Source organism: Trichocoleus sp. DQ-A3, from assembly GCF_039961975.1.
Classification (GTDB): Bacteria; Cyanobacteriota; Cyanobacteriia; order Cyanobacteriales; family FACHB-T130; genus FACHB-T130.
This window is the reverse complement of the sequence record NZ_JAMPKC010000006.1, coordinates 62,672-293,357: the sequence shown is the minus strand read 5'-3', so window position 1 is coordinate 293,357 and position 230,686 is coordinate 62,672. Positions and strand designations below refer to the sequence as shown.

Below are 230,686 nucleotides of genomic sequence, written 5' to 3'. Positions count from 1 at the left end.
TTGTTTTAGAACTTTAACTATTTTAATCAGCAATATTTTCTTTTAATAAACTCAAGTTCTTCCTTTAGACCCGTAGTATGAAGCCATCCAACATATCCCCCAAAATTACAAACATCTTGATTATCAAAAACATAAACATGATGAACCTGAAGAGGGTTTATAAATACGCGGAGCGTACCACTACCATCTTTAAACTTTAAATATACTATAGCGACCTTAGAATTATTTTCTTGATCGTTAGTCATCCCTGGCACTTTGTATAAACGAGTAGTCACCTCTTGGAGCATACTGTCATTCAAGCTTGAGGCTTTCTTTTCTCCTAAAATATTATCTGCAATCAAACTCGCCGTTCTTTGGCACTGCCAGTACCAGGCATGACCATCAGCTGCCCCTAAAGCCATTGCTGCCTCAAGTTGACCAATACTACGTGCGGCTTTTTCCAGAGGGTTAGCATTCGTTGAAACATACTCATCTCGGAAAAACAGATTATCAACTGAGTTTATATTTAAGCTTGACCCCAGGGGGTAAGCGATAACATCAGAAGAATGAATCATGTTAATCCATCTAAGAGGAGCTTTTTCATAGTTATCTGCAAATTTTTTTACTGTCTCAGGACTGACTTGCAGCATCGTATTTAAAAATAATATAGGTGAACCCATTGTAGTAAGACTTTTTAAAGTAACCTTTTTTACGTTACTAGATGAATTAAAACCATGAATCATTGCCCGAATGTCAGTGGCTGGATCTTGAGGACTAAATCTTTCTGAAAATAAAACGTCCCATAGGATAACGCTTCCTAAAGAGTGTGCAACAATATGGAGTTCAGTTTCTTCAGAATTGTTTTTAAGAAAATCATATAATTGTTGTGCGATAAGTTTTCTAATTGCTTCTCCACGTTCTGGATTAAAGTAAGTTAAAAAATCTCCGCCGAACTGAGAAAGAAATCCTTGCCTAAGTTCTTTATAACGAAATATATCGTCAATACTAGTTTGAGAATGTTCTTTTTTAAGCTTTTGTAAATCTTGATGAATAAAATTCCATATTTTGTCTACATCAGTTAATATATTGCCCCAAAAACTGGAGTATAAGTGGGGTAAAGATTCACCTCTTTGGTCGAACTCATTTTTAATGAGAAGTTTCAAATTATCTGCATATTGAACAGTCCGTGTGGCAACGCCATGAATAAAAAAAACTAGCATCGTTAAATTTAACCCTCTGACTGAGTGAAAATTTTCCAAAGAATTACCTCTATATAGGGTTCCCTAGAATTCACCCAAGCTAACAGTCTTTGTATCCAATGGCACAGTTTATCCAGAACGCTGATTAAACAGAAGTTTGAGGAATTATCCCGGTTAAGTAGGTTTGAACCCTATAATTTTTCAATACTGTAACACTCTTACAATGAGCGATCGCTACAAAAAAGCAGCTTGCCGTTTGAGACAAGCTGCTTTTCTTTCAGTCCACAAAGGTGGGCTTTGTTTTTATCGCTTCAGGTTTCAACCTGTGGGCGCTGGGGACGCGAACAATGGACTACATCATGCCCATGCCGCCCATGCCGCCCATGCCGCCCATGCCGCCCATGCCGCCCATGCCGCCCATGCCGCCCATGCCGCCCATATCGGGGGCACCAGCCGCTTTCTTCTCAGGCTTCTCGACAACCAGGGCTTCAGTGGTCAACACCATCCCGGCAATCGAACCGGCATTTTGCAACGCCGAACGTACAACTTTCGCAGGGTCGATAATCCCAGCGGCGATCAGGTCTTCAAATGTGTCGGTAGCCGCGTTGTAACCGATATTCAAATCAGTCTCGCGCACCTTCTCGACAATGACAGAGCCTTCGACACCGGCATTATCTGCCATCTGACGCAGGGGAGCTTCTAGAGATCTGCCCACAATGTCAGCACCGACTTTTTCTTCGGCGTCCAGACTATTTTTAATGTCAGCAACTTTCTTGCTCAGGTAAATCAGCGTCGCGCCACCGCCAGGAACGATACCTTCTTCCACAGCAGCTTTGGTCGCGTTGAGGGCGTCTTCAATCCGCAGCTTGCGGTCTTTGAGTTCGGTTTCGGTCGCCGCACCCACTTTGATGACGGCGACACCACCGGCAAGCTTAGCAATTCGCTCTTGCAGCTTTTCTTTGTCGTAGTCAGAATCCGTTTCTTCTAGCTGCTTGCGAATTTGGGCAATCCGCTTTTGCACATCTGCCGTCTTGGCATCACCAGCGACGATGGTGGTGTTTTCTTTATCAATGGTGATTTTCTGAGCAGTTCCCAGCATCTCCAGAGAGACGGTATCTAGGCTCAAACCAACTTCTTCTGAGATTAGCTGACCGCCAGTGAGAACGGCGATATCTTGCAGCATCGCTTTGCGGCGTTCGCCAAATCCAGGCGCTTTGATGGCGGCTACATTCAGTACGCCCCGCGCTTTATTTACCACCAAAGTTGCCAAAGCTTCTCCTTCGATGTCTTCGGCAATAATCAGCAAAGCTTGACCGGAACGGGCAACTTTTTCCAAGACGGGAATCAAATCCTGGATAGAGTTGATTTTTTTATCCGTCATCAAAATCCGGACGTTTTCATATTCCACCACCATCCGTTCGGAATCGGTGATGAAGTAGGGAGAAATGTAGCCGCGATCCAGCTGCATCCCCTCGACGACATCCAGTTCCGTTGCCATCGATTTGGATTCTTCAACGGTGATCACGCCGTCTTTGGTGACTTTATCCATCGCTTCGGCAATCATTTTGCCGACTTCTTCATCGTTACCAGCGGAGACGGTTGCCACTTGCGCGATCGCGCTACCTTCCACTGGTTTCGCGATCGCTACAATCTCCTCCACTAAGAAGGCGATCGTTTTTTCGATTCCCCGCCGCAAACTCACTGGATTTGCCCCAGCCGCTACGTTCTTCAAGCCCTCACGAATCATCGCTTGAGCCAGAACCGTCGCTGTCGTCGTGCCATCACCCGCAATATCTTTCGTCTTGGATGCCACTTCCTGAATCAGTCGAGCGCCTGTATTTTCCAGGGGGTCTTCTAATTCAATTTCCTTGGCAACGGTGATACCATCGTTCACAATTTGGGGTGCGCCAAACTTCTTCTCTAGAAGGACATTCCGCCCTTTCGGCCCCAGCGTAATGCGAACGGCGTCTGCCAGGACGTTCACGCCCCGCTCTAGTGCCCGCCGCGATTCGTCATTAAATGCAACGATTTTTGCCATGTTTTAGGTTTTCAGAGCGCTTCCATTAGTCAATTTAGCACTCACTGGCACAGAGTGCTAATCCGAGAGGATGAGAGTCCTCACCTCGACTGATATCGGGGAGGCACATAATAAACAGCTAGAGCGATCGCACGCACTTTTGAGTTACTTTTTGTAACGAAATTGCCGAATTCTCGATAACTAGAGCGGATTGGATTGAATGCGTTTATCATCCACTTTTTGATGCTCTGTCCTTGACAAAGGAAATAATTTATGCGTTCACCAAAAAAAAGAGCGGTAGGGCTGCAACCTTGCTGCGATAGACTTCATCCCATTTGTTGTATCGTTCCTCCTCATATGCTGAAGGAGGTTCTCCAGAATGGCAACCCTGAGCAGCGGGCATGGGCTTTTCAAACCTTAACCGTGTCAGAACAGTTTCGCGGACGGCGCTTGACAGTGGGAAATATCTCGTTCGCAGCATCACCGGGAGAGAAGCGTCGTACCATCTTTGATGCTAAAAATGGCAACGATCTACCAGGCACCTTGGTGCGGAGTGAAGGCGATCCTCCCAGCGAAGATGCCGCGATCAACGAAGCCTACGACGGATCGGGTGCAACTTATGACTTGTACGAGCAGGTGTTCGAGCGGAATTCCATCGACAATCGAGGGCTGCGTTTGGACTCGACGGTTCATTTTGGCGTGAAGTATGACAACGCTTTTTGGAACGGCGACCAAATGGTCTACGGTGATGGGGATGGAGAGATTTTTGAACGCTTCACCAAGGCGATTGATGTGATTGGGCATGAGCTAACCCACGGCGTCACCCAATATGAAGCCAATCTAATCTATTACGGCGAATCTGGCGCACTGAATGAATCTTTTTCCGATGTCTTTGGTTCTCTGGTGAAACAGCGGGTTCTCAATCAGACCGCCGAGGAAGCTGACTGGATTATCGGGGAAGGTTTGTTTACCGCCAATGTTAAGGGCGTTGGGATTCGCTCAATGAAGGCACCGGGGACAGCATACGACGACCCAGTGCTAGGCAAAGACCCCCAGCCTGCGACTTATAAAGACCGCTACAAAGGGCTGGAAGATAACGGAGGCGTGCATATTAACTCAGGGATTGCCAACCGTGCCTTTTATTTAGCAGCAGTGGAAATTGGCGGCTACGCTTGGGAAAAGGCAGGGAAAATCTGGTATATCGCTTTACGCGATCGCCTGCGCTCTAGAGCGAATTTTAAACGGGCTGCGAATACTCTCATTACAGTCGCTGGAGAACTCTACGGCGAAGGCTCCAAGGAGCAGAATGCAGTCCGCAAAGGTTGGCAACAAGTGGGAGTGATTTAAATTAAAAATGCGTGCATTAAAAATGGAAGAGGCAATTCTTCATTTTTAATTTCTGCGTGCAGCTGCCATCAGCCATTCCAGCAGCGGTCTTAAGTTTCCAGGTACGGCGGATTCACTCACTAAAACAGTATGTTGCTGAGTGTTTTCTTCCACCGTTAGCTTGTACTGAAAGCGGTCGGGTTGGGGAGTGTTGGAAGCGATCGCGGCAGGCAAATCAAAGAAATCAGCTGCGTCAATCAGGAGGCGCAGCTGATTTGCTTCATTTGCAGGCAGAGTCGTAGTGTCAAAAACTTTTGTCAGGCGCATCCCAGCAAAGCCGCCAGTCCGTTCAAAAGAAATTCGCATAGTTTCCCTCGCAGGGAGCAAGACTAACTCCATAGTAAGCAGTGATGGATGTTATTCTTTGTCGGCCTCTCTCTTTCCCACTCCGACCGCGAGGAGAGCGTCACTACGCTCACAGTCCTCTGCCGCTATGGTCGCTATGCCATCACCATACCGCCGTCCACATTGAGCGTTTGACCCGTGATATAGGCGGCAGCCGGATCGGCGGCTAGGAATCGAACTAAACCAGCAACCTCCTCTGGTTGACCGTAACGACCGAGGGGGATGAATTTTAAGATTTCCTCTGATTTGATATTGCTCGTCATATCGGTGGCGATAAATCCAGGGGCAACAGCATTGACTGTAATGCCGCGAGTGGCGAGTTCTTTGGCGACGGTTTTTGTAAATCCAATCACTCCCGCTTTGGCAGCGCTGTAGTTTGCCTGACCGGGGTTGCCCATCTGACCGGCAACGGATGAAATATTAATAATGCGCCCGGAGCGTTGCTTCAGCATCACCTTACTGATAGCTCGCGTACACAAAAAGACGCCAGTGAGGTTAAGGTCAATCACGGCTTGCCAATCTTCCGGCTTCATCCGCAACAACAGGGTATCGCGGGTAATTCCAGCATTATTCACCAAGACATCAACGCGCTTCCACTTCTCCATCACGGTGTTCAGGAGGGCGTCTACTTGATCGGCTTTGGATACGTCTGCTTGGAGGGCGATCGCACTACCGCCTGCTGCGGTAATTTCACTCACGACTTCTTCGGCTGCTCCACTAGAACTGGCATAGTTAATTGCTACACTGGCTCCCTCAGATGCCAATTCTAGGGCGATCGCTCGACCAATTCCTCGTGAAGCGCCGGTAACGATGGCAACCTGTCCGCGCAATCTTTGCTGGCTCTCTGGCAATGCTTCCATCAATAAATTCCTCTCGATCCGTTATGAACGCGGTTATTTAACTGCGCTAACGATCTTAGGTCGATTCGTACCTCGGACTGAACGAATCAATACGCCAAAAGATTACGATTGTCGTGAAAGAGCAGAAAACACTTTGATCGCATGGCAACTAAAAAGCAGTTCAACAATTTCCAAGAGTTACTGTCTGGGTCTGAAAAGCCAGTGTTGGTGGATTTTTACGCGACTTGGTGCGGTCCTTGTCAGATGATGGTCCCGATTCTGGAGCAGGTAAGCGCCCAGATGAACGAACGGTTACAGGTTGTAAAAATTGATACGGATAAATATCCAAACTTGGCGAGCCAATATCAAATTCACGCCCTACCAACGTTGGTTTTATTTAAAAATAGTCAGGTAGTTGAGCGCATTGAAGGTGTGCTGACAGCCCCACAACTTATCCAGCGCCTAGAAGCGTTGGTTTAAGGCTATATCGGCAGTATCTGGGTGTAACCAATAGCTCTCTTTGGCGAAAGCATCCACAGATGCTGACGATCGCAGACGCGGATATGTACGGGAACTCCTATCTTACCGCCTTCTGAGTCAGCTGCCAAACCAGCCCGGAACTTGACTTCCGGGCTAATCTTTCAACTTGGTGCATATCTCGGAAAGCTGGGAGAAGTGCTGCGAAGGGAGGCTGCATTTTTACCGCCGAGATGCCAAACCGAAATTCATTTCTGGAGAGTAATTGGTAATCTACAAAGCTAAAGAAAGCGAACCCTTAAATCATTTGCCAAGAGTCATTAGTTTGTTGCTAATGACTCTTGGCAAATGACTAAAGACCTATTACCACTTACGGATGTTTAGCCCATCAAAAGGAAATCGGATGAGCGATCGCTATCATACGGAAGGCTTTCTCAGCTTCAACACAAGTTGCCTAGTCTTGAGAAGTGCCTGGAGCAACGCTTGATTCTGGAGAACTATTGGGAGGAGCCACCACAACCCCTTTATCCCCACGTTGCTCGCGTTTTTTTCGATCTGCTTTTAGCATATCTTCCATAGCCAGCTGCATTTGAGCCATTTTCTCCAAATTGCTGCGATACAGCTCTAGGTCTTTGAGTAATTTATCTTCTGGCAGGTTTAAGGCATTACAGATTTGCTTGAGCGCCTCAATCCGCTGCTTTTCGTCTTTTACCAAATCGGAATCTGCTACTTCCAGCAGCGTAAATAAACCAATCGCAAACAAACGGCTGTACTTAAACGGAGAATGGTTTGCGATCGCCTGCACAGCAGCGTGCAAGTCATCAGCGCCGTGACTAGGAGCCGTTGGGTTTAACCAGGCAACGATATCCTTCCCACCCAGACGCATGGCTAATTCTTCCAGCCTCTGGGCATCCTGCTTGTACTGTTGCGGCTCGTTCTCGACTGCTCGACAGAGGGCTTCAAAAATCGGTTCTTTATCTCGTTCTGGTCGATAGCCTTGCATGAAGCGGTTAAAGGATGTCACCACGCCCAATGCATAAATGGGGTCGTAGCGAAAGTCCACATTGACCGAAAGCAAGTGCATTTCCACCATCAACTCTTCTACCACCCGCCGGTAGATGGAGTTAATGGGGCGGGTGTGTAGGGTATAGAAAGTTCTTTTGGTGTCTGATACAGTGCGGACGTTATTCACCGGAAAATTTTAAGTTTGAGGGCGATGTAAACTCATTGTCACAGCTTTTGGACACCTTTGCCAAGGCAATGTCTTGTAGAGACTCCCGGCGATACAATGCCGGGGATCGCAGAAATTATTCATTGGTAATTGGGAAAAGGGTCTTAGAAGTTAGAGATACGCCTTCCTTATCCTAAATTCCGATTGCTGATTACCCATTATCGATTAGCCATTCCCAATGACTTTTTCTCCTGAACTAACGCTCCTGGCTCAATATATAGCTGGAGAATTTGAGAATTCAGAACAAGCGACAAGAGAACCCGCTTGGTACGTAAACCTCCGCCTTTGGCTGCGACCCGTACCGCTGTTTGCAGAAGATAGCCTCACCCTGTTTGCAGAGCAAGCGAACATCCTGCAACTGGATCGTCCCTATCGTCCTCGGATTCTGCGCCTGCGCCACAGCGACACCTCTCAAGCCTCGCTGATGGTGCAATACTATATGCTGAAAGATCCCGATCGGGTCAGAGGTGCCGGTCAAAATCCAGCCTTGCTGAAGACGCTTACACCAGAACAGATGGAACTTCTCCCCGGCTGTACCCTCGCCGTCATTCAGCAACCCTTAGCTCAAAATACCTATAACTTTTCTACCGCACCCGCGACTGATGCCCCCTGCTGTTTTACCTATCAAGAAGAAACTTACCAGGTTTCTTTAGGGTTTGAGGCGCGGCATCAAGAATTTAGAAGCTATGACAAGGGAATTGACCCCCAAACAGGCAGAGCCATCTGGGGGGCACTGCTTGGCCCCTATATTTTCACTAAGCGCGAAGATTTTTCCGCTGAGCTAGCAATTTGAAATCTTTTGTCCTTAGTTAAGGACGATTGACTGCATAACTCATGAATAATTTAGCTGACCATGCTGCGAGGCACTCCTTCAAGAGCCTCTTCCTCGGTTTCAAAAATTTCAAACACCGAATCCATCATGGTGACTTCAAAAACGAGTTTTGCCTCTGGATGGACGTTACATATGCGGAAACTGCCTTTTACTTTGTCAGCATCTCGCATTCCTGCCACCAAGGATGTTAGACCAGAGCTGTCAATAAAATTAACTTGACCGAGATTCACAACTACGTGGCGACTGAGTTTGGAAATACATTCCTGCAACTTCAGACGAAACTGCCATGCGGTTGTAATATCCAGGCGTCCAGTGGGGGCTAAGACGATGACTGTCGTCCCGTCTTGAGTCGTATGTGTTCTCTGATCGATATGAATCACCAAGACCTCCTTGCTCCGGAAGCTCCGTCTATATTTAATATCTAGATAGGAGCCGCATTTTACTACGATTGCTCCCATGATTTGAGCTTTCAGTAGTCTAACTCTAACTTAGAGATTAGAGCTACCAAAAATTCAGCTCGCCTAATCTTAAAGCAAAGCTTGAAAAAAATTACATTAAATTCGGCTTCTAGCAGACTGGATTGGCGCGATCGCCCACTAAGATAGCACTCAGAATCATACAGGTAGAAGATTCCAGTGTTACTCACAACTCTGCTTCAATATCCGGAAAAAAGGGATCGCCTCCTCTTTTAGGGGAGAAGATGGTTCCAGGGGCATCCGGGGGGTTGAAGCAGTCGTTACAGTTCTCGTAGATTTCCAATACCGAATCCATCATGGTGATTTCCAGCACCACCTTGGCGGCTGGAAGCAGATTGCAAAGGCGGAAACTCCCGTTTACCTTGTCCGCATCTCGCATCCCTGCCACCAATGAGGTGAGACCAGAACTATCAATGAAATTCACTCTCCCAAGATTTACGACCACATGACGACTGAGTGTATAAAGACTCTCTTGTAATTTCACGCGAAATTGCAAAGCTGTGGTGATATCCAGCCGTCCTGTTGGTGTCAAAACGATAATCTTCGTGCCGTTTTGGGTCGTGTATGTTTTCTGGTCGATGTGAAGCACGGACACTCACCTCTAAAGATGGGCAAGTATATCAACCGGGTGCGATGAGAGCGGGATTTTTCCCGTAGTCTAACTCAGACCGGCGATTCCGAGAGAGGTGTCCAGTTTGCCCAATCTTGTGGCTTTAAGAAAGTTTCATATAGCTCGGCTTCTGGGGTGTTCGGTTCGGGTTGATAGCCATATTCCCAGCGAACTAGAGGCGGTAAAGACATCAAAATTGACTCAGTGCGCCCGTTCGTCTGAAGACCAAAAATGGTGCCTCGGTCGTAGACGAGGTTAAATTCCACATAGCGACCGCGACGATAAAGCTGGAAATTCCGCTGGCGATCGCTATATTCCATTTTTTGCCGCCGCTCGGCAATGGGAACGTAAGCCGGTAAAAATGTCTGACCGCAATGCTGCACAAAAGCGAACAAATCTTCCCAGTTGCGAGGTTCTGGCGTACCCACTTGGTTGCTGTAAACAGCTGCTGGTCCATCGGCGTGCGGGCCGCGATACAAAGCTCCTTGACCATCTTGATAGTCAAAGAAGAGTCCTCCAACGCCCCGCGTTTCTTGGCGGTGCTTCAGATAAAAATATTCATCGCACCAAAGTTTAAACGTGGGGTAGTACTCTGGGTGGTGGGCATCACAGGCTTGCTTTAAAGTGCGGTGAAATTGGGCGACATCTTCCGCAAATGGGTAGTAAGGGGTTAAATCGATCCCACCGCCAAACCACCAAACTGGCCCTGCCTCAAAGTAGCGATAATTGAGGTGAACCGTCGGGACGTAGGGATTGCGCGGATGCAAGACCATTGAGGTGCCAGTCGCATAAAAGCCGTGCCCAGCCGCCTCCGGGCGTTGCGCCAGAATCGACGGAGGTAACTGTTGACCCCAGACTTCAGAAAAATTAACGCCACCCTGTTCAAAAACTGCGCCCTCGCGGAGGACGCGGGAACGACCGCCGCCGCCTTCTTCTCGTTCCCAGGCATCTTGTTGAAATTTCCCAACTCCATCCAGTTGTTCCAAACCTTCGCAGATTTGGTCTTGCAGCTGCTGCATAAACTGGCTGACCCTAGCTTTCGAGTCATCTGGGGGCAAAACCTTAGCAGAAGTAGTTACGTCCGTCTGAAAAGCTGTCATAATCTCAAGTCAATATTGTTCACAAAAGCGGTTGGGAAAGAAAAAAGGTATTGAATTGAATAAATCGGGATGGAAGTTCGCCTGAGTTCACCCAGGATACCGGCTTGTACGGGCGCGATCGCTTGTACCACGTCAGCTTGCTTTTCGGGGTGAGGGTGAGCCGCTTTGATCGGGTCAAAGCACTCAACTCTATGCGATCGCAGGGGAACTTACAGCCTATCTTAAATCGGGTCTGCTGAACCCAAGCAGCAAGTTGAATAAAGCGTCTACAGGCTATCGAAATATCCTACAGGGGGATGCTACCTAATGATCCCAGGGATTAAAGTAATAAGTTCCCTTGAAGACTTGGTGCGAGGAGGAGTGTTGTGATTCTCAATTTTTCCTTAAAGTTTATCGCTGGTCGAGAGGGTTTTTCCTTTAAGTTTTCCCTGGTTCGGACTTACCGCGCCGTTAGTTCTGCTTCGGTGGATGTCCTCTGGCAAAAATTAATCAATATTGGCGATGTATCCTGGCATCCTCTACTTGCCAGCACCAATGTCCCCAGCGGGTTGATTGCCAAACCGGGATTGATTTACAAGGTAGTCACGCGCTGGCTACCTATTCCCATCCGGGTTTTTGTTGAGCGTGTCCGTCCCTGTGAGTTACTCAGTGTGAGAATGCTGGCAATCCCAGGAGTTGAGAAACGGGTGACGTACCAGGTAGAATCGACGGTCTGCGGCACGTATGTATCTTATTCAGTGACGTTGCGCGGTTGGTTGTCACCTTTAATTTGGTGGATGATTGGGTCTTACTCAGCTCGTGTTGCCACTGAATTAGCCCAAGCTGCCGAACAGGTGGGTTTACAAGCTCAAGGCTAGAAACTAGAGAGGACTGAGGACTGAGGACTGAGGACTGAGGGCTGAGGGCTGAGGGCTGAGGGCTGAGGGACTGAGGAGTGAGGAGCGAGAATACAGGTTTCAGGAGAGGGGGAGAGGCAAACAGAGGGAGTTATTAATTAGTAATTACCAATTAACAATCTAAATTTAGACCCTGAACTGCATAGCGCGATCGCGTCAAACAAACCGTTAAGATACTTGAAGAGAGAGAACCCCGATCGTTTTGTCCCAGGTGCAATATCTGGGATAAGGAATGCAAGTAACCTAGTTATGCTCGATGCCAGCTCAGTTTTAGAAGTATTGCGACCCGTGCAAGATCCCGAACTCCGCAAGAGTTTGGTCGAGTTGAACATGATTCGCAATGTGCAAATTGACTCCGGAAAAGTCAGCTTCACTCTGGTGCTGACGACACCTGCCTGTCCACTACGCCAGTTCATCGTGGAAGAGTGCGAACAGGCACTCAAGAAAAATTTGCCAGAAGTGACAGATGTCGTGGTAGATGTCACCGCTGAGACACCCCAACAAAAGTCGCTTCCGGATCGCGCCGGAATTGCTGGTGTAAAGAATATCATCGCGATTTCTAGTGGCAAGGGCGGTGTGGGCAAAAGTACTGTAGCGGTGAATGTGGCAGTGGCTTTAGCACATTTAGGAGCTAAAGTCGGTCTGATTGATGCGGATATTTATGGGCCTAATGACCCGACAATGCTGGGATTGCCAGACGCCAAGGTAAGCGTGCGGCAAGGTGCCAATGGTGAAGAGTTGGAACCGCCTTTTAACTACGGCGTCAAATTAGTTTCAATGGGGTTTTTGATTGATAAGGATCAGCCGGTGATCTGGCGGGGACCCATGCTGAATGGAATTATTCGCCAGTTTCTCTACCAAGTACAGTGGGGGGAACTGGATTATTTGATTGTAGATATGCCCCCCGGCACTGGAGATGCCCAGTTAACGCTAGCGCAAGCGGTGCCAATGGCTGGGGTAGTCATTGTAACGACGCCGCAGACGGTGGCTTTGTTGGATTCGCGTAAGGGCTTGAAGATGTTCCAGCAGTTGGGAGTATCCGTGTTGGGAATGGTGGAAAATATGAGTTATTTTATTCCGCCGGATATGCCCGACAAGCAGTATGACATTTTTGGCTCTGGAGGCGGTGAAAAGATGGCGCAAGAACTCGGCGTACCGTTGCTGGGCTGCGTACCGCTAGAAATGCCCGTGCGAGAGGGGGGCGATGCAGGCGTGCCGATTGTGGTTGCCGATCCAGAGTCGGCTTCTGCGAAAGCGCTGATGGCGATCGCTCAAGCGATCGCGGGCAAAGTTTCTGTCGCTGCCTTAACTTAAGAAAAATTAAAAAGGTAAAGTAAAAAATTTGCCTTTTTAATTTTTAACTTTTAATTTTTAATTGTTTAGCAATGTTGCATAAGTCACTAACTGGTTTTCGCTGGCGATCGCTGCTCTCCCCTTGGCAAGAGGTAGATTGGCTGCTATTGGGACTGATTGTTGGACTCACCATTTTTGGAGGTGTGATGATCCGCAGTGCCGAACTTAACCAGGGATTGACCGACTGGTGGTGGCACTGGCTGGTGGGCCTCATTGGGCTGATATTGGCGATGTTTATCGCGCGATCGCGTTACGAGAACCTGCTCCAGTGGCACTGGATTCTTTATGGCATTACCAACTTGTCCCTGATCGCGGTGATGATTATTGGTACCAGCGCCAAAGGTGCCCAAAGATGGATTACTATCGGCGACTTTAACATTCAACCCTCTGAATTTGCCAAATTAGGCGTAATTATCACCCTAGCTGCTATTCTCCATGCTCGGCCCGCCTCCACGATTCCCGCTGTTTTGAGAGCTTTGGGCGTGACTGCGGTTCCCTGGATTTTAGTATTTGTGCAGCCCGACCTAGGAACCTCCTTGGTGTTTGGAGCGATTGTGTTAGGTATGCTCTACTGGGGGAATGCCAATCCCGGCTGGCTAATCCTGCTAGCTTCTCCGGTGATTTCGGCTATCTTGTTTAACGTATTTATGCCCGGATGGTTCATCTGGACGGCAATCATGGGCATTATTGGTTGGCGCACCTTACCGTGGCCGTTGTCGGGTGCCATTGGAGCGATCGTCGTCAACTTGGTGGGAGGCGAGTTAGGGCAAATCTTCTGGGGAGTTTTGAAAGACTATCAAAAAGACAGATTGATTTTGTTCCTTAACCCGGATCTAGATCCCCTCGGCGGCGGATACCACCTGATCCAATCTCGTATTGCCATTGGTGCAGGCGAACTGTGGGGACGAGGGCTTCACAAGGGAACCCAAACCCAACTTAACTTTATTCCGGAACAGCACACTGACTTCATTTTCTCTGCCATTGGTGAAGAATTCGGACTTGCAGGCAGTTTCTTTCTGCTATTTATCTTTTGGTTGATCTGCCTGCGCTTGGTGATTATTGCCCAAAATGCCAAAGACAACTTTGGATCTTTATTAGCAATTGGCGTCTTATCGATGATTGTGTTTCAGGTGGTCGTTAACCTAGGCATGACGATGGGACTTGCACCCGTAACCGGCATTCCCCTTCCCTGGGTTAGTTATGGTCGTTCGGCGATGTTGAAGAATTTTTTGGCGCTGGGGATTGTAGAGTCTGTGGCAAATTATCGACACCGATTGAAGTTTTAGCTTTTTGTCATTCGTTATAGGTCGCTGGTTTGACCTATGACGAATGACAGCTAACTGCTATTAAGCTAATAAATGAAAACTTAACCGAGAAAAAATCATGATTCTGCCTGGAGCGGTCGTTCAAGTAAAGAACACTAACGATATCTACTACGGCTATAAAGGGCTAGTCCAACGGGTTGGCGAGGGAAAGGCAGCAGTCCTATTTGAAGGGGGAAATTGGGATAAACTCGTCACCTTCCAACTATCAGAATTAGAACTTGCAGAGACAACAGCAGGTCGCAAAAAAGCAAAATAAGATTGGAAAAAAGTAATTGGTAATTAGTCATGCTTCAAAGTTCATGGTTTTTACCTAAAGAAACATGAACGACTAATTACCGATTACCCATTACCGATTATCCATTACCAAAAATATGCGACTTCCCCTGCCACAGTTTGCCACAGGCGATCGCCCCGCCAACCATATTGCTGAGGTGATTGAGACGGCAACGACTGAATTCCTGGCACAGTGTCTCGATCCAGAAGACTTGAGCTTCCCTGTCATGCCAGCCTTTGGCAGTTGGGTCAAAGCTACGGATGAAGAGTCGGGAAATCTCGTCTTTGCTGTTGTTTATCATGCGGCGACCAGTCCCATTGATTCCATTCACCGCGCAAGAGCCTTGGGGCTATCATTGCAGGAACTGCGAGAGCAGCAACCCCAAATATTTGCCATGCTGAAAACCGAGTTCCGCGCCGCTATTGTTGGTTTTGAAGCTACCCATCAAGGGGTCAATGGTTCTAAGCGCCTGGGTGGAACGATTTATCAGTACCTGCCGCCTCGTCCGCCGCAAATTCATCAAGCGGTTTACCAGTGCGAACCGGAGGAAATTGTTCACTTCAGCGAACAGATGGATTTCTTAAGAACCTTATTGCAGGTCATGGGTGCGCCGGTGGAGGCGCTGATTGCAGCAGCGATTCGAGAAATTTATCAACTACGCAAGGCTGACCGTGACTGGTTGGTGCAGGCAGGACGGACCCTCAGCGTCCTTCTCAAGGACGACTACGACCGCTTGAGGTATATTTTGAGCCAAATCCGTTTATAGGCAGCCGATGCCCTAGAAACTTAACGCCTAAAAATTAAAGGTGTCTTGTCCTCAAAATATCCGTCCTTCGCGCTTAGGGCGCAAAAACTTCTGTAACTCTACTTCCATTGGGGCACCCCGTAGATCCAAAATATATTCATCTACTGCACCCAGCACCCCTATTTCTTTAGGGTAGGGCGCAAAAAACGGTTTTTCTGTAGGATGTCTCCAGTGATACCACCATGTTTTCAAAAGTCAGCATCGCTGACTTTTGCAAGCATCGCTTCAAACTCATCTCCAAGCCGCTGTTTATGGAACCGATTTTGCATGTGTTCCGAGAGGAACCAATTGTTCCCTTCGCTCTTTTGCTAGTAGTCATCTTGACCGTGCCCATCCTTTTTGAGCGGCTGCGACTGCCAGGACTGGTTGGTTTGCTGGTAGCGGGAGTGGTTCTTGGGCCTAATGGGTTGCAGCTGCTTCAGAAAGAATCAGAGACGATGAAGCTGCTATCAGATATCGGGTTAGTTTACCTGATGTTTGTGGCAGGGCTAGAAGTTGACATTGAGCAGTTCCGCAAAACGAAGCATCGCTCTGCCGGTTTTGGCACGTTTACCTTTTTAGTGCCCCTAATTATGGGAACAATCGTGGGGCGTGTATTCAACTTTGACTGGAACGCTTCAATTTTGATTGGCTCTCTGTTTGCCTCCCATACCCTCTTGGCTTACCCGATTGTGAGCCGTCTTGGCGTAGTAGGGAACGAAGCCGTCACGGTGACAATTGGAGCGACCATCTTCACTGACGTTGGCGCTCTACTGGTATTGGCTGTTTGTGTGGGAATTCATGGGGGTGACTTCACGGTTGTGAAGCTACTCACCCTTTTTGGTTCTTTGATTGTCTACTCTGCCGTCATTTTGTTTGGCTTTGACTGGGCGGGTCGAGAGTTTTTCCGGCGCACTGGGCAAGAAGAAGGCAATCAATTTTTATTTGTACTCTTGGCACTATTTCTCGCATCGTTGGGTGCCCAGCTAATCGGTGTGGAAAAAATTGTCGGAGCTTTCCTTGCCGGTCTGGCGGTGAATGATGTTGTGGGGGAAGGGCAAGTAAAAGAAAAGGTGGTTTTTGTCGGAAGCGTCCTGTTTATCCCCATTTTCTTTGTGGATATGGGGCTACTGATTGATATCCCAGCATTTATTAAAACGCTCAGTTCTATCTGGCTGACGCTAGCGATTGTAGTGGGTTTGATTGGTAGTAAGTTTTTAGCGGCTCTGTTGGCTAAATTTGTCTACCGCTACAACTGGCGCGAGATGCTCGTGATGTGGTCGCTGTCGCTGCCCCAGGTTGCGGCAACGCTGGCTGCTACTCTCGTCGGCTACCGGGTTGGACTACTAACGGAAGAGGTTTTAAACAGCGTTATTGTCTTAATGCTGGTGACGGCAACGCTAGGACCGTTGATTACCAGTCAGTTCGCACCCGGATTAATCGTAACGGAAGCTGAGCCACTAGAGAGCGATAAAACTCGGCTGGATGGGGAAAAGGCATCGGCAAGCCATCCTTTTACAGTAGTTGTACCCGTCTACAATCCGCAAACTGAGAAGTATTTGATGGAAATGGCAGCGCTATTGGCGCGGCATGAAGCTGGACGAATTGTGCCTTTAGCGATTACGACAACCAATGCTCAGATGGACGCACCGCAGATGGAAGCTGCGTTCCAACGCAGTGAGATGCTACTTGAGCGAGCCACGGAACTGGCTGGGGAACTGGGTGTGAAAACAGAGCCGTTGCTGCGCCTAGATGACGACATTGCTCGCGGAATTAGCCGCGCTAGCCGCGAACAAAAAGCGAGTTTAATTGTGATGGGCTGGGGCAAACGGACGGGCTTCAGGGCGCGTTTGTTTGGCAATGTGATTGATAGCGTGCTGTGGGCGTCCCATTGTCCAGTTGTGGTGACACGCCTCTTGGATTCACCTATGAATTTTCACCGCATTTTGGTGCCGGTGGAAAACTTGACGGGGCAAGGGACGCAACCGTTACGGTTTGCGAAAATTCTAGCCGATTCCAATCAAGCTCAGGTAACGTTGTTACACGTCTGCAATGCTAGAACTTCGGCTGCTAAGGTAGCGTGGACGCGATCGCAACTGTCTCTTTTAGCCTCAAAGTGGGCACCGGAGACGAACTTTGAGATTGAAGTGATTAAGCATGAGAATGTGGCGCAAGCGATTCTCAATACAGCTCGTTCGTTTGATTTGATTGTATTGCGATCGCTACGATACCGCACTGCGGGCGGTCTGGAAGTTAGCGATATCACGACCCAGCTGGTTCAACATCTCGCTTGCTCTGTGGTGCTGTTAGGGGAGCCGCAACGAACCACCACCGGCGTGCTTCTCCCCAAGCCGTCGCCAAGAGTTGCCAACGATAATGTCTTAACGTGAGTAATTCGTTTCTCACCTCTGCCCCACCCTTTCCTTGTAAGGGGTGGGGTTTGGGGTTTAGGGTTCTTATCTCAGATCCCAGAAGTGTTGCCAAGGGTTGCAAACGTCCCCTGATGCGGCGTTCCCTCTAGTTACTGCCTCTCTTTTTTAGGTCTGCTTCTAAGGCTTCTAGTTGCTTCTTCTTCTGTTCGAGTTCTTGTTCTAAAGTTTGAATTTGTTCGCGACGCGCTTCCATTTCCAAATTTTTGCGAGCTAATTCCTGACTTTGTAAAGTAAGGTCTTGCCGCCAGTGTTCAGCACGTTCGGCTTCCTGCTGCAAAAAAGCGGGAGTAATACTACTTGTCAGGTACTGCTGCACTAAATCCAAAACCCAGTTTTTGGCTTCGTGAATACTTAGAATCTGCTGATTCTCGCCAAGGTCTGCCAGAACCAACAAACCTTCGCTTAAGGATGGAATCTCAGCGGCGGGAACGACAGATTCCTTCTCCACCACTGCCCAGATATTGTCAGAGGTTTGCTCAGCTAGGATTCGCAATTCCAGACTGCCCGATGATTCATTTTTTTGCACTTCGGCAAAATATCGCATTGGTATTTTGTCTTTAAATTAATAAAACTGGGCACCCTAACTTTACGGGCGTATTCTACTTTAAACAACCCTTTTCTTCTTCCCTCCCAAGAAGGAGTGTGTAACCCAGAGTGGGATTCGTAGGGGCGAGATATCTTTGCCCCTACGCGATCGCTTCTACAGTCTCTTCTACAGTTGCGCGAGTCGTTCGCGCAGCATTTCTGCCTGTGTCTCGGCTTCGGCAAGGGCATCCCGCGCTCCCTTGACGACATCAGCGGGTGCTTTATCAACAAATTTGGCATTGCTCAAACGTCCCGAAAGGGCTTTTGCTTCTGCTTCAACTTTGTTCAAATTTTTCTCTAACTTGGCACGCAGAGCATCCACATCTACGACACCAGCCAGGGGAATCGACACTTGCACCGTACCCACGACACCAGCGATCGCTTGTGGCGTATCCGCTTGTGCGGTACTCGCCGGTTCTGGGGGAGAAACGGTGGATGGAGGATTCGTCGCACCAACTTGTTTGGCTTCTGAGACACGGGTTCCGAGAATTTGTTTTGCCACTGTTGCCACCGCAATTACACCAGTGCCCACTAAAAAGAGCAAGGGCAGCAACAGTAAAAATGGCAAGAAAATTGGGCTAATTTTAAAGTTGCCTTTTTCGTTGGCAGATACCGCCTGATTGGGTGTTTCGGCAGATGAAGGCGGCTGTTGTGTTTCGGCTGTCCCTGGGATGGTTAATTCTTCCACCTTCGCCAAGTCTTGAATATAAGACTGCCCAGCCAAGAGGATATGCCGTTCGCGATCGCTTTCAGTTTGCAAGATTGCTGACACCTTCACCCCAGGCTTAATATCTGCTTCTGCCCGTAAGTTGCGAATCGTCCGAATTGTGCCAATCAGCAGCTCAAATTGTTGCTCTAAATCCGGGTTAATGAGTGCTGGATCGGATTTGGGATAAGATTCCAACGCTAAGCTTTTGCCTTCATTCGCTTGAGTCAGCGTATGCCAAATTTCCTCGGTAATGTGCGGCATGAAAGGATGGAGTAATTTTAGAATTCCTTCCAGCACATAAGCGAGAGTTTGCTGAGCAACCAACCGCGAGGAAGCGGGGGCGTCTGGGCGCAGGCGAGGTTTGACCAGTTCAATGTACCAGTCGCAGAAATCGCCCCAAAAGAATTCATACAGTCCCTTAGCGGCTTCACCAAGACCATAGTTGTTGATGTAGTCGCCGGTTTGCTGCACTACTTGATGGTAGCGGGAGAGAATCCAGCGATCGCATAGTTCTAAATCTCCTCCGTTAGTTTTTGTTTCGCCCTCCCCGTTAACGGGGAGGGTTGGGGTGGGGTTCCCCAATTGTTGCGGTGTCTTGCCATCCAGATTCATCATCACAAACCGGGCAGCATTCCACAATTTGTTCGTGAAATTGCGGCTAGCTTCAACCGAAGCCGATTCATCGGTCTTGCGGTTGTACTCCATCCGGATATCTTGACCCGCCCCAGCCACTTCTTTAATTAAGGTGTAGCGCAGGGCATCAGTGCCGTATTTGTCAATCAGCAACAGCGGATCGATACCATTGTTGGCAGATTTAGACATTTTCTTGCCGTTCTCATCCAGCACTAAGCCGTGGATGTAAACGTCCTGGAAAGGCATTTGTCCCGTAAAATGCCCCGCCATCATCGTCATTCTGGCAACCCAGAAGAAGATGATGTCAAAGCCTGTCACGAGGGTTGTGGTGGGATAGTAGGTTGTTAAATCCGGCGTCTGTTCGGGCCAACCCAGAGTCGAAAAAGGCCACAAACCAGAAGAGAACCAGGTATCGAGAACATCTGGATCTTGTTCTAGCTTGACATTTTCTCCAAATTGTGAAATTGCCTTCTCTCGTGCTTCTGCCTCAGTACGGGCGACAACAAACGGCGTTTCGTCGGTAATTGCGTCGCCTGTTTCACTCACCGCATACCAAGCCGGGATTTGATGTCCCCACCACAGTTGGCGAGAAATACACCAATCTTTTAGTTTTACTAGCCAGTCGCGATAAACCTTCGTCCAGCGTTCTGGGACAAACTCCGGTGAATTCCGATCGTCCAGAAACCCTAGCGCCCGGTCAGCGAGAGGGCGAATTTTGACAAACCACTGAGTTGAGAGGAGGGGTTCGACCGGGACTTTCCCGCGATCGCTATAAGGAACCTTATGCTTATACTCCTCTACTTTCACCAGAACGCCGTCTGCTTCCAGTCGCTGCACCACATTTTTCCGGGCAACAAAGCGGTCTTGCCCCTGAAATTCTCCGGCATTTTCGTTTAAAGAGCCGTCCTTATTCATGATGTTGATAAACGGCAAAGAGTGACGCTGACCCATTTCAAAGTCATTGGGGTCATGGGCGGGTGTCACCTTCACGCAACCCGTCCCGAAAGCCGGATCGACCAATTCATCGCCAATAATCGGAATTTCTCGCCCCATAATTGGCAGCGTCAGCATCTTCCCAATCAAATGCTTGTAGCGGTCATCGTTGGGATTCACCGCCACCGCTGTATCGCCCAGCATGGTTTCGGGGCGAGTTGTGGCTACTTCAACATAGCCGTTGCCATCGGTGAGGGGATAGCGGAAGTGCCACAGATGCCCGTTGACTTCTTGATTATCCACCTCCAAGTCAGACACGGCAGATTGACTTGCGGGACACCAGTTCACCAGGTAATTGCCGCGATAAATGAGTCCTTCCTCATACATTTGGATAAAAGCTTCCAACACTGCTTTGGATAAGCCTTCATCCATCGTGAAGCGTTCCCGCGTCCAATCTACTGAGACACCCAAACGCCGCAGCTGATTAACAATGGTTCCCTCTGATTCCGATTTCCACTGCCAAGCCCGTTCTAAAAACTTCTCGCGTCCCACCTCATGGCGAGTTTTTCCTTCTGCCTTCAGTTGTTTTTCCAGTACGGCGTTCACTGCGATACTGGCGTGGTCGGTTCCCGGTACCCACAGAGTGTTGCGTCCTTTCATCCGGTGGTAGCGCACGAGGGTGTCAATTAGGGAACTCTCAAAGGCGTGTCCCATGTGCAAGCTACCCGTGACGTTGGGTGGCGGAATCACGATGCAGTAAGGTTCGCCTGGATGATTCGGGTCGGCTTTGAAGACTTGGTTTTCTTCCCAGAACTTCTGCCACTTGGTTTCTGTCGTAGTGGGGTCGTATTGGCTGGCGAGGGCGGGGATTGTTGCGGTCATGCTGGGAAGAATAAATGAAGACGGCTTTACATAAATTTTGCCATACGGTAGGGAAGGGTATATGAGAACGAACCGCCAAGACGCCAAGGACGCCAAGAGAAGAGAGCCAAGTGAGGAGGTGGATAAACTTGCGTATGCTGTGATAGGTGCGGCGATGGAGGTGCATCGAGTGCTGGGGCCGGGATTTTTGGAGTCTGTGTATCAGGAGGCGTTAGAGGTAGAGTTTCGGTTGCGGGGAATATTTTCTAAACCTCAGAAAACGCTAGCTGTGACCTATAAAGGTCATCAAGTGGGTGAAGGCAGATTAGATTTTCTGGTTGGTGATGTCCTAATTGTTGAATTGAAAGCTGTTCAAAACCTAGATCCTATTCACCAAGCCCAAGTCCTCTCCTACCTTAAAATGACCAACTATCCCCTTGCCCTGCTCATCAACTTTAACGTCTCCCTCCTCAAAGACGGCATCCGCCGCATCGTTCTCTCTTCCTAACTCTCTCTGCGTCCTCTGCGTCCTTGGCGGTTCGTTAATCCCATGCCCCTTCAAAAAGCAGATGCAATCATTGGCTGTATACTTGGAACTGCTGTAGGTGACGCCATCGGACTCCCTTACGAAGGCTTATCTAAACAACGACAACATCGCCTTTATCCTCAAATAAACAGGCACCATTTCTTCTTTGGTAAAGGCATGGTCTCCGATGATACGGAACACACCTGCATGGTTGCCCAAGCTTTAATCGTTGCGGGTGGGGATGTCCAGATATTTGCGAAACAACTGGCTTGGAAATTGCGCTTCTGGTTACTGGGTCTGCCAGCAGGTATCGGATATGCTACCTTAAAAGCGATTTTGAGGCTATGGCTGGGATTTTCCCCCAATCGCGCTGGTGTTTTCTCTGCTGGAAATGGCCCCGCGATGAGAAGCGCCATTATTGGTGTCTGTTATGGGGACGACATCCAAAAATTACGCGAGTTCGTCAGAATATCCACCCACATCACCCATACCGATCCTAAAGCAGAATATGGGGCTTTGGCGGTAGCGATCGCATCCTATCTTTCCAGCCACCAATCCTCTGTTTTGCCCCAAGATTACTATCGCACTCTTGAAAAAATCCTAGGGGCAGAGGCTGGTGAATTCTTGCAGCTAATTAAAAAAGCTTGCGACAGTGCAGATGCCCAAGAAAGTACAGAATCCTTTACCGCTCACATGGGGGTGGGCACAGGCGTCACTGGCTATATTTATCACACTGTGCCAGTGGTAATTTATGCCTGGTTGAGATCTCAGCAAGATTATCGAACCGCCATCCTAGAAATCATTCATTGCGGCGGGGACACAGACACCACAGCAGCAATTTTAGGCGGAATTATCGGGGCTTCTGTAGGCAAAATCGGCATTCCCTCCGTGTGGCTTGATGGTCTCTGGGAAATGCCGAGAAATATTACTTGGATGGAAAGATTGGGAAGCAGATTAACTGAGGTTTCTGAGCGAGGTGTAGGGCAACGACCCTTGTTTCTGCCTTTGTCTGGTCTTTTCCTGAGGAATCTGTTTTTCATGCTTGTGGTGATCTTGCATGGATTCCGTAGGTTATTACCACCCTATTGAGTAGGATTCACTTATTCCCCTAGTTTTAGCAAACCATGCCGGACACCATAAAATAGCCGATTGAGCATGGTTTGTTCTTCTTCATCCAGCCAATCTTTAGTGAGCAGGACAGTTTGCAGCTGGTACTGGTTCACAGGAGTAATCCGGCGGGAGACGAATATCTGAGCAACTAGATCCTCGATAGTCACTTGGGTCGGAAAAAACTCAGCTGTCATGGTCAGATCAAGAATTTGATATCTCTACTCTCAGCTTTTTCCGAACCATCCCCAGTGATGCAAGCTAGAAAAAATTGTGACAACACCTTAATAACTAAGTGATCCCGGTCATTTCTGGAGTCATGAGGAAGTGCTGTCTCAGATTTTCAAAAACCACTTTTGGCGATACATTGCGTACAGAATCGCCCACCAGAACAGCAATGTCACGATGGCGAACAATAAAGAGGCGTTCATCGCTCCCGCCCAAGACACAAAGGCATTCTCATAGATCCAGTTATAAGTAGTTGGGGCGGTTTCGCCGGTTCCAACGTGGGTTTTAGCCAGGATTTTAATCAGCACAACTGAGGCGACGAACGCGAAGATAGCGTTTAACCCCATAACTTCAAACGGCTTTCCCCATCGACGGAACTTCCGCACTTCCATCAATTCATAACAAGCTGCCAGCAACAGCAACGCCCAACCAGTTGTGAAAAGCACAAAAGAACTCGTCCACAGTTTCTTGTTGATGGGAAACGTTAACCCCCACGCCCATCCAGCGACTAGGCAAGCAATGCCAAACAAAACCAAGCCGATACTGGTGCGTGACTGTACTGGTTGGGTGCGTATCCAGTCAACCGTAAAGTAGCCGGTGAGGACGGTGACAACTGCTGGAAGAGTGCTGAAAAGACCTTCAGGATCTCCCATTGAGTTGAAATTATCTCCCTTATACAGATGCGCTGTGCCAATAATCAGGCGGTCAATATAAGCGCCAAAATTCCCTTCCCTCGTTAAGACACCAGCTCCATAATCGGGAACCGGGATCAAAGACATCGCCATCCAGTACCCAATGAGTAGCAGTGCTGCGAGTACCCACTGTCCTTTGCGTGGCACGTTAAGAACTATCAGAGCAGCCACCAGGTAGGCAAGGCTAATCCGCTGCAAGACGCCCATGATGCGGATGGAGCTGAAGTCATAATTCCAGAAGCCGTTCAGCAGCAAACCAAGAATAAAAAGAATCGCCGCTCGGCGTAAAATTTGTCTATAAACATCGGCACTAGGGGGGTTCCCTTCCGCGTATTTGGAAAGGGAAAAGGTCATTGCCCCGCCGACAATAAATAGAAAGAAGGGAAATACCAAGTCTGCCAAGGTGCAGCCGTGCCATTCTGCGTGTTCCAGGAAAGGATATACTTGGTCGGCAACTCCCGCCTGATTAACTAAAATCATTCCCGCAATGGCAATACCTCGAAATACATCGAGCGAAGTCAAGCGCATAGTAGAGTTTCCAGAAGCAAGACATTAATAAATAACAGAGTGATAGGCATCACTCTATCGAACGAAGACGTTCATCTTGTCGCTTAGAGTAACATCACAGGGAAGGAAATCAAAATAATTCCCGATTAATTAAAGAGTTGTAGGAGCTTGATGCTAGCTCTAGCCGTTCAAGCTTATACTAGGGTTACGAAACTGCTCGATAAAATTTTGGTATCGCGAATTACTCGTACTAACCTGCAACAACTAAGCGCGGCGGTGTTGCAGGCTTTCTTGAAGGAAGTCGAACATATTCTGATGGACGGAATACTTTCCTGTGGTTGATATAGATTGCTAATGTTCAAAAATTAAGCAATTGTTTTTTAGCATTTTATTCAGTTGATTTAAGGATGATAATTTATAGCCTTACCTTAAAATAGGATAAGATAAGTCTTATCCAGAAATATTTTTTTGTCGCAGGAGGTGGATGAAAATAGAAAAATTTATGAAGATAGCCCTGGAAGAAGCAAAGCTAGGAGATGCTCCTTACGGTGCAGTAATTGTTAAAGACAATCAAGTAATTATTAAAGCGCACAATACTGTCGAAACGGATAATGACCCAACTGCCCATGCAGAACTTAACGCAATTCGGTGTTTAACAAAAGAAATAAAAAATCCTTCTTTAGAAGGTTATACCTTGTACACAACTTGCGAACCGTGCCCAATGTGTACAACAGCTTGTATATGGGCAGGGATATCTGAAATTATATTTGGAGCTTCCATTCAAGACTTAATTGAGGCTGGTGTTCCCCAGCTTGACTTATCTAGTGAAGAAATTATTAAAAAAGGGTCTAAGAGAATAAAAGTGACCAAAGGAATTCTCAAAGAAGAAGCTCTACAATTATTCAATCATTCATGCGGCTAGGTTTATTGGGTAAAGGCAGCTTAGCCGAGGTGGGAAAATTCTTGTGACACGCTTACCCACTGATGATACCCCTTAAAAAGGGGACTTTGAGTGGTTCGGTTCCTTCCTCTTTAAGCTTCCCTAAGGCAGGGTGGTTTCATGTATTAAAAGAAAATTATGTAGCGTTGATTTTGGTTGGCGGTAGGGGCTTTTTGATTGCCATGCCCCTACAAAATGTCGCAATGCCTCAATATTTTCTAAGGGTTGTATGAAACCACCCTGCTTTTTAAACTTCCTTAGGGGGAGCGGATACTCTCGGATATTAGGAGGGACATCCTCTTCCGCAGGATTTCGTTAACGTGCCACTTCAGCAGCAATTAAAGGTAAAATTTACAGTTTTCTAAATAAACCTTAATTCAGCTCATTTAGAAAGCATATCAATTGGCAAACCCTCTTCTGTCCTTGCGAAGGTAACAGAAGAGGGTTCGCTGTGGAAAATCAAGAAAAATTAAATGGGGTGATTCCGTCTAGGAGGAAGCGTTTCCGAAGAACCGATATTTCTTTTAAAGTCAATTCGTATTTTCCCTGAAATAAAGATGTAAAAATTATTAAATTCACAATTTTATTAATTTGACTTTATTATAACTTTATTTAAATAAACGTATTCTGGTTTTAGTGAGCAAAGCATCTACAAAATAACAAGTTATGAAAAAGCTTTTGATGTTGGTAGCGATCGCGCTGTTTGTTCCATTCTTTGCCCAGCGCTCCGAAGCCACCACGATGCTTAAGGTGTCGCAAGAATCTAAACCGGGTTTGGGTGACTTTGATAGTAATATTTTGGGGTTTGTTGAAGCTTTTAGCACAAATAAAACAGCAGCCAATTACTACCAGTATAGCAAAGGTTATAATTCATCCTTTAGTAACCCAGTCCTGAGTTTAACCGCTAAGCAATCTCACCTTTTTTTTGTAGATGCTATTGATGGTCTATCACTGTTCATCGTTCATTCTAAGCCGGGTAATCCAACAGGTGGAGCGGCTAAAATGAGCTTTAACTTGTTGGGAGATACGGCAGAATTAAAAATTGTAGACGATTTAGGTGAGGCAACTGCAAATTCCACTGGCACTGTCTTTACTTCAAATCAGAGCTGGGGGGTTTGTTGCACTGATGGTTTAGCCATTGGTTCGCTTGACAGCAATTGGGAAATGTTGGTGCAATTCACTACGCCGCCTAAAGAGTTGAACAGCTGGCAAGTGTATTCTTCATCAACCTCGTCAAAAATTTCTCTCTCGCTGCAAACAGGGCGTCGAGTAAAGTTAAACGTTGCACCCGTATCTACACCTGAGCCTTCAAGCATGAATTCCTTAGTTTTTGCCGGGTTAGCACTGGCTGTACGTCGTCGCACTCAGGGCGGTATTTTGTAATGGATAATTTGTATTTTTTATCAGACTTCTAGGTATGGGGTTATCTTTATCTTTATACAGTCAGCAATGGTTTGGATTGATAAGGTTCTATAAGCTACAAAAAACGGGAGCATCCCGCTTTTGTAAAAAAGCCACAAACGGTCAATCAATTCTAGAGTTGCTCGATCGATCGCCAAACTTGCGAATGATACTCGATAAAGTGGGGAAAATTTTCCTTCAGTTTTGATGGGGCATCAAAAACTGGCATCTGGAGAGTCTTGGGAATACCCCCTCCCCCTGGATTTTGAGCTGCGACCGGATCGGCTAAGATATCAAGGCACACGTAAAGGGTAACAACGTGGGGAAACGCCGGTGCAAATCCGGGGCTGTGCGGCAGCTGTAAACGAGGTGACTCTCGGAAGCCAGAATGCCTACTTAGTACTACCTTCATACAGTCTAACTTCCTGCCTTGCACGGGAAAGGAGCAATCAAATTGATGCCTAGTATAAATTCAACCGATCTGATGGGACTGCAATCCCCTACTCCCCAGTCGATTCAATTGCCGCCGCTACCTTTGCGTCGTCCGTTGTTGATGGTTGGTCATGGCACCAAAGATGAGGATGGACGGCAGAGTCTTCTAGATTTTGCCGATGCGTATCAAGCGTTAGACCCGTCGCGTCCTGTTTTACCTTGTTTTCTAGAACTCACTACCCCCACGATACAGGAGGGGGTGGATCGCTGTGTAGAAGAGGGTTACACGGAACTCTCTGTATTGCCGATTTTGCTATTTGCAGCTCGACACAATAAGTTTGATGTTACGAATGAGTTAGACCGGGCAAGGGTTAGACATCCCCAGGTGAAGTTTTACTATGGGCGTCATTTTGGGATTACGCCAGGGATTTTGGATTTGTGGCGATCGCGTCTTTCGGAATTAGACCAACCCCAGTACAATCGCTCAGAAACGGTTCTGCTCTTTGTCGGTCGGGGTTCCAGCGATCCTGATGCGAACAGCGATGTTTATAAGCTTGCCCGGATTCTGTGGGAAGGTAGCGGCTACGCCACCGTTGAAACTTGCTTTATCGGCATTACCCATCCTCGCCTAGAAGAAGGGTTCCGCCGTGCTAGACTCTACGAGCCAAAACGCATTATCGTCCTGCCGTACTTCCTATTTACCGGAGTCTTAGTTAAAAAGATTTTCGACATCACGGCGCAACAACAGGAGCAATACCCGGATATTTCCATGACTTGCCTACCAGAAATGGGCATTCACCCTCAGTTGTTGTCTGTATTAAGAGAACGAGAAATTGAGACGCAGTTGGGGCAAGTGCAAATGAATTGCGAAATGTGCAAATTCAGGATAGCAGCCAATAGCAGTAGTAACGGGCACACTCCCGCCCACGATCATTCTCATCATGGGCATGGACATGGGCATGGGCATGGGCATGGGCATGGGCATGGTCACGATCATGGTCACCCTGCTGAAGATCCATACAGAAATGTAGAGCAATATCACCAAAAGATTTGGCAAGCGCCTTGAATATTTGATAAGTAGTCATTAGTCAGTTGTTATTAGTCATTGGTGTCACTCGCAAAGAACTTAGAACTAATGACTACTGACACCCAACTACTTCATTACCTAAAAACTGATGTCTAAAGAATTTGTAATTGGTGAGCGAGTCCGTGTGGTAACGTTGCCGCCTTACGTTAAAACAGCGGAACCGATGCCGATGCTGCGTCCTCCTGATGTGATTCAGCTTGGGGAAGAGGGGGTTGTTGTTGACCGGCGTCCAGGGGGATATTGGAGCGTCCGCTTTGCCAGAGGAGTTTTTTTGCTGGATAGCCAGTTTATAGAGTCTGTGCAGGCGATCGCTGATACCGAATCAGAGACAGAGGCAACTGATGTGCGATCGCACAACGTATCGCTGGAGCAAAAATATATCGTTGATCCCAGCTGAGTCAGAGGCGATCGCGTGTCTTCAAAACGAGGCGTTCGCCTAGCGCTGACCTGTCAGTTCGCACCTCAACAATCGCTAACCCCGATTAAATTACTTCCGCTTTTTCTGGTTTTTCTTGCGTGACTCCTTGGACATCTTTTTTTTAGACTTGGCTTTGGGATCGCTCTTGCCAGGGCGAAAGCCTTTTGCTTCCTGAGAAATTGATGAACCCGTGAAGCCAGAATCGCTGACCCCCTTTCTTTGAAAGCTCTGGTTAAATTCTTTCTTCGGTAATTCTTCAGGCGACTTCAAGCCCAATCCCACCTGCACATCATCCCAGTCTCCTACCAAGAAACGATCCACGGTATCAGCAGCAAAGACACGCTCTATCAGCGGCGCGGACTCTACCGCCTTCAGATCGACCAGGGAACCTATGAGAAAGCTATTCAATTCTGAGCCGTTTTCTGCAAACGATTCCAGTTGATGGGTGAGAATCGCAACACACTCAGGACGAGCCTCAGGATGATCGATTGCAATGTCTTCCAGACAGTTAAGAGCCGTTGTGCGGGGGAATATCGCCTGAGAGGTATCCGCTAGATAAGCCGCCAGAGCCGGAATCGCGGCTTGCCCGATCATGCTATAGACTAATGGCAGTTCTTCGGCAATCCATTCCCAATAGTTGCTTTCCTCTTTCTCAAACAAGCCCATGAGCGGCTCAATGCCAGCCTCAGCGCGGAGTTGGCCCAATGCTCTCCAGGCATGAATGGGTGCCCAGGATTCGAGCGTGTCTTCATCATCCCGGTATAACTCGTTGTCTGTTGCCATGCGGATCAAGTTAGGAATGTCCGTGGGGGCAATACCGAGTTCCAGATAGTCAGGCCAATTGTCAAAGTCCATCTCGGCGCAATTGCCATAGGTGAGCAGCTGGTTTACTGGTGGTGGATAACTCTCTATGCTCATCTCAACCCCTTTGTTTTCATCTCGATTGCTTCTCCCTAGATTCACTTGAGCTTTGGCACCCTCAAGTCCTCATCTCTATCACGATACCGAGGATGAATCAATATAGATAATTAGTCGCGGGATAGCGAAGCAACGTTACTCTCAAGCGTGCTTCGCCTTCATTAATTCACCGCTACTAGGTGAAAAAGTGAGTTGGGAGGGGAAGATCCCCGGTGCGATCGCCCTCTTGTATTCTTTTCTCTGGCTTCTTCGCAGTTGGTTTAGTTCCTGTGCCTTTTTAGGGTGCGGATGATTGCCTCGCGCTAACTTCTCGAACTAAACGGTCTAGTGCAAGTTGCATCTGGGTACAAACTTTTTCATAGCAAGCATTCACATAAGCGCGATCGCTCGCTGCTGCACGACCATAGCGTTCAAACACAATTGGGGCTAGGACGCGGGTATGAATTTGCACTGGTAGCGGAAAATTCGGGATCGGGCCAATTGCCACTCCCCAAGGCAACCCTAAATAAAGTGGAAATACACCCGTCTCAGCATCTAACTTCCAGGGAAAGCCCCATTCATGCAGTTGTCGCACTTGCTGGTAGAAATCGGCTAGAACAATCAGCGTCTCGTGGGCACCATGAGAAATAATCGGTACAATTGGCGCTTCTTCCCGCAGTGCCAGTTTGATAAATCCCTTACGCCCTGCTAGATGAATTTGATAACGCTGGTTGTAAGGACGAAACATATCTTCAGCCCCGCCAGGATAGACGAGTACGGCAGCACCCTTCTGGAGGGCAGCGATCGCTACTTTCGGATGCGCGATCAGCGCCCCTACCTGGGCAGCTGGCACCGCGAAGATAGGAGTTTTCCAAGCAGACGGATGCATGAGTCCATAAGCTAAGCGTTCGTAGCCAAACCGGCGGAACCAGTCATACAAAAACATCGAAGTATCGGGCGAAGCCAAACCTCCATTATGGGAACCGACAACCAGCACCTTCCCTTCGGGGGGCATATGATGCCAGCCATCCGTTTGAACCCGAAAATAGTGGCGGTAGAACCATTCCCATACCGGCATCCAAGCTTTAATCACATCGGGATTTCGCTCTTCTAGCGACCAACCATCAAACTGATGACCGGCGGTTTTGCCGTCACTGCCTCTGCTACCCGTAGAAACATTAATATTGTCAAACAATGGTTCTTAACCACCCGAAACTCATAAATTGCGTTCTTTAGGATAATCTGCTGCCGAGTCTATTGGCAAACATTTTCCCTTTTTCTAGCGATCGTTTCCCAATCTTTTTCGGTTAAGGCTCGATCCCCAAACCCTGATTAACAAAAGGGGCAAATTTCCTCCCTTTTAAGGGGCTAGGGAAGGGATTTCTAAGGAGCGAACACCACTAAGGGGACGTATTGCATTACTTGCGCTCTCAGTTTACCTATCTTGCCCTCATTTCTACCTTTTGTGTTGTTTGCGCCTGGAGTGGTTCATTTCTTTTCTGGAATTACCAAGTCTGCAATTAAAGGTCGGTGGTCTGAACCAACATTCGGCCCAGTGCGAATATTCTTGACTTTAATTTCTGGACTGATTAAACAATGATCGATAGGAATGGATAACGCAAAAGAGAAAGGTGGGAGAGTTTGAGAATAAGAAGCTTTCATAGGCCAACTCGGTAGAATCCCAAATCCTTTCTGGGCATTATGCAGCCCAGTTTTATTGATAAATCTTTTGTAATAAGGAGACCACATAGTTATATTTAAATCCCCAACCATTACAACTGGGGTTTTCAATTCTTGTATATATTGGCTGATTTTGTCTAGCTGCTGATTCCGAGAATGAAAGAAGGTAGGTTTGACGGGCGGTAGCGGATGAGTGGCAATCAGGGAAATCAATTGTCCGTTCATCGTAAAGTTGCCAACAATACTATTATTTTTATCTGTCCCAAAAAGATTGATAGAAGCGTTGGTGAGAGGCTGCTTGCTATAAACGGCGATACCTAGATTATAAGGATTAGGTTTTTTAATGGAGTAGGGAAGAATATCAAGAACAGAATCTAATTGTTTTATCCAAGCGTCGTTAACTTCTAAAAAGACAGCAATTTCTGGTTTTTCTTTTCTAACGACAGACAATATTTTTGAATAGCTTTTATTTTGCGTATTCAGATTTGAGCTTAAAATTCGGATAGATTCAATATTATTCCCCGGTTTTGGCGATAGAGAAATATACCAAGGGAGTATCTCTGCCAAAAGTAGAGAAATACAAAATAGGCTAATCAAGATTAAGAGTTTTTTGCGAGTCAGTAAGAGTAAGGCAAATAACACTAACCCTACAATGAGATATTGCAGTTTAAAGTGAGAAAGCTGTTCTAAAAAGATATTCCAGCCAACTAAGCTAAGCAAAGAAAGCAGCGTTATCCCCAAAATCCCCAAGAATAATAAATAGGGAATTACCTTGATGAAGAGATGGTTGTGGGAATTTTTATTCAGCGATCGCATACACAGTGTTACCAGCGCCTCCCTTGAGCGTACCAGGTTGAACGCGGGTGGGGCTAGAGCTGTCTCATCTACATAGACAACTCTATTTTTGCGGAAGATGGGGCCAAATGAGCGCGATCGCTAGCCGTAACGACTCCCCCACCATCGAAAAACGCGCCGTTTCATCCGCCGTCTTCTCCCACTGCAACAACTGCTTTTGGAACGTCTGGTCTTGCTTTGCTCGCTTTACCAGCGCCTGACTAATCATTGTCTTTTGGATTTCTTCGGTCGAGATCCCCTCGTTCTTCAGGAAATTCAACAACCGCTGCACGCTTTCGACCAACTGCTCTGGCGCTTGGGAGAGGATAATCAGTTGGATCTGTTTCACCACCTCTTGATAAATCCGCAGCCGATAATCGGGTGGAGGCGACGGAAGTAACGGTGGCGGTGGCGGTGGCGGTACCTTCAGCGTTACAGGTGGATTTTCTGGGCGAACCTTGATTTCCAGCAGATCCAAGATCGCTTGTCGCTTAGACTCCACCAACTGGAGCATCTCCGGGTAGATCTGCAAAACTCGTTGAGACAGAGTTTTCGCATTCACAAAATGACTCGACGCCAGTTTTAGCAGATACTGCTCCTCCTGGGGTTGGTAAGACTTAATACTGAGTTGCAAGTCAGGAGAATCGAGTTGCACCTGAGCCAAAGTAAACACTAGCGCTTCCCAATTCGGAGCTTCTTTCAAAAAAACTTCTATGGTAGTGGCACCCTCCGCACCCTCCGCGTCCCCGGTGCTATCGTCCTTGCCAAATTCCCCCGGCTCAAAATCCCGACCGATTGGAAAGCGCTCAGTCGGTTTTTTAGTCGCGTAATTAAACCGGGTAAAAACATAACGGCACTCCACCTTAGAAAGATCGACATCCTCAAGATGCCAGTTGCTGATGCAACAGCCGGTCAGTTGCGCTTGGTCCAGATTGGTGCGAATCAGATGACTTTCTAGAAGATAGGCGTCGCCCAAATTTGCCTCGGACATCGTGCAGTCGCCCAGGTATGCCCCGCTCAAATCAGCTTTCCGCAGATCCGCCCCGCGTAAATTTGCCTCGCTCAGGTCGGCACGTAACAAATACACATCCTGCAAGATCGCTCGCAGTAAATAAGCTTTTCGCAAACTGGCTTTGAGTAAATACGCTCCCGTTAAATTTACCCGACTCAAGTCAGCACTATTGAGAATCGCCTCGCTCAAATCGGCACCGATGAGAATTGACCGATGCAAGTCTGCCTCAGTCAAATTTGCCGCCCGCAAGTAGGCGGAACTGAGGTCGGCTTCCGTCAAGTTGGTGCCGACTAAAATTGCATCTCGTAAATTCGCAGCTTCTAGATGCGCTTCCCGAAGATTTGCACTGCTGAGGTTTGCGCCAACCAAGCTAGCGCGACGGAGATTTGCCTCCATCAACTCGGCTTCGATTAACTGAGTGCCGTTGAGTTTGGCATTTTCGAGATTGATTTGATCCAGCTTCGCCCTACGCAAGTCAGCACCGCTCAAGTCGGCTTCTTGAAGCACCGCCCAGTTGAGGTCGGCGTCTTGGAGAGTGGCTAAACGCAAGTCCACTTTCACCATCCGAGCGCGACTCAAAATTGCCTGGTTAAGATTGGCACCTGTGAGGTTGACACTCCGCATATCGGCTTGGCGCAGACAAGCACCAATCAGCTTGGATTGGTTCAGAGAAGCCCAACTGAGGTTGGCACCGCTCAAGTTCGCTCCGGTTAAGTTTATATCGCGGAGATTGACCCCGCCGAGGCTGGCTCCACTGAGGTCTACATAGGAAAAATCGCGTTCTCCTTGTCGGTACCGATCGAGGAAGTTATGTATTTGCACACCCTTGAAGGATAAAAATTATTAAATTTTAAAAATAAAAAATTTAAAAGGCAAAATTTTTAGGGATTTCCTTCTTTATTTTGCCTTTTAAATGAGTAAAACTTGGCTCTTTTATGGTACCCAGCGCGGATGAAATCCAGCGAAAGGCAGCGCCTCTGGTTGGAGCTGGGCTTGGGGTTGTGCAGCTTCTGGCTGGCTCAGGGGAAGCAGCCAAAGGCCACTGGTCGCGATCGCTTGTCCTTCACTGGTTCTCAAACTGTCTGCCGCGGTTGCCGTCTCGTTGGTCACAACTTGGTCGAACAGCAGCGCTAACCCATCCGGTGCCAGACTCATCTGAATATCCCGCTGGGTGGGCAGGAGCAACAGCGGCTCGATCGCCTTTGCATCCAGAGTCCCTTTCTCTGTCTGGAGGTCAATTTCCGCAATGTAAGGCTGTTCTTGGTACTCTTCTCCTGGCAGTAACTGAGTCAGCAGGCAGTAGAGCGTTTCCTTATAGGGAGCAAACTGACAGTTGAGTATTGAGCCATTTGTTCGCAGCAGTTCTTTCTGTGCGCCTTGGTTGGTGACTAAAAAGAGCGATCGCGTGTAATCTGTATTAAATTTCACCATCGCTGCTGCCGAGCCATCTCTGGCAAAATCCAGCGCCATCCCAAACTTGGGCAGAAAATCTAGCGGTTTGGCTCCTGGTGTCAGCGGCAGAATCGCGATGCCCTCTCCCTGAGCGCTTGCCACCGAGGCACTATCCGGCGCAATCAAAAAATCCCCGCCCGGTTGGTTATTCAGCGGTTGCGGCGGTGCATTCGGTCGGACTACCCACAAGCCAAATTCGGCTGGATTTTGGCTGTTCACCCGCTGAACAACAATCGTTTGCCCATCCGCCGCTAAGTCAAATTTGAGATTCTGGTAATTTTTATTATCTAAAACCAGATTCATTCTGCCTGGGGGATCGAGATCCTTTTCAGATTTTCCTTTGGTTTTGTAATGGAGTCCGGTACTGACGGTGTACAGTTGTTGTGCCAATACACCGGGTTGGTTATTCGTTGCGTCGGTGGCAGAAAACAAAACCTTGTCGCCATCTGGATACACCTTAAAGTCCATCACCACGAGGTCTTTAGGCGTCAGAACAGTTTTTTTGTTTTGGGTGAGGTTGTAGAGGATTAACTGTCCCTGTTCTTCTTTCTCAACGCCCAGGTAGATAAAAGCGCGATCGCGGGTGCGAAACTGACTCGTAAACGGCTGAATTGCCCTTCCTGTTTTTCCTTGAGTCCCCAAGCGCTCTCGCGCCCCCTGTAATTCCACTTTATAGTCAGTGTCATAGGATGCTGGGGAAGTGAGGGTATAAGACATCTTCCGCCCCGCCCAACTGAATTTACCCCCCAAAGGTGGAGCGATTCGCAGATTTGCTTCCACGCTGCTGTGTTCCATCGGGCGGCTAAAGGTGAGGATAAAGGAAGTATCCTCAACACCTATTTTTTCTCCCTGCCAGTTGAAATCCCGCACGCGAGGCCCGGTGACTAAAAAACAGTTCGTGCCGCAGGCATCGCCACCCCACACGACTAGCCCAATCACCACGCTTAGCACCAGCATTAGCGCTAGCGCTAGACGGTCAACAGGTTGCCCCCATTTTCGATTTTCGATTTTTGATTTTCGATTTATCACTGCCTTCGTCCTCGCCAATCTAAAATCTAAAATCGTCTAATAATCATACGGGTTCTTCGGTGCTTCTATTTTTTTGAGGGAGTTTGCCTTGATGGTGAGTTGGCGTTTGTTTTCTAGAGTTTCAGTGATCATCTCACCTTCAACTTCTAACCAAGTATCAGGGGCATAAGCTGTCCGGTTTTCAGTGAGTTTCACTGGCAGTCCCACGGGATAAGCATCTGCGGCACAGCAGGTAATCACAAATTGCGAAATTAACAGATATTGCTCAGAGAGTTTTGGTGGATGGACAACAAATCCCTTTACTTTAACTTTTTGACCCGTGTAGGTATCGGGTTCTGGATTGAAGTTGAGCGTCCGCACCCAGTCCATGAGCGATCGCTCTTCCGGTCTTGTTGAAGAGCGAAATGATTGGGGTTGCACTCGTGTCAAGGTCAAAGAATCGGTAATTCCCCGATCGAGCGCTGTGCTTGAGTTAAAGGCGCGGGGGGCAACCAATAAACCAGCGATTGCCGTCAACAGTAACAATACACTGCTCCAACCAGGAGGAAATAGGGTGATGTGCTGAAGAACTGCCACCGACCGCTTTTCCTTCCGGTTATTTAATATTTTCCCAATCAGTTGCATGGCGCTCAATGCCGCCATAATTAACAAGCAGATGGCAGTGACAACAACATATTTAAAGTAATCTTTGTGAATCAGCAGGTATAACTGACCCGTGAACCAATATTTCAGGAGCAAGGCTCCCCAAGCCGTTAGTGCTAGGACATCCAAGCCGGGAATTATAAATTTTTGAGAAATAATTTTTGGTTGATTGGTCATTGGTAAGGGTACGAATCGCTAATTTAAGACGGGTTGATTGTGAATCGTTCTAGGAATCTGTTTTCCCTGAGCCAATTGCAACTCACCACTCATCTTAGAAAAAGTACGTATACAGGAGAGTCATTATAAAAGTCAGCTGAGCTGCAAGACCAAATAGGTAAAACACAGCTCTGGGTTTGAAAATGGATAACATCAAACCGATGCCTTTGAGGTCAATCATGGGGCCAAATACCAGAAAGGCTAACAAGGAGCCGCTGGTAAATGTTGTGGCAAAGGAAAGGGCAAAAAAGGAATCGACCGTTGAACAAATGGACACGAGAGCCGCTAATCCCATCATCGCAAGGATGGAGGTGATTGGTCCCTGACCCAAGCTGAGGATCAGTTCGCGGGGAGCGAGTACCTGAATCGCCGCTGCGATCGCGCTTCCCAAAATTAACACGCCTCCCAATTCCCGCAGCTCTTGCACTGTATTATCAAGGAACATCCGCAGCTTGAAGGGCAGGGGTTTTGACGTAATCGATTGACCCATCATCCCACCGCCGGAGACGCCAACGGCGCTCATTATCGGTTGCGGTTGTCCCAGCCAAAACGTGCCGGATTTTAACAAGGTGGGAGTATCGTCTTCCCGTGCCCCTTGAGTTTGCATCTGAGGTATGGCGCAAGCGATCGCGGGTTGCAGTAACGGCTTCAGATTAGATTGAACGCTGAAAACCGAGGCAATAATTGTCGCGATCGATAAAGAAAATACCACCCGCAAAACGACAATTTCTGGCTGATCTCGAAACGCTACCCAGGTTGACCAGATGACGATCGGATTAATGGTCGGTGCCGCGAGCAAAAACCCAACTGCCACAGGTGCAGGCACTCCCTGCATTAGCAACCGTCGCGCCACGGGCACGTTGCCGCACTCACACACCGGAAACAAAAAGCCCGCACAACTGCCTACAAATGCCCCCAAAATGGGGTTTTTCGGCATGGCAGAAATCAGCTTGCCCTCATCAATCCACAACAGGAGCAAACCGGAGAGCAATACCCCCAGTAGTAAGAAAGGCATTGCCTCTACCAGCAAACTCAAAAACAAGGTGAAAGCGTTGTGCAGTTGATTCATGCTTTGGATCGTGAGAAGCCTTTTTTAGCTTTATGAGGTTGCCAAGACATTTTAGCGGTTATTACTACTCATCACTAGGGCTGATGAATGTGCTAGTGGACGAACCCGATTACCAAAAGTTGCTCGCTTTCTCCCTTATCTATCGGTTGCTTTACCGTAAATTTACGGAGTTTACCGAACCTTTGTAGTTTGTAACACGGACGATTGCTAGTGAAAATGCTATCCTAAGCTTGAAGTATACTCAAGCTTCCATTGCTGCGTTTTCATGCAGCGGGGTACCCTGTGCTGAACGCATTTTTATCACTTCCTTTGTCATCCAATCGAAGCCAGCAAGACTTGTGTTTAGAGTCCACGCTGCGATCGCTATCGCTTCACGATTGTCAGATTGAATATCATCAACTTGGTTGGGAAGTAACTCAGACTCTTAAAGCCAATCCCCTACTCCCAGGCGTCATCTTGATGAAGCAGGGTCAATTCGCTGGGATGATTTCGCGGCGGCGATTTTTGGAATACATGAGCCGTCCCTACGGATTGGAACTCTTTTCCAAACGTCCCATTGAATGTTTATATCGTTCTGCCGAAACGGAAACTTTGATTCTGAACGGCGATACGTTAATTGTGGCGGCGGCGCGTCACTCTTTGCAACGAGCGGCTGAGTTACTTTATGAACCGATTGTGGTGGAGGTCGCGCCGCAAGTTTATCGATTATTAGATGTACATGAATTACTGATTGCTCAGTCGCAAATTCACGAATTAGCAACTGAACTGCTCACTCAACTTTATACTCATCTGGAAGCAGCAAACCAACAATTGCTGCGCCTTGCCACTTCTGATGGTTTGACTGGGGTTGCTAACCGACACCGTTTTGATAGCTATCTCGATTCCTGTTGGCACCAGATGCAGGCGAGTAATTCAGCATTATCGCTGATCTTGTGCGATGTTGATTTCTTCAAAAAGTACAACGATACCTACGGTCATCAAGCGGGTGATGACACTTTGCGACAGGTAGCGGGTGCCATCCAGCAAGCAGTGCAGCGACCGGAAGATTTAGTGGCACGCTATGGGGGCGAAGAATTTGCCGTGATTTTGCCGCACACATCGCTAGAGGGTGCCCTTCAGGTCGCAGAACGCATCAGACTGACCGTGAAAGCCTTGAAGATAGCCCATGCTTGCTCAGAAAGCGATTACATCACCTTAAGTTTAGGTGTTGCTACGATTTTTCCTAGCTCAACGTTTATGCCTGCAATGCTGATTGCAGCAGCGGACAAAAAGCTTTATCAGGCAAAACAGACAGGACGAGATAAGGCTGAAGGCCATCTGCTTTGCGTACCGCGCGATCGCTCATCCGTTTTTGAGCCATCTGCAACTTCTTGAATACAAATTATTCCGCTTTAGATAAATATATAGAGTTGTTTTAGTTTAGTAAAAAGTGTAAATTATTGTATTTTTATAACAATTAAAAAACCTCTTGAGTCGTCATTTTTTAACCAAAGGTTAATCAAATCTTTAAATCATATTTAAAGTTAAACTAAGGTTTTAGCTGTAAAATTTATAACTTAAATCAGTAGAATGTGGGGATAAAGTAAATTTTGCATCTCCCTATACAGCGAATAAGAACTGATTGAGGTAATTTATGATGGCTTGGCAAGAATCTCCGTCGGAATTATCAGTTCTCCCTCTGTCCCAGATAAAGAACCTCAATTTAGAGTCAACCCTTCAAGAGCTTCCCCTATACGATTTTCAGATAGAAGCCTCTGGTCTGGGGCAAGAAGTTAACAAAGAATTTGAAGGAAATGCGCTGCTACCAGGAGTCATTTTAACGATAGAAAATCAGTTTGCAGGAATGATTTCGCGGCGACGATTTTTAGAACAAATGAGCCGTCCTTATGGACTAGAGTTATTTTTAAAACGACCCTTACAATCTTTATATCAATTCGCCAGTACCCATGTTTTGAAACTTTCTGGCGATACGTTAATTGTAGCGGCGGCAAAGCAGTCTTTGCAACGGCCTCCTGAGTTACTCTATGAACCGATTGTGGTAGAGTTAGCGCCAGGAATTTACCGATTACTAGATGTACATCAATTATTGGTGGCGCAGTCAAAAATTCATGAACTCACAACCGAGTTGCTCAACGAGCAAACGAAAGCTCAGATGTTGCAAACCGAAAAAATGGCGAGTTTGGGACGGACGGTTGCTGAGGTTGCCCATGAGATTAGAAATCCGATTAACTGCATTAATGGTAATTTTGGTTTTGTAGAAACTTATTACAAAAATTTAATCGGTTTATTGGCAGCTTATGAAAAAGCTGAAACTTTGAATACAATCGAAGAATTGAAAGAGGAAATTGAATATGATTTTCTTCTAGAAGATTTGCCTAAGTTGATAGGAAGTATGAAGCTGAGTGCGGAACGATTAACAAAAATCGTTGGCAGTCTGCGAAACTTTTCTCATATGGATGAAACCAAGAGACAGCCTGCTGACTTACACGAATGTATTGAAAGTACCTTATTAATTTTAAATAATCCGATCAAGCAGGGGATTCAAGTAATTAAAAATTATGGTGATTTACCACCGGTGAATTGCTACTCAGGTCAACTGAGTCAAGTATTTATGAATATCATTAGTAATGCGATTGATGCACTCAAAGATCAAGTCGCTGATGGGTCGGATTGGCAACCCCAGATAGAGATTACGACGGAAGTTTTAGAAATCCAAGATTCTGAATGGGTTGTAATCCGGATTGCGGATAATGGGCCGGGAATTCCACCAGAAATTCAGGATCGGATTTTTGAGACGTTCTTTACTACAAAGTCGGTGGGCAAGGGAACGGGATTGGGATTGGCAATTAGTTATCAAATTGTTACTGAGAAACACGGGGGTCATTTATCGGTGCGATCGCGTAGTGTATGTCCAGAGGATTGCTCGCCTTTGGCGTATCCTCCTCCTAGCACCGCCTCCCATAATGGTTCCGTAGTTGAAGCGTTGTCGGTGCCCGTAGCTTCCGCCGTAGGAATAGGAATCGCAGATTCCTATCCCCGGCAAGACAGAATCTATAGTGCGGCTAGCGGATGCGAGGCACCAGCAGCGGCACAGTTGCTAGCTAATTCCAGGGAGATAGAAGATTCACAACCAAGGATGGGCACAGAATTCGAGATCCGATTGCCACTCGGTTAAGGCGCTTGTTCACAATTTTTCTGGAAAATAGTAGCAGAAATTAACCTCAAGGGCAGGTGGAAAACTGCTGAAAATGGTAGTCTATGGTCATAGCTGATTCCAGCTTCACTGCTGCATTTGTGGGCGTTGTGTGTCGGTACCAAACGGATTTATATCACTTCCGTCCTTGTCCCAAGGGAGCGATCGCGACCTCTCTATAGAGTCAACTCTTGGGGAATTGCCGCTGTACAACTTTCTGGTAAAACCCATCTGTCTGGGTGTGGATATTGCCCGGATTTTTGAGAAGCATCCTCTACTGCCAGGAGCCATCTTAGTCGAACAGGGTCAGTTTGCCGGGATGATTTCGCGGCGGCGGCTTTTGGAGTACCTGATCCGTCCTCATCGACTAGAGCTGTTTTTGCACAAACCGCTGCACATCCTCTACAAGTACGCCCACTCTGAGGTTTTAATCCTTCCCGATAGTACGCCGATTTTGATAGCAACCCAGCAGGCGCTGCGGCGATCGCCTGAATTTTTGGCAGAACCTGTCGTAGTGCAAGTGGGAGAATCTGATTATCGGCTGTTAGATGTTCAGGATTTGAATGTTGTTTCTTGGCAAATCCGGGGAATCGAAGCTCAGGTGCGATATGAACGCACCCAAGCTCAGATGATTCAAAGTGAGAAAATGGCAAGCTTAGGGCGCTTAGTAGATGGAGTTGCTCACGAAATTTTAGACCCGGTTGGCTTTATTTGGGGGAACTTAACGTATGTCTCAACTTATACTGAAAACTTGATAGAATTGCTGTCTGCTTATGAGACACATCTGCCGCAGATTCCTGAAGAAATTGCGGCTCTGAAAGAAGACATAGAATTTGATTTTGTACAACAGGACTTACCCCGCTCAATTGCCAGCATCCGAGCCGGAGCAGAACGATTGAAAAAGCTCGTGATGAGTCTGCAAAACTTCTGCCATATTGATGATGTTTATCCTAAGCCTGCCGATTTACACGCTTGTTTAGATAGTATTGTTTTGCTTTTAAAAAGTCGTGTAAACAACGAAATTGAAATTATCAGAAATTATGGTCATTTGCCGCCGGTACAATGCTACGCGGGTCAATTGAATCAGGTTTTCATGAATATCCTGACGAATGCGATTGATGCATTGATTAATCAAGCAGTCGTTCAGCAGTTTACTCAAGATTTTCAAGGAACATCGCCCCCGAATATTCAAGAGAAACCTCGGATCGAAATCACGACTGAGGTTTGTTCGCACAAGGCAAGTCAGACAGGAATTTCTGATTCGCGCTGGGTTTCCATTCGCATTGCCGATAATGGCCCTGGGATGTCTCCTGAAGTACAGCAGCAAATTCTTGAGTCTTTTTCTGTAGAGAAACGCTCTGCTAAAGAAACGAGTTTATCGGTAAGTTATCAGATTGTGACGGCGAAGCACGGTGGAAAATTAAGAATGCGATCGCGTAGTGTATGCCGTTTGGGCGACTCGCTTAGTGTATGTCCTGAGGATTACTCGCGCAGTGGATGCCCAGAGAGCGGATCTCCTCAGGGGTATGCCACTCCTAGCAATTCCAGCGGAGAACCTAAACCAGGCATTGGCACCGAATTTGAGATTTTGTTGCCTTTGGTTTAATTAAAAATTAACAAGCCGCTGTATTTTTAATTGGGCAACTTTCAGGACTCTAAGGCTCTACTTTTACAGGAGTTCCGATGTTGACCTGTGCATACAAAGCCAAAATATCCTGATTACGCATCCGGACGCAGCCGTGAGAAACTGCCTGTCCCACCAGTTTTTCCTGGGGGGTGCCATGAAACCCGATAAAATTGCGTCCGTCTGTCCAAAAAGCAATCCACCTGGCTCCTAAAGGATTATCTGCACCTGGAGGAACGACTTTTCCATTCCAAGGATGCTGCCAAGCTGGATTGCGTAGCATTTGCGTCACCTTAAACGTGCCTGTAGGCGTCTCCCAGCCCTTTTTCCCGACTGCGATAGGATAACTTGCTTTCACCTGATTGTCTCGGTAGACATAGACGCGGCGATCGCTTAATTTAATCACCAAATGAGTATCGGGCGTGGTACTCGCCGGGGAGAGTTCCTCCAAAGGTAGATAGAGAGAGGGTGCCCCCAGCGGAGGCAATTGGGGTTCCGAAGGCAATTCAATCGTTGTTGCCTGTCTGGTAGTTGCCATTTCTGTTGGCACTGAAGCACCAGATGGCTGCCGAACGCCCAGCAATAGAATGGCTGCGAAGTACAGCACCTTGAAGCTTCCAGACGGTAATTTACCCCTGAGCATTCCTGTCCTCTCTTTTCCCTGGTCAACGACTCTTATCGAATTATTATCTGAGATCAAAACAATAAATCGCACAGAGCTGACTGACTTATTTAAAATTGACTTTTCTTAGTCTTGTCAAGTCTCACAAAGTCAGATTTTATTCCCAGCTCTCCTCCTAAGGGCTTATATAGTCCGGTAGATTGAATCTTCAGTAGAGCTAGATAGGATTTGGGCAATAATCCAGGCATTTTCATCCGTTGCTAAGTACAACTGTTGCCGATAGTCAAGTTTATTACCCAAATATTTTAAAAGTGAGGGTGTAATGCGTTTACAAAAAACCAAAGTATTGACAGGTACGATGCTAACACTGTTACTCTCGGCAGTATCAGTGTTGCCAGCGATCGCTCGCCCAGTATCTGAAGGTGAATCAAGGCAGCTCATTAGCCAAACAAACACCGACACACCTACTGCCAATCCAACCAACACCAACACAACTACTCCTAACTCAACCGATACGAATCAAGTAGTTAGAGGCACCGTCAGCAGCGTTAGAGGCAATGTAGTCACGCTAAGACTGCCAGACGGTACAACCAGAAGTATGATGCTCTCACCAGAGGATCTAACTCGGTTGAACCTCATGCCAGGAATGGAGATTAGCGCCACATTGGATGACCAGAATATGGCTAGCAATGTGAGTATGGTTGAAGCAGCCGATGCGACAGATACTACTCGCCTCAACAGAACCCGTCGAGTGGAAGAGACAACGATTCAGCGAAGAACGGTGCAGACAACACCGTCTCCTGGTCCGACAACAACCACTGGAGAGACCACAAGCACTCCAGATACAGCTCAAACCGAACCGCAGACGACTGAGGCAGCGCCAGTGCCAGCGCTTTGGTAATGACTTCACCAGCATTCTTGAGCAATTAACAAAGAATCGTTAATGTAGCCATGCCGTCCCCAAAAGGACGGCATGGTTATTTTAGGAAATAATTTTCCGAGATAGATTCCGAGATAGATGCTTGGTTGCGATCGCGCTGGGATTCTGAAAAAATTCAAGCTTCCTGATTCATTTCTAGCAATCCAGGCGGCGGCGTAATTTCAATTCGTCGATTCTCCAGGTCTACCACAGGCGCGATCGCTTTGACAAAAGGAATCAAAATTGTAGACGGCTTCGGTGGCTTGGGTCTAAGAACTTTCCGTTTTTTACTGGTTCGATTGACTTCCCCTTTCTGGGGTTGTTCCGGCTCATCCTCAGGCGCTACAGCTACAGGTTGCTGGTGCAACTGCACTTCCAGTAAATCGTTGCCAGCCGGAATTACATTCACCACCACGCCCAAGTTTTCTCCCGATTCTTGAACGAAAACTTCCATCCCAATCAAGTCTAGAACGTGGTATTCATCTTCTGCCAAGATAGGGCGATCGGAAGCTTTTACCATTAACTTGGTTCCCGCTAGCGCCTCCGCTCGATCCCGATTTTCTACCTCAGCAAGCTGTACAACGTATAGATTTTTACCATCTATATACCGCCCTTTCACCAATTTCACTGGCTGCGGTTCTGTCTCGCCCGGTCGCAACATCCAACGCTCTCCCGGTTCCTCAAAGCGTTCTGGGAATTGGGATTCAGGATACACCCGCAACTCCCCTTTCATCCCTTGAGCGGCAACAATTGTGCCAATTTCTAACCACTGGTCATTGGTCATCAGCTTTCTGTATTCCGTATTCCGTATTCTTTTTCATGCCCTACCGTGTACGCACAAATCTTCTTGTACTTGCCAGTCCCGTTTTGATCCCCCTAACCCCCCGCTAAATTGGGGGAGCCATCAACGTTTTGCCACTTAATCAAAGATATGTGTACACGGTAGTGAATGCTTTGATAACTGGAAGGGGCGGCGACACAGAGACTTCTAAAAGTCCGCGCTTTACTGACTTAGTTTGCATAGCCGCGAATTCTGTCCGGCAGGGCTTTCTAACATTTAACAACTGAATATACTTGCTCTACCACCTTCCCTAAGCGCTGTATCCCGATTTCAATTTCCTGGTCTGTAGCAGTCAGGCTAATCCGAATACATTGTTGCTTGTGCGCCCATTCTTCGCGCAATCCGGGGAAGAAAGAGCTACCTGGTACGACAATGACACCGACTTGCTTTAACTGCTGGTACAGTTCCCAGTCTGTAATGGGTAAATCTTGTAACCACAGCCATGCAAAGATTGCTCCTTCGCCGCGATGCAGGAACCAAGGCAAATCTTTGGGCATTGCCTGTTCGATGCTGCTTTCCACAACATCAAACTTTTTCTGGTAGTAGGGGCGAATCACCGTGGTAGCGATTTCTGCTAGCGTTCCCGTTTCAATCGCACGGGCAGCGATCGCTTGCCCATACCGAGACGAATGGATACACATATTTGTCTGGAAACACTCCAGCGCCTGAATCCACTTTTCATCCCCAATTGCAATCCCAATCCGTTCTCCGGGTAGCCCCGCTTTCGATAAGCTCATGCAGTGCAGGATGTTCTCTCCAAATACCGGCGTCATCTCGGTAAAATTTAACGCCGGGAACGGAGGTGCATACGCAGAATCGATCAAGACTGGCACATCATAAGGCGCAGCCAAATCGGCAATTTTTTTCACCTCGTCATCCGTGAGGACGTTGCCGGTTGGGTTACAAGGACGCGAGAATAACACGCAACCCGTATCTTCCGTAATCTTCAGTTTGCTGAAGTCCGGACGATATTTGAAACTGTGGGCAGCGGCATCAATGTCCAAAGCGGGTTTATAGGCAAATAATGCCTCTGGGGTTAAAGTTAGACCCCCATACCCCGTGTAATCTGGACTCAGGGGCAGGATAATTTGCTTTAATTTACCGCTTGTGGTGTACCCCCCAAAGGCATTCGCTGCAAAGAAATAAAGCGTTTGACTGCCAGGGGTGATCAAAATATTGCGATGAGTCAGATTTAGTCCGTAGCGGCGATTGAAATCCTTTTCTACCGCTTCGATTAATGGCTCATAGCCTTGAGAGTCACCATAGCGACAAACTACATTCCCGTAATTTGAGCTAGCGAGCAATTCTTCGGTGTAATCCCGCCATAACTGCTCTACTTCTGGCAAAATCACTGGATTCCCAGGACTTAAATTAATATATTCCTGTCCAATACCTGCTTGCAGAGTTTCCTTAATATCCTTCATAATTGCCCGCACCCCAGTGAGGTGGGACATACAATCGCCAAATTGAGTCAGGGCAGGATTCATAAGCTAAAGCGACTTTGAAAATTGAGAGTTTAACAACCGGGGTGCCGAGTCAGTTGAGGCTTTTTCCCCCTTAGTTAATTTAATGAATCGTTGGTACTCTAACCAATTTAACTGTAATTTTCATGACTAATTGGCACAACTACAGCCAGTCTGGGGTTGAGAAAGTCGCAAAACCGGCTGTTTAGATTAGGCACGGTTTGGGCGTTGTCTGATAAAACTTAACAAAACCATAATCTTCCTTAGATTACTTGACTAATTTTTGGGGGAAAAATGTAAAGAGTGTAAAAAAACACAGTTTATATAGGAAATCCTGTAAAGCTATAAGTCGGGCTGGATAGCCGGAGGTTTTCTGGCTCTTAGCGCCTCTACTTTTTTTAGCTAAAAGCCAAACAACCCGTAGAAGATAACACGCTCCCTATCCAGACGAATCTGAAGAGCAAGCCTGTCAAGTGTAGTGCAACGGAATTTATGACAACAATTGAAACGCTGCGTGCGAAGCTACCGTTTCCTCTCAAGCGATTGGCAGACCTGGCATATAACTATTGGTGGAGTTGGACGAGCGATCGCACTTCTCTATTTCAGAACATTAATCCTGATGAATGGCACCGCTGCGGACATAACGCTGTCGCTATCTTAGAATCAGCTTCTTTAGTGCGCCTCACCCAGCTCGCTCAAGACCCCGCTTATATCAAACGGGTGAATGCACTTGTCGAGCAATTTGACAAGTACATGAACGAAAAAAATGCTTGGGCGTCTCGCGTCGCGCCGCAAATTTCCCCACAGCGACCTGTCGCCTATTTTTGTGCGGAATTTGGCATCCACGAATCCCTCCCTATCTATTCCGGTGGTTTGGGAATTTTAGCCGGAGATCACCTGAAGTCCGCCTCTGATTTAGGCGTGCCGATGGTCGCGGTAGGGCTTTGTTATCGCCAAGGTTATTTCCGTCAACGGTTGAATAGTGGCGGTTGGCAAGAAGAAAACTACGTTAACAATCCCTTTGACCAGATGCCCCTGGAGTTGCTCAAAAACCAGCAAGGGGAACCCATCACCATTGAGATGGAAATCCGGCAACGGATTGTCAAAGCCCAAATTTGGCTGGCGCGAGTCGGTCGCGTCAATCTTTACCTCCTAGATACCGACCGACACGACAACGATCCCATTGACCGCTGGCTGACGGGGCACCTGTACGGCGGCAACCAAGAAACACGCATCGCCCAGGAAGTCGTGCTGGGGATTGGCGGCGTTCGGGCGCTGGCAGCACTGGGGATCGATCCATCGGTTTGTCATCTGAACGAAGGTCACGCGGCATTCTGCACCCTAGAGATTGCGCGACAAGAAATTCAGCGTACCGGCAAGTCTTTCTATGATATCGAGGGATTGGTGCGCGATCGCTGCGTTTTCACCACCCACACCCCCGTTCCCGCAGGTCACGATGTCTTCTCCTCAGACCTGATGGATTCCTACTTCGCCCACTACTGGCCTACATTGGGCTTGTCGCGCGAACAGTTCCTCTCCTTAGGGGCACGCCGACTGGGCGACCCTTGGGAACCCTTCGGCATGACCGTCTTAGCTTTGCGGATGTGTCGCACTGCCAACGGTGTCAGCGAACTGCACGGTCAAGTTTCCCGCAAGATGTGGAACATTCTCTATCCCGACCGTAGCGAAGAGAAAGTGCCCATTGGTCACATTACCAATGGCGTCCATGCGCGTACCTGGACAGCACCCCTAATGGGCGACCTATATTCTCAGTACCTGGGTGAAGATTGGTCAACCCGCATGGCTGACAAACAGATGTGGGCAAAGGTGGACGGAATTCCCGATGAGGAAATCTGGTGGCGGCACCAAGTTCTCAAAGAGTGCCTGATTGCTCATACCCGTTCTAAAGTGAAATTGGCACGGATTAGTCGCGGTGAAGAGCAATTCCGCATTGATGCCGCCGACAAGCTGCTAGACCCCAACGTGCTGACGATCGGATTTGCACGACGCTTCAGCCCTTACAAGCGGGGTGATTTGCTGCTGCGGGAAGCCGAACGCGCCTTGAGGATATTTGGGAATTCCCAACGACCCGTGCAGATTGTCTTTGCCGGTAAAGCGCACCCTCATGACGAAGAAGGCAAGCGGATTATCCAGCGGTTGATGGAGTGGTGCAAGCACCCAGACATTCTCAACCGAGTTGCCTTAGTTGAAGATTACGACATCTACACGGGTCAACATTTGGTGCAAGGTGTTGATGTTTGGTTGAACAACCCGCGTCGTCCTTTAGAAGCCTCCGGTACGAGTGGGCAAAAAGTCTGCTTCAACGGCGGCATTAATTGCAGTGTCCTCGATGGCTGGTGGTGCGAAGGCTATCAAGAAGGACAAGATGGCAAGGGAAGCAATGGCTGGGCAATTGGGGAAGATGCCCACACCAGCGACCAGGAGTTGCAAGACCGGATTGATTCGGAATCTCTCTACCAGCTACTAGAAGAGGAAATCGTTCCTCTCTACTATGACCAAGATGAGAATGGAGTTCCTCATCGCTGGATTCAGATGATGAAGGCGTCGATTAAGACAAATTCGCCGCTATTCAACACTGACCGGATGATTGCGGACTACGTGACTCAGGTGTACGCGCCGGGAACTTCCGTAGGCACTGAACCAATTCTGGCGAGTGCGCTGGCGTAGCAAATTTGTAGGGGTGCGCCGTTCACCCCTACATAGGTATGAATTGACTCGATTTTGAGCTAAAAGTAGGGTGGGCAGTGCCCACCTGCTTTTTTTTGAACCGCAAAGAAGCAAACCGCAAAGAAGCAAAGGACGCAAAGGAACAGAGAACAGATGAATCGGGTTTGGCAAGCTGATTTTTATCGGCGTCCTCTCAAAGACGAAAAAGGGCAGGTGTTGTGGGAATTGTTGCTTTGCGATGCCACACGCAGCTTTAGTTATGACGCCTTTTGTCCTCAATCTGAAGCGAATGCTAGTTGGTTGGTTTCTCAGTTACAGCAAGCAGCCGGTGGAAATCTGCCGAATCTCATCCAAGTGTTTCGTCCCCAGTCGTTGAGTTTGATTCAGGCAGCGGCGCAACAACTGGGTATTCAGGTGGAAGCGACTCGACGCACTGGAGCGCTGAAGGAATATTTGCAGGAGAAAGCGCAAAAATACCCCAATTTCGATAACTACACCTACACTGGCGAACTCTCATCTCTGGACAAACCGCCGCCAGTCCCATTGCCAGAAAACCTTTGGGGAGAACAATGGCGATTTGCCACGCTTCCGGCGGTTGCTGTGGTGGAAGCTTTTGCTGAACGCCCAATTCCGATTCTGGAGATGCCAGAATTTCTCTTGCCGATCAATCTGGGTTTAGCGTCTACGGTGCCAGTCCCCGGTGTGGTAATTTACGGTGGGCGGCAATCGATGCGTTTGGCGCGTTGGCTACAAGAAGCGCGTCCCGTTTCTCTTAATTACATTGCGGGTGCACCGGATGGGTTGGTATTAGAAGCGGGATTGGTTGACCGCTGGATTGTTGCCACTTTTGAGGATAAAGAAGTTACGGCAGCAGCTCAAGCTTATCAACAGCGCCAGCAGCAGAGTCGGGGATTGCACTTTTTGCTGGTGCAACCGGATGAGTCGGGGATGACTTTTAGCGGCTTTTGGTTGTTACGAGGAGAGGATTGAGGTTCTTTCTCTACCAAAAGATAGATTAAAAGCAGATTGATGCGATTTGATGCGATCGCGCTTACACCCGGTACGCTCAAACCACATTGAAGATGCAACAGCGGTAGAAATTCATCGCACTATATCCGAATTAAGCACTATCGCAATCCTGCTAACGAGTGATTAAATCCTATGTTCTCTATCACAAGTTATATGTGGTATCAATCAATGTCTAACACAGAATCTTAGTGAGATAATAAAGGTGTGAGGAAGAAAACGGAACAACCTTTTTGATAAAGGGGGGAGTATTATGAAACTCAAGCTATTCGCGACACTAACATTACTCGCTCCACTATTTTTAACTATGCCAGTGAAAGCGGAGAATCCGCTACACGTAAAACAGCTATTGTCAACGAGGGAATGTGTTCGGTGCGATTTATCAGGAGCCAATCTCAGCGGCGCACATTTGATTGGTGCGGACTTGAGAGAAGCCAATTTGCAACGCGCTAACCTGACGAATGCAAACCTCGAAGGTGCTGATCTGACGAAGGCAAACTTGACAGCAGCTAATTTAACATCAGCTTTTGTAACGAATGCCAATTTTCAGGAAGCCAATCTCAACGCCGTAAATTTTACGAACGCTAAAATTTATGACGCTAATGTGTATGGGGCATCAATGGATGACCTGACTCTTACCGATGCTGAAATATTTAACACCGGAATCGGTATTGGTGGGGAAGATGCCGATATTCCTCGTTGGGACTAGATGGCGCTAATTAGCACTTAGGATTTTACGGAGAATTGGGGAAGTCTAATAGATTTAAAACGAGCGGCTTCCCTATTTTCGCCATCAATTAAATTTATCTTCTGAGTATCTATTAATATCAGTATTTGAGTACCCAACCCTTGAGAGGTTTAACCACCTCCGGTGTCGCTCCAGGTTGTGATGTTACTCTTTGAGAGATTTAAACCCAGTTACCTTGTCTTCGCACCGCCTGGACACGAGCGCTTCTATTGAGTTTAGCGATCGCTTGTGATTTAGTGCTAGGTCTTTTTCGGATATTGAGATTATTAGCGTTAATCAATGAACAGACGCCTTTTGTATGCAAAGGCTCAAGCTTATATGAACAGCGCCAGCAGCAGGGTCAGGATTGCATTTTTTACTTGTGTAACCTGATTGATGGTGGGATGACTTAGAGCGGCTTTTGGCTGTTTTGAGGGGAAGATGGAAACTCCGAAGCCTTCCAAGACTAAGATTTCAAACAACTTTAAAGAGATTCTGCAATCTCTGGTTAGAGTTTTGGTTCGCCGATGGCTCATCTCATCAGGGCGCTCATCAGGGCGATCGCAAAATCCATAAAAAACTAATTCTCTCACAAAAAAGTAGTGTGCATCACACTCTGGATAGATGTGCAAACTGTATATTAGTGCAGGGTTAGTTCTAAATTTAGGTGCATCAGTGAGTGATATTCTGCGCGATCATCGTGTGTTAGTAACCGGAGCTTCCGGTTTTATGGGTTCTTGGTTGACTGAGTGCTTATTAGAGCAGGGCGCGACGGTGACGACGATACTGGCTGACTGGAACCCAGACAGTCATTTTGTGCGTAGTGGAATCGTTCATCGTGTCAACAATGTTGTTGGGTCAATCGAGGATTACGATTTACTTGAAAAGGTAATAGGCGATCGCGGCATTGATACGGTGTTTCACTTAGCAGCAGTGTCGGTAGAAGGTTTGGCGTTTGAGAAACCTCGACTGGCATTTGAGATAAATATTCGTGGCACATACAACATTTTGGAAGCCTGTCGCGTCCGTTCGGATTTGGTGCGGCGGGTAATCGTGGCATCAAGTGATAAAGCCTACGGTGATAGTCCCGTCTTACCCTATACAGAAGAGATGCCAACGCTGGGCAGACATCCTTACGATGTCTCTAAAAGCTGCGCTGACCTAATTGCTCGAAGCTACTATCACAGCTACGGGTTGCCTGTGGCTGTAGGGCGATTTGGTAATATCTACGGCGGTGGAGATTTAAACTGGAGCCGACTGATCCCAAATACGATCCGAAGGCTACTGAGCAATGAAAGTCCTCTCATTCGTATGCCCGATAAAGGTAATTTTATGCGGGACTTTTTATATGTCAAAGATGCAGCCCATGCCTATATTGCAATGTTTGAAGGGCTAGCTCGTCCAGAAGTTCATGGAGAGGCTTTCAACTTCGCAATGGGTGGTAGTTGGACGGTGCTAGAAGTCGTGCAAAAGCTCCAGCAACTGATGAATTGCGAACACATAGAGCCGGTAATTATGAATCAAAGCCACGGGGAAATTTGGCACCAGCAGGTATCGGCAGAAAAGGCGCAAAAAATGCTTGGGTGGAGTCCCCGATATTCTTTTGATAAAGGACTAGCTGAAACAATTGAGTGGTATCTGGAGTATTTATCACCTTCAATGGTGGGCAATATTCCATCTTCAGTAGTATTAAGTGTCTAGTTGCTCGGAAGTATTTTTACCCTACCTTCTGACCAGACTTAGAAGTCTGGTCAGAAACTTCCTTGGAGAAAAATGTTTAAACGTCTCGACCAAAATTTAATAGATACAGTTGCTCAACAGGCATCCAGTAGCGATCGCTTACGACAAAGCTACAACTTCCACACCTTAGAAGAAAAAGTTCAGCGATCGCTTATTTGTCTGCAACCAGGGACTTATGTGCGCCCCCATCGCCATAAACGGGTAGGTCTCAATGGATTCGAGCTGTGCCTGATTTTGCAGGGAGCCGTAGGAATGCTTCTATTTAACGAGCAAGGCGCAATTATTCACCAAGAACAGATTAGTGCTGATGGAAAAACTTCTGGGATTGAATTACTGGAAGGAACTTACCATACACTAATCGCTTTATTGCCAAATACTGTAATTTTTGAAGTTAAAGAAGGGCCTTACGATTCCACTACCGATAAAGAATTTCTTTCATTTTTCCCTCTGGAAGGAACGATAGCGGCTCAGAAACTGGTGCAAACCTGGCATAGTTACTTTGTTAGCCCAATATAATTCACTCCATACCATGCCTGTCTTGTGATGTTTTTGACTTGAAGCGGGGTACATTGATTATTTGTTATTTATAACTCCCTGCTTTGAGCGATGGCTATTGTTTAAGCATGGATTCTTGGTTTTTATTGATTAATTTATTGTTGGGAAGTCCCCAATTAATCGAGTGCGATCGCCGATATCTGCCCAGTTTCCCGCGCTTCATATCTGTCAAGTTGTTTTGCCTTTCTCTAACCGTCGAACTCACGTTAAGTTAGTATCTGGGTAATCTGTAGTTTTTTGTAGACAAAGGCGGATTCATGCTTCAAGACATTACTACTGAGATTGCTTATTTCGACTCACTGCCATATTTCGCCACAGTCTTAGGCGTTACTAGCATAGCGGGAATAATTGGGTGGCGCTGGTGGAAACAAAATAACACATACAAATCGCTGCGATCGCTCCCTTCACCTCCTAAACACTGGCTGTTAGGAAATATTCCTCAACTATTAGCAGCAGTGAAACAGAAAAAATTATTCCAGCAAATGTTTGATTGGAGTCGAGAGCTAGGCCCGATGTATGTTATATGGAATGGCAACAGGCCTGGTGTTATTTTAAGTAAAGCAAAAGTTATCGAAGATACCATTGTCAATGGGATGAAAGATGGTACCTTAATCAGATCGGAACAATTACGCAAAGCTTGGAACGATGTCAGTGGCCCGATTCTATTAGGAGAAACTGGATCTGAGTGGCAGTGGCGACGCAAAGCTTGGAATCCCGAATTCAGTTCTAGCAGCCTCACGAAATATGCAGAAATTATTAGCGAAGCTTGCGAACAAGTAATTGCAACATTGAAGGAAGCACCACCACCAAAAGAAGTTCAGGTAGATCCTCTGTTTGTAGAACTAACAATGAGAGTGATTTCTTGTCTCGTACTGGGCATTCCTGTGGATAGAAAGATCGCGAGTCCTGAAGGGCCACCCCTGGAAGTTTCCAAGCTGTACGAAGCAATGTCTGTTGTAGGCTATCGGTTCCTACGACAAGCTACTGGCGAGAAGATATGGATGAAATATTTGCCCTCTAAAAATTCACAAGATTATTGGGCAGCAAAGCGATATTTTGAGGAATTTTTAACGCCCCGTGTAGACTTAGCTTTACGATTCAGAGAACAAAACAAGACCGATTTACCACAGGTATGTTCTTGGTTCTCCGAATCAATGTTAGTCAAAATCGCTGCCAAAGAACCAAAATACAATCGCGACACATTAATAGCAGAATGTGTTGAACTCTTAATCGCTGGTACTGATACAACAGCCCATACTTTATCCTTTGCAGTAGGAGAGTTGAGCTTCAATCAAAGGGTTTTTCAGCAAGCACGAGACATCGTTGACCAAGTTTGGCAAAGCAAAGGCTTGATAAATACCGAAAGCCTCAAGGAATTGGCTTATATTAGCGCAATTATTAAGGAGACCTTGCGCCTTTATTCAGTAGCCTCAGGCTCGACTTCATTGGAGGCTCAACGCGACACCCTCATTGATGGTAAAGCGATTCCTCGCGGTACAAGAATAGCTTGGTCAATGCTTGCTGCGGGAAGAGATCCAGAAGTCTATGCTAATCCAGAGGAATTTCTGCCAGAACGTTGGTTAGAGAAGAGCAAGGAAAATAGTTCGCTGCCAATGATAGACTTTGGCTCAGGACCTCATCGTTGCTTGGGGGAGCATTTATCAATGCTGGAAGGAACGATGATGCTAGCATTATTGCTCCGCAACTTCGACTGGGATTTAGTCAAGGGTCGTTCTTCTCTAGAACAATTACAGCAAAACCTGTTAATTTATCCGTCTGATAAAATGCCAGTGCGCTTTAAATTGAGAAATTCCCTTCCACTATAAAAAACCTATCTTCAAGGTTTGAATTAAACTATTTACAGTAGCTCGAAAAGTTTTGCCAACGCTAAAGAATAGTAGCGTATAGGGTAGTGCTAAAAAATTAATGCATCATTAATTTTTTAGCACTACCCAATATTGGCTTAATTCAATAGAACAGCGAATTAAGTGGTATTTTTTATGTCCGCCACCGATCGAATTGATCTTCAGAGCATCCATTGATGTAAGTATTGAGTACCCAACCCTTCAGAGGTTTAACCACCTCCGGAGTCACTCCGGGTTGTGAGGTTACTCTTCCAGAGATTTGAACCCAGCTACCCTGTTTTCGCACTGCCCGAACCGTATCGCCTCTATTGAGTTTGGCGACTATATTGGATTGAGTATTGGGTAGACTACGGATATTGACGTTATTTCCATTAATAAATGAACATACGCCTTGGTTTTGTGCAGGTCTCGATTGAGCCTGTAAAATTGGTGTAGCTGCATTTGCCTTTGTTTGGGCGATTAGCTGCAAGCCAGTGGTATAGAAACATAGCAGTGCGATCGCTGTCAGAGAGTTTCTCGAATTGCTCATCTTTATGGATTAAGTGCATCTGCACTGATGTAAATTCAGTCTCACCTTAACTGACTTACTTCCAAATAATATATTTTTTGATATTTATTTAAATTGTTAAAAGGCTATCAATCCCTCAAGCTTGCTACTTTAAGCGAGCTGACATAAATAAAGTTAAAAGTCAACTCTTCTTAATTAATCCACTACTTTTAGCAATCCCTGCTTCAGTGCATCAAACACGCGATTAATTAGCAGGTGTTCTGCTTCACTTAGGGTTTCCTGCGATAGGAATGTTGACATCAATAGACGTTGATCGGTACGAGAAATTTGGCGAAAGACAAAGATTCGCTCAACAATTTGTTGAACGGAGATTGTGGGTAAACTAGCTGAAACTGGCATAGTTCTCTAGCAACTTTATGTAATACTGCTGCGAATCCCGCAGAACGAGATTCTGAGGACATATAAAAATATTGTAATATTTCTTTACAATCCTGCGCGCTCGCCATCTTCAAGAGAATGTAACAATTCCTTCATAATTTGGTGATTCTCATCATTGACAAATCAGATTGCCTATCCAAACACTCCCTAATTTCCCGTAAAATAGCTTGGCGTTGTAGCAAGAAGGCAAAAAAATGACTCAGGCTCGGATTGGGATTATCGGTGGCAGCGGTCTCTACAAGATGGAGGCGCTCAAAGATGTAGAAGAGATGCAAATCTCCACGCCTTTTGGCTTCCCCTCTGATGCTTTGATATTGGGAACTTTGGAAGGAACGCGAGTGGCTTTTCTGGCACGTCACGGTCGCAATCACACGCTGTTGCCTTCTGAGTTGCCGTTTCGAGCCAACATCTACGCCATGAAGCAGCTAGGCGTCGAGTACCTAATCTCTGCATCGGCGGTAGGTTCTCTCAAAGAAGAAGCGAAACCTTTAGATATGGTAGTGCCGGATCAATTTATTGACCGCACCAAGAATCGAGTTTCTACCTTTTTTGGGGAAGGGATTGTGGCTCATATTGGGTTTGCCGATCCCGTGTGCAATCAATTGGCTGGAGTTGTGGCAGATGCGATCGCATCTTTAAACTTACCCGACGTCACGCTCCATCGCGGTGGTACTTATGTTTGTATGGAAGGACCCGCATTTTCTACAAAAGCTGAATCGCATCTTTACCGCAGTTGGGGTGCCACAATCATTGGCATGACTAATTTACCAGAGGCGAAGTTAGCCAGAGAAGCAGAAATTGCTTATGCAACCTTAGCATTAGTAACAGATTACGATTGTTGGCACCCCGATCACGACAGCGTAACGGTAGAAATGGTCATTGCCAATCTGCAACGCAATGCAACCAATGCTCAAAAAGTAATTCAAGAAACTGTTCGGCGTTTGAGTGAAAATCCGCCAGTTTCTGATGCTCACTCGGCTTTAAAATATGCAATCCTCACGCGACTAGAGAACGTTCCGGCAGCAACAAAGGAGAAAATGGAGTTGCTGTTGAAGAAGTATTTGTAGTCAGCGGTTTTTTCATGCATTAACTTTCTACCAAGGACTCCCAATCATTGTGAAAGCTGACCAGAAATAAGGATGCTTTAGGTCTTTATCTCCGATTGATGCAAGAGAGGAAGGTAGAGGCATATTGCCATCAGAAGTATGCAGTTGTCCCCCTTCTAGTCGCACCTTTCCCTTTAACATTGCTAGCTGTGCCTGTCGCAAAGCTTCCGCCTTAATAGGGGCTTTTTTCAATTCTTTGTAGAAATCTGTCATTAGCCCCAATGTACCTTCATCGCTGACGTACCAAAGACTTGCCAGCGCTGACTTCACGCCTGCTTGCACCGCAAACCCGGCAAAGCCCAACTCGGCTTCTTCATTTCCCAGTGCTGAACGACAGGCACTCAGCACTAATAATTCTACCGCTGGTTTATTCCAGCCCAACTGACGCACTTGATCCAATCTCAATTGGGTGTCCCACAGCTGAATATAGGAGTTACCGAGTGCCCCTGACTTAAATTCTGCATGAGTTGCGAGGTGGATAATTTCGTAGGGTGTAGAAGTGCGTTGTGCTTTTAAATTCTTCAGGGTGAAAGCTTCGTTGAGGAAGGATTTACCTTGCCATAGCTTAGAAGTAATCATCGACAATTCTACCGGCACAGCAGGCAATGGATTTTGCGTTTTGTTGGTAAAGCGGTCGGCACCCATTGCCAGGACTTTAGCGTTTTTAAGGTTAGCGTAGCGGGTATCGGTGAGGCTGAGGCTAGGCATGAGACCGATACTATATTTCTCGATTAAAAACTGTTGACCGTCGTGGAGGGCGGAGATAGGAAGCGATCGCAAGCCTGCATCCATAATGAAGACTAAATTCTGGATACCTTGGGCTTCTAACTCGTCCTTGATAGGTGCAATTAGCCACTGATAGAGTTGTTCGGCGGGGGCACGGTAGTCGTCATTCAGTTTATTTTTATTGGTAATGGCGTTCCGCAACTTTCCAGCGACTTTCAGGATTTGCGATCGCGAAGCGGATGCGCCCAGCGCTCCTCGCTTGCTACCTGCTACACGCACCCGTTTCGTTTTCCCCTCTCCTGTTACCAGAATTAGCTCTAGTCGCTCATCGTCTTTGTTAATTTGAGTTTTTTGGCTACTAGAGACTTGATCCGGTGCAAAGACTGCATAAACAAATGCTGATTTGATGCTCGTCTGCTTCTCGATTTGGCTCAATAGGTTGGCGGCTGCTTTCGGATTGGTGATATTTCCCGTTTGCCCCAGATGTTGGTCAAATTTAGAGGTGATTGTGCTATCCAGGTCGCTCGTAGTATCAACCGTTACGTCAGAGACGCTAGTAGGCGTATTCAGAGGCATCGCGCCGAAGTAGGGAAGCAGGTTGTCTCCCGGACGGCGGGGAGTAATTTGAATATTGCCTTGGCGGTAAGGGCCAGGAAATTCTTTAGATGGCAAAATCGTACTGAGGAACCCAGTTCCGGTGGTGAGAGCGCCAGCCGTTCCGTTTTCTGTGGCATCTCCTACGACAAAGGGAGTAAAGGAGGAACCGCCTCCGTGGGAAATCATAATCGCGCCGTCCCCAGCGCCTCCAATTGTGGAAATGCTGGTCGCAAATGGGTTTTTGGAATCGGTGAAAGTGCCTGTAGCGCGGAAGAACCGATCGGTTGTAATTTTAACAACGCCTCCGAAGGCGCTCCCTCCACTTTGGGCATTGATGGAGACAACTTGAATGTCATCCATTGGCTTTTTGTTGAGTTCAATCAGTGGGTTTGCCAAGGTGACGTTACCACCTTTCCCGAAGCTGGAACTAGAGTCGATAACTCCAGCAGTGATGATGCCTTGAGCGGAAACTTCAATATCCCCACCGCCTGCTGTTCCTTGAGAGAGCAAATTGCCGCTTTGAATGGCTGCTGCATCACTTAGGAGAGCGTGAAGCGGAGCTATCGCCGTTAGGCGAATCGCTCCCCCGGTGCCATTGGTAGAAGATGTGTCAATATTTGCCGTGGTGATGCTACCCGGAGCCGCAACGGTGACTGCACCCCCGCCGGTTGTACCTTTGGAGGTCACATTTGCAGCGGTAATGGCTCCTTTTTGGCTGGTAAGTGCGATCGCTCCCCCGGTGCCTTTTTCGGAAGCAGAATCAATATTGGCAGCAGTGATATTGTCTTGAGCGGAGACGGTGATGGGAGAACCGGAAGTTTTCACATTTCCCGTCTGTACGGTTCCGTTTTGGCTGGTAAGTGCGATCGCATTTCCAGCACCTTTAGTCGCTGTTGCGTCAAGATCCAGCGTCGTGATGCTGTCATTGGCGATAACTGTAATTCCCCCAGCATCCGTATCGCCTTTGGATATCAAACTTCCCGTTTGTATCGCGCCTTGTTTGCTGTTGAGAGCGATCGCACCGCCAGCACCCGTTGCAGAAGAGGAGTCCAAGGCTGCGGTATTAATGGCTCCCGTGTCACTGGTAAGGCTAATTCCCCCACCCTTAGAGGTGATATTGTTGGTAGTGATTTTTTGATTGGCGGTGAGATTAACGTTGCCACCGGATGAATCTAAAGTGCCATTACTCGCGATCGCACCTTGAGTGCTATTGAGGGCAATTTCCCCACCTTTGGAAGTGATATTGCTAGCGGTGACTCCGCCATTCCCATTTAGATTAACGTTACCGCCGGATGAATCTAAAGTGCCATTACTCGCGATCGCACCTTGAGTGCTATTGAGGGCAATTTCCCCACCTTTGGAAGTAATATTGGCTGCGGTAACGCCTTGATTGGCGGTGAGATTAACCTTGCCACCGGATGAATCTAAAGTGCCATTACTAGCGATCGCACCAGAGCTACTATTGAGAGCAATTTCCCCACCCTTGGAAGTGATATTGGCTGCGGTGACGCCTTGATTGGCAGTGAGATTAACCTTACCGCCGGATGAATCTAAAGTGCCATTACTAGCGATCGCACCTTGAGTGCTATTGAGGCTAATTTCCCCACCTTTGGAAGTGATATTGCTAGCGCTGACTCCGCCATTCCCATTTAGATTTACCTTGCCACCATTGGTGTTGAGACTGCCTCCCGCCTGAATATTATTGGCGGTAATATTTACACCAGCTGGCTTAGTTGTCGTAATGTCACCTGCCAGCGTCGTAGTGCTACCAGATAACTGCGTCAGACTGTCTGCAACAATCGTCGAAATGGCGGTCACATCGGTAGCATTCTCAATTAAGATTGCGCCTAACCCTTTACCATCTCCCGCACCCACCGTTTTGCCGAAGAAGATGTTGCCGGTGCCTGCGATCATCTTTAGGTCATTATATTCGCCCTTTTCGCTATCCAGAGTGCCATTGAAAGAAATGTTACCCGCACCCAATGAGCCTGTATTTAGGAAAGTATCATCCGTCAGAGTGACATCACCATTAAAAATGATGTTGCCATCCAAAGTCGTGATAATGCCTGATAAGAGTGTTTGCTTGGCGTTGACAGTCAATTGTTGGTATACATCGGCGCTGTTGCCTTTTAAGGTCGCATTCTCGCCACCAATAATCACAACACCCAAGTCATTATTGATAGTCAAATACTCCAGGAGATTTGGACTACCGACGTTCCCTTTAAAAATTGCTTGACCTGCACCCGGATTCAGCGTCAGTCCCTGCTTGCTATCGGCTTGAGCGCTAACATTGCCTTCAAAGATGATGTTACCACCGCCGCTTGCAAGTGCAATATCGGTCTGAAGCTCCACAGTTTTGCCGAGTTGACCGAGGGTAATGTCTTGCCCCTGGGTGGAAATGTTTGCCCCCAAGTTGGTTGTTGCACCGTTGAGAGCGATCGCAGCATCATCCACTCCCTGAATTGTCCCGTTGACGTTAATCGTGCCATTCGGAGACTGAATTTTCACCGGATCGTCGAAGGTGACAGCATTGACATCAATCGTCCCAGTTCCGCTGTCACTACCAATGATGATGGGCTTAAAGCCACCCAAGGCATTAATATCTTTTTGGGTGATATCCAGCGCCGGTGTTTCTTCAAATCCGCCAATTGCGATCGCTTGATTGGGTGTTGCAGGCTGAAGCTGAACGGTACCGCCGCCAACGATTGTATTGTCTCCCCCGTCAAAGTTAATTTCAGCAGCCGTCAAATTGAGATTTCCTGTCAGATTGGCAGTGCTTTTAAATGCGACCAATGCTGCATTACTCACAGTCACATTGCTGAGTGCAGCGCTTTTTCCCACCCAATTATTAAAGATAACGTTGCCAGTACCTGCTGCTAGATTCAGGTTCTGAGTTCCATTGACAGTATTGCTAAAGTTGATATCGCCTACTCCCGCACCCGTGTTGAGAGAGACTGCGCCGGTTAGGTTCACCGCACCGCTGAAGCTAATAGTGTCGTTGGTGGTAGTAATATCCCCAGCGGTAATGACTCCTTCCGTGCCACCTTGACTGAAGGCTCCATCGAGGTTCATATCTGCGGCAGCATCAATTGTCAGCGTTCCAGTATTGTTGATACTGACGCCACCATTATTCGTCGTGGTAACTGGGTTTTTGAAAACAAAGTTGTTGCCGTTTAAGTGAATGCCGCTGGCGCTATTCGTATTCAGTGCGCCGTTGAATGTGGTGGTGCCACTCCCTGCACTTTGGGTAATGCTATCGGCTGTAATTGCTGCTGCTTGTACGTTTTGGGCACTGTTAATGGTGATAGAACCGAGTTTGTTGCTACCCCCGACTGCATCTGTAAAATTGATATTGCCAGTACCGGCAGTCAAAGTTAGGTCGTGATTGCCATTCAGGGCATTCAGGGTGTTGCCAAAGCTAATATCGCCTGCACCCGTTTCCAGGAAGATAGAACCTGTAAGATTGACGCCTTGGGTAAATTGAATGCTGCTAGCGGTGATATTCCCTGCGGTGGAAACGCTACCCGTGCCATTTTGCACAAAGGCTCCGGTTAAGGCCATCTTTGTACCCGAAGCAATCGTCAGCACATCACTGTTGGTGAGGGTAAGATTGCCTCCATCTGTGGTATCGATGCCTGAATTAAGAGTCGTTGCACCGCCGATGAGATGAATCGATGCATTACTGGTAATTCCCGGCGATGTTCCCTGCACCGTCAGCGTTCCTTTGCCAGCTTGAATCGTTACAGCATCTTTGAAGGTTGCCGAATCTACAACGATGTTTTGGCCTTTGCTAGCATTCCCAATAGTGATGCTGCTAAATCCGTCTTTTAACGCTGCCAAATCGGTATCGTTGATATTTAGATGGGAAGCATCTTGATCGAACCCAATTGCGATCTCGTTCCCCACCGTTGCTGTCTGAAGTGTCAGATTTCCCGTGCCAGCAACCGAATCCGTTCCGCCCGAAAAGTTAATTTCATCCCCCTTTAGGATGATATCCCCGGTCAACAGAACATTATTCCCATAGCTTTGACTATTAGCAGTGGTCACATTACCGTTGAGCTTGGTTGTCCCACCAACTCCAGTGGTAGCTAGGCTAGCAGTATTGACAGTGCTGTTGAAGGTGATATCACCGATACCAGCGTTCACAGTTAAATTTTTCTGACCATCAACTGTACTGTTGAAAGCGATCGCGCCATTGCTACCGCTAGTATCAAAATTAACATCACCGCTTAAGTTAATGCCTTGGTGAAATTCAATGCTGCTGGCGGTGATACTTCCACCTGTAGAGACTTTACCCGTGCCATTCTGGACAAACTTTCCTGCCAAATTCATGTCGGCAACAGAGGCAATGGTCAGCAAATCGCTGTTGGTAATCGTGACACCGCCACCCGTAGTATTGATGGCACCATTGAGGTTAAAAATATTACCAGTTAGCTGAATGTCGCTGGCATTTATGGCACTGTAAGTCCCGCTGCCAGCTTTTTGAGTGAGGTTAGCGGCGTTGATGGCAGCACTGGCGTTGACATTGCCGCTGTCAATTGTAAGGTTGCCTAAAGAGGTAACGGTGCCAAGGTTATTCTTGAAGTTAATACTGCCGCTACCTGCGTTCAGGGTGAGATTGTGATTGCCATCAATTGTGCTGTTGAATGCGATCGCGCCATTACTGCCACTGGTGTTAAAAGAGACATCGCCAGTTAAACTAACGCCTTGGTCAAACTGAATACTGCTAGCGGTAATATCTCCACCCGTAACAACATTACCCGTGCCATTCTGCACAAACTTTCCCGCCAAATTCATGTCGGCGGCAGGTGCAATGGTCAGCAAACCGCTGTTAGTAATCGTAACGCCCCCACCCGTGGTCTTGATGGCATCGTTGAGGTTAAAAATGTTGCCCTTCAGGTTAATCGCACCCGCAGCGTTCAGCGTACTGTAGGTGGTGGTGCCAGTCGTCGGTGTGACAGCTCCCTGAGTAATGCTAGTTGCTGTAATTGCCCCAGCTTGTACGTCGCTAGCACTGTTAATTTTTAAATTGCCCAGTCCGGAAGCATTGCTCAGCGTAATATTTCCCGTACCTGCGCTCAGTTCTAAGTCTTTGCCACCGCCTGTAATGGCTCCGGTGAAAGCAATATCACCGGAGCCAGTTCCAGTATTAAGTTTGACACCTCCGGTTAGGGTGACATTTCCACTAAAGCTGATGCCGGATTCTGCTTGAATATCACCAGCAGTGGAAACAGTTCCAGACCCCATTTGCTGAAACGCTCCTCCTAAGTTCATGTCTGCGTCAGCAGCAATCGTCAGTTTCTGGCTGTTATTGATAGTGATGCCGCCACTGGTGGTATTGATGGCACCGTTGAGGTTAAAAATATTACCAGTTAGCTGAATGTTGCTGGCAGTTATCGCACTGTAAGTACCGTTGCCAGCTTTTTGAGTAAGGCTAGCGGCGTTGATCGCAGCATCGGCGTTGACATTGCCGCTGTTGATGGTGAGGTTGCCGAGAGGTGTGGTAGTACCGACGGCATTTTTGAATTGGATGGTGCCGTTCCCTGCCTCTAAAGTCAGGTTTTGACCACCTGGGTTTGTCCCGTTCAGGGTGCTATTAAAGGTGATATTACCCGTCCCTGTACCCGTTTTGAAAGCGATGTCCGCTCCAGTAAGAGTGACTGCACTTGTAAAGCTGATGCCGTTTTCAGCGGTAATATTGCTTGCAGTAGCGACCGATCCGGAGCCATTTTGCAAGAAGGCTCCCCCCAAAATTATGTCTGCATTAGGGGCAATCGTCAGCTTGCCACCGTTAGTAATCGTCAAATTGTTAGTTGCGAATAGCGGTGCAGTGACATCTACAGTCCCTTTACTAATAAAGGTGAGATTCTCGGTAAGCGGGTTGAGGAATGTCCCAATGTGGATGCTTGCAGTGTTGGTGGCATCCCCAATGGTCAAACTACTAGCTGTAATATTTTTCAGTTGATCGAGGGTGAAATTCAGTCCAGGATTGGCGGCTAATCCTACGCTGATGCTTTGCCCTGAAGATTTGGGTGCCAGAGTGACTTTTGAACCCGCAATTGTTGATAAACCCAGGTCGAGCTTGTCAGCAGTCAGGACAATGGGGTTAGCCTTGGCATCGACAGTACTCCCAAATTTAATTTCGTTTGTGGTCAGCTTGATACCACTTCCACCGCTGGTATTCAGCGCTCCATTAAAGCTAGTGGTGCCTGTACCTGCCGTTTGAGTGATGCTGGTGGCGGTAATTGCTCCAGTTGTTACGTCGCCAGCACTGTCAATTATCAGAGCGTCCAGTCCCGTCGTGCTGCCCAGTGTAATAGTTCCTGTACCAGCACTCAGTTCTAAGTCTTTGCCACCGCCTATAATGACTCCGCTAAAAGTAATATCACCGTCTCCAGTTCCAGTATCTAGCTTGACATCTCCCTTCAGGGTAACGGGACTGCTGAAGCTGATGTTGTCATTGCTAGTGGTAATGTTGCTGCCAATGGAGACTGCCCCTGTGCCAGTTTGGCTGAAGCCTTTCGCAAGATTCATGTTTGCGTTTGCAGCAATGGTCAAATTGCCACTGTTGTTGATGGTGACAGTGCCATTGGAGGTAGTTGTGACAGGGCTGTTGAAGATAAAGTTAGTGCCACTCAAGTCAATCCCTGTGGCAGTATTTGTCTTCAATGCTCCATTAAAGGTGGTGGTGCCTGTACCTGCTTTTTGGGTAATGCTAGCGGCGGCGATCGCTTTTGTCTCTACATCTTTGGCAGCGGTGATAGTGAGGTTGCCGATTGGGGTATCACTACTACCTACTGCACCACCAAGGTTAATGTTACCCGTGCCCGCACTCAGTTCTAAGTTTTTGCCACTGCCTGCGATCGCTCCGGTGAAAGCAATATCACCGTTACCCGTTCCGGTATTGAGTTTGACATTTCCGGAGAGGGTGACATTTCCACTAAAGCTGATGCCGGTTTCAGCTTGAATATTACCCGCAGTGGAAACGGTTCCCGACCCCAGTTGCTCAAAAGCTCCCCCTAACTTCATGTCTGCTGCGTCGGCAATGTTGAGGTTGCCGCTGTTAATGGTGAGGTTGCCGAGAGGTGTGGTAGTACCGACGGCATTTTTGAATTGGATGGTGCCGTCGCCTGCCTCTAAAGTCAGGTTTTGACCACCTGGGTTTGTCCCGTTCAGGGTGCTATTAAAGGTGATGTCACCCGTCCCTGTACCTGTTTTGAAGGTAACGTCCGCTCCAGTGAGGGTGACGGCACTTTTAAAGTTGATGCCGTTTTCAGCGGTAATATTGCTTGCAGTAGCGACCGATCCGGAGCTTTCGTGCAAGAAGGCTCCCCCCAAATTTATGTCTGCATTAGGGGCAATCTTCAGCGCCTGCGTGCTATTAATTGTCAGACCGCCCTTGAGAGTTATAGGAGCGTTCAAGTTGACGGTCGCAGCGTCCAACGCAAGATTGTAAGTATTGGTATTGCTGCTGGCATTGATAGCACTTTTTACATCAATGTTTTCCGTGGCTGCAATTGACACATTGCCACTGTTAAGCATGGTTTTCACCTTGCCAGCGGAAATCTTGAATGTATCGTTGTCCTTGCCATCATCAGCCAGGATTGTCTTGTCATCAAGCTGATTGTTGTCATCGTCTGCGGTATCAATGACAACGCTTTTCGGGTCTAATAGCAACTGACCGCCCTTTCCTAGGGGCGCACCCACATCTACTAAACCGTCAAAGTCCAAGTTTTGTTTGCCTGACACTTCGACAAAGCCACCATTTCCACCTTGAGCGCCGCCACGAGCTGTAATATTGCCGTAGAAGCGGGTTGTCTCATCTGCCCAAACAATTACCTTTCCACCGTTGCCGTTGAGGAGGGCATCTGCGGCAATCAGAGAGTCGCTACTGACATAGGTGCGCGATGCATTTGGTAGTGTGCCCTTCCCTTGATAATCGCCGCCAATTCGCACTGTGCCGCCGCCGAGGGTGCCGGAAGCATTAATGTTGGCACCTACCAATCCCACTTTATTGCCGACAATTTGGACAGTGCCTCCGGTTTGTCCTGGGGCAGTGTTTGAGGTATTCAGGGAACCAGAAGCAATTACAGTACCTGTATCTGTGGGTATTGCAGTACCGGAACCTGTTAAATGAACTGTGCCGTCAGCGGCGACAGTCATTTTCGTGGCTCCCACATCCCCAGCACCTGTCAACAGCTGAGGTAAGGAGGCAATCGGAAGCTTCCAGTCATTCGGTTGATTGTCTGCTGCTGCTAGGGGTTGAATTTCTACACTTAGTAAACTTCCTGCCTGAGAAATGCGTACTACGCTCTCACCAGGCACTGCTGCCACCGTGATATTACCTCCCGGTGCTGACAATTGCCCGGTACTGACTACGGTGCCACCGAGTAGGGTTAAATTCTGTCCGGGGTTGACTGCCAAGTTTCCGGCATTTGCGATCGCTCCCGGCTGACTCATTGCGAAGGCAAAGCCGTTGGGCGTACCAATTAAAGCGTTATAGTCGTTGGCACCCGTGGCGCTGAACCAATTGCTCCCAAAGCCAATACCGTTAGCAGTGGTGGCGGTGAAGGAGGCAGGCACGTTGAGGCTGCCTCCTGCGCCAAAGATAATGCCTGCGGGGTTCATCAAGAACAGGTTTGAATTCCCACCCGTAACCTGGATGAGACCGTTAATTACTGAGGCATTTCCCCCATTGACGCGACCCAGGATGTTTTGAATGGATGGGTTTGAAAGGAAGTTGCCTATCTCGTTTTGATTCAGCCCAAACTGAGTGAAGCTGTGGAAGAGATTCGAGCCATTACTAGAAAGGGTGCCGCCACTGATGTCAATCTGGTTTCCATTCTGGTTAACCAGAGTATTCGTGTCATTGGGAGCCGGAATGATTGACTGAGCTGAGGTGGATGTGGCACCTACAGAAGCCCCAAACAACAACAGGGCGAACAGGGCACCGATTCTGCTGGTAAATACTGACATTAATCTCTTCCTTAGGGCTGATGAAAAATTTGCGGCAACTCTACAATCCCCAATTTTTCTGGGTCACTCCGTAATATCACAGCTTTGATAAAGGAATGATTAATTAGATATTGAATACTTTAAAGAGTTGATAAAGATGGGTATTTTGCTTTAGGAAATTTTCATAAAGCTGGCTATTTTTGCTCTGGTTTTTATAGGCTGCTTGTTGAATTAATTGCAACTGAAGCCTTTTTGAGACCTGCCTCAACTTTGCATTTTTTAACTTTCCACAGGTGTCAGGATTAATATTCGACCATTCAGCAGCAAACCTGATTTTTTAGACAAAGCAGGCTAGTGGTTAATCATTTTTCGTCAAAAGCAGATGTGGAACTGTAAAAATAATTATTAATTTGTAAAAATATTTGCGTACTTATTTATAGTATTTTTTAGCCGAAATATACATTATGAATCGGCTCGATCATTTAAGGGTGAATAGATGGAAAGATTCTCAGGTAGGGTAAGCTTTTATAAATATTATTTTTTATTGCGAATTGTTCATTGATTAGCAATCTTGCCATTAGCTATCCAAAATTAGTTGCAGATGAATTGAGAAGTGGGATACATCTGTAAGGACATGGCAGTCAAAAAGTCCCTACCGAACGTTAGAGCTGCACTATATTCCACCCAACTGACAAACGCTCTAAATTTCTCAAGCAAGCGATCGCTTCGCTGAGTGCAATACTCATGATTGTTAACCTCTCCCAAACGAAAAACTTCTCCCGTTGAGTTACAGGAGAAGCTTTTCAGAAGACTTGAGTGTTGACAGACTTTAGGCTTGAACCATGCCACCAGCAGCTTGAAAACGAGCGCGGGCACGTCTGAGGGCTTGAGTTGCCTGAATTTGCTCTTGACGGGAACCACCACCCCCAACCTGATTAAGCCTCGCCTCAGCTTCGGTATAAGCAGCACGGGCTTGTTCCCGATCGATTTTGTCGCCGCGCTCGGCACCGTTAACCAGAATGGTTACTTCATTCTCATCCACTTCTGCAAAGCCACCCATGAGGGCGATGGGCACCCAATCTTTGCCAGAACGGACACGCATGACACCGATATCCAGGGCTGTCAATAAAGGAGCATGACCGCTGAGGATACCGAGTTGACCTGTAGTGCTAGGCAGAATTACTTCTTCAGCACTAGAATCCCAGACAGTTCTGTCGGGAGAAACAACGCGAACAGTTAAAGCCATAATTTGTGAGTTGTTAGTTGGTCATTGGTCATTGGTCATTGGTCATTAGTCATTAGCCAGTGAAAAAAGGCTAATGACTAATGGCAAATGCCTATGGACTAGCTTTTGATTTTTTCAGCTTTAGCGATCGCTTCTTCAATATTGCCGACCATGTAGAAAGCCTGCTCTGGCAATGAATCCAGCTCTCCAGACAGAATCTTCTTGAAACCGTTGATTGTTTCTTGCAGATTCACGTATTTCCCTGGAGATCCGGTGAAGACTTCTGCCACGAAGAACGGCTGAGACAAGAAACGCTCAATTTTACGCGCACGAGCCACCGTCAAGCGGTCATCTTCAGACAATTCATCCAGACCCAGAATGGCGATGATGTCTTGCAGCTCTTTGTAGCGCTGTAGCGTTGCCTGAACTTCACGAGCAATCGCGTAGTGTTCCTCACCAACAACACTGGGTTGCAACATGGTGGAAGTGGAATCTAGCGGGTCAACAGCGGGATAAATTCCCTTCGCTGCTAAGCCACGAGACAACACAGTGGTTCCGTCCAAGTGGGCAAAGGTGGTTGCTGGCGCGGGGTCGGTCAAGTCGTCGGCTGGTACGTAGACGGCCTGAATTGAGGTAATCGAACCTTCGGTGGTGGAGGTGATTCGCTCTTGCAGGTCGCCCATATCTGTTGCCAGAGTCGGCTGATATCCCACAGCAGAAGGCATCCGTCCCAGTAGCGCTGATACTTCCGAACCCGCTTGCACAAACCGGAAGATGTTGTCGATAAACAGCAGCACGTCTTGCTTACTGACATCGCGGAAATACTCAGCCATTGTCAGTGCGGCTAAGCCTACGCGCATTCTCGCTCCGGGTGGCTCGTTCATCTGACCGTAGACCAGGGCGATTTTCGATTCGCTGAGGTTATCTTCTTTGATAACCCCAGATTCTTTCATTTCGTTGTAGAGGTCATTTCCCTCGCGGGTACGCTCTCCCACACCGCCGAACACAGACACACCACCGTGATTGATCGCGATGTTGTTGATCAGTTCCATCATAATGACGGTTTTACCAACACCAGCACCGCCGAATAAACCAATCTTGCCACCACGGCGATAAGGAGCCAGCAGGTCTAACACCTTGATTCCGGTTTCAAACACCGATGGCTTCGTTTCCAAGTCAGTGAACTTGGGAGCCGGACGGTGGATGGGGAAGGTTTCTTCAGTATTGACTGGCCCTTTATTGTCTACGGGTTCGCCAAGAACGTTGAAAATCCGACCCAGAGTGGCAGGTCCAACGGGTACGGTAATGGCAGCGCCGGTGTCTACTACTTCCATGCCGCGCACCAAACCATCGGTGGAACTCATGGAAACAGCACGCACTTGGTTGTCACCCAAAAGTTGCTGCACTTCGCAGGTTACGGACACGTCCTGTCCGGCTTCGTTTTTGCCTTCAACTTTTAAGGCATTGTAAATCTGCGGCATTTTGCCGCTGGGAAACTCCGCATCGATAACGGGACCGATGATTTGGGTAATACGCCCTACGTTTGTCTTGTCTGTGGTGGCTACCATGCTTGTGCCTATGTTGTGAATCTATCTGTATAGATACGGGAAAACAGTCTTAACATTTAGCAATGCCATTTTCCAGAGTACCACTGAAAGGATGCCGAATCTGTCTGGCGGCTTGAGTTGATCCCCATATAGGATGTGATAGCGAAGCGCTAACTTGTCAGTTCGCTCTTTTATGTCCTCAATCGAGAGAGAATACCGTCTCACCTTCGGGTTCCTACCAGCGCCGGAGATTGCCTTAATCGTTGAATCAGTAACGAGATGACGGGATCAAGAGCCAGTTAATAGCCATAAAAAAAGGGCTGTGCCTTCTGTAAAGACACAGCACTATTTAAAATTATGCTTCGGATCAAAGATCCTACTTTTGCGCCTAATTCAAAATAGGCACTTAACCCAATATCTTTGCCATCCAAACCGGATTAAGCCTTCAGCGCTTTTTGCTTGTTACGGCGGCTGATCAAGGTCATACCACCAACACTCAGCAAGCCCAGCATTAAGCTGGGTTCAGGAACATCCTTCGGAGGCTGCACGACTCTCACAGACTTCCCTTTGATGAACACAGCGGAATCTAATGAAACATCACCGACATCCTGAATCTTGATGGTGAGAGTGTTCTTGGCGTTTTTGTTGAGCAAACCTTCAAAGGTCAAGGTTTTGGTGTAGCCATCTAACTCAGTGCCAGGACTCCCTGCGGGATTGTTAATGTAGTCGGCGTGATAAGGCCCAGCCGCATTGGGAACAAGGTTGTTGATCGTGACGATTTTTCCATCGGTCAACTTAGCTAGGTTGACGCCATTGAGCAACAGTTCGAAAGAGTCGTTGAACGAGGAACCACCGAACTCTACGAACTCTTCCGAGCCGAAGACATACTCGAAGAACAGCTTCTCTACTGAAGCGCCAGCATCAAAGCTAATATCGAGCTGAGCCAATGTTCCGGAACCTGAAGTAGCTGGAGAATCATTAGGACCCACTACATCGGTGACATTCCCGGTACTCAAGACGATGCCATCTTTCAAACCGAAGGGGTCGTCATTGAAAAGACCAAAAGCATCAGCATTGCCTGTAGCACTGACTGAAAAGTTACTCAATCCAGTCGTATCACCCAACAAGGCTTGCAGCAAAGCATTCGTATTGTTGTTTGGAGTTACTGTGAACGCCATTGCTGAATTCCCAAACATCGTCAGGGCAGCAGTAACACCAATAGCGGCTGAAGCAGAGATTTTAGCAAAAAGATTCATAGTCGGTCTCATACAAGATAGATGCTGGCAGTGAAAATGCCTAGGTGTTCGCAGCTTTTTTATAAACAGAAGCTGTAACTACTTAGAAAGTTTGTTCCTTAGGCTTACTTTTACTACAGGTACAAGTATGCGTATTTCGTAAAAGCTACTGATTAATTTTGATAATTCTTCAGCACTTATACAAATTTATATTCGGCTCAAAATGTCAATAAGTGAATTTTATAAAGTTGGAGAAAGACGAACTGTAGAAATTACTTAGGCTTTAATGTTGTTTTTGCTTACCAGCTATCAAGGCATGAAAGCCTTTTCAGGCAAGGTATCTGCTCATCAATATTTATCCGCAGCTTTACAGAAAACTTACAATTATAAAATAACTTACAAGGGAAAAATAGTTGCGGAATTTCCTATCCAATAAAGCTTTAATAGTAATTTGCTGCTGAAAAATAAATGAAGATTCTATGAAGCTCTAAGTTAACAGCTACGTAAATTTACTTAAGAAGTATTACGTAGAACAGGTTTTTATTAGCTGCAATCTGCCTGCAAGAGCTTGGCTTCATCGTCGGGCGATCGCTTGTAAGGCATTCTTAGGCAAGACGCACTACGATCGCGCTAGTGGATGAGCAAGACGCGATAGCGAAGCGCTGAAAGAGTCAGTTCGCACCTTTATGTGAGGCAAGTGAATTCAGAGCGATCGCTCTCTTGTATACTCAATCGAGAGAGAATGCCGTCTCACCTTTGGGTTTCTGCCAGCAGCGGAGATTGCCCTCATCGTTGAATCAGTAACGAGATCACAGCAGCAAGAGCAAGTTAGTAGCCATAAAAAAAATCGCTGTGCCTTCTGTAAAGACACAGCTTTGTCAAAATTATGCGTTCTGAGTCCAAGATCAGACTCTTGCGCCTAAGATAGGCAAACCACCTAAACTATCTTTGCCATCCTGCCGGATTAAGCTTTTAGTGCTTTTTGCTTGTTGCGACGGCTGATCAAGGTCATACCACCAACACTCAGCAAACCAAGCATCAAGCTGGGTTCAGGAACATCCTTCGGAGGCTCTACGACTCCCACAGACTTCCCTTTGATGAATACAGCCGAATCTAATTGACTATCAGTTACATCCTTAATCCTGATGCTGAGAGTGTTCTTGGCATTTTTGTTCAGCAAACCCTCGAAAGCCAAGGTTTTGGTGTAGCCATCTAACTCAGTGCCAGGACTCCCTTCTGGATTGTCAATGTAGTCGGCGTGATAAGGGCTGTTGAGATTGGGAACAAGGTTGTTAATCGTGACGGTTTTGCCATCGGTCAACTTAGCTAGGTTGACACCATTAAGCAACAGTTCAAAAGAGTCATTGTACCCGGTACCAGCGTACTCTAGGAACTCTTCCGAGCCGAAGACATACTCGAAGAACAGCTTATCTACGGTAGCGTCAGCGTCAAAGCTAATATCGAGCTGAGCCAAATCAAAGGAACCCTCCGTATCACCTGGTGTTCCGAAACTTGTACCATTACCTGGAGCATTATTAGGACCCACTACATTGGTGACATTCCCGGTACTCAAGATGATGCCATCTTTCAAACCGAAGGGGTCGTCACTGAAAAGACCAAAAGCAGTAGCATTGCCTGTGGCATTGACAGAAAAGTTACTCAATCCAGTCGTGTCGCCTAACAAGGCTTGCAGCAAAGCATTCGTATTGTTGTTTGGAGTTACTGTGAACGCCATTGCTGAATTCCCAAACATCGTCAGGGCAGCAGTAACACCAATAGCGGCTGAAGCAGAGATTTTAGCAAAAAGATTCATAGTCGGTCTCATACAAGATAGATGCTGGCAGTGAAAATGCCTAGGTGTTCGCAGCTTTTTTATAAACAGAAGCTGTAACTACTTAGAAAGTTCGTTTCTTAGGCTTACTTTGAATACAGGTAAAAGTATGCGTATTTCGGAAGGGCTAGCATTAATTTTGATAATTCTTCAGCCCTTATACAGGTGTATATTTAACTCAAAATGTCAATAAGTGAATCCTGTAAAGTTAGAAAAAAACGATTTGTAGAAATTACTTAGGTTTTAATGTTGTTTCTACTTATCAGTCATCAAGCCGTGAAATCCTTTCCAGGTATAGTGTTTACTCATCAAAGTTTATCCGTAGCTTTACAGAAAGTTTATAATAATAAAATAAGTTGTAAAGGAAGAATAGTTGCGGAATTTCTTATCCAATAAAGCTTTAATAGCAATTTGCTGCTGAAAAATAAATGAAGATTCTATAAAGCTCTAAGTTAAGGGCTACGTAAATTTACTTAAGAAGTATTACGTAGAACAGGTTTTTATTGGCTGCAATCTGCCTGCAAGAGCTTGGCTTCATCGTCGGGCGATCGCTTGTAAGGCATTCTTAGGCAGGACGTGATAGCGAAGCGCTGACTTGTCAGTTCGCACCTTTGCGTAAGGCAAGTGAATTCAGAGCGATCGCTCTCTTATATACTCAATCGAAAGAGAATACCGTCTCACCTTTGGCTTCCTGCCAGCGGCGGAGATCGCCCTAATCGTTGAATCAGTAACGAGATGACGGCACCAAGAGCAAGTGAGTAGCCATAAAAAAAGCTGTGCCTCCTAAAAGACACAGCTAGCTAGCAGTCAAAATTGGGTTTTGGGTTAAACGTCGTACTCTTATGCCTAAGATAGGCACTCAACCACCTAAACTATCTTTGCCATCCCAGCCGGATTAAGCTTTTAGTGCTTTTTGCTTGTTTCGACGATTGCCAGGAATTTGTCCGGAATACATTCGCTTTATCTTCGGGCGATCGCATTCCGGGCATTCTTAGGCAAGACACTGCATCCTCCTCATTCACCAGCGCGATAGCGTACAGCCCTTTGGGCATGAAAACAGCGAAGCGAGGCGTTAGCCTAGCGCTGAAAGAGTCAGTTCGCATCTATGGAGAACCTTGACTGAATCATTCCGCAAAAAAACTGCCATGCCTTCTTTATAGAAGGCATGGCAGTCACGCAGTTAATCTGGGACGAAGCGCATCGGCTGTTATCTTAAGCTTTACCTTGCTGTTTGCGCTTGATCTGTGAGCCTGCACCCAAAGCGCCCACGGCTAGCAAACCTAGCACTGAAGTGGGTTCGGGGACTGACGTAGCCGCTTCCCCGAAAGTGAAGTTATCGAGACTTACGCTGGAATTGAAGCCAGTTTGGGAGTAGGAGTAGGTGTCGTTGCTGTCAATCACGCCGTCGTAGTTGATGTCATAGCCGTAGGAGTAGTTGTAGGAGGAGTCGTTGGGAGTTCCCAGAAACTTGATTGAGCTGATTGCCGTATCAGATGTGAATCCAACAAAATTAATTGAGGGATTGAAATCAAATACCTGGTCATCGATACTCATCTTAAAGACAGAACCCCCGGAAAGGTTCTTGAAATCGAATGCGATCGCTGTCGTATCAGAGGGGAGAAGAATGTTGAGGAGGTTGCTGCCATTGTCATAGGAACCGGAGTAGGAATTGCCACCGTATGACCCTGAGTGCGAGTAGCTATAGCTACTGCTATATAGCACATCACCTGACCCTAAGCCATAGTAGTTGCTATAGCTGGAACCCCCCATCCCAAGCTTGTAAGAATCTGTGAACTGGACACCTTTCTCCGTAATGGTGCTGTTTCCGTAGGATGTGTATCCCCAGTAGTTGTTATGGTCTGTGTGCAAATCTTCAAAGTCGATATTCTGGAGATTTTTTGACCCAGCATTGAAAGCGGCACGATCCGAGTAGAAGGTTAAAGCTTGGGCTGGAGCAACAGCGGCGATTGCTGCGAGGGCTGCTGTTGCTACTATGACCGCATGAGGAATAAATTTCTTAACCAGGGTAGAAATAGCCATTGAACTTTTGACTCCAAAAAGGTGAATGTTGCGGTCTGAATACCCAGCCAGTGCGATCGCATGAAAACTGAAGGGTAATGCGATGAATACCCCAAAGTGCGATCGCGAAAGCTCTTATAGATCGGTAGAAATTCTTGGAATGCCCTGCTTATGAATTCGTCTCGCCAACTGGCGATCGCTTTCAATTGAGTCGTGGATAGTGATGGTAGTATCCCGAAGCGCGATCGCCAGAACCCTGCCTTCATCTAGAAATAGTCGGGCACACCTTTCCTAGCAACTACAGTGCTTTTCCCGAATCTTCACCCAAAATATATATCTTTAGATAGATAAACTCTGACTGAATACTACTACAAATATGCAAGCTTGGCAGACTGCATAAGGTTTTTAGCAGTACTAAAACGTAGAAAAAGATGCTGAGGCTGTGTGAAGCTTAGAAAAGGTTTTGTGTTGGAGAGCGCAAGTTGCTGAAGATAGTGTACGCGAGAGCGTTGCGCTGACTTGTCAGTTCGCACCTAGTTCGTACACGCAGAAGCAGTGATCGCTCTGGTAGAGACACTCGAATTCAACATCCCTTCTCAAAACAACTGCCGTGCCTCCGGATGGAAGACACAGCAGTTCTCAATATTGGTTTTATATTCACTTGGGACTGTTTTCCTATTTGTTTTGCCGTTTCCCCAATAGCCACGAAACGGAACCTAACGCACCAAACGCTAATATACTCAAGCCAAAAGAGGATTCAGGAACAGCCGCAACTGTACGGGATGCGAGACGGAACTCAGCCATGCCAAATCCATGAGCAGCACCGTTCGAGAGATCAGTAATTTTGATGGTGGAAAGGAAATCTCCCTCAGTGGCGTAGAAGCCAAAATACTTAGCACCTGACAAACCACTGACTTTCTGCAACAGGGTTGTCGAGGTACCATTTATACCCGTTACTGCGATGTCGAATAAGCCAAAGAGGTTTGGCTCCACATATAAATCAAATGCACTAATACCGTCAGGCAGTGTAATCGTCGTGGTTAAGACATTCCAGCCGCTAAAATATACCTCCCCGGTGTAGCCATGACTCCAGGTTGTCCAACCGGAATTAATATTTATTTTCTGAACCTGGGGGCTGAAGGTCAAATTGCCCAACGGCGACGAGAGAGTCGAGAGAATCGAAAACTCTGGTAGGGAACTATTTTCTACCTGAACCATATTGAAACCCAGCTTAGATAGGGCATTTGACCCTGTTGCCCATGACGCTGAATCATCCACTGCGAGAATTGCCGCTTTGAGGGGGGGTGCATTCGCGCACATCCCTCCCACGGAGAAACAGGCTACTCCAGCAGCAGTCATAGATAGTTTTTTCATAAAACTCAAGGCACTCATAAAACTTTTTTCTAAAAAAGTGAATATTGACTGTATAGGTTGCCCGTTCGGATTGAGGGAATCTTGAGGATTTCGTGGCGATCGCAAGCCCAAGCACCGGCAAGGATGACTAATGAGGATTTCGGTTACTCTCAGATAGAATCAATCGCTACAGAATAATTTTGAAGGTTTTGTCTCAACCGTTCGTCAAAGCCGCTCTGGATATAACTTTTTACAACTTCGTGCCTATACAGTTAAATGTTGATAACCGTATATTCTCTGACGTGCCAATATCACTGTTGTTTCAATAAAACCTACAAATCTCCTTGTGTCTTTGTATACTTTTAAAAATCAAAATTTTGTTGTACATATTTCTGTGCAAAGTCTGGCATATTTTTTGAATAGATTACCAGTACCTTTCGATAATCTTTATTGAAACAATATATTAAAATCGCTAATTTGAATCAAAATCGGAAGCCGAAATCAGCCCTCAGACTGAATTTATATGACTCGGTTAATGCTAGTTCGTAAAAAATTATACGAAGGCTTCATGAATTTTTAATAAAGGCTCGCTGTTGAGAATAGGAGTTTAATAGCCTTTCAGCACGATCGCCCTGCAACTTCACTTTCTAGAGGCGATCGCATCGGGTTTTAGGGATGCAGAACGCTGATTTGGCGCTTTTTCGGCTCGCGCCGTGCAGATACTCCCCAATCCGCCATAAACTACGCAAAGTCGTTATTGGATATCCCCCACCCCCCCTTAAATAAGAGGCTTTGACGAAATTTTCTCCTTTGAAAAAGAGGTTTGGGGAGAGCAGCCAAATCATTGCGGCATAGGCTAACTGCAAAGTAGCTGCTTTGCAGCTAGCGTGTTGGATGTAACGTGAAGTAGCAAATAGTATTGCCCAATACACCTCTCATCTCTGGTAACAATTGCGATGCCTTCCAAGGAAGATCCGGCAATTGCTAATTTTTCCTTGCAGTTAGTTAAGGATGTTTATCCCTAGCTTTCTGTTCCCATTTTCGCTTCAGCATTTCATTGTAATTATTAGCACTAATCACCCATCCCCTGAATGCAGAATCTGGTTCTCCAGACACTTCCTAAACCTGTGGATTCCACGTCATCCCATTTTGAACTTTAGATTTGGGATTATTGATTTGGAAATGCCGCTTGATAGGCAGTTTCAGAGATTCAAACCATACAAGGGTCGCACCAAATATATGACTTTCCCACATGGTTGCTACCTAGCCATTTGAAAAGCTACTGTACGATTTGTAACTGAAATTTTTCCCTTTTTTAGTCCTACATAAACTTATATGGAATTTCCCGTTTATAAATTGGGGAGAAGCAATATGCTCCTAGCATTCGCTTCGCTACGCTTTTTTAGGAAGACTCCACCCCAATCTAAAGGGGTCCTGCTTCCCTTTCCCTTGCGCTCACGGTGGTTGAGGGTGTTAAGTTTGCTGTATCCAAATTGGGTTGGAGCCGTTCAGATGCGTAGCGAAGCGGATGCTAGGAGCATATCGCTTTTTGACAAAATTTTTATCTAGATATGAGAAATCAGCAGGTTGGGCTGTGCCAACCTGCCTAACCAAGAAGCTAATTTTTTAGGGATGTTTGCGCTTGCGGATAGCACCCGCACCAACAGCACCAAACGCCAATAGAGCGATCGCACTCGAAGGTTCGGGGACGTGTTCAACCGTCACATCAAAAGAACTGAAAGCAAATCCACCGTCGCCATCAGAGACTCTCAAGCCAACGGTATAAGTCCCGCTATTGCTAAAAGCCCACTGCCCCGCAGTGCCCGTGAAGTCATCAAAAACGCCATCATTATTGATGTCCCAGTCAAAGCTGAGCAGATCCTGGATGCCCGGATCGATTGCGGTAGCAGCAAAATCAAACTTCTGGTTTTCTAAAACCGTGAGGGCGGAGGTGATGCTAGTAATGGTGGGGGCAACGTTCTCAACCGTCACGTTAAAACCACCATAAGCATACCCGCCATCGCCATCTGAGACTTGCAACCCGATGGGGTTGAAACCTTCATCGGCAAAGGAAGATTGCCCGTTAGGTCCAATGAAGTTATCAAATAGGCCGTTGTTATCTAAGTCCCAATTGTAGGTGAGAACATCATAGATTCCCGGATCGGTTGCGTTGCCATCAAAATTAAAGCGATCGCCTTCTTTAATGGTTAAATTTGGGGTCAGGTTAGTGATGGTGGGGGCAACATTCAGAACTGTCAGCGTTCGAGTGACGGGCGCACTATTCTCACCTCGACTATCCTGTGCTTGCGCCGTCAAGGCAAAACTTCCCTCATCTGCATAAGTCCCTAATGGTACGGACAATGCACGGACTCCTGAAGTATTTGGATCGCTACCAACGACATTGCCATTTAACAAGAAGGCGATCGAGTCGGGATCGGGATCGGTCGCATACAGTATCGGCGATACCGATTGACCCTCATAAATTGTGTAATTGTCGAAACTTAGAACCGGCGCAATGTTTGGAGGTGGCGGTGGTGGCGGTGGAGGTGGCGGTGGTGGCGGTGGTGGCGGTGGTGGCGGTGGCGGTGGTGGTGGTTCTAAAGGCTTCACTGGATCGGCTGTAGTGCCGCTATCCGTATCGGCGATAAACCGCATTGTCCCGTTAAATCCGCCGTTCCAGGACATCGAAAGCGCCCCAAATAAGTCGCCTTTTGAAATGTCAATCGGGACTGAGTAGGCATAGGCAGAGGGAGATTGACCTGATAGTACCTGGAACTCCCAACCCTCTGCTGACCCTGACGTATTCTGGGGACCATCTAAATAAGGATAAGTATCAAAAACGGCATTTCCAGGAATTGCATTGATTAGCAGCGAGGCAATGGGGCTGACGCCGGAGTGGGTCAATCTCCAGCCGTATGCACCATAGGCTGGATCGTAACCGTAGGTATTACCCGCTTGGGTAAGAGACCAGCCATTTCCAAATGCTCCTCCCGAAATAGAATCTGTAACCCCCCAAGTTGCCGTTTGGGAAGTTCCATCCAGGAAACCAACTGTAATCTGCATCCCACTCATCATGTTTCCGGTAGTTGCATAACCGGAAAGAGTGGTTGCTAAAGAGGGTGCGGCTGTTCCCAAAGCGATACAGGTGGTCGCAATACCGGCTGATAGATGTTTCCACAAAGAGGTAGTCATTGAACCGGCTCATCCTCAAAAGTAGATATTATGAATGCTGCAACGGGTTTTATCGATGCCCCGATCAACCGACTCCTGAAAAGCTCTTTTTTTGTGGAAAAAGAGTTTTAAATGCTGGAGTGATTCTCTTTTTATTGTTAAAGACAACCCATAAATTTCCTATCCACCCACAGCAGTAAAAACAGCCAATCCGTTTAAGTTTTGCTTTAGACAGAGGATCAAATTACATGAAGAATTAGACCAATTCGCCCTAAGTTTGCATGAAAACTTAGTTCGCTCTTAGGAGATAGGAGAGCATAAAAGCCTGAGAAAGAAGCCGATTTATTTTAGTTTTAAGAAATAAAAATAGGATTAAAAACTTGGTGAAGGCTTTAATAGGATGAGTGCCGCCCTCCCGGCGATGTCAGGAAGTTCCTATGCACAGTAGCGAACTGACTCTTTCAGCGCGAGGCTAACGCCTCGCTTCGATAATGCGATCGCATTGAGCGCATTCAGGAGCGATCGCTATTATGTATCCTCTGGCTCCGCATCTGCTTTGACCCGCCGGATGGGCAAATTGGCAATCAATGCCGTTGCCCGTTGGTTACTTTCTAGAGAAAACTCCAACCCCTCTGCCTCGATTTCGACATAGCGAGAGACGACTTCCAGGATTTCCTTCCGCATTGACTCCACCATCTCTGGTGTTAAATCAGCTCGATCGTGGGCAATGACCAATTGCAGGCGGCGCTTGACTTCCGCGCGGCTGTTGTCAGCACTAATGCGAGGAAAAAGTCGTTCTAAAAGTTCGCTAATCATGGATCGGGCAGATGTGAAGGTTAGATAATCTTAGACCACAATAATTTTCGGATGCGAGAAAAGAAGTTGTCATTCCCAGCATCCAAATTCAGAAACTCAATTGGCTCCCCTTCTAGGCGGCGGGCAATGTTGAAAAATGCCGTTCCCGGTAGGGTGGGATTTTCAGCCAGTACCAGAGGTTCGCCCCGATTGGTGGAGACAATGACCCGCTCATCGTCAGGAATCACACCAATTAAAGGAATGGCGAGAAGTTCCTGCACATCTTCTACCGACATCATGTCATTGGCTTGCACCATTGCCGGTCGAATGCGGTTGACGATCAGGTGGGCACGCTTAATGTTTTGGGCTTCTAGTAAGCCGACAACCCGGTCAGCATCCCGCACAGCGGCAATTTCAGGCGTTGTCACAATCAAGGCTTCCTGGGCGGCAGCGATCGCATTCTTGAAGCCCATCTCAATCCCCGCCGGAGAGTCAATCAAGACGTATTCGTACTTCGCAGCTAATTCATTAACCAGCTGTTTCATCTGATCTGGGCTGATTGACTCTTTGGTTCGGGTTTGGGCAGCGGGTAATAGCACCAGTCCCGGCTGCCGCTTATCTTTCACCAATGCTTGATCCAATCGACATTCGCCAGCCAAGACTTCAACCGCCGTGTAGACAATCCGATTTTCCAGCCCCAGCAGCAAATCCAAATTTCTCAAGCCAAAATCCGCATCGACTAGAGCAACTTGACGCCCCGCCCTAGCTAAAGCCATACCTAAATTTGCCGTTACGGTGGTTTTCCCCACCCCTCCTTTGCCGGAGGAAATCACAATAATGCGACTCATGTTGAAAAGTTCTTAGCTTCGTTTTAGTGCGTGAATGTATAGGGGCGAGTTTAATCGAATTGTCTATTCTCCCACAGCTATGCCTCGTAAATTCGCCCTTGAGAGAGTTTTGATTTTGGCGTTTTAAATTAGGTCAATCAATTATTTTTGAGTTTTTTTGTTTTGAGTTCAGTATATACTTACTCCTCAAAAATAATAATGCCTTCACTTAAAACGAGCGCCAAACCAGGGGCAGGCACCGAGTAGACACTGCCCCTACAACCCCGACAAAACTTATTACTCCCCGCTTATTGCCTCTTTAACGTCCAACCCCCATCGATAAAGACTGGGTTTTAGAAAAATCAGTCGTTCTAGCGATCCGAATTCCTTCCGGCGTTACGTAGGCAACTTCCGGATAAAATTGCGCGGGTGGATTTTCCGGTGCCCTCGCCAGATAATCAGCGATTCGCAGTTGGGTGGGTTCCATCTGTAGCGCCATAATTAAACACTCTTGATTGCCCTCGGCACCAGCATGAGCAATCCCGCGCAGACGCCCCCACACTAAGATATCGCCGGATGCGATGATGCTACCACCCGGATTCACTTCTCCCAGGATAATGACACTACCGGGATGACGAATTTCTACTCCCGAGCGCACAGTCGTTTGCACATAGAGGGGTTCTGCTAATACAGTTGTTGGCGCTTCCGGCTTTTGATTGAGAGGGGAAACCGGGGGTGCCTGTTCCACCGAGTAACCGGCAGCAGCAGCAGCAACAGCAGTTTGACGGCGACTGGTATAGACACGCTTGAGTTGCAGCCGATCTTCGGCAAGGGCATCTGCGATCGCTTGCAGCTGGCGTCCATCTAATAAGCGATCTTTTGCCACCAAATGCACCTCTGTATTCGGCTGCCAGAAGCGTTCACCGGCATTTAGGCGCTGCTTCAGCTGTTGCCAAAGGTCAGACCAGCTAGCCGTGGTGGGTGTCTCCGCTTCTGGGGGCAAAATTAATGTCAGCCACCTCTGGTCGCTTTTGATGCGGACTTGTTCGTGGCAATTTACTTCCCCTGTATTTTCGGGAACAACTGAAACAGCGATGGGAACGGACGAATCAGAAGTCATGGACGAAAAGCCTGACCTGGGCGGATTGACTAATTATCCATGATATAGGCAAGCGGCATCAGGGCAAGGCGACAAGAGGGCAACCGGAGAACTTCTTATCCCTCAACCTTCAACCTTTCTGATGACTAACGATGCTGACTCAGACGCCGATAAACCGTGGCTAATCCATCCGTATCTCCCACGTTGCCGGGAAACAATACCACAGGCAAATTCGGAAATTGGGGATGATTCTCTGAAGTCCGTACCATCGAACATCCGGCCAAAATTTGACCGAGTAACCGCGCTGAGGTTAACGCCAAACCTGTACTCAGAACATCATTAGAAGTAATGCCGCCTTTGCTGATGAGAAACCCAATATTTGCAGGTAAACCCTGTACGATATCCATCAACAAAGCAGAAACATCTTCCCCAAACAGTAACCGCGTTTGCACATCCTTAAAAGTAAGTTCTTTGCGGCTAGTGTAAACTACAGGCGTTTTCCCCGAATTGTACGCTGCATGAACTTTTTCCAAAGTTTCCTTAAGGAGACTTTCTAACCCAGTGACAGAATCATCAAGTAAACGTTCAATCTCTACTTCAATGCCAACTGTACCCAGTTCTTTTAGCAGTTGTTCTAGCTGTTGTGTCGTCTTTTTGACATGAGAACCGACAATCACTGCGCCCGGTTTGCCTTCCCGCACATATTGCGCCATATCTTCTGCGGCTACAGGTTGCGGAGGCAAAGCAGCCAAGGCGGTTAAAATGCTGGCAGCGCTGCGAAATAGGAAGCGTTTTCCCTGACTGGCTGCTGCTAGAATATCTTCTGCAAAGCGGTTTAAATCTGCTTGAATTTCCCCATCTACGACGCCGCACCGATTGCCACTGAGGTTCATCAGCCGTTCCAAACTTCCAGCCCGAATATCTGCAAGTAAAAAGCGTTCTACCTTGTTAGCTGGAATTCTACCTTTTGTCTTTTCCTCCACATAATCAGGCAGATAACTATGGTGGTAGCCAAAGACTGAATCGCGGGCAAACTCAGTTTCATGAACGGGTGTCGGAACGCCGTCAATTATCAGATAATGTACGCTGTCGCGGGTTACTCGTCCCCCCTCGAAGAAGGCAGGAACCAGGAAATGGGCATCAAAGGAACCCAATTCTTCGGCAATCACATCTGTTTCGACTGGGTAATGTCCGCGCAGGGTGGAGTCAGAACGACTGACAATTAGAAAGTCATGGATGTTTGATTGGGTAATGGCTTCCTTCAAGTTACGGCAAGCTTCTCTAGTAACCTTTGCCGCTTCCTCTGGAGTCAGCGCCCTCGTGTTCGTCAGCACAAAGAAAATCGGTGATTCATCCGCCAACCCTAACCGCAAGGTATCTACATCCCAGCGCGTCAGCAGCAGGCAGCCGTGAACCGTCTGAGAACCAGTAGGGTCATCATCGAGGACAATAATTTTTGGTTTGGTTGTCATGCTAAATCCGAACGCTGCCCCTATAATTTTCTCATCTCTTTCTGCACGCTGACTCCAATCTCCAATGCTTCAAATTCGTGACAGAAAATTTTAATTTATTAGTATAGGCGATCGCCTGCAATAATTTGTTTAAATCAAAGTATAAAATCACTTTTTTATTTTTATAACTGCTTCAAACTTTAGGTTTGTTTTTGAATCAAACTTGATTTTTAGAACCATGCAATATTAAATACTTACTTAATTGAAGTAAACCATAAAAACAATCTAAAACATCTCTAATTTAAGTAATTTTATTTCTCTTTTCGTAAGCCCTGATTAAACTTAAAAGAAAATAAGCAACAATTGTGCTTGTTGCAGTCAAAATATTAGTTATAAGTTTGTATTTTAGCTGCTACTACCTCTAAATAATACAACAAGTAGTGATATCGCTCTCCTGAAGAAACAAGAGAGCGATAAAACTTTATAAGCTAACTAAACTTAATGCACTAACTCAATCGCGCGTTTCGTTAATGCTTCAGCCGTCAAACCATTAAATGCCATCAATTCACCCGCACTAGCAGTCGTTTCACCACGCTTCCAGGCGAAAGTATCGCGCTTGCAGTTACTCCGCAGCATGATGGGTTCTAGCATCCCAGAAGCGCCACCTGTGACACCAACTAAAGCATCACCATTAAATAGCTTGGCAAAGCCAGCATCGTCCAAGAAGTCGCCATCGGATTCGGAACAGGTATCCCAGGAGACATCATGGGGACGATACAAGCGGCGGGGATTAACAATCGAGACAATCCGCGCCCCAATTCCTTCGGTTTCTAAAAACGCAGCGGCTTCAAAGACTGGCATCAGCGTCATATCGCCAATCACGGCAAACACCACCATCTTGTCACCGGGGATTTCATGCAGCACAATGGCACCGTCGTGCAACCCTTGGCGAGTTTGTTCAAAGGTAGTGCGAATCGGTAGCGGCGACTTACTAGCAGTAATCACAATTCCCTTATTCTTCGTTGTCAGCGCCCAGTCGTAGCAGACTTGGATACTATTGGCATCAGGAGGGAATAGGGGGAAAACATTGCCATTCCGCATCATGGCGGCGAAATACGCTTCAATTTCCGGGCGTTGGTGCGTCCAACCGTTACGCCCTTGTTCCAAGGCTCCAGCAGTGTATAAGGTAATCGTAGAGGGAGTGGGACGGCGCAATTCCGCCATCGCTTGCGTTACGGTTTGCCAAATCGGTAAGCCGTTGATGGCAAAGGATTCGTAGGAACACCAGAGAGTTCTAGCACCCATAAGGGACAAGCCAACCGCTAACCCGGCACAAGCGTCTTCACTGAGGGGTTCGTAAACTTGTCCTTGGGGTGTTTGATTGTAGAGATCGTCCACTGTGGGGTGGATAATCTTCAGGGCTTGGTTAATATTGGCAATCCCAGAGGCTTCGTTGCCGTCAGCGTTGGTAACGAGGAAATTGCGATCGCTTTCTCCGACTTTCCCCACCAAACGCCCCATCGCTGTCGTTGACACCTTTGCCTCGCCACCCACAGAATATTCTTCCAAGGGCAATTCACCCAAGTCTGGCAACGGTAACTCAAATTCTGTCACAACAGTCTTAGAAGCAGGACCACCACCAGCACGTTCGCAATTCGTCCGCACCAATTCCCACGCCGCAGAGGATAAGGCGCGTGCTTTCAAGGCGTTGGAGATGTGGGGACTATCCAGGGTGTCTTTGGGATAGAGGTTGTGGGATTTTGCGCCTTTGGCGTGGACACCCGCACCCTTGAGCTGTTTAATAATCAATACGGTGAGTTTGCCGCCAAGTGCAGATTTCGCTGCTTTATCTACTGCCAGTAGCACCGCTTTGGTGAATTCCAGTCGCTTCTCGAAGGAAAAGGCTGTGCTATCAACATAATCTCCTGGCTGGTTTTGATCGTCGAAGTCTTTGGCGTTAATTAAGACAACTTCTTCAAACCCATTGCCACGCCAGTAACCGATCATCTGCTCGTTGGACTTAGTGGACACCATGCTATGGTGTTCCTGGCTGTAGCCGTTCCAAACTAGAACGGGCAAGAAATTCGTGACTTCGGGATAAGCGGTGTGGAAATGTCCCATCCCACTCATAATGTAGGGTTCGCCTAAACCTCCGTCACCGAGGGTGAAGGGGAAAAGCTTGTCGCGGTGCAGCTTTGCTGCTGCCATTGCGAAGTGTTGCCCTTGTCCCAAGGGGCCAGCGGGTGCGAGAATGCCCGGAATGTAGCCGGAGAGGTGTCCTAAGAGTCCGTGTTTTTCCCGGAAGCGATCGCGCAATTGCTGCACGGTCGTGATTCCCATGTCCTCTAGCGACCGATCCAAGAACATGGCACTATAAAATCCGGGGGCGTGATGCCCGACTTCGGTGATGATATTCTTGTAACCGAGCATAACCAATGCGGCATACGCTTCCGCTTGACTCGCAAAACCGCCAGGGTGCCCAGACGCCTTACTTGCAGTGACTTGCAGGGTCAAATAGCGTAAAGCATCTGCATACAATAAAGTTTGGAAGACAGCAGCCGGATCGGTGGGAGATGCGATGCTTGGCTTACCTTCTTCTATGGCAGGAGATTTTCCAGCCGTCTCAAATCCTGGCAAATTCTCGCCAAAATATTGAATTCCATCGCAAAAAGCAGGCGTCGCTAACATCGCCTCTTGAGTCGGTGCGGTCATAATCTCAGATTCCTCTTGTAAATTAAGTGCGCGAGAAGCTAAAAACGTAAAATGGCGTTGGCTTCCCGTAGGGTAGGTTCGTCAGCAGTGCTAGGATTGCGCGATCGCTACTCGCACCCATCCCATTGCTCGCTCTGTTGTATGGTTATTTCAGCCGGTAGGCGCTCATCAACCCAAAAACCGTTTTCCTGAAGACATTCGTACTCCAGACGCTAAGAAGTCCGTCCTTCAGCCAACTCCTAGCCTCTTAACCCTCGATCCTACAGCCTTCTAGGTCTATAAATCTCTTTTCTTTCTCCAGTTGTGAAGATTAAAATCTTATTAGAAATTAAACTTCTACTTATCTTTGTGTGAAATTCAATCAGAGGCTAACAAATTAGAATAATTTTTTACAACTAACAGGCAATTCCGGTTGTCAGTGCGGGTATAACTCAGATAGTCCGCGATTTTTTGTAAAATGGCGATACCCCGCCCCCCCGTGGCATTCTTGCTGATCTCCTCTGGTTTTTTAAGGCGGGCTTCTAAATTAAAAGGCGGTCCTTGATCCCAAATTCGGATTTCTAAACATTCCGAAAACAAATTAACTTCAATATCAATTGGAACATCTGAAGTTTTGCCTTTGTGGGCATGACGAACTGCGTTAGTAAAGCCTTCGGCCAAAGCTAATTGGCACTGTAGCCAAACTTTTTTAGGAATCTCAGGTTGATTTAAACCTTCAAACCATGACAAAACACCATCTAACGCCTTGAGGTCGCTGGAAACTTGTACAGAGATTTTTTTGATGAGTTTCAACTGTTCAAAGCCTTTTTAATCAACGACACTGAAACTTTGTATTAAACATCGGCACAAATTAGAGAGAATCCAGTCTAGCCTATAGGTAATCGTTGCGATCGCAATGAATTTTCTGGTTAGTGGGCAGCGTGCCACTTTCTCATTAGCCTCATGAATGGGTGGCATGAGTGAAGAAGTCGGAGGTGCTTAGACTGGAAGTATTGATAGCTTTGGGCGTAGAACTTGCTAGATTTGGTGATGACGGCTCTCAAAATATCTACATGAGCATTTTCGATCGCAGTAACAATGTTGATCATCATAATGCGAGTCAGTAACGAGTGGAAAGCCTAGATAACTTCGAGCAACCGATGACTATACTTGTTTATGATTGTGCATATTTTCGGTGAAGTTTAGCGATCTTCACACTTGCCTCAGGTGTCATCCTTCAGTTTTAACTGCCTTCCATCTTAAGCGACCTGTAGTCCCTCTATCTCATGGTTCAAGTTCTGATTATTGATGATGACCCGGCGATTCAGCTATTGCTCAAAAGAACGCTAAAAAGCGAGGGTTATGAGTTAACCGTCGCCAGCGATGGCGAAGCCGGTTTGACCCTAGCGCAAAAGTTACGACCCGCACTGGTAATTTGCGATTGGATCATGCCGCGCATGAACGGACTGGAAGTGTGCCGTCAGGTCAAGGCAACCGCAGAACTTTCAACAACTTTCTTTATTTTGCTGACATCGATGGGTTCCGTCGAGGATCGGGTGAAAGGGCTGGATGCTGGGGCAGATGATTTTTTGTGCAAGCCCATCGATATGTATGAGTTGAAGGCGCGAGTGCGGGCAGGCTTGAGGTTACACCAACTCAGCCACGACTTGCAGCACCAAAAACTGCTGTTGGAGGCGGAATTAGCAGAAGCAGCCGAGTATGTGTGTTCCATCCTTCCTTCTCCGCTGACCTCACCTCCTGTAACCATTGATTCTCGTTTTGTTCCTTCCCGCCAATTAGGAGGGGATGGCTTTGATTATTACTGGCTAGATCCAGATCATTTAGCGATTTATCTGCTAGATGTCGCCGGACATGGATTGCGGGCTGCTTTACCGTCTCTTTCTGTAATGAACTTACTCAAAAGCCAAGCCCTTCCGAAAATTAATTACTATGAGCCTAGTGATGTCCTGAAGGCGTTGAATGAAACGTTCCAGATGACTCAGCGAAATGATAAATATTTCACTATCTGGTACGGAGTCTATAACCGAGTTAAGCGCACCCTAGTTTACGCCAGTGCTGGGCATCCACCGGCAGTTTTAATCTCTGCAAACTCGAATTTAGTAACCCAAGTCAAACGCTTAAAAACCCCAGGGTTGCCAGTTGGGATGTTTCCTGATGCTGAATTTATGGATGGTAGCTGCGAGGTGGAAAAATCCAGTACCCTATACATTTTCAGTGATGGAATTTATGAAATTAACCAACCAGACGGCACGATTTGGGGTCTTGATGCATTCATCGATCTGCTGACGGAATTTCCGAAAAATCATCAGAATAATCTAGATCGGATCGTGAATTCTGTTCAAGATAGGAATCCAAAAGACTATTTTGACGATGATTTATCGTTGCTGCAAATCAACTTTGATTAGTCAAGTGCTAAGTGCTAATTGCTAAGTGCTAATTGTCGATCGCGATTAGCCATTAGCGATTAGCCATTAGCTATTGACTAATCGCGTTATTGAATTCTTCACGATTCGGAAAGATTTCAAAGACGCGATCCATACTGGTCAGTTCAAATAACATTCTTACTTGCTCATTAATCGAGCAAATAAAGAGTTTACCACCGGCGGCGCGAACAGTTTTGAGTGCAAGCACTAGCGCCCCCAACCCAGAACTATCCATAAAGGTAACGTCCTTAAAGTCAATTAACACCATATTGCCTCCGTTTTCAACAATATCGCTAATTTCTTGACGAAACTGAGTCGCCTTCATACCGTCTAAAATGCCAGAGGGTTGAACAATTTTGACAACAGGATTCATATTCTGTAGTGCTGACCCGTTCCAAGACGATGTAGACCTAGCCAGTATAACTGCGAGAATTGCTTTGGGCTAGAGTTTAGCCGCGGTTAACGAAGAAAATCAGCGAACTGACTTTTTCTGCGCTAGGCTAACGCCTCGCTTGGCATGAGCGCGATCGCGCCTCTTACCATCTCTCACCACCTCTCACGATTCTGTCCGCTTTGCCCTACGCCTCTCCGAGTAGACGCCATGCCCTTAGCGGCTGCTTGCCCTGTGCTTGCCCTGATATTCGCGCCTCATCACAAACAGCCCTAAAGGCGTTTTCTCCCGCGTCTAGCTGACGGCTCCGGGCGTAGGATATCCTTCGAGTGATAGACCCTTTAAAGTTCTTAACTTTCTTAGAATCGGGGATATACACGGGTCTGAGAGTATTGTCCATGCAAGAGTACGATGTTGTCATTATTGGTGCCGGTCACAACGGACTTGTCTGTGCCGCATATCTGCTCAAAGCAGGCTATAGCGTTCTGTTACTAGAAAAGCGCTCCATTCCGGGCGGCGGCGCAACAACCGAAGAAATCTTACCGAAAGAGGCACCGGGTTTTAAGTTCAACCTCTGCTCGATTGACCACGAGTTCATTCACTTGGGTCCGGTAGTCGAAGAGTTAGAACTCACTAAATATGGCTTGGAATATTTATATTGCGACCCAGTCGCTTTTTGCCCCCATCCTGATGGCAAATACTTTTTAGGTCACAAATCCGTTGAAAAAACTTGTGCAGAGATTGCACGTTATAGCGATCGCGATGCCAAAAAATATGCCGAATATACCGAGTACTGGCAGCGCGTACTGGGTGCAATGATCCCGGTGTTCAACGCACCGCCAAAATCGATCGTTGACATTGCTGGCAATTACGACCTCAAAAAGCTGCAAGATTTATTCTCCGTCTTGGGTGGGCCAAATAAGACGTTGGATCTGATTCGTACCATGCTCACCAGCCCGGAAGATATCCTCAACGAGTGGTTTGATTCCGAGTTTCTGAAAGCGCCCTTGGCTCGACTCTCCGCAGAGCTTGGCGCACCTCCGTCCCAAAAAACCATTTCTGTCGGTTCAATCATGATGGCGATGCGCCATGACCCCGGAATGGCGCGACCTAAAGGTGGTAGCGGCGCACTGGTTGATGCTTTGCTGAAGCTAGTGAAAAGTAAAGGCGGTGTCGTCCTGTGCGACCAGACCGTTGAAAAAGTATTAATCGATGACGGTCGTGCAGTGGGCGTGCGGGTGGCAGGTGGCACCGAATACCGCGCTAAAACTGGGGTGATCTCCAACATTGATGCCAAGCGCTTGTTCCTACGCCACATGGATGAGAGCGATGTTGATTCAGCCGACCCGAATTTAAGGGAGCGCTTAGAGCGCAGAATTGTCAACAACAACGAAACGATTCTCAAGATCGATTGCGCCCTCTCGGAGCCTTTGCGCTTTGAACACCACAACCACCAGGATGAGTACCTGATTGGCTCAGTTTTGATTGCTGACTCGGTGCGCCATGTGGAAATTGCTCACAGCGAGGCTTCTATCGGCAACATTCCCGATTCCGATCCCTCAATGTATGTGGTCGTACCCACGGTACTCGATCCGTCGATGGCTCCGGAAGGTAAGCATACGCTGTGGATTGAGTTTTTCGCGCCTTATCAGATTGCTGGTGCAGAAGGTACGGGTTTGCATGGTACTGGCTGGACAGATGAACTGAAAAACAAAGTCGCAGACCGCGTGTTAGATAAGCTAGCCGATTATTCACCGAATCTCAAGCACTCCATTATCGCTCGTGCTGTTGAAAGTCCAGCGGAACTCGGCGATCGCTTGGGCGCTTACAAAGGGAACTACTACCACGTTGATATGACCCTCGACCAAATGGTCTTTTTCCGTCCGTTGCCGGAATTGGCGAACTACAAAACTCCGATTGAAGGGTTATTTCTCAGCGGTGCGGGTACTCATCCAGGCGGTTCTATTTCCGGGATGCCGGGACGCAACTGCGCTCGTGTGTTCCTGCATACTCAGCAGCCAATTGCCCAAAAGCTGAAGGATGCGGGAAATTCTCTCAAATCTACGGTTGAGTCTGTGTTTAAAATTTCGTAGCGATAAATCGGGGCACGGCATTGCCCGTGCCCCTACCAATGGAAGGATTAGGAGATAATTTGAGCTGAGCGATCGCTCGGTAAATCGAGGATAAAGCAGGTCTGACGATCCTTACTTTCCACTCGCAGAGTCCCTTTCAAATGGGCGATTAATCTTTTCACGATCGTCAACCCTAATCCCGTTCCCCCTTGCTTCCACGGGTCATTACTGGGAATGCGGTAAAACTTGTCAAAGATATGCGGAAGTTCGCGTTCCGGAATCTCCACGCCGGAATTGCTGACGCTAAACTGAACGCTCCCTGGCTGACTCTGGACTTTGAATGCGATCGTTTCTGATGCGGGGGTGTACTTGCAGGCGTTTTCTAGTAACTCGCTCAAAATCCTGCCTAGCGTCGTGGGGTCGCAGATGAAGCGAGGGAGGTCGGCAGGGAGGTCAAGGAGCAAGGTTTGCTGGTGGTTTCTGGCTCGCTCTTGAAAAGGTTCTACAATGGGCGGCAGCCATTCCTGGAGCTGAATCGCACTCAGTAATAAAGGGTGAGCGCCTGCATAGAGTTTTTGTAAATCCAGCAGGTCATCAATCAGGCGAATTTCTCGTTCGCACTCGTTCTGTAAAATCTGAAAGTAGCGAGCGACTTTGCTTTGTTGTTCCCTCGGCTTGCCCATTTCGGCAAATAAGGCATAGTCACGATTCAAAGCAATGGACAACATCTGAATCGCCATTTTCATGTTAGAGACTGGTGTGCGTAACTCGTGGGGAACGGTATTGAGAAAGTCATCTTTGAGGCGATTGAGTTTTTCCAGTTCCTCGACTTGCGATCGCGCTGCTTGATGCAGCCGGGCTTGCCGAAGGGCGATCGCGCACTGATTCGCGACCTGTTGCACCAGTCGAATTTCTAGCTCGCTGAAGACGTCTTGCTGGGGCTTAAATAACCATAAATCCCCCAATACCCCTTGGTCATCAACAATGGGGCAAGCGAGTCTGGTCAGCGCACCTCGACTATCGGGCACCATCTGACAAAATTGGAAATATTTGCCTTGCAGCAGCTGAGAATAACCCTCCCAGAAGTCTGCCATCTGCACTACCTGTCCCTGAGCAGAAGGGATTCCCAGGGTGTATTCGTAGCTGATGGTAGACGTGGTCTGGTCGGCATCGTATAAACCTGTATCGCAGCCATCAATATTCAGCCCGACGCCTAATTCCCAGACGACAACTTGTAAAATTTGGTTTTCATCAAGGCGATCGCGGACATCGTCGGTGATGCGTTTGAGCAGTGCTTCAAAGTCGAGCGCTTGTTGCAATTGGGCAGTGCGATCGCGTACCTGGCGTTCCAGGTTCGTATTCAGTTGCTGGACTTGCCGATACAGTTCTGATTGCTGAATGCCAATAGATACTTGGATTGCCAATTGCTTGAGCAGATCGATCTCTAGCGGTTCCCAGTGACGCGGTGCCGAACATTGATGAGCTGCAAGTAACCCCCAAAACCGACCGCCATGCATGATGGGAACGCCTAAGGCGGCGTTGACTTGCGACGAGTGGAAAAACTCAGTGATATCTGCTGGAAACCCTACTTGTTGAATGTCATCAATTACTCTAGCGTTCCCCTGCCGATAGAGGGGCATACATTCTCTAAACATGGCTGCGGGTGCGGTATTGCCTAAGAATGAGAGCCAATCTGCATCTACTGATTCAGCCACCACGACGCCATCCCCATTCGGCTCTGTGCGGAAAATCAGTACGCGATCGCTCCCTAGAACTTGTCGAATTTCTGCTACCGTCGTGTTGAGAATTTCCTCTAGGTTGAGCGACTGGCGGATGCGTTCGGTAATCACCCGGATCGCCCATTCCCCTTCCGCCCGCTGCCACAGCGCTTTTTCAGCCCGCTGACGTTTAGCGATCTCCTGTTTGAGCCGCTCGTTGGTTTCCAGAAGCTCAGCGGTTCGTTGTTCGACTTGGGTTTCAAGAAGATGGCGATCGCTCTGAAAAGCCGCTTCGTGCTGCTTGCGCTCGGTAATGTCTTGTAACAGCCAGAGCAGTTCTACCACCCGCCCGCTTGAGTCGCGCACTGCCTTAACTTTGAAGGTGGAGGGAAAGCGCGTACCCTGCCGGGTTTGAATCTCAACCTCCCATTTGCTTACTTGGTCAGTTGCGAGGAATTGGCTTAAGTTTGTATAAAAGTTTTGCAAAGCCTTACCCGTTACAAAAATAACTAACGGTTTGCCGAGCAAGTGTTCCTGAGAAATATTCAGCAAGTGCGCTACCGCTTGGTTGGCTTCTAGAATCACGGCATCAAGATTCGTCGCCAAGTAAGCGTCTGGAGCCAGCTCGAATAAATCTTGGTAGCGCTGTCGCTGGATTTCCACAGTCTGACGGCTGGCGATTAGCTCTTCATTCTGCGATCGCAGTTCCTCTAAAGTTACTTGCAATTCTTCTAGAGTTTGGTCGTGTTCTTGCAAACTTTCCACCAGTAGTTGCTTGTCCTGGGTGGGAAATTCCTCAGTTCGTTGCCAAAGCTCTTTCCGGCGTTGTGAGGTCGCCTCAATCTGCTGCTCGAAAATTTCCTTTTTCACCGCTGGACACTTCCATTGAGAAGTTATACCAAATCCAGCTAATTACTCCCTTCATTCGCAACTCAATGATGCCAACCTAAAGTTATCTTTAGAATTTAGGAGTTCTTAGCAATTAAAAAAAAGATTTTATTTTCCTTGATTCACGAACGATTGATGCCCGCTTTATGGGTACTTCATGGGTATTTGTTTGTTTATCATAGAAGATTTTTTTATACATCTTTCTTAAGTATAGTGTAACAAAGTGAAGTTTTCGGGTAGATACTACTTCCCAAAGCTGGGTGTGAAAGTCATCTAATATCTCATGTAGGTCAGCCGATGGACAAATTGATCTTCGCGGATTTCGATAAAATTTGTCTGTTCTACTGCGAAAAAGTCTGCCTTGGTACCGATGGAGAGAAGCAGGCAAACCTGATGAACTGAAGATAGCGTTAACAACTTGATTAATGACACGGGTTTTAATTCTGGGAGGAAGCGGACGGATTGGTAGCAATGTGGCGGCGGATATCGTCGCTCACACACAGGCGCAAATTACCGTTACTGGCAGAAACCCAATCGGGGCGCACGGTGTTGCAAGCTTGCCAACGTTGGTCAGCGAAAAGCTGGGATCGCAAGTGCAATTCCAGGTTTTAGATTTAGCGGATCGAGAAGTGTTGAGGGATGCGATCGCTGCTTGCGATCTTGTAATCCACTGTGCGGGACCATTTCACTACCGAGATGCCCAAGTCCTAAAAACTTGTATAGAAGTGGGTGTCAACTATCTGGATGTCAGCGATCACCCATCTTTTACTCGCAAAGCATTGGATTTCCGAGACGAAGCTGCTGCTGCTGGAGTTACAGCAATTATTAATACGGGTATTTTCCCCGGTATTTCTAATAGCATGGTACGCCAGGGCGTCGAGCAACTAGATGAGACAGAACGCATTCATCTGAGCTATCTAGTATCGGGGTCGGGGGGCGCTGGTATTACGGTGATGCGAACAACATTTTTAGGGCTACAAAGCCCTTTTAAAGCTTTGATAAATGGTCAGTGGCAGATAATCAAGCCCTATAGCGATCGCGAAACCATTGAATTTCCTGCTCCCTATGGTCGCATCGGCGTTTACTGGTTTGATATGCCAGAAGCCTTCACGCTACCCGACACTTTTCCTGTTAAAACCGTCATTACCAAATTTGGTACAGTTCCCGATTTTTACAATTATCTAACTTGGAGCGTTGCCCACTGGTGGCCCTCTAGCTGGCTCAACAATCCAAAAGTCATCGAATTTTTAGCTCGCGTCAGCCACCGTATGACAGATATTAGCGATCGCTTCACTGGCATCGGTGTAGCAATTCGCTCTGAAGTCAACGGTTATAAAGATGATCGGCCAGCAAGTTATTGCTCAACTTTAGTGCATGAAAATACAGCCGTGGCAGCCGGTTATGGCACCGGCACCCTTGCCGAATTATTGCTAGCAGGCAAACTCAAAAAACCAGGCGTCTGGCCTGTAGAACAGGCACTTTCCACCGATTTATTTGAACAAACTATGCAGAGCCGAGGAATAAAAATTCATCATGAATGGTTAAAAAAATAAACGAATGTATCCTGCGGCAGACGGCATAGATGTAACTAGATAAGTACGATTCATTTCGTACTTAATAAATGGTGTTAGTAGTCCTATCTACTCGCGCATCATCAATTCTCACAAAAAGCAATTGGGAGGGAATTTCCATGCAACGAATTTTAGTAACTATAAAACAAAAACTCCATAAAAATATTTTTGTTTTAAGTTTAATGACTTTAATCAGTGTGGCAAGTTTATTCATCGCCGCACAGCCTAGTTATGCAGTATTACATTCAAGAGATAAGCTGACATCAGACGACCGAGTTGACCGCGCCTATCAATATAGCGAAGCAACAGGTTTTCTTGAAGAGGATAAGCAGCAAAAATCAGCAAACCCCAATGAACCCTTTGACTATAGGGAAAAGGCAAACGAAAAGACTGTACTCAATTCCACAGAAAACAATAACGACTCTAATTTAATAGAAAAAGCACAAGACTTGATTCAAAAGGTCACAGGCAACGACTAAATCCAATCTTTAGCATTCTAAGAGTACGGGATTTTCAGTAAAAGAGCTGAATGAAACGATGTCATTTTTTAGTATTAGGTTGGGTTTAATTCCTTAACCCAACCTACAACAGCAGTCCCAAATGATTCGTTAAAGCGAGATACCCGACTTCTCTAAGAAGTCGGGTATCTAAACCACTGGATCTCACAACTCAAATAGGATTGCTATAGCTTCGTACCCCTAGCATTGCTAGCGATTAAAAGTAAAACGACCGTTCGCCTTTTCGCCATTGATTTCCGAGAGGATGACCACCTTATACTCGCCTGATGCTTGTTCGGGTAGCAAAACAGCGTAGTGCTTACCCTGAACATCGTATTTCATGTCTAAGGTTTTTTGACTCCCATTGGGTAACTGAACTTGAGCCGTCACGTTGGCATTAGAAACTGCTTCGTGGGTGTCCCCTTTCTGTAGATATAAATCTAAGTGAGTGCCGTTCGCTTCTTTTTCAGGCACAAACTCTAAATGATATTTTCCTGTCTCGACGACTTTACCGCCTTTGGAGGGTTGTGAGTGATCGGGTTTGGCTGCTGTTTTTGAAGGAGAAACAGCAGGAAGATTAGTTTTCGCTTCTGTGGGAGTATTATCAGGTTGTGCTGTCTGCTGTTCCCCAGTGCAAGCTCCTAAAAAAAGCACTCCGACACTTCCCAAAATAATTAAACTTACTTTCAATAATTTCATTTTTTCTTCGCGTCCTCTGCGTCTTTGTGGTTTAAATTTTTCTTTTTGCAACTTATAACTCAGGCACAGGTTTTTCCTGTTTCGGCACCAAAACTTTGCCAAACTTGGCGTACAAAGCGGGTAGAACTAACAGCGTTAAAGCTGTAGAAGTAAACAACCCTCCTAATACAACCACCGCCAACGGTTGTAGGATTTCCTTTCCTGCACCTCCTCCCACGACCAGAGGTGCTAACCCCAAAGCGGAGGTAAAAGCCGTCATTAAAATGGCATTGAGCCTTTCCATCGAACCTTGAATGATTACTTCCCAAAAAGGCATTCCCGTGGCAAATTTAGCGTTGTAATTATCAACTAATAACAATCCGTTGCGAGTGGCAACTCCAAATAGAGTAATAAAGCCAACCAGAGAGGCGACGGAAATAATCCCACCCGTTAATGCCACTGAAATGACACCTCCCACCAATGCCAAGGGTAAATTAATCATAATCATCGCAGTTGAGGGGATGGACTTAACAGACAAGTAGATTAAAACCGTAATCACCACAAATGCGATCGCGCTGAATATCAAGATGTTTTGAGTAGCGCGTTGTTCCGACTCAAATTGACCGCCGTATTCGATAAAGTAACCAGCCGGTAATTGCACTTGTTGCTTGACTTTGGCTCTAATTTCATCAACGACAGAGCGCAAATCTCGACCGCTAGCATTAGACGAGACGACAATTAAGCGGGAAACATTCTCACGGTTGATGGTATTCGGGCCAGTGCCGTAACCGATTTGTGCTAACTGAGCTAAGGGAATCTTTTGGTTCGTTGGTGTACTCACTAATAAATTGCGGATAGTTTCTAGATTTCTCCGAGCATCTTCTTTTAACCATACAACCAGGTCAAAAGTTTGTTGTTCCTCCAAAACTTGAGAAACGACACGTCCATTGAGCGCAGTTTCAATCGTTTCGGAAAGTTCTCCGACCGTTAATCCATAACGAGCCGCTTGTTGGCGATCAAACTGGATTTGTACCTGTCTAATTGGCAGTTGGGGTTCGAGTTGCAAGTCTACGACACCCTCAACAGTTTTCATAATCTCTTCGACTTGTTTACCAAGCGTGCGGAGTTGTTCTAAATCCGGGCCAAAAATTTTGACAGCGATCGCACTCCTCACCCCAGACAGCACTTCATCCATCCGGTGAGAGATAAATCCGCCAATATTCGGCGCAACTCCTGGTAATCTGGCAAATTCCGCTCGCAACTTTTCAATACTTCCTTTCCGGTCTTTTATCCCCTTTTCACTCAGTTCTACATCTAAGTGCGCCAAGTTGACACCCGCCGCATCCGCATCTCCCGGCGCACGCCCCGATCGCAACTGGATAAAATCAAAGCGCGGGTCATCCTTAAGCGCATCCTGAAGGGCAAAACCGGCGCGATTAGTCGATTCTAGGGAGACACCGGGATAGAGAGTCAGGGTGTTGACGAGCGATCGCTCTTGGAACTCCGGCAAAAACACCCGTCCCAAGGAAGGGACAATTAAAATTGCAGCCACCAAACTAGCAGTCGCAACTCCCAAAATCAGCTGAGAATTCCGCAAAGAAAACATTAAAAACGGACGATAAAGTCCTTTAAAAAATCTCGCCACCCACGGTTCTTTTTCTGGCAAACGACTGTGAGGGAGTAAGATGGCACACAAAGCTGGAGTGATGGTAAGTGCGGTCACGCTAGAAGCCAGAACTGCCACTAAATAAGCCACTCCCATCGGTGTAAAAATGCGACCTTCCACACCAGCAAGGGCAAAAATTGGCGAGAAAACCACCACAGTAATTAAAGTTGCACCAAATAGAGAATCGCGTACTTCCTGACAACCTTCAAAGACAACTTCTAATGGTGACTTTGGTTTCCCTGCCAGCTTATTTTCTCGTAAGCTACGGTAGACATTTTCAGCGTCCACAATGGCATCATCAACGGCTGAACCAATCGCAACTGCCAAGCCTCCCAGAGTCATCGTATTCAGACCATATCCCAGCCAATTTAACGCTAGCAATCCTAACAACAAAGACAAGGGAAGTGCAGTGAGACTCACGACAAGCGTGCGCCAATTCATCAAAAACGGGACAAGAATAAAAGCAACAATAATACTGCCTTCAACGAGTGCTTCCCGAACATTTTCAATCGAGGCGTCGATAAAGTCTTCTTGACGGAAAGTAACCGTCATTTTTACATCCGGAGGCAAACTCGATTTCACCTCTTTCATTGCCGCCTCAATGGCACGAGTGACCGTGGGAGTATCGGCTTGTGGCTGTTTGTTAATCATGACCACAATTGCCTTTTTGCCATTCAAACTGCCATCGCCCCGCTTGAGTGCGGCACCAATTTTGACATCAGCGACCTCGCCTAATCGAATCGGTGTTCCATTTCGAGCGGTAATCGCTGATTGTCGCAAGTCTTCAATGGACTCAATCCGCCCAACACCCCGAATTAATAGCTCTTGGTCAGGGTTAATGAGAAATCCACCCGGAGCGTTAACATTGGCTTTTTCTGCGGCTTCAGTCACGTCCTGTAAAGACACATCAAACGCTTTTAGTTTCGCTGGATCGACTAATATTTGATACTGGCGAATATCACCCCCATAAGCGATTACCTGCGAGACGCCAGGAACCGCTAAAAGGCGGTTTGTCACCTGCCAATCTACGATACGCCTGACCTCCATCAAGTCAGTGCTAGGTGAAGATGCTTGTTGCCTGTTACCTTCTTCAACAGTGAAAGCATATTGCAATACAGTGCCGATTGGAGAACTAATCGGAGAAATTTGTGGCGAATCAACACTTTCTGGCAGCTTTTCTTGCGCTTGCTGCAATCGCTCTGTCACTAACTGTCGGGCTTGATAAATATCAGTTTCCCAATTGAAGATAACTTTCACAACTGAAAGCCCCACCGCTGAAGCAGACCGTACTGTTGTGACGCCGGGAGTCCCATTAATAGCACTTTCAATCGGTAAAGTAACTAAAGATTCTACTTCTTCTGGTGCTAATCCAGGGGCTTCAGTTTGAATTTCGACTTGGGGTGGAGCAAAGCTGGGAAATACATCCACTGGCATTTGTGACGCCACGCGAAATATCCAAACTGTCACCAGCATGGCGGCAAGGACAACTAGCCAGCGTTGTTTAATAGACCACTTGATAAGCGCACTAAGCATAGTTAAAGGCAAAAGACAAAAGAAAGAGAATTATTGACTTTTTACTTTTTCCTGTTTGCTTGCCGAGTCATTAACAATTTCTAATTCGTGGGGTAAAGGTATTGAAGGCAACGCCTCTAAGGTTTTAGGCACCCGGCGCGACTGAGTGCGGCGTCCTAACCAAAAGGCAACGAATGCGATCGCTCCCCCGGCTGGCAAAACCCACAACCAAGGAAGTGAGTTTTGAATGGCAGAAACCCGATTAATCGCGTCTGAGTTTGGAATTAAAGGCTGTTTCTCTTCGCTTTTGCCTTCTGAGCTGCCGCCGCGTAAGGATTGGGCATACAGTTGAATTGCGCCTTGGGTGACAATGCGATCGCCCTCAAACAAACTTCCCTTGACTTCAACTACATCCCCCACAGTTCGTCCCAAGGTGACTTCAACTGGCTCAAAGGCGGTACCATTTTGCACGTAAACTCGCTGCCTGCCATTGGTTTCCACCACGGCTGAAGTCGGAATGACTAAGATAGGCGCGGGAGTTTGGTTGGTTAACACTTCCAATTCTGCAAACATCCCCGGCTTCAACTGTCCGCCAGGGTTATCCAGTTCAGCTTTGACTGGCACGACTCGTGTTTCCCCTTGTACAACCGAGCCAATCACCGCAATCTTGCCTGTGAAGGTGCGATTCGGCAAGCTGGCAACCTTCACCCTAACTCGTTGCCCAATTTTTACCTTATTTAAATCTTTTTCGTAGATACTCGCCGTAGCCCACACCCGATTATTATTCAGGATGGTCATCAGCTTTGCCCCCGCCTCCTCCACCGATTGACCGAGGGTAATTTCCCGGTCGGCAACGGTGCCAGAAATGGGAGCTGTTACCGTCACCAACCCTTTGTCATTGGCGCGGGTTCCCAGTTGTTGCAGCCGCGTCTGATAAGCGGTATTACTCAGGCGAATCCGGGAATTTGCGACTTTTACAGCCGATTTGGCGCGTTTGAGTTGCGCTTCGGCTTCCAGCACTTCCCGACGGCTGGTTGCTTTGGTCAATTGCGTTTTGGCTTCTGCCAGGTGAGCAAGAGACTCCAGCATTTGGCGACGTGGCAACGCTCCTGCACGCTCCAACTCGCGATCGCGTTCATACTGTTCTTGAGCGACTGCTAGTTCAGTGCGAGCTTGCTGAATGTCTGAGGCGGCTATCTGCGAGTATTGCTGATAATTTTCTTGAGCTAGCTTTAAATCTGCTTGCGCCTGTTGCAGATCCGCTTCGGCTTCAGCTCGTTTTTCCTGGGAACCTACGCGCAGTTCTACTAAGTCGGGTGCGGCGATGACAGCGACGACTTTGCCTGCTTGCACCACTGCGCCGGGTTCCACGAGAAGCTCAACGATTTTCCCTGGAGTGGGTGCTGTCACTTCCGCTTTTTGGCTGGGCAAAGTTTCAATTTGACCCGTGGTTTTAATGCCAAAATCCAGCCGTTGTTGAGAGACTGGTTTGACCTCAATTCCCATCCGTTTTGCTGTTTGGGCATCTACTTGAATCCCTTGGGGAGTTCCCTGGCTGGCTTCAGTTTCTCCATGAAATTCATCCCCATGTCCAGCATGGGCGAGAACCGAGGTTGGTGCAGCCAGTAGGAGTAGGCTCAGGAGTGTCCCAAATAAGCGATCGCGTGCCTTAGATGGCTTGGAGCTAGGAAAAAAAAGCATAACTAAGGGGTTCCTTGCATTTGGATGGGATACCGAGGTTTAATTCAGCCCTCTAGCAAGGGCACTTACCTAGTGCCGAAATAGCCAGCGATGCTGACCGCAACAGCGTTAAACCACCATCTAGATATTAAGTTTGCACAAAAGAATGAAATTAGGATGAAATCAGGAACCTCTCCCCAACCCTCCCCGTTCACTTACCGCGCAATACTTATGATTGTTAACTTCTCCCCAACCCCTCCCCTGTCAGGGAAAAAGCCCGTCTCCGCATCGGAGAAGGGTTTGGGGAGGGGAGATCTGCCGACTTGCGCGATCGCGGTAGCCCCGTTCGCAGGAAGGGTAAAATTCTGCCCAATAAAATCCTGCCCAATATGAGTTTTTAGTTTTCCCTGTCCTGTCTATCGGTACTATTTTGTAGGCGGTTCCTACTTTCAATTAATCTCAATTACTTTTTGTACCAAGCTTGTCGCCACTGCTGCATTTTCTCAATTTCTGCTTTTTGAGAAGTGATAATTTGTTGGGACAATTGTTTAATTTCGGGACGCTTCGACTTATTCAGTGCATCTTCAGCCATTGTTAAAGCACCTTCATGGTGAGCAATCATCCCATTAAGAAAGCGCAGATCGAACTCAGCATCAGCAACGCCCATATCTCCAGACATCATCATGTTTTGGCGTTGTTGTTCTGACATGGGGACTACGGATTTATCTGCACCTCCGTAAGCAACCAGCTGATTGCTGGCTTGGGGATACCATGCCTGTCGCCACTGTGTCATCTGATTAATTTCTTTGTTTTGATCTTGGATAATATTGTCAGCTAACTGCTTGATTTCAGGGCGCTTAGATTTTTGTTGGGCTTCTTTTGCCATCATCACCGCACCTTGATGATGCACGCTCATCGCGTCAATAAACCGCAGCTCGTAATTAGCATCGGCTGACCCTAAATCCATTGCCATGCTATGATTCATGCCGCTTCCGTGTCCCGTGTGTTCCATGTGTGCCATGCCGCCAGCATTTGATGGGGAAGCATTTGGGGCTGGGTCTTGGTTTTGGGAGCCACTAGAACAAGCTGTCAGAAATCCGCCAGTCATGGAGGCGATCGCTACCAGGGTGACAGCCCAAAAACTATTTTTAAAAGAATTAATTTGCATAGACTTTAGGGGCATCAATTTATTTGGCTATCCTCGCTCCTGCTCTGTAAGTTAGTTCAAGAAAGCAGTAGGTATTTCTCAGTGTTTTACAAAAAAATGAAATTAGGATGAAATCCCGATAGGTCATTAGGAAGACATCTAAAGTATTTAATTAGATATAGCAGCCCTATGTGACTTGGGGAAAAAACGAACCGCCAAGACGCACTAGCGGAGCCATGCGCGTTAGCGCTATAGAGCGCGAAGAAAAGAGAGCAAGAGAGATTTTACAACTCATTTAGGCTTGCTACAGAACGTCAACCTAACCAAAAGATGTGAAAATAACATCACATCTGCATTAAATTAGCCAAGAAATGCAGCAGTGCATTTAATTATGCAAAGGCAGTCGAATCGTAAACGTGCTGCCTTTGCTCAATTCGCTTTGAACTTCGATGCTACCGTTGTGGGCAATTGCGATCGCTTTGGCAATTGACAAGCCCAATCCAGAACCGCCCGTGTGTCGAGAGCGATCGCTATTTACCCGATAAAAGCGGTCAAAAATCCGTGTCTGCTCTGGGAGTGCAATCCCAACGCCAGTATCTTTGATATAAATTAGTGCTTGGGTGCTGCTATCTAAAATCACCGCCACCTGACCCCCAGCGGGCGTGTATTGGATGGCATTCACCACTAAGTTAAAAATCAGGCGATACAGCTGTTCTTCGTCACCGTTGACGTGCAAAGGTTCCGGCGTGCGAATATCTATAGAAAGCGTCAAATCGGCAGCGATCGCTAGTGCTGACAATTCTTCTGCAACGTCGCTGACAAGATCGTTGAGACAGGCGGGACGATATTTAATTGACAAAGCCTGCCGATCCATACGGGAGAGTAGCAATAAATCCCGAACCAATTCAGATAGGCGGTAATTTTGCCGTTCAATGGTTTTTAGAGTATCCCGCGCCTCTAGTTCGCTGAGTTGATTCATTCTCAACGTCGATTCAACGGTTGCTTGGATTGCCGCTAAGGGCGTCCGCAACTCATGGGCGGCATCGGCTGTGAATTGTTGGATTTGCCCATAGGATTGGTAAATTGGTTGCATTGCTAGCCCTGCCAACCACCAACTGGAACCGGCAACGACAATCATTGCCACGGGCAACCCCAGTAAGAGAATAAATTTCAGGGCAGTCAGATGATCGTCCAATTCTTTGAGACTTCGCCCCACCTGAAGATATCCCCAAGGGCGATTGTCTTTGGTATGCAGCGATAGAGAAATTTGATGAAAACGGGTGCCCTGGCGATTCTGGAGGATTTGCCACAATTGGGGTGTAGAAACGCGATCGCCTTTATCTGCCGCTAGCAATCCCACTGGCTGAAGTCCTGCCAAGGCAACTGGGCGTCCCGAATTCTCTAGCAGCCGCACGTAGTAGTCGCCTTGGTGAATTGCCCCCAAAGTGTGCCGAGTCGGATTTTCTATCTGACTAACGCATTTTTCCCCAAGCAAACAAATATCCGGCAACAGTTGTTGGATAGCAGGTTCCAGGCGTCCCGGTTGCTGCAAAATCGGCTCAATACTGTCGTGAAGCGTACCGGCAACAGATTCTAATTCTCGGTCGAGGGCAACCCAATTCGCACGCGCGATCGCTTCATAAACTGCAACTCCACACAAGCTTAAAATCACTCCCATGACGCCTGCATACCAACCTGCCAGTCGCCAACGAGTTAGTTGAAAAAGTTTGTTTTCATTCACGTTAATTGGTAATTGGTAATTGGGGAATCTTATTAGTCATTGGTCATTTGTCAAAAACCAATGACCAATGACTAATAACTATTCAAACGATAGCCGATGGTCATTTGTCAAAAACCAATGATCAATGACTAATAACTATTCAAACGATAGCCGATACCGTAAACAGTTTCGATAAAGCGATCGCATCCAAAAACCGCTAATTTACGCCGCAACAATCGCATCTGCGCGGCTACTACATTACTCATCGGTTCTGCACTAAATTCCCAAAGCTGAGTTAATAACTGATCGCGGGTAATAATTTGATTGGGATGCTTCATCAAATATTCCAGCAACTGAAATTCCTTGCTAGTCAGAGGAATGATTTGTTTGTCATCCGATGGATTGTGATAGCAAACTGTATGAGTGCCGTAATCTAAAGTCAGGTTTCCCACTTGTAGTTGTTGGGGGTGAAGCTGAGGCGATCGCCTTTGTAATGCTCGCAATCGTGCCAATAGTTCCGCCATCCCAAACGGTTTCACCAAATAGTCATCTGCACCAGCATCCAATCCAGCCACCTTATCTTCCATCCGATCTTTAGCAGTTAACATCAATACTGGCAGAGGATTATTTTTTCCCCGTAGTCGCTGACATAACTCAATTCCTGATAATCCTGGCAGTAACCAGTCAAAAATAGCCAGCGTATATTGCGTCCACTGGGTTTCTAAAAACTCCCATGCCTGCGTGCCATCCAGAACCCAGTCAACCACATACGCTTCTTGACTGAGAGTTCGCTTAATTGCCGCCCCTAAATCTGGCTCATCTTCAACTAGGAGAACCCGCATAATCCCCTTTTTTCTTCGATTTGCTACACATCAGCAAGGTAGCACTCTGTAGGGGCAAAGAAATTGCGCCTCTACAGCAGTATTTTAAGCACTTTGGTAGATGTAGATAAGAGTAAATATTGCTACAAGATTGGTAGAAAACCACAATTTACCTGCTCCCACGCAGAAAAAAAAATGCAGACTAGACCAAACCAACCGATGACACCAGATAATGCATCTACATGGGTGGAAAGACTGGCACGTTTGGGCTTTGGGGCGCGAGGGGTCGTTTACGCTACGGTGGGAGTGCTGGCGGCGCAGGCAGCCTTTGGTGCAGGCGGCAGAACCACCGATACAGAGGGTGCGCTGGTGACGATTGTGACACAGCCTTTTGGGAAATTCTTGCTGGCAATCGTTGCTTTGGGTTTGCTTGGTTACGTGTTGTGGCGTTTCGTGGAAGCGATCGCCGATCCGGAAAACAAAGGCACCGATGCCAAAGGTCTTGCATCGCGCCTGGGAGCGGTTGGCAGCGGCTTAATCTATGCTGGTTTAGCCTGGAGTGCGATTAAGCTGATCATGGGTTCGGGAGGCGGCGGTAATAGTAATTCCTCCCAAGACTGGACAGCCCGCTTGTTAGCGCAGCCCTTCGGTCAATTTCTAGTTGGAATTGTGGGAGCCGCTGTCATCGGCATGGGCTTCTATCAATTTTACAGAGCCTATAAAGCGAAATTCCGCAAAAAGTGGAAAGTCAACCAGATGAGCGAAAAAGAGCAGAAATGGGCAACTTTTGCTGGCAGATTTGGGATTGCTGCCCGTGGTGTTGTCTTTTCCATTACTGGCTTATTTCTGCTTCAAGCGGGGCGTCTGTCTGACGCTAACCAAGTTCAGGGACTAGGTGGGGCGCTAGCAACACTGGCACAACAACCTTTTGGCCCTTGGTTGTTAGGAATTGTGGCGCTTGGTTTAATCGCTTATGGGATTTATAACTTCGTAGAAGCTCGGTACCGCCATTTTGCTACCAGATAGTCAATTTTTAATACAGAGGTAGTAGCAAAGATAGGCTTTATGGTGGTTGAATAGATAGTTAAGTATTTTCCTAACTTCAGATATTTGTAAGTGATATGCTCAACAAGCATGATGAGTTGTTACTGAAGGATCTTAAGCTTCAACCCCTTTGGCTGCTCCAGTTATATGTTGTTTTAGGAGTGGTAGCAGCAATTTCTGGATTCGTTCTTGAGAGTGGAAATCTCTCAAAAGCTGCTTGTCTTGGAGGGGGTTTCCTGATTGCTCTAGGAGCTGAGAAATTAGTAACGCACCGAATCAGAAAGGCTGCGCTTTCTCTGGTTAATAGAGGTTAACTAATGCTATTTTTCAAGCTTATCCTCTCACTTCTCAACCATCGGTAAAATATCTGCACTGTAAAATTCAAAATTCAAAACTTATCAAATGGTTTGACGGCAAAATCTCCCAGTGTCACCGTGAAACTTTCCCGATTACCAGTGGCGACAAAATTAATAATTACTTCACTCGCTACGGCAACAGCCAACATTACTAAATTTCGCGCTAACGGGTAGTCGCAAACGTCATCGTTTACTGGTGAAGGAACGCGGTAAATTTCGTTCCAGATAATTTCAGCATAATCGGAAGCTAAGCCAACGTGCAGACAAGGAATATTTGCCGCTGTGCAATAATCTTTGACAATTTGGCGGCTGATGCTGTTATCAAAAGTATCAATAACAACCGCACTCCCGTTGAGCAATTGGGCAGCGTTTGCTGATGTTAATTCTTTCGGACGCCCATCAACGGCAACACCCAAGGCACGATAGAGGGTATTGGTGAGAATTTTAGCTTTGTAAGCGCCAACATCTGAACGGTAGTAAGGCTGAGTGGAGAGGTTGCGTTCCTCAATGCGATCGCGATCGATAACCACCAGCTTCCCAAAGCCAGAACGTGCAAGATTTTCAGTAATATTCGCCCCCAGCGCCCCCGCACCGCACACCGTCACCGGGAAGTCTTTTAGCTTCGCCATCAGTGCAGATGTTCTGTGGAGTTGTTCGTGAAAAAAGATAGACATTTTTGCTAATGGCTAATGACTAATTCAAAAGTCCCAGTTATCTCGCGCTTCGATAACGCCAACGAGGGATTGCAAGTCAAAATCGCGATCGCGTCCGCTTAGGCAAATCCCAGAACTTATTACTGTCAGATCGCGCTTGTCAATGGCAGAGATGTGACGTTCACCGCTGCGGGTTGTCCACTCGACTTGCCAAAAGTCACCGCGATCGCGCACATCTTCGAGTTCGCCACCACCCATCCCCAAGGCATCGCGCACGCGCCTTTCATCACCTGACATCGCCCGCCGATCCGGATCTTGGCGTACCTCTTGATGGTGTCTGTATGGGCGCTGTGCCTGCTGCTGGCGTCTTGTATCCCGTCGCCGCTGGCACAAGCGTTCTTCTTCAAGTTGTTGCTGCCTTCGGCGTTGATATTCTTCCGTCTGCTGCAACGCCAAGTCATAGACGGTACGCATCTCTGGCGTCATCCCCGCAAAGCGAAGATTTTCCGTTTCCGTCACATTCCTCAATTGTTCTTTGAGTTGTTCCGCCACCAGGGGATCTGCTCGTCGATCGAGTTCATCAAACCACCAAGCACCGCCATCCCAACGCGCAATTATTGGCTCAAATGCTGCACCCTCAGTAACTAAATATACCGGCACTGGCTTAGCGGCACCCAAGCGCTGCTGCATATCAGATTCGTTAACAGGGTACGCAAGCCAAGTTTGTCCTTGCAACACATAAGCCAAACGCAGGCGCAACGGCTTCAACAGTCGCAGATATTCCGCCACCTGCGGCAAGTTTGCTTCCTCCACCATTTCAGCCTTTTTTTCGTTCATTGGCTGAAAAATGCCCCATCCTTCAAAGTCTTGTGGCTGCGGTTTAAAGGTATAAACCATCCCCGCTACAGAAGCGCGTACTTTCCCCCCACCCACGCACGGTGCGAGAAATTGAGTATCGCGCAATTGCACTTCCTGTGCAGCAATTTGGTTAAGGAGGTTGCGAATATCTGCCATTGAGTTAGCCCCTCAAATCAACTCCGAGCTAAAGATAAATAGTGGAATCATATAACTTACTCACCTTCTATTCCTTGATTACAAATAGACCAGAAATACCTTCAGGAAGTTCTCCCTCATCCGTTGCTTCTCTTTGCAATAATCCCCGAACATAGGATGGTGGCTCTTCCCGAATTAATTGAATTTCCTCTGTTAACCCTCCGGAGATATGTTGTATGAAACTAGCAGCACGTCCTGGCAGCGAATCTGTGTAACCTAACGACCTAAAACCTTGGCAGCAGACAATACAATGCCAAGGGTAGCTTATTGATGAAAAATTAACTGAAAAATCTTTTTTGTTCTTATTAAGAATATCCCTCACAGTCAAGGCATCGGCAATAGAACAACCAAGAAAGTTTTCCTGTTGGGCAAAAGTCCCACAATTCCATCGAGAAGGAAAAGTTTTAATATACCCTGAGTTGTAAAAACAATACATGGAATACAGTCTATTTATGCGTGCATCATTAAGTAGCATATCTACCTGTTTACCATGTATATTTGAGTGATTAAACGATGAATATGAATCAGCATTCTTGTCTTTCAGCCTCTTCGCTTGAACTCTTATACCTAGCCACTGTGAATTACTACCTATCCACCATTCCCAATCTGCTCCAGTTGTTTTTCCTTCGTCCTGTTGTGAAAATTTTTTGATGTACACCTTTGTTGGATGACGCCGTTTTATTTCCAAAAGATTTAATTCTGTCAAAGTGGTTTCTGAGATTGAAATCCCGGCTATTTCACCAAAATACATTAGATTCCACGTCTCGATTGCACGGTTACAAAACGTATGACAAATATCAAAATTTGAATTTGAAGTGTACAAATTTTGCATTGCTTATCCTCTTTTTTAAGATAGCTTACACAAATCGGTGAGCAAATTCATAGGTAAAATCAACTCTTCCCTTGCGTAAAACGGCTGGGTCTAATCTTTCAGTTGTATTGCAAGTCATTAAAACAACTAACTTTTGTTTAGTATGAATTCCCAAATCATCAATTACGCTTTGATACAATGTTCCATCCAGTAAGCTCAAAATATGCTCCGTCTTATTATTATTTTGAGCAGCTTCAGAAGCGCGATTTTTGGCTAAATTATCCGCTTCGTTGATAATTAGACAAATTCGCTCTAAGTAACTTGGCGGCACAAAATTCTCAACCGCATCGTGATCCAGAATAAAAATCACATATCCGAGAGGCGCGAGAATTTCTTGTGCTACAGCTTGCGTCCAAGCAGTTTTCCCCGTACCCGGATCTCCGTGGACGAGAACCGCCAACTGACTTTGGTCGAGAATTGCCTGCTGTACCGTATCAGTAAAACTTTGAATGTCAGCGGGAAACGACCGAATTGGAAATTCGCCGTGAATTTTTCCTACACGACTTTGGTAGCCACTCAGCATCACTGCAAGATTGAAAGTTGCTTTATTGATCAGTGGCGCTAGTTCCTTCGCCATTAGGGTATAGCGTCGCCGTCCCCGATCTAAATTTTCAATTTCTAGCCAAGCTTGCTGTTGAGGCCAATAGGCATAAACCGTGTTAATAATATCGAGACGTTCCCAGTTAACAAATCGATCTACCGGAAAATAAAAATATCGATCTAGATAATACTGGGTAATCATATCTGGACGACCCAATAATTCCAGAATTTTGAAAATCGTTATTTCCTGTAGCCGGTTGAGGACGTGTTCAATGGGAATGCTGTTACGACTGACAAATTGAATCACAGGCGAATCAACACTTAAAACGTCTTGGAAGCGATAATCTGGAGTTGGAGGATCTGGGGTAATATAATTCCAGAATTCATCAACTTCATATCGCGTACTTTCAGAAAATACATTTAAAATATTTGCCCACCAAGTATATTCGTTGCGACCCATTGCATCAGCAATATCGCTGGCTAAACCCAAAGTTTTCTGGCTTAGCTCTTTGGAATCGTTAAACACTAAATGCCAAAGAAATCCCCAGTCTATCTGCCGAGTTAAGGGTCGCCAACCTGCACCTAATAAGCCTTTAGCTTGCGGGTTTTTGTTGCCTGGATTGCTTTCGTCGTTTCCGAAATATCCCGATCCCATAGTTTCAGTTCTTCTTGCTTTGTGATGGAATGATGAGAAAGTAATGCGCTCAGTTATTTTTCCAAGCTGCCATTAAATTTGTTGCAAGTATTCGGCTGGAACGCGATCCACCAACCAAACCCCATTTTCAGAACAGTAAAATTCATATCCTGCTTTGTGCATCGCCGCCGCATCTACAGCAAAAACTACTGGACGACCATGTCGTGCGCCGACAGTTTTTGCGGTGGAAATATCCTTCGATAGATGAACGTGGTGCCGCAACATTTTACACAGTCCTGTACTCAAAATTGATTCGACTGTACCCTGTCCTGTACCGTGGTATAATACATCTGGAGGAACAACGGCTTCTAGCTGCAAATCAACTTCTGTACTATGTCCTTGATTCGCCCGAATTAAGGTACCTGTTGAGTCAAAAGAAAAGCGTTTTTTGTCATTTTTAGCAACAACTTCATCAAGTTCAGCACGAGTAAGCATAAAAGAACGAGCTGCACACGCTTTTAGAAGTTCATCAACAGCAACCCAGCCACCAGGTGCAAGTTCAAGACCAATGGCTTCAGGAGTATGCCGAAGATGCTTGCTGAGATATTTGCTAATTTTAACTAAGCGAGAATTATTCATTAAGTCGCTCTTTTTAGCTTAACAATACCAGTCATCTTCTAAATATCGCTTGACCAATCCTGCGTGGGATAAAGGACTCGATAAATCGTCTAAATCGCAGTTTGTTTCATAATCTAATAACAATACTGTTTGGTCTGCACTTAGCTGTTTGAGTTCCGCAAGTAGGTTCTGAAGGCGGTTCTCTAGTACCCATTTATACGATGGTAGGTAGATGGCACGACGCGCTTCTACATAGGACAATAATTTGTCTCCGGTTAAGCCTGCACGATGCCCTAGAACCTTGCCGAAAGTTTGTGTCGTGCGCTTGATCCCTTTCATATTAGCGATCGCTAGTTTGCCCGGATCTACATCCGCAGACTCAAAAACTTTTAATCCTTGCCAAATTCCTTCAACGGTATAGCTGAAGTGTCCTGGGGAAAAAGGAACGGGAATTCCACCATGCGGATAAAAAGGGCTAAAGCGAACCCAAGGTTCGGTACTGCGAGAAGTTACGTCGAGAATCGTTGCTGCATCATAGCGTTTACGCAAAGTATCTAGGGATGTGCGGCGACTTTTTACAAAAAGCGGCATTGAGGGCTAAATGTGTAGAGACGCGATGAATCGCCTCTTGAGTCCTGAGTGGGAAAGAAGAAAGGGAAATTGAATATTTGTATTATAAGGTACTACAGGATGGTTGTGGCAGATTCCCGATTGTTTCTATTTTCCCAATCATAGGGGCGCACAGGCGTGTGCCCCTACTGTATTACCGTGCAATGAGTTTGATATTTGGCTAATGCAACTCAGTACCGTCTTTGTGGAGGAGGTAGCGATCGCTGCAAAAGAAGCAACGCGCAGAGAACAAAGGTTTAATAAAGAAGGAAATTAACACCGAGTTTGATGATGAACTTTGTGCTGAATACGACATTGCTCAAATGGATGGCTATGTCAAGGGGAAGTATGTTGAACGTTACAAACAAAGCACTAACTTAGTATTGCTAGCACCCAATGTTGCTAAGGCTTTTCCAGGTGAGGAAGCAGTGAATAAGGCTCTATGACTTTTAATTAGACTTTCTACATCTCAACTGGAAAATCTTGAGTAAAAAAGAAATTTACCTTTGATTGAACTGAATGGCAGGCATTGCTTGTCAGGTAATTGTTGGCTCAAACTGGAAGCATTGATCTCAATCAAGCCAATTTAATATAAAAGCCTTTGTAGGAATCTAGGATTTTCGCGGCCAATACTCACCCTACAAGCCATCGCACTGGCAAAATTACGACAGATGCTAAAAATGAAGCATTGGTACTGGTGAGCTATATGACAAATCCAAATTCCCGACCATCAACTTATCCTTTAGGTACGCTAAATTCTCGGTATGAATCGTCCGTTGATGATGCAACACCCTTGACGGAATTTGATTCAGGCGAGCCTCCAAAACCTCCACGACGCAGACCTCCTACTGGAGGAGAGCTTGAGCCAACCGAGCCGGGTGAAAAGATCGTCAACGTCATGGAAGAATTGGTGCAAGAAGAGGCGATCGCACAGTTGGAGGAAATTGAAGCCACAAGCGATTGCATCCAGAAGCTGGGAGATATTGTTGCCTATGTCTTGAATAGAGTGCCCCCTCTCTATGCCACCACAAAAGAAGGTGCCGAGTATCAGCAACAACGTGCCAGAGACGAACTCCAACAACTGATTTCCCAGCAAGTCACAGAAGCGATCGCCTACATCAATAGACCATAATTTTTCCCACAACGACAAGCCAAGGCTTGGAGTAGTAAGGTAGGCTTTTGCCCACCCTACTTGCTTGCTACTTATCATCCCGCACGGGTAGCGGTGTTTCCAGAATTGCCATCAGCAATTCTAGACGCGAAGGAGCAGCCAAAAGCGGGATTAAATTCGGTAGAGAATAGTAATCACCCGCAAAGGTGAAAGTATCTATCTGCGCCTGTTTTTCCTGTAACTTGCGCTCTAACCAATCGTAGGAATAACCTACTTTGACGATGAGGACGCTTGGTTCTACTTTGAGATCGCGCTTGTAGGCGTCGAAAGTTTCCACAAAGTAGGGAGCTTTATTTTCTCCTCCGTCCGTCACCAGGATGATTTGCTCAACCAGCTGCTTTCTTAGGCGCATCGCTTCCAACCCGCAACCGATGCTGGTGGCACCGTTTGCCTTGATGTGCTGGAATGCCCGTTCCCAGTCACTCAACTGGTTCCCAGTCGCTTTGACGGGGTAAGGCATGGTGTCGAAAGCGTAGACGAATAAATCTGCCGCCGCCATACCGGAAATTAAAGCGGCAATGCGCTTTCCGACTTCGATGGCACTCTCCATTGAGCTAGATTTATCTACTAATAAGGCAGTCGGTTTGGCAATTTTGCCACGCTTTTTCACCTGTTCGTCCATGACGCGCTCTAGCCGTGCAGCGGTATCGGCGTCTAATTCTGCCGCATCTGCTGCTACACGCGCCTTTAAAGCTGCTACTCGGACATCTCCTTGCGCTTTCTCCAATTTCTCGTCGATGAGTGCTTTTACCTGGGGGTTTTCCATCGCACCGCGAGATTGCAGTGACTTGAGGTTGTTAATCACCTCTTGTGGTGTCATGGAGTTAATCAGCGCGACTAGCACGGTGGGGGTCATTTGTTTGATGGCTCCCACGGCAACTGTGTAGGGAATTTTGTGTTCTACAATTAGTTGCGCTTGTTCTAAGGGTGAAGATGCGATCGCCATCAGCTTTAGCGCAAAGGCTAAACTATCTTCTGGCGGGTTGTCCTTAAATAACACTGCATCCGCGCGATCGCTCGGTTTAATATGCAAACTAGCATACAGGTGCTTCATCGCACTCCGTGCCCGTAGCGCTGCCCGATCGAAGAATACAGGATTTTTCTCCCGTTCCTTCAGATAGCGCCGCACCGCAGTTCGAGTAGAACGCGGCAACTTACCCCGGTGTTGCTTCAAGAAGTCTACAATCCGCGCAACTTGATAAGGCGGAAACTCTTGCAAAAGCACATAACCAGCGTCGCGGTGTTCCCCTAAGCTACTGCTCAGCAAACTCCCCACAAATACCTCTTTGTGGTCGCGGACATCCCCGTTGCGCTGATACCAGACTGCTAAATGTCCGTAGAAGATGGGGTCGCTTTCCACCATCGTCCTGTGAACTTCACTCACCTTCTCTAGCTCCCGGTGAGGCGTGGTTAGCAGACTATTTAACATATCTAAACGCAAGTCGCGCTCGGCTGTTTGCACAGGAATCACCTCGATATAAGTCACCCCGTACAAGTTGAGAAAGCTCTTGGTTACTTTGGAAATAAGTATGTAAGCTTTCTCGGTTTGGATACGGGGCGAACGCTTGAAGAATTGGAAATTATAAGCTCCGCGCAAGTCGGCAAAGCCGTTTCACTTTTTCTGGTGCTCTACCACTGAGCTACATCTCCAATTGGAGAGAATGGGATTTGAACCCATGACAACCAGAACCCTAGGTGTGTATGCTTCACTCATCTGGGCGCGGAGCAGAAAAATATAAGTGCCGTCTGCTCTTGGAGATAAAGTCACGTCGCCTAAAAGCGTCGGTTTCGCTTCCACGGCTACTGCCAGATGGCTTCAAAATCAGATACTTCTATATACTACAAAAGTAATACAATACCGTCAAGAGACTGGAAAAAAATTTTTGCGCTTTAGAGACTGACGATAGAATACAAATTCTCTACCAAGTCAGAACACCTGTATGGGGATGGTTCATTTCTATCGCCGTCCGGTTGCGGTCGATTTATTTGCGGGTGCGGGTGGATTTTCTTTAGGGATTGAGCAGGCTGGGTTTGATGTAGCGGTGGCAGTTGAAGTTGACCCCGTTCACGCAGCCGTTCACGCCTTTAACTTTCCCCATACCGAGGTTTTGTGTGCCGATGCGAGGACGCTATCCGCTGAAGCGATTAGAAAAGCGTTACAGAGATGGGCATTGCACAAGGGTAGCAGCGGGGTTTCCCCACCCGCACCCGCTTGGAATGGTGAAATCGATTTAGCAATTGGGGGACCCCCTTGCCAAGGGTTCTCTTTAATGGGCAAGCGGCGTCTCGACGATGAGCGCAACGATTTGGTATTGCATTTCTGTCGATTAGTCATTGAACTGCAACCCCGTTACTTTCTCATGGAGAACGTACCCGGCATTGCTCAGAAAGAACACGCGATTTATCTCGAACAGCTCAAGAGCGCGTTTAAATCCGTTGAGTACCACATCACCGAACCCGTGCAGGTATTAAATGCGGCGGATTTTGGGGTGCCGCAGAATCGGAAAAGGCTATTTTTATTAGGAACTCGTGCCGGGGAGGTGCCTTTGTCTTATCCTGTTGTCGCAGGTTTTGTCGCAGGTAAAGGCGTTAAGACAACCTTCCCCGATACTTCATTCTCCGATACTTTATTCCCCGATATTTCCTTGCCAAAGACTTCCTTGCCAAAGAAAAGAGGCAAAAAGAAGAATCCTTTGAGCCTGCACTCTTTATCCTTTCGAGTGACCGTGAAGGATGCGATCGCCGATCTCCCCAACCTAGATGATTTTCCCGAACTCCTGACAACTGATGAAGTCTTGCTACAGCAGCGACAACTAGAGCAGATGGAGACATTAGCCAGCATCTATGCACAGCACTTAATGGGGATTGCACCCGAACCGAATAATTTCGCCTATCCTCGGCTAGTCAATCCTCATCTGTTGACTAGCTCTCTGCGAACCCAACACACGGCAGCTTCGATTGAACGGTTCGAGAAAACAGTGCCCGGACAGCTAGAATCGGTGAGTCGCTTTCGACGGTTGAATTGGGATACGCTGTCTCATACCTTACGCGCCGGTACGGGTTCTGGAGGCGGTCGCTACACCTCTCCCCGTCCGATTCATCCAACTTATCCCAGAGTGATTTCAGTCCGCGAGGCGGCGCGACTGCACTCTTTTCCGGACTGGTTCCGCTTCCACACAACAAAATGGCACGGGTTTCGACAAATTGGAAACGCCGTGCCGCCAAAACTGGCAAGAGCCGTCGGGTATCAAGTTATTGCTGCCTTAGGGATCAGACCACCCATGCCACAACAGCCGATAAATTTGGGTGATATCGAGCTAGTGAGGTTTAACCCGTGGGACGCGGCTCACTATTGGATAAGCGTCAATCGTCATGGTTGATTGCAACCCACTACTGAGAACTGACGACTGACAAACCGCTAAATCTACTTTTGTACCTGACTCTTGGTTGCAGAGACAGGATTGTATCCCGGTGCTCCTGGAGGATTTTGGGATTCAGCAGCCCCTTCTGTAGGACCTGCGATCGCTTTCCATGCAGGAAAACCGCCTTTGAGTTCAGCCACGGACTGGAATCCAGCCGAGCGAAGTTCGGAAGCTGCGCGAGAGGTTTCGGTGTCGCTGTCGCCATAGACGTAGATATCGCGGGCGGGACGAAGGCTAGTTTTCGCACGCTCTACTAATTCATCCATCGGCATGGACATGGCTCCCATGATGTGGCCTTCGTTGAAGGCACCGCGCTCGCGCACATCGAGAATTGTTAAAGCTGGCTCGCCCCATTCCAGACGGGATTTCAGGTCATTCACGCTGGACTGCGTTTTCATTCCCGGTGGGGTGGGAGTAATATCTGGAAGGGCTTCTTTTGCCTTAGAAATGGTGTCTTGAACCTTGGCACTAGCGCTTTCAACGCCACTTACGGCTTTGTCTTTAGCGCCTTCAATGTTGTTTTGAATGTCACTCATAAAAAAACTCTAAGTAATTGATCTCTTCAATGGAAATTTAATCAAAATTTGATATTTAACTTCTCTTTCTGGAGAAAGAACATTTAAATAATCCTTCTTTAGGCAGAGTAAAGTGTTAGAATTCCTATCCCAATTGACAAATATTTTCGGCAAAATTGCGGCAAATAAACAGCAACTCTCGCCTAAACTAAACTGGATCTCATGGTGTCTAGTATTCAAACTCTACCGACAGAGGTAGTAAATTTAATCGCAGCTGGAGAGGTTATTGACTCTTTGGCGGCTGTGGTGCGGGAATTAGCGGAAAATGCCCTTGACGCTGGTGCAACGCGCATCAGCATTTGCCTATCGCCGGAACAGTGGCGGGTACGAGTCGCAGACAATGGCTGCGGCATGGATTTGGTAGACCTGAAACAAGCTGCAACTGCCCACAGCACCAGCAAAATCCGCGACTTAGAAGACTTGTGGAAAATTAGCAGTCTGGGATTTCGGGGAGAGGCGTTGCACAGTTTGGCAGCGTTAGCAGAATTGGAGATTTTTAGTCGTTCTGCGGGAAGTTGTGAAGGTTGGAGAGTGGTTTATAACTCAGTCGGGGAATTCGTGCAGGTGGAAACTGTAGCGATCGCGCCCGGTACTGTTGTCACCGTCTCTAATCTGTTTGGCAATTGGTTGGCGCGGCGTCAGGGAATGCCTTCCGTCGCTCAACAACTCAGATCAGTGCAAGCCACGATTCAGCAAATCGCCCTTTGTCATCCTCATGTCACCTGGCAGGTTCAGCAAAATGACCGCCAATGGTTCACCATTAGTCCTGGGAAGACAGCGCAACAGATTTTGCCTCAAATTCTCCGGGAAATCCGACCGAGTGATTTGCAGCATCTGACAGTGGAAGTGCCCACGCTTCCAGAAAAAGCAGGAACAGACGCGCCTGGAAACGGGGGAGAATCCAACTCCACTCTAAACTCAACCCTAACAGTGGTACTCGGCTTGCCAGATAGATGCCATCGCCGCCGTCCCGATTGGGTACGGGTGGCGATGAATGGAAGGCACGTAAAGTCGCCGGAACTGGAGCAAACGATCCTGGGGGCTTTAATGCGAACGCTACCGCGCGATCGCTACCCGATTTGTTTTCTCCATCTTTTCATCTGTGCCAGTCAAATAGACTGGAACCGCCATCCCGCCAAAGCCGAAATTTACTTAAACCAGCTCAATTACTGGCAAGAGCAGGTGACATCAGCGATTGAGCAAGCCTTGCGTTTGAATGTGGGGACAATTTTGGAAAAAACCCCAGAACGAGTCAGCCGCCTGATCAAAGCAGCGGAAGCGAAAAGTGCCTACAGCGTTAATCGTTCCCTGCAATCGCAGCCAACGGATACTCAGGCAAAGAAAACGGATGAGATCGGATTGATGGAACTCCGAGCCGTTGCCCAGGTTCACAACACCTACATTGTGGCAGAGCATCCGGCTGGGGTGTGGTTGGTGGAGCAGCACATTGCCCACGAACGGGTTTTGTTCGAGCAGTTGTGCCAAGCTTGGCAACTCGTTCCCCTAGAACCCCCCGTCATCTTGAATCATCTCTCTCCCGCTCAGATCCAGCAACTCGAACAGATCAACTTAGATATAGAACCTTTTGGCGAACAACTGTGGGCGATTCGCACAGCACCCGCACCCTTACGAGAGCGAGAAGATTGTGCAGACGCCCTAGTGGAACTCAGCTTGGGTGGAGATTTACAAACCGCTCAAGTAGCGATCGCCTGCCGCACCGCCATCCGCAACGGGACTCCTCTCGGCTTACCCCAGATGCAAACTCTCTTAGAGCAATGGCAGCGAACTCGTCATCCTCGCACTTGTCCCCACGGTCGTCCAATTTATTTGTCCCTAGAAGAATCAGCGCTTTCGCGTTTCTTCCGCCGTCATTGGGTAATTGGCAAAAGTCATGGGATTTAGAAATAATTCAGTAAGGACACGGCATTGCCGTGTCCTTACTGAATTATCAAGAATCAGCAGTAACCTTTTGTTTCTTTTGCCTGCCTCCTCTCTTGATATTGTGTTCGTACCAATTCATCAAAGGAGTAGCACTAATCCCATGCAAAAAGATAGAAATCACGATAACGATGTAAGTAATCCAGGCAATTTGTTCGCCCAAAGTATCTTTTAAACCTTCGCCAAAAGCATAGGAAAGATAATATAAAGAACCAACGCCACGAATGCCGAACCAGCCAAACAAAAAGCGGGTTTCAGAGGGGTAGCGACGACCGAGAAAGCTAATCCAAACTCCAAGAGGTCGAATCAAAAAAATCAACAAGACTGCTACCAAGAGACCCTGACCACCAAACTGGCGAATCGGCTCATACCGCAATAGCGTTCCTAAGATCAAAATTGTTGCGACTTCCAGTAGTTTCTCAAGTTGTTCGGTGAATTCAAATTGCGAAATTTTCTTTTCGGGATCGCGGTAACTCCGCTGAACGACGACTCCAGCCACAAAAACTGCCAAAAAGCCGTAGCCGTTAACAATTTCTGTCAAAGCATAGGCGATCAAAATCGTACTGAGAGCAACAAAATCCTCCATCAATTCATCGACCTGGCGGAAACGTTGCAGTTGCTGGTCAACGAAAACAACTATTTTTGCCGCGATAATTCCCATGACAATGCCAGCCGCGACCGCCCAAAGTAAATCAACCGCTACCCATTGTTTAAACCAGTTGTCCCAGTTGCTATCTTTTAAGGCGTGAATCCCGAAATAAACAAACGGAAAAGCAAGCGCATCGTTTAAACCGCCTTCCGAAGTCAAACCAAAGCGCAGCTCATCTTTATCTTTTAGATCTCCCATCTGAACTTCTGAAGCCAAGACGGGATCGGTTGGGGCGAGAATTGCACCGAGTAAAATCGCTGGACCCCAATCCATTTTTAAAAACCAATGACCAACGGCAGCGATCGCAAAAATTGAAATCGGCATCAGAAATCCAATCAACCGCACCGTTGTGTTCCACGACCTTAATCTGAATGGGCGATTCATCTTTAGACCGCAGCCAAAAACGGAGACAATCACCACAAATTCCGTTAGTCGTTCCAGAAACTCCGCGTCTGGTCGTATCTGAATTAACTTAAGCCCGTATTGCCCTAATCCGATACCCACGATCAGGTAAATGATCGCATAGGAGAGGGGTATTCGCGAAATCCAGCTCGATCCCAGCGTGACCATGAGCAGGAGTAGACCAATTACCAACACGTTAAGAATATAGTTACTTACAGGAGGGAATAGGACTTGGAGCATGACTTGGCGATCGCATAGTTGAAAACAGTACCCTCTGAACTCTACTGACTTGCCGAAGACCCCAAATCATCACCGGGCTAGATTTTAGACAAAATGCATCGATCCACTTTTACGACTGAAGGCTGAGGATTGCACTCGTTGAAATCCTCTAAACGCTGACGTCGAATTATCCTGTAGTGGAAGGTTTTCTAGTGGAAGGTTTTCGCCCCAGATTACAGCGATCGCATCGCTGCCTCTGCTAGCTTAGTTTTGCGATCGATAAAAGGAAAAACGCTATGACACTGCCTGATGGGCCGCAGACGCCGCAATTTCTGCAACTACTCCAATGGATTTCCCAGCCCGTGCAGTACCTAGAAACGTCTGTTAAAGCTTATGGTGACTGCTTCACAGCTCGCTGGGGTGGCTTTCCCCCGTATGTACTCATTAGCAATCCGCAAGGAATTCAGGAGCTGTTAACGGCAGATCCCAGACAATTTAACAGCGGTAGTGGGAATAAGATTTTACAACCTTTGCTGGGCGACCAATCTCTGATATTACTAGATGGCGATCGCCACCAGCGCCAGCGACAGCTATTGACTCCCCCCTTTCATGGGGAACGAATGCGAGCTTACGGCAAGTTGATTTGTGACATTACCGAGGAAGTCATGAATCGGCTGACGATTGGCAAACCCTTCCTAATTCGTGCCACCACACAAGAGATTTCTCTGGAAACCATCTTAGGCGCTGTCTTTGGCATCAATGAGGGTCAGCGTTTCCAGGAACTCAAGGGACTCCTTACTTCGATGCTGGATGCTGTGAGTTCTCCCCTCTCATCCACCGTCCTCTTTTTTCCTTCACTCCAACGAGATTTGGGTTCTTGGAGTCCTTGGGGAAAATTTCTTCGCCGACGGCAGCAAATTGACCGACTCATTTACGATGAGATTCAGCAACGCCGGGAGCAATTCGATCCAGATCGCACAGATATTCTTACGCTGTTGATGTCTGCGCGGGATACGGACGGGCAACCAATGACGGATGAAGAATTGCGCGATGAGTTAATGACCTTCCTGTTGGCGGGTCACGAAACCACTGCTTCAGCGATCGCTTGGGCGTTGTATTGGATACACCAACAACCAGAGGTACAGGACAAGCTTCTCAAGGAGCTGGATAGTGTTGGGGATGTTTCCGATGTCAGCGCCATTTCTAAACTTCCCTATCTCAACGCTGTTTGCTCGGAAACGTTGCGAATTTATCCAGTGGCGCTATTTACTTTCGGTCGAATAGCGCGATCGCCAGTGCAACTGATGGGCTATCAATTTGATGCCGGTACACCGCTTGCTGCCTGTATTTATCTGGTTCATCACCGTGAGGATATTTACCCCCAAGCAAATTCTTTCAAGCCTGAGCGCTTTTTGGAACGACAATTTTCTCCCTATGAATATTTGCCCTTTGGTGGCAGCAATCGTCGTTGTATCGGGATGGCATTTGCCTTGTTTGAAATGAAGCTGGTACTGGCGAAGATGCTTTCGCGTTATCAACTAGCTCTCACCGATCAACGTCCGGTTAAACCTGTCCGTCGTGGCGTTACCTTAGCACCCCCGGCAACGATGCAGATGCTTATCACCAGTCAGCGTCCCCAGAATACTCAAATACATCAGCCCCTTTCTACGTCTGCATAAATAACTGTTCGCTCAATTGTCATTCAGTTTGAGCTTTAGCCAGTCCAATCAGGATTTACAAGAAACGCTTGGAAAACTAACAGGTACGGCTGAAGATATGCAAAAGACTCTATACACTGCAAAAATGGCTTGTGAAAATCCCTAGTAAATTTGCACAGTTCTGACTCTTATTGATTCCTTCTGTCTTCAGTCCTATCTTCTAATGAAAAGGTCATGGGCTTAAAATATGCAAGTCTTGGTACCAAATCTTCTTTCCCATGTCCTCTTGCAATTCACAGCAGCGGCGGGAAAACCCCGCCTCTACAGGATTCAGCAGTTTTTAAAGTCAGGACATCCAGAGGCGATCGCTATCTTGGTAGCGATCGCCTCTGGTTTAAGATTGAGAAAAACAACGATTTTGTAAAGATGGTGAAGTAAATGCTCAATTTCTATGTATTTTTAGCTAAAGGCTGGTTAAAATCTGGAACTTTTAAGTGTTTTCTTCATTCTCAGATTTGTTGAAGCATAGTATCTTTAGTTAAGAACTAATCAGGGCAAAATAATGATAATACTTAACATTATTCTAATTTGTGCAGGTTTAGGGATTAGTAGTTGGTTACTTTTAAGTTATGGAAATGAGTTAGTTAAAGCGATAAATGTCTTGTTTTCAGGATTAGAATCTATATTTATGGTGATTATCGTTATTGTTTTTAAAACTGTAAAATCCATAATAATTGGAGGAATCATTGCTCTAGTCTGTGCTGGAATATTTAAAATAGCGGGTGCCCAGATAAGCCTTTTAAAAGCCGCTGCGATTACAGTAGGAATTATATGTTTCGCTTTTCTCATGCTTAAAACCTTCGTAGAAGAGTGGAGTAACTTTTACTGGAGTATCCGCAATGTGATTCGCAACAAATATCGCTAACGGTGAAAACATCTAGTTTCTAAACAGAGCAAACTAAGCTAAGATTTTGAAGATTGTCATCTTCCAGTTTTTCTTATGAGAATTGCCCAAATTGCACCGCTGTGGGAACGAGTGCCACCTTTTCGCTACGGCGGGATTGAACTCATTGTCAGTTTACTAACTGATGAATTAGTTCGGCGCGGTCATCAGGTAACATTATTCGCCTCTGGAGACTCGATTACAAAAGCTCAGATGAAGTCAGTGCATAACCAAGCGCTGCGCTTAGATTCAAAGATTAAAGAGCCTGGAGTTTATGAGCTAATGATGCTCTCTCAGGTCTATCAACAGGCGCATCACTTTGATATTATTCACTCCCACGTCGGCTATGCAGCTCTGCCCTATACGCCTTTTGTGAAGACGCCGACCGTACACACCACACACGGCATTTTCACGCCAGATAATGAGAAAATATTCCGGCAATTTGCATGGGAGCCTTATATCAGTATCAGTGAAGCTCAGAGAGAACCCCGACTCGGTTTAAATTACATCCATACGGTCTACAACGGCATCGACCCAGCAGTATATCCCTTTCAGGAAAAAGCAATTGAACCGCCCTATCTAGCCTTTGTGGGGCGTATTTCCCCAGAAAAAGGTCCGGAAGGAGCAATAAAAATTGCTCGTGCCAGCGGCTATCCTTTAAAAATGGCAGGTAAGGTTGACCCGGTAGACAAAGTTTATTTTCATGAACAGATAAAACCGCTGATTGATGGCGAACAAATCCAATATCTCGGTGAAGTTTCTCACGAAGAAAAGGCGCAGTTACTAGGAGGTGCCACCGTGACGCTATTCCCGATTACCTGGCGGGAACCATTTGGCTTGGTAATGATTGAATCGATGGCAACGGGGACGCCGGTGATTGGAATGGCGATGGGTTCGGTGCCAGAAGTCATCGCGCATGGCAAGAGTGGATTTGTTTGTCACTCTCTGCAAGAAATGATTGACGCAATTCCACAAGCGATGACCTTAAACCGCCAGACGTGCCGAGACTACGTTTTGAATCGCTTTAGCGTCAAGACGATGGTGGATGAGTATGAACGAGCTTATCAAATGACGCTAATGGGGAATCCGGAAGGAGTAAAACACTAGCAAATTACTAATTTTTGGCATAAGTTTTTTCCTTGAATTTGATTAATTCTAAGGGATCTAAACCAGAGGGCGTCATCAATTCTTTTGCTAATAAATACCCGGCACAAGTCCAGGTTTGATGCCTTCTGGCTTCTCGACCAATTAAGTGACCGCTTTTCCCGTCATAATATTCAGGCCAATCTTCTTTTTGCAAACGTTTTCCAGCTTTTTCAATTGCTGCTTTTGCAAACTGCATATATTCCTCTTCTTTTGCGTCTTGACCCAATTTTCGAGCGGCGGCTGCCCACATCCACATCAAAACGGGCCAACTGCCCCCATTGTGATACGACCAAGGACTATTTTTAGGATCGCAACCCGTCAAAATTCTCCAATCTTCGTCTTCTATGGCTGGATAACAGATTTTGAAAGGCATTTGTCCAATTAGCTCTTTATCTCGTTTTTCGATGAGATTCATGATTTTTTCGGACTGATCGTTGGTAACTAAGGAACAAACGATTGCCATCAAGTTACCAACCGAAAAGAATCGAAAATCCATCTGCGATGGGCCAATATTTCCAACTAAATAACCCCCGTCTTCTGGCAGCCATTCGTCTAAATTAGCATAAGGAATAGATGCGGCATAGATATTGTATTTGTTGATAGCGGTTGCCCCATATTCCTCAACATTGTACTGATAGGTTTGATTTAAACGATCCATATCCATCCAATACTCAGTCCGAATATGGTTAGCCAGAGAACCCAATCGTTTCTCTATCGCTGAGAGAATATCTTTATTGTTGTGATTTTTGCGGTCGAGTAGCTCATCAGCAGCACGCAAGGCAGCGTAGAATAGGACTTGGATTTCTAGTGGGTATCCATAGATGCCCATTCGACGGTCAATCATAAAAGCTCCATCGGGAACTAAGAGAGTAGGTTCTCGATCGAAGCGATCGCTAAAACAAAGTTCCAGAATTAATCTGATTCCTTCTTGGAAGTCGGCTTGATGGACTAAAGAGGTGTCGCCCGTCGCTTTCCAATAAGCCCGCAACAGGATAATCCACCAGAGGCTAGAATCAACTGGCGTGACTCTAGCGATCGCGTGCTGACCAAAATCGGGGTCTAAGTGTTCTTTGCCCTTCTTATTCTTAATAATTTTGAAGCTAGCTGGCATTAAAACTCGACCCGTATTCAAAAAAGTTTCGGATCTTTCTTGCTGGTGTAGTTCTAACGTTACTTCTAGAAAATTTTTGACAATTTCCTTGCCGTTGACTGTAACCTCTTTTTTGTTATCAAGTTGAACGGAAAATTCACCTTTAACTAAAAATAAAAGTGCTACTGGAACAAAATCACGAATAAAAACTTGGTCATAATTCAGCGTATCTCTACTAACTTTTTTGGGGATATTTATTTCATTTTTATCTTTTTTATAAGTATGAGCGGCTGGAGTTCCAACCAGCCGTCCTTTATAAGAGATAAGCGAATCCACCAGTATTTGTAATGCTTCTATTTCCAGTGCCTCTACTCCCATCAGATGCGAACCTCCTTAATTTCTAGAGCAATCTATTATACGAGATGCTGCTTCATCACAGACACTTTTAAGCCAGAGAATTGTGCAACATAATCCCTTAAATAGAGCGTACTATAGAATGCAGGGTGTGGTGTATTGTTGAATTTCCATTTAACGCCGTCATCCCCGCAAAGGGCATGATTGACTAGGTTGAGCGAAGAAAAAATCCGTCCGCAGTAAGAGAGTTGGAAAAAAATTGGAAATTTTGTTCTCTCCGAACGATAGAGCGGATCGTTGATTAGATTTGTAGAAGTATAAAAAGGGCACATTTGTCGAAACCTCGATCCTCTACTGAATATCAGTAGCGATGGGTAAGGTTTTAAATTAGATCGTGTGACCCTGATTAAAGCCTCACAAAGACCCTGTATTCTTGAGCAGAAACCTGATTCATGGCACCGGATATTCTTGAACTGGACGGAAAAACCTTTGTTCCCGCACAAGAGCTGCCCATTCCAGAGTGGCCTTGCGTTCTTGGCGATCGCCCCCAACCGACTCTTACTATTAAAGACAATGACCTGTTTTTAGTCACCGATACCCTGGGCAACATTGCCGGGTGTTTAGGCGATGACATGAATGCCAGCATGGGGCTTTTCTGCGCCGATACGCGGTTCCTTAGTCGCCTGGAACTGCAAATTAACGGACGCTCCCCCGTCTTGCTCAGTAGCACAGCTGACAAAGGATTTGCCCTTTCAGTTCTGTGTACCAATCCCAGCATGGACGGAGGAGAGCGATTAGAGGGAGGGGATAAATTAGAGCCAAATGAGCAAATTGACGGCGGGGCAATTTTTGACTTTGCACCTCTTCGAGCCGACACCATCGGAATTAACCGAGAAATTGTCCTAAATGGAGCGCTGTTTGAAGAATTAACTGTTTCCAACTACAGCACCAGTTCCATTCGCTTTCAGCTGAGTCTCAGCTTTGATGCGGATTTTGTGGACTTATTTGTAGTTCGGGGGTACGGTCGAAAAAACAAGGGGCAGCTGTTACGAGCCGTGCCTAAAAGTCAAGCCGCAGAACCCGAAAAGCAAGAAATGACGCTCGCTTATCAAGGGTTGGATGGCTCTGTAATGGAATCGCACATCGAGTTTGTTCATCGCCAGCCAGACACTCTCAGTGGTTATACGGCAGTTTGGCAGCTGGAGATGGAGCCTCACGAAACCCAAAAACTGGGCTATCGGCTGCAAATGCGTACCAATAACCGTCCCACTTCTAGGGTATCTGCCCCAGTCACGCTGGTACAGGCTAGAGCCGCAGAGTTATCGGAGCAGCAGGAGTGGCGTCAACACGTAACCGGGATTCGCTCAGACAAAAACACGTTTAATCGAGCGATCGAGCGAGCCGAGCAGGATACTTATTTACTACGCCAGTCTTTCGGCAAAGGGAAGGTACTCTCGGCTGGGGTGCCTTGGTTTTCGACGTTGTTTGGGCGCGACTCGATTATTGCGGCGTCGCAAACGCTGATGCTCGATCCGACAATTGCCCGCGAAACCCTAACGATCTTGGCTGAATACCAAGGGAAAACGGATAATGAGTGGCGCGATGAGCAGCCAGGGAAGATTTTGCACGAGCTGCGGTTGGGTGAAATGGCGCGTTGTGAAGAAATTCCCCATACACCTTATTACGGCACCGTAGATGCGACCCCGCTATGGTTAATGCTGTATGCGGAACACTTTGCCTGGACAGCCGATCGGGAAACCCTAGAGCTACTGTGGCCTAATGCCTTGGCGGCAATGGATTGGATTGACCGCAACAGCAAGGAAACGGGTTATCTCATCTACCAACGTCAATCGAAGCGGGGTTTGGCGAATCAGGGGTGGAAAGACTCTGGCGACTGTATTGTGAATCGCAAGGGGCAGATGGCGATGGGCGCGATCGCTCTTTGTGAAGTGCAAGCTTATGTCTATGCTGCCAAAATCCGTCTGGCAGAAATTGCCCGCATGAAGAAGCGCCTTGATTTAGCCGACAGGTGGCAAGATGAGGCGAGAGATTTGAAGAATCGCTTCAATCGGGATTTTTGGATGCCAGAGGAAGATTTCTGCGCCTTGGCTTTGGATGGCGACGGCAATCAGGTTGATAGTATTACTTCTAACCCCGGTCACTGTCTGTATTTGGGCATCTTGACACCAGAAAAAGCTTATAGCGTGGCGGAACGGCTACGGGCACCGGATATGTTCAACGGCTGGGGAATTCGCACCCTCAGTAGTTTGTCACCGGCTTATAATCCGATGGGCTATCATGTCGGTTCTGTGTGGCCTCACGACAATGCCATGATTGCGATGGGGGTGCGATCGCTCGGTCTAATCGATCAAGCGCTGGAACTTGCCAAAGCTTTAATGGATATGACTTTACAGCAACCTTATCAACGACCGCCAGAACTTTTCTGCGGTTACGAACGCACAGAAGATAACACTACGGTCAAATATCCCGTCGCTTGTTCTCCTCAAGCTTGGGCAACCGGCAGTATCTTCCAGTTGCTGCAAATGATGGTAAATTTAGTTCCCGATGCTCCCAATAACTGCTTGCGGATTATCGATCCTGCTTTGCCGGAGTCGATTAATCGTCTAGCGCTACAGAACTTGAGAGTGGGGCAGACTTTGCTGGATTTGGAATTTGAGCGTTCCGGCAATACCACTGCCTGTCGGGTTGCCAAAAAACGCGGTAATTTGCGGGTTGTGATTGAAGCTTGATTTAGAAGCTGGGTGGGGAATGCCCACCTAGCTTTATCAAGCTGATTGCCAGTCTGTAAAAAACCTTGCTAATTTTTCGGCTAAATTATCCAATTTTACTTTTGAAATAGCTCTGATTCATGCTTCCTCGGTGTCCCCATTGATACCGGGAGAAGATTTATAGAGGGCGTCCAATTGTTCGCGGGCGTCTTCTACGGTCATGGAACGCATCACGAGAAGCGGTTCATTAATCGGGTTCCCGGCATCATCTAATAGTTCCGGGTGTGGGATTGACCCATAAGGAGAGCGAGAATCTCTAAATTGGGACTGCATCCCTGGTGGGTAGCGCCGTTGAGAATCCATACTACTGATGGTTAACAAGTTGCGGAGCATATTCCCTATAGCAAGAAACGCCAGAACAGTAAAGGCAATTAAATAAAGCAGGTGTAACATACGATTTTCCTCCAAGCCGCACAGTCTAATGGGATGTTCGTCAATAGGGGCTTTCGCATTCGTGGCGAAACGGTAATGCTTGCCCCCGGATTTTCCGTAAAGATGTTTCGCCCTTAGATTTACTTGTTCGTGGAAGTGGATTGCTCAGCGTGGAAGCGCATCGACACCTGCCAACACTCAGTAACCAACTGGTGCCACGGCATCAGAACTGACGTTTCAATGCCAACTTGAGCATCAGTCGCTTGAAAGAGCATCTGAGCGGTGCTGACTTCCGCGTGAGCAAGCTTGACTCGATCCAGTAAGTCGGATTGCTGTTGGGCACTTAAAAAAGTAATTTCTTCAGTTTCTAAGAGAGCGCGCGATCGCGCAAACCAATACTGAAAATCTTCTAAGAGCGGTTGTAATACCGTTTTCAGCAATTCATTTTCAGGCAAGTTGGAAGCAGCCATGAATCAAAAACCGAATACTATCTAAATTTAATCTTAACGTAGTTTACAATTCGTAATAATATTTTTAGATTCTCTTAAACAACAACCACATCGCCAGGGAAAAACAACCTCGGTATGATAGAGGCAGTAACACCCGATTAATTGCCCGTTTCTTCGTCCTTATGGAACCGCCGATGAGCGTCTCAGAATCTCCAGCGTCTCAAGAACAGCCAGAAAAAATGTATTTGCCCCGTACCAGCGAATCTGAATCGTTGAAGAAAATCCGTCACACCGCTTCCCACGTTATGGCAATGGCGGTGCAAAAGCTGTTTCCCAAAGCGCAGGTGACTATCGGCCCTTGGATTGAGAACGGCTTTTACTATGACTTTGATAATCCAGAGCCATTTACCGAAAAAGATTTGAAGTCCATCCAGAAAGAGATGGTCAAAATCATCAATCGGAAATTGCCGGTGATTCGGGAAGAAGTCAGTCGCGAGGAAGCTGAAGGTCGGATCAAGACAATTAATGAGCCTTACAAGCTAGAAATATTAGAAGACATTGAGGAACCAATTACCATCTACCACTTGGGGGATCAATGGTGGGATTTGTGTGCTGGCCCTCATTTGGAAAATACCAGTGAGTTAAATCCGAAGGCAATCGAACTCGAAAGTGTTGCCGGTGCTTATTGGCGGGGGGATGAAACGAAAGCTCAACTCCAGCGCATTTATGCCACCGCTTGGGAAACGCCAGAACAGCTGGCTGAATATAAGCGCCGCAAGGAAGAAGCGCTACGCCGAGATCACCGCAAACTCGGCAAAGAACTGGGACTCTTTATTTTCTCAGATCCGGTGGGGCCGGGATTACCTCTGTGGACGCCGAAAGGAACGGTGTTGCGAAGTGTTTTAGAAGACTTCCTGAAGCAGGAACAGCTGAAACGCGGATACCAGCAGGTGGTGACGCCTCACATTGCCAGAGTCGATTTATTCAAAACTTCCGGACATTGGCAGAAATACAAAGAGGATATGTTCCCGCTGATGGCGGAAGATGAGCAGGCGGCGGCGATAGAACAGGGATTCGTCCTGAAGCCGATGAATTGCCCCTTCCACATCCAAATCTATAAGAGCGAGTTGCGTTCCTATCGGGAACTGCCGATGCGTCTGGCGGAATTTGGCACCGTCTACCGTTACGAGCAATCTGGGGAACTGGGCGGCTTAACGCGGGTGCGCGGTTTCACGGTGGATGATTCTCACTTATTTGTGACGCCAGAACAGCTAGACAGCGAATTCCTGAAAGTGGTGGATTTGATTCTGTCGGTGTTCAAGAGTCTGCAACTGAAAAACTTCAAAGCGCGACTCAGTTTTCGCGATCCGGCTTCAGATAAGTACATCGGTTCCGATGAAGCTTGGGAGAAGTCTCAAGGAGCGATTCGCCGCGCCGTGGAAACCTTGGGCATGAACTACTTTGAAGGCATTGGCGAAGCCGCATTTTATGGCCCGAAACTGGATTTTATCTTCAGCGATGCCTTAGACCGCGAGTGGCAGTTGGGGACTGTCCAAGTGGATTACAACCTGCCAGAACGGTTTGATTTGGAATATGTGGCGGAGGATGGTTCCCGGAAGCGTCCGGTGATGATTCACCGCGCTCCCTTTGGCTCCTTGGAACGGCTCATCGGGATCTTGATTGAAGAGTATGCGGGGGATTTCCCGCTGTGGTTAGCGCCAGTCCAAGCGCGATTGCTGACGGTGAGCGATGCCCAGTTGCCTTTTGCTCAGGAAGTGGCACAGAAGATGCGATCGCTCGGTATTCGCGTGGAAGTCGATACCAGCGGCGATCGCATGGGCAAAATGATTCGCAATGCCGAAAAGGACAAGATCCCTGTCATGGCAGTGGTAGGGGCGAAAGAGCTGGAATCAAATAGCCTGAGTATTCGCACCCGCGCGGCTGGCGATGTGGGGGTCATTCCTGTAGAAGAAGTGTTGGAGAAGATGAAAAACGCGATCGCTAACTTCGACAATTTTTAAGAAGTTGCCAGTTCATAGTTCATATAGGGGCACTCCAAAAGAGTGCCCTTTTTCAATTGGGTGCATCTCAATAACAGCAAAAATGCCACCCCAGCTCAGCCTCTCTCCGCTTGCAAAGAGGGGTTAAATCTTTCCCCCTCTCCGTTGACGGAGAGGGGCTGGGGGTGAGGTTCCGCCTTTATATTGCACGCTATAAATCCGTTTAATATTGATATTTTTCAGCTTCCCAGTGCCTGCCGATTCCAACATTTTTTAGAGTGCTGGTTTGGGAAATCTAACAAATAGATTGCTAATCCCGATAACAAATACATACAGTACAACCGCACCCGCAAGCGTTACCGCAGTGTAGGCAGTTGCTTTATTTTTCGGGCATTTCATCACAATCGGCAATCCCAGATATAGCAGATATACGCTATACAACCCAGCAAGAAATGCGAAAATCGTGAAACTTGGGATGATACGGAGGATACCGGCTAACCAGGCAGGTGTGTTGGCATAAGCAGCAACTTTAAGAGCTTGTAGCTGATTTTTCTCGGCTGAAAATTGAGGAGCGAAAGCATTAATAATCAACGACAAGAAAAATACGCTTAATAGTGTTAGTAAAAAGCTAACACCTGCATATAAAATAGCTGGCACTAAGGGCAACCGAGACGTAACGATACTAGAGGTATTGATGCCGATAACTGCCCAACCAACCGCTGCGGCGATTGGAGCGATCGCTGCCAGAGGAGCAATATAGGTGTTATACAATCTAGCGCTAGAGGTTGTTTCTTTTGCGATCGCTCGCCACTCACTTTTGGGGTGCAACAGGATATTTGGAATGCGCTTAATTAAGTTCATTTTTTACTTTGTTTTATTGATTTGATGTAGCAGAACTGATTTTAAGCCCCAATCCAGCTAAACACTATATATCTTCCCAATTATTAGGATTTCACCCTTTTGTCAGATGCTGCCAGCGCAGATATTAGTCAAATCAATATCCATTTAAATATTCCTTTAGTAAGAGGATTTAAGAGGTTGACAAAAGGTATGCTCAAAAGGGTTTTGTCTTAACTCTCTGGCTAGGTAGGATCTAGCTAAGGTGGAGGTGGTAAAAAAGCGATCGCCCTGGTAAAACATCCGAATCATATGGGATTTCACGGTTGCGGGGATGTTTTCTTGCTGTCATGAATTTGATGAATGAGGGCAAAAGCACGCGAAGCCTAGAGACGAATCAAAGATTTACCTTCCTGCACGCAAATAGGGTGTCGGTAGTAGCGATTGGTGAATTTTGACTGTACCGCAAAAGGCGCGGCAACTTGTGTGAAGGCAATTTGTGTCAAATAAATCCCGTTGCGAGGCGGCGATGTGATACCGAATACAGTTCTGGCGGGAATCCTAAGTGAAGGAGCAACTGCTTTTCGCAAAATCTATTTGGTAATAGAGGAATTGCAAATGCAAGTATGCGATCGCCCACTGCAATACACCGCAATAATACACAGGTTGACCCATGCCAACAAAGGGATTGCTTAGCTTAGAATCTGTCATCGATCGTCGTCCTCTGACTGTATCGGCTGACACCCCACTGATGGACGCGATCGCCATGATGGGCAAAGCGAAAAGCAGTTGCGTACTTCCTAGTTTGAAGATACCCCCAGAAGCAGTGCTAATGAGCGAGGCACGAGCTAGCGCTGTCTTTGTAGTAGAAGGGTTGCAGTTAATCGGAGTGTTTACCCACACAGATGCTATCCAGGTAATCGCCTCAGGAATCAATTTAGCAGAAGTCAAGATTGCCTCGGTGATGACGCAGCCGAGCATCGCTCTGACTGAATCTGACACAGAGAATATTTTCACAGCATTGTCAATCCTGCGCCAGCATCAAATTCGCCACCTACCTGTTATAGACGCGCAAAGGCAAGTGGTGGGCACTATCACCCTCGAAAGTATTCGCCAAGCACTGCCCCTCGATGAGCTAATCAAATCGCAGCCTTTGACAGAAGTGATGACTGCCCCAGTTATTCAAGCACCGGCGACGGCTTCGGCGCTGAGCTTAGCTCAATTAATGGCAGAACACCAGGTCAATTGTGTTGTGCTTACAGAAGAAAGTTCCGAGTCGAGTTCTATTGAAAACTCAAAACTTCAACCCGATCCCTTGAGCGAAGCAAAGGTTCAACACTCAAAACTTCCTACGCATCGCTACACTAACAAAACTCAAAACGTGCGACCTACCGCTACGCTAACAACCCTCCTGAAGCCAGTAGGGATTGTCACCGAACGGGACATCATCGATCTTCAGGCTCTCAGCCTGGATTTATCGCAGATACAGGCGTTTAGGGTAATGAGGGCATCCGTGTTGTCTTTAAGCCCCTCAGATTCAGTGTTAGTTGCCCTTTGGGAAATGCAGCAGCACCAGGTGCAGCGAGTTGTGGTGTCGGAGAATCCCAGGGAGCTGTTAGGTATTGTTACCCAAACCAGTTTTTTGCAAACGCTCGATCTCACACAAATATCTACAGCAGTAGAGCAATTGCAGCAATCGATCGAGCAGTTTGAAGCCGAATCCTCTCTCCCCCCGCACAATGAAACCCTAGAACCTCAAGGACAGGAAAGCCCAGCGGAACTCTTGGAACAGCTTGAGCGCAATCGCCTGTTAACCACAATTGCCCTTCGCATTCATCAATCACTCAATTTGGACGAAATTCTGAACACCGCCGTCGCTGAAGTGCGGCAATTTCTCCAAACTGACCGCGTGATTATCTACCGTTTTAATCCAGATATGAGTGGCACTGTCGTTGTCGAATCGGTTGCTGAGGGCTGGCAACCTGCTCTAAGTAGCACAATTCACGACAATTGCTTTGGGAAGAATTATGCCCAAGCCTACAAAAAAGGGCGTATTCAAGTCACAGCAGATATTTATACCACCGGGTTAACCCAATGTCACATCGATATCCTGGCTTTGTATGATATCCGAGCGAGCCTCGTGGTTCCGATTCTGCAAGGAGAACATTTGTGGGGTCTGCTGTGCGCCTATCACTGTTCGGGACCCAGGCGGTGGCGGGAGTTTGAGATTGATTTGCTCAAACAATTGTCAACGCAAGTAGCGATCGCAATTCAGCAGTCTGAACTTTATCAGCAGGTACAAGCTGAACTCGCCGAACGCAAACGAGCAGAAGAGCAACTCAAGGCTTCGCTTAAAGAAAAAGAGGTGCTGCTGAAGGAAATTCACCACCGCGTCAAAAACAATTTACAGATTATTTCTAGTCTGTTAAAGCTGCAATCTGCCTATACCAAAGAGGAACAGGTTCTGGGAATGTTCAAGGACAGTCAGAATCGCATTCGCTCGATGGCTCTGATTCACGAAAAATTGTATCAGTCCAAAGACCTATCTAGGATAGACTTTGCTGAGTATATTCGCGACCTGGCAGGAAATTTACTTCGTTCCTACAAAGCAAGCTCTCAGGCAATTACGCTGAAAACAAACGTTAATGACATTAACCTAAACATTGATACAGCGATTCCTTGTGGTCTAATTATCAATGAATTAATGTCGAATTCCTTAAAACACGCTTTTCCAACGCCCAGTATCGCTAAGGAAATTTGTATTAATATTTACTCAAACGGCAATCATCAATTTATTTTGAACGTCAGTGACAACGGAATTGGTTTCCCGAAAGACTTGGACTTCCGGAATACTGAATCCTTGGGGTTGGAGTTAGTCTGCACCCTCACTGAACAATTAGACGGGACTATCGAACTTGATAGTCGTAGAGGGACAAGCTTTTTTATCACATTTTCAGAAATCGGCAACATTAGGAAGACATAAATAAAAAAAATGGCAAAGGAAAAAATTTTAGTAGTTGAAGATGAAAGAATTGTTGCCAAGGATATCGTAAAGAGCTTGCAACGCTTAGGATATAACGTTGTCGCTTCTGTTGCTTCGGGAGAGGAAGCGATTCAAAAAGTATTGGAGATTCAGCCCGATTTAGTGTTAATGGATATTATGTTGAAAGGACAATTGGATGGAATAGAAACCACTGAAAAAATTCATAAAAACTTCGATATTCCAGTAATTTATTTAACTGCTTATGCCGATAAAAAAACCCTGGAAAGAGCCAAAATTACAGATCCATTTGGCTATATAATTAAACCGTTTGATGAAAGAGATTTACATACTACGATTGAAATCGCACTTCGCAGACATTTAGCCGAAGCAGCAACTCGCGTAGCTCTTGAAAAAGAAAAACAATTAAGCGAACTTAAATCTCGCTTTTGGTTCATGGTTGCCCACGAATTCCGTAACCCGCTGACCGCAATTTTATCTTCTGCTGAACTACTGGAATCTTATAGCCACGAATTAACAGAACTTAGAAGACGTGAGTATTTCTATCTTATTCAAACCTCGGTTCATTCGCTGAACAATTTGTTAAACGAAGTTTTAGAGTTTGGAAAAGCAGACGAAGGAAAACTAGAATGCAAGCCAAAACCCCTGGATTTAGTATGCTTTTGCCGGGATTTGGTAGACCATATGCAATTCAGCTCTGGTTCAAAACATAGAATTATTTTCACCAATCAAGGTGAGTGTACTGATGCTTGTTTGGATGAAAAACTGCTGCGGCATATATTTAGTAATTTGTTAGGGAATGCTATCAAATATTCACCCGAAGGCAGCAATATCTACTTTGAACTTTTGTGTGAGAATGGAGAGGCAGTTTTTCAGGTAAAAGACAACGGAATTGGCATTCCTCCAGGCGACCGAGAACTATTGTTTGACTCATTTCATCGAGCGACAAATGTGAGTAGTATTCCCGGTCATGGACTAGGACTAACGATTGTCAAAAAATGTTTAGACTTACAGAGTGGAGAGATTGCTGTAAATAGTGAAGTTGGAGTGGGGACTACTTTTACAGTCATGCTGCCATTGAACATCTGCGTAATGCCGGAAAAAAACGTTCCTTCATAGATAGCAGGCTGTTAAACGGTAGAGTCTATAATAGTCTATTTCGCAATTCGTTGAGATGCATCCTGTTTCTACCGTTACCGTCAGCGTTCCAGCCACAACTGCTAACTTGGGGCCGGGTTTTGATTGCATAGGCGCAGCTTTAACGCTGTACAACCAGTTCAAGTTCACACGCCAGGAAGCGGATGCTGTAACACGACTCAGCATTACGGTCGAGGGAACAGAAGCCGCACGAGTCAACACGGGTGCTGATAATCTGGTTTACCAGTCATTTGTGAAATTGTACGAGCATATCGGGAAAACGCCACCGCCTGTGCAGATTGAGATCGAGCTGGGTGTGCCCCTGGCAAGAGGACTGGGGAGTTCGGCGACGGCAATTGTGGGAGGTTTGGTGGGTGCGAACTGTCTGGCTGGGGCACCTCTAGATGAAAATGAGGTGAGAAGAATTGCGATCGCTCTGGAAGGACATCCTGATAATGTGGTTCCAGCACTGATGGGGGGGTGTCGTCTAGCAGCGACGGGTTTGAGTGACGAACCGCACAGACACGGAGAAAGCAAAGAAGAATGGGAAATTTGTGAGATTCCTTGGCATTCTGAGATTGTCCCAGTAGTCGCGATTCCGGATTTTGAACTTTCAACTGAAGAAGCGCGGCGAGTTTTACCAACTCAATACAGCCGTGCCGATGCAATTTTTAATACAGCGCATCTGGGTTTATTATTGCGAGGGTTGGAAACCGGCAGGGCTGATTGGTTGCGAGTTGCGATGCAAGACCGAATCCATCAGCCTTATCGGACAGCGTTGATTCGAGGATATGATGCTGTACGCTCGGCAGCAATGGCTTCTGGTGCTTTTGGGATGGTAATTAGTGGTGCGGGACCAACTTTATTAGCTTTAGCAGAGGCGGCGTTGGCACCGACAGTTGTGGAGGCAATGGCGGCGGCTTGGAAGGATGAGGGAATTATGGCACAAGTGCGATCGCTCTCGATTGACACCCACGGGGCGAAAACCTCTAATATTTCCTAAATTGGTCACTCAGATTTTTGCGTAACTGCTGAATTTGTGTGGATTGGTTTCTAGGTCCTGAAACAAAAACGAGAACTTTATCCCCTTCAGGCGCACAAATTAAATAAGCTGACAGATTCCCAAATCGTCCGTAAGCTGCTTCTGTGATAACTCCTGTCTCTTGGGCATTACTACTTTTCAGGAATTCAAGCGCATTATCCAGACAGTTGTTCTGGCTGGTATCGTCTCTCCGATTCGTCACTCGGCTGACACTGTTGGTTTCATTGATTTCAATCCATTCGCTCCAGTTACTTGTAGTCATATCCGCTAAAGCAGGCATTGACTCATTTAGCAATCCCGTTTCCATACTTAAAATTGTGGCAATGACTAAAAACGAATTTGCTGTCTTTTTAAGACTAATTCGGTTCAACATAAGTTAGGTCAACAAACGGGTGAATTAATGTCGAGTAATCGTAACCCTGTAAATTGATTCACAAAATGCCAGAAGTTTTACGGAACTATTCACCTAAGTTAGGAAAGTAATTATGGAGCCAATTCAAGTAGAAATTGAAGCGATTCGCACTCAGATTGAGGCGCTCAAAGAAGAACGCGCCATCCTGAAAGTCGATCCAGTATTGCCAAGCTATAACACGCCAGAAGCAATCGTTGAGGCTTATCGTCGTCATGCTAGAGAAACAGCACAAATCTCTGCTGAAGTCAAGGGAATCGATGATGCGATCGCTGCCTTGGAAGCTAAATTGAAGGAGATCGGGCGATCGCAAGGATTGCAAGAGTTATTGCAGGGGCGGACACAACATCCTCTCGCAGAGCAGGTAGAGGAAGGAAAACAACGCGCTCAGGATCGCGCTGAACGAATTAACGAACTGGCGGAGGAACTGAAGCAGGAAGTGCAAGCGCTCAAGGCGATTGCTGATGAGATTAGTCCCAGTTATTGGCAGTTATACAACAGACCTTTCATTACTGGATTTAGCAAAATTTCGGTTCCCTACGTCCGCTCGGATAGCACTGTGTGGATGATTACGAATCAAGTCGTGTGAACGGGAGAAACCTCTCTGCTAACCCCTCTTTGATTCGGAGAGGGGCTTTGAAGATAGCTTGCGCCCCTTCCCTAGTAGAAAAGAACGGGCAGAGGGTTAGGTCTCGGAGCGCTGGCTATTTTTCCAGGTTCGCCAGTGTTTCCGGTAAAGGCGATCGCTCTTTTACAGGATAATTCCGCTGCTCAATTAAGCGCTGCAATTCTTTAACGCGCCTACCAGGGGCAGGATGGGAGGTCAAGAAATCAAAGCCTGCACCACTTTTGCGACTCATTCGAGCAAAAAAGTCGGTTGCACCCGCAACATGACCGTAAGTTTGTTGCAACAATGTTAAGCCAAACTCATCCGCCTCAGATTCCTGAGATTGAGAGAATCGGGAACTGCTAACAGCTTGAACACCCGTCGCCGCTGCCGATGATAACCCAGCAGCATCCCCAAAGACAGTAGCGATCGCAATGGGTAACAGTAGTTGTCGCACCAACGCCCGTAAATGATCTCGGTGGGCGAAATGCCCCAATTCATGCCCCAACACCATCATCAGCTCATTTTCCGATTCCGTCTGTTTCAGCAAACCGGCGTAGATGATAATGCGATCGCCCGGTAGCGCCAGCGCATTCACCGTATTATCGGGAACATATAGCACCCGATAATCTCGCTCTTGGCGCTGCTCGGAAGGCAACTTTGTCTCCAGCCTATCTAGCAGCTGATTTAGCGTATCTTGAGCCGGTGAGGGCTTTGCCAAGCGCTCATAAGCCGGGACAATGACGGCACCCAACTGTCGCTCCACACTGGGAGGAATTACCCACACCAAGCTATTAATAAACAACCCCAGCAGCCAAATAACGCCGACGATAAATCCAATAAATAGCCCTAAGACAATCAGTAACTGGCGGTTATTGGGAGGTGGGTTGCGATCGCTCGATGTTGCAGTTCCAGACACTTCAGGCTTGCTCCAAAAACGCTATTGTTACTGCATTGCCTAGTTGCATCCGGTATAGCAATGCATTGACCTTCTTTCTATTGCATCGTGAGTTACCTGCACGCGATCGCAATTCTCTATTTAGATGCCCTACAGTTCACCCCCACCCCATTTACCCACAGGGGTTCAAGATTCTCCCCTCTCCGCGAACGGAGAGGGGTTGGGGGTGAGGTTCCTCTCTATATTGCCCTTAAGTAAGAACCGACATAACGCGACCGTCTAAAAGTTCTATTTGGTGCAGTTACAGCAAGATTCAGCTTAGTTACTACTCTTCACTGGACGGAACGGATTCAAGAAATTTACCAGTGCATAAAGCTCACGCGACTGAATCCATAAACGTCCTTTACCCCGGAAGCGGCAAACCAATCCTTCCCCGCCCAAAATTCCAGTTCTCAGCCCTTTAAATGACAAGCCTCCCAACATTTCGACATTGTATTGTAACGAGTCTTCAAACGCCACAATATAGCCCGTATCTACTACATAATCACCGGCAACTGGAATTTCTACAATTGCCCCATAAGAACTAAACCAGATATCTCCTTGACCTGTTGCTCTCAGTAAAAATAACGACTCCCCACTAAAGAAGCCCTTAAAACCTTGAAACTTAGTATCAATTTCGACACTAGGGTTAGCTGCAACAAAACCCGAAGATTGCACCATCAATCCATTACCACTCAGGTAGTAATGCTGAATGTCTCCAGGGACTCCAGGCGAAACATAGAGTTGTCCTGCCCTTCCTTCAGCGGTAAATTCACTCAAAAATAAAGATTCACCGCCCAGCATCCGACCGATACCTTGCATTAAGCCACCTTTGACTTTGGACTTCATTTTAATGCAAGTATCCATTGCTGCCATTGCGCCCGATTCTACCAAGACAGTTTGATTTGCTTGTAAGTCGAGGCGTAGGGAAGCATAGGCTGGGGAATGCTCGATTTCGTAGGCAATCTCATTCATAATTATCCTTTGCTAATTCCTAATTGAAGGATGGGTAATCGTTCAAAATCTATTTATCAATGACAAATTCCCACTCTTTATCGCGGCGGAAGCTGAGAACCCACTAGCACCCCGAAGGCACCTGGATTGTGAGTTTGGCAAAATACTCGACCTTGTCCTTGAAACCGACAAACGAATCCTTCTCCGCCCAAAAACGAACCAATTAAACTGGAAGTTGCTTTTCTAATTTCAAACTTCAGGCTTTTCTCAAATGCCACAATATGTCCCGTGTCAACGATATATTCGCCATTCACAGGAATTTCATAAATTGCCCCAAAGGAAGATAGCAGAACAGAGCCATGACCGCTGACATTTAACCAAAAAATTGATTCCCCAGAAAACAAAGATTTCAAGCCTTGAAATCCTAATTCAATATCAACATCTGACTCGCTAGCAAGGTAAGAAGCAGATTGCACGACCAGCCCAGATCCAGTCATTTGATAAAGTAAAATATCGCCCATCAATTTGGGAGCTAAAAATACTTCACCGCCAGCCGTGGGAGAGCGAAAAACGCTCAAAAACAGCGACTCACCGGCAACCATGCGTTTCAGTCCGCCTAAAATTCCGCCGCCTTTTCCTTGCCTTAAAGTCGTACTGGCATTGATATAACCGCTCATGGCAATCATCCTGCCAGCTTCTGCGACTAATTCTTCACCGGCACCGAGAGTAACGCGAGCGATCGCGCTATCCGGCTGATGTAAAATTTCCACATCCATCGCTTCAAATCCTCTTGATTTATGCACTCAGCAATTAAGCGAAAAAGCTATTACAATCGGCTTTTTCTTAACGAAATTTAGGACGTAAATATCCGACCAAACCCCCAATACTGCGAGATTGTAAATAAATTTCTCCTTGCCCCGTCAGCCGGTTGACTAACCCTTCCCCCGACGTGACAGAACCAAGCAAGCCACCTGCGAGTCCAACATTCATTTTGATGCCAGGTTCGTAGGCAACTAAGTGACCGCTATCAACCACAAATTCCCCGGTTATCCGTTTTTGAATGATGCCGCCATAAGCACCGAAAAATACCTGACCTTGACCGCTTAACTTCAGCTTGAACAGCCCTTCTCCTGAGATCCAGCTCTTAAAACCTGCCCACTTAACTCCCATTTTCACGCCTGGACTATGGGCAATATAAGCACCTGGTTGAAAGCAAATTTCTCGTCCGCCCCGCAAGTCAATACAAGCTATATCGCCAATGGTGGATTGAGTCAAGATTAAATTCAGAGGTTGCTGTGTATTGTTGGTAAAAACATTCACAAAAAGGGATTCCCCACCAAAGAATTTCTTTAGCAATCCAGAGATTAAACCCCCTGAAAATTCCGTCTTTATCGACAATTTGGCATCCATACTGGTCATAGCTCCCGCCTCAGCAGTGAGGCTATCACCTGGATTCAGGATGACAAAAATAGAGGCAAAGGCTGGTTTATAGCGAATTTCGTACTTCACCGACAAATCTCCTGCTTGTGGAGGATGCAAACCTATACAAGTCTGGCAGAAGTTTTTCCGGTATCCAGATTTTTTTAAGAAAAAGCAATAAGTCGATCCGGGGCGGCTGAGGCGGCTTGGCTCTGGATTTAGGGCATTATTTAGCTTTGGGGAAGCAGCAACTTGACCGCGTGGTAGGTTGGAAGGAAGACTGTAACAGCATCCTTTCCTCCATGCGATCGCCTCAACCTCGAAAACAATTTGCTCAACACTGGCTGCGGAGTGACAAGGCGCTCAATCAAATTGTCGCCGCAGCGGAGTTATCCAGCAGCGAGTCGCCTGAGGGCGATCGCTCCGCTTCACGGGTTTTAGAAATTGGCCCTGGCACGGGCATCCTGACTCGTCGCTTATTACCTTTAGCTCAATCTGTTGTTGCGGTTGAAATTGACCGCGATTTATGTCAACTGCTGGCGAAACAATTAGGTAAAGTCGATCATTTTTTACTTTTGCAAGGCGATTTCCTTTCATTCGACTTAGACGCTCAACTTGCTCCTTTTCCAGCGTTCCAACATCCCAATAAAGTTGTTGCCAATATTCCTTACAACATTACCGGCCCAATTCTGGAAAAGTTGTTAGGTACCATTGCCCAGCCAGCCGCTAAACCGTTTGATTCCATCGTCCTGCTGGTACAAAAAGAAGTCGCACAAAGGCTTTATGCCAAACCAGGCACGAAACATTTTGGGGCATTAACCGTGCGGGTGCAGTATTTGGCAGAGTGCGAGTTAATCTGTATTGTGCCAGCGGGAGCATTTTATCCGCCGCCCAAAGTAGATTCAGCGGTAGTGCGGCTGCGTCCGCGATTGATAGAACCGCCCGCCGAAAACCCCAAGCACCTAGAGAATTTAGTTAAACTCGGCTTTGCCGAAAAGCGCAAAATGTTGCGAAATAATCTGAAAAGTATGGTTGAACGCGATCGCCTCACCCAAATACTGGAACAATTAGAAGTAAACCCTCAAGCCCGCGCCGAAGACTTGGGCCTTACCCAGTGGGTTGCTTTGAGTAATTTGCTCAAGCCTAACGACTAAAGTTGCGGCTACACAAACTCTTGTCAGGATGGTGCGCGGACTGAAAAGATCGCTTGTTTGACTAAGCCTGCTCTCGTCAAACTTGGTTTATGTAGCCCCAGTATGAGAGCCTGTGGGCATATATCTACAAAACCCTAATGCGTTCCTATACCCTGATTTCCCCAGCCAAAATTAATCTGTATCTGGAAATTATCAGCGATCGCCCGGATGGTTATCACGAACTGGCGATGGTGCTGCAAAGTGTTGGTCTTACCGACCAAATTGATTTGCGATCGCTTAGCACTGAATCCATCCAAGTTCACTGCGATCATCCCCTAGTACCGTCAGACAAAACCAACCTTGCCTACCGCGCAGCAGAGTTGATGGCGGCAGAATTTCCCCAAGCTTTTGCCCAGTACGGCGGTGTCGAGATTAACATCAACAAACGAATCCCCGTGGGGGCAGGGTTAGCAGGGGGATCTAGCAATGCTGCTGCTGTTTTAATGGGAATCGATTTGCTGTGGCATCTAGGACTCACTCAGTCGGAATTGCAAGAACTGGCAGCAAAAATTGGCTCAGATGTCCCGTTTTGCATCGCGGGGGGGACAGCGCTGGCAACTGGGCGAGGCGAACAACTCTCTCCCCTGCCTAATTTGGAGCATCCCTGGGTGGTATTGGGCAAATACCGCAACCTTGCGGTATCTACACCCTGGGCTTATCAAACTTACCGGCAGAAGTATATCAGTACCTACGTTTCTGACGCTGATAGTTTAGAGGTTCGCAGACAACGGGTACATTCTGGAGCGATGGTTAACGCCATCTTCAAGAAAGATCAGGTGAAAATCGGTCAATTACTGCACAATGACTTAGAAAAAGTCGTATTGCCGGAGTATCCCCAAGTGCTGCGACTGCGGGAAGCGTTCTATGAAGCGGGGGTCTTGGGGGCAATGATGTCGGGATCGGGGCCAACCGTGTTTGCTCTTTCGGAATCAGAAGCCAAAGCACAACAAGTACAGCAGCACGTAAGAAAGTCAATCCCCGAACCCAATTTAGATTTGTGGGTAGCACCGTTTACCACCGCTGGGATTCGGGTTGTTGCCCATTGATTGCGCTAAATATTCATCACCGATCCCTAATTGCGAATCGCTCAATGAACCTATGAATAATCCAAACACTACAGATAACCCACCAGCCCCAGTCCAAACGCCCACGAGTCCTCTACGCTGTTTGAGTGGTGCGTCGATCGCAGGAGCAATGGCAACAGGTTGTTATTTCCTCACCAATTCAATTGCTCAAAGCTTTGCTGCCAAGCCCATCCACTCGGATAATGTAACGACCATCAATATTGCGATCGCTGTTCGCACCCTCGTGGTGGGCGTCAGCACGCTGGCAACCTCTATCTTTGCCTTAGTGGCTGTTGGTCTAGTTGCCTTAGCGATCCAAATCGCCTTTCAACGCTTGACGAATCGGACGCCTCCACCCAGTCAAAATTAGAATTCTTATCTAATTACTTTCAGGGCAAAGCGAGATACCCGTCGAGAGCTTTAACATCCCAAAAGTCGGGTGGGCATTTTTATCTTGAGACAAATGGAATGAATCGGGGAAGCTTGCCGATGGTGGGTGCTAGCTTCCCAATTTTCCGCGCCGTTAGCTAACTAGAGCAATCCGATTTGAGCGGTGAGCCAGCCCATCAGATCCCCGACTTCTCTCCCGAAGTCTGGGATCTCACCTTTCCGAGTTATTTAGAACTGCTATGCCTAATCAGATGAGCAACTACTAGGGAAATTGTAATGAGTATTACAATTTCGCACTGTCAAAAAGACTTGTCTTGGCAATTTTTTCTGATGCGGCTTTCTTGCCCATCACCGCCACAAACTCCTATTTTAAGGCAAGATGAGCTTGATTCTAGCTAACTTAGCTCGCATCTCCCGAAAGTCATTAAAAAGAATCAGTAAAAATGCCGATGACTGGTACGCCAAATTACCTGGAAATTAGAATTTAGGACTCAGCAACCAGTGTAAATTTTTCAAGAAGAATTATGAAGAATAGATGAAGTATGCAAATAAGTAATCACTCTAAAAAGACGGTTTTTAGCCTTTTCAACAGACTCGACAGTAACTTTCAAGACAAACTATGCTTCTGATTTCGTCGCAAATCTTGCTAACTTTATCTTTTCTTTAAAATCTCTGTTTAGAGGTGCGTAGAAATAGCAGATGATAGTCATAGAGAGGTTCGCTCCAAAAACTAGGATTAAAATACTCCTGGTTGAGCGAGGAGCATTACCGGCTGCAAAGATAAACCCGGTATTCCTGCTCTGCGGTGCCTGAGTTGCTTTTTTAGAAACCTATATTCAAGCAGCTACCATCAAGCTTACGTGTAATCAAACGGTGCATACTTATGACTGTCTCCCCTTGCCAGATAATCACAGCGAAGAACCAAGTGTGGCTTCCGGAAATCAAAGAGCCAGCAGAACTCATTGAGCAACTTTTGGCAATCGGGACAGCGCTTTCGAGCAGTCATAATTTAAAAGAATTACTGAATCTGATTTTATCGAAGAGTCGGGAAATTACTTGTAGTGATGCGGGGAGTGTTTATTTAGTAGAGCGAAGTAGTGACACTCCCAAGTTAGTGTTTAAGGTCGCGCAAAATGATTCTCAATGCAGCGATTCCTTTCAAGAGTTTTTGATGCCATTGACTCCGAAAAGTCTGGCAGGGTATGTGGCGCTGACAGGTGAAAGCTTAAATTTGCCGGATGCTTATAATTTACCCCTGGAAGTTCCCTATCAGTTGGATCGCAGTTTTGACAGCTCGATTCCTTACCATACTCGCTCCGTCTTAGTGCTACCCATGCAAGACGGTGAAGGGGAAATTATTGGGGTGCTTCAGCTAATTAATCGCAAGGTTAATCGTGATGCGATTGTCACGCCTGAAAATGTGCTGAATGTTACCCAACCTTATTCTGCTTGGGAAGAGCGCGTTGTGCGATCGCTTGCTTCTCAGGCGGCGATCTCGATCGAACGCAATCAGCTGCAAGAAAGTATTGAAAATCTATTTGAAGGCTTTGTTAGAGCTTCTGTCCAAATTATTGAAACACGAGATCCCACAACATCCGGGCATTCCGAACGAGTTGCCGACTTAGTGGTGCGTCTCTCGCAAGAAGCCAGTACAATTACCACGGGATCGCTGCGGTCAATTTATTTTAACGAACGCCAAATCCAAGAAATTCGCTACGCCGCACTGTTACATGACTTTGGCAAAGTCAGTACACCCGAAGCCATTCTGGGGAAGCAGAAAAAACTCTACCCATCCCAGATAGAGGTGATTCGTAACCGCTTTGCTGTGGCGCAGCGAACGCTGGAAATGGAATGCGCCCAGACTAAATTTAAGTATTTACTGGAGCATCCCAGCCATCAACATAAAGATTCGGAAATTGTCTGTTCCCACTGCCAACAGCTACAACAATTAGATAGTCAGTTAGAGGATGCGATCGCGCAACTCAATGAATATTGGCATCTCCTACTAGAGGCGAACGAACCCCACATTCTCGCCCAAGAGCTTCCAGAACGGCTCCAAGAGCTGTCTGGTTACACTTATCAAGATGTGGATGGACAGATCAAGCCTCTCCTCTCACCGACAGAGATTGCTCAGCTAATGGTGCCACAAGGCAACCTGACAACCGAAGAGCGTTTAATCATCCAAGCGCACGTCACGCACACTTTTGAGTTTCTCAACCGGATACCCTGGACGAAACACCTCAAAGATGTTCCCGCGATCGCCGCAGGGCATCACGAAAAACTCGACGGGAGTGGCTACCCTCAAGGCTTGAAACAGGAAGCGATTCCAATTCAGTCTCAGATATTGACAATTGCGGATATTTATGATGCTCTTACAGCAAGCGATCGCCCCTATAAGCGCCGCTTGCCCGTAGAAACTGCCCTGAAAATCCTCAAAGCAGAAGCCGCCCAAAACAAAATCAACAGCGACCTCGTTACCCTGTTTGAGCAACGCCAAGTTTTCGCTGCTTTGGGACATTCCCTCTCAGTTCCAGCTCCTTCAGCCGCCTGATTCCGTAGGATAGCCATTTAAGGTTGAAATGGTGGATCGGATTAAAACGTTAAATTTTAACCGACCAACGTTTTAAAGTATCAACATTTCAACCCTCGACTGAGTATCAGCCGTCCTTCGATTAGCACTTTGCAATTCTTATCTTTCACCCAACTTTTCCCCATCCATTCCCCAGCCTTTCCACAAAGGCGTTCAACTTTTTCCACAGGTTCTCTGACCTTTTCCACAGGGTTGAACACTCGGATCGGGTTTTGCTGTTCTATTGGGGATTTTTCTAAAAGACAGTAACTCAGCCGAGAGCAACCGAGTTTTTGTAAAGATAAGTAACAAAAATCCGCCTACAGAGCTGATTAACTCGTGCATATTTTTTAGACATACCCCGGCCTGTAATATTTCGCAGCATTGACAACCCTACCCCCTCTCAGCAGACAATGATGCGACGGTCAGTGTGATTGGCAACTGCAAGACTGACCCTTGTAAGGGCATGGGGCTGTTGCGCCCTTACCCATAGACAACGCAAAGGAATTCTATGAACACAAATATCAGTATCTTGGCAGAAATTCCCGAAGACCTACACGAATCTCTCAAAGATTACCTGGAAACTCATCCCGATTGGGATCAAGACCGGGTATTTGCCGCAGCGCTGTCGCTGTTCTTGCTGCAAAATGGTAATGGCAGCACCCCAGAAGCTTCGCACAGTTATCGCAAAGCAGCACGGGTCTATCTGGAAACTCTCTTCCAGCACTCAGTTTGAAAAATTGCTCTGCTACCCTTGCAAAAACTTGTTGATTTTACAGAGTTTGACTGTAGAGGACACGATTGATGGCTTATTTCTGGTTTAAGGCTTTTCACATTGTCGGCTTTGTGGTTTGGTTTGCAGGCTTGTTCTACCTAGTACGTTTATTTATTTATCACGTAGAGGCGTCGGAACAGCCAGAACCTGCCCAAACGATTCTGAAGAATCAGTATCAGATTATGGAAAAACGCCTTTACAACATCATCACTACACCGGGCATGATTGTCACGGTAGCGATGGCAATTGGTCTGGTAAGTACTGAGACTGAAGTGCTACGAGAGAGTTGGTTGCATATCAAACTCGGTCTGGTGACTGCTTTGATTGGCTACCACCATTACTGTGGTCGTCTCATCAAACAGTTAGCCGAAGACCGATGCACCTGGAATAGTCAGCAGTTACGCGCTTTGAATGAAGCGCCGACGTTACTTTTAGTGGTGATTGTTTTGCTGGCTGTGTTTAAGAATAGCCTGCCTACAGACATTACCACTTGGCTCGTTGTTGGGCTGATTGTGACGATGGCAGCGACCATTCAACTTTATGCGAAAAAGCGCAAGCGAGACCAAGAAAAACTCATGGCTTCTGTTCCCCAAGAAGAGGTTCAACAAGTAATCTGACGAAGTTAGCGATCGCTTCTGAATTCGCTTGACCCAGGTTAGTGGTTACTAATCATCGACAATTGATAATGGACAATCAAAAAATGACCACTGACAACGGAAAAGCAACCTCTACTCTAGTGATTCCCCAGCTAATCGTTGGTCTGGGGAATCCAGAACCCAAGTACGAGAAGACGCGACACAATATCGGGTTTGAAGTGATTGATGCCTTAGCGCGTTCCTGGCAAATTTCCAAGAGTGAAAATCGCAAGTTCCAGGGGGAGTTTGGGGAGGGACGCGGATTACACGGAGACAAGGTGCGGTTACTCAAACCCCTTACCTATATGAATCTCTCCGGACAGGCAATTCGCGCGGTGACGGATTGGTATAAATTGCCGCCAGAGTCTGTCCTAGTAATTTATGACGATATGGATTTGCCCCTGGGAAAGATTCGCTTGCGTCTTTCTGGTTCGGCTGGGGGACATAATGGAATGAAGTCTGCGATCGCTCATCTCGGTACTCAAAATTTCCCTCGATTGCGGATTGGCATCGGTAAAACCAAAGTAGAACAGGACACGGTTTCCCACGTCTTGGGTCGGTTTTCCCCTGATGAAAGTAAAGCTTTGTCTGATGTCATGCAACTCGTGGTTGAGGCGGTGGAGTTGAGCCTCAAACAAGGAGTTGAGAAATCCATGAGTCTTTACAATAGCCGTAGTGTTATGGCAAATAAAGAATCTAAAGAAGCGCCCTAGCTGATGCTGTAGTGGTAGCACGCCAGGGCAACTCACTTTTGTTACCCAAAACGTCTTTTTTTGCGGCGGGCAGCAGTTGCCTTGCGCTTGCGCTTTTCTATGGGAGTTTCAAAATGCCGCCGATATCTAAAATCTGCTAAGATTCCAGCCTTGGATACTTGCCGTTTGAAGCGGCGCAAAGCTGATTCTATTCCCTCATTTTCGCCTAAAACCACTTGGGTCATTCTTGATGATTCCTCTGTATAGGTGATTAAGTTGCTTTTCGGGTGTGAACTTAATCCACGATCGATGGCTTTGCTTGAGCGATCGCAGCTTTCGTTCATTCCTCCTGCGATTGGCGCAGCGGCAAGGGTTATGACCATGCCTCTACTGCCGTTTTCGGTGTGTTTCGGGTAAAGACTTGGCTGCCGAGTCTCTAGTGCCCTACTCACCTCCAGACCATTTGCGTACTGGAGTTGTACAGACCCAATATCGCTTCTGTACAAAGCTTTTTGCTTATTGTTTTTCCCGACGAGTGCGATTAGCCTACCAACGTACTCAGTCTCGAACTTCCAGGAGCAGCCCTACCTTATTCAGTCGCTCTGAGTACCTGAGATGACTCCAGCCAAACGACGGGCGAGCAGCACACTTAAGCTACCCTAAGCATTGATTGTACCATGCGCCACCCAGCATCTTACGACTAACCTGGTCTGGTGTAGTCGTAAGATGCTGGGCGCATTTTTACTCAATTTTGACCAACTAACACTGCTAGTCCCTAACCGAAATCAAGCGGAGAATTACAGGCAATCGATCTTTGCTGTTATTCCAATCTCAAGTTGACATGATTAAGCCACTAGCTCAATAGCGCCGGGAAGAGAAATTTCCTCCTCCTCCTTGACCGCTCCTGCTTCCTGGACTGCGACTCCCACCCCTATCTTCACGGGGTTTGGCTTTATTTACTTTCAGGGTGCGACCCATCCACTCTGCTCCATCGAGGGCTTCAATTGCAGCTTCCTCTTCAGCATCCGTTCCCATTTCTACAAATCCAAAGCCACGCATCCGCCCCGTTTCTCGATCTGTAGGCAGCTGAACTCGTTTAACGGTTCCGTACTCTGTAAAGACAGATGTGAGATCGTCTTGCGTAACTTCGTAGGATAGGTTTCCTACATATATCGACACGGAAATATCTCCACCATTCAATATTTTCAAGCTCCAGTTTCGGAGAGCTATTTGCCCACACAGTAGAGATAAACTTGCTGCGCGAGTAACAAAGCTTACATCCGATTCTGATTCACGAGCAAGATTCTAGCATAAAATTTATTTTCTGAATCGAACCGTTCCTAACTTTTCATTAAGCAGGCGTACAAAATCAGGGGAAAACTGTTTTTCACCAGCAGCAGAAGTCGGATTTCTTCGTCTGTCTACCCTCCTTGCGCCCCCGCGAACCCCCTCAATTCCTCCACTAAGGGAAGGAGGCTTAGGGGGTTAGGGATTGTATTTGAGCTAACTGTTACCATTTCACTTTTGTGAGGCTACACATCAGCTTTCCTGAACCCCTGCTGAATTCGGGGCAATAGACAGATGAAATGTAGTGGTAATTGGAAAAACTAGAAAAGTAAAAAATAATGCCTCTTGCCTTCGTTGGGGCAATCAGCGGCAATTCCTGATAATATTTAGCTCATAATATTTGGCTCAAGCAGGAAACATCAGCATCCCCAAAGTGTAGGCTTAAAGCTACATTCAGATTTTCCAGAGATTTGATTAACCACGGCACACCATCTCTGGCATAAGACTCGTAGTGGTTAAAAAGAATTGAAAATCGCTTTTCCAAGTAGGGCTTGACCTTGCGGCACAGCAGCACTATTTTCAAAAGCAAGCCGGTTGTGAATGTCGCCCCCAAATTCGTAATCAGATCGACGAAGACATAGTGATTCGGTCGCTGCGGACTTTCTACCACTAAAAAGTTCAACAATTGACTACAAGTTCGGACAATCAAGAATTCGCTAGGTCTTTGGGAATCGCTATTCGGGAGAGTGTTTTTTAGCTGGGCATACAAGCGCTCGTTAAACTGACGTTTACCAAATTCTGGGTCAATGGAAGCGGTCAGATATTCGTATAAATCCCATTTAAAAGCTCTGTAGGAAGGTGTTTGGCTAGTGTGGGTGAGGAAGCGCTGTGATAAATCTCGGTAGGTGTGGGAGCCTTCTACTTTGCCGTAAAATTGTTTGAGAGCAACACCCAGTTCGCGATCGCTCAATAACGTTGGATTCGTCACCGGCTGGATAATTCGTTCGCGTTGACTGGGGCAAGTCTGACGCGACACTTGGGCACGCCGTACTTGGTAAGTCACGTACTGAGACAAATCGACTTCAAATCCCCGCTGAATTCGGGATTGAATTTGCCGAACTGTTTGCTGATGCTCGTAAGAACTGTCTTCACTCAACAGGCAATGTTCATATAGGTAGGGATACCGGCGAATTAAGCTTCCTAAAGGCTTAGAGTCATTGCCAGCTGCCTCTGCGGCTTGACTCATCACCTGGGCTAGCCGTCGCAGGGTCAGATATTGCTCCGTCTGGTTGAACATCCTTACCAGTTCCCGCAAACGTCTGGCTCCGCGAGAGCGAACCGTTCCCATGACCGGAGGCGTCTGGAATATTTCTACCAAATCCGGGATGGACGCTTGGAGATTGGGGTGCATCTGCCAGCGATTGATCAGAATATGGCAGCACCGATTAAGAATAAACCGGAATTCCTGCTCAGCCTGCTTGGAAGTCGTAATTCTCTCCAGCGCCATCCAGATTTTTGGCTCTGAATACCCCACGCCATCCATGAACAGCTGGCGAAATCGCTCGATCATCCGACTGGGTGATTCATGTTGAACCCAGTAAAGCAAATGATCGTAAAGCTGCTGCTCTTCAGTGCTAGTGTGTCGGTGATAACAGTCTGTCCAGGTTGTCACTTCAATGCCCCCCTACGTACGCACGCTAGGGCTGAGTTTATATCAGTTCGGTTGATTCGGTTTATTTCTATTGCAACTGTCGTGTAGTAGACGCTTGAATCGATGCACCCTAAATATCACCCTGATAAGGGGGCTATTTTCTATACTCCTATAATCGGAGAAAGATTACCCCAAATAGAGCATATCTTGGTTGATTCTTCAAATGGTTCCGCAAATATGCGGCAAAATTGTGAAGTTTCGATGAAGTAAAAATACGGATGCCGCAGAGCATCAATTATTCACTTCGCGCATCTACCTCTAAAGTAGTGGGACAAGATAGCGGATTATGTGATGGAAATCACTGCTCAAAATGCATCTTTTGTTCTAACGCTTTGCGTAGTGCATGATAAGGATGAATCTTCTTGAATGAACATAAGCCTCATGCCTTGTCACGTCCTCCTCTCTCAAATAGCCCAAATCATAGGGGCGAAACCAATCAATCTATCTGACGCCGAATTAGCAAGATATGTTGCAGGAATTACAACTGACACCCGTAGTCTGAAGCCGGGGGAAATTTTTGTGGCACTACGGGGAGACAAGTTTGACGGGCATGAGTTTGTGGAAACGGCTCTAGAAAAAGGAGCGATCGCAGCCATTACTGACCACCCATTGTCGGGATCTCTTCCACATTTGTGCCTAGAAGACACCTTGAAAGCATATCAAACGATCGCTCATTGGTGGCGCTTGCAGTTCGATATCCCTGTAATCGGTATAACCGGCTCGGTAGGTAAAACCACTACCAAAGAATTAATTGCAGCAGTTTTGTCAACAAAGGGCGACATTCTTAAAACTCAGGCTAACTACAACAACGAAATTGGTGTTCCCAAAACACTATTAGAACTTTCACCAATGCATAACTATGCTGTTATTGAAATGGCAATGCGTGCTAGGGGTGAAATTGCCCTATTAACACAAATTGCACAACCTTCTGTAGCGGTAATTACGAATGTGGGAACCGCGCATATCGGGCGGTTGGGTTCGGAGGAAGCGATCGCCCAAGCGAAATGCGAATTACTCGCGGAAATGCCTTCCAATAGCATCGCTGTTCTGAATCACGACAACCGCTTGTTAATGGAAACTGCGGCAACAGTTTGGCAAGGGCAAACCATTACCTACGGCTTGGAAGGGGGAGATTTACGCGGGGAATTGATTGATAACGAGACATTGTGCGTCGAAGGGGTGCATCTGCCGTTACCGCTACCGGGGCGTCATAATGCATCTAATTTTCTGGCAGCCTTGGCAGTAGCTAAAGTTCTCCAGGTTGACTGGAAATCGTTAACCGCCGGTTTGTCGGTAAATCTGCCATCTGGGAGGGCGCAGCGCTACGATTTGCCCAACGATGTTGCCATTTTGGATGAAACCTACAATGCTGGGCTAGAGTCAATGCTGGCGGCACTGCAATTGTTGGCACAAACGCCAGGAAAAAGGCATATTGCGGTTCTGGGGACGATGAAGGAATTGGGAGAGCGATCGCCCCAATTCCACTTCGCAGTTGGAGAAGCGGCGCGGCGGTTGAATCTAGACGCTTTGCTGGTGCTGGTAGATGACAAAGAAGCCGAAGCGATCGCTCTGGGTGCTGCCCCTTTACCTGCTGAGTGCTTTTCGACGCATCAGGCTATGGTAGAGCGTTTGAAAGAAATGGTGCAAGAAGGCGATCGCATCCTTTTCAAAGCCTCCCATTCAGTAGCCTTAAGCCGAGTTGTCAATCAACTTCGCACCGAATTAACTGACTAATTATTTCAAATTCCCAATACCCCGTAGAGGCACCTCTACGGGGTGTCCACACCAAACAAGAAGTCACCCCAAAATGGCTAAGAAATTAGACCAAATCCTTGTGGTTGATATTGAATCAACTTGCTGGCAAGGAAATCCACCCACTGGGCAAGAAAACGAAATCATCGAAATTGGGATTTGTCCAATTGATATCGCTACGGGAGATCGCTTGGAAAAAGAAAGTATTCTCGTGAAACCCGAACGTTCCCAAGTTAGTCAATTTTGCACCAATCTAACCACATTAACTCAAGCACAAGTTAATCTAGGAATTTCTTTTGAATCAGCCTGTTCAATTTTAAAGAAAAAATATTTATCAAAAGATAGAGTTTGGGCAAGCTACGGCGACTACGACCGACGACAATTTGAAAAAAAATGCCAATCTCGCCATATCAGTTATCCTTTCGGAACCCGACATATAAATATCAAAACTCTTTTTGGGATTATTCATGCCATGCCAAATGAAATTGGCATGGATATGGCATTAGAATTACTGAATCTTCCCCTTGAAGGAACTCACCATAGAGGAGGAGATGATGCTTGGAATATAGCCGGTATTTTATCGAAATTAATATTACAAAAAAGAATAAATGTAACACTAGGTGCAAGTTAAAAACTTAAACTCACCCATTCGTTATGCCCGCTGAAACACCAGCACCCACATTACTTCCATCGATTCTCTTAGGTTCAGCAGAGGCTGATAGCGAGTTGCACTTCTTTGAGCTTAGCTTGGAAGTATCTGAAGTTTAGCATCACAAAAGTTAAATAGTATTAGTATAAGTTAGCTGAAAATAAAATTGGGGCAACAACCTGTGGAGAAATATTATCAATAGCTGCAATAATACTCATCTTTTTCCCCATAAAATAATTTGTTTTATATTTATCAATTGAAAAAAAGATCGCAAATATAATGAACGCTTTCTAGAGAGGATATTCCCTGCTGACCCCAGCTAGACCAATTAAATAAAAGTAGATAGAATCTAGAAGCAAAATTATTTTAGTGTCTTAGTAGTCCTGAGTCCTTAGTCAAGAGGTAGTAGGTAATCAGCGATCGTTCTTACCAACTACCCACCACCCACGATCCACTACCCACTATCCATGAGCAAGAAAACTATTTGCCTAGTTTTAACTTTGTTTTTGGTGGCCTGCGGTGCAACCGGAAGCAAGATTACACCTACACCTGAGGCTGGAAAAGCCGGGACTTTTAAAGTAGCGATGCTTTTTCCTGGCCCTATAAATGACAAAGGTTGGAATCAATCAGGTTACGAAGGGCTGAAATTGATTGAAAAAGAACTTGGGGCTGAGGTGGCTTATACTGCTAGCGTTCCTGAAGCTGATGGTGAGAAACTTTTTCGTCAATATGCCCAAAAAAGTTTTGATTTCCTCATCAGTCATGGTGATGAATATCGCGACGCCGCCGAAACAGTTGCCAAAGATTTTCCCCGCACTAAATTTGCCCTCATGAGCAGTTATGCCGGTAACAATAAAAACGTGGGTGCTTTGGCGTTTCGGAGTGGGGAAGTGGGTTATCTAACTGGGGTCGTTGCCGGACTCAAAACCAAAACTAAAAAAGTTGCCTTTATTGGCGGTCAAGCATATCCAGTGATGGAAGAAGAGGCTATCTTATTTAAACGGGGTGTCCGGGCAACGAAACTGGACAGTACAGTTTCTATCAAGTGGCTTAACAGTTGGTCAGATGCGGACAAAGCTAGAAAAATTGCCCAAGAGCAAGTAGCAGCGGGAACTGACGTTTTAGTCGTTGATGCCGATAGAGCCAATATAGGTGTTATTAAAGTAGCTGCCCAAAGTAAGGGTGTTTACGTTATCAGCTGGAGACATGCCACCAATGAGATTGAAAATCAGCACAAACTGGCTCCAAAGACGATTGTTACCAGCGTTATCCAGCAGGTGCCTATGTTAATGCTGGAGGGAGCAACCTTGGTACAACAGGGGCGATGGGAAGGCAAGCAATATAAGTTTGGGCTGCTAGAGGAAGTCCAAGATTTAGCTCCTTTTTATGGCTCGTTAACTCCAGAGCAAGAAGCTTTCGTCGCTTCTGTTAAGCAAGAGATCGTCACTGGCAAAATAGATGTTTCACCCTAGAGGCAATTTACATCGCTTCTCTAAGAGTTTTAAACAATTGCGAATCAGCGGGTGCAACTTTCTGAGCTAGGAGGCACGATGAACAAAAGAAATCGCAACAGTGCTTCGCATCAAGCTAATACAGGTATAAATTTACCTTTATCTTGGCTTTCTTCAATTGCAAATCAGCTGAGATACGGCCTGGTCTTGCTAGTCGTTTCAACACTATTGCTCACTTCTGGAATTTTAATCTATCTAAGCTTTCAAGCTCAATTGCAACAAGTAGAAATTGCCCAACAAGAGCGTAGTCATGCGGCTGCTGGGGAAATCAATGCTTACTTGGATGACTTGCAGCGGAAACTAAGCTATTTAGCGAGAGTGCAAGGGTTGACCGATCTTTCGCCTGAGATTCAAGATAGATTTCTGGAAGCGTTAACCCGCCACAATAGTGCTTATGAAACAGTGGCAATTTTTAATAATAAGGGTAATATTGTTTCTTCCTCTTCGCCTTATGGTAAAGCAATTTTCTATCAAGAAGAAGCTTCTACATCATTTTTACAAGCTTTTAGACAACAGGAAGATTTTGTCAGCCCCGTTAGAATTGACCCTAAGACTCACTTGCAGACGGTCATCTTAGCTGTGCCCATTCGCAATCAACAAGATGAAATTAATGGCGTTTTAATGGCTTGGATCAATTTAAAGTTTCTCTGGAATGTTCTCTCTCACACCAAAGTAGGTAAGACGGGTTATGCTTATGCGATCGATAATCGCAATTATTTAATTGCCGAAAAAGGAAAATCTCCTGAAAGTTTTAATCTGAAAGACCTCTCACACTACCCATTCATCCAAAAATTAACTAAATTAAATGGTGCAAAACGGCTGACTACTTATCAAGGTTTGCGAGGTGTTGAGGTTGTGGGAGCCATTTCTACCATCCGGACTGGGCGCTGGAAGGTGGTGGTAGAACTACCCACCGTTGAAGCCTACGCTCCGGTGCGAAAAATGCTTTTGGTGATGGGGATAGCATTGAGCGTGGCGATGCTAGTGGCAATTGAGCTGGGTTGGTTCTTCTCCCGACAAATTGTATTACCTTTGCAGCGTTTAACAAAAGCCGCAGCCCAAATTAGTGGGGGAAATCTAGATACGGAAGTCACAGTTAGACAAGGCAATGAATTGGGGGTATTAGCGACCACTTTTAATGAAATGACGTCTCAATTGCGGGGACTCATTAAAGATTTGAGGAAGGAGCGAAATTTTGTTTCTGCCATCCTTGATACGGCTGGTGCTTTAGTGGTAGTTCTCGATTGCCAAGGACGAATTATCCGTTTTAATCGAGCTTGCGAGAAAACAACTCAATATTCATTTGAAGAAGTCAAGGACAAGTATTTCTGGGATTTATTTATAATTCCGGAGGAATTGGAACCCGTCAAAACTATCTTTAAAGCTCTTCAATCAGGGGAATTTCCTAAGACTAATGAAAACTACTGGGTAACGAAAGATGGAAGCCGAAGACCGATTGCTTGGTCGAATACGGTTCTCGTCGATGCGGATAGCTCAGTTAATTACATTATCAGTATTGGGATAGATATCACCGAACGAAAACGAGCGGAAGAGGCTCTGACGCGAAGTGAGGAATTATACCGCACGCTTGCAAGAAACTTTCCGAACGGCGCAGTTTTCTTATTCGATCAAGACCTCCGTTACACGATTGCTGAAGGTGCAGGATTAGCTGCGATTGGTCTTTCTAAAGAGTTGTTAGAAGGAAAGATGCTTTGGGAGACATTACCTCGTGAAACTTGTGAATTGTTAGAGCCGACTTATCGGGCGGCGCTGGCAGGAAAAGGCACTGTTATTGAAGTTCCTTACAATAATTCGTCTGATAGCGATCGCGCTGCTTCCAGGATCTATCTTTTGCACGCACTTCCCGTCAAAAATGAGGGCGGAGAAATTTTTGCGGCAATGGTGATGACGCAAGACATTACCGATTGGAAGCAAGCAGAGGAGAAACTACGTCAAGAAAGAGATTTTAACACTACCATTGTCCAAACTTCTCCAGCTTTTTTTGTGGCTATCAATCCGGATGGCACCGTCAGAATGATGAATGACGCAATGCTTTACGCTCTTGGTTATACCTTTGAGGAGGTTTTAGGAACTGATTATCTTTCAACGTTTATTCCCCAAAGCGATCGCGCAATCGTTTCTGAAGTCTTTGAGCATGTCATCCAACTACAGCAACTGCCTCAAAGGCACAACTACGTGCTTACCAAACAAGGCGAAAAACTGCTAGTAGAATGGCACGGAAAGTCGGTTGCGAAAGAAAATGGGGAACTTGACTTTTTCTTTGGGTTAGGAATTGATATTACCGAGCGCCAGCGTGCAGAAGAGGCGCTGTTACTCTCGGCGGAGCGCGATCGCTTGTCGGGCGCGATGGCACTCCGGATTCGACAATCACTCGATATTCAGCAAATTCTAGATACTACTGTGATAGAAGTCCGAAATTTTCTGTTAGCAGATCGGGTTTTTATCAGTCGTATTTATAGCAATTTTGAGGTGGTTGCGGAATCGGTCGCTCCCCCTTGGCGACCTGTTTTGGGATGGAGTCCCACAGATGAAGAACATATGCAACAAATCAGAGCGATGTTTGAGAATAAAACTATCCACGTTGTCAAAGATACTTCTCAAATAGAGCTTTCTTCAGCGATTTCTCAAGATTTTTCCAATTATCATATCAAAGCTTATCTGGCTGTACCGATTCTTCTGAATGACGAGCCGTGGGGAATCCTGATGGTCGATCAATGTACAACCCCGCGTGACTGGAAACAATTGGAAATTGATTTGCTTTCATCGCTGTCAACTCAAGTGACAATCGCCATTCAGCAAGCAAAACTCTATCAACAAGTACAGGATCTCAATGCTAGTTTGGAACGTCAAGTTGAGACGCGCACTGCCCAACTCATTCAAAAAATGGAGGAACTCAAAGAGCTGAACGAACTCAAAGATGAGTTTCTTCATGCAGTTTCTCACGATCTTCGCACGCCGATTATGGGAATGTCCTTGGTAGTGAATAACTTGTTGAATAAGCCAGGAGACACGATTCCCATTCCTCGCTCAATTTTAGAGCGGATGATCCAGAGTAGCGATCGCCAACTGGGTTTAATCAACTCTCTCCTCGAAGCGCATTCCAGCGAAGTTCGCGGCGTTGTCCTCCAATATGAGTTTGTAGAATTGAGTACGTTGATTCAAGCGATCGCAGAAGACTTAGAACCGCTGCTATCAAAACATCAAGCGTCGCTGATAAATCGAGTTCCCGACGATTTACCGGGCGTGACAGCCGATCCATTGCAGCTAAGACGAGTTTTTGAAAATCTGCTGACTAATGCTCTGAACCATAACCCACCCGGACTTCGCATCACCTTGGAAGCCACCATAGAAGAAGAGATGATTCATTGCACCGTTGCTGATAACGGGATCGGGATGACTCCAGAAGCGTGCGATCGTCTTTTCGATCGTTATGTTCGAGGAAACCGCGCCCGTTCTGCTGGCATCGGTCTAGGGTTATATCTTTGTCGGCAAATCATCACCGCTCATGGGGGACAAATTGGTGCCATTAGCGCCCCCAGAACTGGAGCAACTTTCTGGTTCACATTACCTTTAGCAACCTCACCAGAGGCAGAAAAAGCTGGTTAGTTCATCGTCATTATTGCGTTACCACTGACTAATGACCGATCGCTAAAAATCACCCAATCGGGTGAGTCACCTGCACGAAGGCGATCGCCAGTGCTTATTGTAACTTGGAATAAGACTGAATAATACTGAAAATGAAGGGTGAGTGCAATGTTGAAAAAGAAATTCTTGGCTCAGAGAACTCAATCACGTGCTGCTCATCAATCAGTTTTTCAGTGTCATCCCATATCTAGGAAGGACATGGTTTCTGATTTAAATTATTTACAAGCTTTACGGGCTTGCTGTCGAGATGAAGCAGCTTTTGAACAGTTAAAGCTGCTCCTGAATTTGGAGGAAGAAAGTGTTGAAGAAATAGTCAGCCAAACTCAAACACAAGTCGATTCAGATTTTCAGTTCCCAACTGTCACCCATTCCTGGGAAAATCTTTTACCCGCAGAAATTTCCCTGGCACAAAGTGACTCAACACTTGAAAAAGTGGCAGCAAATAAGCTGGGAATTATTTTTCAGCTTCTCAATTGTGATGATTCTCGCTGGTTACTATTTGCCCATTCCGGTTGCCAAGAATTCTTAGAATTAGCATCTTATTCAGCTTATACAGACCCACCTCTGCTATGGAACCTGATCCATCCAGACGATCGGGAAGCTTATGAACAATCATTAGTTATTTCGGCAGCGAATTTTCAACCTTGGATATGGGAAGGTCGTGTGATTACCAAATCGGGCAACCTCAAGTGGATGCAAACTTCGGCTCGACCTATTTTGCAAGGAAATAATGACATTTATTGGAATGGTTTACTGATAGATATTACCGAGCGCAAGACTCGCGAAGAGGCACTCTTGCTTTCGGAAGAAAAGTTTTCTATAGCGTTTCGTTATAGCCCTGATGCTATGAGTATTACAACCTTCAATGAGGGGCGTTATATTGATGTCAATGATAGCTATCTCCGCCTTAGTAATTATAAAAAAGAAGAAGTTATTGGTTGTACCTCACTTGAAATCAATGCCTGGGTGAATCCAGAAGATCGCATTAGGATGCAACAGATGTTGCGGGAACAGGGAGCGATTCACAACCAGGAATTTGAGTTTCGCAAGAAGTCTGGCGAGGTAGGAATCTATTTATTTTCAGCAGAAATTGTCAACATTAATGGCGAATCATGCTTAGTTTCTGTAAGGAGCGATATTACTGAGAACAAAGCTGCTGAAGCTTTGGTTCGCGCCACCGCAGAACGCGATCGCTTGCTCTACGAGATTGCCTTGCGGATTAGGCGCTCGCTCGATTTGAATGAAATTCTCAACACCACAGTTGAAGAAGTTAGGCAGTTTTTGCACGCGGATCGCGTGTTTATTAGTTACTTTGATGAAAAGGGGCAAGGTACAACCGTTGCAGAGTCAGTAGATCCTAATTTTCCGTCAATTTTAGGTTGGGTTACGGAGAACGTTGCTTACAAAGAAGTTCAACAAATATTTGAACTCGCTCGCATCCGAGTTGTCAACGATACAACAAAAGTAGAAAAATCTGCATTTATCGCTGAATACCACAATCGATATCAAGTCAAAGCTGGCATCGGTGTCCCAATCATGCTAGGAGACAAACTTTATGGCATCTTAATTGCCAATCAATGCTCTGCACCACGGGAGTGGCAGCAGTATGAAATTGACTTGCTCGATCAACTGGGAGTACAGGTAGCGATCGCAATTCAGCAATCTTCTCTCTTCCAACAAGTACAAATGCTGAATGCTAATCTAGAACGCCAAGTAGAAGAACGTACCGCTCAGCTACAGCAGAAAATGCAAGAACTGCAAGAGCTGAACCGGATTAAAGACGTTGTTTTACATACAGTTTCTCACGATCTCCGCACCTCGGTTCAGGGCACTATCATGGTGTTAAATAATCTGCTCGGTTCGCCAGAAGAAAAAGTGACCATTCCTCGCTCTCTTGTAGAGCGAATGATCCAAGGCAACGAACGCCATCTGAGCATGATTAAATCATTAATCGAAACCAATACTAACGAAAATAGAGGGATTGTTCTTCAGCGAGAGTTAGTTCAATTAAATACATTGGTTCCGGCGATTCTCCGAGACTTGCAACCCATGCTGGCGGAAAATCAAGCAACTATCAAAAATATGATGGCGGCAAATTTACCGTTAGTCATGGTCGATCCGTATCAGAGTCAGCGGGTTTTTGAAAACCTATTCACCTATGCTTTAAAACAAAATCCGCCTGGATTGAAATTGACTCTAAAAGCTAAAGTTGATAAGCAGATGATTCGCTTTACCATTGAGGATAATGGTAGAGGAATGAGTCAGCTTGAGTGCGATCGCTTATTCAATCTCTTCGTCCGCGATCCTCAAGCTCGCTGCTCGACTAACATCGGGTTAAAATTGTATCTCTGTCGGCAAATTATTACCGCTCACGGCGGAGAAATTGGAGTGACAAGTCGCCCGAATCGCGGCTCTACTTTCTGGTTTACCTTCCCTTTGGCAACAGCGGAAAGTTAAAACTGCAAAATTAAAAAGTTTAAAGTCTATCTTTTATTTTTAAATTTTTCATAGAGTTACTTGCGATCGCTTCTTCCCCTGTGCCTTACTGGATCTATAGGCAGTAACTCAGCACAAATATCATGGCAATGCAAGAACTGGCTTCTCGGATTGACACAGTTAAAGTCTACGCTGCCGGTGCCACCGTGACTCGGATTGCTGAGTTACATCTGAACGTTGGGGAACTGCCCGAACACGTTGAGATACCGGGATTGCCTTTGGCGCTAGATGATAGCAGTGTCCGAGTGAGGGTTGAATCTGTAGAGACGCAAAACCCGTCCCCGATTGCCTCAGATGTTCGCATTGGTTTAGCCGTTCCCCCGCCGCAAGAGACACAGAACCCACCCCCGGAGGAGGAATTGCGTGCAGCGACGGCTGAGGTAAAACGCATTCAGGACGCGATCGCCCTCATCGAAAAAGAAATTGGCGTCCTCAGTAATCTAAAAGTACCCGATCGCCCCAACGCTCAACCTGGGACAGCACCGCCGCCTTCGCCAATGAACGCTAGACTTGCTTTGGCAAACTTCAGCGACGAACAAATCCGCGCCCGAATCCAGGAAAAGCGGGAAAATTTGGAAAAATTGCGTCTAGCTCAGGAATATCTTGCCGATTTGCAACAAAAGCAGGCGATCGCTTCCACCGCCAGAAATGCTAGACCTAATGAGCTTCGCAAGACGGTTATTGTCCGTTTGAGTTACGAAGAGTTTACTCCCCCTACCTCTCTTCTACCAGGAGAAGGGCAGAATTCCCCTCCACTTGTAGAAAAGGGGGAATTAGGTTTTTCACGCTTAGTTATCGAATATTTCGTCCCCGGTGCGCGTTGGACACCGACCTATGTTTGCCGCCTAAATAGTGCGGAATCTAGTGCCAGCATTGCCGTCAGGGCGTTGATTTGTCAGCGCACAGGTGAAGATTGGTCAGGGGTAAGATTGGAACTTTCTACAGCCGAACCGATGGGTTGGTGTGCGCTACCGGAATTGCCCTCGCTGCGGCTAGGACGAGTGCAACCAGCGATGAGAAAATCAGGCTGGCGTCGTCCCCCAATCGGTGCAGAGATTCTTTTTGAGGACTACGATAGCCAGAGACCGACAGCTTTAGCCGCTGTGTCGTCACAAAGCGCGATCGCGAATTTCTTATGCGATGCTCCTTCAGTTCCACCCTTACCCGATCTGACGGCGCAGGATCGCTCTGAAATGTACGCTAGTTATGGGATGGCTATGCCAGCAGCAGCGCCTTGTGCAGACTATATAGAGGAATCACTGGCACCGCAAGTAGAATCCCCTTCCCTAGGAGACCGACTAGCGGCTCACAAAGCACTGAAACGGGCGGCAGCTGCCCCACCAGCAGCACCAGAATTTCTCCAGCGTCGAAGGAGGCAGAACCTGGAGGATACTACAGATGAGAATTCTGTAACCGATTTACTGGCATACGGTCTCATGCGAATGGGCGCAGCAGATGACCGAGCAAAGCGCGGTAAATTGTCGATAGAACAACAGCAGGAAATATATTTAGAAATCCTTCAACGTCAGAAAGTTACGGTTACGTTTAATGTCATGCAGGTAGTGCAACAGGCTTGTGATAACGCCCAAAAATGCCTCTGGATGATGCTTCCTCCCGGTGGTATCCATGTGCGAGACGTTGCAGGTTCCTTCGACTATGCCTATAGCGCTGATGGACGAATTGATGTCCCCTCAGACGGGCAATTTCACTCTGTCGCCCTAACTAGCAACAGTACAGACGTAGATTTGCGCTACATCGTCGTTCCCCGCGAAGATACTAACGTCTTCAGAATTGCCCAACTCCGCAACCCCCTACAAGCACCGCTACTCGCTGGCCCTGCGGATGTCTACGTCGATGGCGAGTACATCTTATCTACAAATATTGCCACAGTTCCACCAAAAGCACAGATGGAATTAGGGCTAGGAGTGGAACAAGCCATCAAAGTTGCTCGAAACACCGTTTATGAAGAAGTTCGTTCTGGCGAAACCATCGTCTCCTTCAACGAACTGCGCCACAAAATTAAAATCGATATTAACAACTATCTACCAAGAATTGCCAAGATTGAAGTACGAGAAAGACTCCCCATTCCCCAAGAAGGAGCAAAAGTAGATATCCATTGCGATCGCGTCTCGCCACCTTGGGAAAAATACGAACAACAAGAACGTAACTCACCCATCAAAGGCGGCTATCGCTGGCAAGTCGAAGTCCCCGCAAAAGAGAAAACTACCCTATCAGTTGATTACATCATTAAAACTTTTGTAGACAGCGAATTGATTGGGGGAAATCGGCGGGAGTCGTAATTTTAATTGAAGATTTGGGCTTACTAAATATATAGCCTAAAGAGAGTAAGTTGTACCGTGGAAAAATACAATCGGCGGGAGTTTATTGTGTATGGCTCAGCCACCCTTTGCAGCCTCTTGCTACTGAGCGTTAGTGCTAGCAGCAAGCCTTCTCAAGCATCAACCAATCCTATTTCCACAAAAATATCAACGAATGAGTATGTTGAAAATAAATGGCAAGAACTCGAACAGCGGTGGCAAGAAATTTTGCAAAAACACGAGCAGCGGTGGCAATACACAGAGCAAACTTGGGAAAACAATCAAATGCCCCCTATCATCCGAATCCGCATGGTTGAGTCTCACCGTTCTGTGTACGATTTAGTTCATCTTATTCAAACTGCTAGAAAACACTCAGTGCTGAGTCAACTTTATCCGTATACCAGTCATTATTGTTTAGGTTTCAGCAAATATACGGAACCTCCTTTTTGGTATGATTGCCCTGCTGCTGTACCCACCGGAAAGGGGCAGTATGAAGTATTGGCTCCTAGTAATTATCAACAGATTATTGCAATCGTTAATGATGCACCAACAGCAATTAGCTTGATAGTTGAAAATTTACCGCGTAAATATTCTAATCTTTATACTTAAATGCAAAAGCTAAATGATATTAAATCCGGTTGATTATTCAGCATTTGCAAACAACCTCTCCCCGCCATCGCCGATGGCTCCGGTTTCCCTCTCCGTCAACGGAGAGGGGGTAGGGGTGAGGTTCCAAATGATGTCATCAAATCCGGTTGATTATTCAGCATTTGCTTTAGCATTCCCTCAGAAACTCTTCCCGCGATCGCCTGCGGCTCCGGTTCCCCTCTCCGTTAACGGAGAGGGGATAGGGGTGAGGTTCCAAACAATGACGATTTAAATGAATTTGATATGAGGAAGTGGTAAATTATGCAAGCAATTCAAAAGTCGCCAGAAGTCATTCAAGAATTAACGCTCGATGCACCTGTTTGTGTAGTAACACTCTTAGAAGATAGGGCACAGGTGCGACGAATTGGCAAAATTAATTTAACCCAAGGACTGTGGAGAATCCAAGTCCAGAAAGTTGCCCCAGTTCTTTCAGATAAATCTCTTCGGGCAGAGTTTTGTGAGGAATATCCAGAGGCACGGATTGACGATGTTCGCGTTCGCCGCCAGATGTTGGTTAAGGAAACAGATCGACTAGCCAATGTAGAGATGCAAAATTTCGCGTCTCTACAAGCAGAACTGCGATCGCTACTTAACTCCTTCAACAATATCAGCGAAGACCGCCAGCACCTCGAATCGTGCTTCGAGCGAGTAAACACCATCCTTGCTAAAGGTTTGCAGGAACTCCCCGTGGATGCGATTTGGGGACAAATTGACCCTAAATCCTGGCGAGAGCAAATTTCTACTTTATTTAAACAATTGCGAGATTTCCGATCGGAAATCTTAAGCAGCTATCACACTCAAGAACAACTACACCAGCAAATTCACGACTTAATTGCCAAAGCAGAAGCCTTATCGCGTCCCGATAGGGTCTATGTTGCCAACATCGAAGCCGACTTAATGATTCCCCAAGCGGGAGAGTATGCGATCGCTTTCGACTATGTGGTTCCCGGTGCCATGTGGCGACCTTGGCACCAAGCACGCCTTCTCCTCGACGAAAAACCGACGCTCTCTTTCCGCTTCGATGGCTGTGTCTGGCAACGCACGGGAGAAGATTGGAAAGACGTAGATTTAGTCTTTTCAACCGCCCGCGCATCCTTGGGAACTGAACCACCCCTGCTGACAGATGACCCTTTAAATGTTCAAGAAAAATCTCAGCAGATAATCATTCAAGCGAGAGATCAACAAGTTCAGACAGCCGGACTCGGAACCGACACCACCCCCGCCACAGTTGATTTACCCGGTGTTGATGACGGCGGCGAAGTTCGCAACCTACGCAGCCAGACAAAAGCAACGATTCCCTCAGATGGTCGCCCTTACCGCGTTTCCATCTACTCCTTCGACTCTCCCGCCTCTGTAGAGTATGTCTTGATGCCAGAATTATCCTGTCAAGTCATCCTCAAGAGCGAACAGACAAACACTTCTAAATTCCCGATTCTAGCTGGGCCAGTGGATTTAGTGCGGACTTCTGGCTTTGTCGGTCGTACCTCAGTTCTATTTATCGCGCCTGGAGAGAAATTTGCTTTGGGATGGGGAGCGGATAATGCAATGCGCGTGCAGCGCACCCAAACCCAAAAAAGAAAACAGGATCACTTGACTAAATGGAACAGTGTCACAACTACAACAACATTGTTCCTTTCCAATATTGGCGAAGAACAAAGAGCGATCGCAACCACTGAGCGGGTGCCGGTTTCTGAGCTAGAGCAAGTGAAAGTTGAGGTAATCTCCGATAAAACTACCGACGGCATCCAGGCAGATGAAAACGGCTTTTACACCTGGAATTTTACCCTCGAACCTTACTCTCAACTCCAGGCATCCTTGGTCTACCAAGTTTCAGCCGCACCGGAAGTACAAGGCATCTAGGGCTTTGCTCCCATGAATTTAGGCGCTATGACGGGGGAACTTTTGGGTGAGTAATATTATCACATAACTAAAGAAAATAAATCTACCCAGCTCCATAACCTCCTCACCATGTCTTTGCCGTCAACCTCCTCCAAGCGTCTATTTGGACGGTCAATTGCCGCCCTAGCCACCGTCGTCCTCTCCACCCTCAGTGCCGTCAACCCCAGCCCAGCCGCCGTTTTTACTCAAAAAGAAGTTGAACAAGGTAAATTTATCGCCGTAGCTGCCCCATACGGCACGAATAGTCATCAACTGCTGATTCTGGAACAGATATCCGATAAACGGGCGTGTTGGAGTGAAAGTGGCGATCGCCCAACAGCAGTCGATCCGCTGCTACTCAACTTTGACTTCACCGGCATTTGCGGACGCAGTACCGATAGCAACGGCTATTCTATGCGTATGGCGGGGACGGATTTGGGGCTGAAGTACAGCTTCAACTTAGTAAAGCGCGACGGCGAACTCGTCCTTGTCGGCACCAACTTTAGCGATCGCACTGTCCCAACCATTGAAATTGGCAGAACCAACGGACTCAGCGATGGTTTTATGAAAATCAATCTCGATCCGGCGTGGCGGTTCGCCAAAAGAACCTACAACGGTAAAACCCTCGGTCACGTCTATCTTGCCAGCGACCAAGCCGCGCCGGGAATCGACCCTGGCGATATCGCAACGCCTCCCGGAAGTTCCACCTTCGGAGATATCGCCTCAGATGTCTACGCGAAAGAAATTGAACAAGCCGTTGCGCTGGGGTTCGTCGCAGGCTTTAAAGAAGACAACACCTTCCGCCCTCAAGTCGCCTTAACCAGAGAGCAGCTCGTGTCTATGGTGTTGGAATCTTTAACCAAGCTACCCGGAGCCAATGTCACGATCCCGACTCAAGCGGCATCCCGACCCTATCCTGATGTCGATGCTTCGCGCTGGAGTGCCGCTAAAATTAAATGGGCGCGGGATAACAATATTGTCAGTGGCTACCAAGACGGCACCTTCAAACCCACTCAACCCGTCACCAGAGCTGAATTGATGGCAGTGCTGCGACGTGCTGCGGAATTTGGCAAAAATATGCGTGGACTTGCCCCAGAATTAGCGACCAAAAACTTAGCGAAAACCTTCTCAGACACCGAGAAACACTGGGCTGCCCCGCTGATTAGTCAAATGTCTTCTTATTGCAATGTCGCCTCCCCAGTCAATGAAGTCGGCAGCAAGTTTGAGCCAAACTCTCCGACTCGCCGCAACTATGCTGCCGCCGCCACTCTGCGGATGCTCAACTGCGTCAAAACTGAGTAATCCTCATCGTTCTTTCGCGTCTAAATAGACTCTCAAGACAATTTTGATGGTTTGTTCTAGACGCGATAAACCCTTGTTTCTACGATTAATGAATCCTTCCGCTTAACCCTGACCGATTACTAGACATCCGGTGAGAAAAGCCTTCGTTGCGATTAAAAATCAGATGATTTTGGTTAGCGCGTAGCCGCTAGCTTCTCTAACAACAGATCCAACTTTTTCTCAATTTCTCCGGCACACTGTCGATAAGTTGCCAAGTCGCCACCATAGGGATCGGCGATTTCAGCTCGATCGTGATAGCCAACGTATTTTTTCAAGGTATATACTTTGTCCGCAGCAGCACAGAAGGCATCAGCGATCGCTTTCTTTTGTCCGCCCGTCATAGTCAGCACCAAATCCGCCCAATCGATCAGATGGCGATCCAGTCGCTTCGCTTCATGGTAATGATGGATACCATACTCTTTTAGGACGCGCTGGGTTTGTGGGGATGCAGAATCTCCCTCAAACGCCACGACGCCCGCCGAGCGCACCTCCACTTCCATTCCTTTCGCTTTTTGGCGGAATAGCGCTTCTGCCATCGGGCTACGACAGGTATTGCCCGTACACACAAATAAAATCCGCATTTGTGACCCTCTCTTTTCTCTCTCGCTGTTGCTCAGCCAATAAAACTGCTGTAGTTAATTCTACGGAAAAGTGGGTCTATTGATTGCATAAACGCGAACAGTCTTTTCCTGAATAATTGTGTCTTTTTCGTAAGTTAAGCCGACTTTCATTGCGACCTTCTGCGATGCGATGTTTCCCGGAGCGATTAAGGAAATGAGGCGGTTATAACCCAGCTCAAAACCATAATCCCGAATTGCACTAGCCGCTTCGGTTGCCAAACCCTTTCCCCAGTATTCCTTAGCCAGCATATAACCAATCTCGACTTCTTCTTGCCCATCCACTCGCTGCGGTATTAATCCACACCGACCAATAAACTGGTTGTCAGCCTTGTGAATGGTCGCCCACAAACCGAAGCCGTATTTCTCGTAGCAGCTAAATATCCACTCGATGTGACCCTTCGTTTCTTCGGATGTCCGGGTGTTGGGGAAGAACTTCATCACGACCGGATCTGCAAAAATAGTTGCCAAGTCATCTACATCATCCCAGGTGAGATGTCGGAGAAGTAAGCGCGGTGTTTCAGTTACAATCATCTGATTTTTGGGTGCCTGTTTCACAAAGTCGAGTGCAACTGATATTTTGCACCAATATCTTGCAATCTTGCACCAACCCGATAACCCGCCCAAAATTCAAATTCTGGGTGAATAAATCAGGTCTATTGAAATAGACTAAAAACCTGAATATTTCTGATTTTTAGCCCGTTTTAACGAAATTAAAGCTATCAGCAAAAAAATTGCTTTCCTTGAATCTCATTAAACTTCAGTTCTCATGCCGAGAAATGTAAAACGCACTATCTTTGTTATTAGACCTATTTTGACACCGCAAAATGAGGCTGAGGATAACACGGCGACGGTTCGGTATGCTAACGATCGCAAGTACCTTGGTCGTTGCTAAGGACGCGATTGCATCCCGCATCGCGAATGCAAACCTTACAAAAAATATTTTTATGCAAACAAGCCCTAAGACTTCCACCGCAGTCGCGAAAACCCAGGAGCCTGGTCGTATTGACGTGACGCTGCGAATCAATGGTAAATCGCACACTTTGCAAATAGAACCGCGCGTGACGCTACTGGATGCACTGCGAGAACGTATCGGTCTGACAGGCACCAAGAAGGGTTGCGATCGCGGACAATGCGGTGCGTGTACTGTGTTAGTTGATGGACGGCGCATCAACTCGTGCCTGACCTTGGCGGTGATGCAAGAAGGCGCGGAAATTACAACGATTGAAGGTTTAGCTCGTGGCGATGAACTTCATCCCATGCAGGCGGCTTTCATTAAGCATGACGGCTTTCAGTGCGGATATTGTACGCCCGGTCAGATCGTGTCTGCGGTGGGTCTATTAGCAGAAGGTTGCCCGACATCCGATGAGGCAATTCGGGAGTGCATGAGCGGCAATCTCTGTCGCTGTGGTGCCTATCCTGGCATTGTTGCCGCTGTGCGCGAAGTTCATCAGACGCAGACTAGCAATGGGTAGCCGGGAAGCATGAGCAATTCCGTCGTTTCACCAATCAATTGCATACCCGCAGCTTTGCCCTGAAATCAATTTCGGGCTAATCGCTAAAGTTAGCTAAAGCTAACTGGATATGGATTTTAACGGGTTGAAATAGGTTTGAGCGGTGAAGCCGGAAATTTATTTCATGGCTCTTAAGTCAGTGCCATTCAACTTAAACCCATGCACAGGAGTTTTAATGAAACCTTTTAGTTATGTGCGTGCTACTGAAAAAGGCACAGCCATTCAGACAGTTGCGGGGGATCGGGCAGCGAAATTCATCGCAGGCGGCACTAATTTAATCGACTTGATGAAAGGAGGCGTAGCGCAGCCTGACCAACTGGTAGACATCACCCGGCTACCCTTGGCAGACGTGACGGCAATCTCGAATGGCTTACGCATCGGGGCGATGGCACGCAACAGCGACGTGGCAAATAATCGGCTGGTGCGCGATCGCTATCCGTTACTGTCTCAAGCGTTACTCGCTGGCGCGTCGCCGCAACTGCGGAATATGGCAACCATCGGCGGCAACTTGATGCAAAGAACCCGCTGCTACTACTTCAACGATTCGACGATGCCGTGCAACAAGCGCGAACCCGGTTCCGGTTGTTCGGCGATTGAAGGGTACAACCGCATTCACGCGATTTTCGGTGCCAGCGAACAGTGCATTGCAACGCATCCTTCGGATATGTGCGTGGCGCTGGCAGCCCTTGATGCCGTAGTGCGTGTTGAGGGGCCGAACGGAGAGCGACAAATCCCCATCAGTGACTTTCACCGCTTACCGGAAGATACGCCTCAAATCGATACGATGCTTCAACATGACGAACTAATCGTTGCGGTGGATTTGCCAAATTCACCCTTTGCCGAGCGATCGCACTATTTAAAAGTACGCGATCGCGCTAGTTATGCCTTTGCCCTGGTTTCCGTCGCCGCCGCCCTCGATATCGACAACGGCACCATTAAAGCGGCGCGAGTCGCGATGGGAGGCGTCGCACATAAGCCGTGGCGGGCGGTTGAGGCGGAGAAAATTCTGGTTGGTGCAAAAGCGAACGAGCAAACCTTTGCAGCAGCAGCAGAGGCAACAGTTCGGGAAGCCCAACCCCAAAAATACAACCGATTCAAAGTTGAAATGGCAAAACGAGCGATCGCTCGGGCACTCACAAAAGCAGCAGGAGGCACAGTATGAGTCAATCTGAGAATGCAACCAACCAAGCTGTGGGTAAGCCAATGGATCGGGTGGATGGACGCCTGAAAGTGACGGGTGGTGCCCGCTACTCGGCGGAAATCCCTGTAGAAAATCCCGCCTATGCCGTCTCTATCGGCAGCGCGATCGCCTGCGGACGCATTAAAAGCATCGACACCCGTGCGGCGGAACAGTCCCCTGGTGTACTGAGTATCTTGACGCACCTCAACGCGCCTAAACTCCGCCCGGTGCCCACCTTGTTCGGGGGTGGGGCTGCTGCCGAAAACCGCCTGGTGCTGCAAGAAGCGGTTGTACATCACATCGGTCAGCACATCGGCGTTGTTATTGCCGACACCCTAGAAAACGCCACCCACGCCGCATCCCTCGTCCGCATTGATTACGACGTCGAAACGCCGGTGGTGGAGATGGAAAAGGCGCAGGCATACGTGCCGAAGTCCGTGTTTGGCAAACCGCCAGAGACGATACGCGGCAATCCGACGCAAGCTTTAGCCGATGCTGAAGTGCGGATTGAAGAAACTTACCGGACGCCCACCGAACACCACAACCCGATGGAGACGCACTCGACAACTGCCGTGTGGGAGGGCGATCGCCTCACCATTTACGACGCCACGCAGTCTAACTTCGGCGTGCGTCAGGCAATGGCGACGACGTTCGGCATCCCCGACGAGAACGTGCGCGTCGTGTGTCAATTCATTGGCGGCGCGTTTGGCGGCAAAGCTATGGTTTGGCCCCACGTCACGCTAGCCGCCCTCGCTGCCCGCCAGGTACGTCGTCCCGTGAAATTAGTTTTAACCCGCGAACAGATGTTCACCGTGGTTGGGCACCGGGCAGAAACCGAGCAACAAGTCGCACTCGGCGCAACCCGCGACGGTCGCTTGACTGCGATCGCCCATCGGGGCATCTCCCATACTTCAACGTTCGAGGAATTCCTCGAACCGTACACTGTGGGAACCCACATGATGTACGCCACTCCCAACTTGCAAGCAAAGCAAAGTCTCGTCCGTCTCAACAAGGGAACGCCGACCTTTATGCGTGCCCCCGGCGAAAGTCCGGGAATGTTCGCCCTGGAATCGGCAATGGACGAACTCGCTTATGCCGTGAAACTTGACCCAATTGAGTTGCGCCTCCGCAATCATGCAGACATAGATCCCAGCAATAACCTGCCTTGGTCGAGCAAGTCGCTCAAAGAATGTTACCAACTCGGCGCAGAAAAATTTGGCTGGTCGCGGCGCACTCCCGAACCGGGTTCGATGCGGGACGGTCGTTACCTAATCGGTATGGGAATGGCAAGCGCCACGTACCCCGTGAATCACTTCCCGGCTAGCGCGAGAGTCCGCATCCTGCAAGACGGCACCGCCTTAGTGCAAAGTGGTTCCCAAGAGATGGGGACGGGTACGGCGACGGTGATGGCGCAAGTCGCCGCTGACGCCCTTGGTTTGCCGGTTGAGCGAGTGCGATTTGAGCTGGGAGATACCCAATTGCCCCGCGCGCCGATATCGGGCGGATCGGCGACGATGGGAAGCGTGGGGACTGCCGTGCATGAAGCGGCGCAAGCAGCCCGTAGGAAGGTACTGGAGTTGGCACGCACGGATGCTAGTTCGCCGCTTTACAACGTCCCGGAAACGGACATGGCGATTGAGGGCGGACGCCTGTTTCGCAAGAGCGATCGCAACCAGGGCGAAACTTACCAAGCAGTGCTGACGCGCCAAAATTTGCCGCAAGTCGAAGAAAGCTTTGATGCCAAGTTTAACCGCGCCGAGAAGAAGTATTCCATGCACTCCTTCGGCGCTCAATTTGCCGAAGTGCGCGTCGATCCTGACTTTGGCGAAGTGCGCGTAACCCGCTTTGTGGGAGCCTTTGGGGTGGGACAGGTAATCAACCTCAAAACAGCGCGATCGCAAATGATTGGCGGTATCGTCATGGGGCTAGGTATGGCACTACTAGAAGAAACGGTGACAGACTCCCGTACCGGACGCATCGTCAACGCCAACCTCGGTGAGTACCACGTACCCGTCAACGCAGACATCCCCGCAATTGAGTCGTACTTCGTCGAAGAAATCGACCCGCACATTAACCCGATTGGAGCCAAAGGCGCAGGCGAAATTGGCATCACTGGCGTGGCGGCGGCGGTGGCAAACGCTGTCTATCACGCCACCGGCAAGCGCATCCGCGACCTCCCGATTACACCGGATAAGTTGCTGTAATCTGTCTTAGAACCTAACCCCCCAGCCCCCTTCTCTGGTACGGAAGGGGAGCCATAGTCAAAGCCCCTCTCCGACACGGAGAGGGGTTTGGGGAGAGGTCAGTCCGTATTGGCTCAAACTGCAAAGCTCTATATGAAAGAATTACAGGAGATTGTTGCCGCATTTGCAAAAGCCAAAAATTGCGGCAAGACAGTAGCGATCGCCACCATAGTCAAAGTTAGTGGGTCTACCTACCGGCGACCGGGCGCTCGAATGCTGATAACGCTAGAGGGTCAGAGAATCGGCTCGATTAGTGGGGGTTGTCTGGAGAATGACGTTTTTGAACGCGCTCAACAGGTCATCGCGTCCGGTAAACCCCTGTTGGTCAACTACGATACGACCTCCGACAATGACATCGTCTGGGGGCTGGGACTTGGTTGCAAGGGAATGGTACAAGTTCTGATAGAGTGCCTAACTCCAGAAAACGAGTTCAGTCCGATGACCTTTCTGGCAGAGTGTCTGCATCGGCGGCAAGTCGGAGTTCTGGCAACGATCTTTCACCTTGAAGGTCAAATCAAGGCACAAGTCGGAACCCATTTAATCCTGCATCAAGATGGCACGATTTTCAGTAACCTCGAAGATGCAGATTTGAGTGCAGATATCCTCGAAGATGCCCGTGAAGTGCTTGATAAAAATTCCTCGCAGGTAAAACTGTATCCCTTACTGGGAGGGAAAGCCGAAGTTTTTATCGAAGCGATTCAGCCACCTGTTTCGCTGGTCATTTTTGGAGCAGGTGACGATGCCATCCCGGTTGTACGCTTGGCGAAGGAATTGGGATGGTACGTAACAGTCATTGATAGCCGACCTGCCAATGCAAAATCAGACCGATTTCCCAGCGCCGATGAAGTCATTTTGTCTCGCCCAGAAATCGTCAATGAAACCGTAGAAATTGATAAGCGCACGGTAGCTGTCGTGATGACTCATAACTATCTGCACGACCTAGAAATCCTGAAAATACTCTTGCCTTCTCCCGTGCAATATTTAGGCATTCTTGGCCCTAAAAGAAGAACCGAACAGTTACTTTTGGAGCTAAAAGAACAAGGAATTCAGCTTACAGAAGCCCAACTTCACCGCTTGCATGGCCCTGTTGGACTGGATATTGGCGCTGATACACCGGAAGCGATCGCACTCTCAATTGTGGCGGAAATTCAAGCGGTTCTCGCCAATCGTTCGGGCGGGTTATTAAGAAACCGCCAGCAACCAATCCACAACCGGAGTAACGGATGAATGCGCCTGTCGTCGGTTTGATAATTCTGGCAGCAGGAGCATCCACTCGCATGGGGACGCCAAAACAACTGCTGTTGTATCAAGGGCGCAGCTTCCTCCGTCACACCGTAGAAATTGCGATCGCTTCCCTCTGTCAACCCATCGTCGTCGTTCTGGGAGCGAATGCGGAACAAATTACGCCGGAAGTCAGCGAGTTACCCATCCAAATTGTCGAAAACCCACAGTGGGCGGAGGGGATGAGTTCTTCGATTCGGGTGGGTATGGAAGCGCTGAGTATTTTAAATCAGAACATAGACGCCGTTGCGATCGCTCTTTGCGATCAGCCTTTCATTTCTTCCCAACTACTCAATCAAATCGTAGAAGCCTATCAGGTCACACGCCGACCGATTATTGCTTCAGAGTATGCCGGAAGCTTGGGCGTACCCGCTTTGTTCAGCCGCGCCTTGTTTCCAGAACTCATGAGCCTAAAAACGACCGAAGGCGCAAAACAAATCATTAAAAAATATTCTACCGAAGTCTTTCACCTCCCCTTCCCGGAGGGTGCTATCGACATTGACACACCAAAAGATTATCAAAAATTTCAAGCGATCGCTGATGAGTATCTACAAAGCAGGACTGGTATTTAACAAATATAGCAATCCTAAATGAGTTGTAAACTTCTCTCTCTTCTCTTCTCTTTCTCTGTGTTCTCTGCGTCTTGGCGGTTCGTTTTTCCCCCAAATCACATAGGACTGATATATCAAGATGAAAGATGATGCATTTTTTACTTTTTAAAGCATTTTCTCCATGAACACAGTACAAGGACTCGTATTGTATCGCTCAATAAAATAGAAGCCGAGCCGCTGATAAAGCTTCAGAGCTTGTGCTTGTTTTTGTTCATCAATCGTATCCAGCCTGACTTTCTTATAACCTATAATTCTGGCAAAATCTAAGAGCATCTGAGCCATTTTCGTCCCCAACCCTCGTCCTCGATAATCTTTAAGAAACCACATTCTCTTTAGTTCGCAGATGTCGTCGCTCAAACGCCGAATTGCGCCACTGCCAACAACCCGCTCCTCATCAATCAGCACCAAGAATGTGCCCTTATTGTCGAAGTAGTGCGATTGCACGTCATCTATATCAGACATGGCATCGTAATGCCTAATCACTTCTTCAGGAAGCTGCCATATTTCGTTGCAAACCGCGATGATTACGCGCTTGACTTCTTCAACTTGGTGTGATTTTATCGGTTTGATTTCTATCATCTTTTTGTCTGCTATTGCGTATAAACGGCACAGATTATAAGTTTGAGATCCTTAAAGTCGATGTGCAAGCGCTGAGTAAAGCCCCACCAAGTGTGAAGGCGGAAAACCGATTGCCAGTTAGAAAAAATGTCTATCTTAAGACGTATCCCCAAGCAAGTGACAAAACATTGTTCCCTGCGTAGACTGAGCGCAAGTCAATCAGGCAAACTTTAACAAAGAAATTAGCGATGAAGACACGACAGTTAGGACAAAGCGATCTCACCGTCTCGGCAATCGGTTTGGGTTGCATGGGAATGTCAGATTTTTACAGCAACCGCGATGATACTGAATCAATTGCCACTATTCATCGGGCGCTAGAATTGGGGCTAAATTTTCTCGACACGGCTGATATGTATGGGCCATTCAAGAACGAAGAATTAGTTGGACGAGCAATTAGCGATCGCCGCGACTCTGTGGTTCTCGCTACTAAATTCGGCATCGTTAGCAGCGAAGACCCTAACGTTCGCGGTATCAATGGCAAACCGGAGTATGTTCGCTCAGCCTGCGAAGCGAGTTTGCGTCGTCTGGGTGTAGAGACGATTGACCTCTACTACCAGCATCGAGTTGACCCCAATACTCCCATCGAAGAAACCGTCGGTGCGATGGCGCAACTGGTTCAAGAAGGCAAAGTCAGATATTTAGGACTCTCGGAAGCCGGATCGGAAACCTTGCGTCGTGCTTGCTCCGTACATCAAATTACCGCATTGCAGAGCGAGTATTCCCTGTGGAGCCGCGATCCAGAAGACGACATTCTTGCCACCTGTCGAGAGCTTAACATTGGCTTTGTTGCCTATAGCCCGCTCGGACGGGGCTTTTTGACCGGGCAGATCAAAAGCTTTGATGACTTGGCTGCTGATGATTACCGCCGCAACTCACCGCGTTTTCAGGGCGAGAACTTTCAGAAAAATCTGGAACTGGTACAACGGATTGGCGAAATTGCCCAAGAAAAAGGGTGCCGACCAGCGCAGCTGGCTCTTGCTTGGGTGCTGGCGCAGGGTGAAGACATCGTTCCGATTCCCGGAACTAAGCGGCGGCAATATCTGGAAGAAAATACCGCTGCGCTGGAAGTGAATCTGACGCCAGAAGATTTGCAGCGCATTGACGAAGTGGCCCCCAAAGGCGTCGCTAGCGGCGGACGTTATCCGGAATCGATGATGAGCATGGTAAACCGCTGACATTTTTGAGCGACGGTTTCTGCTACAAAGATGCTTGTGACAGGTCAAAGTTACTGCGTGCAATCCTGAAAACGGTTAATTCCGAGCCATCAGATTTTTTGTCCGCGCTAAAACTCCCTTCGTTCTACGAGGAAAACCATGAGATACAAGCTATTCGGAAAGAGTGGATTAAGAGTTTCCGAACTCTGCCTTGGCACAATGACTTTTGGTGAAGACTGGGGTTGGGGCGCATCTAAAGATGAAAGCCGCCAAATATTTGATGCCTTTGTGGAAGCAGGCGGTAACTTTATTGACACTGCCAACGGCTACACAGAGGGCACCAGCGAGAAAATGGTTGGTGAGTTCATTGCCTCAGAACGGGAACGCTTTGTCGTTGCTACCAAATACTCGTTTCCCTTGCACATGAGCGCTCGCGCGGGAAATCCTAATGGCAGTGGCAACCATCGCAAGAACATGATGCAGTCATTAGAAGGCAGTCTGAAACGCCTTAAAACTGACTACATTGACGTATACTGGCTGCACGCTTGGGACTTCATGACGCCCGTAGAGGAAGTGATGCGTGCCTTCGATGACATGGTACGTTCTGGCAAGGTTCTCTACATTGGCATTTCTGACGCACCCGCCTGGATTATTTCCCAAGCAAACACGCTGGCGCAGTGTTACGGCTGGACGCCGTTTGTAGCGTTGCAAGTCGAGTACAGTTTGATTCAGCGGACGCCAGAACGCGACTTGTTACCGATGGCAAAGGCTTTCGACTTGGCAATTACGCCGTGGTCGCCCTTGGGTGGCGGTGTGCTAACGGGCAAGTACAATCGCACCCAGAGCAACAATAGCGAACAGGGGGGCGAACAGGGGCGAATCGGAACGATAGGGGGGAATATTTCCGAGCGGAATTTAGCGATCGCTGACGTTGTGTGTCAAGTTGCCGAAGAAATTGGGCACACGCCTTCACAGGTGGCGCTGGCTTGGCTAAGCGCTCAAAGCAGCGTCATCATCCCGATTATCGGTTCTCGGAAGGTCAGCCAGATCGAAGATAATCTGGCTTGCCTAGATGTCCATCTGACGCCAGAGCATTTGCAACGCCTCAATGAGGTGAGTCAGATCGATCTCGGCTTCCCCCATGACTTCCTGAGTAATGACACGATCCGCGATCGCCTTTATGGCGGCACATTCAACTTAATCGACAATCATCGCAGCTGAAACCAGGGTAAGGAATAAATCAATAAACCCATGCTATTTCCTGATAATTTCCAATGGCGATCTAATTCACCTTGCAGAATTTACGCTAAAGCCAGAGAATCAGGAATGCTTGGGGGAATTGGAGCGAGAATCTGTAATGTTAAGGTTGCAAAATCCAGAACGAAACGATTTTAAATCTCCCACAAAAATGTATCGCTTAAATAAGGTGAAGTTGCCATGAAAGTTAAATCTGCATATACAAGGCTTCTGGTTACTGATATTGAAGCTTGCTTTCTGTTCTACCGAGATGTAATGCAATTCAAGGTAAATGTAGAAGATTTCACGAGCGGATATGCTGAATTTGAAGCGGGAGATATGAAGCTGGCTTTATTCAGGCGCAAGGAAATGGCAGAGATGATAGGCAACGATCAGAAGCCCTCCAGTGCCGAATGTCAAGACAAAGTTGTATTAATTTTCACAGTACCTAACTTGGACGAAGCCTATCACGAATTAAGACATAAAGACATCGAATTTACTACAGATCCGATGACCAACCCATACTATGGAATGAAGACAGCCTATCTTCGAGATCCTGATGGAAATCTTATCGGTTTATATCAATTTTTAGACTGATATAAAAGAGCCAGTCTGGTTAGCGATTCCTACGCTAATGATTGTGCGATCGCTATTTGCATTTTGGGCCTGCCGTCAGCATTACAAAAAAAGCGCTGCCCCTGGATAGCAGTTTATCTCAGCGTTCGGAAACCAAAGGCAAACCAGATTCCGCATCCCTCTTAGGTGCGGCTTGCTGACGGACACAGTGCCTTCGATACCTTTAAAGAACTCCTGACACAAGGCGGTGCAGGTTTAATCGAACCCATGTGAAATGAGCCAATATCCTGGCGTGCTACCGATCCGAGAAGAGGACTTTCCAGCGAATAATGTAGCTGAAGAGAGAAGATCGCAACTTTAATCTGGCGAACTGACTTTTTCCGCCCTTGTTGTCCCAGCGCTAACTATCGGTCTCCAAACCACCATTGCTCCCCTAAATCGAAATATAAAATTACAGTTTTCCGTGTTCCGAAATCTGTAAATTGTTCCACAATTAAGGGAACCTCTATTAAGGAATTGTTATGGGCAAGGAAAAGGAAAAGGGTGGCAAAGAAGCCAAAAAGCCTAAAAAGGAATCTGACGGCACTAAGAAGCAGAAGAAAGATCCGAATAGACATGACGGACCACCAGGAGGGAAGTAAACCGAGCTAGACGAGTTCCGTCTTCATATGACCCGCCCCACTTGTAGGATACGGTTGGCATCCCGATCTAACCTCTCCCTAGCCCCTTCCCTAGCAGGGAAAGGGGCTAGGAAATTCGATTTGCCAAGCATGGCGTTTTAAGTTGATAGCCACGACCTCATTTGCTTACAACATAATCAAACCCAACCTCGCACCCAGAGTCACCGCCTCAGTTCGGCTGGAAGCGTTGAGCTTTTGAAAGATTGATGATACGTGAAACTTGACGGTATGCTCAGAAATGCTCAACTGCTTGGCAATGTTCTTGTTCCCCATTCCCAGCGCCAGCATCCCTAAGACCTCGATCTCCCGTGGTGTCAGCGCCTGAATCGGGGAAGCAGGGAGTCGGCGTGCGGAGGACTCTCTGAGAGGCAGCAGAGAATCCATAAAGTCTGGATGCAGCACCATCAGCCCCAGCGCTGCTGTCACCACAGTTGCGACAATTTCCTCAGCCGTTGCCGTTCGCGGTAAGATTGCCCGCACGCCGACTTGCAAAACCGACTCTAGCCAAGTGCTGTGGGGGTTGTTCGCTAAGATGACAAGTGCCGGAGATTCTGCACCCAGCGCGAGTAATTTCTCTTCAGCCGGATCGTCATCTGAGAAGGAATAATCCAGCAACACCACATCGGGTTGTCGTTCCTCAAGCAGCTGCACCAGAGTGTCTGTGCTAGAGGAACTACCGACGATTTCCAGCAACTCAGAGGTGCGGATGATGCTCTCCAACCCCGCACGCACGATGGGATTTTCGGCTGTCACCACGACCGAAATCACGCTGACTTCACCTCTGGAAAGGTTGGTTTGCCAGTGTCTTGAGGAGCAGATGCGATCGCGTAGCACCGTCTCCCAGAACGCAGAAATTCCAACGCTAGGGGCTTTCCGGGTTCGGCATACTTGAGAATGCTCAGCAGATCATCCGGGGTTTGAAAAGATTCACCGCCCACACCTATTAGCACGTCGCCCATTTGAAGACCCACCGAGGCAGCTAAACTCCCCGGAGCAACTTCCAACACTAATAAGCCCAAAACACGCTGATTTTCTAACCGAAGCAGCACGGGACGGAGAGTGACACCCAGAGAGAGTGGGCGATCGCGTTTGAGAAACCGTTCGACTCTCTTACTGGGGATTGCCAACGCTAACCCATTGGCAATCATCGTGTTAATTGCGATCGCTCGCCCCCGTGCATCGGCAAGCAAACCCCCAGAATTTCCGGGTGCTAGCCGAATATCAGCCTTAACCCATCTTTGAGTGCTCAAGTCATCGGTGGCGTTAGTCGCGTGGATAATGCCCTTGGTGAGTGCTCCGACTAGACCCAGAGGATTTCCCACTGCCAGCACCAGTTCGCCGACTCGGAGAGCCTCAGAGTCGCCAACCGTGACGGCGGGAAGGTCAGTTGCCTCAACCTGGAGTGCTGCTAAATCCTGTCTGGAGTCGATATCAGTGCGGATAGCCTCAATGACTCGTCCATCCCAAAGTTCCACAATTGCCCGGTCGAAAGGGGCGACATGAGCGTTGGTGATAATCAAACCTTGAGAATTCCAGATTGTACCCGATCCGCCACCCCCGCCACTGCTGCGGACTTGTACGGTACAACGGCGTAGTTGTTCGGCGATTTGCGACAACTCCAGGGCAATCTCTGCACTTGCACCTGTATTTTCTATAGTTGCGATCGCGAAGCGCTGACTTGTCAAGTTCGCCATCTTAATCCTCCCTCGTCGGTCGTTCGCCAACGGTGAGTGCGACTTCAAGAGGCGCACCCCCCCGAACCAGCTGCACTTTCAGAGTTTTTCCGACGGTTTCCGTCCCCAACATCGCCTGCACGTTCCCCGTGTCGCTGACCGGATTGCCATCGATTGCGACTAGCACATCGCCAATCAGCACCCCAGCTTTATCCGCAGGGCCATTCGGCTCAACGTTGATAACAATCACCCCACCATTAGAAGCCAGAGAAAGCGCACTCTTCAGCGTATCGGGCAAGCGAACCGGCTGCATTCCCAAACCCAGGTAGCCGCGTGCAATCCGTCCTTTTGAAAGCAACTGATTGACTACCCGGTTCACCGTAGAGGCGGGAATGGTTAAAGCCATATTGCGAGGCCCGGAGGTATTCATGCCTGCAACTTTACCGGCTGCATCGACCATCGGCCCGCCGGAGAATCCGGAGTAGAGGGTTAAATCGAGACGCACAAATCGATCGATCGAACCACCGCTCATACTACGCCAAGCATCCCCAATCGCGCTCACCACACCCATAGAGGCACTCACGCCGTTCTCAGTCCCGCGTCCGAGTGCAAGTGCCAGATGACCGACCTTTAGCGTTGCCGCATCGCCAATTTCCGCAACCGGGAATTCGATGTTTTCTAGCTTTAGGACAGCGACATCGGTGCTAGCGTCACGCCCCAGGATGGTAACGGGGACTGTCCGACCATCGGGTAAGGTGACGGTGATTTCCTCTTCGCGCTTGATGGTTTCGTCAGAGGTGACGATGATACCGGGTCGCCAGTGGATACCGCTTGAGGAGGAATTCCGCCTTAGCCATCCTCTTCTCCCGTGGGAGGTTCGCCCATTGACTGCAACAACTGAGGCACCGACTCGCTCAACAGTATCGGCTAAATTGTTGGACAGAGCCAGCAAGGTGCTGGATATCTCCGATGAAGATAAAGACATTCCATTTCTCCCATGCGATCGCTTTTACGGGACAGCTGCCAATCCGGTTCGGTAAACTCCCTCAACCCCTCTCCATCTCTCCCTAACCCTCCTCGCGGGGGTAGAGAAGCGGGTTCGGGGGTGAGGTCTGCCCGATCTAAACCGGATTGCCACTTCCTCCTGCTGATATCGTGCCGTTTTGAAGAGACGGGCGGCATCAGAGAAATGGGGAGAACTCACCCTAGAAAAATGGCTAGGGTTCCATGTATTCCTAATTACAAGTTAACTTTATGGGGGCTAACCCCTCTGGCAGAACTTCACCCGCCACGAAGGTAGTTCTTAAGAACGAGGTAAGCTGAGAGCGGTTTCTCCAACATAGACAGCAGGCAGGTCATGCAAAACGCAAAAAAAGTCTATGGAACCAACAGAAACCAATCCATCCCAAAAACTGGCAGACAAGAACTCCAAGCCAATTACTCAGGTACAACGAGATAGTGTAATTACCTCTGAAGACTTGCCTCCGAAGGCATTTCGCATCAGCCTGACGATAGCAACTCTGGCGATTGTGTTGCTGTTTTTTGGCTTTTACTTCGGCATCATTAATGTTTAGAGTATTGCTAGCAAGATGAGCTACTTTGCATTTCACCTTGTCTTTATCCTGCCACCAATCCTCTTTCTAGCATGGGTTCAACGCCAACCTCTAGCTGGTATCGGAGGACTGAGAGCGTGGTTAGGGCTACCCCTGATTGCGCTGATTGCCCTGATTTATACGACACCGTGGGACAATTACCTGGTTTGGCACGACGTATGGAACTATGGCACGGATCGGGTGGTGGGTACGATTGGCTACGTGCCCGTTGAGGAATATTTATTCTTCATCCTTCAGCCACTTCTAACAGGTCTGTGGCTGTACTGGTTGTTTCCTCTCACAACTGAGCCAGCACAGGAGGAGGATTCTCCTTGGCTGCGAGCATCTGGCATCGTTTTCTGGCTCGTTCTCAGCATTGCGGGAGCTTTTATGTTGCAGTCGGAGAAGACTGTGTACATGGGGCTAATTTTAGCTTGGGCATGCCCCATACTGGCGCTACAGTGGGGAGTTGGAGCAAAGCAACTCTGGGCGAGAAAAGATGCTTGGCTGATTGGCACTCTAATCCCCACAGTTTACCTGTGGATAGCCGACCGCATTGCCATCGGACAGGGCATTTGGAGCATTTCTGAGACCTATAGCACTGGATTTAAGCCGTTTGGGTTGCCGATTGAAGAGGCGACATTCTTTTTAATCACGAACCTGCTAGTGGTGCAAGGACTTTTACTGTTTCTATTGGTGGGGAAGATGCGATCGCTTCTACCACTCATCTCTTTCCCTATTCTCAATAATGGGCGACCAGAACTTCCAAAAGCTCTTGCTCAGGTAGAGTCTGGAAACGATACGGTTTGAGATGGTTGCCTCTATTTTCCACATCACCTTTTGGGAGTAAAACCGAGATGCCTATTAAGGAATTTTTAGAACAAATTTCTGACACGGTATGGGAAATTCCGGTTTCCTACAAGGAAGGGATGCGCGTTCCCGCCCGGATTTATGGGACAGAGAAGATCATTTCCGAATTAGACGAAGCGGTTTACGACCAAGTTACGAATGTCGCGACGCTGCCAGGAATCACCAAATATGCTATGTGTATGCCCGACGGACACTTTGGCTATGGTTTTCCGATTGGTGGCGTGGCGGCGATGGATGTGGAAAAGGGAGGCGTGATTTCCCCCGGCGGTATCGGTTTTGATATCAATTGCGGAATGCGCTTGATGGTTACAAACCTCACCTACCATGAAGTCAAACCCTATATCAAAAAGCTGGTAGATAGGCTCTACGAAAGGGTTCCGGCTGGAGTGGGAAGCAGCGGTTTTGTAAAATTATCGCGGAATGACTTTCGCAAAGTGGTCGAACAAGGCGCTCAGTGGTGCGTTAATAATGGCTATGGTTGGGAAGAAGATTTAGAATTCATTGAAGAAAACGGCTGCATTAAAGGTGCTGATTCTGCAAAGATTAGTGACAAGGCAATTGACCGGGGTTTCAATCAAATTGGAACTCTAGGATCTGGCAATCATTATTTAGAAATTCAAGTTGCTCGAAAGCAACATATTTTCGATCCAGAGTTAGCCAAGACGATGGGAATTACCATGCCAGATCAGGTGGTGGTGATGTTCCACTGTGGAAGTCGCGGATTTGGTCATCAGGTGGCAACTGACTATCTGCAAAGATTTTTAAAGGTAATGGATAGCAAGTATGGAATTAAAATACTTGATCGAGAATTAGCTTGTGCGCCCTTTGATTCTCCAGAAGGACAAGCTTATTTCGCTGCGATGAAATGCGGCATTAATATGTCTTATGCCAATCGTCAAGTGATTCTGCATCGCATCCGCGAAGTATTTTCGGAAATCTTTGAACGTTCGGCGGAAGACTTGGGGATGCACATGGTTTATGATGTGGCACACAATACCGCCAAGCTAGAGAGTCATATTGTGGATGGGAAAAAGCGATCGCTCCTCGTCCATCGTAAAGGTGCAACTCGCGCTTTCGCACCGGGAATGGCAGATGTTCCGGAACGCTACAAGAATATTGGTCAGCCGGTTATCATTGGCGGCAGTATGGAAACCGGATCTTATTTATTAGTCGGCGTACCCACTGGCGACCAAACTTTCTTCAGCACTGCACACGGAAGCGGACGCACAATGAGCCGTACCAAGGCTCGAAAAGCTTGGAAGGGAGAAACACTCCTGAAAGATATGCAGAAGAAGGGTATTTATGTCCGCAGTACCTCAATGTCTGGACTAGCAGAAGAAGCGGGTGCAGCTTACAAAGACATTGATGATGTGATTGAAGCGGCTGAGTTAGCGGGGATTAGTAAAAAGGTGGTGCGGTTAACACCGATTGGAAATATCAAAGGATAAAGCAAATTTAACATTTGCGCGATCGCCATCTTCTACTAAATTTCTGGCTTTTTAGGTTGCTCTAAAAATTCCAAATCTTTACAAAAGCTGGGCTTACCTTTTTTGAAGTCACTAAGCTTGTATTTGTAGAGCGTTCCTTGTTTGGCAAACACTAAATTACCCAGAAAATCCCAAGTAGCCCAGTCAATAGAATCAAGAAGATCGGGATATTCATCTAACCTAAACTTGAAAGTATAGCCACGTTGCAAAAAACCTGTGTAATACATTCTTAATGTCGGATGCTCTCGACTCGGCTGCCAATACCAGCCGTCGTCATTTTCGCACTTGACCGTATACGTTTTGGAATTCTCAACTTTCACATTATTGCCGTAATTGTCTCCAGCTCTAGTCCATCCATCCCGCTCTAACCGGGGATATAGTACGCCTAAATCTTCTCCTCCAAACTGGGAATTCAACTGTCCTAATTTAAAAGGGATGCTGCCTTTTGGCTGTCCCAAACCATTCAATAACAGTTCTTTCTCATCTTTCCAATAGCCTCCTCCAAACCACGTTCCCATATTGTCTGCCTCCAAGTGGGTTTTTAACCGAGGCAACAGACAAACCCCGCTCCAGGTGTTGCCATTACGCCCCCCCATCGCCAAATAAACCATCCATTTTCCATCGAAAGATATATCGCATCTTTTTGGATATAACTTACCGTTAAACCAAGACCCATATTCTAGGCAATCGTCTTCTGTATTCCAACGAATGATGTGGAAAACTTTTGACGGCTTTCGTCTGATTACAGCGACGTAGGGCGAGCCTTTCGCTGGAAGTAAATGTATTCTCGCTGGAATTTCTTCAATCATCGCAGTGCAGTTCCATCAAAGGGATAGTTTATGCAGGTACGCACGCCATTAACAGTGATTACGGGGCCACTCGGAAGCGGAAAAACAACTCTGCTTCGTCACATTCTCGACTCTTTTCCTAAAAAGATTGCCATTTTGATGAATGAATTTGGCGAAATTGGTATTGATACTAAAATCATTCAAGGCAAAAATGTCCAAATGGCGGATCTCGGTGGTGGTTGCGTCTGCTGTTCGCTGCTAGGAGAGTTTGAAGCCGCTGTCAATGAAATCATTGATAGTGTTGACCCGGATAATATTGTGGTGGAGACAACTGGAGTTGCAGAACCAGATGCGCTGGTTTTCGATATTCAAGAAAGCTTAACCAAAGTGCGGCTGGATGGGGTTGTCACGGTTATCGATGCAGATGCAATGGTGAAATATCCGTCGGTAGGACATACCACTCGGATACAAATAGAAGCAGCAGACACCCTCCTTTTGAACAAAGTTGATTTGGTTTCCGAAAGCGAGTTAAAGGCGATAGAAGATAAATTGCGCTCCTTCAACGAAGTCGCCTCAATTTTGCATACTAAGAGATGCCAAGTAGATCCTGATTTGCTATTTGGGATTGGTCGAGAGCGAGTTCAACCGCAACCTCATCACGTTCACCAACTTGAATTTGAATCATTTAGCACGACAAGTCCTGCTACTTTCAATCGGCAATGTTTTGGAGAATTTGCCGACTCACTGGGGACAGATGTTTACCGGGCGAAAGGTTTTGTACGATTTCCTGAAGGAAACTATCTTTTTAATTTCGTGGCTGGACGTTGGGATCTGGAGCCATTTGAACAAGAGGGGACGGAGCTAGTTTTTATCGGCAAACAGGTAAGCGATCGCAAGGAAGAAATTATTAGTCAGTTAAAGACGTGTGAGCAATAGTCCTATGCCTTATGAGTTTCTCGAAGATGTTGCCACTGCTGATATTGCTTTTCACGCTTGGGGAAAGGATTTAGAGGAGCTTTTCATCGCAGCGGGTGATGCAACCCTTAACGTGATGATTGATAATCTGGATGCGATCGCGCTAACCGAGACGCGCACCTTCAGCTTAGAAAATGATGAATTGGATATGCTGCTGTTTAATTTCCTGCAAGAATTCATCTACTACAAAGACAGCGAATTACTACTGCTGAGGGCGCAACAGGTTGAGATATCCGAGAAAGATGGAGTGCATCAGCTAAGTGCGGTTACAACGGGAGAAAAGCTAGATAGCGATCGCCATCAACAACGGGTAGATGTTAAGGCTGTTACTTTACACCAGTTCCAATTGGAAAAAACAGATGACGGTTGGACAGCAATGGTGATTCTTGATATTTAGTGCATATCTCCAAAAAGGTCTTGCAAATTGTAAATACCGATGCGGATATTTATAAGATTGCAGCGAATATAGCGGTTCTCAATCGAGTGGAATATAGGTTGTGTTTGGAGGGGCAATTCATGAATTGCCCCTCCTGTTTACTTTCTCAAAGAATAGCTAATTTTCCCTTAAGCCAGTGACATTCGATTTAAATACTCTGATAGGGGAAAATATTACACAAGTGAAGTCTCTCTAGCCTACGGCACGCTACGCTAACGCCGACTCACCAAAAGCCCAAGTTTGGAAACCTGCGAAGGCAGATTTCGTCTTGTATCCATAGCTTACAGGATATCCTTATCCTTCCAATCGCAGTGGGTATTTATAAACATCCTTTCAAGAGGAAATTTTTCCTATAATGCACAATTTTATAGAACCGCTGGGTAACTGGAATCCCCAACTGTTGCGGGAACTCAAAGGACGTCTTAAACCTCGCAACATTCTGTTGGCAAGTGTTATCTCTGCGCTGGGTCAATTTGGAATATTCATGTATTTTCAAACCCATCTGCCGAATCCTATTAACCGAATCGCGGATATCTACAATAAATATTGCACGGGCAAGCCCCTTCCTAATAGTAAAGAACCGCTATGTCTGTTGGATGGATTGGGCAATTTGGTTATCAACTCGCAATTATGGTCACTAGACCGATTTATATCCCTGAGCATTATTGGCATCTTAATCCTGTTACTAGCAGGAACCTATTTGCTAATTAGTGATTTGGCTACTGAAAAACGTCGCGGCACCCTCAATTTCACTCGGCTCAGCCCTCACTCTACTGCGAGTATTTTAACGGGAAAACTGCTGGGGGTTCCGATTTTGATTTATCTGGTAGCCGTCGTTGCAGTTCCTTTCCATTTGTGGGCTGGACTTGCAGCCAAAATTTCTTTAGGACAAATATTGAGTTTCTATGGGGTTCTCGTTGGTAGCTGTATTTTCTTTTACAGTGCTGCGTTGTTATATGGCCTTGTCAGTTCTTGGCTGGGCGGTTTTCAAGGTTGGTTAGGCAGTGGTACGGTTCTGGCTTTACTAATGCTAACTAAGGGAATAAGTACGACCAGTTACTATAATTCAACGACTTGGCTGAAGCTGCTTAACCCCTTTTGCCTAATCCCACATTTGTCTGCTAGTTCTTTTAATGAATCTTTTGCCACAGGGTTAGAAGGGTTTAAGTGGTTTAGCTTACCATTGGGTGACAGTGTTTTAACTGCCGTAGGCTTTGTGCTGTTAAACTACAGCATTTTGATTTGGTTTATTTGGCAAGCTTGGCAGCGTTGTTTTCGTAATCCCAATGCCACTATGTTAAGTAAGCAGCAGAGTTATTTATTAACTGCTTGCTTTACAGTTTTGACTCTAGGATGTGCCAATTACAACTCCATAGAAAATCGTAGCGTTTACGCTGCGCCGCTGTTAGAAAACCTCTTGGCGCTATCGTTGTTGAATCTGTTGCTATACCTCTGTTTAATTGCTGCTGTGACGCCTCATCGCCAAACTCTACAGGATTGGGTAAGCGCTCGACCCAAGAGGGGTTCTAATAGCAAGAGATTCGCTGATAGCTCGTTGGTAAAGGATTTAATTTGGGGTGAAAAAAGTCCAGCGGTAGTAGCGATCGCGCTGAATGTAGTGATTGCGATCATCCCCTTGGCTTTATTTATTTTACTGTCCCCTGCACAATCCGCTACTGGTATAAATGCTGTTGTAAAAGTAAATGAGAGCAGAACTGGGGCGTTGTTTGGTCTTACTTTAGTGGCTAGCTTAATCCTAATTTACGCAAGCATAGCCCAACTGCGATTATTCATGCGAACTCAGCAACGGACGCTCTGAGCAGCGGGAACGCTAGGGGCACTAATTGTATTGCCCCAACTATTTTTGCGGTACTGAGAATTCACCATTTCGATCCCTTGGCGGTGCTGTCGCTGTCTATTGTCTCTCCTTTCGCTCTCTTACTAGGCTCGGAGAAAATTTTTCTGCTAATTCCGGGTCTGGGACTAATACTGGTATTGTTGAACCTGCAACTGACACGCCAGTTGCGGCAAGCAGGCAAGCAAATCAAAGGCTCCAGCCACGTCACCTCGTAGTGAGAAACGCGCGATCGCCATCAACAGCGAGTAGATGTTAAGGCTGTTACTTTACACCAGTTCCAATTGGAAGAAACCGATGACGGTTGGACGGCGATGGTGATTCTTGATATTTAGCGCGTGTCTGTGAATTCGAGAATTGAGAGCAATTTCCTTTCCCCCTCCTCTGGAACCGTAAAGTGAGTAACTTCCAATCTATAATGCTAATTTTTAACTTTAGATGTGAACACAAAATACTAGGATTTCCAAGGCTTAAGGCGTAGCAAAAGAACCCACCACCAAGGCATCATCCTACGATTTATGTGAACTGTCAGAAATCGAGGTGCTACTCCTAGAAGAGGCAAATAACCTTCAGGCTTGTTTACTGCATTATGGCTATAATCAATAGCCATAATCCATTGACCTTGGTTATACCAACCCAAGTTCTCTCCAAATATAGGCCAACGTTTGCTCAATCGATCAGAATAGTCCTCGATGCACTTCAGCCTTTCATAGTCAGAAAGGCAAGTTTCTGGAGTCACTTTGCTATCACGGAATGTATATTCCAATACACGCCTCTGCACACTAAATCCAAACCTGCTATTACTGTATTTCAGCCAAAGACTGTCGATAGTTTGCAAATCAACGAGCGGGAAATTATTAACGTTTTCTCCGCCAAATACTTCACGCATTAATGCCATAGTTTCTACATCTGCTGCCTGCCAGTCATTCTCTGCTAATAAATCGCGTAAAATTCTGTAGTTTTTCCCAAGTTCTGAACTTAAAACATCAGGGTACTCGGATGAGCTTGATTGCATTAGTGGCTCTTGATTCATTATCTCAGATTGTAATGGGGCTTCTTCTGTCTCAATTGTTTGATTTAACCCATCAATTATAGAAGCGGGTGCTTGAGTTGTTCGCAAACTACGCAGTTTGGTTATTTCTTGGTAGAGTAATTTTCTGTATCGTTTAACTTCTTGCAGCGTTAAGCCTTTACCTTGAGAAGTTTTGGAATCGTACTCATCATGGCAATCCAAACAAAGAAAAGCGAGGTTGTCTAACTTGTTGTTTGTATTGTCATGATCAAGATGAGCTATTTGCCCTTTTATTACATCAAACTTTTGATATAAGCCAAAGCAAATGCAACATCTTCTTGCGCTTTGAGTAAGCACTTCTATTTCGATACTTGGAGGTATGGGTTTTCGCCCCATATATTATTACCTCTTACAAAACTGTTAGTGAGCAAGTAAGGAGAGCAGTACGCTCAATTCCATTCTTAAAAGTCAAGTGAGGAAGCAGCACTTGGTAGAACCCTGAAGAAAGTCAACTTGTGGGCGATTACCTTACAACTTCATCCAGCCGATCACGTTTCATGGTCAGTAGATGCGACGAGAGTCTAGTTTACCAACACTCTGCGGTGTACTGCGCGATCGCTGCCAGGTATGAGAATTCGGCTGCCCCGCCTAGCTAAGATACAAGCAGTAAGACACACCTAGGAGTTGTCATGGTACAGTACAACCCGTTGCAGCATCTTCCCACCGCTGAAGAACTGCCTGAAACTGACCATAAGCCTGTGGAAAGTCAACTACAAATTCTGGTTGCCAGCTTATTAGGAGATATCCTAGCTTGGCTTTGGCAGAACCTTACCGACTGGTTTTGGGGCATAAACATGGGGGTTTATTATGACCCTGAAAAATCTGCAATTGTCCCTGATGGATTCTTAAGCTTGGGAGTTGAACGGTTGACTCGTACTGGGGGAAGGTTGAGTTATGTTATCTGGCAAGAGGGCAAAGTTCCCCTTCTGGCACTTGAGTATGTCTCTAAAACTTACGGTCAAGAGTACGACAACAAGAAAGATGAGTATGCCAGTATTGGCGTGTCGTACTATGCGATCTACAACCCGGAGTACCATAGGCGTGACAAGCACAATCCCTTTGAGGTTTATCGCTTAATGGATGGGCAGTATGTGCTGCAATCGGGCGAGCCAGTGTGGATACCTGAGATTGGCTTAGGAATTGGTAGGGCGCAGGGTACTTATCGGGCTTGGACGCGGGAGTGGCTGTACTGGTACGACCAGAATGGTAATCAACTCTCTACACCCTCGGAAGTTGCACAGCAGGAGCGTCAACGGGCAGAGCGTTTGGCTGAGCGGCTGCGGCAGATGGGAGTTGACCCCGATACTCTGTAGAAATGCGATAAGCCTGACGGCATGCTTCGCTAACGCACGGTAGTAATTTATCAGTGCGATCGCATCTGGGTCTTTTCCAGTTCAAGTTGAGCGGTAAGCGAAGAGCTTTCGCAACGCTTACGCGCTTTTCTCAATTTCAGCTTCGGTGGTGGAAGCGATCGCTTCAAATTTCCTCCTCCCTCTCGCTATTACCTATCTGCTGAACCCTTATCGATAGTTTCCCAAAATACATCATTCTTTATACAGAGAAATTAATCGCAAACAAATTTCTCTGATATTTAGACAATACTCATTCACTATTTTTAGGCTAAATATTCTATCCCCCCTACCCCCTTCTACCTTTAACAACCTGAGGTGCTGTAGTCTTAAAAACTAAAAGTTGGGGGGATTGCTTTTTTTTGCAGACGCTTCGTGAAAAAAATACTTCAGAGATTTAGTCAATACTCATTCAACATTTTCAGGCTAAATATTCTATCCCCCCTACCCCCTTCTACTCTGAATAGGATGATGTGCGGTAGACAAAGAAGTTGGGGATCGGGGGGGATTAGTGATTACGAATAAGTTGCTGAAATGGGATAACTTTTACTACTTTGGAAAGAACATTATAAGATTTGTTTCAAATAATATAGTTAAAAGAAAACAGTTTAGAGCGAGCTTATGCAGATTGTAGATAGAGAAGAAAGTTTGAGCTACAAACATTACAGCAGCGAATGGAAATGGGGTTTTACCCCTAGCGCTGAAATTTGGAATGGTCGTTTGGCAATGGTGGGCATTGTGATTGCTGTCCTCATTGATTTAGTAAGCGGTCAGGGAGTTCTGCAATTTTGGGGAATCCTATAAGCAAGGCGATCTCTTGCTAATTTATCTTACCGTTACCCGCCTTTAAATCTGACTTTCTTCTTTTTACAAAGTTGCGTTTGAAATTTAAATAATGCAAATTTCGCAAGATAAAACAGAACAACAATACACGGAAGCTGCTATTAACATAGAACAAGGATTCACCCCAAATTCTGAAATTTGGAATGGTCGCTTTGCCATGCTCGGTTTTGTATCCATCCTCACTATAGAGGCATTAAGTGGGCAAGGCATCGTTCATTTCTGGGGCGATATCCTCAGCAATCTTTGGTAATTGTTCTAATCAATTAAACTCATTGAAATCTAAATTTGGAGCATCATTATGACATCTGAACAACCAAAAAATCCCAATCAAACTGACGCTGTGCAACACGATAGCGAAACCCCTTTTGCAAAGAAACCTTCTGTTCTATTTATCCTTAGCACTTCAATAGGAGTTATCACCATTCTCACGGTGGTTATAAGTGTTTATCGCGGAGTTGCTGGTTTCTAGTTCTACTCAATAGAAGTTCTAAAGGCTGGCATTTTCTTAAAGAAGTTATCAGCGTTTAGAGCTGATTTATTGCAATTCTCGTTTGAATGCAGTACGGTTTAACCTTACCCCTGCCCCTCCCCTGTAGAGACGCGATATATCGCGTCTAAAACGTTTATCTTCCTTGCAAAGGAACTTTGCTCTTGGGTGAGGTTTTTGAAATCGAAATAGGCGATCGCTTATCGCTGAGTCACCAACATCTTCATGCCATGTTTTGGGCGGAGCGTTAACGAGGGTTGCAGCACCACCGGATACTCTGGTTGTAGCGTCAGGCGAAACTTTTGCGCGATCGCTGCCAGTAGTAAACTTGCCTCCATCATCGCAAATGCCTTGCCAATGCAGATTCGCGACCCGCCACCAAAGGGAAAATAGGCAAAGGTAGGCAACTTCTTGATGAAATTATCTGCCCAACGATCCGGGTTAAAAACTTCTGGATTTTCAAAGAAGCGAGGATCTCGGTGCATCGCCCACTGATTGATAAACACAGTGGTTCCCCCCTTCACCTCATACCCGCCCAGAACGCAGTCTTCTACGGCACGTCGGCTCATTCCCCACACCGGCGGATACAGTCGCATTGATTCCAACACCACTCGCTCTGTGTAACGCAACTGACGTAAATCGGCAACCGTGGGTGCGCGATCGCCCAACACTGTCTTTAATTCTTCTTGCAATTTCGCTTCTACTTCTGGGTGTTGTGCAAGTAGAAACCATGTCCATGTCATGGCGTTAGCAGTCGTTTCATGACCCGCCAAAAAGAGAGTCATTGCCTCATCTCGCACTTGGCGATCGCTCATCCCAGTTCCATCAGATTCATCCCGCACTTGAAGCAATAGGGAAAGCAAATCGCCTGTGTCCTTACCGCTAGCTCGGCGCTCGTTAATAATGCGATAGACAATCGCATCTAATTGTTTAATTGCTTGTTGGTAGCGCAAGTTACTAGGAGTCGGCATCCAACCAGGAAGGAAATATTGATTGGCAAGATTGGAATTAAAATCCATCACTGCATCTAGCGCCGCCTGCACTCCTTCCGCTTCATCTTTAATGTCAACATCAAACAGTGTTTTTGACACAATTTCTTCGGTCAAAAACATCATATCTTGATGAATATCGCGGATTTCGCCATCGCGCCATTGGTCAATTAATTGCTGAGTATAGTCAACCATTACCTTTCCATAGGCGACAACTCGTTCCTGATGAAAAGCTGGTTGAACCAGACGGCGTTGGCGCTGCCAAAAGTCGCCTTCACTGGTCAGTAAGCCGTTACCTACAACGCGCAATCCGCGTCGGTACACGCTACTTTTAACAAAGTTGGGGTATTGAGTGACCAATACTTGCTCAATCAAGTCGGGATGGTTAGCTAAAAAAGCTGGAAATGGCCCAAACTGCCAGCAAACAAGATCGCCATACTCCCTAGCACATTTGCTCAAGAATTTAAGTGGATCGCGGTTTATTTCTGGAAGATGACCTACAAGAAAATGACCTTTAGGGCCAGGTGGTAAATGTACTGCGGGCATAAACAAATCGGTTAAAAATGCTTTTAGGGATAATCAAATGGTTTTATGGCTGCTCATGCCGAAACGTAGCTATTATCTCGGTTTTGTTGAGTTCTAGCTGTAAAAAACCACTTTCAAGCCTTACCCGACGGAACAGCGACGATTACAGCGATCGCTACTTTTTCTTAAAGAGCGCCTATCTAAATTTTAACTAAAACAAATTTTTTCAAAATCAAATGGCATTTGCATCGAACGCGAACATCCTGGGGACGCGCTTTGCGATCGTTTCTGCCATCCCTCGTCTGCAAAAGTGCAGGACAGCACAAGCGTAAGCAATACTAATTAACAAAAGCAAGCTAGTTAAGGTAAGACTTTGGGACGGAATAATAGATAAAAATTAGCCCTTACATTGAAAGGGCTAAACTGAACTAACGACTGGCCTTTTGGTTAGAAAAAAACATAAATTAATGAACGTCAATAATGGGTTGGAGAAGAAGGGCGATCGCCCCAACACTGACAAAAGACAAAGTTACCCAAAAGAGAATTCTCATTCTATTTTCCTACCTTGATTTAATTTCTAGTGCTTTATACGGTTCAATTTACTGGGATCGTAGTGAAGAGTTACGAATTGCCTAATCCACCTAGGGACAGAGAAAGGCTTCAATAAAAAGAGAGAGTTAATAGACTAGGCGCGATCGCCTATCGCCTATCGATTAGGTTCACGAATTTTCCTTTGTCAGCTACCATTTTTCTACTTAAACCCAATCAGCCATCAGCACTTAAGGAAGCAAGTCCAACACAGATAAAGGGCTGACTATTTGCCCTGCGATCGCAACAGGTACTTCATCAGACAGTTGATAATCTTGACGACGCTGATAGATGGATTCCTCAGCCACAACCGGCTCGGTGTAGACCTCAATCTGCTTTTCTGGGAGGTTGATAATCCAGTAAATCGGAATCCCAGCACGAGCGTAGAGACGCTGTTTTGAGGTACGGTCGCGCTCTAGGGTAGAATCGGCAACTTCAATAATCAGAGCGATGTCAGAGGCACCGGGATGACGATCGAGGTAATCGCGGGTACTTCCCCGAACGACCACCACATCCGGTTCTGGCTCACTATCGGCTAGGGTGATAGGTTCTTGAGTATCGACGTACCAGCCTTCTGGAATGACCGCTTCTAAGGCATTTAGAGTAAGTTTTGTGGTCGCACGATGGGGCGGATTTTTCGGCATTTTGTAGACCAACCATCCATCCAGCAGCTCTACCGGATCGTCGTCGCTTAGGATGCCAAGACGAATCATCTGGTGATACTGCTCAACACTCAAACGCCACACGGGTTCTGTTGGTACTGCCGCAATGGTTTGGGTATTTAGTGTATCAGATGGTATGGATGTGGACACTGGGTATGTGAGTTGAGCGCATTTACTGGCAATCGTAGCACTTGTGAAATTGCCTTTGTATGCGGAGAATGGGGCTGCTTAGGCGAATGCGCGATCGCACCTATCAGAGTCAGTTATGCCATTGAATCGGATGCCAAAACTATCTGGATGCCGACAATGAATCATGTGGTTGGAAGTCAGGATCGTCAAAGTAGTATTGTCCCTTAGCTTTCGCGATCCGTTCAAACAGTTGCGGAATTCCATTGGCAATCACCTTTACGTCTTCGGTTGTGAATGCCCAAACTTCTCGCCCAAAAATTGGATCGGTTCCTTCACAAACGAGTTTGCCTACAATGACCCACCATTCCCAAAGGCGATTTCTACTGTTGAGGCGGCGTACATAACCGTAGGCAATGCAGCGATCGCCCTCAATATCCATGAAACCAGTGAACTGATCGCCCTTAATATCGATGAAACCAGTGAATGGTTTGTCAGTACCTGTCAACTCGTGATAAGTATAGTCCTCTAATGCCCGAATGTGCCAAGGATATTCACTTTGAGCAAAAATTGTGCCACCGTCGAAATGGCTGTGGAGTTGAATCAGTTCCTTTGGCATTTCCGGTTGGCTTTGATTGTCTGACCAATCAATTGGCGATCGCATACTAGGTTTTTGCTCTAGGATGGTTAGCATCTTGAGAAATCGATCTTGCTTCCGTACTGCCCAGCCGATTTCCGGTTGGAGATAGCTATCTTGTTGCCGAACTCCAATAAAGCCTGCAACCACTTCTAAATCAGCTTTTCCTTTAGGGGTAACGAGTGCGATTGGTGCTTTAGAGAGTCCCGTGGGTAATACTGTTGGTGAGATTCCGTCCTCGACCGTGAGTTCTGCACGAGGGATATCTAGAATCGGATTCTTTTGTGTAGGCGCATGGGTGACGGAATGATTAATGTAGGGAAATAGATCGGCTAACCATCCTGTAATCACCTCTCCACCGTATATCTCCTTTGGTTTGTAAATGTGCTGCCAAAATTTCAGTGGAGGTCTACCAGCAACAGTGTCAATCAAAGCGTCACAAATTGGCAACAGCCGTTCTGTCCACCAACCCAAATCGTAAGCAGCGATCGCTTCAACCCGGTGTCGGATACTGCGCCAGTCGGCTTCTGTTCCGCGCACTGTAATCCCAGGAATGCCGCAAATGGCATAGAGCATATAATCAAAATACTGCTGCAACGCATCCATCATCACCACCTGACTTGCAGTTTGGATGATGGATGTAGTGGTGCTGAAGTTGCACACCATGAGTGAGTGAATATCGGGCTTAACATTGTGACGAATGCGTTCTGACCATTGTTCAATCACTTCAGCCCAGTCATTCGGTTGATCGAGTTTTTGAGTCTCAACCTTTAACTCCAGCTTGCCGGAATGACCCACAAAACGCGATCGCAACTCTTCGGCATGATTGTTGATATGTTGTGCAAACCCTTGGGCAATTGTCAGCCAAATTACATCTGGAGTCAGCAACAGCGGTCGATGTTCGCTGTGGGCAATATGAACAGCAGTGACTAGAGGATGATTCCCTGATTCCTGAATGACTTCAAATGAGTTACTGTGGCTGAATGCCAATAATGGAGAACCTAATCGCTCCTCAAATTTACTCCAAGCCTCGCTAACAGGAATGATATCTCGACATACCTGGACATCATCAACAAGAAAACTAATTTCTCCGTCCGATTGATGCAAAATCGACGCTACGGTTTCCATAAAAATTTCTGGTGGTGAGTAAATAGGATGGAGGCTAAGCCTACTTACAAGGGAGTGGCATCCTTCAAGAATATATCTTACGAATCAAGGAACTAATCGTGTCTTTCTCTATGGTGTCAAGATGGTGTCAAGGTCAGATGCGATCGCCTATCGGTTAGGTGAAAGCACGAAACTCAGCCTAATCCGATTGATGCCCTAACGGTAATGCCAACAAGTGGCGTTTGAGGTCACAGCACCCACCAAGACTGCCGGATTTAGCGTTAGATTTCGTTTTAGCTAAATCCAACTGACAAGGTGAAAGTATATCGGTTATTTAATTAGGGCTGCTCACAAACGGTTTTTCAGAATGTAAAAAATGTTTTGCACTGAGCAGTATCGTACCGATTACTGATGGATTGTACCATCAGGCATCGTGACCTCTTCTAAGCGTGCTTCGCTCAAATCGGTTTCAATTACAGCCGCATTGGTCAAATTTGTCTTCAGCAAAACTGCCCCAGCTACATTTGCTTTGAGCAGAATCGCTCCTGTTAAAATTGCGCCAAACAGAATGGTTTCGCAGAGATTTGCGTACCTTAAATTAGTTTGACTCAGGTTCGCTCCACCTAATACGGCTCGGTTTAGATTTACCTTTTTCAAATTGGCTCCCGTAAGATTGGCTCCGCTGAGATTTGCTCCCGCTAAATTCGCTCCCTCCAGGTTGGCTCCCGTTAAATCTGCATCCTTCAAGTTCGCCCTCATCAAGTGTGCTTGTTGGAGGTCTACTCCACGCAGATTTGCACCCCTGAGGTTGATCATGCCTAGATTAGCTTGACTGAACTTCGCTCCATCTAGACAAGCAAAGGTGAGTTTTTCTCGGTATAGATTCGCTTGCCGAAAGTCTCTTTGTCCTGCTGCATACTTGCTTTTGAGTGTCTCAGCATTCATATTCACTACTTCTTCCTAGGTAACACTTAACAATCTTGTTCTTTCCCTATCGAATGTTAATGTCGTGCAATAAGTTCCCTAGTTGTTTTTTGCGGGACTCCCAGAAAGCCGTTTTTCAACCACGCAAAGCAAGACAGCAAGCTCATGCTATTTTCTCTCCCTGTAGTATTTAGTAAATCTTTCATTTTACTTTTACATCTAATTTAGGGAATAAATCGTGAAGATTCTGTGTTGATGCTGAACCAAAAATTTTTAAATCGGACATTAAACCTTAAAAAGTTGTTACTTTTTAATAAAAAAACGGCTTAGTCTGCATTTATTTACAGATTAATTGTAACAAAAGTTATTGTATCTGTTTTTTTTAGGGCACGGTACTGCTGGAACCCTGTGAAAATTCACCATCAGCCGCTATAAAGAGTTATGTTTATTTCTCTGAGTTTGCTTAATAAAAAACTATAAAAATCATTAGCCAAAATATAATAATTTTGGGTTTAAATTAAAGATTTACACAATTCGCTTAGGCACGGGTTTTGTGAAGATGCGTTCGTGCAGCGTGCCGGAGGCATATTGCCAATACTTCTCGCCAATACTTCCCGCCGTGCCAGCCTAAAGCCGGTTATGACAGGATTGGGACTAGCAACAGACTGCTGTTAAACGGAGATTGATACATGACAGAAAGTAGTCATCAGCCCTCGCAGGGGGGGCGTTTTGAGCCGCCGTATGACGGGCACGCCGACCACTTGGAGACACCCATTGAACCCATTGAACCCGTTGAAGTTCAGGTGGAAGACGATCGCACCGGGATGACGGTAGTGACCCTGAAACGGGCCTTTGCAGATAATCTGTATTACCTGCTGGCAAAGGATGAGTATTGGGCGACGCCCCATGATTACTACATGGCTCTCGCTTATACCGTGCGCGATCGCTTGCTGCACCGATGGATTAACACGGGCAGAACCTACATTGACAAAGATGTCAAAACCGTATACTACCTATCGGCAGAGTTCTTGATGGGTCGTCAGTTGGACAATAACCTACTCAATTTAGGTTTGTACGAACGGGCACGCCAAGCTCTCCACGAGTCCGGACTCGACATCAACGACCTCAAAGTATTAGAATCAGAACCCGGACTCGGCAATGGGGGTTTAGGGCGTCTGGCGGCCTGTTTTCTCGACTCCCTGGCTACCTTAGAAATTCCGGCAGTTGGCTACGGCATTCGCTACGAATTCGGGATCTTTGATCAATGGATTCAGGATGGCGCTCAAGTCGAACACCCCGACAAATGGCTCCGGTTTGGCAACCCTTGGGAAGTTCGCCGCTCAGAATTAACCGTTGAAGTGAAGTTCGGCGGATATACAGAAGCTTACAGCGATGGACAAGGTCGTTATCGAGTGCGTTGGATTCCCGATCGGAAAATCTTAGGGACGCCCTACGATACACCCGTATCTGGGTACAACAATAATACGGTGAATACGCTGCGTCTCTGGCGGGCGGGGGCTTCTGAAGAGTTCGACTTCCAGGTTTTCGACAGCGGTGATTATGCCGGTGCCGTTACCAACAAGATATTTTCTGAAAATATCTCAAAAGTTCTCTATCCCAACGACAACACCTCTCAGGGTCGGCAACTGCGCCTAGAACAGCAGTATTTCTTCGTCAGCTGTTCTCTCCGAGACATTATCAATTCGCATCAGCGCATTCACCGGACTTTCGATCGGTTCTACGACAAAGTCGCTATCCAGCTCAACGACACGCACCCATCGATTGGGGTTGCCGAACTGATGCGGTTGCTGGTGGATGAGTACGAATTAGGCTGGAACCGAGCTTGGTACATCACTCGGCGCGTCTTCGCCTACACGAACCATACACTGCTCTCTGAGGCTCTAGAACGCTGGCCTGTGAGCTTGTTTGAGCATCTGTTGCCTCGGCACTTAGAGATTATCTATGAAATTAACCGTCACTTTCTCGATGAGGTACGTGCCAAGTATCCGGGGGATGAGGCGCGGGTGGGGAGATTGTCAATTATTGAGGAAGGTGCCCAGAAGTACGTCCGCATGGCGCATTTAGCTTGCGTGGGCAGCCATTCCATCAATGGAGTGGCAGCACTGCATACCGATTTGCTCAAAGCAGATGTCTTGCGAGATTTCTACGAATTGTGGCCCGAAAAGTTTAATAACAAAACGAACGGGGTGACACCGCGCCGGTGGTTGTTGCTGAGCAATCCCCATCTGTCTGAGCTGATTACCGAGAAAATTGGCAATGATTGGGTAACACAACTCGATCAATTCAAGCAGCTAGAAGCGTTTGTTGATGATGCTGAGTTTTGTTCTCGCTTCTCGTCGATTAAGCGCAAAAATAAGCAATCCTTGGCAGAGTACATTCTGCTCTACAACGACATTGAAGTAAATCCAGATTCTCTGTTTGATATTCAGGTGAAGCGGATTCACGAGTACAAGCGTCAGCTGTTGAATGTGCTGTACATTATTACGCTGTACAACCGGATCAAAAAAGATCCCAATGTTGATATCTTGCCCCGGACTTTTATTTTTGCAGGCAAGTCCGCTCCTGGCTACTACATTGCCAAACTGGTCATTCAGTTGATTAATTCGGTGGCGAAAGTCGTCAATAATGACCCGGATGTGCGCGATCGCATTAAGGTTGTTTTCTTGGCAAATTTCTCGGTCTCTCTCGGTCAGCGAGTTTATCCAGCCGCCGATCTTTCCGAGCAAATCTCCACGGCGGGCAAAGAAGCTTCCGGGACGGGCAACATGAAGTTCGCCATGAATGGGGCGCTTACCATCGGAACGCTGGACGGTGCCAACATTGAGATCCGCCAAGAAGTCGGGCCTGAAAACTTTTTCTTATTTGGCTTGACAACTCAAGAAGTATATGCACTGAAGGCAAGGGGATACAACCCGCGAGACTATTACCATAGCAATGCCGAACTGCGACAAACGATCGACGCGATCGCTTCCGGCTACTTCTCACCCGACAATCGCGACCTTTTCAAACCAATTGTGGAATCGTTGCTAGACAGGGATGAGTATATGCTCTTTGCCGACTACCAAGCGTATATTGACTGCCAGCAAGAAGTCAGCCGAGCTTATCGAGACGCAAAGCACTGGACTCGAATGTCAATTCTCAACGTTGCTCGCACGGGGAAATTTTCCTCAGACCGCACGATTAAGGAGTATTGCCAAGATATTTGGAACGTCCAGCCAGTCAAGATCGACTTGAAAGAGTATCAACCGCATACAGCGGGTTTGCAGGTGAAGGTGCAAGCCAAGCGCCCTGTCCTTTAACGAGCAACTCGTAAGTAGGGGACAGCGCGACAAGACAGTCAATGCAGTTGCAGATTAATTGTTAAAATGACGACCCAGGCTGCTGAAGAAACTCTGCCTCCTGGGTCGTTGTCTCTCGACCGAGAATCTGATTGCGATGGGGAAATCGCCCAAAGCGTTCAATTACCTCGAAGTGTCGAACTGCGTAGGAAATGTAATCAATACAGTCAGGATCGTCGCCCAATTGCTGAAATAACTCCACTGACTGACGCTGATGTTCGAGATTTTCACTATGTTCAAAAGGTAAATAAAAAAAGCATCGCTGGACTGGCAGCAATTCTCGATCGAAGCCATTGGCAACTGCGTGCTGTGCCACAGACAGAGCAAGGCTATCGGTAGCGAAGGCTTGGGCACTCCCGCGAAACAAATTGCGTGGAAATTGATCTAATAGCAGTATCAGTGCTAAACAGCTTTGGGGCGATTCCTTCCAGGGATTTAACTGACCCGCTGCGGCTAGTTCGTAGTCTCCTAAGAAGCGGGTTCGGATCTCCTCATCAAACTGCGGTTTTTTGGTAAACCAGACTTTACGGGGTTTCCCATAACCCGCCTCATCGGGTTTGCCAAACCAAAAATTCAAAATTTCATGGACTTGTGACATGAGTTTTGGCTCCAGCGCTCTCAATTTCGCTCTCCCCAATCCTCCGATCTAATTCCCGCTTAAAAAAGGGGCTAAGGAGGGATCGATTCCTGCCCTGAGCCGGATTGTCAGCGCCCGGAAACAGCGATTTGGTGATGCCGATGATAGCTGAAGATTACATTTGGGCACCCTTGGAATAGAAGTCTCTAGCTGCATGACTTTCACTTCACGCTCACCCCCAGCCCTACGCATGAATTACACCGATAACCAAGAGCTGCTTCAACTGTTTATCCAGCAAGCGCCAGCAGCCGTTGCTATGTTCGACCGCGAGATGCGTTACCTGCTGTTCAGTCGTCGATGGCTGACGGAGCGCAATCTTGGCGAGGACATTATCGGGCGCTCTTACTATGAAATTGAGCGTTGTGAAATTGAGCGTTGTGAAATTGAGCGTTGGCGGGCAATCCATCAGCGTTGTTTAGAGGGAAGCATCGAGAAGGTTGAAGAATCTTTACCCCGTACTGATGGAACTGTGGAGTGGGTAAGGTGGGAAGTACAGCCGTGGCGCACGGGCACAGGTGAAATCGGCGGATTGATCGTGTCGAGAGATGCGATCGCCGAGCGCCATCCATCACAGGAACACCTACACCTGTTGGAGAAGGCGATCGCTGCTAGCAATAACGGCATCGTGATTAGCGACGCGAGCTTGCCAGACAATCCCTTGATTTATATCAATCCCAGTTTCCAGGAAATGACCGGGTACTCCGAGAGCGAAGTTTTAGGGCACAACTGCCGCTTCTTGCAAGGAATCGATACAGAGCAACCGGCGATCGCTCAATTGCGAACGGCAATCCGGGACGGAAAAGAGTGCAATGTCACCTTGCGGAATTACCGCAAAGATGGGACGCTTTTCTGGAACGAACTGCGAGTTGCGCCAGTAAAGAATCCCCAAGGAAAACTCACAAACTTTGTGGGTGTCCAAACTGACATCACCGACCGAGTGGAAGCCCAAGAACATCTGATTCGGATTAGCAAAGCCGTTGAAAATGCGAGTGATGCCATCATCATTACGAACGCCAAAGGGCAGTCCCTCTATCACAATCCGGCGTTTGTGGAATTGTTTGAATACACCACAGACGAAATAAATGCGGCTGGGGGGCCAGCTATCCGCTACTGCGATCCGAATGTCGCTCGTGAAGTCATCAGCACGATCAAACAAGGCAACTCCTGTTGGAGTGGTGAAGTCGAGATGCGTACTCGTAGCGATCGCACTATATCGATTTTGCTTCGGGCTGATGCCATCACCGATGACAATGGTAATGTAGTCGGGTTGATTGGGATTCACACCGACATTACCGCCCGCAAGCAGGCTGAAGCCGTTTTACGGCAGCTTCTGCGACGGGAGCAGCTCTTAGGAGCGATGCAAGAGCGTATCCGCCAATCCTTGAAGCTGGAGGATGTTCTCAACACTGCCGTGGCGGAAGTGCGGCAGTTTCTTCAGGCAGACCGAACGATCTTGTACCGCTTTGAGCCGGATGGAAGTGGCACCGTCGTTGTAGAGTCCGTGAGTGCCCAGTGGTTGGCGGTGCTGGGAAGCAATATCAAAGATCCGTGCTTTGGCAAAACCTACGCTGCGGCTTATCAACAAGGTCGTATCCGTGTCATTGAAGATATCTACACGGCTCAGCTCAACCCCTGCCATATTGAATTGTTAGAGCAATTTCAGGTGCGAGCGAATCTAGTCGTACCGATTTTGCAAGGAGACCACTTGTGGGGGTTGCTAATTGCCCATCACTGTCGCTCGTCGCGGCAGTGGCAATATGAGGAAGTCGAACTGCTAGAGGCACTGAGCGTGCAAATCGCGATCGCCATTCAACAAGCCGCTTTGTTCGAGCAAGTAGAAGCGGAACTAGCGCGATCGCAAGCCGCTCAGACTGCATTGCGCGATAGCGAGGAACGTCTGCGGACTGTGGTGAAAAGTGCGCCCATCGTTCTATTTGCCTTAGACGATCGGGGTGTCATTACCTTTTCCGAAGGGAGCGGTCTGGATACTTTGGGACTGGAAGCGGGTAAGGTGGTTGGTCAATCCATCTTTGAGGTGTACCGCCGCTTCCCACAGATTCTCGAAGAGGTTCGGCAAGCGCTATCTGGCAAAGCCTTAACATCCCTGGTAAAAATGGGCAAATTGACCTTCGAGGTTCGCTATTCGCCCCTGCGAAACGCCAACAACGAAGTCATGGGCGCAATTGGCGTCGCCACCGACATCACCGAACGCATCCAAGTAGAGGAAACCCTCCGCCAAAGCGAAGTGCTGCGCCAAAGTGAAGCCAAAACTCGCGCCCTCCTCGACGCGATCCCAGATTCGATGTTTCGCATCCGTGAAGATGGCACCTTTCTAGACTTCAGAGCGGCTAAAAATGACGTTCGGGCGATCGCTCCCGCTCAAGTCATCGGTCAAACTGTGCAGGAGCTTTTGCCAACCGAGGTAGCGCAGCAAATGCTGCATTATGTAGCCAAAGCGCTGTCTGCTAACGAGATCCAAGTTTTTGAATATCAACTGCTCGCCCCCTTGAATCCCGCTTACCCAACCGGAGAGATAGGCTCTGTGCGCGATTATGAAGCTCGCGTTGTTGTCAACGGAGCGGATGAAGTGCTGGCAATCGTGCGCGATATTACCGAGCGCAAGGAGATGGAGCGACTGAAAAACGAATTTGTCTCCATCGTCAGCCATGAATTGAGGACGCCGCTCACTTCGGTGCGAGGCTCCTTGAGTTTAATTGCTGGAGGTGTGACGGGTGAAATTCCCAATGAGGCAAAGGCGCTAGTGAATATTGCTTATAAAAATACCGAGCGTCTGATTCTCCTGATTAACGACATTTTAGATATTGAAAAGATTGAATCCGGCAAAATGGATTTTCATCTCCAGCCGCTGGAACTAATGCCACTCGTAGAGCAGGCGCTGGAGGCGAACCGGGGCTATGGCGAACAGTTTGGGGTGCAGTTGGTACTGGAGTCTGAGTTGTCCGGTGTTCAGGTAAATGTCGATCGCGATCGCCTGATGCAGGTACTAACGAATCTACTCTCCAACGCCGCCAAATTCTCTCCCCCCAATGGTACCGTCACCCTCTCCGTTTCCCGTCCAACTCAATCGCCAAATACCATCCGAGTTGCCGTTACCGACTGCGGTTGTGGGATTCCCGAAGACTTTCGCCCTCGGATTTTTCAGAAATTTGCTCAAGCAGATTCCTCAGATACCCGTCAAAAGGGAGGAACTGGCTTAGGTTTAAGTATCTGCAAAGCGATCGTAGAAAAACTCGGAGGACACATTAGTTTTGAAACTCAAACGAATGTCGGGACGACTTTCTACTTCGATTTACCAGAATGGCAAGAAGCACGGATCTCAAAGATTATGACTTCCCACTCGCCGGAAAGTCTCCCCATCCTTATCTGTGAAGACGATCCCGATATTGCCACGCTGCTGTCGCTGATGCTGAAACAAGAAGGTTTAAGTGCAGATATCGCCTACAATGCAGCCCAAGCCAAGCAGCTTTTGTCAGAAAATTGCTATGCAGCGATGACTGTAGATTTGGCGCTACCCGGTCAAGATGGCATCTCTTTGATCCGCGAACTGCGGGAGGATGAAAATACTCAGAGTCTCCCGATTGTGGTCGTTTCTGCCAAAGCCCAACAGGGGCGCGAACAACTCAGTGGTGGTGGATTGCCGGTGATAGACTGGCTGGATAAACCAATCGATCAGGCGCGATTGATGGCATCTGTCCGCCAAGCAGTTCGGCAGAACTCAGACAGTAAGCCTCATATTTTGTATGTTGAGGACGATCCGGATTTAACTCAGGTGGTCTCAACAATTTTGCAGAATATCGCCGAAATTGATTCAGCTAAAAATCTTCATGAGGCAAGACACAAGCTGTCTTCTAAAACTTTTGACTTAGTGATTCTTGACCTCAGTTTACCGGATGGTTCTGGTCTAGAATTGCTAGCGGATCTCAACAATCAGATTTTTTCCTCCATCCCCGCAGTCATTTTCTCCGCCAATACCGTTGGCATGGAGGCGGCACATCACGTAGCTGCGGCACTCGTCAAGTCCCGCACCTCCAATCAGCAGTTGCTGGAAACGATTAAATCCCTAATTGGACGCGGTAATTCCGCTTCTTAATTCTGTTTTTTTAAGTTTCAATAAATTAAACGTTTATTGAAACTTAAATTTTATTAAGTTTAAATAGTTGTTATTAAATTTTTAATTTATAAACTAAAAATCAAAATATTTAGTAGGATGACCGAATTAAACCATGTCATATTGTAGACTGGGGAGCCATTCCCATCCTGCTTGGTTCTCCGCGTTGAGAGGCGTGGAGTTTGAGGTAAGGAACTCAACATGGCAAGGGTAAGACGGGGAGTAAAAAGCGCTTTTCCGATCTTACTAATAATTTAGTCTTACTACTTTCTGGAGATAGGGAATGAGTTTGTTATTCGTAGAGGTAAGATCAATAAACCTAAACTATCGCAATCTCAAATGAATTGTAGAATCTTCTCTTTTTTTATAGATATGCTTTTTCTTCCGACTCAGTTTAAATTAATGAGTAATCAATCAAAAGCAATATGACAACTCCATCTTTAACTCGTATCTTGTTGGTGGAAGATGATCCGGACATTCAGACCGTTGCCTGCTTGGGTTTGAAAGTAGTCGGCGGTTTCACGGTAGAAGTCTGTAGTTCTGGGAGCGAAGCGATTCAGAAAGCGCCGATATTTGCCCCAGATTTGATTTTGCTGGATGTGATGATGCCTGGGATGGATGGGATGACCACCCTAAAGGCACTGCGGGAACTCCCGCAAACTTTACGCACTCCGGTAATTTTCTTGACAGCCAAAGTGCAAACCCATGAAGTAGCTTATTATAAGCAACTTGGTGTATTGGATGTGATTGCGAAGCCGTTCGATCCCATGACCCTTTCTGCAACTCTCAATCGTATGTGGTTTCAGTACCATGATTGATGCGCTTCAAGATCCGCAAGAACAACTCAATGCCTTACGCCTTGCCTATAGGCAACAACTGCCGAGTCGAATTGAGCAGATTGAAACAATTTGGAATCAGCTGCTGGGAAGCCTTGAGGAAAGAGGGACCGTAGCTGGGGAGTCAGGATGTAGGGGCGGGGAAACCCTGCCTGGAGCAGGAGAGAATCAAGAACATCAACCCCTCAGCACCTCAAAGGTTCAGCCCCTTTCGTCTTCTCAAAATCCGCCTCAGTCCCTGCTAGAAGCCGCTGCCTCACCTTTGGAAACGCTACACCACCTGATGCACCGTTTGGCGGGTTCTAGTGCCACGTTTGGGTTGCTGGGGTTAGGGAATGCGGCACGAACCTTGGAACTGGTATTCAAAGCGATTTTGGATAGTGGAAAGTTGCCAACCGCAGAAGAACAAGCACAAATCTGCGTGCTGGTAGGAGGCTTGAAACAGGCGATCGCAGTGGAGGACACTTGTGTACTGGATCTAAACCTCCCCCCGTTGCAGTCTCAAGAGCCTTGGACAGAGAATCGGCTGATTTTTTTGGTGGAAGACGATCCGCATCTATCGCAGGATTTGGCGTTGCAAATCAGTTGTTTTGGTTATCAGGTTCGCACTTTTGACAAAATTGCTGAACTGGAGGAGGCGATCGCGCAAACACCACCTGCGGCTGCAATTGTAGATGTTGTTTTCCCCCAAGACAGTCTCGCTGGTCCCAAAACAATTACTGCCATCCAGCAGCACCGAGAGCAACCGCTGCCAGTTTTGTTTATTTCTGCCAGAAACGATCTCATGGCTCGTTTACAGGCGGTGAGAGCGGGTGGAAAGGCGTATTTTCCCAAGCCAATTAACATTGGAGAATTGATTGACGCGCTGGATTTGCTGACAGTGCCGCAAGCACCAGAGCCGTATCGCATTTTAATTGTTGACGATGATGCGCCTTTGGCATCCTTCTATGGTTGGACTTTGGAACAGGCGGGAATGACGGCGCTGGTGGTGACAGATCCGTTGCAGGTGATGCCGCCGTTAATTGAGTTCAGACCGGATCTCATTTTGATGGATATGTATATGCCGGGATGCGATGGAGTGGAACTGGCAGCGGTGATCCGTCAGCAACCGGCTTATGTGGGCATTCCGATTGTGTTTCTGTCGATGGAGACGGATCTGAATAAGCAGCTAGCGGCGATTCAGCTAGGCGGGGATGATTTTTTAACCAAGCCGATTCAGCCAAATCATCTGATTGCGTCGGTGATGCCGCGAGTGCAGCGATCGCGTCTTTTACGTTCGGTGATGGTGCGCGATAGTCTGACTGGGCTGCTCAATCATACGACGATTAAAGAGCAACTCAGTATTGAGGTGCAACGAGGTCGGCGGGAAAAGACGAACCTTGCCTTTGCCATGATTGATATTGATGATTTTAAGTCAGTCAACGATACTTATGGTCATCTCACAGGCGATCGCGTACTGAAAAGTTTATCCCGTCTGTTGCAGCAGCGTTTGCGAAAAACTGATATCACGGGTCGTTATGGCGGGGAAGAGTTTGCGGCTATCCTCCCGAATACAGATGGTGCAACAGCCGTGCAAGTTCTCAACCGAATCCGCGAAGGTTTTGCACAAGTTCGGCAGCAGTCTGACGGCGCTGAGTTTTCGGTTACTTTTAGCTGTGGCATCGCTGTCTTTCCCAACGTAGATGAAGCGACCCAACTCAATGAAGCCGCAGATAAAGCTCTCTATGAAGCCAAACGACGCGGACGCAATCAGGTGGTTCTGTCTACGTGAACAAATCTCTGCGATCAAGAGATTACAACTGCTTTTAACGAACATTAAAGATTTAAAGCGATCGCAAATAGCCAATCCAATAATATTGGCAAGGCTCACCCTACACTGTTATCAGAGCTTTTCCATACAATCTATTAAGTGAGAACAGATGGCTGACATTGTTGATATTGCCGTTGGTGCGGGTTCTTTCAAAACTTTAGTAACTGCTGTCCAAGCGGCAGGGTTGGTGGACACGCTGAAAAGTCCTGGCCCTTTTACTGTCTTTGCACCGAATGATGATGCCTTTGCCAAACTTCCACCCGGAACGATTCAAACCTTGGTGCAAAATATTCCCCAGCTTGCCAGAATTCTCACCTATCATGTCGTTCCTGGCAAGTTAATGAAAGCCGATTTAGAGAAAGTAAGTTCTGTCACCTCAGTGGAAGGTTCACCCATCAGAATTGATTGTTCTGATGGTTTTGAGGTGAAAAATGCTACAGTTCTCGCACCAGATATCGAAGCGGATAACGGCGTGATTCACGTTATCGACACGGTAATTTTAATGGGTTAAATAAAAAAAAGGGAGCAATCGCTCCCTTTTTAAAAACCCTATTTGAGGTGTGTTGGAGGAATCAAGGAATCGGAGTGCGATCGCTCCTTTTAAAAGCCCCCCTTTTTTCCAGCGAAGCGGCGCGTTAGCGCGGGGGTTGGGGGGATCTCCTATCGATAATCCGACTGCTGAATATCCCGCAAACGAGCTTCAGGACGCTTAAAGCGATCCATCTGAGCTTCAAAAAACTCCCGATTTGCTTGTAAATGCTTCGGATTGGAGTCATCTAAAGGATACAGAAGTGCCGTCCGCAATGCTTGGATAACAGCAGAAGTAACGCAGTACATCGAGCGTTGGAAAGTAATCCCTAATTGGATTAACATATCATCTTCACCGCGGCAGTGTTGGCGATAGTAATCCACGAGATAGGGTGGGAGGAAATGCAGCATATCCTGCATTAACAATGTCGGCGGAATGCCAGCAGTTCCCACCGGAAATACATCAGCATAGAGAATTCCATAGTGGAAATCTTTCTGATTTTCCGGAACTTGCTTTGCCTGAGCATTGTAAGATTTTGTACCCCGGAATGGAGCGGTACGGTAGAATACAGCTTCCACATACGGTAATGCTGCTTCGTACAGCCATGTGAAACCGCAAGATTTGGGGATAATTTCATACTTTTCACCCCGAATGTAAACGTGATGATAAATTGGACGACCCGCGATCGCAAAAATTCCATTTACCAGAAAATTCATCGCTTCCGGCACACTGGTAATTTTCCCCTCATCGTAGAGGTCGGACATCTCAAAGAAAACTGGAGCCATCACTTCCCAGAACAAGCCTAAATTACTGTAGTAAGACAGTTGGCGTACCTGTTCTAAGAACATATCAGGGAACAGTTTATACAATCCCAGCATCGCCGGATTGCCTTTGAAGTAAGCCTTAATTGCTCTATCTGCATTCGCTTTATATTCATCGGTATCCAGATAGGCATCGAATTTACCCCAGCCCATATCTCTGCCGTGCCAAAGCATTGCTTGCATACAAGCTTCGGCAAATTCCATATTAATTCGGTCATGCCCTAAGTGATGGAATAACTTGGGCATTTTAGAAGTTTCGCCCTTCTCCATAAACTCTAGAAGTTCGGGATGAGCAGTGGCTTCTCCGCGCCAGATCCGCAAATCTGCATCGTCTCCAGCGTAATGATTATGTAACTCTAAATACTCTTTGGGCAAGAAGTATTTAAAGAAGGGAAAGGGATTTAAAAAGACATGCTCGGCAATATAAAGCAGGTCGCGCCAGTAGAAATCCATCGGTACTGCATACGCTTTATAAATACCGATAATTTGCATGAGATTTTCCGGCGTATCTGGCAGCATGGCACCACCAGCTTCTAAGCGATGAATAATTTCGGCAAATTCATGGTTAGAAGGAGGTAATTTTGTTGAAGGCTTAGATGGAGTTTGTACCATTTTTAGTTCGTTTAGATGAATTACTGAATGTTTTTTGATGAGTCGTTATTTAATTGTGCGGGAAGTGTTTTTGACCTTTCCCCCAACCCCTTCCCTGGCTTTTTAGGGAGCTGGGGGCTTAGGTTTCTCATTTTCAGGCTGAGCTTAGATTTAGCTCTATAGAGGTTGCTGGGTTGAGGAACGAAACCCAGCCTACGGAATTTCAGCTGAGGTTTTTCGTTTCCAGGCTGAGCAAAGGAACGAGAGGAATGAAAGTAATTTTCTACTCCTGAACTGAAGGTTGGTAGTTGATAGCAACTTGCTGAGTAGTAGTCGTGGGCATGGTAGCAACCATTGCAGCGGTTGTCGGTTCGCTCCAACGCACCAGCCAATTGGGGAAGATTCCTAAGAAGAAGATTAAGGCTGCTAAAACTAAAGCTGGGGTGCGCTCAACCCATTCAACTTTGGGATAGTAAGCTGCGGCATTGTTCAGTTTGCCAAAACAGGTGCGGTTAATGAGAATCACAAAATAAACTGCCGTTAAACCGCTACAAATTACACAAATCAGGGTTGGAATTGGAAATACGATGAAACTACCTTGCAGCACTAAAAATTCAGCGATAAAGCCTACCATACCAGGGATACCAGCACTCGCCATTCCGCCTAGAACTAGCAAAGCAGTGGTAAGCGGTAAGCCGCGTTGGGGACTCAACAAACCATTCAAGACATCTAAATCGCGGGTGCCAACTTTGCTTTCGATAACGCCCACCAAATGGAAGAGGATGGCTAAGATGATGCCGTGGCTAACCATTTGCAAGACGGCACCGAGTAAACTAAGCGGTGTAGCAGCGGCGGCGGCTAACAGAACATAGCCCATGTGACCGATAGAGCTGTAAGCGACCATGCGTTTGATATCTTTTTGAGCGATCGCACTCAGCGCCCCGTAAGCGGCACTAAACGCTCCGATAATCGCTAACCCTGGTGCCACAATTGTCCAGGTTTCGGGAAACATTCCTAAACCAAACCGTACTAAACCATAGGTTCCTAACTTTGCCAGGATGCCACCTAAAAGAATGGCTACGGGTGGTGAAGCCTCGACATAAGCATCTGGCAACCAAGTATGCAACGGAACTAGGGGAATTTTGATTCCGAAACCCACTACCAGCATTGTTAGCAGGATTAGCTGCGCTTGTAACGGTAAACCTTGAGCAATGTTGGCATTGTAATCAAAATTAGGAGCGTTACCCAGCCAAGTTATACCCAAAAATGCCGCCAGAATTAAAATTCCAGAAAGCGCTGTATAAATGAGAAACTTCATCGCTGCGTAGCCACGCTTTTCAGTTCCGCCCCAGATGGCAATTAACAAGTACAGCGGAATCAGTTCTAGTTCGTAGAACAACACAAACAGCATCAAATTCTGCGACAGGAAGGCACCCGCAATTCCAGCATTGACCAGCAGCACTAAAGAATAGTAAAGCTGAGGACGAGTAATCTGCTTTGAGGTGCTGTAAATAACAATCCATGTCAGCAGGCTATTCAAAGCCAACAGCGGTAAAGACAAACCATCAACACCAAGGCTGTAATTCAATCCCAATTTTTCAATCCAGGGCATAAATTCAGAGAATTGCATCCCGGCATTGTTCAGGTCGAATTGGGTTAAAAGAAATCCTGTCTCTAATAAAATTCCACTGATAATCGCTAATGCAAGTAAACGGAGCTGACTAGCAGATAAGTTAGGTAAGAATCCGACGAGAGCGGCACCTAAAAAGGGTAGCCAAATAAAAGTGCTGAGCATGGTTTGTTATTTGCTGATTCCTGATTGCTGATTTCTGTTGACCGGCTGAATGAGAATCATAGAAACGGCGGTTTGGCTATATAGCAATCCCAATTTATGTAGGAGATATTCTTCTCTCTTTTTTTCCTCCGTTAACGCGCGATCGCGCTTCGTTAATCGAAGACATCTCACCACTTAAATAGGATTGCTATAGCTCTACCTAACTCAGTAAGGTGACTTTGCCAGTGTCCAAATCGTAATAACCACCTACAACTTTCAGTTTATTTTCCTGAATTAACTGAGAAATGACAGGAGAGGTTTTCAATCTTTCTACTTGAACCAAAACATTCGCTTTGCTAGCATTCTCTAGCCGATCGCCGGCTTTGCCTTTTGAATTTTCTACCCCAGGTTTTATTGCCTCAATTAAGCTACCAATTTGACCGGGCACTTGGGCACCTTTAATGGTGGCATCTACCGCCCCACATCTTTTGTGCCCCATGACCATGATTACCTTGGTTCCTAATATTAAACCCCCAAATTCTAGGCTCCCGGTTTCCTCCGGAGTTGCGATATTTCCTGCCACGCGGCATACAAACAAATCTCCAAATCCCCGGTCAAAGATAATCTCAGAAGGAACCCGCGAATCCGCGCAACTGAGAATCGCCGCAAATGGCTTCTGAGTTTTCGCAACGGCGGTCAAGCGTTGAAAATCTCGGTTGATATTTTTAGTTTTTCTGGTAATAAACCGTTGATTCCCCTCCATTAAACTTTGCAGCGCTTGATCGGGGGTCATGTCATTCTCTGCAACGGCTTGGTCGGGGAAAACCAACTTGGTTCCGAGTCCGGCAGTTACGACCCCTGCTCCTACTGCGCCTGCGCTAAATTTCAGCAAATTCCGTCTGGAGAATTGTCCTTTCTGCTTTTTTGAATTCATTGGTTCGTAGCTTCCTTCCTAAGGGTTAAAGACTTGCTCTCTTTGTATTTTGTCATTAGTTATGTATCCTTTGCAATTTAAAAAGGACTAATGACAAAAAGTTCTAAACTAACCGGGTTTTCAGTTAGTTTGGTAGGGCAGCGATCGCCCACTCTTGACCTATTGAGCGAGTGCTACAAAGAGTGGTGAAGCGGCATGAAAGAAGCGCCAGTATAATAGCATTCCTAAGACAATTATTCCCATTACTATCGTCATCGCATAAGCTTGGGATTGTCCGGAAGTGCTGTATTTCAAACTTTGTCCGCCGAAAAGGGAAGCAACTCCGACAAAATTAACGAAGCCATCCACTAAGTAGCGGTCAAAGGCAGAGATGAAGCGGGAAACTAAAGCAACGCTGAAAACAATACTCACGCGGTAAATTTTGGCGGTGTAAAAGTCATAAGCCAACAAATCTTGCAGGGGTTTCCAAGGAAGTTGGACGGGTTTTTTCCACATTTTATTCAGATAAATCACCCCGCCAAGGCTGCAACCAAAGATGCTAGACCAAATCAACAGCAGCGCCATATCTTTATTGAGAGTTGCCCAACTCGGCAGTAGCGACAAGCTTTGTAACACTAGGGGGAGGTGGAGGGTGAAGGCGGCCAAAACTATCATGGGGAAAGTTAAAGGCCAAAATGCTTCTGGCGATCGTACAGTCATTGGCTTGGGTTCTCCGCCAAAAATCAGCCCAAACACTCTCGTTAAACTGAAGGCTGTCAAACCATTGACCACCAGCAATAACCCGACTAGCCAAGGTTGAGTTGCCCACAAACCATCTGCCAATTTCAGCAATGCCCAGAAGCTGCCTAAAGGCGGAAAAGCGATTAACCCAAGCGTCCCAACCAGAAAGGCTAACCCGGATATGGGACGGCGCGACCATAAACCGCCGAGTTGGGTTAAGTCTTGGGTGATGTTGTTCCAAATAATTCCACCAACACTCATTACCAACAGCGCCATTGCGATCGCATGAGTCAAGATCAACAACAAAGCTGCATCATCTTGTTGAGTGCCTACAGCGATGAATACCAATCCCATGTAGGCGCTGACGGAATAGGATAAAGCGCGTTTGATATCAATTTGCGCGATCGCAATCAAGGAAGCGCCAACCGCCGTCACACCACCGATCGATATCAGCGCCAGCGACACTATCGGAGAAAGGGCTAACACAGGTTGCAACTTAATCAACACCCAGGCACCTGTTGCCACGACGACCGAGTTCCGCAAAATCGTGCTGGGAAGCGGCCCTTCCATTGCCTCATCCAACCATAAATGCAACGGAAATTGAGCGCATTTACCCATCGGGCCAGCAATTAAACCTAAACCTAATAGCGCGGCTAGTGTAGGGTCTAAATCAGCGGTTTTTGCCCATTCTGCTAGATCGTTAAAATTCCAACTTCCTGCCAGGGGATACAAGGCAATGACTGGCATCAGCATGATTAAATCCCCAACCCGCTTGGTTAAGAAAGCATCCCGCGCCCCCGTCACCACTAGCGGCTGGCTAAACCAAAGTCCTACCAGCAAATAAGTCCCCAAGGTGAGGATTTCCAGGATTACATAGCTAAAGAACAAGGAGTTGCACAAAGCTAAAGCACACATCCCTGCCTCAAAAAGCCCCAGCAAGGCATAAAAGCGTGCCCAGCCCCAGTCCATCTCCATGTAGCCGATCGCGTATATCTGGGCTAGCAGGTTTAACCCGGTTACTAAAGCGATCGCTGCAACGTTAATTACTGAGATTTCTAGGGGGAAATTTAAATCCAAACCCGCTGCCGACAGCCATGTAAACGTTATTTCTTGAGACGGCTGGTTCCAAATCGCTTGCAGAGTCACTAAGCTATGAACGAATGCCAAAAAGGTCATCAGCAAGTTAATGTAACCAGCGGGGCGCGGCCCTGTGCGGCGGATGACACCGGGCGACCATAATAGCCCGGAAATAGCACCAATTAAGGCATAGCAAGGGACTAACCAAATAGTATCGATGAGAGCCTGAACCACTGAATTCCCTCCAAACTTGCAGCAAAGCTAGGGTTGCTTTCAGCCAACCCGTAATTTCCCTAACCAACCTATGCAGTAAGGCGAATGCCGAATTAATAATTTCTTAAGCGTTCTGCTTATCTTAATGGTTCAAGTAACCAAAAGGGAATAATTGATTTAAAGAATTAAGCGATAAATCATCTAAAAAAAACTTATATAACTCTTTGCTATCATAGGTTTTTATGCCTAGAGCAGTTGTCATCAAGAATTTATATGGTATTGATAGATAAATGTCTATAGGTAAAAATATTTTTTAACAAATAAGTTTTTTGATTTTTAAGTGTTTTTTAGAAATTACCATCAAGGCTTTATATGGCATCTATAGATAAACATCTATAAGCAATTCTACTTAGGCTACTATAACAGTTCTATTTGAGTTGAAGGCAAGATATCCAATTTCTCTCTCGAAATTGGATATCTTGCCTTCACGAATCAAAGAGAACGCTCCAGAGACACAAGGGAGAGAGTTTTACAATCCATTTAGGATTGGTATCGGTGGGATGCAAGGATGTTGGATGATGCAAAGTGTTTAGCGAATCCAATGAAGACTATCCTGAAGCATCTTTACAGGCGATAGGATTTTGTTATGGCAGAACACAACCCGTCTGCGATTCATTTCAGTGCCCTACCTGTTACGAGCGCCGATGTGGAAGCTGCGGCGGTGCGGTTGGCTGGAATTGCCCGTTGCACGCCGGTTTTGACCTCCAGAACGGTCAACGAGCGCACCAATGCTCAAGTATTCTTGAAGTGCGAAAACTTTCAACGCACGGGTTCGTTTAAGTTTCGGGGTGCTTACAATGCACTGACACAGCTATCTGAGGAACAAGCATCACGCGGGGTTCTGACGTATTCATCAGGGAATCATGCTCAAGCGATCGCACTCTCCGGACAATTGCTGGGCATCCACACCACGATTATCATGCCGGATGATGCCCCAGTCGTGAAGAAAGCGGCAACTCGCGGTTATGGTGCTGAGGTAATTTTGTACAATCGTCAGGAAACCACGCGGGAAGCTTTGGCGCAAAGTCTGGTAGATCGGCGCGGTTTAACTTTAATTCCCCCTTACGATCATCCTCATGTCATCGCCGGACAAGGTACATCTGCTTTAGAACTCTTTCAAGAAGTCGGTTCCCTCAATTTACTTCTAGTTTGCTGCGGAGGCGGTGGTTTACTATCAGGATGCGCCCTCGCTGCCAAAACCCTTTCACCGAATTGCCGAGTAATTGGGGTAGAACCCGAACGCGCCGACGATGCGACACGCTCTTTTCACAGTAAAACGCTGCATACTACGAACAATCCTGACACGATTGCTGATGGGGCACGCACTCCTTGCCTGGGAAACATTACCTTCCCACTCGTATTGCACTACGTCGATGATATGGTGACGGTATCGGAAGAAGCCATCCGCACCACGATGTTTTTCTTATGGGAACGTCTGAAAATCGTAGTGGAACCGACGGGTGCCTTAGCCGCCGCGGCTTTACTATCGGAAGTGGTGAAAGAACCTGGTGCCCGAATTGGTGTGATTATCACCGGGGGGAATGTAGATATTCGGCAAATCTGTAAATTGTGAATGCGATCGCTTAACCTGGTACAACTCTAAATTGGCTATCATCGCATGAGAACGATTTCCAGGCACAATCATGAGTGGATCTGCGTTTACAGTTCCAGAAAAAGTAAGCTTTGAGAGTGCGATCGCGCTGACTCAATCTTTGCTTTCCCAGATGCAAGCGGGGGAATTATCCGAAGCAGAAATAGAAACAGCCATTGCAGAATTAGTGAAAACTGAAAATGGTGCGAGAGGCTTTTTCGTCACCTACCTGACATCAGAGGGGACAATCGCAGATAATCCCTCTGCTGGTGTTATACGGGCATTGCAGTCAAATCCAGACACCGTTTCAGAATTATTAGTCAAAAATGTAGCCATGTCTGCGGTGATGGCAGTTGCCCATCATCGCAATGGTAACGAAGAGATGGCGCAATCATCCCAAAGAGTGCGATCGCGTACCACTCGAATTATCGAACAGGTGGAACTTCCTTCTGTCTACGAAGTGTCTCAAAAGTTATTGGAAAGTGCCGTCACTGGCGAAGGTAGCTACAAAGCATTTTTAGAACGCCGCGGTTACGATTCCGAACAACGGCAGGTTCTCTCTGAAGCATTAGAACAACTTATCAAGCGGTAATGGTTAATCGCCAGTAGTCCTGAATCCTTGGTCTGTTGCTAGTGACCAATTACCAATTACCAATTACCAATTACCAATTACCAACAACTATGGTAAATTCCCCTACTCAGTTTTCTGATATTCAAACTCATTGGGCACGCTTATTCATTCAAGCTTTAGCCCAGCGTCGCATTATTAACGGGTTTCCCGATGGGACTTTTCGCCCAAATCAATCCATCACCCGCACTGAATTTGCAGCCCTGATTGCCACAGCATTTTCCAGACCGGCAAAACGACCGTATATCCCCTTTATTGATGTTCCTTCTACTTACTGGGCGGCGAGTGCCATTCAAAAAGCTTACGAAGCACTTTTTATTAGTGGTTTTCCCGATAACCGCTTCCGTCCAGCAGAGAGGATTACCCGAACGCAAGTTTTGGTTTCTCTAGTCAGCGGCTTGCAAATTGCCGCGAACGTAAAATCTGACCTAAAAACGGCACTGCCACAGATATATCAAGATGCCGCTGGAATTCCTAGCTATGCCACCGACGAAATCGCAGTCGCGACGAAAGCAGGGCTGGTAGCAAACTACCCGAATCTAAAATTATTCAATCCCAATCTGGCAGCAACTCGTGGCGATGTTGCAGCTTTTATTTATCAAGCTTTAGTGTATCTAGAGGAAGCGCCTCGGATTGAATCTCCCTACCTCGTAGTGCCTCCAAAAACCATTCCGCCCAGTCAGCCTCAAACTGTCAAAGTCAATCATCAGCGGGAGTTTCGGGGTGTGTGGGTGACCACGGTGTGGAACAGTGATTGGCCTTCCAAACCGGGACTAACGGCTGCACAACAGCAAGCCGAACTTATCGGTATCCTTGACCGGATGCAAGCGATGAAAATGAATGCGTTGGTCTTGCAGGTACGACCGGAAGGGGATGCCTTTTATGCTTCGCAATTAGAACCTTGGAGTTATTGGCTGACTGGAAGCCAGGGAAAAGCACCAGAGCCATTTTACGATCCGCTGGAGTATGCGATCGCCCAATGCCACAAGCGCAATATTGAACTTCATGCTTGGTTCAACCCTTATCGCGCCAGAGTCTCTATCAACAATTCCCCGCCAGTCCGTCCTCACATCGCCATCACCAACCCCGAAGCGGTTTATGTATGGGGTAATCAGATGTGGATGGACCCCGGATTGAAAGTGGTTCAGGACAGGGCATACAATGTCATTCTCGATGTGGTGCGTCGCTATGACGTAGATGGCATCCATTTGGATGACTATTTCTATCCCTATCCCATCGAAGGCAAATCTTTTCCCGACAATAAAACCTACGCCGCTTATACGGCGGCGGGTGGGAAACTTTCTTTGGGTGAGTGGCGGCGGGACAATGTCAATCAAATGGTTCAGCGCCTATCGCGGGGAATTCAAGCAACCAAGCCACACGTCAAGTTTGGCATTAGTCCCTTTGGCATTTACCGTCCCGGACAGCCGTCTCAAATTCGGGGGCTAGATGCCTACAGCGTACTTTATGCAGATTCAAAAAAATGGCTCGAGCAAGGCTGGGTTGATTATCTCGCCCCGCAACTCTACTGGCGCATCGACCAAACTGCACAAAGTTACCCCGTGTTGCTGAAGTGGTGGACGGAGAATAACCCCAAAGATCGACATATTTACGCCGGTAATAATCTGGGGCAGTTGGATGGCAAGGCTTGGACTCTTACGGAGATAGAAAAGCAAGTTGACATTACTCGCAACTTGAGCGGGAATTTGTCTTTAGGGAATATCTTCTTCAGTATGGAAGCCTTCGTTGAAAATCGTCAGGGCATCTATGAAAAATTCAAAACCTCGACTTATACCAAACCCGCACTAGCACCCCCGATGCCCTGGCGAAATACGACACCACCCCCGCCCCCAACAGCACTGGGATTGAGAAATGGCAAGCTGACATGGAATCTTGCTAGCACTCCCGATATTCGTTCCTGGACGCTTTATAAGCAAACTGGTACAACTTGGACGCTGCAAAGAATCCTTTCAAGAGAGACAACGTTTGCAACAGTTGAGCCGGGAACTTATGCTGTGTGCGCGGTAGATAAGATGGCAAATGAAAGTGGGGGGGTCGTCGTCACCGTCTAACTTGTCACCGTCTAGGTATCCGTGGAAAGCACTTTTTTGAACCATAAAGACACTAAGGGAAATAACAGGGAAGTAACTTTGTGTTTCCTTAGTGCCTTTGTGGTTAATCCGGGGTGTTTTAAACCACCCAACTCAATAAGTTTGTGTTTCCAGTCCTTATAAGTCTAAAGACTCGGTTTTAGAGTTCAGGCGCTTGGAGATTTGGCTAATTATCCCACTCAAAATTGCCCCTCCCATGAGAACTCCAAGCGCTGGGGTAAACAAGGGTTGCCAGAGTTTGTACCACAAATCGAGACCGAGGGGAATGCCGACCGAGTGACCGACAACAGCGATCGCTAGCCACCCAAAACTGAGCAAAACTAGGAACACATCTGCGACTAAAATCAGATTGAGCCAATTGAGGAGTTTATCTTTCATCAGAGTTCTTCAAATTTCTCCGAAAATTTTCGTTTAACAACGTTTGTTTGAGGTTGTTCATCCGCATCTGAAACATTGTCTCTAAACCCCAGCGGATCGCGGTACTGTCCAGAAACGGGTTCAGTTCAAAATTAATGACATCAACTAGGCGTGTCTCTGTGTCAGAAATGGGAATGAACTGATGGATATGTTCCCAGAATTGGAACGGGCCGCGCAATTGTTTATCAATAAATCTTCTCGGAGGTTCCCAGCGAGTAATTTGCACTTGCCAGTCGATTCCTATCTGCTCGAAAAGTTCTACCCGGATTGTAAAGCGCGTCCCTAAACCACAAATAATGTTTGAATCCAATACCCTGACAACTGGAAATGGTGGAGAGATGCGTTCTAGCAGATGTACATCCTCGTGAGCTTCCCAGACGGTTTCGATGGGGAGGGAGACGGTTTCGCTAACCTCAAAGTGTTCCAATTCTCTTCACCACCCAAGTCATTTGCTCGTTGGTAAATTTTTTTTTGCAATTGACGCTTCGGAATCTGCTTGCTTTGAAATTTTATCAATTACAAGACGTTTTTGATGATTTTTACTAAAAAATTAAAATTAAAGAAATTTTTTTAAGGGTTTATATTACTTTGGGAATTTCTTAAGTTGAATATCAAATCGCTTCCTATACAGCCTGAGTGCGGATTGTGGAATCGCACTCAGGCTAACAGATGAAGCCTACAGGCTTCATGAGGCTACGGTTGAATTAGACTTTCAGCACCCAGTCTTTGCGAGTATCAGCACTGACGAAGGATGCGGGAACGATTTCGATATCAACGCCCAGTGACTTGAAAGCGGCGCGAATTGCCGTCGCGTGGGCAGATTCATCGGAACCAATGCTTGCGCCTGCGGTAATTAAGGCTGGGGTTTTTAGCTTTGCAATTTCCCTGGTATAAGCGATCGCTGCGTCAGTCTCCAGAGCGAGTGCTAGCTTGGCAATATTCACATCTGAGTCGATGTTGCCTTCTCCTGCCTTGATGTAGGACGAGAGATCGTAGCTAGATTTTGCCGTCACCGGGGTAGCTCCCAAACTTTTCACCACCGATGCCAGAGTATCCCGATGCGTCTTGTGATCGGCTTGGTTGCGGAGTGCCAACGCCAAAACAGCTTTGCCTACATCGGTGTCACTCAGCTTTGTTGCCGCAAAACCATACGCCCAAATCGCTTGATGCTCGAAAAACAAAGCTTTATTGAGGATGGCAGCATCATTTCTTTTATCCTCTCTAGAGGCAGCACTGGCACCGTCTGCGATCGCGGTCAACCCTAAGGCACTCGCTACGCCAGTTACAGTCCCCGCCACCATAATCCCACGCCGTGAGAATGTTTTGCTGGGACGCAAGAATCTTTTGGCGAAGGTATTTTCCCTCTCCATGTTGGTGTCTCCTCATTCATAAATCAGTAACTTACAGTTAATACGCGCACCTCATTCGATTGGATTTCAGTAGGATTACGGATGAGAAAATTATTTACAGGACTTATATACTGAAAGCTTGAAACCTATATCCTCACTCACCCCCAATTTATCGGGGAGTTAGTGGGATCTCTGCGTTAGTCCTAATTTAAAAGCTTTCAAAATTTGAGAAGGGACTAATTCTTCTGGCAAGTTATTCGATGTGCATACCGGAAGAAAGGTGAAGTACAAGTCAAATGAGAAAGTTTGAGAGACGGTGAGCTTGACTAAGCCTCAACACCGTGTATAACAAGTAGTGGGATTGCCAATCAGCTAGCCTCTCATAGATTTGGTATGCAGGCGGTCGTTCAACCCCAACCTGAAGGGTCTAGCGGTAATTTCAAAATTGTGGAAACAACTGAATGATTACCATCTTCTATTCAGATAAATTTCTTCAGCATGAAACAGGATATATGCATCCTGAACAGCCAGAGCGACTCACTGCTATTGTCGATAAATTGCGAAGCTCAACTATAGCCGATAAAATCCGATGGCTGAGTCCTTCTAACTCAAGAAATGCGATCGCAGCGATCGAACAAATTCATTCCTCTGATTATATTCAGGAAGTTCGTACTTATTCTGAGCGGGGTTGGGGGTGTTTTGAATCAACTCAAATCTCGCCGCAAAGCTTTGAGGTTGCTTGCCTTGCAGTCAGTGCTTGGTTAGATGGTATTGATGTGGTTTCGCAGTTAAAACGACCAGCTTTTGTTCTGGCAAGACCACCTGGACATCATGCCCTCAAAAATGAAGGAATGGGTTTTTGTATTTTCTGCAATGCAGCGATCGCTGCCATTTACGCTCAATCTATAGGAATTCAGCGAGTTGGAATTCTTGATTGGGATGTACATCACGGGAATGGAACCCAAACAGCCGTAGAAAATATTTCCAACATGGCTTTCTGTTCCATTCATCAATCCCCTGGCTATCCCCGTACTGGAAAGCCTGATGAACGGGGTAAGTATAACAATGTGTTGAATCTTCCGATTGCTCCAGGCAGCAATATACAGAATTACTGTAAGTTATTCGAGGAGAGCGTCATTCCCTTTTTCAAGGATTTTTGTCCTGATATATTAATCATCAGTGCTGGGTATGATGCGAATGAAACAGACTTGCTTTCTAAAATCAATTTACAGCCCCAAGATTACAGCATCATCACTGATTATTGTTTAGGGATTACACCCAAAATATTATTTGGTTTAGAAGGCGGCTATGAATTTGAGAGCCTTTCTTCATCGGTACTTGAGACTGTTAAACGATGCGTAGACGCATTTATATGATGACCTCCAATGGGCGGGGCTAATGGCTCAAAATTTGGAATTGCTCGGAATTGATCCGCCCCGCCTCGTACAGCGTTTCGGCAACTTCCCCCATCCTCAGCACAGAATGACCCCGATAGCCGTTTTCCTGAAGCCGATCTTTGACTCCTTTTTCATGGTCGATCAACACCACAATATCTTCGACATTTAATCCAGCATCTTTGAGTTTCATTGCCCCTTGCATAGCGCTCTTGCCGCTGATGAGAATATCATCGACAACGACAATGGTTTCTCCCGGTTGGAAATGACCTTCGATGACTCGTTGGGTGCCGTGAGATTTTACCTCCTTGCGCGGGAAAATCATCGGACGGTCTAGGCGCAGCGCTAACCCTGTAGCGGTGGGTAAGGAACCGTAAGGGATTCCAGCTATTCGGTCAAAGTGCAAATTTTTGAGAATCTCGGCGTAAGCACTCAAGATTTGATGGAAGATTTGCGGTTGGGAGATGATGACGCGCAGGTCGATGTAGTAGGGGAAAATGGCTCCAGAGGCTTGCACGCGATCGCCAAACATAATGCAACCCAGGTCGTAAAGTTGCAAAATCAAATCTCGGTTGGGAGAATGTTGCAAGAAGCAGACATCCGGAAGCCACAAGTCACAGGTGGGGCTTTCCTGCACAATTCTGAGCCGTTCTTCATTAACACTGTCGCGTAAGGCTTGGACAGCCTCACCGGGGTGTTCGGTAGTTAATAAATCTAGGGGGACTGGCAGGAGTAGCCCTTCTCCATAGCTGTTTAAGCCAGCCGCTAGAATTTCACTTAAGTTTTGGTTTTCTGACCATCCCTGCACGAATATGAGGCGTTCTGGTGCAATATTGCGGATGCGAGTCAGAGTTTCCGGCATTGCAGCACCCACTTCTAGCCCTAGTTGTTCTTGGGTGCCCCAAGTTTGCGCTTCTTTTATCAAATGGATGTAAAAGGGTAGCCCGGTGTCTGGATATTCTTGCAACACGGCGGCTGATGGGTTGTCAGTGGTACAGACCACAAAGACGGCTTTGCCAGGATAGACCAAAAAGGGAGCCGCTAAGTCAAGTCCTGGGTAAGGATTTAAGGTGACTGCATCCACTTTCCACTCTTCAAAGACGGTTTGGGCAAACAGGGTGCTGGTGTTGAGGTCGCTGTGCTTGGCGTCTAAAATTACTGGAATGTCGGCGGGGATAGCTGCTAGGGTTTGCTGAAGGAGTTCTAAACCTGTTGCCCCCAGTGCTTGATAAAAGCCAAGCGTGAGTTTATAGGCGCAGACTAAATCGGCGGTTTCGGCAATGACAAATTGTAGTTGGTCGCTAAGAAGAGTAAGAGTACGATTGACCGAAGGGAGAATGGCACCAGCCCCATCGCGCTTTTCGAGATTCTCTATATCCGGGTCGAGTCTTGCGTACAGTAAGCTTTGATTGCGCTCGATTGCTTTTAGTAGCTTATCGAAGAAGTTCATAGGTGTTTTTTTAACGCAAAGATACGCAAAGGTTAGCGCAGAGGTACGCAAAGGAAGACAGGGGAGATGGTTACATGGATTGTTTGTATTGTTCTAAAATTTGGGGAATATAATCGTAGCCATCGACGCCGATGAGAGCGATGATTTGTGGGCGCGATTGTTGCAATTTTTTCTGGAACGCTTCTGCTCCCATTTGTCCTTGCAAGATGGTGAGTAACCCAGCGGTTTTTCGCCACTCTTCAGCAGCAATTTGCTCTAGGAGATACATTCCCAGGCTACCTGTAAGGATTGTTTTATCGATGTTTTGCAGACTATGGTGAGCTTCGGATAAGTAAGCTAAGTTTCGTCCTTGTAGATATAAATCGCCGGAAAATTGAGCGGCTTGTAAGCCAGATTCTAAGTATTTAATCGCTTCTTGCGGTTGTTCTACTATCAACAAGGCAATTCCCAAACTACTGCAACAAAGGGCTTTACTTTGACCGTCGCCTAATCGTTCTGATAATTGCAATCCTTGTTGCAAATAGTTGATGGCTGTCTCGTAAATTTCGGGTTCTATTTGTTCTAATTGTTGAGCTTGGAAGACTTCACTGTAGCCGAGATTGGCGAGGGCGTTGGCTTCTCCTAATCTATCTCCTGTCTGACGAGAGAGAATTAATGCCCGTTGGCTATAGCTGATGGCTTCGGCATAGTTCTTTTGCGCGACGCAGGTGCGGCTGAGGTGATTAAAATTGGCAATTTCACAAGGGCGATCGCCTGCATTTCTGGCGATTTCTAAGGCTTGCTCGTGAAATGCGATCGCGTCTGCATATCGACCTTGCGCCCGTTGGGAATAACCCATTAATGTCAAAATCCGAGCTTTTTCTTGCGTACCTTCGACTTGTCGCAGCGGTGCATCTAGATAGTCAAGGGTCGTGCGGAGATATGCGCCGGAAAATGAGGCGAAAATGCCACCGTAGAGGGGGAAGTATTGCCGCTGGGAAAAGGTTCTAAGGATTTGTAGGGTAATTTGAAAACAGCCATTCACTAAGCGATCGCGCGAAGTAGAATTGAGAATCGTCGCCTGATTCAACCCATTCGCTAACTGCGACCAAATCACGGCAAAAGTCAGAAAAGTGGAAATCGACAGCCTTGCGCCCACTTTGGAGTCGTAAACCAGTTTGTCAAACCAGTTCACTAGCCCCCGCTGCAAGTATTGCAAAATTACTGCTAACTCAACGAAGGAAATCAAGTCAGGCGGTTGTTTTGCGACCAATTCGGTTACTGATTCGTTGAGGGCAAGCGCGTGGAATAATGCCTGAGGATAAGGGCTATTGACTTGTTTTTCCCAAACTCCCCAAGGGCCACTTTGCGCCGGTGTGCCTTCAAATCCTAAGGAGCGATTTTGGTCGTAGATCCAGCTTACCAGGTGCCCTTCCAGACGTTGCCAAGATTCCAAGCCACGGGCAAGACCTTCAGCAAGTTGCTGCACATCTCGATCTTGTTCGGGATGGGTAATTTCCGGCGCTTGTTGCTTCAGTGCAGATGCCAGCTGCGGTAAGTTCAAAGCTTGCGCTAAATTAGGGTCGATAACCCGTAATAAAGCTGCTAGCTTCTCGTCTGATGGGGAAGCGATAATTTGTTGAACAGCTGTCGCGATCGCATCCGTCGCCCGATTTTTTTCTTGCGCCCGTTCCCATTCTCCCCGAATCGTCTGCATCGCCCGCAAGGTACGAGTCGCCTTTGCAAGCTTCATTTCATCCTTTTGCGTGTCCACCTGTTGCTGGGTGGCGCTTAAGGTTTCTTCCAAAACTCGCTCGAAAATTTCGCCCGTACCCGGAGTCACATCCTTGACGAGCATTTTATACACCTGCTCTTTCGAGCGAATCTGCCCTTTGAGGGTGGTTTGTACAATTTGGTCGATTAATTGTAGATAGCGATCGCGCAAAGGCAGAGAGTCTGTCATGGGGAGTGGTTAAGTGGAATTGTAGGCAATACTGTTCGGTTCGCTTCTCCCCTGTTTTGCTCCCGCTTCCCTTGCAGGGAGAGGGGTTAAGCTTTTCTTTTTTAAGAGAGAAGAAAATAACTTATTTACTTTGCAGTGTACTGAATAAGTTACTGAGTTCGCATACTACAAAGTGTGGAGAAACACTAACGCTGATGTTTGCCGATTTTCTACCCTCCCAAGTTCAGCAGTTGCGCGAGTCCGCATCCATCGCCCTTGCTCAAAAAATTGAACGTCAGGCGATTAAAACTCCTCTCTCGCCACAACCGATAGCTACAGCTTACGTCCATCAGGGGAACGGTGGCACCCCAATTCTATTACTACCCGGTTTTGATAGTTCGGTGCTGGAGTTCCGCTGCTTGCTACCACTACTCGCCGCCCAAAATGAAACTTGGACGGTAGATTTGTTGGGATTTGGCTTTACAGATCGAGTGCAGGGAATTTTGTATAACCCCGACGCTATCAAGACGCACCTGTATTACTTCTGGAAAACTTACATCCAAGTGCCAGTCATGTTGGTAGGCGCTTCGATGGGAGGTGCAGCGGCAATTGACTTCACCCTCACTTACCCGCACGCTGTCAAAAAGCTGGTGTTAATTGACAGTGTAGGTTTCAGCGGTAGCTTCCCGCTTGCCTCCTATCTCTTTCCTCCCTTAGATTTTCTGGCAGTCGAATATTGGCGTCAGCGCAAACTCCAAGCGCTGTTATGGGGCAGCACTTTTGGCAACTTGGAACCGACTGCTATTGAGGCGATTCGGTGTGCGGCGCTGCACATGGAAATGCCCGGTTGGCACGAAGCAATCATCGCGTTTATGAAAAGTGGCGGTTACTGGAATTTGGCAGATAGAATTCCTCAAATCGATAAGCGGACGCTGATTCTGTGGGGAGAGGCGGATGATATGTTGGGTACGGACGATGCCGAGAGGTTTAAGAGAGCGATCGCTCATTCTCAACTCATTTGGATCGCCAATTGCAGGCACGTTCCTCAATTTGAACAGCCAGAGATTACCGCTAAGCATATTTTGGCTTTTAGGTAATTGTAGGATTTATTGTTAACGCAAAGGTACGCAAAGGTTAGCGCAAAGGTACGCAAAGGAGTTTTCAGGGTAGCGTTAAAGTTATGAATCAGGATTCTCTTGCCCATCGATGGGTAGTCAGTGCAGAAGAAGCGAAGGAATTGATTAAGCTGGATGCGACACTTCTGGATGTTCGCAATTCAATTTCCTGGTTGCTTGGGCATATTTCTGGTGCTGTTCATGTCACTTGGCAGCAATTCTCGCAACAACAATCTCCGAATAAGGGAAAGTTGATTGAGAATACAGAAATTTTGCAAGAAAAACTTCGCGCTGTCGGCATTTGTAACAATCAACCTGTCGTTGTCCTTGGCAATCCAGCGCACAATTTTGGTGAAGAAGGGCGCATTGTTTGGATGTTACGCACGCTAGGACATTCACAAGCAGTCTTTGTCGATGGGGGACATTCAGCACTTGTTAAAGCAGGTGTCCCGATTGTTTGGGGAGTGACTCAACCCAAACCTGGTGATTTTCTTGTACAGCGAACTTCCTTATGGGAAATTCAGCGCGATGAACTCAAAGCCAATCTTTCCGCTAAAGAGATATCCCAAGATTTGATTGTCATTGATACCCGCGAAGCGAGGGAATATGCAGGAACTCCCGCTTACGGCGAACATCGGGGAGGACATCTCCCTGGTGCGGTGCATTTCTACTTCCAAGATTTGAAAGATGCCAAGGGGAACTTGCTGCCTCGTGACCAGATTATTGATAAGTTGGAAAGATTAGGAATTCAGCATCATACTCCCATTATTACTTATTGTACAGGCGGCATCCGCTCAGCTTTCTTCACGGCTGTACTTGTTGATTTAGGATTTAATCATGTAAAAAACTATGCAGGTTCGATGTGGGAATGGTCAGCTTCGCCAGAAAATCATTATCCTCTAGAATCTGAACCTAAATAGAAAAATAAATCAAACAAAACCAGTAACTATTTTACAAAAAATTAAGCTTATTTTAATTGCCCATAAATTCAATAACAAGCAGCAATTATTTAGGAGATTTTATTGCTTTACCAATATACATGACTGAAGTATTGTTACTAATTTCTACTTGAAATTTGCCCGTTTTTTTGTAGTGAATATAAGCAAGCAAGTTTCGGTAAATGCTTTCACCAAATATATTAAACCCTTTAATTTCTATACTGTTAAATCCCTGGCTATGCATCAAGCTTGTTAATTCTTGCGGCTTAATAAACTTATTCCAATCGTGAATACCACGAGGAATCTCCTGCAAAATATTTTCTAACAACCAAATCATTATAAACTTAGAGGTAAAAGTTTTATTAATTGTGTCAAATAAAAACAAGCCGTTTGGCTTTAAAATTCTATATATTTCAGAAATTGTCTGACGTAAATCTGTAATATGCTCCAAAACATCAACACAAACAACAATATCAAAAGTATTAGCTTGATAAGGGAGGTTTTCAGAATATCCGTGTTGATAGTCAATCTGAAGCCCGGTTAGAGATGCGTGATCTTGGGCTTGTTGAATACATTTAGCCGATTGGTCGATTCCTGAGACTTTTACTCCTCTTTTCGCCATAAATTCGCAGGTAAATCCGCCGCCACATCCAACATCTAAGGCTTGCAATCCCTGCCAATTTGAAACATAGCGGTCAAAAAAATCAAATCGGGGTTGATTGAGATGATAGAGAGCATAGATTTTCTCATCTTCCTGCCACCACCTATCTGCACTCAAATCATAAAATTTTAAGTCGTTTTTTTTCAAGTGTTTGCTTTGCATCCTGTATGTGGGAAGGTTGATAGGACAAACGCATCTAAGGTAATTTTAGTCGCTGCTTCAGTGGGAAAATTATGCTGACATTGCGAACTCAATCATTCCACTTCTAGCCTATCGGCATCTAGTAGGATGTCCTTTATGAAAGGTAGCGATCGCTATCTTCGCTGCATCTGAGCGATAATAGCTAGCGTATACTGCCCGCAGCCACGCTTCTCGCTTTGTCTCCAGAAGCATAAATCTTATAATCTAAAATCAAAAATATTATCACAAGCCTCGTACAATGAAATATTGCTGGGAATATTGCTGGGACTCAAGGAGCTGATTTTATGCCACAGGCAGTGGGAACGATTGAAACGTTAGGGTTCCCAGCTGTACTAGCAGCAGCAGACGCAATGGTTAAAGCTGGTGCAGTCACGCTGGTTCATTATGCACTTGTAGAAAAAGGGAACTTTATGGTCTCCGTTCGGGGAAAAGTTTCTGAAGTCAACATCGCTGTTGAGGCAGGGATTAAAGCCGCAGAGACAGTCTACGGAGGTCAAGTGATCTCCCACTACATCATCCCCAATCCTACGGAAAATGTTGAAACTGTTATGCCCATTCATTTCACCCAAAAAGTTGAACAGTTCCGTATGTCGTAGTTGGTTAACAATCGGAACTTAATTGCGAGTAGACATTGCCAGCTATCCCAGCAATTATTGGGATTTTGTTTACTCGATTGTTTGGTCTTTTGTCAAGTCAAAAAGTGGGAAAGTAAAGGCAAGGGGCATTTCGATCCAAAGGTGCATCGAAAATTCGTACAATTAGTTCTTAGCTCTACGTAACTCAATTAAATTCAAATTCAGGAGATAGCCAATGCCACAGGCAGTTGGATCGATAGAAACGAAAGGCTTTCCTGCTGTCCTAGCAGCGGCAGATGCGATGGTTAAAGCTGGAAGAGTTACCCTAGTCGGATATATCCGAGTTGGTAGCGCCCGTTTTAATGTCAATATTCGGGGCGATGTTTCAGAAGTGAAAACCTCAATGGAGGCGGGAATTGCCGCAGTAGAAAAAGTTTATGGTGGCGTTGTAGAATCCTGGGTGATTATTCCCCGTCCCCATGAAAATGTCGTGAGTGTACTGCCAATTGGCTTCACTGAAGACGTGCAACAGTTTCGAGATGCTGTCGAACAGCCGATAGTCCGCAGGTAGTGGAAACATCTGTTAGCGA

General features: G+C 47.0%; 187 protein-coding genes, 1 pseudogene and 1 riboswitch. Of the genes and pseudogenes, 94 read left to right on the top strand and 94 right to left on the bottom strand.

The window, feature by feature from the left end; translation table 11 throughout:
- Positions 1–26: 26 nt before the first annotated feature.
- Together NDI44_RS13290 and groL are read right to left on the bottom strand one after the other, a co-directional pair.
- The gene (locus NDI44_RS13290; protein WP_242037006.1) at positions 27–1,238 is read right to left on the bottom strand and encodes a hypothetical protein; all 1,212 of its coding nucleotides are present in this window, start codon (positions 1,236–1,238) and stop codon (positions 27–29) included.
- A gap of 292 nt (positions 1,239–1,530) precedes the next feature.
- Positions 1,531–3,216 carry a chaperonin GroEL gene (gene groL / locus NDI44_RS13285; RefSeq protein WP_190411706.1) on the bottom strand — a complete coding sequence of 562 codons (1,686 nt, stop codon included), beginning with the start codon at positions 3,214–3,216 and terminating at the stop codon, positions 1,531–1,533.
- Between the two features lie 252 nt (positions 3,217–3,468).
- On the opposite strand from groL, the gene NDI44_RS13280 reads away from it, so the two are divergent.
- The gene (locus NDI44_RS13280) at positions 3,469–4,542 is read left to right on the top strand and encodes a M4 family metallopeptidase (protein WP_199304780.1); all 1,074 of its coding nucleotides are present in this window, start codon (positions 3,469–3,471) and stop codon (positions 4,540–4,542) included.
- Between the two features lie 45 nt (positions 4,543–4,587).
- Here the strand turns inward: NDI44_RS13280 and NDI44_RS13275 are convergent, their stop codons facing one another.
- Entirely contained in the window at positions 4,588–4,887 is a 300-nt protein-coding gene (locus NDI44_RS13275) for a protealysin inhibitor emfourin (protein ID WP_190411705.1), read from the bottom strand.
- Between the two features lie 134 nt (positions 4,888–5,021).
- Complete coding sequence (gene fabG, locus NDI44_RS13270) at positions 5,022–5,786, bottom strand: 3-oxoacyl-[acyl-carrier-protein] reductase (protein WP_190411704.1); 765 nt, start codon at positions 5,784–5,786, stop codon at positions 5,022–5,024.
- Between the two features lie 141 nt (positions 5,787–5,927).
- On the opposite strand from fabG, the gene trxA reads away from it, so the two are divergent.
- Positions 5,928–6,245, top strand: coding sequence for a thioredoxin (gene trxA / locus NDI44_RS13265; RefSeq protein ID WP_190411703.1), 318 nt, complete (start codon positions 5,928–5,930; stop codon positions 6,243–6,245).
- Positions 6,246–6,696: 451 nt separating this feature from the next.
- Here trxA and psb29 read toward each other — a convergent pair whose 3' ends face one another.
- Positions 6,697–7,434 (bottom strand): photosystem II biogenesis protein Psp29, encoded by a 738-nt coding sequence (gene psb29 / locus NDI44_RS13260; RefSeq protein WP_190411702.1) that lies wholly within the window; start codon positions 7,432–7,434, stop codon positions 6,697–6,699.
- A 217-nt stretch (positions 7,435–7,651) separates the two neighbouring features.
- Between psb29 and NDI44_RS13255 the strand changes: the two genes are divergently transcribed.
- Positions 7,652–8,266, top strand: a complete 615-nt coding sequence (locus NDI44_RS13255) for a chromophore lyase CpcT/CpeT (protein ID WP_190411701.1) — start codon at positions 7,652–7,654, stop codon at positions 8,264–8,266.
- 50 nt (positions 8,267–8,316) lie between these two features.
- On the opposite strand, the gene NDI44_RS13250 is transcribed toward NDI44_RS13255, so the two are convergent.
- The 3 genes from NDI44_RS13250 to hemF form a co-directional block, all read right to left on the bottom strand.
- Complete coding sequence (locus NDI44_RS13250) at positions 8,317–8,685, bottom strand: STAS domain-containing protein (RefSeq protein ID WP_190411700.1); 369 nt, start codon at positions 8,683–8,685, stop codon at positions 8,317–8,319.
- 262 nt (positions 8,686–8,947) lie between these two features.
- Complete coding sequence (locus tag NDI44_RS13245; RefSeq protein WP_190411699.1) at positions 8,948–9,370, bottom strand: anti-sigma factor antagonist; 423 nt, start codon at positions 9,368–9,370, stop codon at positions 8,948–8,950.
- Between the two features lie 74 nt (positions 9,371–9,444).
- Positions 9,445–10,491: an oxygen-dependent coproporphyrinogen oxidase gene (gene hemF / locus NDI44_RS13240; protein WP_190411698.1), complete on the bottom strand. Its 1,047-nt coding sequence runs from the start codon at positions 10,489–10,491 to the stop codon at positions 9,445–9,447.
- A gap of 365 nt (positions 10,492–10,856) precedes the next feature.
- Here hemF and NDI44_RS13235 point away from each other — a divergent pair, with 365 nt between their 5' ends.
- The 5 genes from NDI44_RS13235 (at position 10,857) to NDI44_RS13215 (ending at position 15,105) form a co-directional block, all read left to right on the top strand.
- Entirely contained in the window at positions 10,857–11,348 is a 492-nt protein-coding gene (locus NDI44_RS13235) for an SRPBCC family protein (RefSeq protein ID WP_190411696.1), read from the top strand.
- 288 nt (positions 11,349–11,636) lie between these two features.
- Complete coding sequence (locus tag NDI44_RS13230) at positions 11,637–12,701, top strand: Mrp/NBP35 family ATP-binding protein (protein WP_190411695.1); 1,065 nt, start codon at positions 11,637–11,639, stop codon at positions 12,699–12,701.
- Positions 12,702–12,772: 71 nt separating this feature from the next.
- On the top strand, positions 12,773–14,026 hold the full coding sequence (gene rodA, locus NDI44_RS13225) for a rod shape-determining protein RodA (protein WP_190411694.1): 1,254 nt from the start codon (positions 12,773–12,775) through the stop codon (positions 14,024–14,026).
- 97 nt (positions 14,027–14,123) lie between these two features.
- Complete coding sequence (locus tag NDI44_RS13220; protein ID WP_190411693.1) at positions 14,124–14,321, top strand: NAD(P)H dehydrogenase subunit NdhS; 198 nt, start codon at positions 14,124–14,126, stop codon at positions 14,319–14,321.
- A gap of 115 nt (positions 14,322–14,436) precedes the next feature.
- Positions 14,437–15,105 carry an HAS-barrel domain-containing protein gene (locus NDI44_RS13215; protein WP_190411692.1) on the top strand — a complete coding sequence of 223 codons (669 nt, stop codon included), beginning with the start codon at positions 14,437–14,439 and terminating at the stop codon, positions 15,103–15,105.
- A 51-nt stretch (positions 15,106–15,156) separates the two neighbouring features.
- On the opposite strand, the gene NDI44_RS13210 is transcribed toward NDI44_RS13215, so the two are convergent.
- Positions 15,157–15,336, bottom strand: a complete 180-nt coding sequence (locus tag NDI44_RS13210) for a hypothetical protein (protein WP_190411691.1) — start codon at positions 15,334–15,336, stop codon at positions 15,157–15,159.
- 59 nt (positions 15,337–15,395) lie between these two features.
- On the opposite strand from NDI44_RS13210, the gene NDI44_RS13205 reads away from it, so the two are divergent.
- A complete protein-coding gene (locus tag NDI44_RS13205; protein ID WP_190411729.1) occupies positions 15,396–17,513 on the top strand; it encodes a cation:proton antiporter in 2,118 nt (705 codons plus the stop codon).
- Positions 17,514–17,640: 127 nt separating this feature from the next.
- Here NDI44_RS13205 and NDI44_RS13200 read toward each other — a convergent pair whose 3' ends face one another.
- Both NDI44_RS13200 and NDI44_RS13195 read right to left on the bottom strand, forming a co-directional pair.
- Positions 17,641–18,099, bottom strand: coding sequence for a hypothetical protein (locus NDI44_RS13200; protein ID WP_190411690.1), 459 nt, complete (start codon positions 18,097–18,099; stop codon positions 17,641–17,643).
- Between the two features lie 168 nt (positions 18,100–18,267).
- Positions 18,268–21,297, bottom strand: a complete 3,030-nt coding sequence (locus NDI44_RS13195) for a valine--tRNA ligase (RefSeq protein WP_190411689.1) — start codon at positions 21,295–21,297, stop codon at positions 18,268–18,270.
- Positions 21,298–21,358: 61 nt separating this feature from the next.
- On the opposite strand from NDI44_RS13195, the gene NDI44_RS13190 reads away from it, so the two are divergent.
- Both NDI44_RS13190 and NDI44_RS13185 read left to right on the top strand, forming a co-directional pair.
- Complete coding sequence (locus tag NDI44_RS13190; RefSeq protein ID WP_190411688.1) at positions 21,359–21,784, top strand: GxxExxY protein; 426 nt, start codon at positions 21,359–21,361, stop codon at positions 21,782–21,784.
- A gap of 42 nt (positions 21,785–21,826) precedes the next feature.
- Positions 21,827–22,891 carry an ADP-ribosylglycohydrolase family protein gene (locus NDI44_RS13185; protein WP_190411687.1) on the top strand — a complete coding sequence of 355 codons (1,065 nt, stop codon included), beginning with the start codon at positions 21,827–21,829 and terminating at the stop codon, positions 22,889–22,891.
- Positions 22,892–22,902: 11 nt separating this feature from the next.
- Here NDI44_RS13185 and NDI44_RS13180 read toward each other — a convergent pair whose 3' ends face one another.
- Positions 22,903–23,106: a hypothetical protein gene (locus NDI44_RS13180; protein ID WP_190411686.1), complete on the bottom strand. Its 204-nt coding sequence runs from the start codon at positions 23,104–23,106 to the stop codon at positions 22,903–22,905.
- A gap of 138 nt (positions 23,107–23,244) precedes the next feature.
- Positions 23,245–24,357, bottom strand: a complete 1,113-nt coding sequence (locus tag NDI44_RS13175) for an acyltransferase family protein (protein WP_190411685.1) — start codon at positions 24,355–24,357, stop codon at positions 23,245–23,247.
- A 150-nt stretch (positions 24,358–24,507) separates the two neighbouring features.
- Between NDI44_RS13175 and NDI44_RS13170 the strand changes: the two genes are divergently transcribed.
- The 5 genes from NDI44_RS13170 (at position 24,508) to sipA (ending at position 28,593) form a co-directional block, all read left to right on the top strand.
- Positions 24,508–24,678 carry a hypothetical protein gene (locus NDI44_RS13170; RefSeq protein WP_190411684.1) on the top strand — a complete coding sequence of 57 codons (171 nt, stop codon included), beginning with the start codon at positions 24,508–24,510 and terminating at the stop codon, positions 24,676–24,678.
- Positions 24,679–24,820: 142 nt separating this feature from the next.
- On the top strand, positions 24,821–25,258 hold the full coding sequence (locus tag NDI44_RS13165; protein ID WP_190411683.1) for a nucleoside deaminase: 438 nt from the start codon (positions 24,821–24,823) through the stop codon (positions 25,256–25,258).
- Between the two features lie 684 nt (positions 25,259–25,942).
- Positions 25,943–26,659, top strand: coding sequence for a hypothetical protein (locus NDI44_RS13160; RefSeq protein ID WP_190411682.1), 717 nt, complete (start codon positions 25,943–25,945; stop codon positions 26,657–26,659).
- Positions 26,660–26,956: 297 nt separating this feature from the next.
- Positions 26,957–27,092, top strand: a riboswitch (cobalamin riboswitch).
- Between the two features lie 42 nt (positions 27,093–27,134).
- Positions 27,135–28,175, top strand: coding sequence for a sirohydrochlorin chelatase (locus NDI44_RS13155; RefSeq protein ID WP_190411681.1), 1,041 nt, complete (start codon positions 27,135–27,137; stop codon positions 28,173–28,175).
- Between the two features lie 109 nt (positions 28,176–28,284).
- Complete coding sequence (gene sipA / locus NDI44_RS13150; RefSeq protein WP_190411680.1) at positions 28,285–28,593, top strand: regulatory protein SipA; 309 nt, start codon at positions 28,285–28,287, stop codon at positions 28,591–28,593.
- Positions 28,594–28,683: 90 nt separating this feature from the next.
- Here sipA and NDI44_RS13145 read toward each other — a convergent pair whose 3' ends face one another.
- The 7 genes from NDI44_RS13145 to NDI44_RS13115 all read right to left on the bottom strand — a co-directional run bounded on the left by NDI44_RS13145 (position 28,684) and on the right by NDI44_RS13115 (position 37,445).
- A complete protein-coding gene (locus tag NDI44_RS13145) occupies positions 28,684–29,532 on the bottom strand; it encodes a hypothetical protein (protein WP_190411679.1) in 849 nt (282 codons plus the stop codon).
- Between the two features lie 277 nt (positions 29,533–29,809).
- Complete coding sequence (locus NDI44_RS13140; protein WP_347276899.1) at positions 29,810–30,694, bottom strand: lysophospholipid acyltransferase family protein; 885 nt, start codon at positions 30,692–30,694, stop codon at positions 29,810–29,812.
- Between the two features lie 305 nt (positions 30,695–30,999).
- The gene (locus tag NDI44_RS13135; protein WP_348235289.1) at positions 31,000–31,932 is read right to left on the bottom strand and encodes an endonuclease/exonuclease/phosphatase family protein; all 933 of its coding nucleotides are present in this window, start codon (positions 31,930–31,932) and stop codon (positions 31,000–31,002) included.
- Positions 31,933–32,089: 157 nt separating this feature from the next.
- Positions 32,090–33,859 (bottom strand): pentapeptide repeat-containing protein, encoded by a 1,770-nt coding sequence (locus NDI44_RS13130; RefSeq protein WP_190411677.1) that lies wholly within the window; start codon positions 33,857–33,859, stop codon positions 32,090–32,092.
- A gap of 111 nt (positions 33,860–33,970) precedes the next feature.
- Entirely contained in the window at positions 33,971–35,446 is a 1,476-nt protein-coding gene (locus NDI44_RS13125; protein WP_242037012.1) for a hypothetical protein, read from the bottom strand.
- Between the two features lie 108 nt (positions 35,447–35,554).
- Positions 35,555–36,337, bottom strand: coding sequence for a TIGR03943 family protein (locus NDI44_RS13120; RefSeq protein WP_190411676.1), 783 nt, complete (start codon positions 36,335–36,337; stop codon positions 35,555–35,557).
- A gap of 94 nt (positions 36,338–36,431) precedes the next feature.
- On the bottom strand, positions 36,432–37,445 hold the full coding sequence (locus NDI44_RS13115; protein WP_190411675.1) for a permease: 1,014 nt from the start codon (positions 37,443–37,445) through the stop codon (positions 36,432–36,434).
- Between the two features lie 282 nt (positions 37,446–37,727).
- On the opposite strand from NDI44_RS13115, the gene NDI44_RS13110 reads away from it, so the two are divergent.
- From NDI44_RS13110 to NDI44_RS13100, 3 genes are all read left to right on the top strand, one after another.
- Positions 37,728–38,819, top strand: coding sequence for a diguanylate cyclase (locus NDI44_RS13110; RefSeq protein ID WP_190411674.1), 1,092 nt, complete (start codon positions 37,728–37,730; stop codon positions 38,817–38,819).
- Between the two features lie 259 nt (positions 38,820–39,078).
- The gene (locus tag NDI44_RS13105) at positions 39,079–40,620 is read left to right on the top strand and encodes an ATP-binding protein (RefSeq protein ID WP_190411673.1); all 1,542 of its coding nucleotides are present in this window, start codon (positions 39,079–39,081) and stop codon (positions 40,618–40,620) included.
- Between the two features lie 130 nt (positions 40,621–40,750).
- Positions 40,751–42,244: an ATP-binding protein gene (locus NDI44_RS13100; RefSeq protein ID WP_190411672.1), complete on the top strand. Its 1,494-nt coding sequence runs from the start codon at positions 40,751–40,753 to the stop codon at positions 42,242–42,244.
- A gap of 49 nt (positions 42,245–42,293) precedes the next feature.
- Here the strand turns inward: NDI44_RS13100 and NDI44_RS13095 are convergent, their stop codons facing one another.
- Positions 42,294–42,905: a L,D-transpeptidase family protein gene (locus NDI44_RS13095; RefSeq protein WP_190411671.1), complete on the bottom strand. Its 612-nt coding sequence runs from the start codon at positions 42,903–42,905 to the stop codon at positions 42,294–42,296.
- A gap of 301 nt (positions 42,906–43,206) precedes the next feature.
- Between NDI44_RS13095 and NDI44_RS13090 the strand changes: the two genes are divergently transcribed.
- Positions 43,207–43,785 (top strand): hypothetical protein, encoded by a 579-nt coding sequence (locus NDI44_RS13090; RefSeq protein ID WP_190411670.1) that lies wholly within the window; start codon positions 43,207–43,209, stop codon positions 43,783–43,785.
- Positions 43,786–43,939: 154 nt separating this feature from the next.
- Here the strand turns inward: NDI44_RS13090 and rimM are convergent, their stop codons facing one another.
- On the bottom strand, positions 43,940–44,587 hold the full coding sequence (gene rimM, locus NDI44_RS13085; RefSeq protein WP_190411669.1) for a ribosome maturation factor RimM: 648 nt from the start codon (positions 44,585–44,587) through the stop codon (positions 43,940–43,942).
- Between the two features lie 266 nt (positions 44,588–44,853).
- Positions 44,854–46,131 carry a valine--pyruvate transaminase gene (locus NDI44_RS13080; RefSeq protein WP_190411668.1) on the bottom strand — a complete coding sequence of 426 codons (1,278 nt, stop codon included), beginning with the start codon at positions 46,129–46,131 and terminating at the stop codon, positions 44,854–44,856.
- Positions 46,132–46,599: 468 nt separating this feature from the next.
- On the opposite strand from NDI44_RS13080, the gene glgP reads away from it, so the two are divergent.
- The 3 genes from glgP (at position 46,600) to NDI44_RS13065 (ending at position 50,530) form a co-directional block, all read left to right on the top strand.
- Complete coding sequence (glgP, locus tag NDI44_RS13075; protein ID WP_190411667.1) at positions 46,600–48,795, top strand: alpha-glucan family phosphorylase; 2,196 nt, start codon at positions 46,600–46,602, stop codon at positions 48,793–48,795.
- Positions 48,796–48,948: 153 nt separating this feature from the next.
- Positions 48,949–49,785, top strand: a complete 837-nt coding sequence (locus NDI44_RS13070; RefSeq protein ID WP_190411666.1) for a Tab2/Atab2 family RNA-binding protein — start codon at positions 48,949–48,951, stop codon at positions 49,783–49,785.
- A gap of 289 nt (positions 49,786–50,074) precedes the next feature.
- The gene (locus NDI44_RS13065; protein ID WP_190411665.1) at positions 50,075–50,530 is read left to right on the top strand and encodes a pentapeptide repeat-containing protein; all 456 of its coding nucleotides are present in this window, start codon (positions 50,075–50,077) and stop codon (positions 50,528–50,530) included.
- 353 nt (positions 50,531–50,883) lie between these two features.
- On the opposite strand, the gene NDI44_RS13060 is transcribed toward NDI44_RS13065, so the two are convergent.
- Entirely contained in the window at positions 50,884–51,141 is a 258-nt protein-coding gene (locus tag NDI44_RS13060; RefSeq protein ID WP_190411663.1) for a hypothetical protein, read from the bottom strand.
- 82 nt (positions 51,142–51,223) lie between these two features.
- Here NDI44_RS13060 and NDI44_RS13055 point away from each other — a divergent pair, with 82 nt between their 5' ends.
- The 3 genes from NDI44_RS13055 to NDI44_RS13045 all read left to right on the top strand — a co-directional run bounded on the left by NDI44_RS13055 (position 51,224) and on the right by NDI44_RS13045 (position 54,669).
- Positions 51,224–52,249 (top strand): GDP-mannose 4,6-dehydratase, encoded by a 1,026-nt coding sequence (locus NDI44_RS13055; protein ID WP_339380605.1) that lies wholly within the window; start codon positions 51,224–51,226, stop codon positions 52,247–52,249.
- 72 nt (positions 52,250–52,321) lie between these two features.
- Positions 52,322–52,804: a WbuC family cupin fold metalloprotein gene (locus NDI44_RS13050; protein WP_190411661.1), complete on the top strand. Its 483-nt coding sequence runs from the start codon at positions 52,322–52,324 to the stop codon at positions 52,802–52,804.
- 296 nt (positions 52,805–53,100) lie between these two features.
- Entirely contained in the window at positions 53,101–54,669 is a 1,569-nt protein-coding gene (locus NDI44_RS13045; RefSeq protein WP_190411660.1) for a cytochrome P450, read from the top strand.
- 172 nt (positions 54,670–54,841) lie between these two features.
- Here NDI44_RS13045 and NDI44_RS13040 read toward each other — a convergent pair whose 3' ends face one another.
- Both NDI44_RS13040 and NDI44_RS13035 read right to left on the bottom strand, forming a co-directional pair.
- Positions 54,842–55,237, bottom strand: coding sequence for an SH3 domain-containing protein (locus tag NDI44_RS13040; RefSeq protein ID WP_190411659.1), 396 nt, complete (start codon positions 55,235–55,237; stop codon positions 54,842–54,844).
- A 174-nt stretch (positions 55,238–55,411) separates the two neighbouring features.
- Positions 55,412–55,615 (bottom strand): hypothetical protein, encoded by a 204-nt coding sequence (locus tag NDI44_RS13035; protein WP_190411658.1) that lies wholly within the window; start codon positions 55,613–55,615, stop codon positions 55,412–55,414.
- A gap of 233 nt (positions 55,616–55,848) precedes the next feature.
- On the opposite strand from NDI44_RS13035, the gene NDI44_RS13030 reads away from it, so the two are divergent.
- Positions 55,849–56,721, top strand: a complete 873-nt coding sequence (locus NDI44_RS13030; protein WP_190411657.1) for an S-methyl-5'-thioadenosine phosphorylase — start codon at positions 55,849–55,851, stop codon at positions 56,719–56,721.
- Positions 56,722–56,748: 27 nt separating this feature from the next.
- Here NDI44_RS13030 and NDI44_RS13025 read toward each other — a convergent pair whose 3' ends face one another.
- The 15 genes from NDI44_RS13025 to NDI44_RS12955 form a co-directional block, all read right to left on the bottom strand.
- Complete coding sequence (locus NDI44_RS13025) at positions 56,749–67,059, bottom strand: CHAT domain-containing protein (protein ID WP_190411656.1); 10,311 nt, start codon at positions 67,057–67,059, stop codon at positions 56,749–56,751.
- Between the two features lie 808 nt (positions 67,060–67,867).
- Entirely contained in the window at positions 67,868–68,284 is a 417-nt protein-coding gene (gene atpC / locus NDI44_RS13020; protein WP_190411655.1) for an ATP synthase F1 subunit epsilon, read from the bottom strand.
- Positions 68,285–68,382: 98 nt separating this feature from the next.
- Positions 68,383–69,831 (bottom strand): F0F1 ATP synthase subunit beta, encoded by a 1,449-nt coding sequence (atpD, locus tag NDI44_RS13015; RefSeq protein ID WP_190411654.1) that lies wholly within the window; start codon positions 69,829–69,831, stop codon positions 68,383–68,385.
- 416 nt (positions 69,832–70,247) lie between these two features.
- Positions 70,248–71,066, bottom strand: a complete 819-nt coding sequence (locus NDI44_RS13010) for a choice-of-anchor L domain-containing protein (protein WP_190411653.1) — start codon at positions 71,064–71,066, stop codon at positions 70,248–70,250.
- A 943-nt stretch (positions 71,067–72,009) separates the two neighbouring features.
- Entirely contained in the window at positions 72,010–72,858 is an 849-nt protein-coding gene (locus NDI44_RS13005; RefSeq protein WP_190411652.1) for a choice-of-anchor L domain-containing protein, read from the bottom strand.
- Between the two features lie 890 nt (positions 72,859–73,748).
- A complete protein-coding gene (locus NDI44_RS13000; RefSeq protein WP_190411651.1) occupies positions 73,749–73,979 on the bottom strand; it encodes a hypothetical protein in 231 nt (76 codons plus the stop codon).
- Between the two features lie 109 nt (positions 73,980–74,088).
- The gene (locus tag NDI44_RS12995) at positions 74,089–74,916 is read right to left on the bottom strand and encodes a PEP-CTERM sorting domain-containing protein (RefSeq protein WP_190411650.1); all 828 of its coding nucleotides are present in this window, start codon (positions 74,914–74,916) and stop codon (positions 74,089–74,091) included.
- Between the two features lie 654 nt (positions 74,917–75,570).
- A complete protein-coding gene (locus tag NDI44_RS12990) occupies positions 75,571–76,269 on the bottom strand; it encodes a hypothetical protein (RefSeq protein WP_199304778.1) in 699 nt (232 codons plus the stop codon).
- A 1,605-nt stretch (positions 76,270–77,874) separates the two neighbouring features.
- A complete protein-coding gene (locus NDI44_RS12985; RefSeq protein WP_190411648.1) occupies positions 77,875–79,440 on the bottom strand; it encodes a PKD domain-containing protein in 1,566 nt (521 codons plus the stop codon).
- Between the two features lie 507 nt (positions 79,441–79,947).
- Complete coding sequence (minE, locus tag NDI44_RS12980) at positions 79,948–80,235, bottom strand: cell division topological specificity factor MinE (protein ID WP_190411647.1); 288 nt, start codon at positions 80,233–80,235, stop codon at positions 79,948–79,950.
- Positions 80,236–80,255: 20 nt separating this feature from the next.
- Positions 80,256–81,062 (bottom strand): septum site-determining protein MinD, encoded by an 807-nt coding sequence (minD, locus tag NDI44_RS12975; RefSeq protein WP_190411646.1) that lies wholly within the window; start codon positions 81,060–81,062, stop codon positions 80,256–80,258.
- A gap of 298 nt (positions 81,063–81,360) precedes the next feature.
- Complete coding sequence (gene minC, locus NDI44_RS12970) at positions 81,361–82,161, bottom strand: septum site-determining protein MinC (protein WP_190411645.1); 801 nt, start codon at positions 82,159–82,161, stop codon at positions 81,361–81,363.
- A 125-nt stretch (positions 82,162–82,286) separates the two neighbouring features.
- Positions 82,287–83,612 (bottom strand): four-carbon acid sugar kinase family protein, encoded by a 1,326-nt coding sequence (locus tag NDI44_RS12965; protein ID WP_190411644.1) that lies wholly within the window; start codon positions 83,610–83,612, stop codon positions 82,287–82,289.
- Positions 83,613–84,089: 477 nt separating this feature from the next.
- Entirely contained in the window at positions 84,090–86,303 is a 2,214-nt protein-coding gene (locus NDI44_RS12960) for a phosphoketolase (RefSeq protein WP_190411643.1), read from the bottom strand.
- Between the two features lie 357 nt (positions 86,304–86,660).
- Positions 86,661–87,095 carry an ATP-binding protein gene (locus NDI44_RS12955; RefSeq protein ID WP_190411642.1) on the bottom strand — a complete coding sequence of 145 codons (435 nt, stop codon included), beginning with the start codon at positions 87,093–87,095 and terminating at the stop codon, positions 86,661–86,663.
- Between the two features lie 473 nt (positions 87,096–87,568).
- Between NDI44_RS12955 and NDI44_RS12950 the strand changes: the two genes are divergently transcribed.
- Positions 87,569–88,708: a SpoIIE family protein phosphatase gene (locus NDI44_RS12950; RefSeq protein ID WP_190411641.1), complete on the top strand. Its 1,140-nt coding sequence runs from the start codon at positions 87,569–87,571 to the stop codon at positions 88,706–88,708.
- Positions 88,709–88,778: 70 nt separating this feature from the next.
- Here the strand turns inward: NDI44_RS12950 and NDI44_RS12945 are convergent, their stop codons facing one another.
- Positions 88,779–89,099: an STAS domain-containing protein gene (locus tag NDI44_RS12945; RefSeq protein ID WP_190411640.1), complete on the bottom strand. Its 321-nt coding sequence runs from the start codon at positions 89,097–89,099 to the stop codon at positions 88,779–88,781.
- A 205-nt stretch (positions 89,100–89,304) separates the two neighbouring features.
- A complete protein-coding gene (locus NDI44_RS12940; protein ID WP_348235288.1) occupies positions 89,305–89,517 on the bottom strand; it encodes a hypothetical protein in 213 nt (70 codons plus the stop codon).
- On the opposite strand from NDI44_RS12940, the gene crtO reads away from it, so the two are divergent.
- Positions 89,516–91,210 carry a beta-carotene ketolase CrtO gene (crtO, locus tag NDI44_RS12935; protein WP_190411638.1) on the top strand — a complete coding sequence of 565 codons (1,695 nt, stop codon included), beginning with the start codon at positions 89,516–89,518 and terminating at the stop codon, positions 91,208–91,210. The two genes, NDI44_RS12940 and crtO, sit on opposite strands and share 2 nt — an antisense overlap.
- A 47-nt stretch (positions 91,211–91,257) precedes the next feature.
- Here crtO and NDI44_RS12930 read toward each other — a convergent pair whose 3' ends face one another.
- Positions 91,258–93,777 carry a GAF domain-containing protein gene (locus NDI44_RS12930; RefSeq protein WP_190411637.1) on the bottom strand — a complete coding sequence of 840 codons (2,520 nt, stop codon included), beginning with the start codon at positions 93,775–93,777 and terminating at the stop codon, positions 91,258–91,260.
- Between the two features lie 443 nt (positions 93,778–94,220).
- Here NDI44_RS12930 and NDI44_RS12925 point away from each other — a divergent pair, with 443 nt between their 5' ends.
- Complete coding sequence (locus NDI44_RS12925; RefSeq protein ID WP_190411635.1) at positions 94,221–95,348, top strand: saccharopine dehydrogenase NADP-binding domain-containing protein; 1,128 nt, start codon at positions 94,221–94,223, stop codon at positions 95,346–95,348.
- Positions 95,349–95,485: 137 nt separating this feature from the next.
- Entirely contained in the window at positions 95,486–95,845 is a 360-nt protein-coding gene (locus NDI44_RS12920) for a hypothetical protein (RefSeq protein WP_190411634.1), read from the top strand.
- Positions 95,846–96,073: 228 nt separating this feature from the next.
- Here NDI44_RS12920 and NDI44_RS12915 read toward each other — a convergent pair whose 3' ends face one another.
- The 6 genes from NDI44_RS12915 to rppA all read right to left on the bottom strand — a co-directional run bounded on the left by NDI44_RS12915 (position 96,074) and on the right by rppA (position 105,108).
- Positions 96,074–96,562 (bottom strand): hypothetical protein, encoded by a 489-nt coding sequence (locus tag NDI44_RS12915; protein WP_190411633.1) that lies wholly within the window; start codon positions 96,560–96,562, stop codon positions 96,074–96,076.
- A 52-nt stretch (positions 96,563–96,614) separates the two neighbouring features.
- Positions 96,615–99,740 (bottom strand): efflux RND transporter permease subunit, encoded by a 3,126-nt coding sequence (locus NDI44_RS12910; protein ID WP_190411632.1) that lies wholly within the window; start codon positions 99,738–99,740, stop codon positions 96,615–96,617.
- Between the two features lie 30 nt (positions 99,741–99,770).
- Positions 99,771–101,420 (bottom strand): efflux RND transporter periplasmic adaptor subunit, encoded by a 1,650-nt coding sequence (locus NDI44_RS12905; RefSeq protein ID WP_190411631.1) that lies wholly within the window; start codon positions 101,418–101,420, stop codon positions 99,771–99,773.
- Between the two features lie 442 nt (positions 101,421–101,862).
- Positions 101,863–102,567, bottom strand: coding sequence for a DUF305 domain-containing protein (locus NDI44_RS12900; RefSeq protein WP_190411726.1), 705 nt, complete (start codon positions 102,565–102,567; stop codon positions 101,863–101,865).
- Positions 102,568–102,931: 364 nt separating this feature from the next.
- A complete protein-coding gene (gene rppB, locus NDI44_RS12895; RefSeq protein WP_190411630.1) occupies positions 102,932–104,287 on the bottom strand; it encodes a two-component system sensor histidine kinase RppB in 1,356 nt (451 codons plus the stop codon).
- A gap of 128 nt (positions 104,288–104,415) precedes the next feature.
- Positions 104,416–105,108 carry a two-component system response regulator RppA gene (gene rppA / locus NDI44_RS12890; protein WP_190411629.1) on the bottom strand — a complete coding sequence of 231 codons (693 nt, stop codon included), beginning with the start codon at positions 105,106–105,108 and terminating at the stop codon, positions 104,416–104,418.
- Between the two features lie 174 nt (positions 105,109–105,282).
- Here rppA and NDI44_RS12885 point away from each other — a divergent pair, with 174 nt between their 5' ends.
- Positions 105,283–106,113 (top strand): DUF1206 domain-containing protein, encoded by an 831-nt coding sequence (locus NDI44_RS12885; protein ID WP_242037002.1) that lies wholly within the window; start codon positions 105,283–105,285, stop codon positions 106,111–106,113.
- A gap of 406 nt (positions 106,114–106,519) precedes the next feature.
- Here the strand turns inward: NDI44_RS12885 and NDI44_RS12880 are convergent, their stop codons facing one another.
- From NDI44_RS12880 to NDI44_RS12855, 6 genes are all read right to left on the bottom strand, one after another.
- Entirely contained in the window at positions 106,520–107,161 is a 642-nt protein-coding gene (locus NDI44_RS12880) for a ThiF family adenylyltransferase (RefSeq protein ID WP_190411628.1), read from the bottom strand.
- A 24-nt stretch (positions 107,162–107,185) separates the two neighbouring features.
- Complete coding sequence (locus NDI44_RS12875) at positions 107,186–108,154, bottom strand: hypothetical protein (protein ID WP_190411627.1); 969 nt, start codon at positions 108,152–108,154, stop codon at positions 107,186–107,188.
- 67 nt (positions 108,155–108,221) lie between these two features.
- Entirely contained in the window at positions 108,222–109,025 is an 804-nt protein-coding gene (locus NDI44_RS12870; protein WP_190411626.1) for a DUF6615 family protein, read from the bottom strand.
- Between the two features lie 25 nt (positions 109,026–109,050).
- Positions 109,051–110,259, bottom strand: coding sequence for an AAA family ATPase (locus NDI44_RS12865; protein ID WP_190411625.1), 1,209 nt, complete (start codon positions 110,257–110,259; stop codon positions 109,051–109,053).
- A gap of 72 nt (positions 110,260–110,331) precedes the next feature.
- Entirely contained in the window at positions 110,332–110,877 is a 546-nt protein-coding gene (locus NDI44_RS12860; RefSeq protein WP_190411624.1) for an RNA 2'-phosphotransferase, read from the bottom strand.
- Between the two features lie 18 nt (positions 110,878–110,895).
- The gene (locus tag NDI44_RS12855) at positions 110,896–111,447 is read right to left on the bottom strand and encodes a hypothetical protein (protein ID WP_190411623.1); all 552 of its coding nucleotides are present in this window, start codon (positions 111,445–111,447) and stop codon (positions 110,896–110,898) included.
- 724 nt (positions 111,448–112,171) lie between these two features.
- Here NDI44_RS12855 and NDI44_RS12850 point away from each other — a divergent pair.
- On the top strand, positions 112,172–112,597 hold the full coding sequence (locus NDI44_RS12850) for a late competence development ComFB family protein (RefSeq protein ID WP_190411622.1): 426 nt from the start codon (positions 112,172–112,174) through the stop codon (positions 112,595–112,597).
- 67 nt (positions 112,598–112,664) lie between these two features.
- Here NDI44_RS12850 and NDI44_RS12845 read toward each other — a convergent pair whose 3' ends face one another.
- Positions 112,665–114,098, bottom strand: a complete 1,434-nt coding sequence (locus tag NDI44_RS12845) for a hypothetical protein (RefSeq protein WP_190411724.1) — start codon at positions 114,096–114,098, stop codon at positions 112,665–112,667.
- A 484-nt stretch (positions 114,099–114,582) separates the two neighbouring features.
- Here NDI44_RS12845 and NDI44_RS12840 point away from each other — a divergent pair, with 484 nt between their 5' ends.
- Positions 114,583–116,016 (top strand): DNA cytosine methyltransferase, encoded by a 1,434-nt coding sequence (locus NDI44_RS12840; protein WP_199304782.1) that lies wholly within the window; start codon positions 114,583–114,585, stop codon positions 116,014–116,016.
- Positions 116,017–116,060: 44 nt separating this feature from the next.
- Here NDI44_RS12840 and NDI44_RS12835 read toward each other — a convergent pair whose 3' ends face one another.
- On the bottom strand, positions 116,061–116,594 hold the full coding sequence (locus NDI44_RS12835) for a rhodanese-like domain-containing protein (protein ID WP_190411620.1): 534 nt from the start codon (positions 116,592–116,594) through the stop codon (positions 116,061–116,063).
- Positions 116,595–116,795: 201 nt separating this feature from the next.
- Between NDI44_RS12835 and mutL the strand changes: the two genes are divergently transcribed.
- The gene (gene mutL, locus NDI44_RS12830; protein WP_190411619.1) at positions 116,796–118,535 is read left to right on the top strand and encodes a DNA mismatch repair endonuclease MutL; all 1,740 of its coding nucleotides are present in this window, start codon (positions 116,796–116,798) and stop codon (positions 118,533–118,535) included.
- A 46-nt stretch (positions 118,536–118,581) separates the two neighbouring features.
- On the opposite strand, the gene NDI44_RS12825 is transcribed toward mutL, so the two are convergent.
- Positions 118,582–119,862: a sodium:proton antiporter gene (locus NDI44_RS12825; protein WP_190411618.1), complete on the bottom strand. Its 1,281-nt coding sequence runs from the start codon at positions 119,860–119,862 to the stop codon at positions 118,582–118,584.
- Between the two features lie 275 nt (positions 119,863–120,137).
- Here NDI44_RS12825 and NDI44_RS12820 point away from each other — a divergent pair, with 275 nt between their 5' ends.
- From NDI44_RS12820 to NDI44_RS12805, 4 genes are all read left to right on the top strand, one after another.
- Positions 120,138–121,520, top strand: a complete 1,383-nt coding sequence (locus NDI44_RS12820; RefSeq protein ID WP_190411617.1) for a cytochrome P450 — start codon at positions 120,138–120,140, stop codon at positions 121,518–121,520.
- Between the two features lie 226 nt (positions 121,521–121,746).
- Positions 121,747–121,923, top strand: coding sequence for a hypothetical protein (locus NDI44_RS12815; protein ID WP_190411616.1), 177 nt, complete (start codon positions 121,747–121,749; stop codon positions 121,921–121,923).
- Between the two features lie 138 nt (positions 121,924–122,061).
- Positions 122,062–122,424 carry a hypothetical protein gene (locus tag NDI44_RS12810; protein ID WP_190411615.1) on the top strand — a complete coding sequence of 121 codons (363 nt, stop codon included), beginning with the start codon at positions 122,062–122,064 and terminating at the stop codon, positions 122,422–122,424.
- Between the two features lie 75 nt (positions 122,425–122,499).
- Positions 122,500–123,549, top strand: a complete 1,050-nt coding sequence (locus NDI44_RS12805; RefSeq protein ID WP_190411614.1) for a glycosyltransferase family 4 protein — start codon at positions 122,500–122,502, stop codon at positions 123,547–123,549.
- Positions 123,550–123,556: 7 nt separating this feature from the next.
- On the opposite strand, the gene NDI44_RS12800 is transcribed toward NDI44_RS12805, so the two are convergent.
- Positions 123,557–125,056 carry a glycoside hydrolase 100 family protein gene (locus tag NDI44_RS12800; RefSeq protein WP_190411613.1) on the bottom strand — a complete coding sequence of 500 codons (1,500 nt, stop codon included), beginning with the start codon at positions 125,054–125,056 and terminating at the stop codon, positions 123,557–123,559.
- A gap of 428 nt (positions 125,057–125,484) precedes the next feature.
- Between NDI44_RS12800 and NDI44_RS12795 the strand changes: the two genes are divergently transcribed.
- Positions 125,485–127,782, top strand: coding sequence for an amylo-alpha-1,6-glucosidase (locus NDI44_RS12795; RefSeq protein WP_190411612.1), 2,298 nt, complete (start codon positions 125,485–125,487; stop codon positions 127,780–127,782).
- Between the two features lie 117 nt (positions 127,783–127,899).
- Here NDI44_RS12795 and NDI44_RS12790 read toward each other — a convergent pair whose 3' ends face one another.
- On the bottom strand, positions 127,900–128,214 hold the full coding sequence (locus NDI44_RS12790; protein WP_190411611.1) for a DUF2973 domain-containing protein: 315 nt from the start codon (positions 128,212–128,214) through the stop codon (positions 127,900–127,902).
- Between the two features lie 119 nt (positions 128,215–128,333).
- Positions 128,334–128,663 (bottom strand): DUF2605 domain-containing protein, encoded by a 330-nt coding sequence (locus tag NDI44_RS12785; protein ID WP_190411610.1) that lies wholly within the window; start codon positions 128,661–128,663, stop codon positions 128,334–128,336.
- Between the two features lie 173 nt (positions 128,664–128,836).
- Between NDI44_RS12785 and thrS the strand changes: the two genes are divergently transcribed.
- Positions 128,837–130,663: a threonine--tRNA ligase gene (gene thrS, locus NDI44_RS12780; protein ID WP_190411609.1), complete on the top strand. Its 1,827-nt coding sequence runs from the start codon at positions 128,837–128,839 to the stop codon at positions 130,661–130,663.
- Between the two features lie 252 nt (positions 130,664–130,915).
- On the opposite strand, the gene NDI44_RS12775 is transcribed toward thrS, so the two are convergent.
- Complete coding sequence (locus NDI44_RS12775) at positions 130,916–131,503, bottom strand: Yip1 family protein (protein WP_190411608.1); 588 nt, start codon at positions 131,501–131,503, stop codon at positions 130,916–130,918.
- Between the two features lie 649 nt (positions 131,504–132,152).
- Between NDI44_RS12775 and NDI44_RS12770 the strand changes: the two genes are divergently transcribed.
- The 3 genes from NDI44_RS12770 to thrB are packed head-to-tail and all read left to right on the top strand — an operon-like array spanning position 132,153 to position 136,620.
- Positions 132,153–134,462 carry a CBS domain-containing protein gene (locus NDI44_RS12770; RefSeq protein ID WP_190411607.1) on the top strand — a complete coding sequence of 770 codons (2,310 nt, stop codon included), beginning with the start codon at positions 132,153–132,155 and terminating at the stop codon, positions 134,460–134,462.
- 9 nt (positions 134,463–134,471) lie between these two features.
- Entirely contained in the window at positions 134,472–135,599 is a 1,128-nt protein-coding gene (locus NDI44_RS12765; RefSeq protein WP_190411606.1) for an ATP-binding protein, read from the top strand.
- Positions 135,600–135,654: 55 nt separating this feature from the next.
- A complete protein-coding gene (gene thrB, locus NDI44_RS12760; protein WP_190411605.1) occupies positions 135,655–136,620 on the top strand; it encodes a homoserine kinase in 966 nt (321 codons plus the stop codon).
- On the opposite strand, the gene NDI44_RS12755 is transcribed toward thrB, so the two are convergent.
- Complete coding sequence (locus NDI44_RS12755) at positions 136,607–137,032, bottom strand: hypothetical protein (RefSeq protein WP_190411604.1); 426 nt, start codon at positions 137,030–137,032, stop codon at positions 136,607–136,609. The two genes, thrB and NDI44_RS12755, sit on opposite strands and share 14 nt — an antisense overlap.
- A gap of 112 nt (positions 137,033–137,144) precedes the next feature.
- On the opposite strand from NDI44_RS12755, the gene NDI44_RS12750 reads away from it, so the two are divergent.
- Positions 137,145–137,657 carry a hypothetical protein gene (locus NDI44_RS12750; RefSeq protein WP_190411603.1) on the top strand — a complete coding sequence of 171 codons (513 nt, stop codon included), beginning with the start codon at positions 137,145–137,147 and terminating at the stop codon, positions 137,655–137,657.
- Positions 137,658–137,772: 115 nt separating this feature from the next.
- Here NDI44_RS12750 and NDI44_RS12745 read toward each other — a convergent pair whose 3' ends face one another.
- The 4 genes from NDI44_RS12745 to NDI44_RS12730 all read right to left on the bottom strand — a co-directional run bounded on the left by NDI44_RS12745 (position 137,773) and on the right by NDI44_RS12730 (position 141,075).
- Complete coding sequence (locus NDI44_RS12745) at positions 137,773–138,594, bottom strand: M48 family metalloprotease (RefSeq protein ID WP_190411602.1); 822 nt, start codon at positions 138,592–138,594, stop codon at positions 137,773–137,775.
- A gap of 297 nt (positions 138,595–138,891) precedes the next feature.
- Entirely contained in the window at positions 138,892–139,590 is a 699-nt protein-coding gene (locus tag NDI44_RS12740) for a TIGR00266 family protein (protein WP_347276185.1), read from the bottom strand.
- Between the two features lie 74 nt (positions 139,591–139,664).
- Positions 139,665–140,342: a TIGR00266 family protein gene (locus tag NDI44_RS12735; RefSeq protein ID WP_190411600.1), complete on the bottom strand. Its 678-nt coding sequence runs from the start codon at positions 140,340–140,342 to the stop codon at positions 139,665–139,667.
- A 67-nt stretch (positions 140,343–140,409) separates the two neighbouring features.
- Positions 140,410–141,075, bottom strand: coding sequence for a TIGR00266 family protein (locus tag NDI44_RS12730; RefSeq protein ID WP_190411599.1), 666 nt, complete (start codon positions 141,073–141,075; stop codon positions 140,410–140,412).
- Positions 141,076–141,287: 212 nt separating this feature from the next.
- Between NDI44_RS12730 and rsmA the strand changes: the two genes are divergently transcribed.
- The 7 genes from rsmA (at position 141,288) to pth (ending at position 148,324) form a co-directional block, all read left to right on the top strand.
- Positions 141,288–142,139 (top strand): 16S rRNA (adenine(1518)-N(6)/adenine(1519)-N(6))-dimethyltransferase RsmA, encoded by an 852-nt coding sequence (gene rsmA / locus NDI44_RS12725; RefSeq protein WP_190411723.1) that lies wholly within the window; start codon positions 141,288–141,290, stop codon positions 142,137–142,139.
- A 137-nt stretch (positions 142,140–142,276) separates the two neighbouring features.
- Positions 142,277–143,224, top strand: coding sequence for a 4-(cytidine 5'-diphospho)-2-C-methyl-D-erythritol kinase (ispE, locus tag NDI44_RS12720; protein ID WP_190411598.1), 948 nt, complete (start codon positions 142,277–142,279; stop codon positions 143,222–143,224).
- Between the two features lie 52 nt (positions 143,225–143,276).
- Positions 143,277–143,612, top strand: coding sequence for a DUF3082 domain-containing protein (locus NDI44_RS12715; RefSeq protein WP_190411597.1), 336 nt, complete (start codon positions 143,277–143,279; stop codon positions 143,610–143,612).
- A 903-nt stretch (positions 143,613–144,515) separates the two neighbouring features.
- Positions 144,516–146,183: an HD family phosphohydrolase gene (locus tag NDI44_RS12710; RefSeq protein ID WP_190411596.1), complete on the top strand. Its 1,668-nt coding sequence runs from the start codon at positions 144,516–144,518 to the stop codon at positions 146,181–146,183.
- A gap of 529 nt (positions 146,184–146,712) precedes the next feature.
- A complete protein-coding gene (locus NDI44_RS12705) occupies positions 146,713–146,937 on the top strand; it encodes a DUF2811 domain-containing protein (protein ID WP_190411595.1) in 225 nt (74 codons plus the stop codon).
- A 68-nt stretch (positions 146,938–147,005) separates the two neighbouring features.
- Positions 147,006–147,593, top strand: a complete 588-nt coding sequence (gene hemJ, locus NDI44_RS12700) for a protoporphyrinogen oxidase HemJ (RefSeq protein ID WP_190411594.1) — start codon at positions 147,006–147,008, stop codon at positions 147,591–147,593.
- Positions 147,594–147,676: 83 nt separating this feature from the next.
- The gene (gene pth / locus NDI44_RS12695) at positions 147,677–148,324 is read left to right on the top strand and encodes an aminoacyl-tRNA hydrolase (protein ID WP_190411593.1); all 648 of its coding nucleotides are present in this window, start codon (positions 147,677–147,679) and stop codon (positions 148,322–148,324) included.
- A 41-nt stretch (positions 148,325–148,365) separates the two neighbouring features.
- On the opposite strand, the gene rpsU is transcribed toward pth, so the two are convergent.
- The 3 genes from rpsU to NDI44_RS12680 all read right to left on the bottom strand — a co-directional run bounded on the left by rpsU (position 148,366) and on the right by NDI44_RS12680 (position 151,262).
- Positions 148,366–148,548 (bottom strand): 30S ribosomal protein S21, encoded by a 183-nt coding sequence (gene rpsU / locus NDI44_RS12690; RefSeq protein ID WP_190411722.1) that lies wholly within the window; start codon positions 148,546–148,548, stop codon positions 148,366–148,368.
- A gap of 613 nt (positions 148,549–149,161) precedes the next feature.
- The gene (locus tag NDI44_RS12685; RefSeq protein WP_190411592.1) at positions 149,162–149,482 is read right to left on the bottom strand and encodes an RNA-binding protein; all 321 of its coding nucleotides are present in this window, start codon (positions 149,480–149,482) and stop codon (positions 149,162–149,164) included.
- Between the two features lie 499 nt (positions 149,483–149,981).
- Positions 149,982–151,262, bottom strand: coding sequence for a hypothetical protein (locus tag NDI44_RS12680; RefSeq protein ID WP_190411591.1), 1,281 nt, complete (start codon positions 151,260–151,262; stop codon positions 149,982–149,984).
- A gap of 420 nt (positions 151,263–151,682) precedes the next feature.
- Between NDI44_RS12680 and murF the strand changes: the two genes are divergently transcribed.
- The 10 genes from murF (at position 151,683) to NDI44_RS12630 (ending at position 167,521) form a co-directional block, all read left to right on the top strand.
- Positions 151,683–153,035, top strand: coding sequence for a UDP-N-acetylmuramoyl-tripeptide--D-alanyl-D-alanine ligase (murF, locus tag NDI44_RS12675; RefSeq protein WP_190411721.1), 1,353 nt, complete (start codon positions 151,683–151,685; stop codon positions 153,033–153,035).
- A 73-nt stretch (positions 153,036–153,108) separates the two neighbouring features.
- Positions 153,109–153,684: a 3'-5' exonuclease gene (locus NDI44_RS12670; RefSeq protein WP_190411590.1), complete on the top strand. Its 576-nt coding sequence runs from the start codon at positions 153,109–153,111 to the stop codon at positions 153,682–153,684.
- A 485-nt stretch (positions 153,685–154,169) separates the two neighbouring features.
- On the top strand, positions 154,170–155,174 hold the full coding sequence (locus NDI44_RS12665) for a BMP family protein (RefSeq protein ID WP_190411589.1): 1,005 nt from the start codon (positions 154,170–154,172) through the stop codon (positions 155,172–155,174).
- 78 nt (positions 155,175–155,252) lie between these two features.
- Complete coding sequence (locus NDI44_RS12660; RefSeq protein WP_190411588.1) at positions 155,253–158,840, top strand: PAS domain S-box protein; 3,588 nt, start codon at positions 155,253–155,255, stop codon at positions 158,838–158,840.
- Between the two features lie 237 nt (positions 158,841–159,077).
- On the top strand, positions 159,078–161,336 hold the full coding sequence (locus tag NDI44_RS12655; RefSeq protein WP_190411587.1) for a PAS domain S-box protein: 2,259 nt from the start codon (positions 159,078–159,080) through the stop codon (positions 161,334–161,336).
- A 122-nt stretch (positions 161,337–161,458) separates the two neighbouring features.
- The gene (locus NDI44_RS12650; protein ID WP_190411586.1) at positions 161,459–163,675 is read left to right on the top strand and encodes a DUF4139 domain-containing protein; all 2,217 of its coding nucleotides are present in this window, start codon (positions 161,459–161,461) and stop codon (positions 163,673–163,675) included.
- Between the two features lie 57 nt (positions 163,676–163,732).
- Positions 163,733–164,302 carry a DUF6193 family natural product biosynthesis protein gene (locus NDI44_RS12645; protein WP_190411585.1) on the top strand — a complete coding sequence of 190 codons (570 nt, stop codon included), beginning with the start codon at positions 163,733–163,735 and terminating at the stop codon, positions 164,300–164,302.
- 13 nt (positions 164,303–164,315) lie between these two features.
- Positions 164,316–164,573 (top strand): hypothetical protein, encoded by a 258-nt coding sequence (locus NDI44_RS12640; RefSeq protein ID WP_190411584.1) that lies wholly within the window; start codon positions 164,316–164,318, stop codon positions 164,571–164,573.
- 29 nt (positions 164,574–164,602) lie between these two features.
- Entirely contained in the window at positions 164,603–166,201 is a 1,599-nt protein-coding gene (locus NDI44_RS12635) for a mucoidy inhibitor MuiA family protein (RefSeq protein ID WP_190411583.1), read from the top strand.
- 108 nt (positions 166,202–166,309) lie between these two features.
- On the top strand, positions 166,310–167,521 hold the full coding sequence (locus NDI44_RS12630) for a DUF3747 domain-containing protein (RefSeq protein ID WP_190411582.1): 1,212 nt from the start codon (positions 166,310–166,312) through the stop codon (positions 167,519–167,521).
- A gap of 173 nt (positions 167,522–167,694) precedes the next feature.
- Here NDI44_RS12630 and NDI44_RS12625 read toward each other — a convergent pair whose 3' ends face one another.
- Both NDI44_RS12625 and NDI44_RS12620 read right to left on the bottom strand, forming a co-directional pair.
- Positions 167,695–168,141, bottom strand: coding sequence for a low molecular weight protein arginine phosphatase (locus NDI44_RS12625; protein ID WP_190411581.1), 447 nt, complete (start codon positions 168,139–168,141; stop codon positions 167,695–167,697).
- A gap of 60 nt (positions 168,142–168,201) precedes the next feature.
- Positions 168,202–168,711 (bottom strand): GNAT family N-acetyltransferase, encoded by a 510-nt coding sequence (locus tag NDI44_RS12620; RefSeq protein WP_190411580.1) that lies wholly within the window; start codon positions 168,709–168,711, stop codon positions 168,202–168,204.
- A gap of 413 nt (positions 168,712–169,124) precedes the next feature.
- Here NDI44_RS12620 and NDI44_RS12615 point away from each other — a divergent pair, with 413 nt between their 5' ends.
- The 5 genes from NDI44_RS12615 to NDI44_RS12595 all read left to right on the top strand — a co-directional run bounded on the left by NDI44_RS12615 (position 169,125) and on the right by NDI44_RS12595 (position 174,967).
- Positions 169,125–169,652 carry a 2Fe-2S iron-sulfur cluster-binding protein gene (locus tag NDI44_RS12615; RefSeq protein ID WP_199303376.1) on the top strand — a complete coding sequence of 176 codons (528 nt, stop codon included), beginning with the start codon at positions 169,125–169,127 and terminating at the stop codon, positions 169,650–169,652.
- A gap of 214 nt (positions 169,653–169,866) precedes the next feature.
- Positions 169,867–170,853: a xanthine dehydrogenase family protein subunit M gene (locus NDI44_RS12610; protein WP_190411578.1), complete on the top strand. Its 987-nt coding sequence runs from the start codon at positions 169,867–169,869 to the stop codon at positions 170,851–170,853.
- Positions 170,850–173,075, top strand: coding sequence for a xanthine dehydrogenase family protein molybdopterin-binding subunit (locus tag NDI44_RS12605; protein WP_190411577.1), 2,226 nt, complete (start codon positions 170,850–170,852; stop codon positions 173,073–173,075). The genes NDI44_RS12610 and NDI44_RS12605 overlap by 4 nt, the downstream gene beginning before the upstream one ends.
- 132 nt (positions 173,076–173,207) lie before the next feature.
- Complete coding sequence (locus NDI44_RS12600) at positions 173,208–174,341, top strand: XdhC/CoxI family protein (protein ID WP_190411576.1); 1,134 nt, start codon at positions 173,208–173,210, stop codon at positions 174,339–174,341.
- The gene (locus tag NDI44_RS12595; protein WP_190411575.1) at positions 174,338–174,967 is read left to right on the top strand and encodes a nucleotidyltransferase family protein; all 630 of its coding nucleotides are present in this window, start codon (positions 174,338–174,340) and stop codon (positions 174,965–174,967) included. The genes NDI44_RS12600 and NDI44_RS12595 overlap by 4 nt, the downstream gene beginning before the upstream one ends.
- Positions 174,968–175,111: 144 nt before the next feature.
- Here NDI44_RS12595 and NDI44_RS12590 read toward each other — a convergent pair whose 3' ends face one another.
- The gene (locus NDI44_RS12590) at positions 175,112–175,585 is read right to left on the bottom strand and encodes a GNAT family N-acetyltransferase (RefSeq protein ID WP_190411574.1); all 474 of its coding nucleotides are present in this window, start codon (positions 175,583–175,585) and stop codon (positions 175,112–175,114) included.
- 227 nt (positions 175,586–175,812) lie between these two features.
- Between NDI44_RS12590 and NDI44_RS12585 the strand changes: the two genes are divergently transcribed.
- From NDI44_RS12585 to NDI44_RS12575, 3 genes are all read left to right on the top strand, one after another.
- On the top strand, positions 175,813–176,799 hold the full coding sequence (locus NDI44_RS12585) for an aldo/keto reductase (RefSeq protein WP_190411573.1): 987 nt from the start codon (positions 175,813–175,815) through the stop codon (positions 176,797–176,799).
- Positions 176,800–176,937: 138 nt separating this feature from the next.
- Positions 176,938–177,999 (top strand): aldo/keto reductase, encoded by a 1,062-nt coding sequence (locus NDI44_RS12580; protein WP_190411572.1) that lies wholly within the window; start codon positions 176,938–176,940, stop codon positions 177,997–177,999.
- A gap of 216 nt (positions 178,000–178,215) precedes the next feature.
- Positions 178,216–178,611 carry a VOC family protein gene (locus NDI44_RS12575; RefSeq protein WP_190411571.1) on the top strand — a complete coding sequence of 132 codons (396 nt, stop codon included), beginning with the start codon at positions 178,216–178,218 and terminating at the stop codon, positions 178,609–178,611.
- A 785-nt stretch (positions 178,612–179,396) separates the two neighbouring features.
- On the opposite strand, the gene NDI44_RS12570 is transcribed toward NDI44_RS12575, so the two are convergent.
- From NDI44_RS12570 to NDI44_RS12560, 3 genes are read right to left on the bottom strand one after another with little or no spacing between them, the layout of a single operon-like run.
- Positions 179,397–180,038, bottom strand: a complete 642-nt coding sequence (locus NDI44_RS12570) for a response regulator transcription factor (RefSeq protein ID WP_190411570.1) — start codon at positions 180,036–180,038, stop codon at positions 179,397–179,399.
- A complete protein-coding gene (locus NDI44_RS12565; protein ID WP_190411569.1) occupies positions 180,035–180,964 on the bottom strand; it encodes a trypsin-like peptidase domain-containing protein in 930 nt (309 codons plus the stop codon). Before NDI44_RS12565 ends, NDI44_RS12570 begins: the two co-directional genes overlap by 4 nt.
- Before the next feature lies 1 nt (position 180,965).
- On the bottom strand, positions 180,966–181,928 hold the full coding sequence (locus NDI44_RS12560; RefSeq protein WP_190411568.1) for a trypsin-like peptidase domain-containing protein: 963 nt from the start codon (positions 181,926–181,928) through the stop codon (positions 180,966–180,968).
- A 394-nt stretch (positions 181,929–182,322) separates the two neighbouring features.
- On the opposite strand from NDI44_RS12560, the gene NDI44_RS12555 reads away from it, so the two are divergent.
- The 3 genes from NDI44_RS12555 to NDI44_RS12545 are packed head-to-tail and all read left to right on the top strand — an operon-like array spanning position 182,323 to position 184,853.
- Positions 182,323–182,517, top strand: coding sequence for a hypothetical protein (locus tag NDI44_RS12555; RefSeq protein ID WP_190411566.1), 195 nt, complete (start codon positions 182,323–182,325; stop codon positions 182,515–182,517).
- Positions 182,518–182,532: 15 nt separating this feature from the next.
- The gene (locus NDI44_RS12550; protein ID WP_190411565.1) at positions 182,533–183,345 is read left to right on the top strand and encodes a lycopene cyclase domain-containing protein; all 813 of its coding nucleotides are present in this window, start codon (positions 182,533–182,535) and stop codon (positions 183,343–183,345) included.
- A gap of 47 nt (positions 183,346–183,392) precedes the next feature.
- Complete coding sequence (locus tag NDI44_RS12545; RefSeq protein WP_190411564.1) at positions 183,393–184,853, top strand: RtcB family protein; 1,461 nt, start codon at positions 183,393–183,395, stop codon at positions 184,851–184,853.
- A gap of 35 nt (positions 184,854–184,888) precedes the next feature.
- Here NDI44_RS12545 and NDI44_RS12540 read toward each other — a convergent pair whose 3' ends face one another.
- On the bottom strand, positions 184,889–185,701 hold the full coding sequence (locus tag NDI44_RS12540; RefSeq protein WP_190411563.1) for a hypothetical protein: 813 nt from the start codon (positions 185,699–185,701) through the stop codon (positions 184,889–184,891).
- 30 nt (positions 185,702–185,731) lie between these two features.
- On the opposite strand from NDI44_RS12540, the gene NDI44_RS12535 reads away from it, so the two are divergent.
- The 4 genes and pseudogenes from NDI44_RS12535 to NDI44_RS12520 all read left to right on the top strand — a co-directional run.
- On the top strand, positions 185,732–186,616 hold the full coding sequence (locus NDI44_RS12535; protein ID WP_190411562.1) for a GTP-binding protein: 885 nt from the start codon (positions 185,732–185,734) through the stop codon (positions 186,614–186,616).
- Positions 186,617–186,620: 4 nt separating this feature from the next.
- Positions 186,621–187,052 (top strand): archease, encoded by a 432-nt coding sequence (locus NDI44_RS12530; protein ID WP_190411720.1) that lies wholly within the window; start codon positions 186,621–186,623, stop codon positions 187,050–187,052.
- A gap of 394 nt (positions 187,053–187,446) precedes the next feature.
- A complete protein-coding gene (locus tag NDI44_RS12525; protein WP_190411561.1) occupies positions 187,447–188,910 on the top strand; it encodes a hypothetical protein in 1,464 nt (487 codons plus the stop codon).
- A 269-nt stretch (positions 188,911–189,179) separates the two neighbouring features.
- Positions 189,180–189,281 (top strand): annotated as a pseudogene (locus tag NDI44_RS12520) (archease); the annotation flags it as partial.
- Between the two features lie 119 nt (positions 189,282–189,400).
- Here the strand turns inward: NDI44_RS12520 and NDI44_RS12515 are convergent.
- Positions 189,401–190,354 (bottom strand): GUN4 domain-containing protein, encoded by a 954-nt coding sequence (locus tag NDI44_RS12515; RefSeq protein ID WP_190411559.1) that lies wholly within the window; start codon positions 190,352–190,354, stop codon positions 189,401–189,403.
- A 293-nt stretch (positions 190,355–190,647) separates the two neighbouring features.
- On the opposite strand from NDI44_RS12515, the gene NDI44_RS12510 reads away from it, so the two are divergent.
- The 4 genes from NDI44_RS12510 (at position 190,648) to NDI44_RS12495 (ending at position 192,679) form a co-directional block, all read left to right on the top strand.
- On the top strand, positions 190,648–191,331 hold the full coding sequence (locus NDI44_RS12510) for a Uma2 family endonuclease (RefSeq protein ID WP_190411558.1): 684 nt from the start codon (positions 190,648–190,650) through the stop codon (positions 191,329–191,331).
- A gap of 657 nt (positions 191,332–191,988) precedes the next feature.
- Positions 191,989–192,171, top strand: coding sequence for a chlorophyll a/b-binding protein (locus NDI44_RS12505; RefSeq protein WP_190411557.1), 183 nt, complete (start codon positions 191,989–191,991; stop codon positions 192,169–192,171).
- Positions 192,172–192,262: 91 nt separating this feature from the next.
- Positions 192,263–192,460 (top strand): chlorophyll a/b-binding protein, encoded by a 198-nt coding sequence (locus tag NDI44_RS12500; protein ID WP_190411556.1) that lies wholly within the window; start codon positions 192,263–192,265, stop codon positions 192,458–192,460.
- A gap of 48 nt (positions 192,461–192,508) precedes the next feature.
- Positions 192,509–192,679: a hypothetical protein gene (locus tag NDI44_RS12495; protein ID WP_190411555.1), complete on the top strand. Its 171-nt coding sequence runs from the start codon at positions 192,509–192,511 to the stop codon at positions 192,677–192,679.
- Positions 192,680–192,897: 218 nt separating this feature from the next.
- Here the strand turns inward: NDI44_RS12495 and NDI44_RS12490 are convergent, their stop codons facing one another.
- The 4 genes from NDI44_RS12490 to NDI44_RS12475 all read right to left on the bottom strand — a co-directional run bounded on the left by NDI44_RS12490 (position 192,898) and on the right by NDI44_RS12475 (position 198,276).
- Complete coding sequence (locus NDI44_RS12490) at positions 192,898–194,232, bottom strand: cytochrome P450 (protein ID WP_190411554.1); 1,335 nt, start codon at positions 194,230–194,232, stop codon at positions 192,898–192,900.
- 758 nt (positions 194,233–194,990) lie between these two features.
- Positions 194,991–195,611: a Uma2 family endonuclease gene (locus NDI44_RS12485; RefSeq protein WP_339380597.1), complete on the bottom strand. Its 621-nt coding sequence runs from the start codon at positions 195,609–195,611 to the stop codon at positions 194,991–194,993.
- A gap of 139 nt (positions 195,612–195,750) precedes the next feature.
- Positions 195,751–197,352, bottom strand: a complete 1,602-nt coding sequence (locus tag NDI44_RS12480; RefSeq protein WP_190411553.1) for a DUF4419 domain-containing protein — start codon at positions 197,350–197,352, stop codon at positions 195,751–195,753.
- A 384-nt stretch (positions 197,353–197,736) separates the two neighbouring features.
- Positions 197,737–198,276 (bottom strand): pentapeptide repeat-containing protein, encoded by a 540-nt coding sequence (locus tag NDI44_RS12475; protein WP_190411552.1) that lies wholly within the window; start codon positions 198,274–198,276, stop codon positions 197,737–197,739.
- A gap of 803 nt (positions 198,277–199,079) precedes the next feature.
- Between NDI44_RS12475 and NDI44_RS12470 the strand changes: the two genes are divergently transcribed.
- Complete coding sequence (locus NDI44_RS12470; protein ID WP_242037007.1) at positions 199,080–201,575, top strand: glycogen/starch/alpha-glucan phosphorylase; 2,496 nt, start codon at positions 199,080–199,082, stop codon at positions 201,573–201,575.
- Between the two features lie 61 nt (positions 201,576–201,636).
- On the opposite strand, the gene NDI44_RS12465 is transcribed toward NDI44_RS12470, so the two are convergent.
- Positions 201,637–202,212, bottom strand: a complete 576-nt coding sequence (locus tag NDI44_RS12465) for a DUF924 family protein (RefSeq protein ID WP_190411550.1) — start codon at positions 202,210–202,212, stop codon at positions 201,637–201,639.
- 193 nt (positions 202,213–202,405) lie between these two features.
- Here NDI44_RS12465 and NDI44_RS12460 point away from each other — a divergent pair, with 193 nt between their 5' ends.
- From NDI44_RS12460 to NDI44_RS12445, 4 genes are all read left to right on the top strand, one after another.
- Positions 202,406–206,362, top strand: a complete 3,957-nt coding sequence (locus NDI44_RS12460) for a PAS domain S-box protein (RefSeq protein WP_190411549.1) — start codon at positions 202,406–202,408, stop codon at positions 206,360–206,362.
- A 443-nt stretch (positions 206,363–206,805) separates the two neighbouring features.
- Positions 206,806–207,198 carry a response regulator gene (locus NDI44_RS12455; protein ID WP_190411548.1) on the top strand — a complete coding sequence of 131 codons (393 nt, stop codon included), beginning with the start codon at positions 206,806–206,808 and terminating at the stop codon, positions 207,196–207,198.
- Positions 207,191–208,987, top strand: a complete 1,797-nt coding sequence (locus NDI44_RS12450) for a diguanylate cyclase (RefSeq protein ID WP_190411547.1) — start codon at positions 207,191–207,193, stop codon at positions 208,985–208,987. The genes NDI44_RS12455 and NDI44_RS12450 overlap by 8 nt, the downstream gene beginning before the upstream one ends.
- A gap of 148 nt (positions 208,988–209,135) precedes the next feature.
- Positions 209,136–209,537 carry a fasciclin domain-containing protein gene (locus tag NDI44_RS12445; protein WP_190411546.1) on the top strand — a complete coding sequence of 134 codons (402 nt, stop codon included), beginning with the start codon at positions 209,136–209,138 and terminating at the stop codon, positions 209,535–209,537.
- 149 nt (positions 209,538–209,686) lie between these two features.
- On the opposite strand, the gene NDI44_RS12440 is transcribed toward NDI44_RS12445, so the two are convergent.
- From NDI44_RS12440 to NDI44_RS12425, 4 genes are all read right to left on the bottom strand, one after another.
- Positions 209,687–210,988 carry a CO2 hydration protein gene (locus tag NDI44_RS12440; RefSeq protein WP_190411545.1) on the bottom strand — a complete coding sequence of 434 codons (1,302 nt, stop codon included), beginning with the start codon at positions 210,986–210,988 and terminating at the stop codon, positions 209,687–209,689.
- 262 nt (positions 210,989–211,250) lie between these two features.
- Positions 211,251–212,762 (bottom strand): NADH-quinone oxidoreductase subunit M, encoded by a 1,512-nt coding sequence (locus NDI44_RS12435; RefSeq protein ID WP_190411544.1) that lies wholly within the window; start codon positions 212,760–212,762, stop codon positions 211,251–211,253.
- A gap of 199 nt (positions 212,763–212,961) precedes the next feature.
- On the bottom strand, positions 212,962–213,675 hold the full coding sequence (locus NDI44_RS12430; protein WP_190411543.1) for a carbonic anhydrase: 714 nt from the start codon (positions 213,673–213,675) through the stop codon (positions 212,962–212,964).
- A 159-nt stretch (positions 213,676–213,834) separates the two neighbouring features.
- Entirely contained in the window at positions 213,835–215,706 is a 1,872-nt protein-coding gene (locus tag NDI44_RS12425) for an NAD(P)H-quinone oxidoreductase subunit F (protein WP_190411542.1), read from the bottom strand.
- 625 nt (positions 215,707–216,331) lie between these two features.
- Here NDI44_RS12425 and NDI44_RS12420 point away from each other — a divergent pair.
- The 3 genes from NDI44_RS12420 to NDI44_RS12410 all read left to right on the top strand — a co-directional run bounded on the left by NDI44_RS12420 (position 216,332) and on the right by NDI44_RS12410 (position 220,036).
- Positions 216,332–217,318: a threo-3-hydroxy-L-aspartate ammonia-lyase gene (locus NDI44_RS12420; RefSeq protein ID WP_190411541.1), complete on the top strand. Its 987-nt coding sequence runs from the start codon at positions 216,332–216,334 to the stop codon at positions 217,316–217,318.
- Positions 217,319–217,388: 70 nt separating this feature from the next.
- Positions 217,389–217,928 (top strand): hypothetical protein, encoded by a 540-nt coding sequence (locus NDI44_RS12415; RefSeq protein ID WP_190411540.1) that lies wholly within the window; start codon positions 217,389–217,391, stop codon positions 217,926–217,928.
- An 89-nt stretch (positions 217,929–218,017) separates the two neighbouring features.
- A complete protein-coding gene (locus tag NDI44_RS12410) occupies positions 218,018–220,036 on the top strand; it encodes a family 10 glycosylhydrolase (protein WP_190411539.1) in 2,019 nt (672 codons plus the stop codon).
- A 156-nt stretch (positions 220,037–220,192) separates the two neighbouring features.
- Here the strand turns inward: NDI44_RS12410 and NDI44_RS12405 are convergent, their stop codons facing one another.
- From NDI44_RS12405 to NDI44_RS12395, 3 genes are all read right to left on the bottom strand, one after another.
- Positions 220,193–220,453: a hypothetical protein gene (locus NDI44_RS12405; RefSeq protein ID WP_190411538.1), complete on the bottom strand. Its 261-nt coding sequence runs from the start codon at positions 220,451–220,453 to the stop codon at positions 220,193–220,195.
- A complete protein-coding gene (locus tag NDI44_RS12400) occupies positions 220,443–220,919 on the bottom strand; it encodes an SRPBCC family protein (protein ID WP_190411537.1) in 477 nt (158 codons plus the stop codon). The genes NDI44_RS12405 and NDI44_RS12400 overlap by 11 nt, the downstream gene beginning before the upstream one ends.
- Positions 220,920–221,196: 277 nt before the next feature.
- A complete protein-coding gene (locus NDI44_RS12395; RefSeq protein WP_190411536.1) occupies positions 221,197–221,862 on the bottom strand; it encodes a ferritin-like domain-containing protein in 666 nt (221 codons plus the stop codon).
- A 440-nt stretch (positions 221,863–222,302) separates the two neighbouring features.
- Here NDI44_RS12395 and NDI44_RS12390 point away from each other — a divergent pair, with 440 nt between their 5' ends.
- Positions 222,303–223,217: a histone deacetylase gene (locus NDI44_RS12390; RefSeq protein ID WP_190411535.1), complete on the top strand. Its 915-nt coding sequence runs from the start codon at positions 222,303–222,305 to the stop codon at positions 223,215–223,217.
- A gap of 19 nt (positions 223,218–223,236) precedes the next feature.
- On the opposite strand, the gene NDI44_RS12385 is transcribed toward NDI44_RS12390, so the two are convergent.
- Positions 223,237–224,685 carry a bifunctional orotidine-5'-phosphate decarboxylase/orotate phosphoribosyltransferase gene (locus NDI44_RS12385; protein WP_190411534.1) on the bottom strand — a complete coding sequence of 483 codons (1,449 nt, stop codon included), beginning with the start codon at positions 224,683–224,685 and terminating at the stop codon, positions 223,237–223,239.
- Positions 224,686–224,755: 70 nt separating this feature from the next.
- On the bottom strand, positions 224,756–226,627 hold the full coding sequence (locus NDI44_RS12380) for a tetratricopeptide repeat protein (RefSeq protein ID WP_190411533.1): 1,872 nt from the start codon (positions 226,625–226,627) through the stop codon (positions 224,756–224,758).
- Between the two features lie 194 nt (positions 226,628–226,821).
- Here NDI44_RS12380 and NDI44_RS12375 point away from each other — a divergent pair, with 194 nt between their 5' ends.
- Together NDI44_RS12375 and NDI44_RS12370 are read left to right on the top strand one after the other, a co-directional pair.
- Positions 226,822–227,703 carry an alpha/beta hydrolase gene (locus tag NDI44_RS12375; protein ID WP_190411532.1) on the top strand — a complete coding sequence of 294 codons (882 nt, stop codon included), beginning with the start codon at positions 226,822–226,824 and terminating at the stop codon, positions 227,701–227,703.
- 83 nt (positions 227,704–227,786) lie between these two features.
- Positions 227,787–228,641: a rhodanese-like domain-containing protein gene (locus tag NDI44_RS12370; protein WP_190411531.1), complete on the top strand. Its 855-nt coding sequence runs from the start codon at positions 227,787–227,789 to the stop codon at positions 228,639–228,641.
- Between the two features lie 85 nt (positions 228,642–228,726).
- Here NDI44_RS12370 and ubiG read toward each other — a convergent pair whose 3' ends face one another.
- Positions 228,727–229,467, bottom strand: a complete 741-nt coding sequence (gene ubiG, locus NDI44_RS12365) for a bifunctional 2-polyprenyl-6-hydroxyphenol methylase/3-demethylubiquinol 3-O-methyltransferase UbiG (RefSeq protein ID WP_190411718.1) — start codon at positions 229,465–229,467, stop codon at positions 228,727–228,729.
- Positions 229,468–229,805: 338 nt separating this feature from the next.
- Between ubiG and NDI44_RS12360 the strand changes: the two genes are divergently transcribed.
- Together NDI44_RS12360 and NDI44_RS12355 are read left to right on the top strand one after the other, a co-directional pair.
- The gene (locus tag NDI44_RS12360) at positions 229,806–230,117 is read left to right on the top strand and encodes a carbon dioxide-concentrating mechanism protein CcmK (protein WP_190411530.1); all 312 of its coding nucleotides are present in this window, start codon (positions 229,806–229,808) and stop codon (positions 230,115–230,117) included.
- A 214-nt stretch (positions 230,118–230,331) separates the two neighbouring features.
- Positions 230,332–230,667 carry a carbon dioxide-concentrating mechanism protein CcmK gene (locus tag NDI44_RS12355; protein WP_190411529.1) on the top strand — a complete coding sequence of 112 codons (336 nt, stop codon included), beginning with the start codon at positions 230,332–230,334 and terminating at the stop codon, positions 230,665–230,667.
- The last annotated feature ends 19 nt before the right edge of the window (positions 230,668–230,686 follow it).

What these genes read in the sequence shown, in the direction of transcription:
- groL (WP_190411706.1), bottom strand. Translation starts at nt 3,216, where the DNA reads ATGGCAAAAATCGTTGCATTTAATGACGAATCGCGGCGGGCACTAGAG.
- NDI44_RS13280 (WP_199304780.1), top strand. Translation starts at nt 3,469, where the DNA reads ATGCGTTCACCAAAAAAAAGAGCGGTAGGGCTGCAACCTTGCTGCGAT.
- NDI44_RS13275 (WP_190411705.1), bottom strand. Translation starts at nt 4,887, where the DNA reads ATGCGAATTTCTTTTGAACGGACTGGCGGCTTTGCTGGGATGCGCCTG.
- fabG (WP_190411704.1), bottom strand. Translation starts at nt 5,786, where the DNA reads ATGGAAGCATTGCCAGAGAGCCAGCAAAGATTGCGCGGACAGGTTGCC.
- trxA (WP_190411703.1), top strand. Translation starts at nt 5,928, where the DNA reads ATGGCAACTAAAAAGCAGTTCAACAATTTCCAAGAGTTACTGTCTGGG.
- NDI44_RS13255 (WP_190411701.1), top strand. Translation starts at nt 7,652, where the DNA reads ATGACTTTTTCTCCTGAACTAACGCTCCTGGCTCAATATATAGCTGGA.
- hemF (WP_190411698.1), bottom strand. Translation starts at nt 10,491, where the DNA reads ATGACAGCTTTTCAGACGGACGTAACTACTTCTGCTAAGGTTTTGCCC.
- NDI44_RS13230 (WP_190411695.1), top strand. Translation starts at nt 11,637, where the DNA reads ATGCTCGATGCCAGCTCAGTTTTAGAAGTATTGCGACCCGTGCAAGAT.
- rodA (WP_190411694.1), top strand. Translation starts at nt 12,773, where the DNA reads ATGTTGCATAAGTCACTAACTGGTTTTCGCTGGCGATCGCTGCTCTCC.
- NDI44_RS13220 (WP_190411693.1), top strand. Translation starts at nt 14,124, where the DNA reads ATGATTCTGCCTGGAGCGGTCGTTCAAGTAAAGAACACTAACGATATC.
- NDI44_RS13215 (WP_190411692.1), top strand. Translation starts at nt 14,437, where the DNA reads ATGCGACTTCCCCTGCCACAGTTTGCCACAGGCGATCGCCCCGCCAAC.
- NDI44_RS13205 (WP_190411729.1), top strand. Translation starts at nt 15,396, where the DNA reads ATGGAACCGATTTTGCATGTGTTCCGAGAGGAACCAATTGTTCCCTTC.
- NDI44_RS13200 (WP_190411690.1), bottom strand. Translation starts at nt 18,099, where the DNA reads ATGCGATATTTTGCCGAAGTGCAAAAAAATGAATCATCGGGCAGTCTG.
- NDI44_RS13195 (WP_190411689.1), bottom strand. Translation starts at nt 21,297, where the DNA reads ATGACCGCAACAATCCCCGCCCTCGCCAGCCAATACGACCCCACTACG.
- NDI44_RS13190 (WP_190411688.1), top strand. Translation starts at nt 21,359, where the DNA reads ATGAGAACGAACCGCCAAGACGCCAAGGACGCCAAGAGAAGAGAGCCA.
- NDI44_RS13185 (WP_190411687.1), top strand. Translation starts at nt 21,827, where the DNA reads ATGCCCCTTCAAAAAGCAGATGCAATCATTGGCTGTATACTTGGAACT.
- NDI44_RS13180 (WP_190411686.1), bottom strand. Translation starts at nt 23,106, where the DNA reads ATGACAGCTGAGTTTTTTCCGACCCAAGTGACTATCGAGGATCTAGTT.
- NDI44_RS13175 (WP_190411685.1), bottom strand. Translation starts at nt 24,357, where the DNA reads ATGCGCTTGACTTCGCTCGATGTATTTCGAGGTATTGCCATTGCGGGA.
- NDI44_RS13170 (WP_190411684.1), top strand. Translation starts at nt 24,508, where the DNA reads ATGCTAGCTCTAGCCGTTCAAGCTTATACTAGGGTTACGAAACTGCTC.
- NDI44_RS13165 (WP_190411683.1), top strand. Translation starts at nt 24,821, where the DNA reads ATGAAAATAGAAAAATTTATGAAGATAGCCCTGGAAGAAGCAAAGCTA.
- NDI44_RS13160 (WP_190411682.1), top strand. Translation starts at nt 25,943, where the DNA reads ATGAAAAAGCTTTTGATGTTGGTAGCGATCGCGCTGTTTGTTCCATTC.
- NDI44_RS13155 (WP_190411681.1), top strand. Translation starts at nt 27,135, where the DNA reads ATGCCTAGTATAAATTCAACCGATCTGATGGGACTGCAATCCCCTACT.
- sipA (WP_190411680.1), top strand. Translation starts at nt 28,285, where the DNA reads ATGTCTAAAGAATTTGTAATTGGTGAGCGAGTCCGTGTGGTAACGTTG.
- NDI44_RS13145 (WP_190411679.1), bottom strand. Translation starts at nt 29,532, where the DNA reads ATGAGCATAGAGAGTTATCCACCACCAGTAAACCAGCTGCTCACCTAT.
- NDI44_RS13125 (WP_242037012.1), bottom strand. Translation starts at nt 35,446, where the DNA reads ATGCTGGTGCTAAGCGTGGTGATTGGGCTAGTCGTGTGGGGTGGCGAT.
- NDI44_RS13120 (WP_190411676.1), bottom strand. Translation starts at nt 36,337, where the DNA reads ATGACCAATCAACCAAAAATTATTTCTCAAAAATTTATAATTCCCGGC.
- NDI44_RS13115 (WP_190411675.1), bottom strand. Translation starts at nt 37,445, where the DNA reads ATGAATCAACTGCACAACGCTTTCACCTTGTTTTTGAGTTTGCTGGTA.
- NDI44_RS13105 (WP_190411673.1), top strand. Translation starts at nt 39,079, where the DNA reads ATGATGGCTTGGCAAGAATCTCCGTCGGAATTATCAGTTCTCCCTCTG.
- NDI44_RS13095 (WP_190411671.1), bottom strand. Translation starts at nt 42,905, where the DNA reads ATGCTCAGGGGTAAATTACCGTCTGGAAGCTTCAAGGTGCTGTACTTC.
- NDI44_RS13090 (WP_190411670.1), top strand. Translation starts at nt 43,207, where the DNA reads ATGCGTTTACAAAAAACCAAAGTATTGACAGGTACGATGCTAACACTG.
- rimM (WP_190411669.1), bottom strand. Translation starts at nt 44,587, where the DNA reads ATGACCAATGACCAGTGGTTAGAAATTGGCACAATTGTTGCCGCTCAA.
- NDI44_RS13080 (WP_190411668.1), bottom strand. Translation starts at nt 46,131, where the DNA reads ATGAATCCTGCCCTGACTCAATTTGGCGATTGTATGTCCCACCTCACT.
- glgP (WP_190411667.1), top strand. Translation starts at nt 46,600, where the DNA reads ATGACAACAATTGAAACGCTGCGTGCGAAGCTACCGTTTCCTCTCAAG.
- NDI44_RS13070 (WP_190411666.1), top strand. Translation starts at nt 48,949, where the DNA reads ATGAATCGGGTTTGGCAAGCTGATTTTTATCGGCGTCCTCTCAAAGAC.
- NDI44_RS13065 (WP_190411665.1), top strand. Translation starts at nt 50,075, where the DNA reads ATGAAACTCAAGCTATTCGCGACACTAACATTACTCGCTCCACTATTT.
- NDI44_RS13050 (WP_190411661.1), top strand. Translation starts at nt 52,322, where the DNA reads ATGTTTAAACGTCTCGACCAAAATTTAATAGATACAGTTGCTCAACAG.
- NDI44_RS13045 (WP_190411660.1), top strand. Translation starts at nt 53,101, where the DNA reads ATGCTTCAAGACATTACTACTGAGATTGCTTATTTCGACTCACTGCCA.
- NDI44_RS13040 (WP_190411659.1), bottom strand. Translation starts at nt 55,237, where the DNA reads ATGAGCAATTCGAGAAACTCTCTGACAGCGATCGCACTGCTATGTTTC.
- NDI44_RS13035 (WP_190411658.1), bottom strand. Translation starts at nt 55,615, where the DNA reads ATGCCAGTTTCAGCTAGTTTACCCACAATCTCCGTTCAACAAATTGTT.
- NDI44_RS13030 (WP_190411657.1), top strand. Translation starts at nt 55,849, where the DNA reads ATGACTCAGGCTCGGATTGGGATTATCGGTGGCAGCGGTCTCTACAAG.
- NDI44_RS13025 (WP_190411656.1), bottom strand. Translation starts at nt 67,059, where the DNA reads ATGTCAGTATTTACCAGCAGAATCGGTGCCCTGTTCGCCCTGTTGTTG.
- atpC (WP_190411655.1), bottom strand. Translation starts at nt 68,284, where the DNA reads ATGGCTTTAACTGTTCGCGTTGTTTCTCCCGACAGAACTGTCTGGGAT.
- atpD (WP_190411654.1), bottom strand. Translation starts at nt 69,831, where the DNA reads ATGGTAGCCACCACAGACAAGACAAACGTAGGGCGTATTACCCAAATC.
- NDI44_RS13010 (WP_190411653.1), bottom strand. Translation starts at nt 71,066, where the DNA reads ATGAATCTTTTTGCTAAAATCTCTGCTTCAGCCGCTATTGGTGTTACT.
- NDI44_RS13005 (WP_190411652.1), bottom strand. Translation starts at nt 72,858, where the DNA reads ATGAATCTTTTTGCTAAAATCTCTGCTTCAGCCGCTATTGGTGTTACT.
- NDI44_RS13000 (WP_190411651.1), bottom strand. Translation starts at nt 73,979, where the DNA reads ATGCGAACTGACTCTTTCAGCGCTAGGCTAACGCCTCGCTTCGCTGTT.
- NDI44_RS12995 (WP_190411650.1), bottom strand. Translation starts at nt 74,916, where the DNA reads ATGGCTATTTCTACCCTGGTTAAGAAATTTATTCCTCATGCGGTCATA.
- NDI44_RS12990 (WP_199304778.1), bottom strand. Translation starts at nt 76,269, where the DNA reads ATGAAAAAACTATCTATGACTGCTGCTGGAGTAGCCTGTTTCTCCGTG.
- NDI44_RS12985 (WP_190411648.1), bottom strand. Translation starts at nt 79,440, where the DNA reads ATGACTACCTCTTTGTGGAAACATCTATCAGCCGGTATTGCGACCACC.
- minE (WP_190411647.1), bottom strand. Translation starts at nt 80,235, where the DNA reads ATGATTAGCGAACTTTTAGAACGACTTTTTCCTCGCATTAGTGCTGAC.
- minD (WP_190411646.1), bottom strand. Translation starts at nt 81,062, where the DNA reads ATGAGTCGCATTATTGTGATTTCCTCCGGCAAAGGAGGGGTGGGGAAA.
- minC (WP_190411645.1), bottom strand. Translation starts at nt 82,161, where the DNA reads ATGACTTCTGATTCGTCCGTTCCCATCGCTGTTTCAGTTGTTCCCGAA.
- NDI44_RS12965 (WP_190411644.1), bottom strand. Translation starts at nt 83,612, where the DNA reads ATGACAACCAAACCAAAAATTATTGTCCTCGATGATGACCCTACTGGT.
- NDI44_RS12960 (WP_190411643.1), bottom strand. Translation starts at nt 86,303, where the DNA reads ATGACCGCACCGACTCAAGAGGCGATGTTAGCGACGCCTGCTTTTTGC.
- NDI44_RS12950 (WP_190411641.1), top strand. Translation starts at nt 87,569, where the DNA reads ATGGTTCAAGTTCTGATTATTGATGATGACCCGGCGATTCAGCTATTG.
- NDI44_RS12945 (WP_190411640.1), bottom strand. Translation starts at nt 89,099, where the DNA reads ATGAATCCTGTTGTCAAAATTGTTCAACCCTCTGGCATTTTAGACGGT.
- crtO (WP_190411638.1), top strand. Translation starts at nt 89,516, where the DNA reads ATGCAAGAGTACGATGTTGTCATTATTGGTGCCGGTCACAACGGACTT.
- NDI44_RS12940 (WP_348235288.1), bottom strand. Translation starts at nt 89,517, where the DNA reads ATGGACAATACTCTCAGACCCGTGTATATCCCCGATTCTAAGAAAGTT.
- NDI44_RS12925 (WP_190411635.1), top strand. Translation starts at nt 94,221, where the DNA reads ATGACACGGGTTTTAATTCTGGGAGGAAGCGGACGGATTGGTAGCAAT.
- NDI44_RS12920 (WP_190411634.1), top strand. Translation starts at nt 95,486, where the DNA reads ATGCAACGAATTTTAGTAACTATAAAACAAAAACTCCATAAAAATATT.
- NDI44_RS12915 (WP_190411633.1), bottom strand. Translation starts at nt 96,562, where the DNA reads ATGAAATTATTGAAAGTAAGTTTAATTATTTTGGGAAGTGTCGGAGTG.
- NDI44_RS12910 (WP_190411632.1), bottom strand. Translation starts at nt 99,740, where the DNA reads ATGCTTAGTGCGCTTATCAAGTGGTCTATTAAACAACGCTGGCTAGTT.
- NDI44_RS12905 (WP_190411631.1), bottom strand. Translation starts at nt 101,420, where the DNA reads ATGCTTTTTTTTCCTAGCTCCAAGCCATCTAAGGCACGCGATCGCTTA.
- NDI44_RS12900 (WP_190411726.1), bottom strand. Translation starts at nt 102,567, where the DNA reads ATGCAAATTAATTCTTTTAAAAATAGTTTTTGGGCTGTCACCCTGGTA.
- rppA (WP_190411629.1), bottom strand. Translation starts at nt 105,108, where the DNA reads ATGCGGGTTCTCCTAGTTGAAGATGAGCCAGATTTAGGGGCGGCAATT.
- NDI44_RS12885 (WP_242037002.1), top strand. Translation starts at nt 105,283, where the DNA reads ATGCAGACTAGACCAAACCAACCGATGACACCAGATAATGCATCTACA.
- NDI44_RS12880 (WP_190411628.1), bottom strand. Translation starts at nt 107,161, where the DNA reads ATGTCTATCTTTTTTCACGAACAACTCCACAGAACATCTGCACTGATG.
- NDI44_RS12875 (WP_190411627.1), bottom strand. Translation starts at nt 108,154, where the DNA reads ATGGCAGATATTCGCAACCTCCTTAACCAAATTGCTGCACAGGAAGTG.
- NDI44_RS12870 (WP_190411626.1), bottom strand. Translation starts at nt 109,025, where the DNA reads ATGCAAAATTTGTACACTTCAAATTCAAATTTTGATATTTGTCATACG.
- NDI44_RS12865 (WP_190411625.1), bottom strand. Translation starts at nt 110,259, where the DNA reads ATGGGATCGGGATATTTCGGAAACGACGAAAGCAATCCAGGCAACAAA.
- NDI44_RS12860 (WP_190411624.1), bottom strand. Translation starts at nt 110,877, where the DNA reads ATGAATAATTCTCGCTTAGTTAAAATTAGCAAATATCTCAGCAAGCAT.
- NDI44_RS12855 (WP_190411623.1), bottom strand. Translation starts at nt 111,447, where the DNA reads ATGCCGCTTTTTGTAAAAAGTCGCCGCACATCCCTAGATACTTTGCGT.
- NDI44_RS12850 (WP_190411622.1), top strand. Translation starts at nt 112,172, where the DNA reads ATGACAAATCCAAATTCCCGACCATCAACTTATCCTTTAGGTACGCTA.
- NDI44_RS12840 (WP_199304782.1), top strand. Translation starts at nt 114,583, where the DNA reads ATGGTTCATTTCTATCGCCGTCCGGTTGCGGTCGATTTATTTGCGGGT.
- NDI44_RS12835 (WP_190411620.1), bottom strand. Translation starts at nt 116,594, where the DNA reads ATGAGTGACATTCAAAACAACATTGAAGGCGCTAAAGACAAAGCCGTA.
- mutL (WP_190411619.1), top strand. Translation starts at nt 116,796, where the DNA reads ATGGTGTCTAGTATTCAAACTCTACCGACAGAGGTAGTAAATTTAATC.
- NDI44_RS12825 (WP_190411618.1), bottom strand. Translation starts at nt 119,862, where the DNA reads ATGCTCCAAGTCCTATTCCCTCCTGTAAGTAACTATATTCTTAACGTG.
- NDI44_RS12820 (WP_190411617.1), top strand. Translation starts at nt 120,138, where the DNA reads ATGACACTGCCTGATGGGCCGCAGACGCCGCAATTTCTGCAACTACTC.
- NDI44_RS12815 (WP_190411616.1), top strand. Translation starts at nt 121,747, where the DNA reads ATGCAAGTCTTGGTACCAAATCTTCTTTCCCATGTCCTCTTGCAATTC.
- NDI44_RS12810 (WP_190411615.1), top strand. Translation starts at nt 122,062, where the DNA reads ATGATAATACTTAACATTATTCTAATTTGTGCAGGTTTAGGGATTAGT.
- NDI44_RS12805 (WP_190411614.1), top strand. Translation starts at nt 122,500, where the DNA reads ATGAGAATTGCCCAAATTGCACCGCTGTGGGAACGAGTGCCACCTTTT.
- NDI44_RS12800 (WP_190411613.1), bottom strand. Translation starts at nt 125,056, where the DNA reads ATGGGAGTAGAGGCACTGGAAATAGAAGCATTACAAATACTGGTGGAT.
- NDI44_RS12795 (WP_190411612.1), top strand. Translation starts at nt 125,485, where the DNA reads ATGGCACCGGATATTCTTGAACTGGACGGAAAAACCTTTGTTCCCGCA.
- NDI44_RS12790 (WP_190411611.1), bottom strand. Translation starts at nt 128,214, where the DNA reads ATGTTACACCTGCTTTATTTAATTGCCTTTACTGTTCTGGCGTTTCTT.
- NDI44_RS12785 (WP_190411610.1), bottom strand. Translation starts at nt 128,663, where the DNA reads ATGGCTGCTTCCAACTTGCCTGAAAATGAATTGCTGAAAACGGTATTA.
- thrS (WP_190411609.1), top strand. Translation starts at nt 128,837, where the DNA reads ATGAGCGTCTCAGAATCTCCAGCGTCTCAAGAACAGCCAGAAAAAATG.
- NDI44_RS12775 (WP_190411608.1), bottom strand. Translation starts at nt 131,503, where the DNA reads ATGAACTTAATTAAGCGCATTCCAAATATCCTGTTGCACCCCAAAAGT.
- NDI44_RS12770 (WP_190411607.1), top strand. Translation starts at nt 132,153, where the DNA reads ATGCCAACAAAGGGATTGCTTAGCTTAGAATCTGTCATCGATCGTCGT.
- NDI44_RS12765 (WP_190411606.1), top strand. Translation starts at nt 134,472, where the DNA reads ATGGCAAAGGAAAAAATTTTAGTAGTTGAAGATGAAAGAATTGTTGCC.
- thrB (WP_190411605.1), top strand. Translation starts at nt 135,655, where the DNA reads ATGCATCCTGTTTCTACCGTTACCGTCAGCGTTCCAGCCACAACTGCT.
- NDI44_RS12755 (WP_190411604.1), bottom strand. Translation starts at nt 137,032, where the DNA reads ATGTTGAACCGAATTAGTCTTAAAAAGACAGCAAATTCGTTTTTAGTC.
- NDI44_RS12750 (WP_190411603.1), top strand. Translation starts at nt 137,145, where the DNA reads ATGGAGCCAATTCAAGTAGAAATTGAAGCGATTCGCACTCAGATTGAG.
- NDI44_RS12735 (WP_190411600.1), bottom strand. Translation starts at nt 140,342, where the DNA reads ATGGATGTGGAAATTTTACATCAGCCGGATAGCGCGATCGCTCGCGTT.
- rsmA (WP_190411723.1), top strand. Translation starts at nt 141,288, where the DNA reads ATGCGATCGCCTCAACCTCGAAAACAATTTGCTCAACACTGGCTGCGG.
- ispE (WP_190411598.1), top strand. Translation starts at nt 142,277, where the DNA reads ATGCGTTCCTATACCCTGATTTCCCCAGCCAAAATTAATCTGTATCTG.
- NDI44_RS12715 (WP_190411597.1), top strand. Translation starts at nt 143,277, where the DNA reads ATGAATAATCCAAACACTACAGATAACCCACCAGCCCCAGTCCAAACG.
- NDI44_RS12710 (WP_190411596.1), top strand. Translation starts at nt 144,516, where the DNA reads ATGACTGTCTCCCCTTGCCAGATAATCACAGCGAAGAACCAAGTGTGG.
- NDI44_RS12705 (WP_190411595.1), top strand. Translation starts at nt 146,713, where the DNA reads ATGAACACAAATATCAGTATCTTGGCAGAAATTCCCGAAGACCTACAC.
- hemJ (WP_190411594.1), top strand. Translation starts at nt 147,006, where the DNA reads ATGGCTTATTTCTGGTTTAAGGCTTTTCACATTGTCGGCTTTGTGGTT.
- pth (WP_190411593.1), top strand. Translation starts at nt 147,677, where the DNA reads ATGACCACTGACAACGGAAAAGCAACCTCTACTCTAGTGATTCCCCAG.
- rpsU (WP_190411722.1), bottom strand. Translation starts at nt 148,548, where the DNA reads ATGACCCAAGTGGTTTTAGGCGAAAATGAGGGAATAGAATCAGCTTTG.
- murF (WP_190411721.1), top strand. Translation starts at nt 151,683, where the DNA reads ATGCCTTGTCACGTCCTCCTCTCTCAAATAGCCCAAATCATAGGGGCG.
- NDI44_RS12670 (WP_190411590.1), top strand. Translation starts at nt 153,109, where the DNA reads ATGGCTAAGAAATTAGACCAAATCCTTGTGGTTGATATTGAATCAACT.
- NDI44_RS12665 (WP_190411589.1), top strand. Translation starts at nt 154,170, where the DNA reads ATGAGCAAGAAAACTATTTGCCTAGTTTTAACTTTGTTTTTGGTGGCC.
- NDI44_RS12660 (WP_190411588.1), top strand. Translation starts at nt 155,253, where the DNA reads ATGAACAAAAGAAATCGCAACAGTGCTTCGCATCAAGCTAATACAGGT.
- NDI44_RS12655 (WP_190411587.1), top strand. Translation starts at nt 159,078, where the DNA reads ATGGTTTCTGATTTAAATTATTTACAAGCTTTACGGGCTTGCTGTCGA.
- NDI44_RS12650 (WP_190411586.1), top strand. Translation starts at nt 161,459, where the DNA reads ATGGCAATGCAAGAACTGGCTTCTCGGATTGACACAGTTAAAGTCTAC.
- NDI44_RS12640 (WP_190411584.1), top strand. Translation starts at nt 164,316, where the DNA reads ATGATATTAAATCCGGTTGATTATTCAGCATTTGCAAACAACCTCTCC.
- NDI44_RS12635 (WP_190411583.1), top strand. Translation starts at nt 164,603, where the DNA reads ATGCAAGCAATTCAAAAGTCGCCAGAAGTCATTCAAGAATTAACGCTC.
- NDI44_RS12630 (WP_190411582.1), top strand. Translation starts at nt 166,310, where the DNA reads ATGTCTTTGCCGTCAACCTCCTCCAAGCGTCTATTTGGACGGTCAATT.
- NDI44_RS12625 (WP_190411581.1), bottom strand. Translation starts at nt 168,141, where the DNA reads ATGCGGATTTTATTTGTGTGTACGGGCAATACCTGTCGTAGCCCGATG.
- NDI44_RS12620 (WP_190411580.1), bottom strand. Translation starts at nt 168,711, where the DNA reads ATGATTGTAACTGAAACACCGCGCTTACTTCTCCGACATCTCACCTGG.
- NDI44_RS12615 (WP_199303376.1), top strand. Translation starts at nt 169,125, where the DNA reads ATGCAAACAAGCCCTAAGACTTCCACCGCAGTCGCGAAAACCCAGGAG.
- NDI44_RS12610 (WP_190411578.1), top strand. Translation starts at nt 169,867, where the DNA reads ATGAAACCTTTTAGTTATGTGCGTGCTACTGAAAAAGGCACAGCCATT.
- NDI44_RS12605 (WP_190411577.1), top strand. Translation starts at nt 170,850, where the DNA reads ATGAGTCAATCTGAGAATGCAACCAACCAAGCTGTGGGTAAGCCAATG.
- NDI44_RS12600 (WP_190411576.1), top strand. Translation starts at nt 173,208, where the DNA reads ATGAAAGAATTACAGGAGATTGTTGCCGCATTTGCAAAAGCCAAAAAT.
- NDI44_RS12595 (WP_190411575.1), top strand. Translation starts at nt 174,338, where the DNA reads ATGAATGCGCCTGTCGTCGGTTTGATAATTCTGGCAGCAGGAGCATCC.
- NDI44_RS12590 (WP_190411574.1), bottom strand. Translation starts at nt 175,585, where the DNA reads ATGATAGAAATCAAACCGATAAAATCACACCAAGTTGAAGAAGTCAAG.
- NDI44_RS12585 (WP_190411573.1), top strand. Translation starts at nt 175,813, where the DNA reads ATGAAGACACGACAGTTAGGACAAAGCGATCTCACCGTCTCGGCAATC.
- NDI44_RS12580 (WP_190411572.1), top strand. Translation starts at nt 176,938, where the DNA reads ATGAGATACAAGCTATTCGGAAAGAGTGGATTAAGAGTTTCCGAACTC.
- NDI44_RS12575 (WP_190411571.1), top strand. Translation starts at nt 178,216, where the DNA reads ATGAAAGTTAAATCTGCATATACAAGGCTTCTGGTTACTGATATTGAA.
- NDI44_RS12565 (WP_190411569.1), bottom strand. Translation starts at nt 180,964, where the DNA reads ATGGCGAACTTGACAAGTCAGCGCTTCGCGATCGCAACTATAGAAAAT.
- NDI44_RS12560 (WP_190411568.1), bottom strand. Translation starts at nt 181,928, where the DNA reads ATGTCTTTATCTTCATCGGAGATATCCAGCACCTTGCTGGCTCTGTCC.
- NDI44_RS12555 (WP_190411566.1), top strand. Translation starts at nt 182,323, where the DNA reads ATGGAACCAACAGAAACCAATCCATCCCAAAAACTGGCAGACAAGAAC.
- NDI44_RS12550 (WP_190411565.1), top strand. Translation starts at nt 182,533, where the DNA reads ATGAGCTACTTTGCATTTCACCTTGTCTTTATCCTGCCACCAATCCTC.
- NDI44_RS12545 (WP_190411564.1), top strand. Translation starts at nt 183,393, where the DNA reads ATGCCTATTAAGGAATTTTTAGAACAAATTTCTGACACGGTATGGGAA.
- NDI44_RS12540 (WP_190411563.1), bottom strand. Translation starts at nt 185,701, where the DNA reads ATGATTGAAGAAATTCCAGCGAGAATACATTTACTTCCAGCGAAAGGC.
- NDI44_RS12535 (WP_190411562.1), top strand. Translation starts at nt 185,732, where the DNA reads ATGCAGGTACGCACGCCATTAACAGTGATTACGGGGCCACTCGGAAGC.
- NDI44_RS12530 (WP_190411720.1), top strand. Translation starts at nt 186,621, where the DNA reads ATGCCTTATGAGTTTCTCGAAGATGTTGCCACTGCTGATATTGCTTTT.
- NDI44_RS12525 (WP_190411561.1), top strand. Translation starts at nt 187,447, where the DNA reads ATGCACAATTTTATAGAACCGCTGGGTAACTGGAATCCCCAACTGTTG.
- NDI44_RS12515 (WP_190411559.1), bottom strand. Translation starts at nt 190,354, where the DNA reads ATGGGGCGAAAACCCATACCTCCAAGTATCGAAATAGAAGTGCTTACT.
- NDI44_RS12510 (WP_190411558.1), top strand. Translation starts at nt 190,648, where the DNA reads ATGGTACAGTACAACCCGTTGCAGCATCTTCCCACCGCTGAAGAACTG.
- NDI44_RS12505 (WP_190411557.1), top strand. Translation starts at nt 191,989, where the DNA reads ATGCAGATTGTAGATAGAGAAGAAAGTTTGAGCTACAAACATTACAGC.
- NDI44_RS12500 (WP_190411556.1), top strand. Translation starts at nt 192,263, where the DNA reads ATGCAAATTTCGCAAGATAAAACAGAACAACAATACACGGAAGCTGCT.
- NDI44_RS12495 (WP_190411555.1), top strand. Translation starts at nt 192,509, where the DNA reads ATGACATCTGAACAACCAAAAAATCCCAATCAAACTGACGCTGTGCAA.
- NDI44_RS12490 (WP_190411554.1), bottom strand. Translation starts at nt 194,232, where the DNA reads ATGCCCGCAGTACATTTACCACCTGGCCCTAAAGGTCATTTTCTTGTA.
- NDI44_RS12480 (WP_190411553.1), bottom strand. Translation starts at nt 197,352, where the DNA reads ATGGAAACCGTAGCGTCGATTTTGCATCAATCGGACGGAGAAATTAGT.
- NDI44_RS12475 (WP_190411552.1), bottom strand. Translation starts at nt 198,276, where the DNA reads ATGAATGCTGAGACACTCAAAAGCAAGTATGCAGCAGGACAAAGAGAC.
- NDI44_RS12470 (WP_242037007.1), top strand. Translation starts at nt 199,080, where the DNA reads ATGACGGTAGTGACCCTGAAACGGGCCTTTGCAGATAATCTGTATTAC.
- NDI44_RS12465 (WP_190411550.1), bottom strand. Translation starts at nt 202,212, where the DNA reads ATGTCACAAGTCCATGAAATTTTGAATTTTTGGTTTGGCAAACCCGAT.
- NDI44_RS12460 (WP_190411549.1), top strand. Translation starts at nt 202,406, where the DNA reads ATGACTTTCACTTCACGCTCACCCCCAGCCCTACGCATGAATTACACC.
- NDI44_RS12455 (WP_190411548.1), top strand. Translation starts at nt 206,806, where the DNA reads ATGACAACTCCATCTTTAACTCGTATCTTGTTGGTGGAAGATGATCCG.
- NDI44_RS12450 (WP_190411547.1), top strand. Translation starts at nt 207,191, where the DNA reads ATGATTGATGCGCTTCAAGATCCGCAAGAACAACTCAATGCCTTACGC.
- NDI44_RS12445 (WP_190411546.1), top strand. Translation starts at nt 209,136, where the DNA reads ATGGCTGACATTGTTGATATTGCCGTTGGTGCGGGTTCTTTCAAAACT.
- NDI44_RS12440 (WP_190411545.1), bottom strand. Translation starts at nt 210,988, where the DNA reads ATGGTACAAACTCCATCTAAGCCTTCAACAAAATTACCTCCTTCTAAC.
- NDI44_RS12435 (WP_190411544.1), bottom strand. Translation starts at nt 212,762, where the DNA reads ATGCTCAGCACTTTTATTTGGCTACCCTTTTTAGGTGCCGCTCTCGTC.
- NDI44_RS12430 (WP_190411543.1), bottom strand. Translation starts at nt 213,675, where the DNA reads ATGAATTCAAAAAAGCAGAAAGGACAATTCTCCAGACGGAATTTGCTG.
- NDI44_RS12420 (WP_190411541.1), top strand. Translation starts at nt 216,332, where the DNA reads ATGGCAGAACACAACCCGTCTGCGATTCATTTCAGTGCCCTACCTGTT.
- NDI44_RS12415 (WP_190411540.1), top strand. Translation starts at nt 217,389, where the DNA reads ATGAGTGGATCTGCGTTTACAGTTCCAGAAAAAGTAAGCTTTGAGAGT.
- NDI44_RS12410 (WP_190411539.1), top strand. Translation starts at nt 218,018, where the DNA reads ATGGTAAATTCCCCTACTCAGTTTTCTGATATTCAAACTCATTGGGCA.
- NDI44_RS12405 (WP_190411538.1), bottom strand. Translation starts at nt 220,453, where the DNA reads ATGAAAGATAAACTCCTCAATTGGCTCAATCTGATTTTAGTCGCAGAT.
- NDI44_RS12395 (WP_190411536.1), bottom strand. Translation starts at nt 221,862, where the DNA reads ATGGAGAGGGAAAATACCTTCGCCAAAAGATTCTTGCGTCCCAGCAAA.
- NDI44_RS12390 (WP_190411535.1), top strand. Translation starts at nt 222,303, where the DNA reads ATGATTACCATCTTCTATTCAGATAAATTTCTTCAGCATGAAACAGGA.
- NDI44_RS12385 (WP_190411534.1), bottom strand. Translation starts at nt 224,685, where the DNA reads ATGAACTTCTTCGATAAGCTACTAAAAGCAATCGAGCGCAATCAAAGC.
- NDI44_RS12380 (WP_190411533.1), bottom strand. Translation starts at nt 226,627, where the DNA reads ATGACAGACTCTCTGCCTTTGCGCGATCGCTATCTACAATTAATCGAC.
- NDI44_RS12375 (WP_190411532.1), top strand. Translation starts at nt 226,822, where the DNA reads ATGTTTGCCGATTTTCTACCCTCCCAAGTTCAGCAGTTGCGCGAGTCC.
- NDI44_RS12370 (WP_190411531.1), top strand. Translation starts at nt 227,787, where the DNA reads ATGAATCAGGATTCTCTTGCCCATCGATGGGTAGTCAGTGCAGAAGAA.
- NDI44_RS12360 (WP_190411530.1), top strand. Translation starts at nt 229,806, where the DNA reads ATGCCACAGGCAGTGGGAACGATTGAAACGTTAGGGTTCCCAGCTGTA.
- NDI44_RS12355 (WP_190411529.1), top strand. Translation starts at nt 230,332, where the DNA reads ATGCCACAGGCAGTTGGATCGATAGAAACGAAAGGCTTTCCTGCTGTC.